Here is a 230,686-nt window from a genome sequence, read left to right as displayed (position 1 = left end):
GTCCGTTTCATATTTTCCACGCTTTCATCCGCTTCACGCAGCTGGGCCAGCGCCAGCTTGCACTGGCGATAGTAACTTTCACCGGCCTCCGTCAGGTGCTGGCGGCGGGTATTACGCTGCAACAGGCGGGTATTGAGTGCGGTCTCCAGCTGACGGACATGCTTGCCGACCATCACGGCGGTGATGTCCAGCCGTCGCGCGGCTTCGCTAAAGTTGCCGCTCTCCACGGCGCAGATAAAGGCTTCGATACTGCGTAATTTATCCATGATTACAAACCCTGGGTTCGGAGTTCCCGAAAGTATCGCGCATTTATTGATCCACTGCACTACGGCACACTCACCGGACTGAATAACCGACAGGAGAGAACAGATGAAAATTTTAGTGATTGGCGCAACGGGCACCGTGGGTCAGGGCATCGTGCAGGAGCTGGCGCAGGATCACCAGGTGATCCGCGTCGGAAAAAACCACGGGGATTATCAGGTCGATCTGAGTCGTGAGGAGAGTGTCAAAGCGTTGTTTGCTCAGACAGGAAAGGTTGATGCGGTGATCGCGGCCACCGGCGGCGTACACTTTGGCCCGCTGGCAGAGATGACCAGCGAGCAGTTTAACCACGGCCTGCAGGACAAGCTGATGGGACAGGTGCGCTTAGTGCTGATCGGCAAAGCCTTCGTTAATCCGGGCGGGTCGTTCACCCTGACCAGCGGTATTCTTGCCCAACAGCCGATCCGCACCGGGGTGAACGCCACGGCGGTGAACGCGGCGCTGGAGGGGTTTGTGCTGGCCGCCGCCGCCGAGCTGAACGGGTTACGCATCAACGCCGTCAGCCCGACGGTATTAACCGAATCGCTGGAGAGCTACGGCCCGTTCTTCCCGGGCTTTGAGAGTGCTCCGGCAGGCCGCGTGGCGCTCGCCTATCGTCGCAGCGTGGAGGGAATTGATACGGGGAAAGTGTTTAAGGTGTGGTAATTCTGCGGGCAAACAGGGGGAGATATTTGGCCAGCAGCCGGCGAAATATCCCCCAGTCCGATCAGGGATGTATATCCCTACTCTTTTTGTAAGACGGTAATTCTTTTAGAGTTTCCGCTCTGTTTTTCACCTCTAAATTAGCCACTGTTAAAAAGTATAGCCGAGGCTATACTCAAATCCCTGATTTTACTGTCTTTTTTTCTGGCGATTAGCGTGCTAGGATGCGTGTCACTTGAACAGGCTTATGATGATTTTTGCCACATAAGCTGATGTTTTAACGACCTGATGCGCCCCTGCTGCTTCAGCCCGGATAAATACAATGAACCTATACGCAACCCTGATTCTGGCTTTTGGTATGTCGATGGACGCCTTTGCGGCGGCGATCGGCAAAGGGGCCAGTCTGCATCGCCCCAGCCTGAAAGAAGCGCTGCGTACCGGCCTGATTTTCGGCGCGATCGAAGCCCTGACCCCGCTGATTGGCTGGGCGATTGGCCTGGCGGCCAGCAAGTACATCATGTCGTGGGATCACTGGGTGGCGTTTGGCCTGCTGTTTATTTTAGGCAGCCGCATGATCATGGAAGGGCTGCGTAAGAAAGAGTGCAACCCGGAAGAAGCCCCGAGCAGCCACGGTTTCTGGCTGCTGGCCTGCACGGCGGTGGCAACCAGCCTGGATGCGCTGGCCGTTGGCGTGGGTCTGGCATTTCTGCAGGTGAACATCGTTACCACCGCGCTGGCGATTGGCGCGTCCACCATGATAATGGCTTCGGCCGGTATCCTGCTGGGCCGTTTCCTGGGCCCGGTGATGGGAAAATGGGCAGAAATATTCGGCGGCGTAGTGCTCATTGGTATTGGCTGTAGTATTTTAGCGGAACATCTGGGCCGGTGAATGCACTCTCCGGCCTGTCAGGGGCGGAGTGGATATGGCGTTATCGATAGTCGACTGGAACAGCCGCAATCAGATTGAATGTTCACACCTCACCGCCAGCCATGCGGCGTTCCCGCTGCACACCCACGAAGAATATGTCATCAGTGCCAACCTCAGCGGCATTGAAACCCTCAGCCTGCACCGGCAAACCCTGTTCGTCCACGCAGGCGACATCACCATTTACAACCCTGAAACGCTGCAGTCTTCGAAGTTTGGTGCCGATCCGGTGGAGTTTTACAGTATTCATCTGCCGCGTCAGGTATTTGCCGATCTTGCCGATCGATCTCCGCCGATCCTGTATGAAGGGGTACTGCGCGATCCCACGCTGTTTGCCGCCATCTGCGGCTATGTGCAGTCAGGTGATGAAGAGCAGGAGCAAAACCTGCTGTGGCTGACCAGCCAGCTATTGCAACACCGGCGCGGCGCGTCCCCTGCGCCTGCCACGCTTCCCGTGGGGCGGGCGCTGGAGTGCATGCGCGATAATCTGACCATAAAGCTGACGCTGGACGAACTGTCTGCCGCTGCCGGACTGAGCAAATATCATTTCGTGCGGCAGTTTCGTCAGCAGACGGGCATTGCCCCGCTGCAATATCATATGCAGCTGCGCCTGCTGGCAGCGCGTAATCTGCTGCGTGACCACCACAGCGCCCTGGATGTGGCGCACCGGCTGGGCTTTTACGACCAGAGCCACTTTATTAACAGCTTTCGCAGAATGATGGGGATCACCCCCCATCACTATCTGCGCAGGCTCAGCCGATAAATTCACGGTAGCCGGAGAGGATCACGTAACCGGCGAAATAGCAGAAAATCACCGCCGACGCGATATACGACCAGCGCAGCATCTTCGCCCCGAGCATGCGTCCGCCAACACTCCCCATCGCACACAGCACCGCCGTCCAGGTCACGCCCGCGAGGAAAAATCCGCTGAGGAACCATCCTGACGCCGCTGTGCCGCTGCTGCTCATCCGCGAAATCAGGGCACCGCCGACCGCGGCAAACCACAGGATCGCCGTGGGCGATGACATGGCGAGGAAAATACCGCGAAAAAAGTTCTGACGAATACTGAGTGCCTGGCCGATGTCCCCGGCGCTAAGGTCCGCCGTCGGGCGCAGGGCGTTCTGCACCATTTTCCATGCAAACCACAGCAGGATGAGCGACCCCCCGATCCACAGCACCCAGCGCACCGCAGTGAACTGCAACAGCACCGCCATCCCCGCCATGGCGAGGATGGCGTAGATCAGATCGCCCACGCAGGTGCCGATCCCCAGCCAAAAGCCGTGAAAATAACCGCGCTGCATCGCCAGGGTGATCATCGCAATATTGGCGATGCCGATATCCAGGCACAGGGAAAGGCTGAGAAGAAAACCATTTGAAAAGGGCATTGGCGTCCGGTCAGTGAGGAAAGTGAAGCCCATTATGCTCAGGGCATGAGCGGAAATATTGGAAAATATTGCGCCTGCGGCAGGGGTAGGGACGCCTCCCGTGCGGCGAGGCCGTTTAGCTCTGGTTTATCTTTTTATCGGCATACTGAGGGTGATTATGTGATCTGGCTCATAAAATATTGCCTGAAAAATGGGCTGCATGTATAATTTTCTAGCAATATTCAATAAAGCGGCATACAGGCCATCATGAAAAAATTCTTTAAATACGTGTTCCGGGTTTATGTCGACACCTTTAAACACGTACCGCCAGGCGCTGTTCTTTAAGCCTGGCTGCACCGAAAACCCTCGATAATGCGTCGGTCAGGGATCGACCGATGGTTATCACCCGTTTCGATTATCCCATGAGAAAGCTATTGCATAACCGTCGCGTCTGCGCGAATCTGTCCTCTATGCAACCGACTCAGCTGTGTCTTACCACCCCAACCACCACCACCACCGCTTATGGCGGCGTGTGGCGAGTTTGCGTGTCTGAGTAGTTAGCACACCTTCCCCCACCCGCCGGTTTCCGACGGGGTCGCTTATTTCTCCGTCGTCACCGGTGTTTACCCGCATCGATAAAGGAGAAATAACATGTCTGACGCCTCCGCGTTATTAATCATTGATATGCAGGCAGGCTTACTGCACGGTCCGCAGGAGCCTCATGATAAAGCCGGTTTACTGGCGAACGTTTCCCATCTGATTGTCACTGCCCGTTTGCAGCAGGTGCCGGTCTTTTTTGCCCAACACACCGGCCCGGCGGGATCGCCGATCGCCGCTGACAGCATGGCGTGGCAGCTGGCTGCGGAACTGCCGCGGGCGGAGACGGACCGCTGTTTTAACAAAGCGCGGCCCAGCTGTTTTGCCGGTACGCCGCTGCTGGCATGGCTGCAGGCGTCTGACGTGAAGCGGCTGGTGATCGCCGGAATGAAAACAGAATACTGCGTTGACACCACCTGTCGGGCGGCGGCGGATCTGGGGTTTGACGTGGAGCTGGTGAGCGATGCCCACAGCACCCAGGACAGTGCCGTGCTCACCGCCGCGCAGATAATTGCCCATCATAATGCAACGCTGGCGGGGCCGTTTGTCCGTCTGGTCAACACGGCGGATGTGCGCTTTGTGTAACGGAGTCGGACAGCATTCAGCAGGATAAACGGAATAAGGCCGGTAAGGCCTTATTCCGCCTGAGGGAGGATCAGAGGGTTGGTCCGGCCTGAGCGATACGCGCGCCGTCTTCTGTGCGGGTGTACTGGGCAAAGTTGTCGATAAATAAGCGGGCTAATTTTTCGGCCGCCTGCTGCCACTGTTCTGCGCTTTCCCAGCCATTGCGCGGGTCAAGCAGGGCATCCGCCACCCCCGGAACCTGAGCCGGGATCATCAGCTCAAAGATCGGCAGCCGGGTATCATTCTGCGCAATCGTCCCGTTAAGGATAGCGTTGATAATATTGCGGGTATCCTTCAGCGACAGGCGCTCCCCTTTACCATTCCATCCGGTGTTGACCAGCCAGGCTTCTGCCTGCGTTTCTGCCATTTTTTCCGCCAGCACGCTGGCATAACGGGTCGGTGGCAGCATTAAAAAGGCGGCCCCGTAGCAGGCAGAAAAGGTCGGTGTCGGCTGGGTGATGCCGCGTTCGGTGCCGGCGAGTTTAGAGGTAAATCCGGACAGGAAGTGGTACTGCATCTGTTCACGGGTCAGGCGCGAAACCGGCGGCAGCACGCCAAAGCCATCCGCCGCGAGGAAAATCACTTTCGACGGATGGCCTGCAGCGGACACCGGGCGGACGATATTCTCAATATGATCCAGCGGGTAGGAGACCCGGGTGTTTTCCGTTTTGCTGCCATCAGCGAAGTCGATGCTGCCATCGGCCTTCACCATCACGTTTTCCAGCAGCGCGTTGCGGCGGATGGCGCGGTAAATTTCCGGCTCTGCGGCTTCACTCAGATTGATGGTTTTGGCATAGCAACCGCCTTCAAAGTTGAAGACGCCCTCCGCGTCCCAGCCGTGTTCGTCGTCACCGATCAGCTCGCGCAGCGGGTCTGTGGACAGCGTGGTTTTACCGGTACCGGACAGGCCGAAGAACAGCGCAACATCCCCCGCAGCACCCCGGTTGGCGGAGCAGTGCATTGAGGCAATTCCCCGCTGGGGCAGCAGGTAGTTCATCACTGAGAACAGCCCTTTTTTCATCTCGCCGCCGTACCAGGTCCCGCCAATCAGCTGAATTCTCTCAGTCAGATTGAAGGCCACAAAGTTTTCAGAGTTCAGCCCCTGTGACTGCCACTGGCTGTTGGTGCATTTTGCGCCGTTCATCACGATGAAATCAGGGGTGAAGTTCGCCAGCTCCTCTGCGGAAGGGGCGATAAACATGTTTTTCACAAAGTGCGCCTGCCAGGCGACTTCTGTCACCACCCTGACCGCCAGCCGCGAGTCGGCATTGGCACCACACCAGGCGTCTACCACGTAGAGTTTTTTCCCTGACAGCTGCTGGCAGACCAGCGCGCGCAGTTCTGCCCAGACGGCTGGCGACAGCGGTTTATTATCATTACGGCCATTGCCGGCGTCAGACCACCAGACGGTATCTTCGGTCAGGGCATCCCTGACGATATATTTGTCGCGCGGGGAACGCCCGGTAAACTCGCCGGTATCCACCGCGGCGGCACCGGAGGCGGTGAGAGTGGCGCGTTCCCAGCCGGTAAGCCCGGGCGCGGTTTCATGCTCCATCAGCAGTTCATAGCTGGGGTTGTAAATCACGTCATGAAGGTCGGTAATACCAAGGTCTGACAAAGCGGCTTTTAGAGATACAGTGCTGGACATGAGATACCTGACTAGTAATGGTCTGAGGATGGGTTAACGGTTTGTTGCGAACTCGTGCAGGGATACTAGCACTGGATAATGGATGCTCTAATTGCATAATTTCTATGCTGCATGCTAAATTTGCATAGCGTTTTTGCGACAGGGGAAACAGACATCGATGATCGGTAATCTCGAAGTAAAATGGTTTTATGATGTGATTGCCCTGGAGGAGAGCCGGAGTTTTACCCAGGCCGCAGAGAAGCGAAATATTTCGCAGTCCTCCTTCAGCCGCCGTATTCAGTCCCTTGAGTCTGCCCTGGGTTTTATGATTTTTGACCGCAGCAAAAACCCGCTACAGCTGACGCAGCAGGGTAAAAACTTTATCGGTTATGCCCGCAATATGCTTGATGATATGGATTTCCAGCTCAACCGAATCAAGGGGTTAGACAACCTCAGGCAGAGCATTAAAATCGATGCGGCCCCGTCGTTATCCGTGCTGCTGCTGCCCGAAATGATTGCCGGATATAACGACAGCCTGGAGCGTATCCATTATGTTGAATCGATTAACGTGGATGAGGCAGTTTATAACCTGAAAGAGGGGAAGTGCGATTTTATTCTGAGTTTTTATAACGAAGAGCTGATGAACTATCCCTTTGTTCATCATAAGATTTTTGACTCTCACCTCCATCTGGTTACGCCCTGTGACGATCACGGTCAGCCGCTGTATTCCCTCAGTAACGATATTCTGCCCCTGATGAAATATGCCAACGACAGCTACATGGGACGGCAGGTGAATCAGGTGATCGATACGCTGTCTGACGACACCTTTTCACTGCGGTTTGTCTCGTCAATGAGCGAACTGCTGAAGCGCATGATCGTTAACGGCCAGGGGGTGGGCTGGCTGCCGCAGTATTCGATCAAGGATGAACTGCGTGAGGGCAGGCTGGCCATTCTTGATCCTGCGGTGTCGCTGGAAATTAAAGCCTATGTTTATCGCTCCGGCTCCCGGCTGAATCTGTCTGCGGAGCGGTTCTGGCAGTATATTCGCTCCCAGCCGACACGGCGGGAGTAACGCCCCGGAGAGGGACGGGGCCGATCGGCTTTTCCGCCCCACCCGGCACAGGGCCTGTTACGCGAAATCGACCCAGGTTGCGCCCGCATCGGCTGACGCAACGCAGCGCTCTACCCACTGCACGCCTGCCACCCCGGCATGAACATCCGGATACCAGAAATCTGCCAGCAGCGCGTCATCACCCCGGTCGGTCGCATCCATGGCAATCGCAAAACGGCGGTACAGATTCGACCAGGCTTCGAACAGCCCTTCCGGATGGCCGCCGCCGATGCGGTCCTCTTCCCGCGCACGCGGGGTCAGGTAGCCCATTCCCCGCTCCAGAATACGCACCGGCTCACCCTGAATTTCATACCGCAGCTGGTTTGGCTGTTCGTCCCACCACTCCAGGCTGGCTTTCGATCCGATCACGCGGATCTTCTGGCCGTGCATCGATCCGCAGTTCACGGCCGAACACCACAGCGATGCCACCGCCCCGTTATCGTACTCCATCAGGACAAAGGCGTTATCCTCCAGCGGCGCACGGGTTTTGACAAAGCTCTGGCGTGAACACATCAGGCGTTTGATTTTCAGATCGGGCAGCATGGTTTCTGCCAGGAACAGCGGGTGCGTCGCCAGGTCGCCCAGCACGTAGCTCGGCCCGACGAAGGCCGGATCGACGCGCCAGCGGGTGCTCGGGTTATCCAGCTCGACCGCTTCATTATGAAAGCCGTGCGAGAACGACATATTCACAATGCGAATATCGCCCAGCAGACCTTCCGCAATCATACTGCGCGCCTGCTGGATCAGCTGATGACCGGCGTAGCCGTAGGTAACGCCGATAATTTTATGCTGCCTGTGGCTCAGGGCGGCCAGCTCTTTCGCTTCTGCGGTGGTAAAGCACAGCGGCTTTTCACACACCACGTGCAGGCCAGATTCCAGCGCGGCTTTACAGATGGCGAAATGCGTATTATTGGGCGTGGCGATCGATACCGCTTCAATACCGTCAGCGCGCGCGGCTTCTTCAGCAAACAGCGTCTGATAGTCCGGGTAGCAGCGATGGCCATCCACGCCCAGACTCTCGCCAAAGGCGCGGCCACGTGCCGCATCAATATCGAACGCGCCCGCGACCAGGGTAAAGGTGCTGTCGCGCAGCGCAGCCGAGCGGTGGATATAGCCAATCTGGCTGGTACCGCCGCCGCCTACCATGCCCCAGCGCAGGGAGCGGTCGAGAGGTTTAATGCCGTTAATCATCTGATATTCCTTAATTAAAATCCGACAGAGGTGAGATAACGCAGACTTTCGGTCACGTCGTGCAGGCTGCCGTCGGCCTGGCGTGGGTCACGTTCCTGCTCGATAGTGATCCAGCCCTGATAGTTGCGCTCTGCGAGGAAGGCGCGTACGGCCGGATAATCAATCGCCCCCTGGCCAATCGGGCACATCACCCCTTCGGCACAGGCGCTAAAGAAGTCGAGTTCACGGGCGAGGACGTCGCGGAATACCGCGTCGTTTACGTCTTTAAAATGCAGATAATCAATGCGCTCAAAGTAGTGTGCCAGCGCCGGGATAGGGTCCATTCCGGCGTAGTAAAGGTGTCCGGTGTCCAGGCACAGGCCCGCCACGCCGTGCGGTATGGCCTGCACCAGCTTTTCCAGTTCATCGGCAAACTCAATATTGCCGCCCGCGTGCGGGTGGATCACCGGGCGTACGCCGTAGGTATGGGCAATGCGGCTTATCTCGCTGATGTGCTCGATCATGCGCTGCCAGTCACTGTCGGACAGGCGGGCGGCTTTGTCGTACTGCCCGGCAAAGCGCGCACGGTCGGCGTTACCGAAGTCGATAATCACCAGATAGGGGGCCGGTAGGTTATCGCCGTGAACGGGTGCGGCCGTAGGAACGGCCGACAGATGGCGGCACAGGTGATGAGTCAGTTCAATCATCGCCGGGAAGTTCGCTTCGCTGACCAGGTCGTCAAAAATCGTTCCCGCGACTATCGTCAGGCCATACTGCTGCAGTTTTTCGCTCAGCAGTGCCGGATCAGTGGGCAGGTAGCCCCAGGGCCCCAGTTCAATACTGGAATAACCGGCCTGCGAGGCCTCTTTCAGCACCTTCTCGTACGGGGGCAGGTAGGGGTTTTTCGGGTCATCCACCCCCCAGCTGCAGGGCGCATTCGCAATATGAATCGTCATGTTAGTGTCCTGTCGTGATCAATAAACGGCACTCAGAGAGTGGCGGCCTTGCGTGCTTGTTTGTGGCTTTCGAAGCGTTGCAGCACCAGCGCTTCCATTTTTTCCAGCGAGACGCCTTTGGTTTCCGGCAGCAGGGCCTTCACGAACCACCAGGAGGCCAGAGAACACACGGCGAACAGCAGGAGCGGGAATGCGCCGTGGAAGTGATCGTTAAGCCAGGCGTTCTGGTTCATCATCGGGAAAGACTGGCTGACAAAGAAGTTACCGGCCCACATGGCGCAGATAGAGAAGCCCATACCCGCGCCGCGCAGACGTGTTGGAAAGATTTCGCCAATCACCGTCCAGACCACCTGGCCCCAGGTGCCGCCGAACAGGAACATAAAGCCAAACAGGCCGATGACGGAGGCCCAGCCGGTCATACCGCTGTAGAAGGTCGTGAAGGTCACCAGCAGACAGAGGGCAGAGCCGAGGGAACCGATCAGCAGCAGTGATTTACGGCCCATTTTGTCAATCAGCATCATGCCGGCCATCACCCCAATGAACTGCAGAACGGCCAGCCAGATGGTCATGTACATCGCCTCCTGCATATTGTGGGTAACATTCATCAGCAGCGTCGGACCGAAATACTGGATCACGTTAATCCCGGTGAGCTGGTTGAAAAGCGCCAGGCCAACGCCAATCACCAGGAAAATAGCGCTCTTGCGGTTGAAGCTGACGCGTTTGCGCTTTTCCGGTGTGTCGGCGTCATCACGTAGTGAATCCTGAATTTCCGTCATCACGCGGCGGGCATGTTCCGGCGTTGAGATGCGCGACAGGGTGTGCAGTGCCTGCTCATGGCGGCCGACCATCGCATTCCAGCGCGGAGATTCCGGAATAAAGCCGACAAACAGGAAGAACAGGACGCAGGGTACAAAAGCCGCACCCAGCATCCAGCGCCAGCCGTAGGCATTTAACCACTCCGCGTCGGCATTTTTGGCGATAAGGTAGTTAGTGGCCAGCACCAGTACCTGGCCGCCCACGCAGCAGATCATATGCATGGTCATGGCGCGGCCGCGATAATCTTTCGGGGCCACTTCCGCAATGTAGATAGGGGATATCACCGAGGCGAGGCCGATGCCAAGACCGCCGATAATGCGGAACACCACAAAGGTGGTGAAGTCCGGTGCCAGCGCCGTTCCGGCCACCGACACCACAAACAGCATCGCCGTGACGATCAGCATTTTTTTGCGGCCATAGCGATCTGCCAGTTTCCCCGCCGCCAGGCAACCGATGATGCAGCCGATGATGACATTGGAGACGGCCCAGCCGGTTTCGGCAGGAGAGAGTTGATAATGGTGGCTGATAGGTTCGATAGCACCGGAGATGACCGACGAATCATAGCCAAACAGCAGGCCACCCAGGGCGGCGACAGCGCAGATCGCCATCACATACGCCATGTTGTGTTTTGGTGTTGTCCGGGACACGAGATAATCCTTCCGTTGTTAATTGAAGGAAGTATCAAACAAACGTTCCATTGATCACAATGATGGAATATTTGTTTTTTGATGGTGATCTCACTAAATTTGATAGTTTTAAATGATTATATTCTATCATTTGAATGAATTCAGCGAGTTATCCGGCAGGGGATGTGAAACAGCAGGCCGGTGGGAACCGGCCCGATGAGCCTTTTAGTAATTTTCTTTGGTAATCAGTTCAAAACTGCTGGTAAGGGTAATAAATCCGCCCCGTTCGTCACGACTGGCCTTCTGCATCGCCTCGACGACGCGGGCAGCCAGTTCATCCAGCCGGTGAGCAATCATCATGTCCAGCGTGCCGTCGATCAGGGCCAGCTGCGCATCCTGCAGTGGTCCGTGGCAGATCAGGGTTATCTCGTGCCGCCTGTCGCTGTCGCGCAGTGCATTGACCACCCCTTCGACCCCGCCACACGGTGCGTAGATCACCGACAGCTCAGGGTGACGCTGGATCAGATCAGCAGTCACCTGATAGCCCTGCGCCACGTTTTCAAAACTCTTTACCGGTTCCAGCACCGTATGACCCGTGGCGTACTCACGCAGATAGGAACGGAAGCTGATCTCACAGGTCTCCTGACATAAAAAACGATTATCTCCGACGATAACCCCCACTTTACCCGGCGGGCCACTCAGACGTTGCACGGCCCAGGCGGCCGTTCTGCCCGCTTTACGGTTATCCAGCCCGATATAGCCGGAGTGACCGCAGGGCGACAGGTCGGAGAGCACCGTAAAGACCTTGACACCCTTCCGGCTGGCTTTCTCAACCGCCCGGCGGATCAGCGCATTGTCCAGGGCAATCAGTGCCAGAACGTTCACCCGGTCGCTCAGACTGTCGATAGCGGCAGCCGTTTCTTCAATCGCGTGGATATCGTGAAACGCAAATTCGACCGCTGTGCCTTCCTGTAAAAACGGGGCTGCATGCTGTTCCAGCGCCCGGGCAAAGGTGTCGTAAAACGAATAGTCACGTGACAGCAGGATCACCCCGATACGCAGTGTGCCTGCGCTCTGGCGTGGCACCGAGGCCGTGAGAAAATCAGGATCGAAACGATAGCCAAGCCGCGAGGCGGCCTGAATCACGCGGTTTTCCGTATCCGGACGCACCGGTGCCCGACGGTTCAACACGCGGTCAACGGTGGCAACGCCCACGCCAGCTTCGCGGGCAATGTCCGTCAGTGTGGTTTTTTTCATCAGGTGGCCCTTGATAAGAGTTATGACAAAAAACTATCACGTCTGCTGACGGCGCAACAGCACAGGTGCGGAGCTAAATACTCAGGACATGAAGTATGTCAGATTATTTTTTTTGTTTTAGATGAAATAAGATTCAAATATTTCATTTCAGGACATGCCGAAAGGGGCTTAAAAAAAACTGAAATAACCAGATTTATGCTATCGTGCTGCAAACATACCGTGTGGTATCTTTGAAATGAAAACGTCATGAATGATCACTCTCTTTCCGCCCGTTCTCTTCGGGCAGCACTCTGCTGTGAGCGAGGCTATAAACGTAAAAAACAGCCCGAGCAGGTGCGGGCGGCGCTGATCCACAGTGCCGCTGAACTGGCTGCGATGCAGGGTCTGGCTGGCGTGACCGTGCAGGCGGTGGCGGCCGCGGCCGGCGTGACAAAAGGGGGTTTTTTTCATCATTTCCCCCATAAGCAGGCGCTGCTGGATGCAGTATTTGATCACTTTATGGCAGAGAACGAGCAGGCGATTGACCGCATGATGGCGGCCGACGACCTGGCGTCAGGCTGCTTCACGCGCGCTTATATCAGCGTTGCGTTCGACGATATTTTACAGGCAGAGAAAAGCCTGAGCATGCCGCTGTCGCGGTCAATGATGGGCTCACCCGAACTGTGCGAACGCTGGGCGGCGTGGCTGGCCGGGCGTCTGCAGCGCCACCGTGACACCGACTGCGAACCACAGCATGAAGTGGCGCGGCTGGCCGCCGACGGCGCATGGCTGGCCTGTTCCCTGGGGAATTCCCGGGGCATTCGTGACCCGTTAACGCTGAAAAACTATTTGCTGACACTCACCAGAGAGCATAATTCACCGTGAAAACGACCTTCAAACAGGAAGTGGTTTACCAACTTCTGCACTGGCTGGAAGGGAATATCCATACGCCACTCTCCATCAATGACTTCGTTGAGAAATCGGGCTATTCCAAATGGCATCTGCAACGCATCTTCAAAGAGGTGACCGGGCAAAAGCTGGCGTCGTACTGTCGTCAGCGGCGGTTGACCTCAAGTGCGTTTATGCTGCGCCTGTTTGATAAGCAGATTGACTCCGTGGGCAGCGAGCACGGTTTCTCCAGCCATAACGTCTATCACAAAACCTTTAAGCGGCATTTTAACGTCACGCCGGCGCAGTACCGCGATGCGCTGCACTGGTCCTGCAAGGGGCTGTGCCCGCCAATCAATCTCACAGCCGAGCCGGTGCCGGAGGGCCGTCTGGTTGAGCTGGATGCGATGACCCTGCGGGGACGGATGACGGATTATGCTTTCACGCAGGACACTATCTGTCACTTTTGCTGGGATCAGCGTGAAGTGCTCTGGCGGCAGCGGCTGGCAGAGTCGCCGGCCCATTCCGGCGCGCTCTACGGACTGTCGAACGTGATTAAAGGAGGACCTCGCGCGGATGACTGCGCCACCCTGCAGTATCTCGCCTGCTTCCATCCTGACGCCGGCATGGCAGAAGCGCCGCTGGTTGACATTACGGTCGAAAAACAGACGTATCTGCACTTCATTTTCAACGGTGAAGCGCACCAGTTCGCTGACTTTATTAAGCTGATTTATGAACACGCGTTGCCGACCGCAGGCGCTGTGCGTCGCGATGGCTATGATATTGAACGTATTGATCCGCAGCGTTTCAGCGCGTCACGGAGTGGTCGCATCGATTATTACGTGCCGGTGCTGATCTGACGCCGGGCTGGACGTGGGGAAGGCGCTGGGGTTCGGACTGGAGGCGGCAGGATCGGGTATGCCCGTTCCCTGTTATCCAGGGACCGGGCATATAACCTTAAGTCATGCTACTGACAGCCGGGCAAATCTTATTTCAGCAGCTCGGCAGTCATGTGAACGCCGTTGTTGGTGTTGGCTTCGGTAATTTTGTAAGACGACGCACCGGCCTGCTGTGCCTGAGCGGCGATTTTCGCTTCAGCGCTGTCCAGGGTGCTGCCGGTTGCGGTAACGCTCTGCGCGAAGCTGGCGAAAGAAACGGTAGAGAGCATGATAACAGCAGCAAAAGTTTTGATAGATTTCATCGGGTCATTCCTTCATTAGTTTTGTTTGGGTAAGGCGTATTGCCTCGTTGAAAACAATAGTACGCCTGCTAATGAAGTAGTGATAGCGGAGTGATTTGCTGTTGTTTATCAAAAAAACTGATTGATAACTGACCGCGTTTTACATAACTTGCAGACCGCTGACTTTTGCTGCGGTTTCACGTCCTGCCTTGACCCCAATTGACATAAAACAGCCCGCCGGGGTCACTTTCGCTCCCGGCGGGCCGGGCTGTTTCAGTCAGCGGCAGTCAGCTTCAGTTCTGCAGCGTAGCAAGGAAGTGCGCTTTCACTTTTTCAGCCTCGACGGTCAGGCACAGTTTCTGCACGCAGCTGCCGGCAAACGGATCGTCGTATGATGCGGCGCTGTGCAGCTGACGCAGCGTCTGGCCACGGCTGATCCCCCCGGTGACGACCCGCACCGGAGAGGCTGTCACGCCGAACCATTCCGGGTGGCAGAGGTAAGCAATGGTCAGGGTGTCGTGCAGCGGCATGCCTTCCGTCCCCTCTTTTTCGCGGCTGTATTGCAGATAACGGCGGGAGATGGCTTCCAGTACCGGGTGTTTCAGGCCGCGTATCTCATCGCCGCTGACCAGCACCTGATGGGTGACGTCCAGCGGCAGTAGCACGACAGGCATCCCGGCGTTCAGCACCTGGTCGGCGGCGTGCGGATCTTTCCAGATATTAAACTCAGCAAATGGGGTGACGTTACCGCTGTGACCCTCAGTCCCAAAGGCACCGCCCATGATCACCAACTGTTTGATCTGCGGCACGATATCGGGGGCCTGGTTGATGGCCAGCGCAATATTGGTCAGCGGGCCGATAGCCACGAGGGTGAGGGCATCGGGATGGGCGCGAACGCTGCGGATAATAAATTCAATAGCGTTATCAGCGGCCCCGTTCCATGGATTGTCAAACACCCCACCCAGCCCGTCCTCGCCGTGTACCGCCCAGGCGGGGGGCGACGGGGCGTGAGCCAGCGGGCGGGAACTGCCGCGATAGATCGGCACATCCAGGCCAATTTTCTGGCTGAACAGCCGGGCGTTACTAACCGCCTGGCCGACCGGAACATTACCAAAAACCGTAGTGATGCCAATAATATCGAGGCTTTTTGCGGCAAAGGCGAGGGCAAAAGCGTCATCAACGCCAATATCGGTATCAAAAATAATTTTCTGCATCAGAATCTCCTTTCCGTTGGGCTGCGCCCGATCCTCCCTGGCGGATCTGTCAGGTGGTCAGCAACGTATGCAGCGCCTGTAAGTCACGTTTTACCCACTCCAGCTCCTGGGCAAATTTGTCATCCGACACCAGCGGCTGACGAAAGACGGTGAGCAGCACCTGGGACCCCTCTTCATTCGCCACAATACGCATCGGGACAAAAATCTCTTTGCTGTAACCGCTGTCGATGTAGTGGTCCATGATGCAAAAAGGGTTGTGCGCGGTAAAGCGGACTTTCACCGGGCCCTGCGGGCCACGACCTTTCCAGCCGTTCCCTTCAGGTTCCAGCGGTCCCTGGCTCAGGCCCGAGGCCCACTTCGGGAAAAATTCCGGCTTCCAGATCGTTTCATACAGGTCTACCCAGTTACGGTGAATAGCCAGGCTAAGGGTGTGTGAGGACAGCATAAAACCTCCGGTCAGTGTTCAGTAGCGAATTTAAGCACCCTCGCCAACAGATGAGAAGCCCCGGAGGGCCTGTTATGTCCATACCACGACACAGCTCGCAAATTATTGTCAGCGATTTCAATGACCGTTAACGGCTTGTTTTGCCAGCCAGCCCGGCCTATATATACGGCTCAACGAAGGACTGGGAGAAAGGGTATGAAGCAAGGGGATATCGGGCGCTTAGTTCTGCTGGCTGCCATCTGGGGGGCCAGCTTTATGTTTATGCGCGTGGCCACGCCGTATTTCGGTTCACTGAATACCGCCTTTTTGCGCGTGCTGTTTGGCTGCCTTGGCCTGCTGACGCTGCTGCTGGTACTGCGGGTCAGGATCCGCTTTAGCGGCAAGGCGCTGCCGGCCGTGTCGTTAGGTGTGATCAATTCAGCCGTTCCGTTTGCGATGTACTGTCTGGCGGCAAAGTGGCTACCGGCGGGTTACTCCGCCATTCTTAACGCGACCACTCCGCTGATGGGCGTGCTGATTGGGGGGCTGTTTTTCAGCGAAAAATTTACCCTGAGAAACATCGCCGGGGTGCTGCTGGGTCTGCTCGGTATCGTGCTGCTGACCACCACCGGCAGCCTGGCCTTGTCACAAGAGGTACTGCTGGGTATTGCGGCCTGTCTGGTGGCGACGGCCTGCTATGCCAGCGCAGGCTTTCTGACGAAAAAGTGGATTGGCGACCGAGGCGGCATGGATGCACGACTGGTGGCGCTGGGCAGTCAGATCGGAGCCAGCGTTTTCCTGCTGCCGTTCTTCGTCGGGTCGCTCCTCACCCAGCCTGCGGTATCGTGGTCTCATCCCGGCGTCTGGCTGTGCGTGCTGGCGCTCGGCCTGGTATGTACCGCCTGGGCTTATATTCTTTTCTTCCGTCTGATTGCCGATATCGGCCCGCTGAAAACGCTGACCGTCACCTTCCTGATCCCCCCGTTTGGCGTGCTGTGGGGCTATCTGTTCCTCGGGGAGACGCTGTCGCAGGGATTTATCGCCGGAGGGCTGGTGATCATCGTGGCGGTATGGCTGGTGGCCGGGGGCGTGAAAGCAAAACCGCACATCGAAGAGGTTTCCCTCAAATCCTGACACCCCCTCTGAGGATGGATGGGTGATGCGCTACCCGCAGAGCATGAGCAAAAGGGTATAGCGGGTAACTTTTTCAGTGATATCCGGCACAGCAGGTGGACTCCATACTGACGGCATCACCGCTATATGGAGAAGACGATGACACCTGCTGTTCACGATCTGCGCTCTGCGCTGGCCCTGCTGGCCGACCTCCCGGGGGAACGGGTGGAAACCGATACCGAAGTGGATCCGCATGCGGAACTGTCCGGCGTCTACCGCTACGTGGGTGCGGGGGGAACGACCCGGCGGCCGACGCGGGAAGGCCCGGCAATGCTGTTTAATAAGGTGAAAGGTTTCCCTGATTTCCGCGTCGTGACCGGCGTACTGGCCTCCCGACGTCGCGTGGGTCACCTGCTGGACTGCGATCCTGCCCGCCTCGGCCACCGGCTGATGGACGCGGTGAGTCATCCCATTTCGCCAGTGCTGACGCAACAGACCGACATCCCCTGTCAGGAGGTGGTGCACCTCGCCAGCCATCCGGATTTTGACCTGCGCACGCTGCTGCCCGCCCCGACCAATACTGAAGAGGATGCCGGTCCCTATTTCACCATGGGGCTGTGCTATGCCAGCGACCCGGAAACCGGGCAGTCTGATGTAACGATTCACCGGCTGTGTATTCAGGGGCGCGATGCGCTGTCGATGTACTTCGCCCCCGGCCGCCATCTGGATGTGTTCCGCCAGAAGGCGGAAGCCGCCGGGCAGGCGCTGCCGCTGACCATCAGCATCGGTGTTGACCCGGCAATTTACATCGCTGCCTGCTTCGAGCCACCCACCACGCCGCTGGGATTTGATGAACTCAGCGTTGCCGGGGCATTACGGGGACGTGCGGTGGTATTAGCGCAGGCGCGCACGGTGGATGCGCGAGCCATTGCTCACGCCGAAGTGGTGATTGAAGGGGAACTGGTGCCGGACGTGCGGGTACGTGAAGACCAGAACACCCAGACCGGTAAGGCAATGCCCGAATTTCCCGGCTATACCGGGGCGGCGAATCCCGCGCTGCCGCTGATCAAAGTGAAAGCGGTCACCCATCGTCAGCAGCCCATTCTGCAGCACACCATTGGTTGCAGTGAAGAGCACGTGAACATGGCCGGTATCCCGACCGAAGCCAGCATTCTTGGCATGGTAGAGCGGGCGATGCCGGGACGTCTGCTGAATGTCTATGCGCACCCGGCGGGGGGCGGTAAGTTTCTGGCCGTTATGCAGTTTAAGAAAAGCGGGCCGATGGACGAGGGGCGGCAGCGTCAGGCGGCGCTGCTGGCCTTTTCCGCCTTCCCTGAGCTGAAACACGTCATGCTGGTTGATGAAGATGTGGATATTTTTGACAGTAACGACGTGCTGTGGGCGATGCAGACGCGCTATCAGGGGGATGTGGATACGCTGTTTATCCCCGGCGTCCGCTGTCATCCGCTCGATCCGTCGCAGATACCGGCCTTCAGCCCCACCATCAGCGATAAGGGGATCGCCTGCAAAACCATTTTTGACTGTACGGTGCCCTACGCGTTGAAAAGCCAGTTCCAGCGCTGCCAGTTCAAAGAGGTGGACGTAAAACGCTTCCTGCCGGATTTTACCTGAGCAGCAGACCGGCCGCAGGGGCGCGCTGTCTGCCGATCGCCCCGAAAAGCATCACCGGTTTCGTCGCATTGACTGCATTTGCGGTAAAAAGGCGTTTTCTCCTGCCACCGGATCCCGCCATGCTGAAACTCAAACCGCTGCACTATTTCAAAACCGTGGTCGAAAAAGGCTCTATTTCGGCCGCCTCACAGGTTCTGTTCACCGCACAGCCGCCCATTAGCAAGGCACTACTGCAGCTGGAGTCCCATTGGGATCTGCGGCTGTTTGAACGTACCCCGCGCGGCATGATCCCCACCGATGCCGGGCGTTATCTTTACCAGCGCGCCAGCGATCTGTTACAGCTGGCAGAGATCATTGAGGGAGAGATACACGCCTTCAGCGAAGGGCAGCGCGGCGTGCTGCGTATCGGCTGTGTCGATATGGCGACGGGCCTGCTGGCCGGGGCGGTTGCCGCACTGCGTGAGGATCACCCGGCGCTACAGTTTTCACTGCATCAGGGCGACCCACTTTTTCTGGAAGAGCTATTGGAGCGCCGCCAGATCGACGCGGCGCTGGTGCATCTGCCGCTGACCCTGACGGCCAGTGATGTTGACAGCATGGCACTGCAACAGCTTTGCGTACGGGCGCTGTGCCTGGCTGATGACCCGCTGGCGGAGGCGTCATCGCTATCGCTGGCGGCGCTGGCGACGCATCCGCTGGTGCTGCTGCGCCGCCAGCGTGGATTCGGCATCTACGAACGGGTGCTGGCCTGTTTTCATAATGCGGGCCTGGCCCCTGATGTGGTGGCTCAGGCCAGCGATCTGCCGGTGATGAAACAGCTGGCCCGGCAGGGCGTGGCGATCGCCCTGGTGCCGTCGCTGGGCGACAGCCCACCGGATGCCGGACTGGTGGCGCTGGCAGTACCTGAACTGGACGGTGCCGCCGACAGGCTGGCGCTGATTTATCATCAGCAGCACGCCGGGAGCGCGGTACTGCGGCCACTGCTGGCGTATTTTATGGCCGTCGCCGCGCCCGGCTGGCATCCCGGTGAGTGAGGACGAAAAACCTCTTTTGTGAGGGCATCATGCCTTCACCCCCCTGCGCCAGCAGAAGAAATCTTCGCCACATACGGCCCGTTTTTATACTTTTTTTACACCCCAGCCCCGCATTTTTACATCAACTTTGCACGCCACTCGCAACAATACCTGAACTGAAAAACGCCTCTGGAGGTGTGTTGTGAGCGTCGCTGTGATTACCGGCATTGTGCTGGTCTGTTTGCTGCTGGGCTACCTGGTGTACGCCCTGATCCGTGCGGAGGAGTTCTGATGGCCGCTCCCGCATTTTTACTGATTGCTACCTATCTGCTGCTGCTGATGCTGCTGGCCCGCCCGCTGGGTAAAGGGCTGGCGCGGCTGGTGGATGACCGGCCGCTGCCCGGCATGGCCGGGGTGGAGCGCGTGTTGTGGCGCGTGAGCGGCGTGGCCCCGGAAGGCATGAGCTGGCAGCGTTATCTGTGGGCGATCCTGCTGTTTAACGCCTGCGGCCTGCTGCTGCTGCTGGTGATACTGATGAGCCAGGGCAGCCTGCCGCTGAACCCGCAGCACCTGCCGGGACTGAGCTGGGATCTGGCGCTGAATACCGCCGTCAGCTTTGTGACCAACACCAACTGGCAGGCGTACGCCGGGGAAAGCACCCTGAGCTATTTCAGCCAGATGGTCGGCCTGACGGTACAGAACTTCCTGTCGGCAGCCACCGGGATGGCCGTTGCCTTTGCCCTGATGCGCGGCTTTGCCCGCCGGGCGCTGGGTGAGCTGGGTAACGCCTGGCGGGATATCACCCGCATCACCCTCTGTGTGCTGCTGCCGCTGTCGCTGCTGATGGCGCTGTTCCTCGTCAGCCAGGGTGTGCTGCAGAACACCGACGGCTACCTCAGCCTGACGACGCTGGAAGGGGTGAAACAGACGCTGCCAATGGGGCCGGTGGCCTCGCAGGAAGCGATTAAAATGCTCGGCACCAACGGTGGCGGCTTCTTTAACGCGAACTCCGCGCATCCGTTTGAAAACCCGACCGTCTACAGCAATTTTGTACAGATGCTGGCGATCTTCCTCATCCCGGCCGCGCTCTGTTTTGCCTTTGGCGACGTGGTGCGTGACCGCCGTCAGGGCCATGTGCTGCTGTGGGCGATGTCGCTGATGTTTATCGGCGCGGTGGCCGTGGTGATGTGGGCCGAACTGAACGGTAATCCGCACTTCCTGACGCTCGGCGCAGACAGCGCCATCAATATGGAAGGCAAGGAGACGCGCTTCGGCATCCTGAACTCCAGCCTGTTTGCGGTGATCACCACGGCGGCCTCCTGCGGTGCCGTCAATGCGATGCATGACTCCTTTACCGCGCTGGGCGGTATGGTGCCGATGTGGCTGATGCAGATCGGAGAAGTGGTGTTTGGCGGCGTCGGGGCCGGGCTGTACGGCATGCTGCTGTTCGTGCTGCTGGCGGTGTTTATCGCCGGGCTGATGATCGGTCGCTCGCCGGAGTATCTCGGCAAAAAAATCGACGTCTGGGAAATGAAAATGACCGCGCTGGCAATCCTGGTCACGCCCTGCCTGGTGCTGCTGGGGACCGCGCTGGCGATGATGACCGACGCCGGACGCAGCGCGATGCTGAATCCGGGCACGCACGGCTTCTCGGAGGTGCTGTATGCGGTGTCATCGGCGGCCAACAACAACGGCAGCGCCTTTGGCGGCCTGAGTGCCAATACCCCGTTCTGGAACCTGCTGCTGGCGTTCTGCATGCTGGCGGGCCGCTTCGGCATCATTATTCCGGTGCTGGCGATTGCCGGTTCCCTGGCGCTGAAAAAGGTACAGCCCGCAGGCCAGGGCACGCTACCCACCCACGGGGCGCTGTTTATTGCCCTGCTGATTGGTACGGTGCTGCTGGTCGGTGCGCTGACCTTTATCCCGGCGCTGGCCTTAGGGCCGGTGGCGGAACATCTGCAAACGATCGGACGTTAACGGGCGGAGAAGAGAGATGAGTCGTAATCAACAGGCGCTGTTTGATGGAGCGCTGATGCGTACCGCGCTGCTCGATGCGTTTAAAAAACTGGATCCGCGTACCCAGGTACGCAACCCGGTGATGTTTGTGGTGTGGCTGGGCAGTATGCTGACCACGCTGCTGGCCATCGGTATGGCCAGCGGAAACATGTCCGGAGACACCGGTTTTACGGCGGCTATTGCCGTCTGGCTGTGGTTTACCGTGCTGTTTGCCAATATGGCTGAAGCCCTGGCGGAAGGGCGCAGTAAGGCGCAGGCCAACAGCCTGAAGGGCATTACCAAAACCAGCTTTGCCAAAAAACTCGGGGAACCGAAATACGGAGCCAGCCATCAGTCGGTGGCCGCCGAATCGCTGCGTAAAGGCGACTGGGTGCTGGTGGAAGCCGGCGATATGATCCCCTGTGATGGCGAGGTGGTGGAGGGGGGCGCATCGGTGGATGAAAGCGCCATTACCGGTGAGTCAGCGCCGGTGATCCGCGAATCCGGCGGTGACTTCTCCTCGGTGACCGGTGGTACGCGCATTCTCTCCGACTGGCTGGTGGTGCAGTGCAGTGTCAACCCGGGGGAGACCTTCCTGGATCGCATGATCGCCATGGTGGAAGGAGCCAAACGGCGTAAAACGCCAAACGAGATTGCGCTGACCATTCTGCTGGTGGCGCTGACCATCGTCTTTCTGCTGGCCACCGCGACGCTGTATCCGTTTACCGCCTGGGCGGGAGAGCCGGTCAGTCTGACCGTGCTGGTGGCGCTGCTGGTGTGCCTGATCCCCACCACCATCGGCGGCCTGCTGTCGGCCATTGGCGTGGCGGGCATGAGCCGCATGCTGGGGGCCAATGTCATCGCCACCAGCGGGCGCGCGGTGGAAGCCGCCGGTGATGTGGACGTCCTGCTGCTGGATAAAACCGGCACCATCACCCTCGGTAACCGTCAGGCAACACAGTTCCTGCCGGCCGCCGGTATCAGTGAACAGCAGCTGGCCGATGCCGCGCAGCTGGCCTCACTGGCTGACGAAACCCCGGAAGGGCGCAGCATCGTGGTACTGGCCAAGCAGAAATTTAATCTGCGCGAACGTGACCTGAAAAGCCTGGATGCCACCTTTATTCCGTTCTCGGCGCAGACCCGTATGAGCGGAGTGAACGTACAGGATCGGACGGTACGTAAAGGGGCAGTGGATGCAGTACGCCGCCATATCGACAGCAACGGCGGCCAGTTTCCCATTGAAGTGAACGGGCTGGTGGAGCAGGTGGCGCGCGCCGGCGGTACGCCGCTGGTGGTGTGCGACGGTGCCACCGTGCTGGGCGTGGTCGAACTGAAAGATATCGTTAAAGGCGGCATCAAAGAGCGCTTTGCCGAACTGCGTAAAATGGGCATCAAAACCGTGATGATCACCGGGGATAACCCGCTGACAGCGGCGGCTATTGCCGCCGAAGCCGGGGTGGATGACTTCCTGTCGGAGGCGACGCCGGAAGCCAAACTGGCGCTGATCCGCCAGTATCAGGCAGAAGGACGGCTGGTCGCCATGACCGGGGATGGCACCAACGACGCTCCGGCGCTGGCCCAGGCCGACGTGGCGGTGGCGATGAACTCAGGGACGCAGGCGGCGAAAGAAGCGGGCAACATGGTCGATCTGGACTCTAACCCGACCAAGCTGCTGGAGGTTGTGCATATCGGCAAGCAGATGCTGATGACGCGCGGGTCGCTGACCACCTTCAGCATCGCCAACGACGTGGCGAAGTACTTTGCCATTATCCCGGCCGCCTTTGCTGCCACCTTACCGCAGCTCAACCGGCTGAACGTGATGCACCTGCATTCGCCCAACTCTGCCATCCTGTCGGCGGTGATTTTTAACGCGCTGGTGATTGTGTTCCTGATCCCGCTGGCGCTGAAAGGCGTGAGCTACCGTCCGCTGAGTGCCGCCGCGCTGCTGCGCCGTAACCTGTGGCTGTACGGTGTGGGCGGTCTGCTGGTGCCGTTCGCCGGTATTAAACTGATTGATATGCTGCTGACCCTGCTGGGTCTGGTATAAGGAAAATAATGATGAGCCAATTACGTCCTGCCCTGTTTTTACTGATCGTACTGACGCTGGTGACCGGGCTGCTCTATCCTCTGTTAACCACCGGACTGGCACAGTGGTGGTTCCCGCAGCAGGCGTCCGGCTCGCTGCTGCGGGTGGAGGGCACCGTACGGGGGTCGGCCCTGATCGGCCAGAGCTTTACCCGGGCGGATTATTTCCAGGGACGGCCCTCCGCGACGGGCGATGCGGCGTATAATCCGCTGGCCTCCTCCGGCAGTAACCTGGCGGGCAGCAATCCGGCGCTGGATCAGGCGGTCGCCGGTCGCGTGGCGGCGCTGCGCGCCGCCAACCCACAGGCCAGTGCGCAGGTGCCGGTGGATCTGGTCACCGCCAGCGCCAGCGGCCTGGATCCGCAGATTTCACCGGCCGCCGCCCGCTGGCAGGCCCCGCGCGTGGCGGAGGCGCGGCATTTACCGCTGGAAACCGTGGAGCGGCTGATTGCCGACCACACCGGGACGCCCCGTCCGGCATTTATTGGTGAACCGGGCGTTAATGTGCTGGCGCTGAATCTGGCGCTGGATGCGTTGCAGCGTTGAACCACACGCAGGCATCGGGCATCCCCCGATGCCTGCGGTTTCTGGCTAATAAAGGAATCTGATGAACGACGAACTCCAGCGCCCGGACCCGGATGCCTTGCTGCGTCTGGCGGCGGAAAGCCGGCGCGGTAAGCTGAAAATTTACTTTGGTGCCTGCGCGGGCGTCGGCAAAACCTGGGCGATGCTGCAGGAGGCCCGCCGTCTGCGTGCGCAGGGGCTGGAGGTGCTGGTGGGCGTGGTGGAAACGCACGAACGCCCGGAAACGGCGGCGCTGCTGGCCGGGCTGACGATACTGCCCCGCCGTGCCACCGGGCAGCATCGTCACCCCGAGTTCGACCTGGACGCGGCGCTGGCCTGCCACCCGGCGGTGATCCTGATGGATGAGCTGGCGCACAGCAACGCGCGCGGCTCGCGCCATCCGAAGCGCTGGCAGGATATTGAAGAGCTGCTGGATGCGGGCATTGATGTGATGACCACCGTTAACGTGCAGCATCTGGAGAGCCTGAATGATGTGGTGGGCGGCGTCACCGGTATTCGCGTACGGGAAACCGTACCCGATCCCTTTTTTGATGCCGCCGACGAGGTGGTGCTGGTGGACCTGCCGCCGGACGATCTGCGCCAGCGGCTGAAAGAGGGCAAGGTCTATATCGGGGAGGGGGCCGAGCGTGCCATTGAAAACTTCTTCCGTAAAGGCAACCTGATTGCCCTGCGCGAGCTGGCGCTGCGGCGCACCGCCGACCGCGTGGACGACCAGATGCGCGCCTGGCGCGACACCCAGGGGCGCGAGAAAGTCTGGCACACCCGCGATGCGATTTTGCTGTGCATCGGGGACAACAGCGGCAGCGAAAAGCTGGTACGCAGCGCCGCCCGCCTTGCCGCCCGGCTCGACAGCGTGTGGCACGCGGTGTATGTCGAAACCCCCCGACTCTATCGCCTGTCTGAAGCGCGGCGGCGCGGTATTCTGCGCACGCTGCAGCTGGCACAGGATCTGGGGGCGGAAACTGCGACCCTCTCCGACCCCAGCGAAGCCAACGCCGTGCTGCGCTATGCCCGTGAACATAACCTCGGCAAAATTATTATCGGCCGTCGTCCTGCCCGGCGCGGGTGGCGTGAGCGTTTTGCTGACCGTCTGGGGGAGCTGGGGCCGGACCTCGATATCCTTATTGTCGCGCTGGACGATCCGCCACCGGATGCCGTCAGCCCGCTGGCCCCGCGCGCCGGGGGGAGCGAAGGTAAATGGCGAGCTCAGATGAAGGGCTGCGCCGCCGCGCTGCTGCTGTGCGCGCTGGTCACCGTCGCCGGACGCTGGCTGCTGCCCGCCGTCGACTCCGTCAACCTGGTGATGGTCTATCTGCTGTCGGTGGTGATTGTCGCCCTGCGCTATGGCCGCTGGCCGTCGGTGGCGGCAACGGTCATGAACATTGTCGCGTTCGATCTGGTGTTTGTGGCACCCACCGGCACCATGGCGGTATCGGACGTGCAGTATCTGGTGACCTTCGGCGTGATGCTGGCGGTTGGGGTCATCGTCGGCAATCTGACGGCCGGGGTGCGCTATCAGGCGCGGGTGGCGCGCTACCGTGAGCAGCGCGCTCACCATCTGTATGAGATGGCGAAGGCCCTCAGCCGCGCCCTCAGCCAGCGTGATATTGCCACCACGCTCCAGCGCAGCGTGGAGAGTACGCTGCAGGCCCGCAGCGAACTCTATTTGCCCGATGAGCAGGGTGAGCTGGTGTCGGTGGGCGATACGCACCTCAGTGCCGTACCAGACCGGGCCATTGCGCGCTGGAGCTTTGATAAAGGCCAGCCCGCCGGGGCGGGAACCGATACGCTGCCCGGCGTCCCCTGGCAGATGCTGCCGCTAAAAAGCGGCAGGGAAACGCTGGGCCTGCTGATCCTTGAACCGCTGAATCTGCGCCAGCTGATGATCCCGGAGCAGCAGCGGCTGGTGGAAACCTTCACCGTGCTGATCGCCAACGCGCTGGAACGGATGAATCTCAGCCAGCGCGAGGCGGTATCCCGCCTGGCCGCCGAGCGTGAACAGCTGCGTAATGCGCTGCTGTCGGCGCTGTCCCACGACCTGCGCACGCCGCTGACGGTCCTGTTTGGTCAGGCGGAAATTCTTACCCTGGATCTGGCGTCTGAGAATTCACCTTATGCGCCTCAGGCCAGCGCGATGCGTGAGCAGACGCTGAATACCATTCGTCTGGTGAACAACCTGCTGGATATGGCGCGTCTGCAGTCCGGCGGTTTCCTGTTACGTCGCGAGTGGATGGCGCTGGATGAACTGGTCGGCAGCACGCTGCGTCAGCTGGCACCGCTGCTGGCCGGACGCAACGTCACGCTCAGTCTGCCGCCGATGCTGCTGATCGACGTCGACGGTCCGCTGATGGAACGGGTATTAAGTAATCTGCTGGAAAACGCGCTGAAGTACGGGGGAACGGGGGCGGATATCGGCATCAGCGCCACGCAGCCGGCGGCGCAGCAGCTCCAGCTTGAGGTCTGGGACAGCGGGCCGGGCATTGTTTCCGGGCAGGAAAAGCTGATTTTCGAGAAGTTTTCACGCGGCGACAAGGAGTCGGCGGTGCCGGGGGTCGGGCTGGGACTGGCAATCTGTCAGGCGATTGTCACCCTGCACGAAGGGACGATCCGGGTGGAGAACCGGCCGCAGGGCGGGGCTCGTTTTATCATCACGCTGCCGCTCACCCCACCGCCGGTGCTTGAAGACTATATTACGTCAGACACGACGCAATAAAGGCAGCGGCACGCGCGGCACCCTGCGCCGAAATGGTGTGACCCACGCCCGGTTCATACTGGCTGCTGACCTGTACGCCCAGCGTGCGCAGACGTTGCTCTGCGGATTCACTCTCCTGCACCGGGATCACCTCATCGGCCATGCCGTGTACCAGCAGCACCGGGGTATTCAGCTTGGGGGTGAACGGCGGGGGGGACGACAGGCGGCCGGAGAACGCCACAATGCCAGCCAGCGGCCAGCGGCCGGATACCAGCGCATCCAGCGCCATGATCGACCCCTGTGAGAAGCCGGCCAGTACTACCTGGTCGGGACGGTCACTCATCTGATGGTGGTCGAGGATCGCCTGAAGTGTCTGGTCAAACGCCGCCCGCGCTTCCGCCACGCGGGCAGGGCGGTTTTCCGGGGTGACGCCCGTCAGACTGAACCACTGCCAGCCTGCGCCGTGTTCAAAATGTACAGGCGCATTGGGGCTGGCAAAGCACACGCCCGGCAGCGTGGATGCCCAGTGGTCGCCCAGGCCCGCCAGGTCATCGCCGCTGCTGCCGACGCCATGCAGTAAAATGACAAGTCCCTGCTTCATTGTTGTCTCCTGAAATCAGTTCAAAACCGCTGTTTCCGGGCAGGAAGGCCTTATCTGCCATCAGCAGAGGCGGGCTTACAGCTTATCCTTGCGTGACATACTGTCCAGATAGCCCATCACAAAGGCTGACAATACAAACGTCAGGTGAATGATCACGTACCACAGCAGTTTATTATCCGGGATATTCTTCGCATCCATAAACACCCGCAACAGGTGGATGGAGGAGATCGCCACGATGGAGGCGGCCACCTTATTCTTCAGCGAGCCGGAATCCATCTTGCCAAGCCAGTTGAGCTTCTCTTTATGCTCACCGATATCCAGCTTGGAGACAAAGTTTTCGTACCCCGACAGCATCACCATCACCAGCAGTCCGCCTACCAGCGTCATGTCAATCATCGACAGCAGCACCAGCACCATGTCATTTTCCGTTATCTCAAGCACGTGCGGCAGCAGATGGATCAGCTCCTGGAAAAATTTAATCGCCAGCGCCACTAATCCCAGCGACAGCCCGAGGTATATCGGAGCCAGCAGCCAGCGCGCAGAATAAATCAGGTTTTCGACAAAACGTTCCATAGCATCCAGTTCACCATTCAACAGGGCGGACAGTATACCTGATGGCTGAAGCATTTTTTCAAGACGCGGGGGGGTAAAATCGCGGAATTTAAGCGACTTTACGTTGGGAGCCGCAACAACAGGCGATGTTTTGCCCTGGCTCAAGGGGCGGGTCGTTCCTGCACACCCGCCTGTCCGGCGGGGTAACTGCCTGCGTTGCGTCGATAAATCGCCGGGCTACAGGTTATTTTCCCGATGGGACAGGTCATCCTGGCTGCCCTGCGGCAGCAGGTCGTTAACCGGGCGCATGACCTTCTTCAACTGGCGCTCGTAGCCGAACGGGCTGCCCTGACCGCGATCGCTCTGCGGGCTGGCCGCCGCCTGGCTCACCACGGGGAAGAACATCACCGCCAGCAGGGCGGTCATTCTGGCAAACTGTGACACGTGGGCTCCGGGCTTAGTGATACTGACGGTACTGGATACGGTAATCACGCGGGGTGACGTTAAAGTGTTTTTTAAACACCCGCTGGAAGCACTGCTGGGACGAAAAACCGAGATCCGTCGAAATGGTCATAATGGTCTTCGTGGAGCTGACCAGGCACTGCGCGGCCTGATCGAGGCGGCGGCTGCGAATAAACGTCGCCAGGGTGATGCCTTTCTGCTGTTTAAACGCGCGCTGCAGGTGCCACTTTGAGTAGCCTGATTTGGCGGCTACCGTTTCGATATTCAGACCTTCTTCCAGGTGATCGTCGATCCAGTCGACGATCACGTCGACGATTTCATTTTTCATGTTGAACTCCGCGATGACGGGCGACATGCGCCCACTCCTGCCTTAATAGCACAAGGAAGTTAGTTATTATTTTGATTTTATTGGAATAAATGCGATATGAAAAAAAACGAATAACATATCAAAAAAACGTGGAAGGGATGGTATTCGAGCGCTTAAAATAGTTCAAATAGATAATTTTAATCTTGGATAATAGATACTAACTATATGCCATCGAATATGGACCTTAACCTGGTCCGGGTGTTTATCGCGATTTATGAAACGCAGAGCGTCAGCGGGGCCGCTGCACGTCTGTATATCACCCAGCCTTCTGCCAGCTACGCCTTAGCCCGGCTGCGGGATGCGACGGGAAATGAGCTGTTTAAACGCAGCCGTAAAGGCATGTTGCCCACCCCCACGGCCACTCAGCTGTATACCGTATTTAAAAAATCCCTGAGCGGTATTGAGAAGGCGGTGGCGGATACCCGCAGCTTCTCGCCGGACACATCCTTTCACAAATTTCGTCTCGCCCTCTCTGACCTCGGTGAACTGCTGCTGCTACCAGGCCTGGTGCAGCACCTGCGCACTGTGGCCCCCAACGTCCAGCTGGAGGTGATCCCCGTTGAGATGCGCAAACTGGATGAGTGGCTGCTGACCGGGAAAGTTGATGCTGCGCTGTGTAGCCGCAATGAGAGTATCTCACTGGCCCAGCGTGATCGGATCATGGATGAGCGCTACGTCTGCCTGTTGAACCGGGCACATCCGCGCATCGGAGAGACGCTGACGCTGAGTGCGTACCTGGAAGAGCAGCATATTATTGTGTCGACCATCAGCGGGCATTATCTGGTCGAGGAGCGGATCAAAGAGTATGGCTTTGAGCGCCGGGTAGCGTTGGAGGTGCCGCACTTTGCCGCGCTGGGGGAGCTGATCGCTTCCAGCGAACTGCTGGTGACGCTGCCCTCCAGCGCGGCAAAAATTTACGTGGCGCGCGGCAACGGACGGGTTATCGAGCTGCCGTTTAAGCTGCCGAATCTTGAAGTGTACCTCTATGCGCACACGGAGATCGGCGATATCACGGCCAAAACCTGGTTTTACACGACGCTGAAAGAGACCAGCCAGCGGCTGATGGCGCGCTGATCACCCCTCGCGGCGCGGACCCCGGCTCCAGTACGCCATAAAGCTGATGCACTCCGGCGACAGACCGCGCTCGCCAATCAGATAGCGGCGTAGCTGCTTGACGGCGCTGGACTCGGCAGCCACCCAGCCGTGAAAGCGCTTATCGCCGCTGTCGGCGCGATCCCAGAGAATATCGCCTTCGCTTTCTTCATGCAGCTCACCGTGTACCAGCGCGCTGGCAGGCAGGATCACCTGCTGCTGTACCGCGCTCAGTAACGCTTCGCCATGGGATGCTCCGATCACTTCGCGCGGCAGCCAGTGAATATCGGCAAACCGGTAGTGGCTGAGGTCAACACAGTCGCCACGCTTCGGCACTTCGAGGAACACCTGCAGCTGCGGTGGGTTATCCCAGCCAGCCAGCTGCTCCAGGATCGCCTTTGCTGCCGGCAGCGCCGTTTCGTCCGCCACCACCAGCGCCCGTTCAACGTCCGGGTGCGGGTCCCACTCGTAGCCGCCGCTGCTGGTCGGGCAGGCAAGGTTGGGTGCCACCATTTGTAGCGCCGCACCCGGCTCCGCCGACAGCGCCCACGCCGACGCCGGACCTTCGGTGCCGTGCATGACAAATTCCACTTCCACCTCAGCGGCTTCTGTATTGACATGACGGAGGGTATAGGTGCGCGCAATCGGACGGCTTTCCTGCGGCATGGCCCGCGCTTTCTCCCACCAGGTTTTATCCCCTTCGTCGGTCAGCGATGACGGCGTGCCGTTAAGCGACGGAAAAAGCAGCTTAATGCGCTGGTCCGGCGCCTCCATCTTCATCTGACGGATCTCCTGGCCGCTGAAAACACAGCACAGTAACGACGGTGAAAGTACCTGCTTACGCGCCAGCACCACATTAAATAAGCGATTACCCTGAACACCCGCCATAAATCCGCCTCGTAAAGCTGAAAGCCGCGCACGTATGACAACGTGCATAAGGCCGGCAAGAATAGCAAAGCTAAATGATAATGAGAATGAGTATGAGCCTTCTTTACATGCAGGCCGCCGTAATAACGGATTGATCCCGGCACGAAAAGCGGTCAACGTAGGCCTTTCCCTGTGGTAACTGCGGAGCACGCCGATGTCCCTGATGGTCCTGACACAGCTGGCCGATATTCCCGCCAGTCAGTGGGATGCCCTGACCCCCAACGATCAGCCTTTTTTACGTCATGCGTTTCTTTCGGCGCTGGAGGAGAGCGGCGCGGTCAGCCGCGCCAGCGGCTGGCAGCCGCAGCATCTGCTGTGGCTGGAGGACGGGATGCCACGGGCCGCGATGCCGGGCTATGCCAAACAGCACTCCATGGGTGAATACGTCTTCGATCATGCCTGGGCCGAAGCCAGCGAACGGGCAGGCATCCCTTACTATCCTAAATGGCTGTCGGGGGTGCCGTTCAGTCCGGTCAGCGGCGCACGGCTGCTGGGCGATGAGCAGGCGGCCGCGCAGCTGTTGCAGGCAGTGCCGACGTTCCTCGAACAGCAACAGCTGTACAGCGGTCATATTAATTTCAGCGATGACCGCGTCAGGCAGGCGCTGCAGCAGGATCCGCTGTGGCTGCCGCGCCTGGGCTGCCAGTACCACTGGCACAACCGGGGTTTTCGCGACTTTCAGGATTTCCTCGATCTCCTGACCTCACGCAAACGCAAACAGCTGCGTAAAGAGCGCGAGCTGGTCGCCAGCCAGGGCGTGGAGTTTGTCTGGTATCAGGGCGCGGAGCTGAATGAAGCGCAGTGGGATTTTGTCTATGCCTGTTACGCCAATACTTACCTGATTCGCGGCCGCCAGCCTTATCTGCCGCGCACTTTCTTCAGCCTGCTGGCAGAACGGATGCCGCAGGCGATCCGCGTGACGATCGCCAGCCAGCGTGGGGAGCCGGTAGCAATGGCCTTCAGCCTGGTCGATGGTGACACCTTCTACGGCCGCTACTGGGGCTGTCTGGAGGAGTTCAACCGCCTGCATTTTGAAACCTGTTTTTATCAGGGCATGGAGTACGCTATTGCACACGGGCTGAAGCGCTTTGACGCCGGGGCGCAGGGCGAGCATAAGCTGATCCGCGGATTTGAGCCGGTGCTGACCGAATCCTGGCACCGGCTGCGCCATCCGGGCTTACACGCAGCCGTTGCTGATTTCCTGCAGCAGGAGCGCGACGGGGTGCAGGCATGGGCAGCAGAGGCGCGTTCGGCCCTGCCGTGGCGTCAGTCCCTGGAGTAAGAAGAATCGTACTAAGGATAATCTGGTAAATATCTTTATCCGCTGATGAAATAGCGTCAGACAGCAGTCTTATTTCCTGACATAAGCAAAATTCATCAGCTTAATCACCCGGTTAAGGCTGGCCCTGACGTCACGCCGACACTATCCCCGAATATACTTTAATGGATTTCACCATTTCACCTTATATTTTGCCGGGGTAACTTATGTCAGCGACTACGTCCAGCTCTAACAGCCCGAACGCCAGCATGCCTACCAGCGTTATCACCGTGAAGACATTTGAAGATCTGCGCCTGACCGAACCCAGCGGCATGGGTGAAGTGGCGATGGTGCTGGAGTACCGCAAAGATTATAAAATGGGCGGCGGCTTATTTGTCTTCGACGTTAATGACACCACCACACCGCACGATCACGGCGTCAACTGCGTGACGCCGGGCGGTAAACGCTGGAAGCGCGCGCTGACCGATTATAACGAAGTCACCGTGGTCCATTTTGGCGCGCTGGCAGACGGCAAGACCGACTGTATTGAAGCGGTTAACCGCATGTGGACCTGGTCGAAACGGGTTAATCCTACCCTCGGTATCAAATTCCCTGCCGGGAAATTTATGCTGTCGAAGTTTGATATTTCCGGCGAAGAAGTGGCTAAATTCCGCGTGGCGGGTGAGCACGTTAACTTTGGCTATTACCCTTCCACGCAGCTGGTCTCCGATAAAGCCAGTAATGTGATGTTCAGCGTGAAAGCACGCTACATGGAAGTCTCCAGTCTGATTGTTGACGGTGAAAGTAAAGAAGGGGCGAGAAATACCAAAGGCTTCTTTAAAAACATTATTCCCGGCGGGCAGTTTGTGCGCGTCACCAGCGTGATGTTTTACAATATGGGCGGCCGCTCGCTGGACCTGGTGGACACTCTCGACTGCAAAATTGACCAGTGGTACGCCCGCGACTGTACCGGCACCGTGGTTTACGGCACCTGGTCCGGTCAGGTGCAGGGCAAATGGGACCATATCACCGCCATTGAGCTGTGCAATTTCAACATTCAGCGCAGTACCGGCCCCAACCCCGCCATCGACCTGCAGCGCGCCGGGCAGTCTGCCATCTACAACGGCTGGATCGAACACAGCGAATATCCCGGCAATATCGCCTTTGGCCAGTGGTCGATTGAAGCGTTCAATATGGAAACCTGTGCCAACCCGATGCGCTGTTACCGCGCGCGCATCGTCAATCAGCAGTTCAACGTGCAGAACGGCAAGGGGTTGGATTTTGTTGACGGCAGCGGCATTGAGGATTGGCCGGAACTGTCGATCTACGAGCAGGGCAACGTCAGCATTGAAAACCACGGTATCAAAATTAACGGCTCACTGAACTACGAGTATCTCACCACCCCCGGCACGGAGCGCATGGATAACCGCAGCGATAAAGAGAAGTGGTTCTACGTTGGCGAGCTGTTCTTTTCGCATAACACCACCCAGGCACGCATTCGCATTATCGGCTCGGCGTTTTACAGCAGTATGCCCACCACCCAGACTGACGCCACGGAACGTACCGCCGAAGGGGCCGCCGATATCTTCCTGCAGAAAACCGGGGATAAAAGCTATATCGCCACCTGGTCCGGACAGGGGTCCTGCCCGGTGACGCGCGTCCTGTTGCAGCCGGGCAGCGCGGGGGAAAAAACCAGGCTGTACGTTAAAATTGCCAAATACACCGGGTTCTGTAGTGCCCTGCTGGAAACCAACTCCCTCGACCGTTACAGCGCCGGGATCCACTTTATGTTTGATAAAGCCTACCGCGCTGCCAGCGCGGAAGAGATCGCCGTACTGGATGCCGCGCCCGACACGGCTTTTCACCAGCACTGGCAGGGGCGACCTGCCGTCGGCTTTGGCTTTAACAATGACAATGAGCTGTTGATGCGCGGTAAGGTGTTGAACAACGACCAGTTTAACGCCTCAACCAAACATCTGAAGGTGTACGTTAACGGCACAGCTTACGGTATTGAGCTGAAGCCGTATAAGGGCTGATCGCCGGTAATCATTCACGGGTCGGGCATGCCCGACCCGCGTCACCCCCGTCACGATTCGCCGACAAAACCGCCGGTCTGGTGCTGCCACAGGCGCGCATACAGGCCGCCTTTTGCCAGCAGTTCGCCGTGGCTGCCGATCTCGACGATACGCCCCTGTTCGAGCACCACCAGCCGATCCATGCGGGCAATGGTCGACAGCCGGTGCGCGATGGCAATCACCGTTTTACCGCCCATCAGCGTTTCCAGGCTCTCCTGGATGGCCGCTTCCACTTCGGAGTCCAGCGCCGAGGTCGCTTCGTCCATAATCAGGATCGGCGCATCCTTCAGCAGCACGCGGGCAATGGCAATACGCTGACGCTGGCCCCCGGAGAGCTTCACGCCGCGTTCGCCCACGTGGGCATCCAGCCCGGTGCGCCCCAGCGAGTCAGACAGCTGCGGGATAAACTCGTCGGCCTTCGCCTGATGCACGGCCTGCATCAGTTCGTCCTCTGTGGCATCCGGGCGGCCATACAGCAGGTTGTCGCGAATCGACCGGTGCAGCAGTGACGTATCCTGAGTGATCATGCCAATCTGCGCCCGCAGGCTCTCCTGGCTGACCTCTGCAATGTTCTGGCCGTCAATCACAATGCGCCCGCCGTTCAGGTCGTACAGCCGCAGCAGCAGATTGACCAGCGTCGACTTCCCGGCCCCGGACGGGCCGATCAGACCAATTTTTTCACCGGGACGGATCGTCAGCTGTAAATCGTCGATCACCTGGCGTTCGCCACCGTAGTTAAAGCGGATGGCGTCAAAGTGGATTTCACCCTGCTTAACCTGCAGCGCGGGGGCGTGGGGTTTATCGCTGACCTTCACCGGCTGGGCGATAGTTTGCAGGCCGTCCTGCACCATGCCAATATTTTCGAAGATGCCGTTCACCACCCACATAATCCAGCCCGACATATTGACGATGCGGATCACCAGGCCGGTGGCGAGGGCAATGGCCCCGACGCTGATCAGCGACTGCGTCCACAGCCACAGGGCCAGACCGGTGGTGCTGATAATCAGCAGGCCGTTCAGCGTGGTGACCACCACGTCCATGCTGGTCACCATCCGTCCCTGACGGCGGGTTTTCACCGTCTGGTCGCTGATTGCTTCGCGCGCATACTGCTGCTCCAGGTCACTGTGAGCGAACAGTTTTAACGTGGTGATATTGGTGTAACCGTCGACAATGCAGCCCATCAGCCGCGAACGCGAATCGCTGGAGGCGACCGAACGGGCCTTCACGCGCGGCACAAAGTAGCGCATGCACAGCACGTAGCCGACTATCCAGATCAGTAGCGGAACGGTCAGCCGCCAGTCGGCTTCGGCAAACAGCACCAGCGTGGTGATGGCATAAATCAGCACGTGCCACAGGGCATCCACCGCCTGCACCGCCGAGTCGCGCAGGGCGCTACCGGTCTGCATAATGCGCTGGGCGATACGTCCGGCGAAATCATTCTGGAAGAAGTTCAGGCTCTGGCGCAGCACGTAGTTATGATGCTGCCAGCGGATCATACTGGTCATGCCGGGGTTGATGGTCTGATGCACCAGCAGGTCATGCAGGCCAATAAACAGGGGCCTGAAGAGCAGCGCGACGGCGACCATCCACAGCAATTCTCCGCCGTGGTCACTAAAAAAGGTGGCGGCGGGGCTGGTATTGACCAGATCGATTATCCGGCTGAGGTAGCGAAACAGCGCCACTTCGATCAGCGACGCCACCAGCCCAATCACCAGCAACAGCGCGAAGCAGGGCCATACCTGACGCAGATAGAACAGATAGAATGCCCAGACGTTAGCGGGCGGCGTGTCGGCCGGGGCATCCCTGAAGATATTGATCATCCTTTCAAAACGGCGATACAGCATAACGCAGGCTCACTTTTACGGCAGGAAACCTGGAGTTTAGTGCATCAGGGCTTTGCCAGTACACTTCTCCCTACGCCATACCCCATCACCAGCAGCGCGCCGACGGTGCCGGCAATCCAGTGCAGAGACGTCAGATGGCCGGTAAAACGCAGCAGCGCCGGGTCTGTCACCAGCATACTGCCCGCAATCCAGCCGATCAGCCCGCCGCCCAGCGTGACGATAAACGGAAAGCGCGACAGCACTTTCAGCACCAGTTTGCTGCCCATCACAATCACCGGAATGCTGATCAGCACGCCCAGGGACACCAGCCAGACGTTACCTTTCCCGGCGGCCGCCACGGCCAGTACGTTATCAAGCGACATCACCACGTCGGCCAGGGTGATCGTCAGGACCGTTTTCCACAGGCGGGTATCGCTGCCGATGCTGGCCTCTTCCTCGTCATTGCTGACCAGCTTAAAACCAATCCACAGCAGCAGCAGGCCACCGGCCACCTTCAGCCACGGCAGTGCCAGTAGCTGCACGGCGATGATCAGCAGCACCACCCGGGCGACAATGGCCCCAAGCGTGCCGAGAATAATGGCTTTTTTCTGTATGTTCGGCGGGAGTTTGCGGCAGGCGAGGGCGATCACCACGGCATTATCGCCCCCCAGTAGCAGATCAATCGCCACGATTTGCAGCAGGATAACGGCGAAATCAAGATGTTCGAACCACATAAGCACTCAGTTAACGCAGAGGAGAAGGGCCACGGGGTGACCCGTTGACATCAGCGGCGAAAGTCGTTGGCGCTGATCTGGTATTTTTTCAGTTTATTATAGAGCCCGGCGCGTGACAGCCCCATGACCTGAGCGGCCTGACGCAGGTTGCCGTTAAGCGCGTCGAGCGTGCTAATGATATGCGCACGCTCCTGGCTGTCAAGGCGTGCTGCCTGCCGTGGCGCAGGGCGGGGGTCCGCAGGGGCGAACAGGCTGCCCTGCATCACCTCATCCGGCAGATCCTGCACATCGATAAACAGGCCGCTGGTCATGTTGATCGTCCGCTCGACGATGTTTTCCAGTTCGCGGACGTTGCCCGGCCACGGATACTGGCTCAGGGCGTCCAGGGCGCGGGGGGTGAACTGCACGTTGATCTTCTTCAGCTGGGTACAGACTTTCTCGCGGAACCACTCGGTCAGCGCCGGAATATCGCTGCTGCGCTCGCGCAGGGCCGGGATCGGAATGGAAATGACGTTAAGACGGTAGTAGAGATCGCGACGAAAAGCGCCGGTCTCCACCGCCCGGATCAGGTTGCAGTTGGTGGCGGCAATGATGCGTACGTTGACTTTCACCGGCTGTGAGGCACCGATGCGCACCACCTCACTCTCCTGCAGGACGCGCAGCAGGCTGGTCTGTGCCTCCAGCGGCATATCACCGATCTCATCCAGAAACAGCGTTCCCCCTTCGGCCAGTTCAAACTTGCCTGCCGCACCGCCGCGACGGGATCCGGTAAACGCGCCGTCCACGTAGCCAAACAGTTCGCTCTGCACCAGGTCACGCGGCAGCGCGCCGCAGTTGACGGCAATAAAGGGTTCGCCGCTGCGCAGGCTGCCGTTATGGATCGCCTGGGCAAACAGTTCCTTGCCGGTGCCGCTCTCGCCGGTCAGCAGCACCGTGCTGTCGCTGCGGCTGCTGCTGCGCGCTTTATCCAGGGCCTCCTGCAGTGCTGTCGCGCTGCCGCACAGCATATCAAAGGTGTAGCTGGCGCGGGCACCCATCACCCGGCGGGTGATAGCGCGGATGCGCTGATTTTCACGCAGGGTGACTACCCTGCCGCCGCCCGGGGCGGGCATCACCGACACCAGACAGGAGATGCGCTGACCCTCTGCGGGGGTGAAAGTGATTTCGCGGTCGTTACAGAATGTCGTGGTGGTCAGGTGAATATTTTCCGGGTTAAGCCGATCATCCACCTGCTGGCCAGCCCGCACTGCGATCTGGAAGATCTGCCGGGCATAGCGGTTAATGGTTTTGATCGTCCCAGCGCGATCGAGCACGATCACCCCCTCATTCAGCGTTTCCAGGATCGACGTCTGTTCGGCCAGCAGGGCCTGCAGGATCAGCTGCTGGCGGATGGCCTCGGCGGCGGCCTGCACCGTACCGAGCGTGTGATAGTGAAAATTATCCTGGCTGGCGGTGAGGGTCAGCACGCCGATCATCTGTCCCCCGGCATCGCGGATCGGGGCCGCCGCACACTGCAGGTGGCGCTGGCGCAGGGCAAGCTTCCAGTTTTCACCGTTAAGGATATACACCAGCCGCTGCTGCTTCAGGCAGCAGGCCGTGCAGTTGGTGCCCATTTCAGACTCGGTGAGAATACTGCCGACGGGCGTAAGGTCGCGCCCGCAGCAGGAGAGGGTAATACCCTGCGCGCTGGTCAGATTGATATGCCCGTCCGGGTTGTAGGCCAGCAGGTTTTCCATAATGCTGCCCGCGACGCCAATCAGTTCAGCGTTGTCGGCCAGAATCTGCCTGACTTCCTCCTCCGGCGGGGAAGTATAGGCAAAGTGCGACGGATCAATGCTGGCGTCGCGACTGCGCTGCCACGAACTGAGCACCTCCGGACGCACAAATGCCGGCTCCCGCCCGGCATCGAAGTCGCGTCTTGCCTGCTCCAGCAGGCTGTCCCAGTGGCTGGCTTCACGTCCCGCAGGCAGCTGCGGCTGCCCGTCACGCTCTGCGCGGATCGCGGCGGATAGATGTGGCTGGTTCATCAGTTACTCCCCTCTCATGGAATGTCCATTTTATCGACATGTTAAGTTGACATGTTTTATTTGTGTCCATTTTGTGATCGCCACGAGCAGCGCGCGCCGCGTCAGACGGGCTTAAGCACCCTGGCATAGGGTTTGCTTATGTCTGTTGAGTCAGGAAAACGTCAGCCAGCCACCTTAAGGGGAACACAATGTCAGTCATAAACAATCGCGTACGTGTGGGATTAATCGGCGCAGGGCGCATGGGGAGCTTCCATGCCACGTCGCTGGCGCAAAAAGTGCCGGGGGCGGTGCTGGCCGCCGTTGCCGACCCGGTGCCGGGGGCGGCACAGCGCCTGGCAGAGCAGCTCGGCGCAGGGAAGTTTTACAGTGAACCGCAGGCGATGCTGGACGATCCGGAGATTGATGCGGTACTGATCGCCACCCCGGCACGCACCCACGCGGAGCTGGTGGCCGCTGCCGCCCGCGCCGGCAAGCACGTGTTCTGTGAGAAACCGATGGCCATTACCCTGGAAGAAGCCGACCACGCCATTGCCGCCGCCCGCAGCGCGGGAGTGGTGTTACAGGTGGGCTTTAACCGTCGCTTTGCCCGTGGCTTTGCCGCCGCGCTGGCCGCCATCGCGGCGGGGGAGATCGGCACCCCGCAGCTGATCCGCTCCCTGACCCGCGATCCGTCGCCGCTGCGTGACCCGAGCGGTATCCCGCCCTGGACTATTTATCTGGAAACGCTGATCCACGACTTTGACACGCTGCTGCATTGCAATCCCGGTGCGAAACCGGTGGAGGTGTATGCGATTGCGGATGCGCTGGTGCGCCCGGACTTTAAAGACAAGGGGCTTCTGGATACCTCAGTGGTGACGATTCGTTTTGATAACGGGGCGATAGCGGTGGCCGATGCCAGCTTTGAAGCCGTCTACGGCTACGACGTGCGGGCAGAAGTGTTCGGCAGTAACGGCATGTTCCAGATGGGCAATATTAACGTCAATAACTGCGTGCGCTACGGCGCGGGCGGGATTGCGATTGAGACCTCCCGCCAGGATACGGACCTGCTGGCAGAGGCCTATGTGGCCGAACTGAGTGAGTTTGTGCGCTGTGCGGCCAGCGGGGAAACCCCACGCGCCACCGGTGAAGATGCGCGTAACGCGTTGGAAATCGCCCTGGCCTGTATCGCATCTGTCCGCCAGGGCAAACCGATTCAACTACGAGGATAACAGCGATGTCGGACTATCGTCTTTCGGTGTCAGCCGAAATGGTTTTTCTGGATTTACCCTTTATTGAACGGGTGAAGCGTATTCATCAGCTGGGTTTCGGCGTGGAGATTTGGCACTGGAACAATAAAGACATTGACGCGCTGGCGGCGACCGGGGCCCGCTTTACCTCAATGACAGGCTATCTGACGGGTAACCTGACGGACGATGACGAGACAGAGAATCTGTTGAGCAGCGCCGCAGAGTCGCTGGCGGTGGCGGAACGGCTCAACTGTCCGTGTCTGAACCTGCACGGCACCGGGCTGGATAACCAGGGCCTGCCGGTGAAACCGGTGGCGATCGTCACCGGCGAGATGTGGGTGAAAGCCGTGCGCACGCTGGAAAAACTGGCCGCGCTGGGGGAGAAAGCAGGGCGGGTGTTTACTCTGGAAAACCTCAACCTGGCCGTTGACCATCCGGGTACGCCGTTTGCCCGGGCGGCGGATACGCTGGCGCTGGTGGAAGCGGTGAACAGCCCGTATCTGAAGATGAACCTCGACCTGTACCACGCGCAGATCGGGGAGGGCAATCTGATTGAACTGGTCAGGCGCTGCGGTCACGCCATTGGAGAGATCCAGGTGGCTGATGTGCCGGGGCGCTGTGAGCCGGGCACCGGCGAGATTAACTACCGGGCGGTGGCCAGCGCGCTGCGGGCCATAAACTACCGCGGGGTCATTGCGCTGGAAGGCTGGGCGTCAGGGGACAGTGAGGCGGCCCTGGCCAGTTTCAAAGCGCATTTTGAATAATGTCAGGCCGTTGTGCGGCCAGCCCTGGCCGCTGTTTTGCTCAGGATCGGCATTGTTCGCTTTGCTGACCCGCCAAAAATAATAACTTACCGACACCTACAGGAATCTCTTTATGAACGTGAATAAAATTGCACTGTTGATTGGGGCGCTGGCACTCGCGCCCGCTTCCCACGCAAAAGATTTGCGTATTGGCGTTGCACTGGCGAATTTCGACCTGAATTTCGTCTCTATTCTGCGAACGCAGATGGCGAAGGAGATGGAAAAAGAGCAGATCCAGGGGCAGTTCGAAGATGCCAAAGGCGATGTTGCGGTACAGGTACAGCAGGTGGAGAACTTTGTTAACCAGGGCGTGGACGCCATTATCCTCAACCCGGTGGATACCCAGGGCGTGAAGCCGATGATGGAGGCGGCGAAGCGCGCCAATATTCCGCTGATTTTCGTTAACCGCAAGCCGGAACTCGAACTGAGCGGGAAGATGGCGTATGTCGGTTCCGACTCGCTGCTGGGCGGGCGGATGGAGATGGAAGCCCTGGCGAAAAAAATGAATTACAAAGGTAATGTGGCCATTCTGATGGGGGCCCTGTCAGCGGAAGAAGCCCGCCAGCGGACCAAAGCCACTGAAGAGGTCATCGCCAAATATAAAGAGATGAAGGTGGTTGAGAAGCAGTCTGCAAAGTGGATGCGTAACGAAGCCGTCGATGTGACCTCCGGCTGGCTGCTGTCCGGCGATAAGATTGATGCGATAGCCGCTAATAATGATGAGATGGCGATTGGGGCGATCATGGCGCTGAACCAGAGCGGCAGAAAAGATATTCTGGTGGCGGGCATTGACGGTACGCCGGATGCGCTGCAGTTCATCAAAAACGGCAAGCTGACCTTAACCGTTTTCCAGGATGCCGCCGGCCAGGGGAAAGGCGCAGTCACGATGGCAAAACAGGTCATCGAAGGTAAAGCGGGCGACAAATTTATGTGGATCCCCTACCAGGTGATCACCAAAGAGAACTATGAGGCGTTTGCCAGTAAAAACCTGAAGTAATCCCCACCGGGCCCTGACCGCAGGGCCCGGCAGCCATCTCCCCGACTATTTTCCCATTTGCGCCGAAAAAAGTGTGATCTCAGTGGCATTTTATGCGTGATATGCATACTATTTCGCCGCTGAGCCAGCCCCGGCTGTTGCTCAATACTCACCCCCTGTTTTTTGCTGAGAACGCTGGACATGTATCTTGATTAGTCGCCGCCGGTTCATCATGGGTACCGGTGCGTTTATGCTTGCCATGAGCACCGATAAGCTATTTGCCCGTCAGGATTTTTTCCCGCTCTGGCCCGATGAACCTCCCGGCGGCGGCGGGCCGAGCGGGGCGTTACGCATTTCGGCCAACGGCTCATGGTCCAACATTGTCAGCCCCGGTATTCAGCGCTTTGTTCCTGAAAACCCTAACGGCCGCGCGGTGCTGATTGCTGCGGGAGGCGGCTATCGCTGGATTGGGATGGGGCGCGAAGGCTGGCCGGTGGCGCGCTGGCTCAACAGCAAGGGCTATACCGCCTATGTGCTGAGTTATCGCCTGCCGGGAGAACACTGGCAGGATGGCAATCGCGTGGCGTTTCAGGATGCCCAGCGTGCCATACGGCTGGTGCGGTCAATGGAAAATAACGTGCACCTGCTCGGCTTTTCCGCCGGCGGGCATATGTTTGGTCTTGCGGCGGCGCGCCCGGATTATGCCTCCTATGCCCCGCAGGATACGATCGACCAGATCGTGCCAAAAGCGGACAGCGTCGGGCTGATCTATCCGGTGATCACCCTCGAACCGCCGTATACCCACACCAATACGCACCTGTCGCTGGTGGGCAATCACCCCTCCCCGGCGGAGGAAGCAAACTGGTCGGTACAAAACTACGTGACCCGCGCCTATCCCCCGCTGTTTCTGGCGCAGGCAGAAGATGACCACACCTCTGACCCGGAAAACAGCGTGATCATGCACGATACCTGTCGTAAGGCAGGGGTCTCGGTTCAGATGATCCGTATTTCGCAGGGGGGTCACGGCTTTGGCCTCGGCAAGGCCGGTACGCCAGCCGCCATCTGGGATGAGGCCTATGCGGTGTGGCTGGCGGCCAGAACCTAGCGGCCGACCTTCTGTTTCGGTCGGCCTGTGGGAGGTGTTACTGCTGTTGCAGGAACGCCAGCAGATCCTGATTTAAGCGATCCTGATGGGTTACCGCAAAGCCGTGAGGCGCATCGTCGTACACTTTCAGTTCTGAGCCCGGGATCATCGCGGCGGCCAGCTTGCCGGTGGCTTCAAATGGCACAATCTGGTCGTTGCTGCCGTGGATCACCAGCGTGGGTACGGTCACCTTCGCGATATCTTCACGGAAATCCGTGGTTTCAAAGGCGGTGACACAGTCAATGGTGCCCTTCAGTGAGGCCAGCAGCGCGATATTCTGCGTCTGGATCAGGACGCCGTCTGAAAGAGTTTGTCCGGCGTTGATCCCGTAAAACGGTGTGGCAAAGTCTTTAAGAAACTGTGCGCGATCTTTGCGTAATCCGTTACGAATGCCGTCAAATACTGCTTTTTCCACGCCTTCAGGATGGTCGTCTGTCTTGCCGAAAATTGGCGTTACCGCCCCCAGCAGCACCAGCGCACTGACGCGGTCGCTACCGTAGCGGCCGATATAGCGCGTCACGTCCCCGCCGCCCATTGAAAAGCCCACCAGGGTGATCTCTTTCAGGTCAAGATGCTCAATCAGGTCGTTGATGTCGGAGGCAAAGGTATCGTAGTTATAGCCGTCCCACGGCTGGTCAGAACGGCCAAAGCCACGGCGGTCAAAGGCAATAGCCCGATAGCCACGTTCGGCAAGGAAATTCATCTGGCTGTCCCACATATCGGCATCCAGCGGCCAGCCGTGGCTGAACAGAACCGGTTTACCGGTACCCCAGTCTTTGAAATAAATTTGCGTGCCGTCAGTGGTGGTGAATGTGCTCATATCTGTAACCTCTAAGGTGGATGACGTGATGTTGTGGCTTACGTTAACTCCCCGGTTAAAAGAAAGATAAGGCATTAATTTTGACAACTTGTCCGAAAATCCTTATCAAGATATCTGTATGATTTAGTTATTCATTCCTTTCTGTTTACTGGCAAAACGCCTGTCAAAAAAATCTGAACGAGTTGCCAAATTCTTTCCGCTATCCGCCTTGCCCCGCCGGACGTAATCTTGTTTCCAGCAGCACAACACTCACTCACACCATCGCTGACGGATAACGAAGAGGAATAAAAAAATGTCTAAATTCGACCTGCTGGACCCACAGAACTCCGCCCTGATTTTCATCGACCACCAGCCGCAGATGTCGTTCGGTGTGGCTAACATCGATCGTCAGCAGCTTAAAAATAATACGGTAGCCCTGGCGAAAGCGGGCAAAATTTTTAACGTGCCGACGATTTACACCTCGGTAGAAACGGAAAGCTTCAGCGGCTACATCTGGCCGGAGCTGCTGGCGGTGCATCCGGAGGTGCAGCCGATTGAGCGCACCTCGATGAACTCATGGGAAGATGAAGCCTTTGTGAAGGCGGTGAAAGCGACGGGCCGTAAGAAGCTGATTATCTCCGCCCTGTGGACCGAAGTGTGCCTGACCTTCCCGGCGCTGATGGCGATGAAAGAGGGGTTTGAGGTGTACGTAGTGACCGACACCTCCGGGGGCACCAGCGTGGATGCGCACGAACGTTCTGTCGACCGGATGGTGCAGGCGGGGGCGGTGCCGGTGACCTGGCAGCAGGTGCTGCTGGAGTACCAGCGCGACTGGTCGCGTAAAGAGACATATGACGACGTGATGGACCTGGTGCGCGAGCACAGCGGCGCGTACGGCATGGGCGTGGATTATGCCTACACCCTGGTCCATAAAGCCCCGGCCCGCAAAGCCTGATAACCCACTGATGCCGGGGCTGACCACGCGTCGCCCCGGCAGGAGAGAACCATGCGTAACGCTTCCCTTTCTGCTCTGTCCTCCGGCGCGTCCGGATCGGTCACCGTCCGCTGGCTGGCGCTGTTAGCCCTCTGCTCTGCCTACCTTCAGGGCGGGCTGGTCAAGCTGCTGGATTTTCCAGGCGCCATCGCCGAGATGCAGCATTTCGGCCTGTCGCCGGCCGCGCCGATGGCGGCGGCGGTGATCGTTCTGGAACTGGTCGCATCACTGATGATCCTCAGCGGTCGGGGACGCTGGCTGGGCGCGCTGGCGCTGGCGCTGTTTACCGTTGCCGCGACCTTTATGGCGAACCGCTTCTGGCAGGTGCCGGTGACGGAGCGCGGCGGCGTGATGAATGGCTTTTTTGAACATCTTGGCCTGGCGGGTGCGCTGGTGTACGTGGCATGGAATGACAGGAGGGCGGCAAAATGAGTCAGAATAACGCAGGTGGGGCGTTTGCGCCTCTGAAGCAGGGGCTGTTCGCGGTGATCTGGGCGGCAACCATTCTCGGCAATACCGGCAGTTTTATGCGCGACGTGGCCAGCTCCTGGCTGGTCACCGGGCTGTCGTCCAACCCGGCGGCGGTGGCGCTGATGCAGACCGCCGCCACGCTGCCCATTTTTCTGCTGGCGATCCCTGCCGGGGTGCTGTCCGATATTCTCGACCGCCGCCGCCTGCTGATTTTTGTCCAGCTGCTGCTGGCCAGCGTCAGCGGCACGCTGCTGTTTCTCTCCCATCACAACCTGCTGACGGTGGAATACCTGGTGGCGCTGACCTTTATCGGCGGCATCGGCGCGGCGCTGATGGGCCCGGCCTGGCAGGCGATTGTGCCGGAGCTGGTGCCGCGCCCACAGCTGAAGAATGCGGTGGCGCTGAACTCACTGGGCATCAATATCGCCCGTGCCGTCGGCCCGGCGACCGGCGGGCTGCTGCTGGCGGCGCTCGGGGCCTGGGCGGCCTACGGTGCCGATGTCCTGAGCTACGTGTTTGTCATCACCGCACTGATCTGGTGGAAGCGCCCGCACAAAGCGAAAACCGAGCTGTCTGAACACTTCCTCGGCGCGTTCCGGGCGGGTATCCGCTACGTCAAAGCCAGCCGGGAACTGCACCGGGTGCTGGTTCGCGCCGCGATTTACTTCTTCTTTGCCAGCGCTATCTGGGCACTGCTGCCGCTGGTGGCGCGCAATCTTCTGCAGGGCAGCGCCGGGTTTTACGGCACGATGCTGGGTGCGGTGGGCGTGGGGGCGATTGTCGGTGCGCTGCTGCTGCCCGTGCTGCGTCAGCGGATGAAGGTTGACGGATTAATGCTGCTGTCGGCGGGGCTGTCCGCGCTGGTGATGGTGGTGATTGCCCTGCTGCCGGTTAAAGCCCTGGCCCTGCCGCTGATGGTCCTGCTGGGTGTCAGCTGGATTATCGCCCTGACCTCGCTGAACGGGGTGGCCCAGGCCGTTCTGCCGGACTGGGTGCGCGGCCGTGGCCTGGCGGTGTATCTGATGATTTTTAACGGTGCCATGGCCGCTGGCAGTCTGTTCTGGGGGCTGGTGGCGCAGGAAACCGGGCTGGTGAATACCCTGCTGATCGCCGCCGTGGTGCTGACGCTCACCGCGCTGCTGTGCCTGCGTCTGACGCTGCCGACGGGCGACGCTGATCTGCAGCCTTCCGGCCACTGGGATGAACCGGCGCTGGAGACAGACGTCACGGCAGACCGGGGCCCGGTCATGATTCAGATTGAATACCAGGTAAAGGCAGAAGATCGCCCGGCCTTCCTGGCGGAGATGAAAAAGCTGTCGCTGATCCGCCGCCGCGATGGGGCCTACGCCTGGGGCATCGCCGGGCACAGCCAGGAGGCGACCACGCTGATCGAGTGGTTCCTGGTCGAATCCTGGCATGAGCACCTGCGCCAGCACCAGCGTGTTTCCCATGCGGATGCAGACTTACAGGAGAGCGTGACGCGCTTCCATCAGGGGGAGGAGAAACCTAAAGTGCATCACTTTATCTCGCTGGAATAATCCCTGTCAGGGGGCGATCTTTTGTCCGGTCGCCCCCTGCGCCGTGCTTATTCGGGCGGGTTGCTGTCCCGGTTTCCGGCCTCTAACGCCAGCAGCAGCGTCGACAGTGAGGCATCAAGCTGCGCCAGCGCACCGGCAGGCAGCGCCGACAGGATCTGCCGTTCGTTTTCAATATGCGGCCCGACCAGACGATTAATCAGCGCCAGCCCTTCAGGCGTCAGCTGTACCAGCGTGCTGCGCGCGTCCTCTGCGCTGGCGACGCGCGCCACCAGTCCCCGGGTTTCCAGACGTTTCAGGCGGTGGGTCATGGTGCCTGACGTCACCATCAGCGCGGAGAACAGGGCGGTGGGGCTGAGGCAGTGAGGCGCACCCGCACGGCGCAGCGTCGCCAGCATATCAAACTCCCAGCTGGCCAAATCAAAGCGCGAAAACCAGGCTTCCAGCTGCTGTTCCAGCAGGACGGTACAGCGCTTAAGGCGGCCAATCGGCCCCATCGGGCTGGCATCCAGGTCGGGACGTTCGCGCTGCCACTGTTCGAGGATGGTGTCGACCGCATCGCGCGGCGGCCGGTGAGAAGAAGGCTTCATTTTATCTTGACTTCAAGGTAAGTGATCAACACAATCATGATATCTTGAATTGAAGGTAAAGTCATGAACACAGGATCCTATCTGCGCGACATTATGCTGACCGCCCTGGCCCCCGCTATCTGGGGATCAACCTATATCGTCACCTCACAACTGCTGCCGCCGGACCGGCCGTTCACCGCCGCGCTGATCCGCGTGCTGCCTGCGGGCCTGCTGCTGCTGCTGTTTACCCGGCGGCTGCCCTTGCGGAAAGATGTCTGGCGACTGCTGGTGCTCAGTGCATTAAATATCGGCGTGTTTCAGGCGCTGCTGTTTGTCGCTGCCTACCGGCTGCCCGGCGGGCTGGCGGCGGTGCTGGGGGCCATCCAGCCGCTGCTGGTGATGGTGCTGACCTGGACGGTCGACCGCCGCTCACCGGCGCAAACCACCCTGTGGGCATCGGTAGCGGGGGTGATTGGGATGGCGATGCTGCTGCTGTCACCGCAGACGGTCTTTGAACCGGTGGGTATCACGGCGGCCATCGTCGGGGCGGGCTGTATGGCGACCGGCGTCTGGCTGACGCGCCGCTGGAAGATCGACCTTCCCGTCCTGTCGCTGACCGGCTGGCAGCTGGCGATCGGTGGGCTGATGCTGGCCCCTGTGGCCTGGCAGATGGAGGCCGCGTTGCCTGTGCTGACCCTGCCGCAGTGGGCGGCCTATGGGTATCTGAGCCTGGCCGGGGCGCTGCTGGCCTATACGCTCTGGTTTCGCGGCGTGGCGCGGCTGCCCACGGTAGCCGTGGCCTCGCTGGGCTTACTGAGCCCGCTTTGCGCCGTGGGCCTGGGCTGGGTACTGCTGGGGCAGTCGATAACCGGTACGGCGCTGGCCGGGCTGGTCGTCGTGCTGGCCAGCGTGTTTGCCGTGCAGTGGAAAATGTCGCGCGGCCGTTAAGGCAGGGGCACTCTCTGATTGCGGATGCCCGGTGCTGCCGGGCGTCACCGTTTATTCTGCGGCGTACACGCTGCGGATCCCCTCAAAGCTCTGCAGGCGTTCACGCCACCACATCGCGGCATTGCCGGTCGCGCTGTCATTCCAGGCCAGGAACGCCTGATCACGGCGGGTTTCGCTGTCCAGCTGGCGTTCTACCAGCGTGCCGTTTGCCAGATGCGGGGCCGCCAGATAGCGCGGCAGGTAGCCGCAGCCCAGCCCGTCAACCTGCGCCTGAACCTTGTCACTGAAGCTGTGTACGCTGAGGATCGGCTGTTCGTCGAGCACGCGCAGGTCGGTGCCTTCGGCGTGGCGCGAGGTGTCGTGTACTACCACGGCCCGGTACTGGCGGATTTGCTCACGCAGCAGCGGGGCGGGCAGCGCCGCCAGCGGGTGATGTGGTGCAATCGCAAAGGTATATTCCAGCCAGCCCACCGGCACGCAGCTCACGCCGCTGTGGCGCACCGGCTCCTGTACGGCCCCAAAGACAATATCGGCCAGGCCATAACTCAGCGCTTCCCAGCAGCCTGCCAGCACGTCCTGACGGAACAGCAGGCGGGTGTGATGATGCGCCTGATAGAACTCATCGATCAGCCCGGACAGCAGGGCAAACGGCACGGAGGCATCCAGGCTGAGGGTAAGCTGACTTTCCCAGCCGCTTTCCACGTACTGCGCCTGCTGTTCCAGTTCGCCCACGGCGCGCAGCAGAATGCGTCCTTTCTCCAGCATCAGGCGTCCGGTGGGGGTAAATGTGGCACGGTGACCGGAGCGATCCAGCAGCGTGATATTCAAATCGCTTTCCATCTTCTGCACCGTATAACTCAGTGCCGAAGCAGTTTTAAACAGCCTGGCCGCCGCTGCGGCAAAGGTACCGTGACGGTCCAGTGCATCCAGAATCAGCAGCGCTTCAAGGTTTAATCGCATGGTGTTCCCCAAACCCAAAATTTGTTTAACAACTTCCTGAATTCTTTCCGTTATCAACCGGGGCGGCCATTTCGTATTGTGTCAACACGCAAGACAAACCCGAAACCTGAAACGTAAAAGGAATAAAAAAATGTCTAAATTCGACCTGCTGGACCCACAGAACTCCGCCCTGATTTTCATCGACCATCAGCCGCAGATGTCGTTCGGTGTGGCTAACATCGATCGTCAGCAGCTTAAAAATAACACCGTTGCTTTAGCAAAAGCAGGAAAGATTTTTAACGTGCCGACGATTTACACCTCGGTAGAAACGGAAAGCTTCAGCGGCTACATCTGGCCGGAGCTGCTGGCGGTGCATCCGGAGGTGCAGCCGATTGAGCGCACCTCAATGAACTCATGGGAAGATGAGGCCTTTGTGAAGGCGGTGAAAGCGACGGGCCGTAAGAAGCTGATTATCTCCGCCTTGTGGACCGAAGTGTGTCTGACCTTCCCGGCGCTGATGGCGATGAAAGAGGGGTTTGAGGTGTACGTAGTGACCGACACCTCCGGGGGCACCAGCGTGGATGCGCACGAACGTGCTGTCGACCGGATGGTGCAGGCGGGGGCGGTGCCGGTGACCTGGCAGCAGGTGCTGCTGGAGTACCAGCGCGACTGGGCACGTAAAGAGACATATGACGACGTGATGGACCTGGTGCGCGAGCACAGCGGCGCGTACGGCATGGGCGTGGACTATGCCTACACCCTGGTCCATAAAGCCCCGGCCCGTAAAGCCTGATGACCCGGCCCCTGCGGGGGGCATAAAGGAGAACATCGTGGACTATCCCCACCAGCCTGAACATATCACTCTGGTTATTACGCACCGCCTTTTGCCCGGCAAGCAGGACGACTATCAACGCTGGCTGGAAGCCATTATGCCGCAGGCCGCGCTGTTCCCCGGACATCTGGGTGTCAACGTCCTGCGCCCGGTACACGGTGAAATGACCTGGACCATACTGGTCAGATTCGACAATCTGGATAATCTTTACCAGTGGCTGAACTCAACGCAGCGTGCGGCACATGTGGCGGAGCTGGGCGGGTTGCTGGCGGGGAATGAGCACATTGAGATGCGCCCCGGCGCGGCGTTCTGGTTTACCCCGGCCGACCCGGCGCGGGTGGCCCCCAGGCAGTGGAAGCAGTTTCTGGTCACCCTGGCGGTGATTTTCCCCTCCACCAATCTGGTTCCCTGGTTCTGGGGGGCGGTGTTGCCCGTCAGCAAAGGTACGCTGTGGGGACATTTTCTCAACGATGCCTGCGTGGTCGGCCTGGTGGTGTATCTGTGGATGCCGGCGATAACGCGTCTTTTAAAAAACTGGCTGTCCCCGCGCGGGAAAATCAGCCCGGAGAGTAATGATGAATAATGCCTCATTGATTCTGACCAACGGTAAGTTCCACACCGTTGACCGTGAAAACCCGCTGGCAACGGCGGTGGCGATAAAAGACGGTAAATTCCTCGCGGTAGGCAGTGAAGCGGAAGTGATGCAGTTTGCCGGGGACGACACCCGGGTGGTGGATCTGAAGGGCCATACCGGGATCCCGGGCCTGAACGACTCGCACCTGCATCTGATCCGTGGCGGGCTGAACTACAACCTGGAACTGCGCTGGGAGGGGGTGCCGTCGCTGGCTGATGCCCTGCGGATGCTGAAAGAGCAGGCGCTGCGTACGCCTAATCCGCAGTGGGTACGCGTGGTCGGCGGCTGGAACGAATTCCAGTTTGCCGAGCGCCGTATGCCAACGCTGGATGAGATCAACGAAGCGGCCCCGGATACGCCGGTGTTTATTCTGCACCTTTACGATCGTGCGCTGCTTAACCGCGCCGCCCTGCGCGTGGTGGGCTATACCAAAGACACGCCAAACCCGCCGGGGGGCGAGATCCAGCGCGACGGTAACGGCAACCCGACCGGCATGCTGATCGCCCGTCCGAACGCGATGCTGCTGTACTCCACGCTGGCAAAAGGGCCGAAGCTGCCGCTTGAACAGCAGGTGAACTCCACCCGTCAGTTTATGCGTGAGCTGAACCGACTGGGGCTGACCAGCGCTATCGATGCGGGCGGCGGTTTTCAGAACTACCCGGATGATTACGCGGTGATCGGCGAACTGCACGAGAAAAAACAGCTGACGGTGCGCATCGCCTATAACCTGTTTACCCAGCGTCCCGGCCATGAGCTGGAAGATTTTGAGCGCTGGACCGACATGCTGAAACCGGGTCAGGGCACGGATTTTTACCGTCATAACGGCGCAGGCGAGATGCTGGTGTTCTCTGCTGCCGACTTCGAGGACTTCCTTGAGCCGCGCCCTGACCTGGCCCCCGGTATGGAAGATGAGCTGGAGCGCGTGGTGCGTCACCTGGTCGAGCACCGCTGGCCGTTCCGCCTGCACGCCACCTATAACGAGTCGATCAGCCGCATGCTGAACGTCTTTGAGAAAGTGAACCGTGAGATCCCGTTCAACGGCCTGCACTGGATTTTCGACCATGCCGAAACCATCACCGAAGCCAATATTGAGCGGGTAAAAGCGCTGGGCGGCGGGATTGCGGTACAGCACCGTATGGCGTTTCAGGGGGAATATTTTGCCGAGCGCTACGGTCATGAGGCGGTGAAGCAGACGCCACCGGTAGCGAAAATGCTGGAAGCCGGGGTCCCGGTGGGGCTGGGCACCGACGCCACCCGCGTAGCCAGCTATAACCCGTGGACGGCGCTTTACTGGCTGGTGTCCGGCCGCACCGTTGGCGGCATGGCGATGTATGACGTCAGTGCCCGTCTGGACCGTGAAACCGCGCTGATGCTGTGGACCCAGGGCAGCGCCTGGTTCTCCAGCGAGCAGGGGAAAAAAGGGCAGATTAAAGTGGGGCAGCTGGCTGACCTGGCGATTTTGTCGCAGGACTATTTCAGCGTCAGCGAAGAGGCGATTAAAGGCATTGAATCGGTGCTGACCGTGGTGAATGGCGAGGTGGTGTATGCGGCAGGTCGCTTCAGCCCGCTGTCGCCGCCGCCGGTGCCGGTGTTGCCGGAATGGTCGCCGGTGGTGACCACCCCAGGGCATTACCGCAGCGCACCGCCGCTGGCGAATGGGCGCGTGGCTTTTGCCTCACAGCCGCACCAGTGCAGCGGCCCGTGCGGTGTGCACAGCCACTCGCACGATGTCGCGCGCCGCTCCAGCGTGCCGGTGTCGGATGATAATGCCTTCTGGGGCGCGCTGGGCTGTTCCTGCTTCGCGTTCTGATTGAGGGTCAGACCTGCCTTCCCCCGGCAACCCCAGCGCCTGAGCCGTTTACAGATTTTGGATCAACCCGCGCTGGGCTAGTCAGGCCCGCTCAGCGCACCGATCGCCGGGTCGTGATAGTTCTCATCAATCCTGATGCCTGCCGCGCGCAGTCGCGCTTCCTGTTCCGCCCGCTGTTTCGCCATGGTTTTCAACAGCGCAGGTAACAGCGTTTTCCAGCGGTGACGATCCTCATACGGGAAATAGTCCTGATACGTCTGTTGCTCACTGCGGAACACCAGGGTGTACAGGTAAGTCCCGCGTTCCTCAGGGGCGGTGTCGCTGTTCTGACGCTGTACGCGCAGGGTCAGGTATTCATTACCACGGTAAAAATACCAGTCGGCTAAAAATGGCAGCGTTCGCCACTGCGCGTTATTGAGCGGCGATGACGGGTCGTTAAACGGCGTCGTGAGGCTGGACGTGGTCATCACCTGTTCAATCCGCGCGGCGTTAGCCACTTCTGACCCCGGCAAGCGCGGATCATCCTGCATAATAAAACGCTGCCATCCGGCGGCCTGAAGGCGCTCTACCAGCTGATAGAACCACCTGCGGCTATCCGCCAGCAGGCTGTCTTCCGGCAGGCCGAGGGGGTAAATGTTGATCTCATCAAAACGATTGTGGTTCTCTTGGTAGACCGGAGCGGTAAAAGAGAACACACCGTCGATGGTGAAAGGGCGATCGCCGCCCAGCACCAGATTGAGGGTATTGCCGCTTTGCGAGGGCTTAGTGAAATTATACCAGCACATCGTGTCGTCACAGTCGCGGGTCAGATCGTCGCCCAGCGCAGACTGCATGCCGTCTGTGGCATCACCCAGCCACACTTTAACGGTGCGGGTGACCGGTGCACTGGGGTTATCACAGCCTGAGAGCAGTGCGATGATACACAGCAGTAACGATTTCATCGTTAAATTTCCCTAAGGCTCATCCGTCCTGCTCTGCTTTCAGCAGGGCTAACAGCTCTTTATCGTTGAGGTGAAACGCCAGTTTTTCGGGCAGGGGGCGTTCAAAGTCGCGCAGTCCGCTCAGCGAATAGAAAAAGTTGCTGTCGTAAAAGGCGTTAATCGCCGCCAGCTCCGGCATCAGATCCAGCATCGGATCCGTGGGGCGATAGCCGGCACGCACGCGGGCCAGCGACTCAAGGGGTTGGCTGCAGGCATCACATCCCTGGTTTAGCCCTTTTGCCCACAGTCGGTAGGCGTCTGTCCGGTGTCCTTCAATCCAGGCCAGTTTGCCGAGGCTGGCATACGCCGGGGCGTACCCCTGCTTAACGGCGCATTCCAGCAGGGTTTTCGCTAGCGGATGCATCGCCCTGGCCTGGGGAACAAGGGTTCCTCCGATCAGCGTCATCGCCTGCGGACTGCCGCGATCGACGGCGGTCGACAGCAGGCTGTACATGGTCTTGTAGTCTCGGCCATACAGAGAAGACGCCCAGGTATAGGTGGCGATCGGGACACCCTGATCAATCATTTTTTGCAGGGTGGCATTGGCCTGCGTCGTGGCTTCCGGGCTGGCCGGGTAACGCAGTGTCCAGACAGTATCCAGCCAGACGGCCTTCCAGCTTCCGGCTTTGACGGCCGCCGCCAGCAGATCTTCACGCTTTTTTTTGTTCCCGGCATCCTGCCAGAAATGATCTTTCGCATCGCCAATCGCCGCATAGTCAACCAGCTGGCGAAAAGCGGCCGCTGCCGCCGGGCTCTCCTGCGGCGTGGCGGCTTCCTCGCTGCGACAAACGAACTTTTTGTCTTTAAATTCCGCCACTAAATGCGGTTCTGTCGCGAGTTCGCCCATGCTGTCATAGGCGGTGGGACCATGGTTGAAGTCGTCAAATGTTTTGGCCGCTGACGCCGCACCGCAGGCAAACAGACCAGAAAGCACCAGAGCAGAAAATGAAGTGAATTTCATTGAGTCCCTTTATCGGGCCAGGCGCACCGGCAGGCCCGTCAGAATACGCTGTACGCGCGGTGAAAAACGGTAATCGGTTATTAAAGCATTGTTCAGCGCAGGCCGCCATCGGCAGGTAAAGGCGCGGGAGGTATAACATACTGATAACAAAGATCAGAAATGGACTACAAATGTCGGACGGCGCTCTGATGTTGGCTTAAGACAATTCTCAATATAGTGGCCTCAACGAAAACCTGAGCATTTTTCACACTGAAAAGACCGGGTTATGTTTTGTTGAGAGGCCGATATGAACACGATTTACCGTATTATCTGGAACCGCACTTTAGGGTGTTTTGTGGTCGCTTCCGAGCTGGCCACCGGCAAGGGAAAAAGCCGGACCACTCTCGTTTCAGCTGCGGTAACGCGTGTTCCGCTGTTGAGCGCGCTTTCTGCCGCGCTGCTGCTCAGCCTGGCACCCGTCAGCCATGCGGCAACTCAGCTGGTGGATGGCACTACCTATCAGGGCAGCGGGCAACTGACCTCCGCCGGAGATAATAATCCCGGTCTGTTGGTGAATAACGGCGGTGAGGCAAGCTGGACCGACGGGATGATCACCTCCAGCGGTGCGGGTTCCACGGCTGCTGGCGTACAGAATGGCTCTACGCTGAGTCTGGACAACACCAGCGTGCTGTCACTGCGCGATGCAACACTGGCTCTGTCGGCTACGGGCAACTCGTTCCTGAATCTGCTTAATACCCAGGTGACGGCGATCGGTAACAGTATTGCGCTGTATATCAACACCGGTGCTCAGGTACAGGGCAGCGGACTGACGGTGAACAGTGCGGGCGTGGGGATAAAAAATAACACCTCGACTTTCGATGTCAGCAATCTGACGGTAGCCACTACGGGTAAAGCGGGCCATGCGATTAACACCTTTGGTAACAGCAACTTCAAAGCGGACAACGTTACCCTGACCACCCGCGGCGAGCAGGCCGATGGCGTCAGCACCAGCGGCGGCACCACCAACCTGAGCAATATCAATATCACCACCGGCGGTAAAACAGCACGCGGCGTGTTCGCGACCACCAGCGCAGCTAACGTCACGCTGAACGGCGGCAGTATTAATACCGCCGGTACCATGGCGCACGGTATTTATGCCACTAAGGGCGCGACGGTCAACGTCAGTAATATGGATATTACGACCACCGCAGTCGGTATGCCTGCCAACAACACCGGCGCATCCGCCCTGATGATCGAAACGGGGTCAACGGTCAATGCGGACTCCGTCAAACTGAGCTCGGCGGGTAATGCCATCACCATGACGAACAGCATCTTCAATGGCAACAACGTTGAGCTGCGCCAGACGCGTGCCAATACTGGCCCCGCGCTCTGGGCATTTGGTTCGACCGTGAATCTCCGTAATAGCCTGATTAGCGGTGACAGCAGCGTTGTGCTACAGGGGATCTACATTGATGGCGGTACCGGTAATTTTGACAATGTCACCATCACCGGTGAGAAGAGCGGATTAGGTCTGGCCATACGTTACAATGGGGTGGTGAACGCCAGTCACCTCAACATCCGGATGAAAAATACTGAAAACAGCAGCCTTTCCGGCATTGTGTTCAGTAATGGAGGAGGAAATAACCTTGCCACGCTAAAGGACTCCAGCGTGGTGGTTGAAGGAGCCTCGGCGTATGGCATCTACTCAAAAACCACCGTCAACCACAGATTGAACCTGATTGATTCACTGGTGTTGAGTGACAACGTGGCGCTCAAAGCGACACAGACCTCGGCACTACTGGTGACGGCGGATGGTTCAACCATCAGCGGTAAAACCCTGATGCAGGGGGGCACCGGCAGCGGTGAAAGCGTGCGTAATCTGGAGATTGATGCGACTAACGGTTCATCACTGATCGGGACGGCGGATATCAACCGGACTTACACCCAAAAAAGCCGTATCTCCCTGGCTAACGCCTCGGCGTGGCAGGGAGCCGCCAGTGGTCTGCACCAGCTGGCACTGTCCAGCGGCAGCCAGTGGACGATGACCGCAGATTCTGATGTGGGTACGGTGGCGCTGAACGACAGCCAGATCGGCTTCGACCACGCTGATGGCAGCTTTAAAACATTGACCGTTGACGGGGATTTCACCGGTGATAACGGCACGCTGGTGATGAACAGCATTCTTGACGGTGACGACTCGGCGCATGACCGCCTGATCGTTAACGGCAACACCAGCGGTACCACCCGCGTGGTGGTGAATAACGCGGGCGGCAGCGGTGCAGCCACGTTACAGGGTATTGAGCTGATTTCGGTGGCCGGCGATTCCGGCGGTGAGTTTACACAGCAGGGCCGTATTGTCGCGGGGGCTTACGACTACTTCCTGCAGCGCGGGACGGGCAGCGCCGATAAAAACTGGTTCCTGAGCAGCAGCCTGACGCCGGTGCAGCCGCCGCAGCCCGTCGTGACACTGCCGGTCGTGACTCAGCCGGGAGTAACACAGCCGGGAGTAACACAGCCGGGAGTAACACAGCCGGAAGTGACGCAGCCCGCGTCACCAGATGATGCGGCTAACCCGATAGTCCAGCCGGTCGTCAGCCCGGTTGCGGCGGCCCCGATGGTGGTGCGCCCGGAAGTGGGCAGCTACAACGCCAACATACAGGCGGCCAACACCCTGTTTACCCTGCGTATGCACGATCGCGGTGGGGAAACGCAGTATATCGACGCGCTGACCGGGGAACAGAAAACGACCAGCATGTGGCTGCGCAGCGTCGGAGGCCACCAGCAGATCGGTGACGCCAGCGGCCAGTTGAAAACGGAAACTAACCGTTATGTGATGCAGCTGGGGGGCGACCTGGCGCAGCTGAGCAGTAACGGAAATGACCGCCTGCATATCGGGGCGATGGCGGGCTACGGTAATGCGCAGAGCAAAACCGACTCGAAACTGACCGGATTCCGCTCGAAAGGGCAGGTTAACGGCTACAGCGTCGGCCTTTACGCCAGCTGGAATCAGCAGCCGGAAGCCCGCAGCGGCGCGTATGTTGACAGCTGGGTGCAGTACGGCTGGTTTAACAACAGCGTCAGCGGCGAGATGATGCAGAGCGAAAGCTACAGGTCGCAGGGGATCACCGCTTCTGTGGAAGGCGGCTACCGTTTCAAACTGGGCGAGGACGGTGCGAAGAACCGCTACTTTATCGAGCCAAATGCGCAAATCGTCAGCATGAACGTTAAGGCGAAAGACCTGACCGAAAGTAACGGCACCCGCGTCAGCAGCAAGGGCAACGGCAACATACAGTCACGGGTTGGCGTGCGGGCGTCGATGGACAGCGCGGCAGGCGGCAGTCAACCCCAGCTGACGCCGTGGGTGGAAGCGAACTGGATAGGTAACAGCAGGGACTTTGGCAGCACGCTGAACGGCGTCAGCCAGGCCAGCCAGGGCGCGAAAAACATTGGTGAAGTTCGCATCGGCGTTGACAGCCAGCTGAAGCCAAACCTCAACCTGTGGGGATCGCTGGGTCAGCAGGTGGGCGGCAGCGGCTACAAAGACAGCAGCGCTGCGGTCGGTATTAAACTCAGCTTCTGATCGTCATCACAACCCAGGCCAGCGACTGCTGGCCTTTTCTTTACCCTCTCTCTATTCTGTTGGTCACTCTTTCTGCAACCGGAGCCTCCGCGCCTAATTCATGATGAAGACGACCCTGACAGAAAAACAGACTCAGCATGCCGCAGGCAGTACCCGGCAGCAAAAGCACCGTGCGATTGGCATTGTCGCCGGGGAGTTTAGTAACCCGTATACCCTGACTCTGCTGAATGACGTGACGCGCCAGCTTCACCAGCGCGGTGCCAGCGCCGTGCTGTTAAACGTGGACGACGATGCCAGCTGTCAGGCGGTTTTACGCACGGCCGGGCAGTTACCGTTAGATGCGCTGCTGTATCTTACCCACCCCCTCAGCGCGGAACAGCTTGCTGACATTGAGGCGCACTATCCGATGCCCGCCATCCATCTCTGCCGCAGCGCGGCAGGAGAAGGGGAAGAGGCGATCGGCGTGGATGATTATGCGGCCGGGGAGCAGATCGGCCGCCTGCTGCTGTCGCAGGGGTATCAGCGTTTCGGTTATCTGCAGGGTCAGGAGGTTGCTTCCGCCGCCCCGCTGCGGATGGACGGCTACGCTGCCAGTTTGCAGGAGGCGGGGAAAACCCTGAACAGCGTGCTGGTGGCGGGGCACTCAGACCGGGAGATGGGTTACAAAGCGATGATGGCCTACCTGAAAACTACCTGGGCCTCTGAACGTATTGAAGGGCTGTTCTGCGAAAATGACGTGCTGGCCTTTGGGGCGATGCAGGCGATTCGTGATTTTGGTGAAGGCGCGCATATCGGTGTCGTGGGCTTTGATGATGTCAGTGAAGCCCACTCCTCGATGTGGAGCCTGACCACCTGGGCACAGCGTAGCGATCTGCAGATTACCGAGGCGCTCAACCGCCTGCTTGACCAGCGCACTGACGAACAGGGCGCATGGCGCAAGGGCGAACTGAAAATCCGCCATTCGCACCTGAGCCGGGAAGAGCACGGCGAAATGTCTCAATGCGGCTGCGCCAGCCGCAGCTGACAGCGTGTGCTGCTTTTATCCATTTGCGACCTCATTCCGGCAGAGATAATTTTATCTTTGTCGGAACAGCGTGCTGGCCAGCGGCGTGATGTCTTTGAAAAAAGATATTGTCTGAGTTATGTCATCATTTAGCAGTATGGAAGTATGCGCTATAAAATGATCTAATCTGAATATTAATTCAGTAAAGGTGTAAATATGAATAATATGCGCCATAAAGATTATACAAAAAGTCTTACTCTCTGTTCGCAGGTGTACCCCTTAAGCTAATATAAAAGATAATCAACGAAACACAGATGGCCTTAAGGTTAAATCAGATCATGCTGTAGTGTAAACCGTTGTCTTTTTTATTTAACGTGTTGATTTACATCGTAAAAATTACACATTTTTATATGTTTCCCTTCTGTGGTGTTCAGATTTCTTGATTCGTAAAGAGTCTTAAAAATTTCCATTCTCTTATCTTATTTATTTTAACAAAAACAGTGATGTTAAATCAGAATATCTGAATCAATAAATCAGAACGTTTTCATTTTGTTCTTTGTCATTTCCTGGTTAAAATCTTTCTGCTTTTTTAAATAGCTGGTGGCAACCTTTTGGAACGTATTTTGTATTTTATTGCTGTGGCAACGGAGTGCATTATCCAAAAGAATAATGATTGTCAAACAAATCAACTAATGAAATATGAAAGGGAATATATAATGAAAAAGTTGTTACTTACTGTAGCCAGTTTGAGTCTCATGGCATCTGCTTCATCAGCGATTGCTGCTGCTGATGAAACGGTTACTGCAAGTGCTGTTTGGCAGGCGGAAGCAAGGAAGCAGAGCGAATCGAGTTTGGTGGTAACCCCGATTCGCACATTGCAATTTAAGTATTCAGAAAATAGTAAATCCTTTAATGAGGATACGGGCACGTTTGATGTTGCTATTCGCGGTGGTCGCCCAGAAGCAAATGCGTTCAAACTTGAAGCCCGCGTCGATGATGGCAATAACTTGCTGCGCCAGGTGGGGGGGGAAAGTACGCTGGCGGTGGGCGCTCTCTTCGGCAGTAACGAGCTCGGTTCTACGCTGGGGGGATCGACCGGTGTTGGCAAAAATGCTAACTGGACCACGCTGGTAGATTCTACGGATGAGAACGGTAGCTCGCTGTGGGCACTGACTGCGTCTGCAAAAGGTAAACTCGAGGATAAATATAGTGCCCGCGATAAATTTACATTTATCGTGAAAAAAGCGACAAGCGATGGCACTAAACCTACGACCTTTGCTGAGCTGTCTGATGGTTTGTGGACGGGTGAAGTTGCCGTTGCTTTCCGTGCAACCTGGAACAAATAAGGTCAATGCAGCCGGGGCTCCCCCGGCTGCTGCACGTTAACGTGAAGGGAAAATCATGTTAAAAAAATCTATTATTATTTCTTTAATGACGTTGGTACTGCCTTTCACCGCTTCAGCCATTAATGTGGGAAGAGTGACGACGATTATTCCTGCGGATAAACAATTAGTAGCAAAAGAGATAAAAAATGAATCTCCAATGGCAAGGGTTATCAGCGTTAAAATCGAGCGAATTGACTCGCCATTAACGGATGGAAAAGTCATTGCCTTTGATAAAAAAGATGAAATACTTTTATCGCCCTCACAGTTGATGATGCCAGGATCATCTAAAAATATCATTAAGTTCTGGTATCAGGGCAAAGAAGATAATCAGGAAAGATATTACAGAATCACTTTTACCGATGAGCCTATCACTGACGACAGCGCGGTGAATGGGGGGAAATCTGTGCTGGCACAGGCTAAGGCGATCATCAGTACAATATTAGTGGTGCAGCCACGTAATAAAAACCTTGACTACAGCCTGACCGATGATGGGGTTTTTAATAAAGGAAATACCTCATTCAGAGTTAGCGCAATAGGAGAGTGCATTGATGGCAAGAAGGATTGCCGTGAAGTTTTTTACGTTCTCCCAGGGAACATATACCGTTTACATAAGGTCAATTTAAATGCAAAGGGAACGCATTTAAGTCTGTGGGATGTTGAAAACTACGTTGCTCTTAAATGAAGGGGTTCTGGGTTTAAAAAGGTTATTCTGTGAATAATAAACTGGTGTTTTCTGGTCTCCTTATGTGGACGATACCCTTCTCTTTTGTGTTCGCCGAGGGGCTGAAACAAGAGTCTTATGTGATAGCGGGTTATCGCTTTCCTTCAGCACTTTATAGTATGTTGCAAAGCGGGCTGAATTTACCTGTATTGATTGAGAATATACAACCCAATAAAGAAAATATTTCATTAGAAGAAAAGTATATTCAGATAGGTATTGCTACGTTATATGTTGTGGATGCAAAGCTTGTGCTGCGTAATGTGATTATCAACAATGAAGATGAGAGTAAAGTTCAACTCTCTGATGAGCTAATCGCAAAAATAAACAAAATGAGTGAAGAGAATTTTGATGAGAAACTGCATGCGCCTGTCTCAGACGAAGGGTATTTTACTCTGGATGGAAAGCAAATGCGCCTTATTCTTAATTTGAGCGAAAAGGGATATGGTACGTTAATCGCACCAAGACTATTCAATCTGGACGATCCCACGAGTAAAAAACCCAGTGGAACAATAAATTATGACTTCGGGGGCTATAATAATCGAAGTTCACACAGTGGTACTAACAACTCCGGTTATCTGAACTTTAATTCGACGACTTCTCTGGGCGTGGATCATCTGAAATTTGATGGTTCACTCTATACCGGGAACAGTCTCTCCAAAGATAGCAGTGGACGGATTAATGCCGCCTTGTGGGAACGCGATTTCAAAGGCCTGAGAACAGCCGCCGGCATGCTCGACAGCTGGAATATGCAGTCTGTGGGTTCTGTCAGTGCCCTTACCGGGGGGGAAGTGTATGGTTTTTCTATTGGTAATGCGGCAAATTCCCGTAAGCGAAATGGCAGCCTTTCATTGACGCCAGTGGTTGCTTTCTTTCCAACGGCGGGGGAAGCACAAATACGCAGAGACGGTAACCTGTTAAGTATTCAACGATTTTCTGTCGGCAGCCATGAAATCGATACGTCGATGCTACCCTTCGGCATTTATAGCATTCAGGTCGACGTGATCAGCGGCAGCAGAACCATTTCCAGCGGTACCTACCAGATTAATAAACCCTTTACCTCAAGTATGGGTGACAGCCTGCGTTGGCAATTTTGGGGCGGGGCCTACGATCGAAACAAAATCTACAGTAATAAGCATCGATACAATATCAGAACCACTCACGACATTGATAAGCGGGGTGAACATGACCGGGAAATGATGTCGCTGGTGGGATTTTCAGCGGGAAAAAATTCAGGCAATTATGACTGGAGTATGTCCAGCTATATGATGCGTGAACATGCTCTGGCAGAGCTTTGGGCTTCGTCGAGGCTGACAAAGTGGTTATCGATTAACACCCAGGCGATGAGTGCCACGGATGGGACCTGGCGAACAAATTTCGGTAGCACCCTAAGGCTCCCCTACGGTATAGGGAGCATTTGGTACAACTACAATCGGCTTCACAGTGGTGAATTTATCTCGCTTTATGAAAATCGCGGCAGTAACTGGGGCGTATCTGTAAATGTACCTTCTATAGGGCCGGCAAGTGGTGGTGTTATAACCTGGACCCAGGACAAAGATACCATCTACGGGTATAACCGACGTCGCCTCGATTATTCACAAGGTATTTACGCCGGGCGCTATGGGTCGATTCGGTTACGGACTGGCATCGGTTATTACGATAATAATGACGGCTTAAATAAATCGAGTAACCGGGAAACTTATGCCATGTTAGATTTCTCAATTCCCTTTGGTAATGCTATTTCTCTGGGGGTTTCTCACTCCAGAGAGAGTGGGACAGCGATGAATATTGATGCCACCCACGATTTCGATGGGGATTATCTGAAGTCAGTCTCTGCTAATGTTTCCCGCTCCTTCAGCGGAGATGTCGATCGCAAAATGACAGGGGGGGCAAGTGTAGACTTTGATACACCATTTAACTCTAATGCGTTGAGTTATCAGACGGATAACGACGGGGGCTGGAGTAATACATTAACCAGTCAGGGATCGGTAGCCTGGTCAGGGATGCATATCGGGGCGGGTAAAGGGCGCGAGAGCGCAGGTGTATTAATTGATACCGGACTTCAAAGGGGAGAGAAGCTCACCCTGGATATTGATGGTAAAAAACAGCTCTTACAAGGAAATCGTAACTATATTTCTTTACCTCCTTATGCCCGCTACCGTATGGAGTTGATGAATAATGCTAATACGATGGAAAGTTATGAAATCAGTGAAGGCGCGCGCCGAACGATTTCTGTTTATCCCGGCAATGTGATTTATCTCCAGCCCAAAGTTAAAAGAGTGGTCACCGTATTCGGCCGGTTAATCAATAGTGATGGAACTGTCGCCGTCAACCGTCAGTTGAAAAATAAAATAGGTATTGCACGGACGGGGAACGATGGACGCTTTGTCATTGATGTCGACCTCAATAATCCGCAACTGAGTATTGCGACAAAGGACGACAGCCTCTGCTCTCTGCAACTTAATATTACGCAGAGTGACGGAGCCGTGTGGATCGGCGATGTGAAATGCGATCGGAATAACTATGTCTGGCAACAGTCATCTCGTCAAGGAGCGAAAAATCATGAAACGACTGGCTCTTAGTGCCCTGATATTCAGTGCCGCCGCCCATGCTGATGTCACTCTTCCTTTTATCACTTTCCACAACGATAACTCGTTTGGCGGCGCTAATACAGGCGCTGTATTCAGCATCAACAGCAGTGGTGCGGAACTGGCAATGGGTTCTTATGAGTACCCCTCTCTGAGTGATAACGGTAACCGAACTGTGGCAACCTATGTCCCTGTCACACCCTCTCAGTCCGGGCTGGGAAGTTCGACCGATGACGTCACCTGGAAGTATAAATTCTCAGGTTTTAATAATACTGCATTTAAAGGGATGTTCTGTCCCACTTGCAGTACGGGGTATAAAGATCCCATCAGTGTCAGCAATAGTGAAATGACACTTCCTTATAATCCCACCTCGGGGTCCTTTGGATTCGTTGGTTTAACGATGAGTGCCTCTTTAATCGATTATTTGCTGGCAATGGGGGCAGGGCAATCAGAGACGGTGACGACATCAGCCTACACAAAAGGGGGGACAGTACTGGCTTCGACGCAGAATAACGTTCTGCAAAAGTTGGGTAATTATAATCTGGACAACTCAGCACATCTTGAATTTTCTATTGACCCCATTACCGGTGAAATAAACATTAAAAGTGGCATCACAGGCCAGAGATGCACCCCCTATCAGCACATTGCGCTGAGAGGATTGCTCTGCGATGTGATGAAGTACAGCTATCAGGGAAGCTCGGTGGCTGCCTACAGTGGCTCACTGTCGCTTTCCGTTTCTAAATTGAATCCTTTATTAGACGGGTTTCAGGGGAAAGGCCTGACGGTATCGTTAACCTTTGATGAAAAGACGTGGTACGACTTATCTAACGGATCGATCGGCACTCCGGCGACGTTTGCCGACACCTTCCTTCAGCAGCCCTCGAAAGAGGGGGGGCAAGCCAGCCTGAAGATGTTTTTCCCCACAGACTTTATTAAAGCTGTCGCGCTTAAGGGCGAAGCCAGTAACTTAACCGATATTGTCACCCTGTGCCTGAATAAACCTCTGGCATCGATTGGTGCCGATTTTTGTTTTTATCCGGGTAAGGGCATATCTGTTATCCCAGTGGAACCGAGTATCGAGATCAAGCCTGATAATCCAGACTACGCACTGGATCCAACAGGATATGGTGGGACAGGGAAAGGCAAGATTGGTAGCAGTGAGCCTATTACCATTCCTTACTCCGTTTATACGACCTCTAAAGACCCTGCCATTGCTGTCACGGGACGTATTACGGGCCCGGGTAAACCGTTAAATGGTCAGGATTACTGTCTTTTTAGTGGCGTAGGTGGTGTCTCCGGACTTGAAGTTCCCGTACCTGGCGATGTCCTTATTGGATTATCCCGCACCCGTTACAACCACAACTGTACTGGTACGAGCTTCGATATCCCTGCACCTTCAACCAGCCCGGGAGAATGGATAAGGTTGATGAGCCCGCTTTCTGCCGATCTTTACGTCTGGAAAACACCGCTGATATTACAGTTCCCTATGAACAATCCTGTGTCTGCAAAAACCTATGCCGGTGGATACTGGGATGGTGTAGTGAGTGCGCAGGGATCGATTGAAGTATCAGCGTCATGGAACTGAGGGACCTGTGCAAAATTCTGATTATCGGTTTGTTACTCACTTCACATACCGCTTCAGCTTTATTCATTAAAAATCTGAACATGGAATTAGAACCCAAAAAAGGGGTTCATTATGAAGAGATCATCAATCAGACTCCCGGGAAGAAAGTCTATACTATCAGTATGGTTCAAGTTAGCCTCCCTAAAGAGAACAGTAAAGAAACGGTGATAAGTGATGGTGATTTACTGTATTCACCACAAAAATTAGTTCTTAATTCACAAGATAAAAGTGGCTTTAAGTTTTATTATAAAGGGGCTTTAGATGCTAAAGAACGATATTTCAGGATTAAGGTAATTGAAACTCCGGTGGGAGTTGATACACTATCCACTAATCGAAATACATTACTTTATGATTACCGGGTCGCGGTGGAAGCGATTATGGTTGTCCGTCCAGCAAACGAGAGATTTAGCTATCAGATGAGCCGTGGTGAGTTGATTAATTCAGGTAATACTTTTTTTAAATATATGTCATCTAAAAATTGCGAAAAAAAGTATTCACATTCTAAATTCATTGCGCCGGGTGAGCATCTTTCCCTGAGTGATGAAATGACAGTCGAAAATCGCGTTATTTTATATAAAAATAAAATCATAACCCTGTCTCGTTGTCACCTTTAACGTGAATTGCCTTGGGGATATCTCCGAGGGTACCGTGTCTTCATTGATCGTAAGGTGAAGATATAACTGAAGTAAAAAATAAGGAAGTTAACATGAAATCTATCAGTCTAACTGCAGCAAGTGAAATCGTCGGTGGGGCACTTAACCCAATTGAAGCAATGGTAAAAGGTACGACAACTGGTTATAACGCAGGGGCCAATATCATGGGGCTGCTGGGCGGCTTAGTCGGAGCGGTTACCGGTGGTGCGCTCGGTTTCGTCGGCGGATTTATCGGTACTGTTAAATAACATAAATCATCGTTTCCCTATTTAACCGTTGCATTTATTATCTTGCTCACGGTGTATAGAATTTATCAGGAGTTAAAATGAACACTGTTGAAATGAAAGTTGCAGATGAGATCGTTGGTGGTTGGGATCCTGCTGGACAGGCCATTGCTGGAGCGCAGACCGGTAAAGCTGCGGGTGACAGCCTGCTGGGTCCACTGGGAGGTATCGTCGGTGGGGCGTTAGGATTAATTGGCGGATTTATTACCGGCGCGCTGTCTGCTTAAAGTTATTATTGAAATAAAAAATGGCCCCGGATGTGGGCCATTTTTTCTTAACCAATCACTGGGGTGACATGTCATCTTTATTCCGTTTTCACACTACCGCGAAAACTCCGGTCATTCGGCAGCATGAATATACTGAATGCGGTCTTGCCTGCCTGGCAATGGTTTTAGGGCATTATGGCTATAATACATCAATAAGCCAGCTCCGGCGCGAGTATGAGGTATCTGAAGATTCAGGGACCTCACTGTCCTCATTATTAAAGTGGTCCAGAGAAAAGGGGTTAGAAGGGCGATTACTTCAGGGAAAAGTCACTGAGCTGAAGCAGGTAAATCTTCCCGCTATTGCTTTCTGGCGTGGTAATCATTTTGTCGTGGTGGTAGGCGCGAACGATCGAGGAATTACAATCCACGATCCTGCAAGCGGGATCCGTCGCTATAAGTATAAAGAAGCCGAAGTTCTTTTCTCCGGTTATGTTCTTGAGCTGCGGCCTGCAGCCAGCTTCACCCGGCAGTCACCGGATGCCTCTTTTTCTCTTAATCAGTTAGCCAGTAACATCACTCAGCTGATGAAGCGCCAGATCACGCTGTTTATTTTTTCCTTGTTTGCATTATTGATTATGCTGGTATCTCCATCCTATTTTCAGTTAGTACTGGATGAAGCGATATCGCGCAGCGATTATGACCTGGTTATTCTTCTGACTTGCATTTTTGCTATTGTCTATATATTTGATGTAGTAAACCGTTTCTTAAAGCAGATATTAGAGATTTGCTTGCGTAACTTTGCCTATGATGAGCTGAGTCAGTCAATCCGTGGTTATTTACTGCGAGCGCATACCAGCTGGTTTCGTACACGTCCGGTAGGCGTCATTCTCGCCATTGAGAAATCACTGCATAGTTGCGCAGAATTTATCAGCAACGGCTATGTGGCAATGGCCTACTCTTTCCTGATAAGCATCTTCAGTCTGATTTTTATGATGTTTTACAGCGTTAAAATTGCGCTGGTCACGTTACTTTCCATGACTGTTTTCCTGGTTATCCGTTTTGTGCTGATTAGGCCCTATCAGCGTGCGGTGGACAATGCTATCACCAAAACTGCTGAATACGAGTCTCTGCTGGTAGAAACCCAGAAAGGGATCGTCACGCTAAAAGCTAACAATATGCTTAATAATATGAATAGCGTCATTGACAGGGCCATGCGCAACCACATCAACGGACTGATGCATCAGGAACGTCTGTTAGCCCGCTTTGATACCGCTTCGGTGTTTGTCATTAATGCAGAGCAGCTGATTGTGGTCTGCATGGGGGCATGGGCGATTTTACAGGGCCAGATGTCTATCGGGATGCTTGTGGCCTACCTGAGCTATAAGCGTTATTTTTCTGATGCAATGGTGCAGCTCGCCCATAAGTATCTTGAAAAAAATGCACTTAAGGGGCCTCTGGAACGTATTGCAGATCTCGTGAGCTACCAGGCTGATGAGGATGATTTTGGCGACCGGAAAATTGAAGTTCCGCGCGTTCTGACGCTGGATAACGTTACTTTTTCCTGGCCCGGTAAAGCCGCGATTTTGAAAAATATTAGCCTGACATTGAGCACCTCGCAAGAAACGGTCATTGTCGGCCAAAGCGGGTCAGGAAAAACGACGCTGCTGCGCCTGCTGTCCGGAATTTTGCAGCCTGGCAGCGGAGAAATTAGACTTAACCAGTACCCCCTCACATCTTATGATTTGGCTGAACTGCGCCAGCATATCCGTATTATCCACGCCGATGACCAGCTTTTTACCGGTAGCTTAATTGAGAATATTTCAGGTTTCTCTCTTGAGGTAAACCTGAAAGAGGTTATCGATGCGTGCAAACTGGCGCAGATTCACAGTGTGATCGCTGCTCTTCCACATGGTTATGAGACGAATTTTATTCCGGGTAACCCACTCTTTTCCGCCGGTGAAGTTCAACGTCTGGTGCTGGCACGCGCATTGTATGCTCGCCCTGACTGGCTATTGTGCGATGAGGTGACGGCTAATCTGGATAAACAGACTGCCAGTAAGGTTCTGGCCAGCCTTAGAGAACTGGGTATCGGTCTGGTTTTTGTCACTCATTCTCCGGAAGTTGTATATCAGAGTGGGCAGCTGGTTGAGTTGGAAAACGGCATCATTCTGGCTAACCGTGAGGGGCAGACATCATGATCCCGCATTTTATGTGCCACTGGATGGCCAAAAGAGCGTGTAAGCATCACATTGCAGAACGCTTCGAGCAAAACTATTTGCAGCTTACTCGCCATGCAGAGGAGGCGTTTGATGAAGAGATTTTTATACAAAATCTTCAGCAGCGTCTTCGGCTGGTAGTTACCCTGCGGAGTTTGTCACCACAAAGCTGGCCACGTGTTATGAGTCCGGTGGCGCGTGCTGAGATCAATAAGTGGGCCACAGAAAACCTCTACCAACAGCGTAACGTAGTGCCGCTGTTGAGATGGAATGGCCTGCCGTTGGTACTGGCCTCGCTTATACAATCAGCGCCAGAGGAAATGGATTTTTTATTTATTTCTCAGGATCCTGTCTATCAGCGTTTAGCGACGCTTCGTCGCTGTAGGGATAACTGTTTACTGTCTCGCCGCCCGCTGGCCGTATTCGTTTTTATTGATGAGCGTTTGCCTGAGGCTCCATTAATGCCTTATCTGTTAAATGGCAACCGCCTGCGGGTCACGGCAGTGTTCCCTCATACACTCACTCGCCTGCATATGGGGATTCAAACGTTAATTCCTGTCGGCATGCCTGACACCACTTCTTTCCAGGTCATCGGGCAGCGCTATGCACCCGATGAATGGGAAGAGGCTGTCGCAACCAATTTCCACCAGTTATGCCACTTCCCTACGTACTGGGGGCAGTGGGACGATATTTCTGTTCTTTTACACGGGTAAGCCCATGTTATTTATTAAGCGACGTACCAACCCTGCAGCTAAAGTGGCAAAACGGCAGTATGCACGGGTTTATAATATCAGCCTGCCGGGTTTGAAGCTGGCCCTGATGATGTTTGCTTTATTCTTTTTGTGCCTGATTATCTATTGTTGTATCGTTGAATACTCTGAAACCACGTTGGCCCAGGGAGTGGTGATCAATGCCAAAGGTGACGTGCAGGTACGTGCGAAGGCCTCCGGAACCATTATGAGTATTCCGATTAAAGAAGGGCAATATGTGAAAGCCAATCAGATACTTTTCAGCCTTTCACGCGACTACGGGGGAAAAGATGGATCTGTGATTGAATATGAAGCTACGCATTACCTCTCAGAAATAAAACGGAATAATGACCGAATGCGTAATATGACCAGCTCAATCGACAACCTTAAGCGGAACTTAACCCGGCAGCTGGCTATTATTGACGATCAGATTATCGCATCAGCCATTAAAATAAATAAGGCGAAAGAGCTGGTTTCGAATACGCAGAAAACACTGGACTCATACACATTGATTGAGAAAAAGGGCTATGTTTCTAAAAATGATTTGAATATGCGTAAGAACGATGTGCTGAATGCCCAACTTAATCTCAAGCTTGAAGAGTCAAATATTTTACAGCTGCAAAGTAATAAAAGTTCGATTCGTGATAACACGCAGTATCAGATAGATGATCTTAAAACGCAGTCACTCTACCTCGATAATCGTAACAGTGAGATTGAACGTACCCTTGCGACTCAGGGAAGTAAGTCGCTCACGATGCTGGCCCCGACCGATGGATATGTGGTGGCGATTAACTTCCCACCGGGTAAGGCCGTCACACAGGATACGGAAGTTGTGGTGGTGATCCGCCATGATACCAGCAGCCCGCTGGAAGGATATATTTATATACCATCTGATGGCGCGGGACGGATCAAAGCCGGCGATAAAGTGAAAATTCGTTTCGATGCCTGGCCTGTTGATAAGTACGGAACCGTCACTACGACACTGGAAGATTTCATTCCGATCGCCATTGATACGCGGTCATTGCTTGTTCCATTACCACAAGGTAAAACATATTATCTTGCAAGGGTTCAATTACCTCCTTTTTTCACTGACTCGGGAAAGCGTAAAAGAATGCTGCTGGGGGGAATGACGCTAAATGCGGATATTGTTCTTGATAAACGCCCTCTTGCTGTCTTACTACTGGCTCCGTTGGAGCGCGTGCGCCAACGTTTTCTTTCCTTCTAGTCATTTTCATCGATATATGGATTTCCATATGAGATAAATTTTTTAAGGGATAGCAAGGAGAAAAACTATCCAGATCATACAGGTTTATTCTGCCTTGCATCCGATTTTTTGTTACTTTTCAGTTTTCCTTACAAATGTAAGTGGTGATAGGATCGATGAAAAAAAGATACTGTCCATTATTCTGTTTTTTTATTTTTAGATAGATTTCTTTATTGGATTCAAGAAAAAAAAGAGGAAAGAGTTTATTAACATCGTTTTTATCAGTGTTATCTGTAGGGGATTTAATGTTCTTTATAGAGTGAAGAAAGTAACTTTTCCCATTATTATTGAAAGTGAAAAATATTCTGCGCGAGATTTGCTGTTCACGACCATCATTCATTTTAATATTTCCGTCCATACCGATATAACCTTCCTTTTTTTCAAATGTGTAATTTATCAATAAGTTTGACGTGGATGCTGAATTATGTTGCACGAGGTTTATTAAACAGGTGAATGTTGTCGGACTGCGTATTCCCTTCAGAAGTAAAAATGAAGTTATCGAAGTTAATGTGATAATAAAAGCTATGCTCATTGTTAATAATATTTTATACATATTTTAATTATCCAAAATAAAGTAATCTGAAATACACAGGCTGTGATTACCATTTTTTCTTGAGCAGCGCAGCACTGAAACTCTTGGCAACTGAGGAAGAGAATCAATATAGATCCACGGATAGCTATTACAAGCACTGTAAAAAGGTTCTGCATAACGTAGTGTTTTATCCTGAATTTGTCCAAAAACGACATCCGGTGAGACATAAACATTACACGCCGGTGGGCCGGAAACAGGAATGTACTCTTGCAGATACTCTATAGGTGTCATTTTTTTGACTATCATATAGGACATCATTAAAAGTATTCCTAATCCTGAGATAAGGATAAAAAGAGGTAAATATCGCTGATAAAAAATGCCGTAACCAGACTGCTCTGTAGTGTTGTTATTACTCAGGGACTTTGCAGATATGAACGATGTGCGACTATCAGATGACGGTGTTGTTGATTCGAGTTCATTTTTAATATCGATCTCATCCTCTGTAGAGATATGTCTTTCTGTGATGACTTCTACATTATGTTGATTGATATCAATGAGTTGTTCTGTCACCAGCTTAGTAATGTGACACTCATTTGACAGAGTAATGCCTATCCGTGGAATGGTGACGATGAGCTCTTCTTCAAAGCCTATTTTTTTTAACCCTTTTCTGAGGATAGAGATATTTTGATAGAAAGTGTTCGGTGAAACATGTACTCCATTTTTAACCCAAACTTCATCCATGAATTCTTGCTGACTAACAATAATTCCGACTTTTTTTATCAGTAGTAAGAAACAACGACTGGCGGGGGAGTTGAGAATCACAACATTTTCAGGCGCATCTAAGCGACGTAGAATGCTTTTAGCAGGATGGAACTCTATCCAGTTATTTATGATGTAATGATTGTGCATGTTATTACCTCTACAGTATTTAAGAGTGTTAATAATTATATCTTTTATTTCAGTTCGAGTTCTTGGAGGTAAATAATAAGATCCATCCTTTTTATGTCACTACTTAACGTAGCGCAAAGCCAGGAATAACAGTCTTTATTGTTGTTTTACGTTATAAGCTATTTTCTGTTTTTACTCCCGGAGATGTGATGCCGGTTGCTGATGTTCATATTTCATGAGTGAACACAGCATCTTATGAATAAAATTGCTAAAAATTTTATTTTCTGTACGCTATTAGTCTGTTTTTGCAAGATTTTTAATAGCATGCCGGATGTTTCTGTTAATATCCGAGAGGAATTGGAAAAAATCATTCTTATATTGATGGTTTTTAAGGGAGCAGGGCGTTTTTCTGCCTGTGACTAACCCCCCGGGAGGGAGATGGCCAAAAATCAACTTATTGATTTGTAGAGCATTAATTCCCCCGTTAAATGGTATCCTAAGCGGTTTTTTTCCATTGTCAGTCACTATCCGCCAGTGAGCCGAAATAATACTTTAGGATTTTTTGATGCCTTGTTTCTTAAAGAAGCTGAATTTATAGTGGCTTATTGTTGTCATGCTCTTGTCGTTTTTTTTGTCGACCATCGCAGGCTGTAACCTTGGGATAGCAACCCTATGATCTCAATCTCCCTTAGGGATACCATGCGGTATTTCTCTGTTGAAGAGGGTGATTATCGCCAATAATAATTATGTTGGATACCGGTATGTTGGCATGGCTATTTAGAATCAAAAATCCCAGAATTAACGCATTGATATTAATGGTTATTACTACGGTATGTTCAGTGATTTTTATGCTTGTTGCGACATTGATTTTTTTTAGCTTATAATCGGGTAAGTGCTTATCTAAAACATGTCTAAGATAAATATAAGTGTAAAAGTACTCGGTGATTATCAAAATCCTTTTCATTCCGCCTTCTCCTTTTATCTTTTTTTGCTGTTTCCGTAGCAAAAAGATCAGTATAAAACACTAATAATTTTTATTTCTATATAATGTGGTTTTTGATGCTTTTTTTTAAACGTGCTGGTCCCCCCTGACGCTTTAATTCAGTGAGGGAAGAATAGTCATAACAGCGCTCTAAAAAAAATCAATTTTCCTTAATTGATAAATAATAACAACTTATTAATTACGTCAATAAATTAAAATTAATTAAAAACAATAACTTAGATGTGCTTAAGGGATGCGAGGAAAAGATTGCATGAATTATTGTGAATTTTGCCTGCGCTTACTTAACCTCAGCCAATTTTTCTTGCTACTGCTGGCTCACTCAGTGAAAGACGTGCTCTAATTCCGTTACACTCGCCTGTCTATTTCATCATGACTAAAATTGATTTGCTTCTGTGCATGATAAAAAGTCTTTTAATGAATATTCTTCGGGGGCGTTCATTGCTTCGTTAAACAGAAAAAAACAATCTAAAACTAGACTTTTGTTATTAATTGATAGTTTTTTGTTATCTTCCATTTTTTATACTGTCTGATGAATGAACGAAAAAAGGCCGGATAGTTTGCTATCCGGCCTGGAAGGGGCTCTTTTATCGTGGTGCGGGCTAACGTTCTCTGCCAGCGTTTATTAACGCATGGTGACAAATTCTTCCGAACCGGTCGGGTGAATCGCCACGGTGTTGTCGAAGTCTTTCTTGGTCGCGCCCATTTTCAGTGCCACGGCAAAGCCCTGCAGCATCTCGTCCATGCCGTAGCCGATACCATGGATCCCGACGATTTTCTCATCGGCACCCACGCACACCAGCTTCATGCGGCACGGCTGGCGATGCTGTGTGACGGCGGTGTACATGGCGGTGAATGACGATTTGTAGACTTTCACCTGGTCATCACCAAACTTCTCACGCGCTTCCGGCTCGCTCAGACCTACCGTACCGATCGGCGGATGGCTGAAGACCACGGTGGGGACGTTGCTGTAATCCAGATGCTCGTCCGGCTTGTTGTTAAACAGGCGCTCGGACAGGCGACGGCCTGCGGCGACAGCCACCGGGGTCAGCTCAACGGCACCGGTGTTATCACCGACGGCGTAAATACCTTTAACGCTGGTGTTCTGGTATTTATCGACGCTGATGTAGCCCTTTTCATTCAGTTTAACGCCGGTCACGTCCAGGTTCAGGTTGTCGGTCATCGGCTCACGGCCAATCGCCCATACCAGGCAGTCTACCGTCTGCTCTTTGCCGTTTTCCAGCTGTAAGGTCAGACTGCCATCGGCATTTTTCACTACCGCTTTTGGGATCGATTCGGTGTGCAGCGTCGGGCCTTCGGTGTTCATTACTTCCACCAGCGTGTCGACGATCAGCGGATCGAAGCTGCGCAGCGGGGCATGTTTACGCACGTAAAGGTGGGTTTCAGAACCCAGCGCATTCAGTACGCCGGCAATCTCCACGGCAATATAACCGGCACCGACGACCGCCGTACGTTTTGGCAGGGCCTGCAGTTCAAAGAAGCCATCGGAGTTGATGCCATGCTCCGCACCCGGAATGGTCGGCTGGGTTGGGCGACCGCCGGTGGCAATCAGAATATGGTCGGCGGTAATTTTCTCGCCGTTGACTTCAACGGTGTGCGCGTCGACAAAACGGGCATAGCCTTTGATGACATCGACGTTATTTTTACCCAGGACGTTATCGTACGAGGTGTGGATACGGTCAATGTAGGCGCTGCGGTTTTTCAGCAGAACGTCCCAGTTGAACTGGTTAACGGTGGTATCGAAGCCGTAATCCGGGCCGTAGTTATGGATCGCTTCAGCAATCTGGGCCGCATGCCACATCACTTTCTTCGGCACGCAACCAACGTTAACGCAGGTGCCGCCCAGTTCTTTCGCTTCGATCAGCGCACATTTCTGTCCGTGCATGGCTGCACGGTTAATGGAGGCGATTCCGCCGCTGCCGCCGCCGATAGCAAGGTAGTCATAATGTCTGGTCATGGAGTCTTCCGTTTAAGTGAGAGCCTGTCCAAACTGGCTGCAACGATGACGCCGGTCTGGACAGACCCTGATTGAGTTAAATCAGCTGGCGTAGAGTGTAACGCCACAAGGGGAAAAGCCGCAAAGGTTGCGTCTATGATTGTGATAGGGGGAGGCACAGAGTGAACGCTGTGCCTGTTTTTACGCCGGGGTCAGCACCGACTGCATTAGCAGGCGGTTCAGGGCGCAGGCATCGCGACGCGACGCGTCCTCCAGCGGCGGCCGATCCTGCCGGGCCAGCTGATATTCAATAAAAGCATGGATGCGCTCGCGGCGCGGGCCGATCTCCGCTTCGCCCGCCTGGCGCTTACTCACCAGCAGAGCGTCAATCTCCGCTCGCAGCAGCGGGTCACTGACTGTTTCTGCCATCAGCCGATCAAAACGCATCGGCGGAGCGCCTCTCCCGGCTTCAATCCACAGTACTGCCAGCAGCGGACGCAGCACGTAGAAATACTTTTTCAGCCGTACCTGTTCGCCCTGCAAATAACCGCGAAAGTTCTTCTTCGCCATCGACAGGTAGTGATAGCGGGCCCGCAGATCGCTGAAGAAGTCCGGCACCAGACTGCGTAATGCCTGCACCGTATCCGGATGCTGGCGGTAGACCAGCGGCGAATCCAGCCACTCCATCAGCGTCGGGTTGGCCGCTTTCAGCAGCCCCAGCGTTTTACGCAGCTCCCAGCCGCAGACGTCCAGCTCAGTGTCGATCGGCAGTTCGATCACATCGCGCGGTGGCTCGACGCGCAGATACCATTCGGGTTGATGCACATAGATAAAGCGCACATCGTAGTCACTGTCGGGGGAGGCAAATCCCCAGCCCCGGCTGCCGGATTCGCAGGCATACAGCACGCGCACATTGTGGCGGGCTTCAATCTCCTCTAACGCTGCCAGTACCCGTTCCCGCATCGCCGGGCTGACGGCTTCTTCCGTTCTCATTTCCTGTTCCTTATCCTTTCACACACACCACCTGACGCAGCGTATGCACTATTTCCACCAGTGACGCCTGGGCAGCCATCACCGCATCAATATCTTTATAGGCCATCGGGATTTCATCGATGACGTTGCTGTCTTTACGGCACTCAACGTGTGCCGTGGCGCGCTGCTGGTCGGCGACCGTGAAGCGGTTTTTGGCTTCGGTGCGGCTCATCACCCGCCCGGCTCCGTGGCTGCACGAACAGAAACTCTCTTCATTGCCCAGCCCGCGCACGATAAAGCTTTTGGCACCCATTGAGCCGGGAATAATCCCCATTTCGCCTTTCCGTGCCGACACCGCGCCTTTGCGGGTGATCAGCACCTCTTCACCAAAGTGCTGTTCGCGCTGCACATAGTTGTGGTGGCAGTTAACCGCCTGCTCTTCAGCGATAAACGCCTTCGGCAGGACCTGAGCCAGTGCCGTCAGCGTCTGTTGCATCATCACCTGGCGGTTATGTCGGGCAAATTCCTGCGCCCATTCCACCGCCTCCAGGTAGTCGGCAAAGTGCTGGCTGCCTTCGCTGAAATAGGCCAGATCGCGATCCGGCAGATTGGCGATGTGCTGGCGCATGTCCTCACGGGCAAGGGTAATAAACAGGTTGCCGATGGCATTGCCGACCCCACGAGAACCACTGTGCAGCATCACCCACACCCGCTGGGCTTCATCCAGACACAGCTCAATAAAGTGGTTACCGGTGCCCAGCGTGCCGAGGTGGTGATAGTGGTTGGTTTTCAGCAGCGCCGGGTATTTGTCGGTGATCCGTTTAAACCCCGCAGCCAGCACCTGCCAGTGGCTGTCTACCGTCTGCGGCGGCGACTGCCACGCCCCCCGATCGTGACGGGCGCGGCCCGTACTGCGACCGTGTGGCACCGCGCGTTCAATCGCCGTGCGGATACCCAGCAGGTTATCCGGCAGATCGCTGGCCAGCAGCGAGGTGCGCACCGCGATCATGCCGCAGCCAATATCCACCCCCACCGCCGCCGGGATAATCGCCCCTTTCGTCGGGATCACGCTGCCGATGGTCGAACCTTTGCCAACGTGTACGTCCGGCATCACCGCCAGATGTTTATAGATAAACGGCATCCGTGCCGTATTCAGCAGCTGCTGCTGGGCTTTCACGTCCACCGGCACGCCTTCGGTCCACATTTTTATGACGGCCGCGCCTGGCGCGGTCAGCTGTTGCATGCTCATAGTCACTGTCCTTTTATCTGTACCAGTCCGTTCAGCACCTGATCCAGGCCGCCGAAAACGGAAATCTTATCAATGCGTTCTGCCACCCTTTCCAGGGTTTCCAGCTCTTTCAGGCGCAGTGCGACCGGGTTGTTTTCCATCACTTTGGCCGTGTTCAGCAGCGATCGGGTGGCGGCGGTCTCTTCACGCCGGCGGATCACGTTAGCCTGGGCGGACTTTTCCGCCTCCACCAGGCGGGTAAGAATGGTCTTCATCTCACCCGGCAGGATGATGTCTTTCACCCCGAGGGAGGCCACTTCCATGCCGTACGCCGCGACATTCTGCCGGATCTGCGTGCTCACCAGCTCATCAATCGCCTGCTTGTTTTCCAGCAGTTCATCCAGGCTGCGCGTGCCCACGGCCTCACGCAGCGCAAACTGCAGCTCACGGTAGAGGTATTCCAGCGGTTTGGTCAGCTGCGCATACGCGCTCATCACATCGCTGTACCGCCAGTTAGCCGCCAGGTTGATGCGCAGGCTGACTTTATCACGCGTCAGGATCTCCTGGCCGCTGACTTCCAGCGCCTGTACGCGGGTATCCACCACCTCCACGTCGACCTGATGGTTAAAGCGCCAGTAGCCGCTGGCCCCGGGCGGCAGCAGTGCCTGCGGCATACCGTCGACCTTCAGGATACCCACATGCCAGGCCGGTACCTGCACCAGCAGGACGCCGGCATTGCCGGTGACCACGTGCTGACGGAGCTGGGGCTGCATCAGGCTGGCGACGAGGGACGACGGAATTTCTACCGTATCGGTCGACAGCAAATCGATACGCTGCGGGCTGCCGTTCAGCCACCACAGGCGGCGCGTACCCGGCGGCAGGATCTCCACCAGTTGATCGTTTTTATAGTGCAGCCCGACGTGAGTTTCTGGCACGGCGACCGTCTGGCAGAACGCGCTCACCCACTCGGGGTGATACTGCTGCAGGTAGTCGGCCAGCATGCTGTCCAGCGGCTGATGAAGCTCAAAGGTCGCGACCTTGAGCTGGCGTCGCCAGTCGCGGAGTCGGTGCTCCCCGGCCGGCAGAATCTGTTGGTATTCGTCGTTCTTTGACAGCAACGCGATTTGACCTTTCCGTATGGTGATATGTCTGAACATCTTTTTCTCCTTCATTTAGGGTGCACCACGGAGCACGGGCGTCAGCGTGAAGCCTGGGGGAGCACCGGAGCGGCACCCGGTACAGCGGCGGCGCGACGATGATGCCCCAGACCCGACGCATCAGCCGGTGCTCCGGGTGGGCTGCTGACTGCACAGCCGGGGTACTGCTATCAGGCTCTTTGGAGAGAGGTGCGAAACCGGGAGTCGAACCCGTTCTGGCCCTGTGCCTTCGCAAAATGTCTTCGTGCTGACGGAACGCCTGCGGGAAAACGGTCATCCGTTCCCGGTGCGCCGGCTGGGTTCATAACCCGGGCATCATTCAGCCTGTCGACGGGATAACTATTGCCAGAAGCGTGCCAGAAAAGAAAAAATGCTGAAATTATTTTTAATTTACTGATAATTAACATTTTTATTTTATGGCAACAGAAAGGTGTTGCTGCGCATGAAAGGGTGAATTTATCCTGTGGGATAAATATTGCGATGAAAGGATAAGGCATGAAGCGCAGAGTGGTGATAGGTATGCTGGGGACCACCCTGGATAAACGTGGTAAACGGGAGAACCGCTGGAATAAATGGCGGCCTACGCTGGGGCTGTGTATGCAGCCTGACTTGCCCGTGGACCGCCTGGAACTGCTGCATCAGCCTGACCGCCAGACAATGGCACAGCAAATGTCGGAAGATGTGGTGCTGGTCTCGCCGGATACCGAAGTGAGGCTGAATCCAATTACGCTGAATGATCCGTGGGATTTTGAGGAGGTGTATACCGTCCTGCTCGATTTTGCCCGCCACTATCCCTTTGATACAGAGAATGAAGAGTATCTGGTGCATATCACCACCGGTACCCACGTAGTGCAGATCTGCTGGTTCCTGCTGACCGAGGCGCGCTACCTGCCCGCCGGGCTGCTGCAAACGGCACCCGCCCCGCGGGACCAGGAGAGTGCCAGAACGGAAGGGGTATATACCCTGATTGATCTCGATCTCAGCCGTTATGCCACACTGACCAGCCGCTTTATGCGCGAACGTCAGGAGTCGGTCTCACTGCTGAAGGGGGGCATTTCCACGCGTAATGCGACGTTTAATCAGCTTATCGATCAGATTGAGCGGGTGGCGCTGCGGTCCGATGCGCCGCTGCTGTTGACCGGCCCGACAGGAGCAGGAAAATCCTTTCTGGCGGAACGCATCTACCAGCTGCGCCAGTCGCGTCACCGGGTCAGCGGCAGGCTGGTCGCGGTCAACTGCGCCACGCTGCGCGGGGATAACGCCATGTCTACGCTGTTTGGTCATGTTAAAGGGGCGTTCACCGGCGCGTTGCAGCCGCGTAACGGCCTGCTGCGGGAAGCGGACGGCGGCATGTTATTCCTTGATGAGATCGCCGAGCTGGGGCTGGATGAGCAGGCCATGCTGCTGAAAGCGATTGAGGAAAAGCGCTTTCTGCCTTTCGGCGCAGATAAAGAGGTGAGCAGCGATTTCCAGCTCATCGCCGGCACCCATCGCGATATGCGCCAGTGGGTGGCTGAAGGACGCTTTCGTGAGGATCTGTATGCGCGCATCAATATGTGGAGCTTTACCCTGCCGGGGCTGGCAGCGCGGCGCGAAGATATTGAACCGAATCTGGACTTCGAACTGCTGCGTTTTGCCAGTGATGCGCAGTCGCAGGTGCGTTTTGAGCCGCAGGCGCGTCAGCGCTATCTGCAGTTTGCCTGCGCACCGGCTGCCCTGTGGCGCGGTAATTTCCGTGAGCTGAGCGCGTCGGTCACCCGAATGGCGACCCTCGCTGATAACGGCCGCATTGAACTGGCTCAGGTGGAAGAAGAGATTGCGCGCCTGCGCGCAAGCTGGCAGGGGGAACCCGCACTGGCATTGCCGGACGCGCTGGATCTGTTTGACCACAGCCAGCTGGAGACGGTGCTGAGAGTGTGCCGTGGGTCCTCTTCGCTGTCGGAGGCCGGACGCACGCTGTTTGCCGTATCGCGCCAGCAGAAGAAACAGCCCAACGATGCCGATCGGCTGCGTAAATATCTGGCGCGTTTTGCGTTAGACTGGGACAGCATCAAGTCGGGTGGAGCACCCGGACAATAACGGAAGGAGTCAGTGGATTATGCAACTGCAGTTTTTAGGCACCGGGGCCGGCACCCCCGGCCGCGAGCGTAACGTCACCAGCATCGCGCTGGATCTGCAGGGCGTGCGCAACGCGACCTGGCTCTTTGACTGCGGGGAGGCGACGCAGCATCAGATCCTGCGCACCCCGATCAAGCCGGGTAAGATCGAGAAGATCTTTATTACTCACCTGCACGGCGATCATATTTTTGGCCTGCCGGGGCTGCTCACCAGCCGGTCAATGAACGGCGCGACTGATGCCATGACGATTTACGGCCCGGTCGGGCTGAAAACCTTCGTGGAGACGGCGATCGCGCTGAGTGGCTCGTGGCTGACCTTTCCGCTGGAGATTGTGGAAGTCCGGGCCGGTGAGGTGTGCTGCGATGAGCACTTCCGCGTGACGGCCTGGCCGATGACGCATCCGGTGGAGTGTTATGGCTATCGCATTGATGAACATGATAAACCTGGCGCGCTGGATGCGGCGAAGCTGGCTGCCGACGGGGTGCCTGCCGGGCCCTGGTTTTACGACCTGAAGCACGGGCGCAGCGTAACGCTGCCCGATGGCAGGACAATTAACGGCTGGGATTATGTCGGAGAGAAAATCAAAGGCCGCAGCCTGGCGATTTTTGGCGACACCGCCCCGACGGCGGCGGCGAACGAGCTGGCGGCGGGGGTGGATCTGATGGTGCATGAGGCGACGCTGGAAGTAGCGATGGAAGAGAAAGCCAACAGCCGCGGGCATTCCACTACCGCTCAGGCGGCCAGGGTGGCGCTGGAAAGCGGAGCAAAACGTCTGATCGTGACGCACCTCAGTACGCGTTATCTGCGGGCTGACTGTGAACGACTGCTGGAGGAGTGTCGGGCGGTGTTTCCGCACACCGAAATGGCGCACGATTTTGCGATCTTTACGCTGTAGCGGGGGGCCGTTTACGCGGCCGCCCCTGCCGGGGATTATTCCGGCACAATCCAGCTGACTTTAGAGTAACCGGTACCGGACGGCACCAGCACTTTCTCCAGCCACGGCAGCACGTTTTTCATCTGCTGCTCCAGCTTCCACGGCGGGTTAATCACAATCATCCCCGAGGCGGTCATACCAAAGCGGTCGCTGTCCGGGCGCACGCCCAGCTCAATCTGCAGGATACGGCGGATGCCGGTGGCCTGCAGTTCGTTGAACATGCGCTTGATCTGCTGACGCAGCACCACCGGATACCACAGCGCAAACACGCCGGTACCAAAGCGTTTATACCCTTCCTGAATACCCTGCACCACGGCCTGATAATCACTTTTCATCTCGTACGGCGGGTCGATCAGGATCAGACCCCGGCGTGACAGCGGCGGCAGTTTGGACTTGAGCTGCTGATAGCCGTCGGCACGGGCCAGGCGTGCGCGGTCGTCTTTCTGAAACTCGCTGCGCAGCATCGGGAAGTCGCTGGAGTGCAGTTCGGTCAGCTGAAGCTGGTCATACTCGCGCAGCAGGTGGCGGGCAATCAGCGGCGAACCCGGATAGTAACGCAGTTTGCCGCCGGGGTTGTAGTTCTTCACTACGCTGATATACGGGGCCAGCTCTTCCGGTAAATCATCCTGCTGCCAGATACGCGCAATGCCTTCCAGGTACTCTCCGGTGCGCTCCGCATGTTCACCGCTTAACAGGTAACGCCCGGCGCCCGCATGGGTATCAAGGTAGAGGTAGGGTTTTTCCTTCTCATTTAACGCGCTGATAATCAGGCTCTGCACGGTATGTTTGAGAACGTCGGCATGGTTGCCGGCATGGAAGCTGTGGCGATAACTGAGCATGTATTGGGATAATCCGGATGGTAAAAGCGAGCGTGCCGCCGTCGGGCGGCACAGGTTGGGGGTATTATAGCGAAAACGGCTTAAAAAAGCGCGTTCAGGTCGGGATTCGCTGCCACATCGGGTAAGTAAAGAACAGCAGGTGCAGCATATTAAAGGCAAAATGCACTAGCGTAGAGACCCAGAGCCGGCCGCTCCACAGCCAGGCCAGCCCGTAAATCAGCCCGGCGAGCGTGGCAAACAGCACCAGCAGCAGGCCGCCGGAAAAATGGGCAAAGCCAAACAGCAGGGCGGCAATGAACAGCGCCCGTTTATCCCCCAGTAACTGGCTCAGACGCTGCTGGATATAGCCGCGAAACAGTGCCTCTTCCGCCAGGCTGACAAAGAACAGATTGGCCAGCATAAAGGCACCCAGCCAGTCCGGCAGGTGGGGTTCTACTCTCAGCCCTCCGGCCAGCGTGGCCAGTAGCAACAGCAGCGGAAGTGACATCACCAGCACCAGCCACCAGAGCGCGTTAGCCGGGGGCTTTGCCGGGCGCTTCAGCAGGGTGGGCAGGCAGGCCAGTAACAGGAATGGGATCAGCGCCTTGTCGATGTTGTAATAAAAAGTAAAAGGCGCGCTCTGTGGCCCGACACGTTCGCCGGAAACAATAATCAGATTATTAAAGCCCGGGATGGTATGCAGCATCAGGGCGATCGCGCTGACTACCAGCACGATTTCACCGGGCAGGGAGAAGGCATTGGGTTGCTTCTGATTACCGCAGTAGAGGGCGACCGTGCCGATAATCGCCAGCGCCACTATCCCTGGCGGGAGCAGCGTCTGGTCAAAGACCGCCAGCCCGAGTGCAATAGCGAGCAGGATAAGCGAACTGCGAAGGTAAAAAGGTAGAAACAGCAACGAGGCCGCCAGCGTATACCACATAAAAAAACTCCCTGTTTGTAACGGAGTAATACGATGTATTTAAGCGGAAAGGAGTATGCAACGCGCACCCTGGTGTGGCAATGCGTAAAGTGCGGTGAAAATCGGGCTTCGCACGCCGGGAATGCCCCCGCCCGGGCGCAGGCCCATTGATTTTCACGCCACTAAACCCCATCTTAAAAAGATTGCGCGCATCTGTGCGCCCCATACCAACGATTAAAGGACTGCGCTATGACCAATCCGTTACTCTCCGATTTCACGCTTCCCCCTTTCTCCGCCATTCATCCTGAACATGTGGTTCCGGCCGTGACTCAGGCGCTGGCGGACTGCCGCGCGGCGGTTGAAAAGGCGGTCGCACAGGGGGCGCCGTACCGCTGGGATAACCTGGTACAGCCGCTGGCGGAAGTGGATGACCGTTTAAGCCGCCTGTTTTCACCGGTCAGCCATCTGAATGCGGTGAAAAACAGCCCGGAGCTGCGTCAGGCCTACGAGCAGACGCTGCCGCTGCTGTCCGAATACAGCACCTGGGTGGGACAGCACGAGGGGCTTTATCAGGCCTATCGCAACCTGAAAGAGGGTGAACACTTTGCTGGCCTGGATCTCGCACAGAAAAAAGCGGTCGATAACGCGCTGCGCGATTTTGAGTTGTCCGGGATTGGCCTGTCGAAAGAGAAGCAGCAGCGCTATGGCGAAATTTCCGCCCGCCTGTCAGAGCTGGGGTCGACCTACAGCAACAACGTGCTCGATGCCACGATGGGCTGGAGCAAACTGGTTACTGATGAAAGCGAGCTGTCCGGAATGCCGGAGAGCGCACTGGCTGCCGCCAAAGCCCAGGCCGAAGCCCGGGAGCAGGAAGGCTGGCTGCTGACGCTGGATATTCCAAGCTATCTGCCGGTGATGATGTACTGCGACAATCAGGCCCTGCGCGAAGAGCTTTACCGTGCTTACTCTACCCGCGCCTCCGATCAGGGCCCGAACGCCGGGCAGTGGGATAACAGCGAGGTGATGGCAGAAGAACTGGCGCTGCGCCACGAGCTGGCACAGCTGCTGGGCTTTAACTCTTACGCGGAGAAATCGCTGGCCACCAAAATGGCGGAGAACCCGACCCAGGTCACGGACTTCCTGACCGACCTTGCCAGACGTGCCCGCCCGCAGGCCGAGCAGGAAGTGGCCCAGCTGCGCGCCTTTGCTCAGAAAACCTTCGGCGTGGATGACCTGCAGCCGTGGGATATGACCTATTACGGTGAAAAGCAGAAACAGCATCTCTATACCATCAGCGACGAACAGCTGCGCCCTTACTTCCCGGCCCAGCGTGCGCTGGACGGCCTGTTTGAAGTCGTAAAACGCATCTATGGCATTACGGCCAGCGAACGTCACGACGTGGATGTTTACCACCCTGACGTGCGCTTCTTTGACCTGTTCGACGACAGCGGCGAGCTGCGCGGCAGCTTCTATCTTGATCTGTACGCGCGTGATAACAAGCGCGGCGGGGCATGGATGGATGACTGCGTGGGCCAGATGCGCCGCGCCGACGGCACCCTGCAGAAGCCGGTCGCCTACCTGACCTGTAACTTCAACCGTCCGGTCAGCGGCAAGCCAGCGCTGTTTACCCACAACGAAGTCACTACCCTGTTCCACGAGTTTGGTCACGGTCTGCACCACATGCTGACCCGGATTGAAACGCCGGGCGTATCGGGTATCAGCGGGGTACCGTGGGATGCTGTCGAACTGCCAAGCCAGTTTATGGAAAACTGGTGCTGGGAGCCGGAAGCCCTGGCGTTTATCTCTGGCCACTATGAGACCGGTGAGCCGCTGCCAAAAGATCTGCTGGATAAAATGCTGGCAGCGAAGAACTACCAGGCGGCACTGTTTATCCTGCGTCAGCTGGAGTTCGGCCTGTTTGACTTCCGCCTGCACGCCGAATATGACCCGGCGAAAGGCGCGCGTATCCTGGAGATACTGAAGGAGATCAAAGATCAGGTTGCCGTGGTGCCGGGGCCGTCTTGGGGCCGTTTCCCGCATGCCTTCAGCCACATCTTTGCCGGCGGTTACGCGGCGGGATATTACAGCTATCTGTGGGCTGATGTGCTGGCGGCGGATGCCTATTCCCGCTTTGAGCAGGAGGGGATCTTCAACCGTGAAACCGGGCAGTCGTTCCTCGACAATATCCTGACGCGCGGTGGGTCCGAAGAGCCCATGGAACTGTTTAAACGCTTCCGGGGCCGTGAGCCACAGCTGGACGCGATGCTGAAACACTACGGCATTAAGGGTTAAGCTCTCAGTGAACATCTGTTTGTTAGATGAAACGGGCGCCGGAGACGGCGCCTTATCTATACTGGCGGGCCGCTGGCAACTGGTGCAGGATGACAACGCGCTGATGGCGCTGGTGCTGACCCCGGAACACTTGGAACTGCGCAAGCGTGATGAGCCAAAGCTCGGCGGCATCTATGTGGATTTTGTCTCCGGAGCGATGCTGCACCGCAGAAAGTTTGGTGGCGGTCGTGGCGAAGCGGTGGCGAAGGCTGCTGGCGTCAAAAGCGGCTATCTGCCAGACGTGGTGGACGCCACGGCGGGGCTGGGGCGCGATGCGTTTGTCCTGGCATCCATTGGCTGCCGGGTACGTATGCTGGAGCGAAATCCGGTGGTGGCGGCGCTGCTCGACGACGGATTACGTCGCGGCTATGCCGATCCGGAGATTGGTCCCTGGCTGCGCGAACGCCTGACGCTGCTGCATGCCTCCAGTCTGAATGCGCTGACCGATATCAGCCCGCCGCCGGATGTGGTCTACCTCGACCCGATGTACCCGCATAAGCAGAAAAGTGCGCTGGTGAAGAAAGAGATGCGGGTCTTTCAGTCGCTGGTCGGGCCGGATATTGATGCCGACGGACTGCTGCTGCCTGCGCGGCAGCTGGCGAAGAAAAGGGTGGTGGTGAAGCGCCCTGATTATGCGCCCCCGTTAGCCGACATCGCGACGCCGAATGCCGTGACCACCAAGAGCCACCGTTTTGATATTTATGCGCCGCTGGCCTGAGGAGTCGTTCCCGGCCAGCACGTCGTTACGAATACCCCGTCGTGGCTGACCTTCTTTTCGGGTCAGCCAGTCATTCCGAACCCATCTGATGGCAGACCTTTTTGCCGCCAGCCAGTGGATCCTTAATCGTCTTCGTCATCGCGCAGCGGTACGATCAGCATATCGATATGAACGGTGTTGATCAGCTGGCGCGCGGAAGACATCAGCTTGCTCCAGAAGTCCTGATGGTGGCCGCACACCACCAGATCCACCTGATACTGTTTAATGGCATCGACCAGCACCTGGCCGAGATCGCCGCTGCCGCTTAAGGTTTCTGCAATCGGATACCCAGCGCTGTTGGACAGGTCCGTCAGGGCGGTATGGGTCTCTTCAGAAATGCGTTTCTGCATATCACCGAGGTTAACGTCAATCAGACCGGTGTAGAGATCTGAATAGTTCACATCGACGTGGATCAGCGAGACCTTCGCGTCATAAGGGCGCGCCATGGATACGGCCTTGTCGACCAGTAGCTTACTTTCCGGCGACAGATCGACGGCAATCAGGATGTGTTTATAAGACATTTTGAAAACTCCTTTTCACGTAAGTGTTAAGACTGAGTATAGCGAAAATTGTTTCCAGGTGTTGTGCCACGGGATGGCGTTTGCGAGGGCGATCAACATGAATTTTGCACCCTGGATCCCTTAAGCCGCAAACATCGCTGGAAAAAAATGAAGCATATCTCCTACACTGATAAAAGACGGTAGCAAACGTCCCTTGTTTTGCCGTCCTGCTTGCAGAAATCATCTCAATAAATAAAGGCTGGCGAACCATCGGGAATATACCCGGTTTTGCCGCGTATCGCATTTCCTGATGAAAGTCCGGGAGGGGATCATGATCAGCACCATTGCGCTTTTCTGGGCTCTTTGTGTCGTTTGTGTGGTGAATATGGCGCGCTATTTTTCATCGCTGCGGGCGCTGTTGGTGGTACTGCGGGGCTGCGATCCGTTGCTCTATCAGTATGTGGATGGCGGCGGGTTTTTTACGTCTCACGGACAGCCGAGTAAGCAGGTCAGGCTGATTGGCTACATCTGGTATCAGCGCTATCTCGACCATCATGATGATGAGTTTATTCGCCGCTGTCAGCGGCTTCGTGGGCAGTTTGTCCTCACCAGTGCCCTGTGCGGACTGGTGTTTATCAGCCTGATTGGGCTGGCTATCTGGCATTAAAAAAGGGCGACCCCAAAAAGGGTCACCCTCTACATCGGTGCAGAACGGCTTTTTTGCGCCGCCCTTCAGGTCGATTGCGAAGACCGGTCGACCTCAGCGGATAGTTAAATCAGCTTCAGCGCCAGCCAGTACAGCACACCGGAAAGCACAATCGACACCGGCAGAGTAAATACCCACGCCAGCAGGATGTTCTTAATGGTGCGACCCTGAACGCCACCGCCGTCAACCAGCATCGTACCGGCAACGGAAGACGACAGGACATGAGTGGTTGAAACCGGCATACCGGTATAACTCGCCACGCCAATCGACACCGCTGCTGTCATCTGTGCCGACATGCCCTGCGCATAGGTCATGCCTTTTTTACCGATTTTCTCACCGATGGTGGTGGCAACACGACGCCAGCCAATCATCGTTCCCAGCGACAGCGCTAATGCCACGGCCAGAATGATCCATACTGGAGCATACTCGATGGTATTCAACAGATCGCCTTTCAGCTTGCTGAGGAAACGTTTGTCGTCAGACTTGGTCTCCGGCAGCTTGGCTGCTTTTTCTGCGGTATCAGAAATACACATCAGCAGACGGCGCAGCTGGCTGCGCTGCTCCACGTTAAGCGCGTCGTAGCTGCTGAGGTTATTCAGCAGCCCCTGCGCCCGGTGGATAGCAGGCAGGGCGCGTGCCGCATCACAGTGGAACTCATGCGGCCCTGAAGGCACCTCTTCCGGCGTTGGTAGCGCAGGCGGTGACATCTGGATGATATGCGTCAGTGAACTGGCATGCTGCTGGTAATACTGTTCCAGATGGTTGACGGCATCGCGGGTGCGAGTGATGTCATAACCGCTGGAGTTCATATTGACCACAAAGCCTGCCGGTGCCACGCCGATCAGGACCAGCATGATCAGGCCAATGCCTTTCTGACCGTCGTTGGCCCCGTGCGAATAGCTGACGCCAATCGCCGAGACAATCAGCGCGGTCCGCGTCCAGAACGGGGGCTTTTTCTTGCCATCGATCTTTTCACGTTCGGCCGGCGTCATATGGATACGCTGGCGTTTTTTACTGCCGCTCCAGTAACGACGCAGAATAAATACCAGGCCACCGGCGACCACCAGGCCAACAATCGGTGAAATAATCAACGACATAAAGATGCCAATCATTTTAGGAATGTTCAGCGCATCCACCACCGAGGTGCCGGTCAGCAACGCGTTGGTGAGGCCAATACCGATAATGGCACCGATCAGGGTATGCGAACTGGAGGCCGGTAACCCGAAATACCAGGTACCAAGATTCCAGATAATAGCGGCAAGCAGCATGGAAAAGACCATGGCCAGCCCGTGAGCCGATCCAACATTTAACAGCAGATCGGTGGGTAGCAGATGGACGATAGCGTAAGCCACGCTTAAGCCGCCCAGGAGTACACCAAAGAAGTTGAATACCCCGGCCATGACAACCGCTAACTGCGAGCGCATTGCACGGGTATAGATCACGGTTGCTACCGCGTTGGCCGTATCGTGGAAGCCGTTGATTGCTTCGTAAATTAAAACGAACAGCAGAGCAAGAACCAGGAACAGGCCGGTATGTAAATCAAGACCAGCAAACAGATGCAGCATAAGCGTTACGCCATTTTGGAGGACATGAACGCGGCGCATTATCAGCGACAAACCGCACCCGGGGAAAGGGAAATATAGACTTTTTTTGACACTAATGTGTCATAACGGTGGCGGACTGAGGTGAAAGTATCAAAAAATCATAAAGTTACAAAATGTTTCGCCTCCATGATCCTGTGAAGCTGGTATCCCTGCCACCGACTCACTACAATCAGCTTTTTTGCAGGTCGGCACGGGGTGTGTGGTGGAAAAGTTTGACGTTATCGTAATTGGCGCGGGTGCGGCTGGCCTGTTTTGCGCAGCCCAGGCGGGGCAGAAAGGGCGGCGCGTGCTGTTGATTGATAATGGCAAAAAAGCCGGGCGTAAAATTCTCATGTCAGGCGGCGGCCGCTGTAACTTCACCAACCTCTATACCGAACCGGCAGCCTATCTGTCACATAACCCGCATTTCTGTAAGTCGGCCCTGGCGCGTTATACCCAGTGGGATTTTATCGATCTGGTCACCCGTCACGGCATTGCCTGGCACGAAAAAACCCTGGGTCAGCTGTTCTGTGACGACTCCGCGCAGCAGGTGGTCGACCTGCTGCTGAAGGAGTGTGAGAACGGGAAGGTGACGCTGCGCCTGCGCAGTGAGGTCCTCTCCGTCAGCCGTGATGACAGCGGCTATACGCTGCAGCTGAACGGCGCGGACGTGCAGGCAGAAAAGCTGGTGATCGCCAGCGGCGGGCTGTCAATGCCGGGGCTGGGGGCGTCGCCGTTCGGCTATAAAATAGCGGAGCAGTTTGGCCTGAAGGTGTTCCCGACCCGCGCGGGGCTGGTGCCGTTTACCCTGCATAAACCGCTGCTTGAACAGCTTCAGACGCTGTCCGGCGTGTCGGTGCCGGCGGTGCTGACCGCCGAAGATGGCACGGTGTTTAAAGAGGCACTGCTGTTCACCCACCGTGGCCTGTCCGGACCGGCGGTGTTGCAGCTGTCCAGCTACTGGCTGCCGGGGGAGTTTGTCACGGTTAACCTGTCGCCGGGCCAGGACATTGATGCGCTGATTAACGATGAGCGGCAAAGCCATCCGAATCAGAGCCTGAAAAATACCCTGGCGAAGCTGCTGCCGAAACGGCTGGTCGAGTGCCTGCAGCTGCTGGGTACTGTGCCGGAGTGTACGCTGAAGCAGCTGAACAGCCGCCAGCAGGCCGATCTGGCCGCCGCACTGCATCAGTGGCGCGTGCAGCCCAACGGTACTGAAGGTTACCGCACGGCGGAAGTGACGCTCGGCGGGGTGGATACCAGCCAGCTGTCGTCAAAAACGATGGAGGTGCGCGACGTGCCTGGCCTCTATTTTATCGGTGAAGTGGTGGACGTGACCGGCTGGCTGGGAGGCTATAACTTCCAGTGGGCGTGGAGTTCCGCCTGGGCCTGCGCGCAGGCGCTATAGCCTCTTTCAACCTGTACTCATCTGATCCCCTGGCGACAGGGGTGATAAGGCTGAATTAAATAGCGCGCGATCTAATCGTTTACAACTCTCTTTCCCTGTGTCATTCTCGGCAAACTAAATAGCGCGCTACTTAATAGCAAGCAATACAGGAGCCTCCCATGAAACTGAAACTCACTGCCTCCGCTTTGTTACTGGCCAGCCATGCCATGAGCGCCTTCGCCGCACCTGAAGAAAGCACGCCTGCTCCGACGGCTGGCGTTGCGACCTTTTTGAAAGCATTAAACAGCGGCGGGGGTAAGCCTATTGAACAGCTTTCGCCGCAGGCAGCGCGTGCGGTGCTGACGGGTGCCCAGCAGGGGGCCGTTCTGCCACCCGCAGAGGTGTCAGAAAAAGTGATCACGGTGTCAGGAAAACCGCTGACGCTGACGGTGGTTAAACCGGCCCAGGCTGGCGGGATACTGCCGGTATTTATGTTCTTCCACGGCGGCGGCTGGGTACTGGGGGATTTTCCGACGCATGAGCGTCTGGTTCGCGACCTGGTGAATGAGTCGGGGGCGGCGGCGGTCTTTGTTAACTACGCCCCTTCACCTGAGTCCCACTATCCGGTGGCGATCACCCAGGCCTACGAGGCGACGAAGTGGGTAGCCCTGCACGGTGCTGAGATTGGCGTGGATGGTTCGCGGCTGGCGCTGGTCGGTAACAGCGTGGGGGGGAATATGGTCGCGGCCGTCGCCTTGCAGGCGAAACAGTTCCACACGCCGGCAATCCGCTACAGCGTCATGCTCTGGCCGGTGACCGATGCGCGTACAGACGATGCGTCTTATCATCAGTTTGCGGAAGGGTATTTCCTGACCAGAAATATGATGAAATGGTTCTGGAACAGCTACGCCCCCTCAGAAAAAGACCGCAACAATATCCTTGCCTCGCCGCTGCGTGCCAGCCGTGAGCAGCTTCAGGGCTTACCACCAACGCTGATCCAGACCGCAGAGCTGGACGTGCTGCGCGATGAGGGCGAGGCATTTGGTCGTAAGCTGGACGAGGCAGGCGTCCCGGTCACGGTCACGCGCTATAACGGTATGATCCACGATTACGGCCTGTTAAACGCCCTGAGCAATGAGCCGACGGTGAAAACTGCCCTGCGCCAGGCCTCGTCAGAGCTGCGGTCGCACCTGAAGTGAATGATAAAGCCAGCCTGTGGGCTGGTTTTTTAGCATCTTGAAGGGGCTGCTGTCTGCCTGACCGGTTACCGCATCGGCGATGGTGCCAGAGAAAAATGGGGATGAAGGCCCGCCAGCAGCAGCAGGAATTCATATTCCGCCTGGCCGAGCTGGCCCGGGTTGCTGGCCGCTTCTTTGGTCTGCCAGACGCGCAGGCTGAGGCCAAACCGCTCGGCAGCGCGCTCCTGTGAGAGCCCGGCGGCGAGGCGAAGTTCACGTACGTTGGTTTTCACCGGTACAAAGTGCGGGAGAGGTGAGTTTGGCATAGGCGATTCCTGTATCTGTTTTTTTTAGTTGCTGCATAAGTTTTCCCTGGTGTTACGAGTGACTACTAAAAATAAAGCCTGCACTACTTTAAATAGCACGCTATTTAATAGCGCATTATGTTTGTGTATATGATTGTGGCATTAATCGGGAAAAAGAGAAGGGGAAGTTGATTAAATATTTCTTTCGTCAGACGATAATATTTTTTTCAAAGTGGGAGGATGAAAAGGGAATGCCGCAGCGCATAAGCCCTGGCGGGGCGGCATTCCCTGTTAATTACTTTTTCCATTTGCACTGATAGGGCCAGCCTCTGGCGGAAAAGCCGTTTTTTTATTAACTCTGCTGCTGAATGAGCGCGGGTTTACACCACACCTGCAGGGGAACGCGTTGCGCGGCTCAACGAGGTGGTGGCCGTCCGGCGCTCCCCGTTTCTTTATCCCTTAGCTTTCGCCTCATTCTGTTCGCGGTGTGGTAGCCCCTGAGGCCTGTCGGTAAAGGCGTGCAAATCGCGATACAGACTGGCCATGTAAAGCACGATCACGGCTGAGAAGGGCAGACCACAAATAACCACGGCGGTCTGCATTGCACTGAAGCTGCCCGCATACAGCAGGCCCGCGCAGACCAGCGTGGTGACTGATGCCCAGAATATGCGTAGCCAGGCTGGCGCATCATCGTCATTGGTCCCTCCCTTGCTGGAGAGATTGGCGATCATGAGCGTACCGGAGTCTACCGGGGTCAGAAACAGCACGAAGCTGATAATAATCGTGAAACCGGCCGTGATTTTAGTGAACGGCAGGTATTCAAACAGTTTGAATACGGCCATGGGCGGATCGCTCAGTGCAACCTGGCCCAGGATATGATCGGCATGCTCAAGTACGAGGCTGATGGCGGTATTGCCAAAAATAGAGAGCCAGGCGAGGGTGAAGCCCAGCGGGATCAGCATCACACCGAAAATCAGCTCACGAATCGTTCTTCCCTTCGATATGCGGGCAATAAATAAGCCGACGAAGGGGGCCCAGGCCACCCACCATGCCCAGTAGAAGAGCGTCCATGCCCCTTGCCATACGCGCGCTTTGCCATACAGATACACGTCAAAACTTTTACCAATAATCGAGGTTAAATAATCACCGGTGTTCTGTAGCATCCCGTTGATCAGATTGAGCGTCGGGCCGGTCACAAAGACGAACAGTAACAGCAGGCACAGGAAGCCCACGTTAATGTTGGACAGCATGGCGATACCTTTCTCTACGCCCGTCACGGCGGCAAGTGTCGCCACCACCATCATCAGAACAATCAATATCAGCAGCACATGGGAGGTTTGAGGGACTCCCAACAAATAGTGCAGGCCAGAGTTGACCAGCAGCGCACCAATCCCCAGATTGGTCACCATCGAGATCACGGTGACCAGAATGCCAAAGCTGTCGACGACATGTCCGTACCAGCCGTGGATCCGCTCTCCTAACAGGGGATAAAGCGGTGAACGTAGCGCCAGGGGCAACCCACGGCAATAGGCAAAATAGGCCAGAACCGTGGCGATCAGTGCATACAGCGCCCAGCCGTGCAGGCCCCAGTGCAGGAAGGTAATCGCCATGGCCTGGCGGGCGGCTTCTGGCGTTCCACCCGGGCCTTCAGGCGGTTGCAGGAAGTGATCCAGCGGCTCATAAGCACCGTAATAAACCAGCGCGATGCCGATACCCGCCGAAAACAGCATGGCAATCCATGAGGGATAGCTAAACTGCGGTGCCTCTCCTTCCTGACCCAGCCGGATCTTTCCAAAGCGGGACAGCGCCAGCCAGAAGACAAAACACATGCAGGCGACCATTAGCAGCATGTAGTACCAGCCAAATACCTCGGTCATCCAGGTTTGTGCCCTGTTCAGCCACAGGTGGCTGCCTGCTGGAAACACCACCACCAGCAGACCCAACAGCAGAATAACAACGGCGGAACTAAAAAAAACGGGAGCATTCAGCCTGACCGGTTCGTGACCCGCCGATGTTGATGCGATCTTAGTCATTTCAGCAACTCCTTGATGCAAAATTGAAAGTCCATCTCATGAAACCTTTTGTTAACAACTAATAATCATAATTTTGACATTTCCGCAGCATAATGTAGATTGGTTGAACGTTCAATCAATGAATTTTGTTGTGCTGTTCAGGCTGGCTGAGCAGAAAGGTGGAGAAGAGATGACCCGTAAAGCCATTCCCGGGCAGCGCCGGGAGCAGTTGATCACAGCAGCATTCGAGACCATCGGTGATGTGGGGCTGGCGGGCGTCACGCTGTCCCAGGTGGCCAGCCAGGCCGGTATGTCTACCGGGATTGTCAGTCACTATTTTGGTGACAAAGACGGGTTGTTAAACGCGACGATGCGTCGCATTTTGCGCGACCTGCACGATGCGGTGGCGGCGCAGAGGGCGGCGGCGGCACCCTCTCCTCAGGCCCAGCTGTTCGCCATTATTGAAGGCAACTTTCACGCCAGTCAGACCAGCGGGACATCGATGCGGACCTGGCTTGATTTCTGGGCAGCCAGCCTGCACCGGCCCGAACTGCGTCGATTACAACGGGTCAACGATCACCGCCTTTTTTCCAATATTTGCTGCCAGTTTCGCCGTGAATTATCACGTGATGAAGCGCGTAAGGCCGCTCGCGGCCTGGCCGCAATGATAGACGGGTTGTGGCTACGCGGTAGCCTGACCGGTCTTGATTTTAATGCCCGAAAGGCCAGTGAAATTGCTTTCGATTATGTGGAAAGTAAGTTGAAAAACTGGACCTGAATCCCGAAGCCAACACACAAAAGGAACCGTAATGATGGCTAAGTTTCCCCTGCAACAACTCTATATTGATGGACAACTGACGCACGCTGGTGGCGCAGACACCTTTGAGACGATCAATCCGGCAAACGGTGAGGTGCTGGCTGTCGTGCAGCGCGCTACCCAGGAGGATGTTGAGCGAGCCGTGGCCAGTGCAGAACGTGGTCAGAAAATCTGGGCGGCCATGACCGGCACTGAACGTTCGCGTATTTTACTGCGCGCCGTTGAAATCCTGCGTGAACGCAACGATGAACTGGCTTATCTGGAGACGCTGGATACCGGCAAACCTTTTTCCGAAACCTCCGTCGTTGATATCGTGACCGGCGCTGATGTTCTGGAGTATTACGCCGGTCTGGCATCGGCGATAGAAGGTGAGCAGTATCCTCTGCGTGAGAGCAGCTTCTTCTATACCCGCCGGGAACCGCTGGGCGTCACGGCGGGGATTGGTGCCTGGAACTATCCGATTCAAATTGCGCTGTGGAAATCAGCACCTGCGCTCGCCGCCGGTAACGCGATGATTTTTAAACCCAGCGAAGTGACCCCGCTGACAGCGCTTAAACTGGCTGAAATTTATACGCAGGCGGGCCTGCCAGATGGCGTATTTAACGTGCTTCAGGGCGCAGGCCGCGAGGTCGGTGAGTGGCTGACCCGGCATCCGCGCATCGAGAAAATTTCCTTTACTGGCGGTATCGAAACGGGCAAGAAAGTCATGGCCAGCGCGGCTGCTTCATCGCTCAAAGATGTCACCATGGAGTTAGGGGGAAAATCGCCCCTGCTGATCCTTGCCGATGCTGACATCGAGCTGGCGGCGGATGTTGCCATGATGGCGAATTTCTACAGTTCAGGCCAGGTCTGTACCAACGGTACCCGGGTCTTTGTGCATCGCTCACAGAAAAGCGCGCTGGAGAAAGCTCTGCAGACGCGTGTCAAGCGTATCCGGGCCGGCGACCCGATGGATCCCGACACCAATTTCGGCCCGCTGACCAGCTTTGCTCACATGGAAAAGGTGCTTTGCTATATTGAAACCGGTAAAGCTGAGGGCGCGCGGTTACTCTGCGGCGGCGAGCGTGAACAGTCGGGGCATTTTGCACAAGGCGCCTACGTTCAGCCGACCATTTTCACCGATTGTGAAGACCACCATACAATCGTCAAAGAGGAGATCTTTGGGCCGGTCATGAGCATTCTGACGTGGGACGATGAGCAGGAGGCCATTGAGCGGGCGAACAACACCCACTTCGGGCTGGCAGCGGGCGTGATCAGCCGCGACCTGGCAAAAGCTCACCGCACCATCCATCAGTTAGAAGCGGGTATCTGCTGGATCAACTGCTGGGGGGAATCGCCAGCGCAAATGCCGGTGGGCGGTTATAAGCAGTCCGGTGTCGGACGTGAGAACGGCATCGCTGCGCTCACCCAGTACACGCGTATCAAATCCATTCAGGTTGAGCTGGAACGTTATCAATCTGTTTTCTAACAAGGATGTGGAGGTAAATATGACGACTATCAGGGAATATGATTACATTATTATTGGGGCGGGTTCAGCGGGAAATGTGCTGGCTACGCGCCTGACAGAAGACGCCGACGTGAGTGTGCTGTTACTGGAAGCCGGGGGGCCAGATTACCGCCAGGATTTTCGCACACAGATGCCTGCTGCGCTGGCTTATCCCCTTCAGGGCCGCCGCTATAACTGGGCCTATGTGACCGATCCAGAGCCCTTTATGGGTAACCGGCGTATGGAGTGTGGGCGGGGTAAAGGGCTGGGGGGATCTTCGCTCATCAACGGCATGTGCTATATCCGTGGCAATCCCCTGGACTACGACGGATGGGCCAGACTGGAAGGGCTGGAGAACTGGAGCTATCTCGACTGCCTGCCTTATTTCAAAATTGCGGAGCGTCGTGACATCGGGGGCAATGACTACCACGGTGACTGCGGGCCGGTGAGCGTCACCACGCCCAGACAGGATAACAACGTGCTGTTTCACGCAATGGTCGAGGCCGGGGTTCAGGCCGGGTATCCGCGCACAGACGATTTAAATGGTTATCAGCAGGAGGGGTTTGGTCCGATGGACCGCACCGTTACGCCCCGGGGCCGCCGCGCCAGTACCGCCCGGGGCTATCTGGATCAGGCGCGCAGGCGTCCTAATCTGACGATTGAGATCCACGCCGTTACCGACCGGATCCTCTTTAAGGATAAGCGGGCCACCGGCGTGAGCTGGCTGCAAAAAGAGACGCAGCATACGGCCCATGCCCGGCGTGAAGTCTTACTCTGCGCGGGGGCGATTGCTTCCCCACAAATCCTGCAGCGCTCAGGAGTAGGGCCTGCCTGCTTGCTAAAAAGTCTGGATATTCCGCTGATTCACGATCTGCCCGGCGTTGGGGCGAATTTGCAGGATCATCTTGAAATGTATCTGCAGTACGAGTGCAAGCAGCCGGTGTCGCTGTCCCCAGCACTGAAGTTACATAATCAGCCGTTGATTGGTGCTGAATGGCTGGCAATGGGAACCGGTATTGGGGCCAGTAATCACTTTGAGGCAGGCGGGTTTATTCGTAGCCATGAGGAGTTTGACTGGCCGAATATTCAATATCATTTCCTGCCGGTGGCAATTAACTATAACGGTTCTAACCCGATTAAGACCCACAGTTTCCAGGCGCACGTCGGCTCGATGCGTTCACCCAGCCGTGGACGCGTGCAGATCGTCTCGAAAAACCCGCATGACCATCCCAGCATCCTGTTTAACTATATGTCACAGGAGCAGGACTGGCGTGAGTTTCGGGCGGCCATTCGCATCACCCGGGAGATCATGCAGCAGCGCGCGCTCGATCCCTACCGTGGCAAGGAAATCTCGCCGGGGGCAGGCTACCAAAGTGATGATGATCTGGATCGCTTTGTACGCGAACATGCGGAAACGGCCTACCATCCGTCATGCTCAAATGCGATGGGCTATCATGACATGGCCGTGGTCGGTAACGAGGGTAAAGTCCACGGCATGGAAAACCTGCGCATTGTCGATGCGTCCATTATGCCGCGGATCACCACCGGCAATCTTAACGCCCCGACGATTATGATCGCCGAGAAAATCGCCGATATGATCCGTGGACGTCCACCGCTAGCGCGAAGTGACGTGCCGTACTATGTCGCCAACGGTGCCCCGGTACGCCATCGCCGGGATAAATAACCGACGTGTTTACCCACAGGCTTCCGGTCGCCCGTACCGGAAGCCCTCTGCAGGTCAGCGAACGTTACGGGTTCCAGAGGTGGATGCCGTCGCGGCCGGTGCGCTTCACGTTGTACAGTGCCTGATCTGCATGGCGCAGCCACTGATGAATGGAGTCGGCGCTGCCCGCCGGGGCAATGCCGATGCTGACCGAGCACTGAAAGTGCGGGGAGGCCGGTAAACGTATCTGCGCAATTTTTTCCTTCAGTGCGGCAGCCAGCATCACAATGGTGTTGCTGTCTGCATCACGGACAATCACCCCCAGCTCATCCCCACCGAAGCGGGCGGGAATATCCCGGATACCTACTTCCGTGCGCAGCAGCATGGAGATTTCAGCCAGCAGATAATCTCCGGCCTCATGGCCGAAGCGGTCGTTGACCTGCTTGAAGTTATCCACATCCAGCAGCATCAGCCAGGCATGACCCTCCCCGCGCTGGGTGCGCAGATATTCGCTTTCCAGACGGCGGTCGAACAGGCGACGGTTGGGGATTTTCAGGCTGGGGTCCATCAGCGAAATGCGTTCCAGTTCGCGATTCTTTCGGCGCAGGGTCAGGGTCAGCTGGTAGGAGACGGCGCTCAGCACCAGCATATAGCAGGTGGCAAGCGGCAGCGTCAGCCAGACCGTGCGCGTGCTGAACGTGGTCACCAGCGGCATTCCGGCCACGCTCCACGCGGGAATAAACGCCAGCAGGAAAGCGGCAATCGCCGGTTTGAGCTGCGGCCAGCCACCGGCCGCATAGCGGTCTGAGGCCAGCACCGCCATAATGATAAAGGAGGGCACCGGGCTGATGCCCATCAGGGCGACCCAGATACCGCCGAAGGCGGCATCGATCGTCAGATTACGCCGTTCCGTTGCCGTCGGATCCCATGATGAGTGAGCCAGTATCCACGCAATCACCGGCCAGACGAAAGCATTAATGCCCAGCAGAATGGCCAGCCACAGCCCCCGGTCCAGTTCGGACAGTACAGAAAGAAACGGGAAAAAACATAAAAAGGTGCCCAGTTGCCGCATGGCGAACATGCGACGAATAAAGCGTACAGAGCGCTGTTTTAACTGTGTGTCGTCAGGAGAGTAATAGTGCATGAATACGCGACATTGAGCCGATCAATGCTGCAGTGTATCGGAAAAAAAGTAGCCTGTTCGTTATTTTATCGGGTGGGAAGAACAATGCCGGCCAGTCTGCGCAACCGGCATAGTTCCTGGTAAAAATTATCTCATTAAAACGAGTAGTTAGCCGATACCGTGACGTTTCGCGGTGCGCCATACACCACATAAGTCCCGAGGTAATCGTAATACTCTTTATCGAACAGGTTGTTAATATTCGCCTGAACGGAAACCTGCTTCGTGACCTGGTAGCGGCTGAACAGATTCACCAGGGTCACCGGCGACTGGTCAATATAATCCGCCGGGGCACTGGCAACGTTGGCCCAGGTTTTGTTCTGCCAGTTTACGCCGCCGCCAACGGTCAGATCCTGCAGCATCGGCAGACGGTAGCTGGTGAACAGCTTCGCGGTAGTCCGCGGGATTTCAGGCATCACGGCAGTGCCGTTACGCTGTTCGGCAATGTAGCGTGATGCACCGAAGGTCATCTGCCAGTTGTCGGTCAGCGCGCCGTTCACTTCAAATTCTACGCCCCGGCTTACCGCATCAACCGAATCGTACGCATATTCTGTGGTGTTCGGAATATAGACGTAGCTGTTTACCCCCAGGCCGTTTTGCTCGGTACGGAATAACGACAGCGATGCAGTCAGGCGACTGTTCATCCAGTCGCCTTTAATACCCGTTTCGTAGCTTTTTCCCGTCACGGGGGCGAGATATTTCGCGCTGCTGCTGCGTGTGGTTTGTGGCTGGAAGATACGGGTGTAACTCGCGTACAGCGAGTAGGTGTCATTAAGATCGAAAGTCAGACCCGCATAAGGGGCGACTTTATCACTGGTGTTTGAGCCTGATGTACCGTTGGCGCTCCAGTCAGTATAGCGGGCACCCACTAACAACGACAGTGGGTCAGCCAGTGAGAAGCGTGCGGCGGTGTAAACCGATTTCTGGCGGATAGTATCAGCCAGTGAATTTGTCCACGGTGACCAGGTCCCTTCGGTGACGCTGCCGTTCCAGTCGTGATAGTTACCGGTATCTACCCCTGACAGGTCTGAGAAGCTGTTATAGAAGGTATTTTCCTGTTTGCTGTAGCTGCCGCCGACCATCAACTCGTGAGAGCGTCCCAGCAACTCGAAAGGGCCGTTGGCATACAGATCGACGCTGTCCGTAGTACGGCGGCCTTTGTTCCAGCCGCTGTACAACGTATTACCGGTGCCGGTGACTTTATCCGGGTAACCATCAGAGTACATCAGACGTGTATCGAAAGTCGTTCTGGTGTGGCTGCCGCTGACCTGTGCCTGCCAGCCGCTGTCGAATTTTTGCATCAGCGTGGCAAAGATCTTGTTGGATTCTTTGTCACTATAGGCCCAGTCCGCACCGGAGTTGAAACTACGGTCAAAGTGGGTACGTTCGCCGTTACTGTAGAACGTCGGGATGCCGCCCCAGCTTGGGTCTTCGGAGCTGCTGTCCTGGTAATCCCAGCCCAGTGACAGCGTGGTGGAATCGGTTAAATCGGCATCCAGCACCGTAGAAAGAAATTTCTTTCGGGCATGGTAGCGATCAAGCCAGCTGTCATTTTCCTGATAACCCCCGATGGCGCGGCCGCGTAGGGTGCCAGATTCATTTAACGGCACGGTGACGTCCCCGACGTAGCGCTGTTTATCCCAGCTGCCGGTTTCTGCAGACAGCTTACCGGTGACCACTTTGCTGTCGGCATGTTTTCGCACCATATTGACGGAGGCTGACGGGTTACCGGAACCCAGGGCCAGGCTGTTCGCACCGCGAATCACTTCGATACGATCGTAAATGGCGGTGTCCGAACGGGTATCGCCCAGGTCCCAGACATCGGTCACCACGGTGGGCACGCCGTCGAAAAGGTAGTTATTAATCAGGAAGCCGCGGGAATAATAGTTTGATCGGTCGGAATCGATATTAGAGGCCGACACGCCCACCGTGTTGTTCAGAACATCGCCCACGCTCTGCAGTCCCTGGTCCTGCATCCGTTGTTGACTGACAATAGAAACAGACTGCGGAATATCACGCACGGTCAGCGGCATTTTGGTACCTGCGCTGGTGACCGGAACGCTGTAATCCGTGGCGGCCTGGGCTGCTGCCGTATCCGTATTCGCCTCCACGGTCAGCGTATCGGTTTTGGCGCTGTCGGCGGCAACGGCGGGCTGCAATGCAGACATTACCAACAGTGCGGCAAGCGACGGGGTGAGAATACGTGAGGCAGATAATGGCGCTGAGTGAGGCTGCTTACGGGATTTAGAGCGAGACATTGGCACGATCATTCCTGGAATAAGTTGCTGATGTTGAGTCAATACCTGCACCGGGCACGAAAATATCTACCGATTATCCTTAGGCGGTATGAGTACTCTGACTGATCCATGAAGTAGCGGCGAGGTTCACTGATACGGCAATCAGGCAGATTAGCGCCTGTAATGATAAAGCAAATGAGAACTATAATTATTTGATTGTGAGATGTAAATATTTATTCATCGTGAAGGGAACTAAATTGGGGGCGAGAAACCTGTGCGGAAACGTACCATGTTCTCTCTTTATTCAGGGGGCAATCCTTTATCCGATTGTCCCCTGTTGAGACTGCTGTTTACGGATTGGCCGGGAACTGTTCTGGCTGTTTCAGCAGCGCACGTTTCTCTGCCACGTCCTGCTCCGTTACGGCGGGAGCCGCATTGCCCCAGCTGTTGCGAATATAGGTCATGGTGGCGGCCACCTGCTTGTCTGACAGTTTCCAGGCAAACGGCGGCATCGCCCCACTGGTCGGGTTACCGTGTGTCACCGCGCCGCGTCCTCCCTGCAATACGGTGGTGATCAGCGAAGAGGCATCCGGTGCCATCAGTGCCGGATTATCCGCCAGGCTGGCCGCCAGATGAGGAATGCCTTTGCCGTCGCTGTTGTGGCAGGCGGTACAGTTGGCAGAATAGACATTCGCCCCCATGCGCATCTGATCACTGTCAGCGGAGAGCGGCGCGGGTTTCTGGCGATCAGAGCCCGGCTGTGACTTGATGTAAACCGCGATGGCTTTCAGGTCGTCGTCGCTGAGATGCTGGGTGGAGTTGGTGACCGCTTCGGCCATTGGCCCGGATGCCACCGCCACATGGTTGCTACCCAGTTTCAGATACTGCACCACCTGCTCGTCGCTCCAGCCGCCAATACCGGTGTAACGGTTACTGGTGATCTCTGGTGCGTACCATTCGCCAAGATTGCTGCCCTGCAAATACTCGCTGGTATCACCGCCAATAATATTTTTTGGTGTATGGCATGCGGCACAGTGTTCCAGCCCCTGCACCAGATAGGCCCCACGATTCCATTGTGCTGACTGAGTACTGTCGGGCGCAAACGGTGCGTTTTTAAAGAACAACAGATTCCATCCCATCATTGCCAGACGGATGTTATACGGGAACGGCAGGCTGGTTTCCGTCACCTTTTTATTCACCGGTTTTACCGAACGCATGTACATCCACAGGTCGTGCATATCCTCGTCACTGACATTAACATAGGCGTTGTACGGCATGGCTGGATAGAGATTTTGCCCCTCTTTCCCCTTGCCGTGGCGCACGGCACGATAGAAATCACGTTCGGTCCAGTTACCAATGCCGGTATCAGCGTCCGGAGTAATATTACTGGCAAAAATGCCGCCAAACGGCGTACTGATCGCGTAGCCTCCGGCGTAGGCCTGTTTGCTTTCCGGTGCGGTATGGCACGCCACACAGTCACCCGCCAGCGCCACGTAATGACCCCGCTCAACGGCTGCTGCATCATCGGCGGTGAGCGGATGTTTCATCAGAATCTGGTCATCTGCCACATTGTCGGCACGCGTATTGCCGTTTTGATATAGCAGAACACCCGCCAATGCTGCTGCAATGGCGAGAGTACCCACGGCTAATTTGATTTTATTCATATCACACCTTCACCAGCGGGCCGGGGGTTTTCAGGTACTGCTCAATGATGGCTTTCGCTGTCCACAGACTGAGTGCACCAATAGTGCCGGTCGGGTTATATCCGGCGTTATTCGGGAAGGAGGAGGCTCCAAGCACAAACAGGTTGTGCGCGTCCCAGCTCTGCTGATAACGGTTCAGCACGCTGGTTTTCGGGTCAGTTCCCATCACCGCTCCCCCGATGGTGTGATCGCTGGCAAAATTGTATGGCGAGTAGTTGCCTGCGGCGGAGTTGGTACCAAGGACAATTTCAGCCCCCATCGCCTTGCCAATCTCCACGCTTTTTTCTTCGATAAACTTCGCTGAGCGACGGTCGTTCTCGTTGTAGTCGAAGGTCACGCGCAGCAAGGGATTGCCGTTGTCATCGTTATATTCCGGATCCAGATCGAGGTAGTAGTCCTCGTGCGAGAAGCTGGTACCCTGGCCAAAAATAAAGGTGCCGTTCTGGAACGCGTGGGTGTAAGCCTTTTTCCACGCCTTGCCCCAGCGTGGTGTGCCAGGGGGCAGTGCATCGGCATTGCCGATAGGGCGCGCGCCGCGTGCCACTACCAGAATCCCGGCACCACCAATAAAATTGAGATCGCTGTGATCGAAGTTATCGCCGTTGAAATCATCCACCTGCTGCGACAGCGCCCCGGCACCAATGTACTGGTTGAGGTTCTCATCTTTGAAGAACAGGCTGGCCCCGGAGACGGTCTGGAAACTGTAAGCACGGCCGACCACGCCCGTTTTAGTCACTGGATCGTACGGCTGGCCGATTTTCGACAGCAGCAGCAGGCGCACATTCTGCATCTGGAAAGCAGACAGCACCACGATCCCGGCTGGTTGCTCCCACTCTTTCTTATTTTTGTCGAGATAGGTGACGCCTGTGACGGTCTTGCCATCGGCGGCTTTGTTGACCCGCACTACAGCGGAATCGGTCAGCACCGTAAAATTCTCACGCTGCATCAGCGCCGGGATCACACAGGCATTGGGGCTGGATTTGGAGAAGTTGCCACAGCCGTAATAGAGGCAGTAACCGCAGTAGGTGCAAGGGCCCATTCGCACGCCGAGCGGGTTGACATAGGCGCGTGATGTCTGGCCTGCCGGCACCATAAACGGATGCTGGCCGAGGGATTTTGCTGCATCACGGAACAGGTCTGTCAGACGCATACTTTCCAGCGGTGGCAGCGGATATTCGTTGCTGCGGTTGCCTTCGAACGGGTTGCCGCCCTCAACGATCTCCCCATTGAGTTTGCCAGCTTTACCGGACACCCCGGCGATCTTCTCAAAGCGGTCGTAGAACGGCTCCAGCTCGTCATAGGTCACTCCCCAGTCCTGTAAAATCAGTCCCTTGTCGATTTTCTCTTTGCCATAGCGTGCTACGGTCTGACTGTAAGGTTCCAGATCCCACGGCGTGAAGCGCCAGGCCATACCGGCCCAGTGGGTGCCAGATCCCCCTACGTTGTAGCCCAGTTCATTCAGGTTCCAGTCGCGCGATGGCAGGGCTTTCTGAGTGATGTTATTGCGGAACGTGGTGGTTTCAACGGCGGGTGGAAGCAGCATACTGCGGCGCGTATCCCAGCGCAGTTCATCGGTATCAATTGACGGTGGAAAATCGGTGGCGGTTTCGAACCACGGGCCACGTTCAATGGCAACGACATTCAGGCCTGCGCGGGTTAGCTCTTCGGCGATCAGAGAGCCGCACCAGCCCAGACCCACAATGACGACATCAGCGTTTGGACGGACATTTTTCATTTCGGGACTCTATTACTCAATGGCATAAGCAGCCGGATTACAGGGTGTTGTCGATCAGGCTGGTGGGGATAATATTCAGCTTCTGCCCTTTTTTGCTCAGCAGATCGCGGAAGTCGTAACGGGCACCGGGGAAGCCCAGCATCTTCCAGCTGGTCATCTCTTTATTGCCGCCATAGATCGGATCGGCGAGAAAACCTTCGCGGACGTTCTGCAATAGCAGCTCAAAAAACACCTTGGTTTCCACTTCCGCACCCATGTTTAGTCGGTTAGCTTCCATCGCGTGCAGCACCTGATCCTGCTGGTCATCGTTGAGGCTGAGAAATGTTTGGCCATACTGCGCACGGGTGGCGGCATCCAGAGCGGTCAGTCCCTGGCGATAACGCTGTGCGGGCGTCAGCGGCGATTGTGGTCCCTGCTCTGGGGTGCCTTTGACGAAACGTCCCAGACGATAAAGTGCCACGGCATTGCCATAATCACCGGCCAGCTGACGGTCAATAAACACAGCGCAGCCAGCCTCCTTTCCACCAAGACTCATCTCATCAGCAGGAATAAAACGGTCAGCAATGGCTGCTACGGTGTCGAATTCATGGCGTGTGAGATACTGCAATCCGCCAGTACGTGGCGGTGGTGGGGGGGTATTGATTTGACCGGTTTCCCAGGGTTGGCCTCCGTTCACTTCCCTGGCATCAGCCACGGGCAGTGTAGAAGCCAGGCCGAGGGCGGCGACTGACGTGAGGAACTCTCTGCGTTTCATGACATTTCCCTGCTTCTTAAATAATTTAATTGCCTGACGATGAATGTCTGTTTGAAAAAATGGCTTCGCCGCGTCTGTTTATAAATAAAAAACGTATTGGGTCGTGGTGAAGTCACAACGTTTAAGGTCAATTTTACGTTGGGTTTTCCAGATGTATTATTTTTATGAGTTACATGAATTTAAAATAATTAATAACTTAGTAACATTGGGGGTATCATAAAATCTTTACCCGATGATGGGTACTTTTGGCTTGATGGTTTTCCATCAGAGTGACTTTTTTTTGTATGGATAATGATCAAAAAAAGACGTCTGTTTTTTTTGGCAACAATTGTCATCTTGCCTGTGGCCGCAGCTTTTCCATACTATCTGCGCGTTTCTCGTGGTTTTTTATGGTGTCTTCAAAACGGATGTGTGACGAGCATCATCTGCCTGATAACATCAGAAAATGAGAGTGTTGGAGCAATAATGAAAAAGCATACGCTTGATATGCTGGCAAAAAAAGCAGGTGTCGGCGTGGCAACTGTTGACAGGGTGTTAAATGAACGTGGCGGTGTTTCACCCGAAACAACGCGTAAAGTATTACTGGCTGCGCAGGAAATCGGATTAAACAGAATATTGCCTGTGGCTTATCAGCAACCCTGGCAAATTGAAGTTTTTCTGAGTGGAAACGGCTCGTTTTTCTTTAAGCAGCTTGCGCGAGATTTTGGTGAAATAGCGAATCATCTTGGTTATCAGCGCATGACATTATTGAGGACCTTTACCGTTGAAACTCAGCCGGAGAAACTGGCGCGTCTGATCATCGACAGCAGTACAAAGCGTGACGGGATCATTGTGGTCGCTCACCATTCTCCGGCGCTGTACGAGGCGCTGGAGGTGTGTAAGGCGCGCGGGGTGCCGGTGATCACTATCGTGACCGATCTGCCCGATGCCGAACGCTTATGTCATGTGGGAATTAATCAGATGCAGGCCGGGCGCACCGCCGGGCTGATGATGGGACGTATGGTGAAGGGGGCTGGCGAAGTGGTGATGGTCAGCGGCCGCTGTGATTACAGCGCACACCGCCAGCGCATTGCCGGGTTTCGTGCGGTACTGGAGCAGAAGTTCCCCCAGCTGCGGCTGCGCGAAGTGCTTGCCGGGCAGGATCAGCGCGACGTCATCAGCCGTTTGCTGGAGGAGTGCCTTAGCCATGCGCATGACGTGATCGGCCTGTATAACACCGGGTCAGGGAATACCGAAGTAAGCGCCGCACTGAATCGACATCAACTACTGGGGTGCTGTGTGTATATCACACATGAGTTGTATAGCATTACCCGGGGCCTGATGGCAGATGATTTACTGGCAATGACGCTGGATCAAAATGCGCGTATGCATGCGCAGCTGGCGACGGATATTTTGCTGCGCCATCTGGAAGAGGGATACCAACCGACGCTGTATGAGGACGGAAAAGTAGATTTCCGGCTGATAACACCGGAAAATGCCTGAGGATGAGCCTTAGAGGCTGGCGGGACGACCTTTTACGATCGTCCCGCTATTAACGCATTAAAAATCCGCTTTCAGCACTACGCGGAAATTGGCTTTCCCGGCGCGCACATGGTCCAGTGCATCGTTGATTTTTGACATCGGGAAGAACTCGACGTGCGGTGCAATATCACGGCGTGCCGCCAGCTTCAGCAGCGAACGCAGCTGGCCCGGAGAGCCGGTGGAGGAACCGGTAATCGCTTTATCGCCCATAATCAGGTCGAAGGCGCTGACCTGGAACGGCTTCATCACGGCCCCGACGGTGTGGAATTTGCCCTGCGGTGCCAGCGCATCGAAGTACGGTTTCCAGTCGAGATCCACGGCGACGGTGCTGAGGATCAGGTCAAAGCGTCCGGCCTGCGCTTTCAGCGCTTCCGGGTCACGGCTGTTGATGACTTCATCGGCACCCATATCCAGGATGGACTGCTTTTTATTGGCTGTGGAGCTGAAAGCCACCACTTCGGCTCCCATCGCCCGCAGGATCTTAATTGCGATATGGCCCAAACCGCCGATGCCGATGACGCCCACGCGGCTGGTGGCCGTGATATTGCTCATCAGCAGCGGTTTAAACACGGTAATGCCGCCGCACAGCAGCGGACCGGCTGCGGCTGCATCCAGGCTTTCCGGTAGCGGGATCACCCACTGCCAGTCAGCGCGCAGTTTCTCAGCAAACCCACCGTTGTTCAGGATGGTCGGGGTGGTGCCTTTTTCGCAGTTCACCTGCTCGCCGTTGATACAGGCATCACAGTGCTGACAGCTTTTTGCCGTCCAGCCAATCCCCACGCGCTGGCCGATGGACAGGCCTTTATTTTTTGCCGCCTCACCCAGGGCGGAAACGCGCCCGATCACTTCGTGGCCGGCAATGGTCGGATACTGAGAGATACCCCATTCGTTGTCGATCATCGACAGGTCAGAGTGGCAGACGCCACAGTATTCAACCTCGACTTCCACTTCCTCTGTGCTCAGTTCGCCTGCGTCGTATTCATACAGTTCAAGAGCCTGTCCTGCTTGCATGGCCGCGTAGCTTTTAATTTTCATTTCATACCTCAGATTCGGTTTACGGTCAGGGGGGAGAGTTTAGCTGTTCAGGGAAACAATGTGGCTTTTTGCCGCACGTAAGGTTTATCTGAAGGACTGACTGCGGAGAAAATGGACAAAAAGAAGGGCGGCCCTGTTCTGGCCGCCCGGATGTTTATTCGTTGATACGCGGATGCTGATCGATCAGGCGGGAGCGTTTCGCTTCCAGCTCACTGATCTGCTCGCTGATATCTTCGATTTTCTGCTCGATGTTATCGTGATGCTCTTGCAGGATCTCTTTGGCTTCCGCCATGTCTGACGCTGCTGGCGTGGCACCGCGCAGCGGCATGTTGGCGGTTTCTTTCATGGTCAGACCGGTGATCAGACCAATCACAGCGACCACCATCAGATAGTAAGCCGGCATATAGAGATTGCTGGTCGTTTCGACCAGCCATGCCGCGATGGTCGGGGTCAGACCTGCCACCAGTACCGAGATGTTAAAGGCACTGGCCAGCGCACTGTAGCGGATGTGGGTCGGGAACATCGCTGGCAGAGAGGAGGCCATCACACCGGTAAAGCTGTTCAGAATCACCGCCAGCAGCAGCAGGCCGGCAAAAATCAGCCCCATCACGCCGCTGTTGATCAGCATAAACGCCGGAATAGACAGCACCAGCAGCGCGATGCTGCCGATAATCACGAACGGACGACGACCAAACTTATCGCTCATCAGACCCATGACCGGCTGCACAAACAGCATACCCAGCATAATAGCGATGATAATCATCACGCCATGATCTTCCGAGTAGTGCAGGTTATGCGACAGGTAGCTCGGCATGTAGGTGAGCAACATGTAGTAGGTAACGTTAGTAGCAATCACCAGACCCACGCAGGAGAGCAGGCTTTTCCAGTGTTTGGTGGCAATCTCTTTAAACGAGACTTTCGGGCCTTCTGCCAGGCCTTCACGATCACCCTGTTCCAGCTTGTCGACATGCTGCTGGAAGGCCGGGGTTTCTTCCAGCGCATGGCGCAGATAAAGCCCGATGATACCCAACGGCAGCGCTACGAAGAACGGAACACGCCAGCCCCACTCAAGGAAGCGGGCTTCGCCGATCACCGCAGAGATCAGCACGACCAGGCCGGCACCGAGCACGAACCCGGCAATGGAGCCGAAGTCCAGCCAGCTACCCATAAAGCCACGCTTACGGTCCGGGGAATACTCGGCAACAAAGATGGATGCGCCGGTGTATTCGCCACCAACCGAGAAGCCCTGCGCCATTTTACACAGCAGCAGCAGGATCGGTGCCCAGATGCCAATCGAGGCATAGGAGGGAATTAAGCCAATACAGAAGGTACTGATCGACATAATAATGATGGTAATCGACAGGATTTTCTGGCGACCATATTTGTCACCCAGGGCACCAAAGAACAGGCCACCTAACGGGCGAATTAAGAAAGGAACGGAGAAAGTTGCCAGTGCGGCAATCATTTGTGTACCTGGATCAGCGCCGGGGAAGAAAACCTGCCCCAGTGCATAGGCGACAAACCCATATACGCCGAAATCGAACCATTCCATCGCATTGCCCAGCGAGGCAGCGGTAATGGCTTTACGTAATCTGGTGTCATCAATAATGGTGACGTCTTTTATCCCAATAGGCTTAACACGCTTCCTACGTAGCTTCATAAAGAACACCCTGTAATTATCTGTTTTCCAACTCAATATTCACACTGTTCAGGTCAGGCCCGTGTTGTCTGCCTGACCTGTCACGGGTGAAAAACCTGCAGCACAATACGCTATCGCCAGTTATGGCCAGGGGCCAGAACGGCACGGCAGCGCATTCCGCCAGCTATACAGTATATAGACACTTCGCACTTGGACATAATTCCAGTCGGAAACTTCTTACTCCAGAGGGAAAAAACGGCATGGAAACCACCGCTGATCTACACCGGGCCAGCCGAAGGTGTGCGCTGCTGCGCAATCCACTGCATCAGCGCCGCGTTGTCCATCGGACGGGCATAGTAGTAACCCTGAATGTACTCCACGCCCCGATTTTTCAAATAGTCCCGCTGCAGTGTCGTTTCCACACCTTCTGCCACAATATTCAGCGCCAGCTTCTGTGCCAGCAGGATAATGGCATCCAGCACCGGCGTCGTGCCTTCCAGCGTCTCGATGGCGTTGACAAAGCCTTTATCAATCTTCAGATAGTCGATCGGGAAGGTTTGCAGATAGGACAGTGAGCAGTGGCCGGTACCGAAATCATCAATGGCGACTTTCATACCTGCGAGCCGCAGCTCTGCCAGTTTGTCTCCCACTTCTTCGCCGTCGCGGATCAGGCTGCGTTCCGTCAGTTCCAGCGTAATACAGGCATTAAGATGGGCAATATCATGGGAAAACTGGCGCATATCACTAACAAATTCATCATGTTGCAGGTGATCGGCCGCCAGATTAATACCAATTTTAAAATCAGCGGGAACCTGCCAGCTGGCGCAGTCTTTTGCCACCAGCGCCAGCAAATGCCGGGTGAGGGGAATAATCATTCCTTCATCTTCGGCCGCGGCAATGAACACATCCGGGCGCACCCAGCTTCCGTCCGGGCGTTGCCAGCGCAACAGCGCTTCGGCCCCGGATAACTCGCCGGTCGCCAGATTACACACCGGCTGATAGTTGACGGTGAATTCGCCACGGGCGATACCCCGGCCAATTTCATCGTGGAATGAGCTTCTGCGCTTCAGCCAGTTAAGCGTGATCATGATGAACAGCAGGGACAGGATGATCGCCATGGGCAGGAAAGTGAACAGGGTCTGTCGCCAGCTTTGCAGCGCCTCGGCACGCGGCGAGGTAATGGTCACCGTTATCGGATAGCGGTTGTCGGAGCGGGTATAACGGGTGGTGCCAAGGATGCCCTGGTAGATATACAGCGGTCTGCCGCTGGAAATACGGTAGCCGCCGCCAAACTGCATGGTGATATGGTAGCCATGCTTGATACCGGCTGCGGTCATAAAGTCGATCAGGTACTGCCCCTCCACCAGCGCATAGCGACCAAAACCATGACTATCTTCGCGCATAAAGATCACCGCAGGGCGATCTTTCATGCTGTAGGTCCCGGCTACGGAGAGCATCCATGATGCTGCGCGGTGTTCAGGCGGTGGCACCAGAATCATACTTTTTACGCTGCCACTGATCGCCCCGAAGGCTGAGGAACAATAGACCTGATCGCCTTTCGCCACGCCCACAGACCGAAAGTAAGGGTAGATCGTGCCGTACTGCTGAAGCATTGAGCGGATCGCCGGGCAGTCCTTGTCCCTGAACGTATCAAGGTGGTCGGTCATTGACCACGCCAGCTGGCTGATATGAGCGGCCTGCTCAAGCATCATAGACGCGGTGAGCTTTTGCTGATTAACCACGCTTTTACGCGCTTCAATAAATGTGAATATCAGGCAGAGTACCAGCGGTAACAGCCCGGCAAGGATTAACCAGATTTTCTCATGCTTAGGCTTTACGAGTGCTTGCAAGCGCTTCCCCTGTTAACGGCATAAATAGATCGCAGCGGCGGTGTACGACCAATTATTGTCCTGTGCTGTCCCTGAATGATTCCCGCACCGGAGAGCGTTAGTATTATGCCAATTATTGTTTAATGCGCTATCTCTCACCATGAAATCTTTTTGTCACAGGGGGCGACGCACAGCGGATGCCTCACCCCGTGCGTCAGGGAAGCCGGCAACGCAGTGTGATTTTCCGGGGCAGGGGCGACATCCTGTACTTGCCGCCGTTAACGTGCTGACGTAGTGTATTTTTTTGTCACCCCTTATGGAAGCCAGACAATGAACATCAGCGACATTCCTTTCGGCACCACGGCCTGGTCGGCGCTGGAAGCAACGGAACACCCGGGAGAAACGGGTACGGCCTGGTGGCGCACCCGGCAGTTCGGCGAGATACGCGTCAGGATGGTGGACTATACCGCAGGGTATCTGGCCGATCACTGGTGCAGCAAAGGACACATTCTGCTGTGCCTTTCCGGTGAGTTACACACTGAGCTGGAGGATGGGCGGGTATTTACTCTGACGGCGGGCATGAGTTACCAGGCGGCGGATAACGCAGAAGCACACCGTTCCTGGACGGAGAACGGTGCACAGCTTTTTATTGTCGACTGACGCCTGTCCTGCAAACAGCAGGTGCGCTGGCGACACCTGCTGTTTCCGACATCAGCCAGCGTTAAAAAAGGTCTGTTTTAACGCCAGCTCCACGCCACGAATTTCCGCCAGCCCCTTCAGACGTCCAATCGCTGAATAGCCGGGATTGGTTTTTTTATGCAGGTCATCCAGCATCTGATGGCCGTGATCCGGACGCAGCGGAATCGCCCGCAGGTTGCCTGCGCGGCGGCGCTTCTGCTCTTCGGCGAGGATCACCTTAATTACGCCGACCATATCCACATCCCCCGCCAGATGCGCGGCTTCGTGGAAGCTGTTCGGGTTCGCTTCGCGCTGTGTTGAGCGCAGATGGGCAAAGTGAATGCGGTCAGCAAAGGTTTCGGCCATTTTCACCAGGTCATTATCCGCGCGCACGCCGTAGGATCCGGTACAGAAGGTGAAACCGTTGTGTACGCTGTCGACGGTCTCTTTCAGCCACTGCATATCGTCGATCGTCGACACGATGCGCGGCAGGCCGAGGATCGGACGCGGTGGATCGTCCGGGTGTACCGCCAGTACGATACCTGCTTCCTGGGCCACCGGGACGACGGCGCGCAAAAATTCTGCCATATGTTCGCGCAGCTTCGCGTGGTCGATGCCGTCATACTGCGACAGCTGTGCCTGAAACTGTTCCAGCGTGTAGCCCTCTTCGGCCCCCGGCAGCCCGGCGATAATATTGCGCGTCAGGGTGTCGATTTCCTCCTGACTCATGGCGGCAAAACAGGCGGCGGCCTGTTGCTGCTCATCTGCGCTGTAATCCTGCTCTGCATTAGGGCGTTGCAGGATATGCAGCTCGAATGCCGCAAAGGCGATATGGTCGAAGCGCAGCGCTTTGGCACCATCCGGCAGCGTCCAGCCGAGGTCGGTGCGCGTCCAGTCCAGCACCGGCATAAAGTTGTAGCATACGGTGTCGATACCGCAGGCACCGAGGTTGCGCAGCGACTGCTGATAGTTGGCGATGTATTTTTGGTAATCACCGCGCTGCGTTTTAATCGATTCGTGGATTGGCACGCTTTCCACCACCGACCACACCAGGCCTTTTTCTGCCAGCAGGGCCTGGCGTGCTTTTATCTCCGCCACCGGCCAGACGTCGCCGTTAGGGATGTGGTGCAGGGCGGTGACAATACCGGTGGCCCCCGCCTGGCGGGCGTCGTCCAGTGATACCGGGTCTTTAGGGCCGTACCAGCGCCATGTGTGTTCCATGTGATCTCCTTGCGGGGCTCTCTGCTGAGATCGCCCCGGATAATGAATGGTTCGGTTAATTAATCCGCAATCGGGTCTTTGACGATAAAGAAGTAGGCCAGTGCGCCCGCGAAGGTAACGCAGGAGCAGATCACCAGCGCCATATTGAACGAACCGGTGGTATCGACTACCCAGCCGGTGACAATCGGCGCGAAGGAGGCACAGATAAAGCTGCCGAAGTTCTGAATACTGCTGACCGACGCCACCATGCGTGACGGGGCCATGACCTGCACCAGACCCCATGCTGAGGTACCGGCGAAATGGACAAAGAACAGCGCCAGACTGATAAAGCCGACGGCCATGGCGGTCGAGGTGGACTGCACTACCAGCAGGGTAAAGGCCGCCGAACAGACCAGGCCAAAACAGATCAGGGCTTTACGGGTTTTTGCCAGCCCATAGCCACGGCGGGCGAGGCGGTCGGCCACGGTACCGTTCACCAGCATCCCTATTGAGCCAAACAGGAACGGAATGGCGGCGACCCAGCCGGTACTGGCCAGGCTCAGGCCGCGTTCGGCCTGGAGGTAACCCGGCAGCCAGGAGAGATACAGCCAGCCGGTGTAATTCACGCCACTGAAGCCGAGGATCATCCCCCACACGGTGCGTTTTTTAAACAGCGCGCCCCACTCTTTCAGGGACACGCGGGTTTTCTGCGACGGTGTGGATCCCTGGTTGAGGTACTGTTCTTCTTCCGGGGTCAGCGCAAAACGGTCGCGGTTACGATACCAGGCATACCAGCAGAGGGCGATGGCAACCCCGGCTACGCCGATAATCACAAACATCATGCGCCAGCCGAAGGCCAGCATCAGTGCCACAAGGATCGGCGGTGCGAAGGCCTGGCCGAAGGTGGTGGAGGAGTTGAAAATGCCCATCGGCAGGCCGCGCTCGCGGGCATTAAACCAGTCATTCACCACCTTGACGCCGCTGGGCATAAACGGTGCTTCACCGATGCCCAGCCCGATACGCAGCATAATAAAGTGGCTGAAGCTGTTCACCGCACCGGCCATTGCCTGCATCACCGACCAGAACAGCAGGCCGCCGCCAAGCACGATACGCGGGCCGAAGCGGTCCAGCAGCAGTCCGCTGGGTAGCTGGGAGATACCGTAAGAGAGGGAAAACGCCGAGAGCAGCACGCCAAATTCCGTGGCAGACAGGCCGAGATCGCTGCGGATCGCCGCATTGGCGATCGACAGGGAGCCGCGATCGAGGAAATTGATAATCCCGGCGAGAAACAGCAGGGTGAGCGACACCGTCTGTATCCGCTTGAGCCGGCTGGATTTTTGGAGAGGTGATTCAAAGGCTGAAACCGTCATCGGCGTTCCTTGTACGGCTCAACGGCCGTTTTTATGTCAGAGCGTCACAGGGGAAAGTGTCTGGCCCAGTGGTCAGGCCGCTGGACCAGAGAATAAACGTGAAAGGCTGTTCAATACCGTGATGGCGATCGCAGCATGCGGATCGCGGGCCATTTACACGCGACCGAAGCGCTGTGATAAGCTCTGCTCATCACATCGTCCGCGTGGAATGGGTATGGAATTACCGACACTGAAAGTTGAGCGCCTTTACCGGCAGATTTCTAACCTGCTGATTGGCTGCATTAAAAAGGGACAGTTTCCCGCCGGGGCGATCCTGCCGCCGGAGCGTGAGTTAGCCAAACAGCTGGGCGTCAGCCGTTCATCGATTCGTGAGGCGCTGATCGCGCTGGAGATCACCGGCTGGGTTGAAATCCGCACCGGTAACGGCGTGTACGTGATGGACCCGCTGCCGCAGACCGAGGCCGCCCCGGCGGAGGAGGAGTTCAGCCTGAAGGCGCTGATTCAGGCGCGTCAGGTGTATGAAGCGATGACGGCAGAGCTGGCCGCACGCAACGGCAGTGACGATCAGCGTGCAGAGCTGCAGGAGATCACCCAGGATCTCATCCAGTTACACGTCAATGACGACAAGTTTCTGCGGGAAGATAAGCGCTTCCACCTGCTGATTGCCGAGATGACGGGCAACGAGGTGCTGCGCGACATGATGGAATACCTGTGGAATAAGCGAAAGAGCTCACGCTTCGTGCGGCTGGAAAGCCACTACGCGGAGAGTGATTTTCCGCGTGAGATGAATCAGGACCATGAGGATATTGCCCGGGCAATCATTGCCCGCGATGCGGTACAGGCCCGTGCCTGTATGGAGCGCCATTTACAGCATGTCTACGATCGCTTGTTTATTGAGTAATGCGGCGGGCAGGGCGGGTGGAGCGAAAAAAGGTCCGCCCCGACCCGACGCCTGTCATCGTGTTACAGCGATTTGCGGCCGTTGCCTAACAGGATCGCCAGCTTGCTGCCGCCGGGGGTGGTCTCCATCAGAATTTTACACACGCTGGTGAGCGGAACCGACAGCAGCATGCCCACCGGGCCGAGCAGCCAGCCCCAGAAAATCAGCGACAGAAACACCACCAGGCTCGACAGGCCCAATCCGCGTCCCATCACCCGGGGTTCCAGCAGGTTGCCCAGTAGCATATGAATAGCGATAAACAGCGCCCCTACCAGCCCGGCTTCCAGCGGCGTGTTCAGCAGCAGCGCCTGTAAAACCGGGGGAATGCCGGCGATCACCGGCCCGATATTGGGAACAAAATTCAGCACAAAGGCCACCAGGCCCCACAGCAGCGCAAACTTTACCCCCAGCGCCATCAGCGCCAGCCATACCAGAATACCGGTCGCCAGGCTGATCAGCGTTTTCAGTGCCAGATAGTGCGTCACGCCTTTCAGCGCTCTGTGCAGCCCGGCAATGCGGATCTGCGGATTGACCAGGGCATAGCGCAACTTGTACGGCAGATGGTGGACTTCAAACAGCATAAAGATCACCGTCATCATCACCAGAACGATCTGCGTCATGGCCCCGGAGAACTGGCCGAGCATGGTGGTGGCGACATCCATCACCGCATTAGGATCCAGCCGCTGTGCCAGCGATTCAGGTGAAATCATGATGTGAAATCGTGCGGCAAAGTGCTGGATGATGGCGAGTTTCTGCTCTGCCTGCGCCTGAAGCTGCGGATACACCTCGCTGAACTCCTGCAGTGAACCGGCAATCATTGCAATCATCAGCGCCAGCCCAATCAGCACCACCAGGATCACCAGACTGATGGCGAGGCCGCGACGGATGCCGCGCCGCATCAGCCAGGTGACCAGCGGGTTCAGCACGATGGCGAAAAACAGTGCCATCAGAAAAGGCACCATAATCTCAGCCGACAGTTTGATCCCCCCGAGGATCACCACCAGCGTCGCCAGTTTCAGTAAAATATTTTGCCCGATCTTCTCCTGCGGCAATGGGTTCATCGCGCCTCCGTTTAAGAACTCTGCGCAGCAAGTGTAGCGGCTGTTTACACGCCGCCGCTCACTTTAGGAATGATCGGATTTTAGTCCATCACCGCTATCTGCGTTCACGCCGCTGCAGGATAGCCAGCGCGGTGAGCATCAGTGCCAGACCGGTCGCCATCGCGATGCTGGCCATCGCCATGCCCTGACCCACGGAACCCTGCTCAAACTGACGCCAGATAAACACGGACACCGTCTGCGTTCCCGCCGGGGCCAGCAATAGCGAGGTCACCAGTTCGCGCGAGGCGATGGCAAAAACCATCAGCATGGCCGCCAGCAGGCTGGGGAACACCAGCGGGATGACGATATGGCGCAGTGCCGCCAGGGCGCTGGCACCGTGAACCCGGGCGGCGGGTTCCAGATTGCTGCCGAGCTGCTTCAGCGCACTGCTGACATAGCGCACCGGCCACGGCAGCAGCAGACAGCAGTAAGAGAGCAGCAGGATCGGCCAGCTGTTATAAGGCGTCACAGGCCAGAAGGGCTGGTTCCACAGCAGAATCAGCCCGACGCCCACCACCACACCCGGCAGCGCCGCCGGCAGCAGGGAGAGTGCATCGATCAGCGCGGCCCCGCGAATGCGGCGAACCACCACCAGCCAGGCAGCCAGGAATCCCAGCAATCCGGTCACCAGCGACGTGCCCAGTGCCAGACCAACGCTGGTGGAAAGGGCTGTCACGGCATCCCCCTGCAGGGCAAACAGGGCAGCAAAGTGGCGCAGCGTCAGGTTGCTGAGATGTATTCCACCGGACAGCGTGGAAAGTAGCGCCGTCAGCAGCATGGAACTCATCGGGATCGCCACCATCACGGTCGCTACCGCAGCAAATAGCAGCAGCACTGGCCAGCGCCACGGTCCGAGGGGGCTGCCGCTGTTTTGCGCTGGTTTGCCGTTAATGCTGGTGACATCTTTATGGCCCACCCACCGTTTCTGTAAGGCAAACGCGGCCAGGGCCACCATGACCAGCAGTACTGACAGCAGCGACGCGCCTGGCAGATCAATGGGCCAGTCGGCCAGACGCTCTTCGATACCGACCGTCAGCATCACCACCCCGGCACGGGAGCCCAGCGCGGCGGGAACGCCATACTCTTCAATCGCCAGGGTAAAGGCCAGCAGCACGCCTGCTGCCAGCGCGGGCAGCAACATGGGCAGGGTGACATGCCAGAAGGCGCGCCAGGCGCTGGCACCGTGTACCCGCGCCACGATAGCCAGCTGCTGTCCGCTCGCCAGCAGGCTGCGTGATACGGCAAAGTAGACCACCGGAAAAATATTCAGCGTCATCACCAGCGTAATGCCGCTCTGGCTGAACAGCAGATCGTTGAGATCGACGCCGATCGCCTGGTACAGATAGCCGTTGTGCTGCAGCGCCAGCATCCAGCTGAGGGCAGAAATATAGGGCGGAGTCAGAAACGGGATCAGCAGCAGCAGGTCCCAGAGACGCGCCAGTGGCAGATGAAACAGCCCGCGCAGTGTGCCGAGCGGGATACCGATCAGCGCACTGAGCAGCGCCACGCTCAGGCCGGTTGTCAGGGTGCCCCGCAACAGTGCGGGCAGCTGCGGGTCTGCCAGCAGCCGGGTGACAGGGGTGAACGCTCCGGCCAGCGAGCCCTGTGCCAGCGCCGGAAACAGCGCCTGCAGCAGGATAAACAGCAGCGGCAGCGCCACCAGGATCAGCAGCAGCGCCACGGTTAGCAGCGGCAGTAAACGAGAGGTCATCGCAGGTTCCTGAGGGGGGTGGCAGGTGCGCCACCCCAGGCAAGATTAAGGGTGGCTGAACAGCGTGCCAAAGCGTTGCAGGACGGCGCTGCGGTCAGCGCTGCCGCCGCTCTGTGCGGGCAGAAGCTTGAGATCGCGAAGCAGGGGACGCTTGCCGCCGACGTCGGAGCGCGCGGGCATTAACCACGCGTCGGCCACTTTCTGCTGCCCCTCTTCTGACAGCACATAGTCAACAAATGCTCTGGCGTCCGCCGCGTGCTGGCTGCTTTTCAGGATCATCATCGGACGCGGTGCCACGACGGTGCCGCTGGCGGGGAAGATCACTTTAATCGCCTCACCGTCCTGAATGCTGCTATACGAAACGTAATCCACTGCACCAAAAACGGCAGCTTTCGCACCCTGCAGCACCGGTGTCAGCGCCTGGGCATTGGGCCCGGCAATGACCATACCGTTCATTTTCAGCCTGCTGAACAGCGCCCATGCGTCGTCGCCCATACTGTTCTGCAGGCCGATCAGCAGGTCGAGAGATGCACCGGACAGTGACGGGTCGGGGGTGGTCACCCGACCTTTAAACTCGGGGCGGGTCAGATCGTTCCACTCTCTGGGCTCCGGGGTGCCGCTCCCGGTATTCCAGACGATCCCCAGCGCGGAGATGCCCTGGGCAACGTAAGCGTCGGTTTTAAAGGCGGCCGGCACCTGTTTTGCGTTGGGGCTCTGATACGGCAGCAGCCAGCCGCGCTGCTCCAGCTCTTCGGCCGTATCCCAGGAGGCAGAAATCAGTACATCGGCCTGCGGGTTGGCCTGTTCGGCCTCCAGCCTCGCCATCACTTTTCCGGTCGTGGCCTGAAATATATTCACTTTCACGCCCGTCTGCTTTTCGTAGCCTGTGGCCAGGCTTTTCGCCAGTGAACCCGGCCCGGCGGTATACACCGTCAGCGCCTGTGCGTCAGCGATCATCATGCCGGAAGATAGCAGCATCGTTAACAGAGCTCCTGTTTTCATCGAATTCAATACGTTCATGCAAGTTCCCCGGAGAGTGATGTAACGGTTTGACGGGCGGCAACCGATCCGGCCGACAGCCAGACGATACGATCGGCCAGCATTTCCGCTTCGCTGCGATCGTGGGTGACATAGACGGCGGTGGTGCCGAGCTGGCGCAGCAGGCCTGCCATCTCACGGCAGAGGGATTCACGCAGGTCGCGGTCAAGATTCGACAGCGGTTCATCGAACAGCAGGATCGCAGGTTCAGCGATAATCGCCCGCGCCAGCGCCACGCGCTGCTGCTGGCCGCCGGAGAGATCGGAAGGCTTACGCTGTGCGAAGTCAGCCAGACCTACGCGCTGCAGAGCCATCATGACCCGCTCGTCGCGTTCGCGTGCCGGTACCCGGCGCATCAGCAGTGGAAAGGCGACGTTCTGCGCCACGCTCATATGTGGCCACAGGGCATAGTCCTGAAAGACCATGCCGATATCGCGCTGTTCAGGAGGGGTGCAGACGGCGGCGCTGGCCATCAGCCGGTCGCCAAAATGCAGCGTGCCCTGCCGGGGTTGCAGCAGCCCGGCGAGTATTTTCAGAAGGGTGCTTTTGCCACAGCCCGAGGGGCCAAGCAGTGCGACAATGCTGCCCGCCCCGATGTCGAGATCGAGATGGTTGAGCACCGTCTGCGTGCCGAAAGCATAGTGAATGCCCTTCAGCGTCACGGAAGTGGGAGAACGGACCATATTGTTATCCTCTTTGGGACTTTTCCCCCCGGAAATGGGGAGTTACGGGGGAGTATAGGGAGGGTGTATGACGGATTTATGGCGGAAGAAAGACGCCTGCGATTGTTAACGGTTGCAGGATTTCGGGTATAGTGATCGTCACTTCTTTTGACCCTGCGAGCAGGATTTTCATGTCTGAGCAGCCCGCCGGTGCCACCGCGCTAAGTGGCTTCCGTTTAAATCTGCGTATTTTCTCCGTCGTGATGTTTAACTTTGCCAGCTATATGACTATCGGCTTACCGCTGGCGGTGCTGCCTGGCTATGTCCACGATGTGATGGGCTACAGCGCATTCTGGGCAGGGCTGGTGATCAGCCTGCAATATCTCACCACTCTGATCAGCCGCCCGCATGCCGGGCGTTATGCCGATCTGTGGGGGCCAAAAAAAGTTGTGGTCGTCGGGCTGTGCGGCTGCTTTATCAGCGGCTTGTGCTATGCGCTGGCGGCGATCAGCAGCTCCCTGCCCGTGCTCAGTCTGCTGCTGCTGTGCGCGGGCAGGCTGATACTGGGCGTCGGGCAGAGCTTCGCCGGAACCGGCTCCACGCTGTGGGGCGTCGGCGTGGTCGGGTCGCTGCATATTGGTCGGGTGATCTCCTGGAACGGTATTTTCACCTATGGCGCGATGGCGATAGGTGCGCCGCTCGGCGTGGCGATCTATGACCAGGGCGGACTGCTGCTGCTGGCGGGGATCATTACGGCGATTGCGCTGCTGGGCATCCTGCTGGCGCTGCCCCGGGCGCAGGTCAAAAGCAGCGCGGGCCGGCCGCTGCCGTTTCGCGCCGTACTGGGCCGTATCTGGCGTTTCGGCCTGCTGCTGGCGATGGGATCGGCCGGGTTTGGCGCAATTGCCACCTTTATCACCCTGTTTTACCAGGATAAAGGTTGGGATGGTGCAGCCTTTGCGCTGACGCTGTTCAGCGTGGCTTTTGTCGGTACGCGGCTGCTGTTCCCGCAGGCGATTGCCCGTCACGGTGGGTTGAACGTGGCGCTGGTGTGTTTTGCGGTGGAAGCCCTTGGGCTGTTTATGGTCTGGGGGGCAGGGGATCCGTGGCTGGCACGCGGCGGGGCGCTGCTGACCGGGGCCGGGTTCTCGCTGGTTTTTCCGGCCATTGGCGTGGTGGCGGTCAGTGCCGTACCGCCGCAGAATCAGGGCAGTGCGCTGGCAACTTATACTGCGTTTATGGATCTGGCGCTGGGTATTACCGGGCCGCTGGCGGGGCTGATAATGAGTGCTATGGGGGTACCGTCGGTCTATCTTCTCAGCGGTTTACTGGCCTGTCTGGCGATGGCCGTAACGGTGCATCTGAAAAAAGCGGTCCCGGCTTAGTGGGACCGTTGTCAAATGACACAGATAAGTCGGTTACCGTTCCAGGGGCGATCATTGCTGAACGGCCCCTGCTGAGGGTATTGATGTCAGGTCAGTCCCGGGTGAGTTCCTGCCAGCGACCCAGGTGAAAGGATTACTCCTGAAGCAATGCGATGCTCTGGCGGATTTCGCGCTCGATATCCGCCGCACTCCAGCTATCCATCACTGAGGCAAACGGTTCGAAGGCATACACGCCGGTGTAGCCCAATGCTTCCAGACGCTGGACCTGCCAGACGCTTTTCAGCAGGTCATCACTGCTTAACATCAGACGCTCTTCGTCGGTCAGTTCGCTGACCGGGCGACCGTCGATGACGCCGGACAGGTGCACCAGGCCAATCTGATCGATATCGATACCGTCGGCAAAGTCCTGCTCTGCGCCTTCATACAGGTGGTGATGGAAGGTATCCAGCACGATCTTAAAGGGCACGTTGGCCTGCGTGATCAGCTGCTGCGCCTGCGCGGCAGAACGCAGTGAGCTGACCGGGAAGCCCAGTGGCTCAACGAGACCTTCAACACCATAGCGTGCAAACAGCGGGGCCAGCGTAGTCAGGGCCTGCTGGGTGTCTTCGGCGGAGATCTTTGTCCCGTCGTTGAGCGGGCACATCACCAGTGCTTTAGCGCCAATTCCCTGAGCATCTTTCAGCAGGCTTTCAGCGCGGGCCAGCAGGTCATCACTGATCTGGTTGAACGGATACAGGGCGTTGATGGTGACAATTTCCAGACCATACTTTTCCGCCAGCTCACGTACCTGCTGATGACTCAGGTTATCCGTGACGCTGCCGCCTTTCATATCGTTACGCAGTTCGACTTTATGCAGACCCAGTTTATGCACCAGCTGGAAAAAAGCGTCAATGCTCAGGGCCGGTGCGATTTTACGGTTAACACAAAAACGGGTTGGATCGATAGCCATCGTAGGGTTCCTGTTGAGTAGGGTAGGAAGGTAAAAGGTTCATTAAGCGTGACCGCCAGCCATTTATTGTTGATTACAGGCCGGTCAGGGGGTTTCACAGACTACAGGAAAACATTTATTTCATGTTTGGTGAATAATGAAATTTAAATTTTTAGATCCGTCTCGCAAAATTTCACTCTGGGCCTCATAAAAGGGCCCAGAATACAGAGTAATCCTGGGGTTTTAACAGGGCGAAAGTCGGTGTGACGGGAGGGGGTGACTGAAACGACTGCTCCGCGTACCGCCTGCGTTGGGGGCTTTTTTCTTCTGCCGTCAGCATGGGGAGGAAATCCCCGACCCCCGTGACCTGAAAAATGCGATCCAGCCCGCTAAAAATGAATTTTCTAAAGTGAAATATTTGAAAAATTTATTTCAATATTATACTGTCTCAACACGAATCACGGTTTTACCCGGCGTGGCAGCGGTATGACGTCAGACTGCCTGCAAGGGAATTCATTACTAATACAGAGGCCAGCACATGACTATCGTAGGAAACTTTATTGGCGGTAAAACCTCTCTGAGCGCCAGCAACGAAACCATTCCAATTTACGATCCGGCAACCGGTCAGCCGGTGCGTGAACTGACGCAGAGCACCAGCGATGAAGTGGCCCATGCCATCGCCGTTGCGCATGAAGCCTTCGATAGCTGGTCCCGCACGTCGCCGCTGCGCCGCGCCCGTATTCTGTTTAACTTTAAAGCCCTGATGGAAGAGCACCGCGACGAGCTGGCCGGACTGATTGTCAGCGAGCACGGAAAAGTGTGGTCCGATGCGCTGGGTGAACTGACCCGGGGTCTGGAAGTGGTCGAGTTTGCCTGCGGTATTCCGCACCTGATCAAGGGTGAAAACTCTGCCGATGTCGGTACTGGCGTGGACAGCTATTCATTAATGCAGCCGCTGGGCGTGGTGGCCGGGATTACCCCGTTCAACTTCCCGGCGATGGTGCCTCTGTGGATGTTCCCGATTGCTCTGGCATGCGGGAACACCTTCGTACTGAAGCCGCCAGCCCTTGATCCGTCAGCGGCGGTGCGTATGGCCGAACTGCTAACCGAAGCCGGTTTGCCGGACGGTGTGTTCAACGTGATTCACAGTTCGAACGACAATGCCGAGCAGCTGTATAAAGATCCGCGCGTACAGGCGGTGAGCTTCGTCGGTTCTTCCGGCGTGGCAGAGCATATTTACACCACGGCCAGCGCCCACGGTAAGCGCGTACAGGCATTCGGCGCAGCGAAGAACCACGCGATCGTGATGCCAGACGCTGACCTGGATGCGACCGTGAATGCCATTATGGGGGGCGCGTTTGGCTCTGCCGGTGAGCGCTGCATGGCACTGCCGGTGGTGGTGGCCGTGGGTGATGACACCGCTGACAAACTGATTGCTGCACTGACCCCGCTGGTCAAAGCCCTGCGCGTCGGTCCTGGCATCCACAAAGGTAAAGACGAAAACGAAATGGGGCCGGTTGTTTCTGCCGCGCACCAGAAGAAAGTGCTGGGCTACATCGATAAAGGTGAGGCTGAAGGCGCGAAGCTGGTGGTTGACGGTCGCGGCATCCAGGTGGAAGGCCATCCTGAGGGCTACTACGTTGGCGGCACGCTGTTTGATAACGTCACCACTGATATGGTGATCTGGCGCGAAGAGATCTTCGGGCCGGTACTGAGCATCGTTCGTGCCCCTGATTACAAAACTGCGCTGGACCTGGTCAACAGCCACGAGTTCGGTAACGGCAGCGCCATCTTCACCAGCAACGGCCACACCGGGCGCGACTTCGTCCGTGAAGTGCAGGCGGGCATGGTTGGGGTGAACGTTCCGGTTCCAGTGCCGATGGCCTTCCACAGCTTCGGCGGCTGGAAACGTTCCGTGTTCGGTGCGCTGAATGTACACGGCCCGGACGGCGTGCGCTTCTACACCCGCATGAAAACCGCCACCGTGCGCTGGCCAAGCGGTCAGAAAACCGTGTCAGAATTCAGTATGCCAACGTTAGGTTAAATCTCAGCAGGGCGAGGTCATCCTCGCCCTGACGGACAGAGAGGCTGTATGTCATTACTATCCAAAGTAAAAGAGCCGGATGCGCAGGGTCGTATCCAGCATGTTACCCCGGAAAGTGCAGGCTGGCGCTATGTCGGTTTCGACGCTTATCAGTTGAAAAAAGGTCAGACGCTGCGGCTGGAAAGCGGCAGCAAAGAGCTGTGCCTGGTGCTGGTTGCCGGCCTGGCGTCGGTGAAAACCCGCCTGGCTGAATTCCCGCATATCGGCAAACGTATGTCACCGTTTGAACGGACGCCTCCTTATTCGGTGTATGTCCCGGGTAACGAGCAGGTCGAGGTGGTAGCAGAGTCTGACCTTGAGCTGGCGGTGTGTAGTGCGCCGGCGACCGGGGGCAAACTGCCCGCACGGCTGATCGCACCCGCCGATGTCGGCGTTGAGCAGCGCGGCAAAGGTAATAATAAGCGTCTGGTGCATAATATTCTGCCTGACGACAAGCCGGCAGACAGCCTGCTGGTGGTCGAAGTGTATACCGATGAGGGTAATACCAGCTCCTACCCCAGCCATAAGCACGACCAGGAAGACTCTCCGGATGAAACCTACCTGGAAGAGACGTACTACCACCGTTTTAATCCAGAGCGTGGTTTTGCCATGCAGCGCGTCTATACCGACGATCGCTCGCTGGATGTCTGTATGGCACCCTACAATCAGGACGTGGTGACCGTGCCGCGTGGCTATCACCCGATGTCGACCGTTGCCGGCTATGACAACTATTATCTGAATGTGATGGCCGGGCCGGTACGCCTGTGGAAATTTACCTGGGAGAAAGATCACGCCTGGGTGAACAGTGATGAGTATCCGCGTAAGGGATAATGCTGCAGGGGGGAGGCAGGCCTCGGCCGATGTTGACGTGAGCAACCAGCCCCGTCAGATGGGATGTTGAAACCAGCGATAAAACGGGCAGTCCTTGCGGGCGGCCCGTTTTTCTTTAGTTTTTAACGTTGGTCAGCGCCAGCGAAACCGCCAGCGTCTGGGCCAGGCACAGGGACGCTACCTGAGAGCGGAAACCATCGACCTGCGCCTCACGCACCACAAAGCAGACATCGCTGAAGGCGGCCAGCGGGCTGACCTGGCTGTCGGTGATCGCGATCTGATGCGCACCGCGTTTTGCTCCCAGCTCCACCAGTTCCACCGCTTCGCGCGCGTAAGGTGAATAGCTGATCGCAATCACCACATCTTTCGGGTTGACCATGCTTAACTGTTCGGCAAACATCCCGCCCAGCCCGTCGATCAGGAAGGCGCGGCGCTCCAGATGGCGCAGGGCATAGGTCAGGTAGGAGGCAACGCTGAACGAACGGCGTAAACCAATGACGTAAATGTTATCGGCTTCATCCAGCATCTTCACCGCTTTTTCCAGCTGTTCAGGATTCACCTGCATCGCCAGCTGCTGCAGCGCCTGCGAGTTCACCATGGTGAATACATTGAGAATTTCTGCCGGGCTTTCGGGTGCGCTGGCGCTTTCATCGGTGGCGGTCTGGCGGAACAGACGCGCCCGCTCCGTATAGTTGACCGTCTCTTCCATCAGGTGCTGACGGAAGACCTGCTTCATTTCATTGAAGCCGCTGAACCCGAAGGCATTCGAGAAGCGGATCAGCGTCGAGGGCGGGACATCGGCCTGCTGGGCGATAGAGGCGACGGTATCAAAGGCGATGCTGTTGCTGTTATCAAGAATATAGCGAGCCACCTGCTTCAGGCGTTTACTGAGAGTGTCGTAGCGGCGACGGATATCGTCCTGCAACAGAGAAAGTTGGGTCGGATTATTAGTCATTACACGGCTCGCAAAAAGGAAAATAGTGTTCTTCTGTGCGTTATTCTACCAGATGAACAAAAAATTTCACTTGATGAAGAAAGCGGCAGGCCGTATTTCATCAGGGTTGGGAATCAGTTCACAAAATCGTAACCTTCTGCCCTCAGCAGATAAAATAATTCATTCGTTTCATAAAAAAAGGGTAACCCTGTACCGGGTTACCCTTTTTTGTGGCCTCTGAAAAAGAGAGGGGATTACTGCGCCGGGCGCGCCTCGCGCCAGTAGCCGATCAGCGTCAGATAGTTGTTCTTCACCTTTTCGATCAGTCCGGCATCGTCCAGCTCACCCTGCAGCCACTGGCGTGATGGCTGGCCGAAGATGGTCCGCCCGACAGCAAAGCCCTTGACCCACGGGGATTTTGCGGCGGCGGCGAAGCCTGCTTTCAACTCCTCTTCCGGCGCATCCAGACCCAGCAGCAGGATGCCCCGGCAGTGTGGATCGTGCTGTTCAATCAGCGCACTGATCGCTTCCCAGCTGGCGTGGGACAGCGGCGGCAGTTTCCACCAGTCAGGCTGAATGCCCAGGCTGTAGAAGTGAGTGAGGATCTCCAGATAGTATTTCTCATCCTTATCCGGATGGCTTTCCGGCAGGATCACTTCCAGCAGCAACTCGTGACCGGACTTGTTACAGCCGTTCCACACGTCGAGGATCAGATCGTCCTGCTCTTTGCGCAGTTCCGCGCTGTCTTTCGGATGATAGAAGGTCAGACATTTGACCACGTGCTCCTGCGGCCAGTCGATCAGCTGGGAACCAATATTACCGTGTTCCAGACGCAGCGGCCGCGAGCTCGGCAGCTCGATCGGGCGACCGATCCACCAGCCTTTACCGGTGATGGCATTCAGCGCCGGCTGACCGTAAGTGGTATCGGCGAGGATGCCGCAGCGACCGTCGTCCAGACCGGCTTCCTTCGCCGCCGCCTCGGCCCCCTGCAGCAACAGTAGCTTCAGGTCAGGGATACGTGACGCGTCAACGCCCGCTTCTGCCGCCATATCAGCCAGCTGTTTGCGGTGGTCAAAAGCAAAAATATTCAGTTCGTGCCACTGCTGCTTGCGGGTCGTGACGCGATGCAGATGGTTGAGACGACTGTCAAGATCCGGCCGTTTCACATCATTATCGCGGCCGAGGAAGTCGTCCAGTTCTTCTTTGGTTGGCATCGCAGGCGCACAGCCGTGACGTGACACCACCAGCGCACCGCAGGCGTTGGCATAACGGCAGGCCTGTTCCCAGCTCTCATCGTTCAGCCAGCCGCGCAGCAGACCGGACATAAAGGCGTCGCCTGCACCCAGTACGTTCAGCACTTCCACACGCACGCCTGTTTGCAGCGTGGTCTGATCCCAGCTGTCCGGGATCTCGCCTTCAAACACTACACAGCCCAGCGGGCCGCGTTTGCACACCAGGGTGGCCTGGGTGGCTTTACGCACGTTTTTCAGTGCCGTCAGGCTGTCGGTGCTGCCCCCGGCGATATGGAACTCTTCTTCCGTTCCCACCACCAGGTCGAAATAGTGCAGCACTTCCTGCAGCTGCTGCGTTACGCGCTCTGACTCCACAAAGCGCGTTTCGCCATCACCCAGTGAGGTCAGGCCCCACAGTACCGGGCGGTAGTCGATATCCAGCGCGGTACGCAGGCCGTGACGACGGGCAATCTCCAGCGCTTTCAGCACCGCAGCACGGGTGTCCGGGTGTGACAGATGCGTTCCGGTGACCGCCACGGCCCGGGCAGAGGCAATATACTCTTCCTGAATATCGTCCGGTACCAGGCCCATATCGGCACAGTTATCGCGATAGAACACCAGCGGGAAGGTTTCCTGATCCTTGATGCCGAGGATCACCAGACCCGTCAGACGGGTTTTGTCGGTGATCAGGCTCTGAGTATCACAGCCAACGCGTTGTAGCTCTTCACGCAGGAAGCGGCCCATATGTTCATCGCCAACGCGGGCAAGCATGGCGGATTTCAGACCCTGGATTGCAGTGCCGTACGCTACATTTCCTGAGGAGCCACCCAGGTATTTCGCGAAGGTGGTTTCATCTTCCAGGCGCGCGCCAATCTGCTGGCCATAAAGGTCGACGGCGATGCGCCCGATACAAATCACATCAAGGCGCTTCTGTTGTGTACTCATACCTGTTGTTTCCTCTGTTTGTACCCTGCCTGCTGGTCGTTTAACGACAACGTCAGTGGTAGTGGGCAGTGCCGATGCTGTTGAGCCTTCCCGGCAGGTCGGAGCAATAAGCCCGATCGAATCCGGATCTAACATGTCGCAAAGTATGAGGAATAAAAATTCCAAATTCAATATGAAATGAAATTATTACCCCAAAAGTGTGAGGGGGTTAAAACTCTTGTAATGCGGATTTAGCCCCTCGGTAAATGGCCGGTGTTTCAGGCCATTCAAGAGATGTGAGCAGTCTCTCAACTTTCTTAGACCATATTGGCGAACATATTGAAGTGAAACGATTTTTCTCTTTCAGACGTCACCGCATTGTTATCGTTTCATTTATGGCTTGTTACTGCCGCTGTGGTGGCGGGTTTTACTGCAGAATTTGATCTCTCTCGCAAAATGAAATGTTTCTTCTGTAATTCTGTTTAGTGAAAAAAATATTTGTTTATAATCGGCTCACGTTTCACTTATAGCTGTCGCCGTTTTGTTTCTCTGGCGACCACAAATGCGAACTCCGGTGGACCTGATGATGTGGCCACTGATACCGAAAGGAAGAGCAAATGGGCAAGATCAGATTAACCACAGCACAGGCTCTGGTCAGATTCCTGGATAACCAGTATCTGTCGGTAGATGGCGTTGAAACCAAATTTGTTAAAGGGATCTTTGCCATCTTCGGTCACGGCAACGTGCTCGGCTTAGGCCAGGCGCTGGAGCAGGACAGCGGCGATATGGTGGTGTATCAGGGGCGAAATGAGCAGGGTATGGCGCATGCGGCTATCGGTTTTGCCAAGCAGAAACTTCGCCGAGAGATCATTGCCTGTACCTCCTCCGTCGGGCCGGGTGCCGCCAACATGGTCACCGCGGCTGCCACCGCCACGGCGAACCGTATTCCTTTACTGCTGCTGCCGGGCGATGTCTTTGCCACTCGCCAGCCCGACCCGGTTTTACAGCAGATTGAACAGAGTCACGATCTCAGCATCAGCACCAATGATGCCTTCCGCGCCGTCAGCAAATACTGGGACCGCGTCAGCCGCCCGGAACAGTTGATGACCGCCTGTATCAATGCCATGCGCGTACTGACCGACCCGGCAGATACCGGTGCCGTCACAATCTCGCTTCCGCAGGATGTGCAGGGTGAAGCCTATGACTTCCCGGACTACTTCTTCCAGAAACGCGTACACCGTCTGGAACGCCGTCTGCCAACCGAAGGCCAGCTGGCCGATGCGCTGGCGCTGATTGCCGGTAAGAAAAAACCGATGATTATCTGCGGCGGCGGGGTGAAATACTCCGGTGCAGGCGATGCGCTGCGCGCTTTTGCGGAACGCTACAATATCCCGTTTGCGGAAACCCAGGCGGGTAAAGGTACCATTGTTTCTGACCATCCACTGAATGTGGGGGGCGTCGGTGAGACGGGCTGTCTGGCCGCCAACCTGCTGGCTAAAGAGGCGGACCTGGTGATCGGTATCGGCACGCGTTACACCGACTTTACCACCGCCTCCAAGTGGATCTTCCAGAATCCTGAGGTCAGCTACATCAACATCAACGTCAGTAACTTTGATGCCTACAAGCTTGATGCCGTGCAGGTCGTTGCGGATGCGCAGGAAGCCCTGACCGCGATTGACAGCCGCCTGGCGGAAACCGGCTTCAGCCACGGCTGGGGAGAAAAAGTGGGGCAGGCGCAAAGCAAGCTACTGAAAGAAACGCAGCGCGTTTACAGCTCGGTCTACAGCGGAACTGATTACGTGCCGGAAATAGATGACCATATGGATCGCGACGCGGTGTGGGCCGAGTTTAATCGCCTGACCGACTCGTTCCTGACCCAGTGCAGCGTTCTGGGTACGCTCAATGAACATCTCCCAAAGGATGCAGTGATTGTGGCGGCCGCGGGCAGCCTGCCGGGCGACCTGCAACGCATGTGGCGCACCAAAGATTACAACAGCTATCACGTCGAGTATGGCTACTCCTGCATGGGTTACGAAGTCAACGCTTCCCTGGGCGTTAAGCTCGCGGAACCGCAGCGTGAGGTTTACACCCTGGTGGGGGATGGCTCCTTTATGATGCTGCACTCCGAGCTGGTGACCTCAATCCAGGAGGGGGCGAAGATCAACGTCATCCTGCTGGATAACATGACCAATGGCTGCATTAACAACTTGCAGATGGAACACGGTATGGACAGTTTCACCACCGAGTTCCGCTTCCGTAATGCCAACGGCGGCAAGCTGAACGGCGGTTTTGTGCCGGTCGACTTTGCGGCGATTGCCGCAGGTTACGGTTGCAAAACCTATCGTGTCACCACGCTTGAGCAGCTGGAGGCGGCGTTGACCGATGCGCAGAAACAGACCGTATCAACGCTTATCGATATTAAAGTTCTGCCAAAAACCATGATTCACAAGTACTTCAGCTGGTGGCGCGTAGGTGGTGCCCAGGTGTCCCAATCAGAGCGCGTAGACGCCGTGGCCCGGATGCTGAACGAACATATCGACCAGGCGCGTGAATATTAATCATACCCTTCATTCTTCACGCTGCAGGTGCGTTGGCTGCGCCTGTTCACCCCAGTCACATAGTTATCTATGCTCCTGGGGATTCGCAGGCTTGCCGCCTTCCTGCAGCGAGAATTATTTTGGGTATAAACATTTGTTGTTTATTTAACGGGCATTTTTATTTCGCCCGCTCTTATCCCCCTACATGTAAGGACCTGTTATGACTTTAAAATTAGGTGTAATCGGAACGGGCGCCATCGGCCAGGAACATATTCGTCGTTGCAGCAAAGTGCTGCAGGGTGCGCAGGTGGTTGCCGTCTCTGATATCAACGTGGACGGTGCCAAAGCTGCACTGGCGCGTATCGGTATTGACGCCGAGGTGTTTGCTAACGGCCACGATGTGGTGACGTCACCGAACGTGGACGCCGTGCTGGTCACCTCCTGGGATCCGACGCACGAAGAGTTCACCCTGGCGGCCATCGCCGCAGGCAAGCCGGTTTTCTGTGAAAAACCGCTGGCGATGAGCGCGGAAGGCTGCCGCCGCGTGGTGGATGCCGAAATCAAATTCGGCAAGCGTCTGGTGCAGGTAGGCTTTATGCGCCCGTACGACAGCGGCTATCGTGCGCTGAAAGACGTGATCACCAAAGGGGAAATCGGCGAGCCGCTGATGCTGCACTGTGCGCACCGTAACCCGACGGTACCAGAGAGCTACACTACCGATATGGCCATCACCAACACACTGATCCACGAACTGGATGTGCTGCGCTGGCTGACCGAAGATGATTACAAATCGGTGCAGGTGGTGTTCCCACGCTCTACCTCGAAAACGCACAGCAAACTGCGCGACCCGCAGGTGGTGCTGTTTGAAACCCGTAAGGGCATCCGCATCGACGTTGAGATCTTCGTTAACTGTGCCTACGGTTACGACATTCAGTGTGAAGTGGTGGGTGAAGAGGGCATCGCTAAACTGCCAGAGCCTTCAGCCGTGCAGATGCGTAAAGACGCCAAGCTGTCGACGTCAATCCTGACCGACTGGAAAGATCGCTTCATCGATGCCTACGACGTGGAACTGCAGGCGTTTATCAACGATGCCACCGCTGGCACACTGACCGGGCCATCCGCCTGGGACGGCTATGCTGCCTCTGTGGCTGCCGATGCCTGTCTGAAAGCGCAGGAGAGCGGTGCGATTGAGCCGGTGGAACTGCCAGAGCGTCCCGCCTTCTACGCTAAATAAATTTTTGGGCGTCTGCAGCGGGCGCGCTCAACCCCCCGTCATCACGGCGGGGGATCACCGCAAAACAGCGTACTGATTTATTCACGGAGAGTCTGATGAAAATTGCCTTTGATGTTGATGTCATCCGGGATATGGGCATCACAAAAATGGTTCACCAGGTGGCTGACTGGGGCTACAAATATATCGAACAGTCCCCGCATCCACAGATCAACCCGTTCTATAAGCATCCTAAAGCCAGTCGCGAGATCATTACCGAGTACAAAAACGCGCTGCGTGAGACCGGGCTGGAGATCTCCTCATTTATCGTGGTGTACCGCTGGTCCGGTCCGGATGAAGCGCGCCGTCAGGCCGCTGTCAGAAACTGGAAACGAATGATTGAGATCGCCGTGGAAACCGGCGTACAGGTGATCAATACCGAGCTTTCCGGTAATCCGAACGAGCCTGAAATCTGTGAAGAGATGTTCTACCGGTCGATGGAAGAACTGCTGCCGATCGTTGAACGCGAAGGCATCCGCATCGAAATCCAGTCCCATCCGTGGGATTTCTGCGAAGAGAGCAACGAAACCGCCGACATGGTGAAATCGTTCCGCAGCGAGAACGTCAAGTATCTTTACAGCGTGCCGCATACCTTCTTTTACGACAAAGGAAAGGGGGATGTGAAAAGCATGCTGGAGTATTCCGGCATCGATCTGTCGCACGTCCTGATTGCCGACACCATGAACCACACCAAACACTGCCGCTATATTGTCAACCCGCCGGGCGTGGATGCGACGATCCACCAGCATGTAGGCGTGGGCGAAGGAGAGGTCGATTTTCAGACGCTGTTCCAGACGCTGCGCGATATGGACTTTGCTAACCGCACCTTCAAAGTTGGCGGCGAGTCGATTATTGCCTCGTCACTGTTTGGCTACCCGGAAAAAATGAACCGTCAGGCAGTCGAAACGCGCGAACTGATCGAACGTGAACTGCTGAGAAAATAATGCAGGGCGGCGAGTGCCGCCCGGTGAACCCCTGAGGCAACACCATGAACAAAGATAACGTCAGACTGGCGATTGCGCCGATTGGCTGGACCAACGATGACATGCCGGAACTTGGCAAAGAGAATACCTTCCAGCAGATCGTCAGTGAAATGGCGCTGGCGGGTTTTACCGGCAGTGAAGTAGGCAGCAAGTACCCGCGCGACCCGGCGATCCTGAAGCCGATGCTCGATATCCGGGGCATTGAAATCGTCAATGCCTGGTTCAGCACCTTCTTTGCCAACGGCGATAAAGCCAAAACCATTGATGAATTCATTAACCATCGTGATTTCCTGCACGCGATGGGGGCGAAAGTGATTGGCTGTTCAGAGCAGAGCCTGAGCATCCAGGGGACGACCAAAGCCGTACTGGAAGAGAAGCCACACTTTACTGATGAACAGTGGCGTCTGACCGCAGAAGGGTACAACGAGCTGGCGAAACTGGCGGCGGAGAAGGGCATGACCGTCGGTCTGCATCACCATATGGGCACGGGCATTCAAACCACCGCCGAGGTGGATCGTTTTATGGCCGAAACCAATGAAGATGTCTACCTGCTGTTTGATACCGGCCACGCTTACTATTCTGAAGGGACGCAGGAAGCCATGCTGGCCATCCTGACGAAGTATCTGCCGCGTATCAACCACGTGCATCTGAAAGACGTGCGCGATGAGGTAGTGGCACAGGTGAAGAGCCAGAAACTGTCCTTCCTGGATGGCGTGAAAAAGGGCACCTTTACCGTACCGGGTGACGGCGTGATTGATTTCGATCCGGTGTTCAAAATCCTCGACGACTTCGGCTATAAAGGTTGGATGGTGGTGGAAGCAGAGCAGGACCCGGCGCTGGCGAACCCGTTTGAATATGCAGTAAAAGCACGCAAGTACATTCGCGAACACGCCGGTCTGTAACCGCCAGGGCGGACATCAACAGAGGTTTGCCTTTACGCACGGGCCGATCGGTTTATCGATCGGCCCGTGTCACGTCAGGCGATAGTGTTATTTGAGTTCGATGGTGCTGATAATGCTTTCGGCTTCGGTCTGCGCCTGCTGCTGATTGTCCGCAGGCAGAGTGATTTGCAGCGTCAGAAGTTTACCGTCACTTTTACCCAGCACCACGGAAGACCAGGATGACTGGTTGTTGGCTGAGATCACGGTATCCAGCTGCTGGAGCTGCTTGCCCTTCACCGTAATGGATTTGTTGGTCACGACCTGCAGCTGTGGGTCACGGTTGCGCTGTTGGGCTTCCAGGCGACCGGCCAGGACGTCCAGACCTTCGTCAGTACTTTCGCCGTCAATCACGATGATCGCCTTCTGGCCTGATTCATCGGCATAGACGTGCATATTGTTCGCCTGGGTACCAAGCTTACCGCTCTTATCAGACATGCCTGCCGGCAGGGTAAAACTCAGCTTGCCATCCATCAGGGTGACATTCTGATTTGACTGGCTGCTGCTGACGCCATTGTCATCGGCTGCGGCCTTTTCATCTTTCTTACCATCACAGGCAGCCAGGCCGGCTACCAGTACAGCGATTCCGGCATATTTCAGTAAGTTACGCATCAGGGTCCCTTTTCACATTGGTCGCGTAGAATTCAGGCCTTCAATACAATCGTATTCAGCGCCTAAAAGCAACTTAACAACGGTTACCGATAGCACACTAACCGAAGTTGACTTTCACGCCGTGCGATTTTTCTGCCAGGCGCTTCAGGGCGGCATTCAGCAGGACGCCATAGGCAGGCAGGAAGAACACCATGCAGATAAGCACTTTGAAGCAGTAGTCTACCATCGCAATCTCGACCCAGTGGGTGGCCATAAACAGGTCCGGGCTCTTGTAGAAGGCGATAAAGAAGAAGGCCAGCGTATCGCTGATATTACCGAGAAACATGGCGGCTGCCGGAGCCATCCACCACGCGGCTTTCTGACGCAGGCGGTTAAAAACGTGAATGTCGAGGATCTGACCGAGCGCGTAGGCCATAAAGCTGGCGCAGGCGATGCGGGCGACAAACAGGTTCATCTCTTCCAGCGCCGCAAATCCCTGCCATTCACCCTGATAAAACAGGGCCGAGATGGCATAGGAGATAAACAGGGCCGGGACCATCACCGCGAGAATAATACGCCGGGCCAGCGGAGCGCCAAAAATACGTACCGTCAGGTCAGTGGCCAGGAAGATAAACGGGAAGCTGAAGGCACCCCAGGTGGTGTGCAGGCCAAAAATAGCCACGGGCAGCTGCACCAGATAATTACTGGAGGTGATCACCAGCAGATGGAACAGGGACAGCCAGACCAGCGCATGGGTGCGCTGACGCGTTGAAAAAGCAATCATCGTTGTAAGCCTTTTTAGATTGGGGTGAGGGAACCCATGAACATGTATCTGTGTTTCGCGCAGGCGAATTCGCGGCATATTACCGCGTTGCCCTGCTATTGCAATGGTTAATTTTAACGCAAACGTTATCGTGAAACGCAATCCTTGCACGCACCATGGCCGGCGTTAAAATAGGCGCTGACCTTTATCGAATAATTGAGAATCTCATGAGCGATCTCTTCGCGAATCCCGACCGGACCCTTGATGCGCTAGGCCTGCGGTGTCCTGAACCCGTGATGATGGTGCGCAAAACCGTGCGCCATATGCAGGAGGGAGAAACCCTGTTGATTATCGCCGATGACCCGGCGACGACGCGTGATATCCCCGGTTTTTGCCGTTTTATGGAACATACGCTGGTGGCCCAACATACTGACGCCCTGCCCTATCAGTTCTTGCTGAAGAAAGGGGTGTAGCGGGCGACACATGTCCGGTCATCCCATGGCGGGCTGACCCAAAAAGGAGGTCAGCCCGTGCAGTAGGGTGAAAAGGACATCCTGCTATTTCTTACGCAGTAACCGCAGGGCGTTCGCTGTCACTAACGCCGTTGCGCCCGAATCCGCCAGCACTGCCAGCCAGAGCCCGGTGATGCCCATCAGCGTGGTGACCAGGAAGATACCCTTCAGCCCCAGCGCCAGCGCGACGTTCTGGCGAATATTCGCGTGGGTGGCGCGTGACAGGCGGATCATCGCGGCCAGACCATTGAGCCGGTTGTGCGTCAGCGCGGCATCGGCGGTTTCCAGAGCGACATCGCTGCCGCTGCCCATCGCAATACCGACGGTGGCGGCCTTCATAGCGGGCGCATCGTTAATGCCATCCCCGACCATCGCCACCGGCTGCTGCTGATTAAGCAGGCTGATGGCCGTGACTTTGTCCTCTGGTAGCAGGCCCGCGCGGTAATCGATATCCAGCTCACCGGCAATCGCTGCCGCCGCTCGCGGGTTGTCTCCGGTCAGCATCACCGCATGAATACCCAGTGCCCTGATTTCATCCAGCGCCGCCCTGGCATCGGCACGCAGCGTATCACGCAGGGCGATAAGCCCCAGCATCTGCTGGCCGTCGTGTAACACCACCACCGTATTGCCCGCGTTTTCCAGCGCCTCTGTGCGGCCCCGCTCTGCGGTCAGCATCCCGTCCGGCAGTCTGGCCGGTGAGCTGATGGTCAGTAAGCGTCCACTGACTTCCGCTTCAACCCCGCTTCCCGCCAGGGCACGCAGGGCAGTCGCCTGCGGCAGCGTCAGCTGACGCTGCGCTGCGGCCGCCGTGATAGCCTGCGCCAGCGGATGGGACGATCCCTGTTCAATGGCGGCGGCGGTAGCCAGCAGCTGATTTTCGTCCAGGGTGGCCAGCGGCAGGATAGCGGTGACCTGCGGTTTCCCCTCGGTCAGCGTACCGGTTTTATCAAAGGCCATCGTGCGTACGCTGCCCAAACTTTCCAGCGCCGCGCCGCCTTTGATCAGCGCACCACGGCGTGCCGCCGCGGCCAGTCCGGAGGTGATCGCCGCCGGGGTGGAAATAACCAGCGCACACGGGCAGCCAATCAGCAGCAGCGTTAATCCCTTATAGATCCAGGGCTGCCATGCGGCCCCCAGCAGCAGCGGTGGCACCAGTACCACCCCCAGCGCCAGCACGATAATTATCGGTGTGTAGATGCGGCTGAAACGGTCAAGGAAGCGTTCAATGGGCGCACGCCGCTCTTCGGCTTCTTCAATCAGGTGCAGAATACGATCGATGGCACTTTTACCCGGCTCTGACATCACCTCCAACTGGACCAGGCGGTCAACGCTCAGACAGCCGGCGGCGATGGTTTCATTCTGCTGGCGTTCCACCGGCACCGATTCCCCGGTCAGCGCACTTTCATCAAAGCTGGCGAAGCGGCTCAGCAGCTTCGCATCCGCTGGCAGGCGGGCACCGGCGGCCACTTCAATCACGTCGCCGGGGCGTAAATCGCTGACCGCGACATTTTCCCGCTGCCCCGCCCGCAGGCGAACAGCAGTATCGGGTTTCAGCGCCATCAGCGCCGTCACCCCTTTGCGCGCGCGACCGGCGGCAAACGATTCCAGCCGCTCCCCGAGCATAAACAGCAGCAGCACCATTGCCGCCTCGGCAGTGGCACCGATAAACAGGGCACCGACCGCAGCTACGGTCATCAGGGTTTCAATGCTGAACGGCGACCCGCTGCGCATCAGGCGCAGGGCGCTGCGGCCAATCGGCCAGACGCCAAATAGCGTGGTGGCGATAAAAGCGATCTGGCCCGCCGGATGATCAATACTTTCCAGCAGCCAGCTCACTGCCATCATCAGTGTGAGTACGATCAGGCTGAGGTTTTCCTGCCAGAGGCTTTTTTCAACGGCCGGCGGTGCGGCGACATCACTGCGCTGTAGCTTGAACCCGGCCTGCGACACGGCCTGTTCAACGGCATCACGAACATCGCTGCGGGCATCGACCAGCAGTTTTTCGCTGGCGAATGCCACGCGGGCCTGAACGATTTCCGGCAGCTGTTTTATTGCGGTTTCGACCTTGCGCGCGCAGGCCGGGCAGTCCATTCCCTTCACCTGCCAGGTAAATCGAACATCGCCCGAGGGCCTGTCGCCCTCATCATCGGGGTCGTCTCCCGAATGGCAGGCCGTATCTTCACAGCAGGGTGATGCGGTGCCAGTTGGGCTGGCGGGGGTGATTTTCTGGATCACTGGACGCGGGCGGGTGCTGCATCCGTGCTGAGTGCTGGCGTGGTGGTGACCACAACCACATGAAGAGTGCTGTTGCATAACGCCTCCTGACCGGTATCGGCGGGCAACACTGCCCGTCGATACCTATCTTACACTCTGGAGTGGACTCCAGAGTCAAGCGTCAGTTCAGCTTATAACCATAAGGAGCGCACGATCATAAAGTGGCCGGCAAAGTAGCAGGCGGCGATCACGGCGCGGTCGGCGCTGAAACGGCGGCGATAATGGCTGACCAGCCAGACAATATTTCCCAGCAGCAGCAGGACGGACCCGGCCATCAGGGTAAAGGTATCGTCGGTAGGTAGCATGAAATACTGTTCCATACCCAGCCAGACCATCAGCAGCGTAACGCCGAAAAAGGTGCAGATCGGCCAGCGTAGCTCTTCCAGTCGGCTCCAGACGGTCGCTGCCACCAGTCCACCAATAATCAGCAGCGCCAGCGGAATGGGCCAGAAGAAGCTCAGCGTCATCTGGCTGGCGAAATAGAGCGTGTACAGCAGGTGGGAAAGGAAGAATGCCCCAATGGCGTACAGCATACGTTTGGTGGGCAGCAGGGTGAGGGCATCCCCGACCAGTGTGGCCAGCACGCCAAGCAGGATCAGATAGTCCGTGGTTTTCAGCACCGGAGCCTGCCAGGCCCAGGCCAGCAGCAGCAGCATGGTGACGGGTTTAAAGACCCAGCGCTGCCACTGTGGGCCGCGATAGGAGGCATCAACATACAGCCAGCCTGAAAAAAGAACCGCAAGGAAAGACCAAATCATATTGTTATCCTTAGATTAAAAACTCCGCAACTCCCAATCAGTTTAGGTGAAGCACGGTGGATGTGACAATGAGAGGGCTCCGGTTGTATCCTGATGCGCACACGATGCACACTGTCCGTTTTTATTTCCGCAGGGAGAAGAAATGCAGCCCCCTCAGATCTTTTTTATCGTACTGGCCATCATTGCTGTTCTGGCTACCCGCCAGTTTATCCGGCAGCGACGCGAGGCAGCGGTTAATGATGCCTCACCGCTGCGCACCCTGGCCGTGGAGGTGAAATCGAAACGCGAATATCCGGCCCCGAACCGCCGTTCACGCCAGCGTGAACACATCCCGGTGGAAGAGATGCGCTACGAGGCCTGGTTTCGTCCGTTAAACGGTGCGGGCGATTTTAAGCTGGTGCTGAATGCCGGAGACTACCACCAGATGGATAAGGGGAGTAAAGGTGAACTGAAGGTGAAAGGGACCCGCTTTATCTCATTTGCGGCCAGTCCCACTGCGTCCTGTTGATACGGTGGGAAAAGATCGCCAGAAAGGGCGTTGTGTCCCTCTGTATGCTCTGCTTTCCCGGTCCGTATCGTCTTGTTGCCACCCAGACCAGGATGTCCGCTTATTGCTTAGGAAAATTCTTTTTTTGCCAGGCCAGCAGTTCAAACACGCCGAAGAAAAATACCTTTGCCTGCATCACACCGCTGAGTTTCTCTGCACCTTTCGGCTGGGTGGTGCGCATCAGCACCAGCTGCAGCCCGTGCATGATCACCATGAAAAACAGCGCAACGTTGACGAAATAGGTCAGGGGTTTCGGGAACGGGTGAACAACGTTAAGCAGTAAAAAGGCCCAGACAAACAGCATCAGCACGCGGCCTGCATTAATCAGCATCGGAAATCTCCCTGGTATGGCGGTGACGGACGTAGAGTCGATAGGCCACCTGTCCGGCAATCTTTTCGCGATGGAGCTGCCAGTTGACCGGGACGGGCGGCAGGCCGTGCTCGACTTCGCTTTCAACATACACCAACGCACCGTCACTCAGCCAGCCGTTATGCTCAAGCAGCTCTACGGTCTGCTCCAGCAGCCCTTTACGGAACGGCGGGTCGATAAAGACCAGCTGATGTTCATCGCCCTTCTGTGCCAGAAACTGCAGCGTGTTGGTGTTCACCACGCGTCCGCTCTTTGCCCCGAGGGTGGCGAGGTTTTTCTCAAGTTGCTGCGCCACCGGGCGCTCCAGCTCAAGCAGGGTGGCGCTGCCCGCGTGACGGGACAGGGCTTCCAGACCGAGTGCGCCACTGCCGGCGTAACAGTCGAGGCATTTTGCCTGCTGTATATCCGCGGCCAGCCAGTTAAATAACGTTTCGCGTACGCGATCGGTGGTCGGGCGCAGGCCCGCGCTGTCCGGAACCGGCAGTTTACGTCCACGCCACTGACCGCCAATAATACGTATTTGCCCGGCTGCGCCGCTGCGGGGTTTCTTATTCATCTTGCTGAACTCTTAATAATTTGTTGCATAGTTTAACGGGCTAACCGGGCGGAGGAAACGTAAAAAGGGTGCTGTGATGCGCTCTGCAGAAAGTGTTAGACTAAGAGATTAATTAACAGATTAATTTTCGTACCGGAACCGTAACGGTTTTTCCCGCGAGGAGTGTGGTTGCACCATGGCAAAGAACAAAAAACGTGGCTTTTTTTCCTGGCTTGGTCTGGGGCGTGAAGAACAGACACCACAGGAAGAGGTAAAAGAAACGTTACCACCACAGCCTGCTGTCGATTCGCCGGCAGAGGCACCTCCTGCCGCCCCAGCGGAGGCGGACGCCGTTGACCGTGCAGAGGCCGAAGCCGCTGCCCGCGCGGAAGCTGAAGCCGTTGCCCGTGCTGAAGCTGAAGCCGCCGCCCGCGCCGAAGCTGAAGCCGCTGCTCGCGCGGAAGCTGAAGCCGCCGCCCGCGCCGAAGCTGAAGCCGCTGCCCGTGCGGAAGCTGAAGCCGCTGCCCGTGCGGAAGCTGAAGCCACCGCCCGCGCCGAAGCCGAAGCCGAAGCCGAAGCCGCTGTCCGTGCAGAGGCTGAAGCCGTTGCCCGTGCTGAAGCTGAAGCCGCCGCCCGCGCCGAAGCTGAAGCCGCTGCCCGCGCGGAAGCCGAAGCCGCTGTCCGTGCAGAGGCTGAAGCCGCCGCCCGCGCCGAAGCCGAAGCCGCTGTCCGTGCAGAGGCGGAAGCCGCTGCCCGCGCGGAAGCTGAAGCCGCTGCCCGCGCGGAAGCTGAAGCCGCTGCCCGTGCTGAAGCCGAAGCCGCCGCCCGCGCGGAAGCGGAAGTGCCGCAGCAGGTAGCAGAGCAGGAGCGCCCGACGAAAGAAGGTTTCTTTGCCCGCCTGAAGCGCAGTCTGGTCAAAACCCGTCAGAATCTCGGTTCCGGATTTATCGGCCTGTTCCGCGGCAAGAAAATTGATGACGATCTGTTTGAAGAGCTGGAAGAACAGCTGCTGATTGCGGACGTCGGGGTGGAGACTACGCGCCGGATTATCGCCAGCCTCACCGCACAGGCCAGCCGCAAGGAACTGCGCGACGCCGAAGCGCTTTACGGCATGCTGAAAACGGAGATGGCCGGTATTCTGGCTACCGTGGAAGCGCCTCTGGATGTCAGCGGTAAAACCCCCTTTGTTATCCTGATGGTCGGCGTCAATGGCGTGGGGAAAACCACCACCATTGGTAAGCTGGCCCGCCAGTTCCAGGCGGAAGGGAAGTCCGTGATGCTGGCGGCGGGTGATACCTTCCGTGCCGCCGCCGTTGAGCAGCTTCAGGTGTGGGGTGAACGCAACAACATTCCTGTAGTGGCGCAGCATACCGGTGCGGATTCTGCCTCGGTGATCTTTGACGCCATCCAGGCCGCGAAAGCGCGCCACGTTGACGTGTTAATTGCGGATACGGCCGGACGCCTGCAGAACAAATCGCACCTGATGGAAGAGCTGAAAAAAATCACGCGCGTGATGAAAAAGCTCGACGACCAGGCGCCGCATGAGGTGATGCTGACCATTGATGCCAGCACCGGCCAGAATGCGATCAGCCAGACTAAACTGTTTCATGAGGCCGTTGGCCTGACCGGGATCACCCTGACCAAGCTGGATGGCACGGCAAAAGGGGGGGTGATCTTCTCGGTAGCGGATCAGTTCAACATTCCTATTCGCTATATCGGCGTTGGCGAAGGCATTGAAGATTTACGATCGTTTAAGGCTGACGATTTTATAGAGGCACTTTTTGCCCGAGAGGACTAATTAGGATGATTCGCTTTGAAGAAGTCAGTAAGGCTTATCTCGGCGGTCGGCAAGCGCTGCAGGGGGTTGATTTTCATCTGCAACCCGGCGAAATGGCGTTTCTGACCGGACATTCCGGGGCGGGGAAAAGTACTTTGCTGAAGCTGATCTGTGGCATTGAGCGCCCGAGCGCCGGGCAGATCTGGTTTGGCGGGCACGATATTAGCCGTCTGAAAAGCCGTGAAGTCCCGTTTCTGCGCCGTCAGATTGGTATGATCTTTCAGGATCACCACCTGCTGATGGATCGCACCGTGTACGACAATGTGGCGATCCCGCTGATCATCGCCGGGGCCAGCGGGGAAGATATTCGCCGTCGCGTGTCGGCGGCCCTGGACAAGGTTGGCCTGCTCGACAAAGCGAAAAATTTTCCTATTCAGCTTTCGGGCGGTGAACAGCAGCGCGTGGGTATTGCCCGTGCCGTGGTAAATAAACCGGCGGTGCTGCTGGCGGATGAGCCCACCGGGAACCTGGACGAAGCGCTGTCGGCAGACATTTTGCGTCTGTTTGAAGAGTTCAACCGCGTCGGCGTGACCGTGCTGATGGCAACGCATGATATGGGGTTGATCGGCAGTCGCAATTACCGACTGATGACGCTGAGCCAGGGACGTTTGCACGGAGGTCATCGTGGTCAATAAACGTAATTCACGCCCGGCAGCGGCGGCAAAAACGGTGAAACAGAAGCAGCCGTCAAAGCGTAAAGCGCTGAAGGGCGGCTGGCAGGAGCAGTGGCGTTATGCCATGCATGGTTCGCTGTCCGAGATGTGGCGTCAGCCGCTGGCGACGCTGCTGACAGTGATGGTGATTGCCATCTCTCTGACCCTGCCAAGCGTATGTTATATGGTGTGGAAAAACGTCAGTCAGGCGGCAGATCAGTGGTATCCGGCTCCGCAGTTGACCGTCTACCTCAGTAAAACGCTGGATGATGATGCCGCTGAAAATGTCGTGGCCCAGCTGAAAAAAGAAGAGGGCGTCGACAAAGTTAACTATCTGACGCGTGAAGAGGCGCTGGGCGAGTTCCGTAACTGGTCTGGCTTCGGCGGCGCAATGGATATGCTGGAGCAGAACCCGCTGCCTGCTGTGGCGATCATCACGCCCAAGCTCAATTTCCAGAATTCCGGCACCATGGATAGCCTGCGCGATCGTGTATCGAAAGTGCAGGGGATTGATGAAGTGAAGATGGATGACAGCTGGTTTGCCCGCCTCGCGGCGCTGACCGGACTGGTCGGCCAGGTGGCGGCGATGATCGGCATTCTGATGATAGTGGCGGTGTTCCTGGTGATTGGTAACAGCGTGCGCCTGAGCATTTTCGCCCGTCGTGACACCATCAACGTGCAGAAGCTGATTGGCGCGACCGACGGCTTTATCCTGCGGCCGTTTTTATACGGCGGGGCGCTGTTAGGCTTTAGCGGCGCACTGCTGTCGCTGGTGCTGTCAGAAGTGCTGGTCATGCGACTTGAATCGGTGGTCACCCAGGTGGCATCGGTGTTCGGTACGACCTTTGGGCTGCATGGCCTGGCGTGGGATGAAAGCCTGCTGCTGCTGCTGATTGCCGCGATGATTGGCTGGATTGCCGCCTGGCTGGCGACCGTTCAACATTTACGTCGTTTTACGCCTCAGTAACCCCTTTACACGTTTTTTTGATATAATCTTCCTCTGCTGCGTGAAAGTTTGCCGCAGAGGAAGTTCATCATTCTGTCACTTCCCCCTGCGACGCTGGTTCCTGCCACGCACACTGTGTGCAAAATATCCACTGCCTGAGTTGAACTTGTGGATAACTTTATGGTCTGAGTCAGCAGAGACGGGCATAACGCTTCGCACAGATTGCTTTCGATTTTTGCGAACAATTCGCGTAGTGTAGTCGGCGCGTCAGGGACTGGCGCTGTTGCGATGATTAAACAGAGAGGGTTTGAATGACCAAAGAAATGCAAACTTTAGCTATTGCTCCTTTAGGCAACCTGGACGCATATATCCGGGCAGCTAATGCCTGGCCTATGCTGACGGCAGAAGAGGAAAAAGCGTTGGCTGAACAGCTGCATTACCAGGGCGATCTGGAAGCAGCTAAAACGCTGATCCTGTCTCACCTGCGCTTTGTCGTTCATGTCGCTCGTAACTACTCCGGCTATGGGCTGCCGCAGGCGGACCTGATCCAGGAAGGTAACATCGGCCTGATGAAAGCCGTGCGTCGTTTTAATCCGGAAGTGGGCGTGCGTCTGGTCTCCTTTGCCGTCCACTGGATCAAAGCGGAAATTCATGAATACGTCCTGCGTAACTGGCGTATTGTGAAAGTCGCCACCACGAAAGCTCAGCGTAAGCTGTTCTTTAACCTGCGTAAAACCAAGCAGCGTTTAGGCTGGTTTAATCAGGATGAGGTCGAAATGGTGGCCCGCGAGTTAGGGGTCAGCAGCAAAGACGTGCTGGAAATGGAATCGCGTATGGCAGCGCAGGATATGACTTTTGATCCGACGCCGGACGACGAAGGCGAAGGCCGTTCCATGGCCCCGATGCTCTATCTGCAGGATAAATCTTCTGACTTTGCTAACGGCATTGAGGAAGATAACTGGGACGATCACGCTGCTGAGAAGCTGAGTGATGCGATGCAGGGTCTTGACGAGCGTAGCCAGCATATCATCCGTGCCCGCTGGCTGGATGACGACAACAAAACCACCCTGCAGGAACTGGCCGATCAGTATGGCGTGTCCGCAGAGCGTGTGCGCCAGCTTGAAAAGAACGCGATGAAAAAACTGCGTCTGGCTATCGAAGCCTGAACCGCCCCTTCTCTGCACTAACCCGTGCAGAATGTTAAAAACACCGCCCCTCCGGGCGGTGTTTTTATTTGTGCCCTCTCCCGTCATGCTGGCTTTATATAACGGCGCTACGTAGAATAAAAAAACATAAATAATTTTCATCTGTCAGCAATTTTGTTCCAGGCTGGCTGAGGGATATGGTTCCGGCGTTAAGGGAGTAGTCGCGTATGGACGGCGAGAAAATGCCAAAAGAGCAGGCGACCATGCACCATCTGGATGAATTTGACGGTCTGGATATGCTTGAAGCCAGATATTACCGTCAGCGTTTTCCCCGGCATGTGCATGAAACCTTTTGCATTGGTGTCATCGAAGAGGGCGCACAACGGTTCTGGCGCAGCGGCGGGGAACACGTCGCGCCTGCGGGCGATATTATTCTGGTGAATGCCGATGAAGTGCATACGGGATGTGCCGAAGTTGAGAATGGCTGGGCATACCGGGCCATTTATCCCGCCCCTGAACTGCTGCGCCAGCTGACCCGTGACCTGAAGCATGAGAATGGCATCATCCCGTGGTTTCCCCAGGCGGTGGTTCACGATCCCGGTTTGTCCGCTCAGCTACAGCTGGTGTTTAACATGTTGCCCGTTGAGGGCAACAGCCTGCTAAAAGAGTCCCTCCTACTCACGGCTATCTCCTGGCTGATCATACGCTATAGCCGCACGCCCATTACGCCCGCCGCGCTGCCCTGCTCGAGGTCGATGATCCTTCAGGTCAGGGACCTGATGATGAGCTACCCGGAAAAAAACTGGTCGCTGAAACAGCTTTCTGATGTGGTACAGCTCAGTCCGTGGCATTTTCTACGTCAGTTTAAACAGACGGTGGGGATGACACCGCACGCCTGGCTGGTGCAGGCCAGGCTGCGAAAGGCCCGTGAAATGTTGCTGCAGGGTGTGACAATCATCGCTGTTGCTGCCCGCTGCGGCTTTTCCGATCAGAGTCATTTCACGCGTCATTTCAAAAATTCGATGGGGGTCACGCCCGGCGAATTTATCCGTTCATTACGTTCCGCCTGCTGATGTGAGCGGGATCCCCCCAGCAATTTTGTGCAATATTTCTACTCAGACAGCCCCTATTCTGCCTGCACAGGTTTGCAGGGGGCTGAGTGCGGAATATGGAGAAGTCGACAGGCGTGCCATTTGCTGAGGCGAATGCACAGTCCGGGATGGGTTTTTTTACCGGCGTCGTTAACATGCTACCGCTGTGCCTTTCCGTCGTTCCCTGGGGAATACTGGCGGGATCGATGGCGGTGCAGGCGGGACTGACCCTGCCGCAAAGTATCGGGATGTCGGCCATTCTCTTTGCCGGTGCAGCGCAGCTGGTCACGCTGGGTTTACTGCTGTCGGGTGCCAGCATTCCTGCGATGATCATTTCCGTATTCTTTATTACCTCCCAGCACTTCCTTTATGGTCTGACGCTGCGCGAAACCGTCTCCGTGTTACAGGCTCGCTATCGTCTGCCCATTGGCTTTTTATTGACTGACGAGCTGTTTGCCCTGAGTAGCGCGAACAAGGAGAAGAGGGCTGCCACGCCAGGATACTTAATCGGTGCCGGGCTGACCTTTTATCTCAGCTGGAATCTCTTCAGCCTGATGGGCATTTTTATGGCCTCTGCGGTGCCTGATTTGCAGTCCTATCATCTGGACTTTTCAATCGTGGCCACCTTTATCACCATTGTGGTGCCGATGATTAAAAACCTCAGCGTGTTGTGCGGTGTTGTGGCTTCCCTGCTGCTGTCGATGGTACTCAGTCTGTTCCACATCGAGGGGGCAACGGTCATTGCCGGACTGAGCGGGATGTTTTTATCCGTGGTCGTTTCCCGCTTAACGAGGGCAGCCTGATGTCCTGGATACTGTTACTGACGCTGGCTGCCGTGGTGTTTTTTAATCGCTATCTCTTTCTTGAGCCCGCTGTTCCGGTCCGCTTGCCCTCGCTGATCCGTGAGGCATTAAAATATTCTGCTCCCTGCCTGCTCACAGCAATATGTGGGCCCATTATTCTGCTGGATCATGATGAGTTACGTGAATTGACCTCGAATCCTTATTTATATGGGGCTGTCGCGGGCGTTGTTATTGCGTTTTTTGTTCGACAGATGGTGCTGTCGGTTTTGCTGTGTATGACAGTCTTTTACTTATTTTGCTGGATCGCTAAATGAAACCAAAAAAACGGAATTTAACTCAGCCTGTCCCTGCGGAAAACCTGCGCGACACCTACCTTATCCTGCCTTTCCAGGGCATCTGGACCTGGCTGACGGGTAAGGAGCTGGAGGGACGCCAGCCGCTGTGGCACTCCCATTCGCTGGAAATGGTCTGCTGGTCGCTGGCCTGGGTACTCGTCGGCTGCTTAATGACATCACTGGCCTGGTTTGGCAGCATGTCGCTGCCGCTCAGGCTGGGTCTTTATCTGACTGGAGTCTTATTTGCTGCTTCCGGGGCCCGGTATGTGGTGGCCACCATTATCCATCATGGTGTACATGGACATCTGTTTAAAAGCCAGCGTGCGAATAAGATCCTCTGCGAAATCTTATCAACGATCTTCATCGTTCAGCCCTACGAATCTTACCGTCAGTTTCATGTTTATGAACATCACGGATCCGCCTTCTCGACGTTTGAGGATCGCGACCTGGCAGCGATTTATCAGCTGGGGTTTAAACCGGGAAAAACCGTCAGACAGCTCTATCTTAATCTGTTACTCACGCTGTTCAGTCCGGTATTTCACCTGAAGTTTCTGTTGGGCAGGATGAAGTCCAACCTGATTGATCTGCCACTCTGGCGGCAGGCAATGTCACTGTGCTGGTGGGGCGTGCTCGTCTGTCTGGCGGTGAAATTGGGGGCCGCGTTCTTTCTGCTGAACGTATTGATTCCCTTTGTCGTGGTTTATCAGATGGCCTCATTACTGCACCTTCTGACCGAGCATACCTGGTGCTTACGCCAGCAGGGTGAAAGCGTACGTGACAGTCACATTAAAAATTGTCTGGGACGATTTTGCGGCAGCGCCTGCCCGCCAGAACTCTCCCTGCGCTGTAGCGCTGAGTGGGTGCGCTGGGCGTTGATACATCTGTTTTTCCATCTGCCATGCCGGATGCTTATCGTTCAGGGTTCGCTGGTCTGTCATGACTGGCATCACCGTTTCGGCAGCGTACGCCAGTGGTATGACTACGCCCGACTACGAGAGAAACACCGGCTTAAGCTGGAGGCTGAGGGTAAAAATGACTATATCGACATCTGGGGCATTCAGCATGCGCTGCGTTATGTATTTAGCCAGCTGAGCGCCATGGACGCGGTTAAAACCGAAAATCTGGCGTACCGGCTTAATTAATGAATACACAACGCTTGCACTACCCACTCTGGGCAGAAATGGCCGCGGAGGATCTTCGTCGATTTGCTGAACTGCACCCGCCACAGGTGTCAGCAGATAAAGAGTTTGTGTCTGAAAAACAGGCGGAAACGCCTGACCGGGAATAAACCCTCGTATTTCCCTGGTGTTGATGTGCTTTGGGCCCTTTCAGGGCCCTTTTTTATTTTCGCCATTCGCCTTTCTGCCGGGTGAATCCTGCCGATTGCATAAATGCAGCGATTACTTCCGGTTGCGCACTGCCGTCATTATCCATCGACCACTGTGTGACCTCCGGGTTTTGTGCCAGCGTTTCTTCCAGCAGATACAGGCCCACCCCGCGCCTGCGGGTCACCTCGCGGACTTCCAGCTGTGACAACCGTCCCTTCTGAGCGGTGATCCCGACCTGGACCGCCGCCAGCAGCCGGTCGTTAAAGCGCGCCGCGTACAGCCGGTGCTGCGCATCCAGCTGCGCGGCAAGAACCTCAACATCAGCCTGCGGCCAGATTTTTTTTATATCGCTGCGATCCTGCTGTGACAACTGTTGCAGGCGGATGATAGTCAGTTTCATCGGAATAACCCGGTCATGAGAAAGGCATATTGTAGCGAAGTTGACCATACTATGACGTGTTAGTTTTCCTGTGAAAAAACGAGGCGATGTGTGGGGGGAGTGAACGGTATGCCGAGTAATCCATAGTCGATGTATCATTAATCCAGCACAAACTCCTGGAAATCTGGCTATTTTGGCACCGTTCATGTTAGTTGTTTGTCCTGTCTGCCCCGCTATTTACTGAATATGTCAGTTGATTTACAGCAGAATATTCCTGTTTAATAACCTGAAATTTAAAGCCTTATTCAAAAAAAATGCCGGTAATCATTCTAACTCGTTCTTAGTTAAGCGTTTATCGCTGATTCCACGGCAAATAATAAGTAGCAACCACAACAGATGGGGTAGTTCGGATGAAAATGAGTAAAGGAAGTGCGTTTCTGGCGGGCTGCGTAGCCCTGGCGATGAGCCACACAGCAATGGCGAAAGATATCAAGGTAGCCATTGTTGGTGCCATGTCGGGCCCGGTGGCGCAGTATGGCGACATGCAGTGGACCGGCGCGCAGCAGGCGATTGCTGATATCAATGCTAAAGGCGGCGTCAACGGCGACAAACTGGTCGCGGTGAAATATGACGATGTCTGCGATCCGAAACAGGCCGTCGCCGTTGCCAACAAAGTGATTAATGACGGCATCCGTTATGTCATCGGCCACCTGTGCTCCTCTTCAACCCAGCCCGCTTCAGATATCTATGAAGATGAAGGCGTGCTGATGATCACCCCGGCTGCTACCGCACCCGATCTGACGTCTCGCGGCTACAAGCTGATTATGCGCACCACCGGCCTGGACTCTGACCAGGGCCCAACGGCGGCAAAATATATCCTTAATGAAGTGAAACCGCAGCGTATTGCCGTGGTTCATGACAAGCAGCAGTACGGCGAAGGTCTGGCACGCTCCGTTCAGGAAAGCCTGAAAAAAAGCGGCGGCAACGTTGTGCTGTTTGAAGGCGTCACCGCCGGCGATAAAGACTTCTCCACGCTGGTAGCGCGTCTGAAGAAAGATAACGTCGACTTCGTCTATTTTGGCGGGTATCACCCGGAAATGGGTCAGATCCTGCGTCAGGCGCGGGCAGCCGGTCTGAAGACCCAGTTTATGGGGCCGGAAGGCGTGGGTAACGCTTCTCTATCTAATATCGCCGGTGCCGCCTCCGAAGGGATGCTGGTTACCCTGCCAAAACGCTATGACCAGGTTCCAGCCAACAAAGCCATCGTTGATGCGCTGAAAGCCAAAAAAGAAGATGCGACCGGCCCGTTTGTCTGGACCACCTACGCCGCCCTGCAGTCACTGGCTACCGGTATGGAGCGCAGCAAAAGTGCAGAGCCGGAAGAGATTGTGAAAAACCTGAAGGAAGGCGCAGCAGTGCCAACCGTGATGGGCGACCTGAGCTGGGATCAGAAGGGCGATCTGAAAGGCTTCGAGTTTGGCGTATTTAAATGGCACGCAGACGGTTCTTCCACTGCTGTTAAATAAACCAGGCGAGTTTTGGACATTAACGCCTGGTGATCTTTGCCAGGCGTTGATGTTTTCAGTGTGGGTGTATTCGTAAGGTATTCAGGTATGTCCGAGCAGTTTCTCTATTTTCTGCAGCAAATGTTCAACGGTGTGACGTTGGGCAGCACCTATGCGCTGATCGCCATTGGTTACACCATGGTCTACGGCATTATCGGTATGATTAACTTCGCCCACGGCGAAGTGTATATGATCGGCAGCTATGTCTCGTTTATCGTGATTGCTGCGCTGATGATGATGGGGATTGATGCCAGCTGGCTGTTGATCGGCAGCGGCTTTGTGGTCGCTGTGGTAATCGCTTCCTGCTACGGCTGGAGCATTGAGCGCGTGGCCTACAGGCCGGTACGCTCTTCCAAACGTCTGATTGCCCTGATCTCCGCGATCGGGATGTCAATTTTCCTGCAAAACTACGTCAGCCTGACCCAGGGCTCGCGCGACCTTGCGCTGCCAAGCCTGGTGACCGGGCAGTGGACGCTGGGTGAAAGCAATGGCTTCGCCGCCACCATTTCCACCATGCAGATGGTGATCTGGGGCGTGACCTTCCTTGCCATGCTGGCGCTGACGATATTCATCCGCTATTCACGTATGGGCCGTGCCTGTCGTGCCTGTGCGGAAGATTTAAAGATGGCCAGCCTGTTGGGCATTAACACTGACCGGGTGATCTCCCTGACCTTTGTAATCGGTGCGGCGATGGCGGCGGTGGCCGGTGTGCTGCTCGGCCAGTTCTACGGCGTGATCAGCCCTTATATTGGCTTTATGGCCGGAATGAAAGCCTTTACCGCCGCGGTGCTGGGGGGGATTGGCAGTATTCCAGGCGCGATGATCGGCGGTTTGATTCTCGGGATTGCCGAGGCCCTGACCTCTGCCTATCTCAGCACGGAATACAAAGATGTGGTGTCATTTGCCCTGCTGATTGTGGTGCTGCTGGTGATGCCTACCGGTATTCTCGGTCGCCCGGAGGTTGAGAAAGTATGAAAAAGCTCAACCTGCTGAATGCGGTGATCTCGTCGCTGATGCTGCTGATCCTGGCCGCATTCTTTATGGGGATGCGTCTGGATCTTGACGGCACAAAACTGGTGGTGAATAACGCCGGTGAGGTGCGCTGGAACTGGATTGCACTGGGATGCGGCGTGGTATTTCTGTTCCAGCTGCTGCGCCCGCTGGTGCAGAGCAGCCTGAAAAAAGTCTCCGGCCCGTCGCTGGTTCTGCCAGGGATTGACGGCTCGACACCGAAACAGAAACTGTTCCTGCTGGCGCTGATTGTGGCGGCGGCGGTTTGGCCGTTTCTGGTATCCCGTGGCACGGTGGATATCGCCACCCTGACCTTGATCTACGTGATGCTGGGCCTGGGCCTGAACGTGGTGGTCGGCCTGTCCGGCCTACTGGTACTCGGCTACGGCGGTTTTTATGCCATCGGCGCTTACACCTTTGCCCTGCTGAATCACTACTACGGCCTCGGTTTCTGGCAGAGCCTGCCGCTGGCCGGCATGGTGGCGGCCGCGTTTGGTCTGCTGCTGGGTTTCCCGGTGCTGCGCCTGCGCGGTGACTACCTGGCGATTGTGACCCTCGGCTTCGGTGAGATCGTGCGTATCCTGCTGCTTAATAACACCGAGATCACCGGTGGGCCAAACGGTATCAGCCAGATCCCGAAACCTTCACTCTTTGGTCTGGAATTTAACCGCAGCGCACGCGATGGCGGCTGGGATACCTTCCATAACTTCTTTGGACTCAAGTACGATCCCAGCGACCGTATTATCTTCCTGTATCTGGTGGCGCTGCTGCTGGTGGTGATCACGCTGTTTGTGATTAACCGGCTGTTGCGGATGCCGCTGGGCCGTGCGTGGGAAGCGCTGCGTGAGGATGAGATTGCCTGCCGTTCGCTGGGACTCAGCCCGACGCGCATCAAGCTGACGGCGTTTACCATCAGTGCCGCCTTCGCCGGTTTCGCCGGTTGCCTGTTCGCTGCACGCCAGGGCTTTGTCAGCCCGGAATCCTTCACCTTTGCCGAATCAGCCTTTGTGCTGGCGATCGTCGTGCTGGGCGGGATGGGATCGCAGTTCGCGGTTATCCTCGCGGCTATCCTGCTGGTGGTGTCGCGCGAGCTGATGCGCGATCTTAACGAATACAGCATGCTGGTGCTCGGCGGTCTTATGGTGTTGATGATGATCTGGCGTCCGCAGGGTCTGCTGCCGATGAAACGCCCGCATCTGAAGTTAAAAAGTGCGGAAAAAGGAGAGCAGGCATGACTCAGCCTCTGTTAGCCGTCAATGGCCTGATGATGCGTTTTGGCGGCCTGCTGGCCGTCAACAACGTGGAACTGGAACTGCGCCCGCAGGAAATTGTTTCGCTTATCGGCCCCAACGGGGCCGGAAAGACCACGGTGTTTAATTGCCTGACGGGGTTCTATCGCCCGACTGGCGGCTCCATTCAGCTGGGTGATAAGCAGCTGGCGGGGCTGCCGGGCCAGAAAATTGCCCGCATGGGCATTGTGCGAACCTTTCAGCACGTGCGCCTGTTCCGTGAAATGACGGTCATTGAAAATCTGCTGGTCGCCCAGCATCAGCACCTGAAAAGCGGCGTGTTTTCTGGCCTGTTAAAAACCCCGGCCTTCCGTAAGGCAGAAAGCGAAGCGCTGGACAGGGCCGCCACCTGGTTGGATCGCGTTGGACTGCTGGCGCTGGCCAACCGTCAGGCCGGAAACCTCGCCTACGGTCAGCAACGCCGCCTGGAGATCGCCCGCTGTATGGTGACGCGGCCGGAGATCCTGATGCTGGATGAACCGGCGGCGGGCCTGAACCCGAAAGAAACGCACGAGCTGGATGAACTGATTGCCGAACTGCGCAACCAGCACAACGTCTCGGTCCTGCTGATTGAACATGATATGAAACTGGTCATGGGTATTTCCGATCGTATTTACGTGGTTAACCAGGGAACGCCGCTGGCTAACGGCACGCCGGACGAGATCCGTAACAACCCGGACGTGATCCGCGCTTACCTGGGAGAAGCATAATATGAGTCAGGCAATGCTTTCCCTGAATAATATCAGCACGCACTACGGCAAAATCCAGGCGCTGCACAACGTCAGTCTGCATATCAATCAGGGGGAAATTGTGACCCTGATCGGGGCAAACGGCGCGGGTAAAACCACCATTCTCGGCACCCTGTGCGGAGAGCCGCGCGCCACGGAGGGATCGATTACCTTCGACGGTAAAGACATCACCGACTGGCAGACGGCACGCATTATGCGCGAGGCGATAGCGATTGTGCCGGAAGGCCGCCGCGTCTTCTCACGTATGACGGTGGATGAGAACCTGGCGATGGGCGGCTTCTTTGCCGAACGCCAGCAGTACCAGCAGCGTATCAAACGTGTCTACGAGCTGTTCCCGCGCCTCTATGAGCGCCGGGTGCAGCGTGCAGGCACGATGTCGGGCGGTGAGCAGCAGATGCTGGCCATTGGTCGTGCGCTGATGAGCCAGCCGCGCCTGCTGCTGCTGGACGAGCCGTCGCTGGGGCTGGCACCGATCATTATCCAGCAGATCTTCGACACCATTGAGCAGCTGCGTAAGGAAGGCATGACGATTTTCCTCGTCGAGCAGAATGCCAACCAGGCGCTGAAGCTGGCCGACCGGGGCTACGTGCTCGAAAACGGTCATGTGGTGCTGGAGGATACCGGTGCCGCGCTGTTAGCCAATGAAGCGGTACGCAGCGCGTATTTAGGCGGTTAATCGTGTGGGCGGCCCGCAAAAGAGGGGCCGCCCCTGCAACAACCTGACCCGGGCCGCCCCTTTTTCTGGCTGGCCCTTCACTCTGGTTATTTTTTAGCCACACCTGTATCAACGCCTGCCACGAACTCACCTCCCTCCGCCGTCACCTTGCTGTCACCCTTCTGTCATAAACCCGTTATTTTTCTGTCATTTTCGCGTGTCATGTTACCTCCCGAATAACAGAATGCGCGATATCGCGCTTTACAATACCGGGTACAGGAAACCGACATGTCATCATTCGCATTTCGTCACACCGCAATTAGCGTGGTACTGGGTCTGACCTTCAGCGCCAGCGCACTGGCCGCCACTGAGATCCCGTTCTGGCACTCAATGGAAGGCGCGCTGGGCGAGGAAGTTAACTCGCTGGCCACCCGCTTTAATGCTGAAAACCCTGACTATAAAATCGTCCCGACCTATAAAGGTAACTACGAGCAGAGCATGTCTGCCGGTATTGCGGCGATCCGCTCGGGTAAAGCACCCGCGATTTTACAGGTGTACGAAGTGGGTACGGCGACCATGATGTCCTCGAAGGCGATTGTCCCGGTCAACGAAGTGTTTAAAAACGCGGGGATCCCGATGGATCCTAAGCAGTTTGTTCCGGCAGTGGCAGGCTACTACAGTGACGCCAACGGTCAACTGATCTCCCAGCCGTTCAACAGCTCCACCCCGGTGCTGTACTACAACAAAGACGCTTTCAAAAAAGCCGGTCTTGACCCTGAGCAGCCGCCAAAAACCTGGCAGGATCTGGCGAAATACTCTGCAGCCCTGCGTAAAGCAGGCATGACCTGCGGTTACGCCAGCGGCTGGCAGGGCTGGATCCAGATTGAAAACTTCAGCGCCTGGCACGGTCTGCCGGTCGCCACGAAAAACAACGGCTTCGACGGCACTGATGCGGTGCTGGAATTCAATAAGCCGGTGCAGGTGCGCCATATTGCCCTGCTGGAAGAGATGAATAAGAAGGGTGATTTCACCTACTTTGGTCGTAAAGACGAGTCCACCGCCAAGTTTTATAACGGCGACTGCGGCATCACCACCGCGTCTTCCGGCTCACTGGCCGATATCCGCAGCCATGCCAAATTTAACTACGGTGTTGGTATGATGCCGTACGATGCCACCGTGCCGAATGCCCCTCAGAACGCTATTATCGGCGGTGCCAGCCTGTGGGTCATGAAGAACAAAGATGCCGACACTTATAAAGGCGTGGCTAAATTCATGCAGTTCCTGGCCAAACCAGAAATTGCCGCGGAATGGCACCAGAAAACCGGCTATCTGCCGATTACCACCGCCGCGTATGAGCTGACCAAACAGCAGGGCTTCTACGACAAGAACCCCGGCGCTGACATTGCCACCCGTCAGATGCTGAATAAAGATCCACTGCCGTTCACCAAAGGGATGCGCCTGGGCAATATGCCTCAAATCCGTACCGTAGTGGATGAGGAGCTGGAAAGCGTCTGGACCGGTAAGAAAACCCCGCAGGCGGCTCTGGACAGCGCCGTTGAGCGTGGCAATCTGCTGCTGCGCCGTTTTGAACAGCAAACCCGATAGGATGTGTCGGGCGGGTCATTGACCCGCCCGCCAGGGCCGGCCAGAACAACGGCTGGCCCCTGCAACGTTTTTCGCACGAGATAAACCGCTATGTCCCAACCCCGTCCCGTCTTTCGCGCGAAAGCGCTGCCCTACCTGCTGGTACTGCCTCAGCTGATCATCACCATCGTTTTTTTCCTCTGGCCCGCCGGGGAAGCGCTGTGGTACTCGGTACAGAATGTCGATCCGTTTGGCATTTCCAGCACCTTTGTTGGCTTGGAAAATTTTACCCGCCTGTTCAGCGATGCTTATTACCTGGACTCGTTCTGGACCACCATCGTCTTCAGTAGCCTGGTTACCGTGATTGGGCTGGTGGTCTCCCTGCTGTTTGCCGCGATGGTCGACTATGTGCTGCGCCTCAAACGCTTTTACCAGACGCTGATGCTGCTGCCTTATGCGGTGGCTCCGGCGGTGGCGGCGGTGCTGTGGATGTTTCTGTTCAGTCCGGGCCTCGGTTTGATCACCCATTTCCTGGGGCTGATGGGGTACAGCTGGAACCACGCGCAAAACAGCGGCCAGGCGATGTTTCTGGTGGTGCTGGCGTCCATCTGGCAACAGATGAGCTACAACTTCCTGTTCTTCTTTGCCGCTTTGCAGTCGATCCCCAAATCTCTGGTCGAAGCTGCAGCCATTGACGGGGCAGGGCCGGTGCGACGTTTCTTCAGCCTGTCGCTGCCGCTGATCGCCCCCGTCGGGTTCTTCCTGGTGGTGGTTAACCTGGTGTATGCCTTCTTTGATACCTTCCCGGTGATCGATGCCGCTACGGGCGGCGGGCCGGTGCAGGCCACCACCACGCTGATTTATAAAATTTACCGCGAAGGCTTTGCCGGTCTGGATCTCTCCTCGTCATCGGCGCAGTCCGTGGTACTGATGGTGCTGGTGATTATTCTGACGGTGATCCAGTTCCGCTATGTCGAGAAAAAGGTGCGCTACCAATGATCGAAAACCGACGCGGGCTGGATATTTTCAGCCATACCCTGCTGGGCCTCGGTATCCTCACCGTGCTGTTCCCGCTGTATGTGGCGTTTATTGCCGCTACCCTTAGTACGGAGCAGGTGTTTCAGGTGCCGATGCCGCTGATCCCCGGTACCCATCTGTGGGAAAATATTGCCAGCATCTGGACCCACGGTGTCGGACAAAACAGTGCGCCTTTCAGCACGTTGCTGATGAACAGCCTGTTTATGGCGCTGGCGATCACCACCGGCAAAATCACCGTTTCCATGCTGTCAGCATTTGCGCTGGTGTGGTTCCGCTTCCCCCTGCGCAACCTGTTCTTCTGGATGATCTTTATCACGCTGATGCTGCCGGTTGAAGTGCGTATTTTTCCGACGGTGGATGTGATTGCCGACCTCAATATGCTCGACAGCTACAGTGGCTTAACCCTGCCGCTGATGGCGTCTGCAACGGCGACGTTCCTGTTTCGCCAGTTCTTTATGACGTTGCCGGATGAACTGATGGAGGCGGCGCGTATTGATGGTGCCAGCCCGATGCGCTTCTTCTGGGACATCGTGCTGCCGCTGTCAAAAACCAATCTGGCGGCGCTGTTCGTGATCACCTTTATCTATGGCTGGAACCAGTACATGTGGCCGCTGCTGATTGTCAGCGACAGCAAACTGGGCACGGCTGTCGCGGGCATCCGCAGCATGATTGCCTCCGGCGATGCGGCAACCCAATGGAACCTGGTGATGGCAGCAATGATCCTCACGCTGATCCCACCGGTAGTGATTGTTTTAGTGATGCAGCGCGCCTTTGTTCGCGGTCTGGTTGAGAGTGAGAAATAACGATGGCAGGTGTAAGACTTCAGGCAGTAACTAAATCCTACGATGGCGTCACGCCGATCATCCAGCCGCTCGATGTCTCGATCCGCGACGGTGAGTTTATGGTGATGGTCGGGCCCAGCGGCTGTGGGAAATCCACGCTGCTGCGTATGGTCGCCGGGCTGGAGCGCGTCACCAGCGGCGATATTTACATCGACACGCGGCGGGTGACCGAAGAGGAGCCAAAAGATCGCGGTATCGCTATGGTGTTCCAGAATTACGCGCTTTATCCGCATATGAGCGTGGAAGAGAATATGGCCTGGGGCCTGAAAATCCGTGGCATGGGCAAAGAACAGATCCGCCAGCGCGTGCTGGAGGCAGCACGCAGCCTGGAGCTGGAAGCGCTGCTGAAACGCCGCCCGCGTGAACTCTCCGGCGGCCAGCGCCAGCGCGTGGCAATGGGACGCGCTATCGTGCGGGAGCCAGCGGTGTTTCTGTTTGATGAGCCGCTGTCGAACCTTGATGCGCGTCTGCGCGTGCAGATGCGTCTTGAGCTGCAGCAGCTGCACCGCCGCCTGAACACGACCAGTCTTTACGTCACCCACGACCAGGTGGAGGCGATGACCCTGGCACAGCGCGTGATGGTGATGAATAAGGGCGTACTGGAGCAGCTGGGAACACCGGTTGAAATTTATGAGCGTCCGGCCACGCGCTTCGTTGCCAGTTTTATCGGTTCCCCGGCGATGAATCTGCTGGAAGGGCAGATGAATGCTGACGGTACACGCTTTACGCTGAGTGACAGCATGGCGCTGCCGCTGACAGTGCCGAAAGCAAAATGGGCGGACCGCCCGTTGACGATGGGGATCCGCCCGGAGCATATTGAGCTCTCTACACAGCATGACGGCGGCATTCCGCTGGTGGTGGAGTTACTGGAGATGCTCGGTGCGGACAACCTCGCCCACGGCCGCTGGGGTAAGAATAAAATGGTGGTACGTCTGCCGCACTCGGTGCGCCCTGAGCGGGGCAGCACGCTGTGGTTACAGGTTCCTCCGCAGGCGTTACACTTCTTTGATCATAATGGACAACGGATCGAATAATGAATAAAACCTGGCCATACCCGGCGATTGTCGCCCATCGCGGCGGTGGGAAACTGGCGCCGGAAAATACGCTGGCGGCTATCGATATCGGTGCGCAGCTGGGGCACCGGATGATTGAGTTTGACGTCAAACTGTCGCAGGACGACGCGATCTTCCTGCTGCATGACGATACCCTCGACCGCACCAGTAACGGCTGGGGTCTGGCGGGCGAACAGCCATGGGATAAGCTGGTGCAGCTTGATGCCGGCGGCTGGTTCAGTCATGCGTTCAGTGACGAACGCCTGCCGCTGCTGGCGGACGTGGCCGCGCGCTGCAGGCAGCATCAGATGATGGCGAATATCGAAATTAAACCGACCCCAGGGCTGGACGTGGACACCGGCCGGCGGGTGGCGCAGGCCGCCCGCGTGATGTGGGAAAATCAGGAGGCCCCGCTGCTCTCTTCGTTTTCATACCGGGCGCTGGAGGCCGCGCAGCAGGCGGCACCCGAGCTACCGCGCGGTTTACTGCTCGACAGCTGGGACGAGAACTGGCTGGCGATGACGCAGGCGCTGGACTGTACGTCGATCCATCTCAATCATAAACTGCTGGATGAGGCGCGCGTCGCCGTGCTGAAAGAGGCCGGGTTGCGGATTCTGGTTTATACCGTCAACAGGCCCGCGCGGGCGCGTGAACTGTTGCAGTGGGGCGTGGACGCCATCTGCACCGATCGTATTGATATCATCGGGCCGGATTTTCGTTAACGAAAAGGGCGGGCCAGCGCTTCGGCCCGCCCCGGGAGAGAGTCTATTCCGGTCGTCCTCAGAGGACTGCTTTTTTTCCCGCTGCCCCTGTGGTGATCGCTGTCAGAATCAATTCTGCTGCAACGGCTTCACTTGTCCATTGCTGGTGCGCTGGGCGGCGCTGTCGCGCTGCTCCTGCATTTTACGCTGCAAATCCTGCTGCTGGCGCTGCTGATCCTGCTGCAGCTTGAGCTTCTGCTGTGATTGCTGATTCTGCATATCCTGTTTCAGACGCTGAGTGCTCGGGTTATACCCCTGCTGCTGGGGATCATTATTCGTGTTGCTGTTGTTATTCAACATGTTGGCCATGCCGGTTAACGGCAGTGCTGCGACCATAATCACTAACCATTTCATTTTCATTTTACGTCCTCCGTGTTACTCCCTTAAGTGTAAGCCAGCTCTACATCCTCCACTCCAGGAGTGCTCCTGATTTGCGTTAGCATTAGCAATTCATCCCGTTTTGTGTCTATTTATCAATGGCAAACATAACGTAAATATAATTAAAGGATGTAACAATGATGACACAAGCTATGCGGAAACGCCTGTCGTGGTCGCTGTTCGCCGGTTTACTGGTGTGGCAGGGGGCGGGAGCCGCGCCAGCGGTGCCACCCGTTTCCTACGGCGTCGGGGCAGATACTTTCCATCCGGTCAAGGCACAGCACGGTATGGTGGCCTCGGTGGATGCCACTGCGACGGAAGTGGGGGTGCAAATCCTTAAGCAGGGCGGTAACGCGGTCGATGCGGCCATTGCCGTCGGCTATGCGCTGGCGGTCACGCATCCGCAGGCGGGTAACCTCGGCGGCGGCGGTTTTATGCTGCTGCGTACCGCCTCCGGTAACACTACGTCCATTGATTTCCGTGAAATGGCCCCGGTGCGGGCCAGCCGCGACATGTTCCTGGATAGCGCCGGAAATGCGGACAGCAAAAAATCCCTGACCTCGCATCTGGCCTCCGGCGTGCCGGGGACCGTCGCGGGCTTTTCGCTGGCGAGCCAGAAATACGGCACCCTGCCGCTCAGTACCTTGATCCAGCCGGCGCTGACGCTGGCGCGCAAGGGCATTGTGGTGAATGAAGCGCTGGCCGATGACCTGAATGTGTATGGCAAAGAGGTGCTGCTGGCACACCCGAACAGCAAAGCGATCTTCTTTAAAGCCGACGGTACGCCGTACCGGAAAGGGGAGAAACTGGTGCAGCGCAACCTGGCGCGCAGCCTCGAACTGATTGCGCAGCAGGGGCCGGATGCTTTTTACAAGGGAAAAATTGCCGATGAGATCGCGGGGGAAATGCAGCAGCACGGCGGCCTGATCGGCAAGGCTGACCTGGCAAACTATCAGGCGATCGAGCGTAAGCCGATCAGCGGAACCTATCGCGGCTATCAGGTCTTCTCCATGCCACCACCGTCTTCCGGCGGGATCCACATTGTGCAGATCCTCAATATTCTGGAAAACTTTGACCTGGCAAAAATGGGCTCTGGCAGCGCCGATGCCATTCAGGTGATGGCAGAAGCAGAAAAATATGCCTATGCCGACCGCTCCGAATACCTGGGCGACCCGGCGTTTGTTAAGGTACCGTGGCAGGCCCTGACCAGCAAAGCCTATGCGTCTTCCCTGGCAAAGCAGATCGACCTGGCGAAAGCGCGACCTTCCGCAGAGATCAAACCCGGCAAGCTTGCGCCCTATGAAAGCAACCAGACCACGCATTTCTCGGTGGTGGATAAAGACGGGAATGCAGTGGCAGTGACTTACACGCTGAACACTACCTTCGGCAGCGGAGTCATGGCGGGCAACAGCGGCATTCTGATGAATAACGAGATGGATGACTTCTCGGCCAGGCCGGGCACGCCAAACTTCTTCGGTCTGGTGGGCGGTGAAGCCAATGCAATCCAGCCTTACAAGCGCCCGCTCTCTTCCATGTCTCCAACGATTATCGCCAAAGACGGAAAAACCTGGCTGGTGACCGGCAGCCCGGGCGGCAGTCGTATTATCACCACCGTGCTGCAGATGGTAGTTAACAGCATCGATTTCGGGATGAACGTCGCTGAAGCGACCAGTGCACCGCGCTTTCACCACCAGTGGCTGCCGGATCAGCTGCGTGTAGAGAAAGGCTTCAGCCCGGATACGCTGAAGCTGCTGAGTGAGAAAGGGCAGAACGTAAAAGTGATGTCGGCGATGGGCAGCACCCAGAGCATAATGCTGGGGCCGGACGGAACGCGTTATGGCGCGTCCGACCCGCGCACCATTGATGATTTAACCGCAGGGTATTGATGCGATGAGGGCGACCCTTTTATCCGGTCGCCCCGTTACCCCCTCATGCCTGTCTTTTCTGCTGATGCGCCTCAAGCCGCTGATTAAACTGCGTCGGTGTCCAGCTTTCCCGCAGCGCCTGCGCCAGCAGCGACTGCTGGGTCTGGGGCACCAGGCCACCAACCGGCGGGTCGCTATCCAGATTGGTCGGAAAGGAGTAGCCTTCCGCCGCTGCTGCTATCACCGCGCTGATTTTTTCCTCTGACATTCTGCGCAGGCGCAGCGCCGGGTAGAGATGTTGCAGTACCTTACAATGATTAACCTTTTCCATCGTTTTACCGAACGCGGACGACACCTGCAGCAGGTTGGCGGTGCGGATATGGTCATGGGTGTGGTTACTGCCTGCCGCATGGAACAGCGCCGGGTTAAAGAACAGCCCGTCCCCTTTTTCCAGCGGTAGCTGGATGGCGTTACGCCGGAAGTACTCGATAAACCTTTCATCCCGCCACGCCAGATACCCCCCCTGGTACTGATGCGACCACGGCAGCAGCTGGGTCGGACCGGACTCCACCGGCATATCGCTGTGCGCCACGGCACCCTGTAGCGTCAGATACTGTGACAGGATCTGCAGCGGCAGGGGGAAACGCGCCACCTGTTCATTACTCTGAAAACCAAGATGATAATCGCGGTGCGGCTGCTGCGCTTTACCGCCGGGGCGGACCTGATTGACCTGGGCGGTAAGAGTATAACCCGGGCCGACCCAGCTCTCGCAGATCAGCGCCAGCAGCGGGTTACAGTAATAATCAATAAAGGCATCGGCATCGCGCTCCGCCACTTTCTGTAGCGCATTCCAGATGCGCCCGTTATGCCCCGCCGCGGCAAAATGGTCGCCGCCGGCACTGTTTTCCGACTCACTCAGCAGGATCTGTTCAAACAGCATGCTGCTGCGATCTACCGCTGCGATATCGCTGAACAACCCTTTAACCACGAAGACGCCGGGGCCGGAGGAGAGCGCACGGTGCAGTTCGCTGAGGACCGACTGGCGATCGCCGGCGGCGGCGTTTACCAGTTCCCCACTCTGGTAAATCAGCACGTCCAGCTCGGCTTTATGCGCCAGCGGGAAATCTCTCAACTGCGTGGTCTGCTCACAGACGGTGGCAAACTCATCCACCGACAGCTGTTTTTCAGACAGATAAAGTGTGTTCATTTTCCGCTCCTTACAGGGCCAGTTTATGCTGAGGTTGCAGCGCGCCGTCATCACCGCAGCCCACCACGTTTTGATCGAAGTCGATGATCGCGCCGGTCATCATTCCCGACTCTTCTGAGAGTAAAAAAGCCACGCCGCGCGCCACTTCCCGGGGTTTCAGCAGGCGACCAAACGGCTGCGCACGCTCGGCTTTTTCCAGCCAGTCATCACCGGCCTGATGGTACTGTTTCTGAATATCATCCTCATGCGGCGTATCCATCCAGCCTATGTTCAGCCCGTTGACGCGGATGCGATTGCGCATCGCGCTGAAAGCGACATTTTTGGTCAGGGTCACCAGTGCCCCTTTCGAGGCCGCATAAGGCGTGAGGAAACTCTGTCCGCCGTGGGAGGTCATGGTAATGATATTGACGATGCTGCCTTCAACATCGCTGGCAATCATCAGCTTGATTGCTGCCTGCATCAGGAAGAAGGGGGCCCGAACGTTGACGGCAAAGATCGCGTCGAACAGCGCGGGGGAGGTGTCGATAATGGTGCCACGGTCGGACATGCCCGCGCAGTTAACCAGACCATGCAGCGTCCCGAAGTGCGTGGCGGCTTCTGCAATGACGCGCTCGCAGGCCTCGGGTTCGCTGATATCGGCGGTGACAAACCGGGCTTCACACCCCAGTGACTGCAGAGACCTGACCTGGGCCGCCCCTGCCTGCTGATTGCGGCCACAGAGTATCAGCCCACGAGCACCGCGCTCTGCCAGTAAGCGGGCAACGGCAGCACCCAGGCCCTGCGTGCTGCCGGTGACCACATAAACCTTACCGTGAAACGAGTTTTCGATTTTTAAGCTCATGATTGTTATGCCTTTATTGTTAAGTTTGCCGATGTCATCAGGCTGAAAAGACGTCAGGAACACCTTATCACCAACATTTCGTTAACAATACGCAGCGATAACCTCATAAAAACCTCAAAAAAACCTTTTCCAGCGCACCTGAAGTCGGTAGAGACAATGCAGCTTTTTGCATTTTTACGGCACATCGCCGCTGATGACCGTTATCAGCACGTTTATCCCTCATTTTATCTCCCTTTTCCCGTACATTGTGGCGGCACAACACGCCATGTCGTCCGCGCCATGGGAACTGAGGATGTCGTATTACAAGGAATGTTATGAAGTACTCTGCGTTGGTCTTTACCGCTGTCGCGGCATTATTTATTGCGGCATCACCGGCTCTGGCTGACCCTGCCCACGCGCCTGTTCCGCCATCGCTTCCCCTGTTAACGGTCCCCGTTCGCGCCGATGCGTTAATCATTCCGGTCACTATCCGTGGCAGGCTGTACCACTTTCTGCTGGATACCGGAATTAATACGCTGGTGGTGGATAATCTGCTGGCAAGTGAGCTGACGCAGAGAGAGCCCGCTGAGCAGATCCCGCTGCTGTACCAGCAAATTCTTGCCGCCGGTATCCGCAGCGCAGGGGGGACCCTGGATCAGCAGGGGCTTCAGGTCTGGCGGCCGCTGGCGATGGGCATTGGCGATGCGGTGCTACCTGCGAGCACCCCCTGGCTGGGTGCAGATCTCAGTGCGTTGACGCAGGCAACCGGGGTCAATATCGACGGTATTCTTGGCATGGATGTGTTTCGCCAGTTTACCTGGCAGGTCGATAACCTGAAGCAGCTCCTCACCGTGTGGCAGCAGACACCGGGGGAGCTGGATTATCCCGCCTGCGTGCCCTACCGCGACGGCGATGCCGCCGGACCGCAGCTGGTGCTGGACTACCACCAGCGGCCGGTGCATATGACAATCAATACCGGGACCGACTACAGCTATATCGGGGCGGAAATGATTAATGTCAGTCGCGAACGTCCGGAAAGTGCCGTTCTGACCGGCATTAATCAGCCCGTGCTGGGGTTAGACGGCGAAAGCGTGAGCGATGGCTATCTGCTTGGTGGCCTGCGCTTTAACCAGATACCACTGGGTAAAATGCTGGTGCGTGAAAATAAGCAGGGGGCGCTGGGGCTGGGGATGAACTTTCTGGCGCGTTTCGACCGCTACCTGTTTATGCCCGACAAAATGCAGTTTTGCTATCGGGAGCAGCATTTTACCCGGGATGAGCCCGCGCCGCTGCGGGTGCTGGCCGTGCGCTTCCACGCCAGACGGGTTGAGCTGTATTCCAATCCGCCCGCCGCGTTACACCCCTTTGGCCTGCAAAACGGTGACGTGCTGCTCAGGGTCAACGGTCGTCCGGTACGGCCTGAAGAGATTTATGCGCTCCGCCGCGCGCTGGCTGATACACCGGGCGGGCAGCTGACGCTGAAAATAGAGCGCCGTGGTAAAGTCAAAACCATCCACATCTGACGTGAAGCGGGGAGGGCAGAAGCGCTCCCCTGCGGGTTACGGCCGGAAGCGCGCCATATAGAGGGCATCGACCTGCTTACCGTGACGTACTGCATAGCGGCGGGCGAGACCTTCCGTTTCAAAACCGCACAGCTGGTAAAGCCCGATAGCTGCCTGATTGTCGGCAAAGACCGTCAGCTCCATGCGTTCCACGTTTAACCAGTTATCACACAGGTCGATCAGGTTGCTCATCAGGGCCTTTGCCACTCCCTTGCCGCGATAGCGTGCGTCCACGCCCAGGCCAAAAGTCGCGGTATGCCGGCGGCGGGCGCGGGAGTTCACTTCCAGCGTGGCCTGGCCTGCCACCATGTTGTCGATACAGGCGACCAGCATGTGCATTCCGTCCGGCACGGAAGCGAGACGTTCCTGCCACTTTTTCAGCGAGGGGTGAGGGAGCTGTAGCGTATCGGCAAAGGTTTCCGGCTGGCTGTAAAGCTGATGCAGGGCTACCGCGTCGTCGGGTACCACATGTCGTACGATAATCTCACTCATAGTCACTCTCCCTGAGGGTTGGATTCCCTTTGAAAATCAGGGTTTTTCGGCGATAAATCAAGCAAAAAATAATCAGGAAATGACTTTACAAGTGCGAATGATAATGATTATTATTGTCATGCGTTTTCAGGAGTACCTCCGGTACCGACTGGGAAAGCACGACATTGCTCACATTGCTTCAGTATTTCTTAGCCAGCACGGGTGCTGGCTTTTTTTTTGCCTGCAAGATACCGATTCTGCAATACCTCTGTTTATTCCCTCGCTTTTACATCGAAATTTTTGAACAGAGGAGACAATTTTCTCCGCTATCATCCGCAGCGTCAGAGGTCCAGACTGTGTCAAAACGTTGAGGAGAATTGAATATGATTTACTTACGCAAAGCACAAGATCGCGGTCATGCTAATCATGGCTGGCTGGACAGCTACCACACCTTTTCTTTTGCCGATTACTACGACGCCAACTTTATGGGCTTCTCGGCACTGCGGGTGATTAACGAAGATGTGATCGACGGCGGTCAGGGGTTTGGTACGCATCCCCATAAAGATATGGAAATTCTGACCTATGTCCTGTCCGGTACCGTTGAGCACCAGGACAGCATGGGTAACAAAGAGCAGATCCCGGCGGGTGAGTTCCAGATTATGAGCGCCGGAACCGGCGTGCGTCACTCTGAGTACAACGCCAGTAAAGACGTTCCGCTGCATCTGTACCAGATCTGGATTATCCCGGAAAAAACCGGCATTGAACCGCGTTACGCGCAGCGCCGTTTTGACGATGTGCAGGGCCGCCAGCTGGTGCTGTCACCGGATGCCCGCGACGGATCGTTGAAGGTGTTCCAGGATATGACGTTGTCGCGCTGGGCGCTGAAAGCGGACGAGCAGGGGAGCGTGGATATTGCAGACGGTCGCCGCATCTGGATCCAGGTGGTGAAGGGGGATGTCACCGTCAACGGCGAGGCGGCGACCACCTCTGACGCCTTTGCCATTTGGGATGAAAAATCGCTGTCAGTCGCCGCCAGCAGCGACGCTGAGATCCTGCTGTTCGACCTGCCACCGGTTTAAAGACAACCCGTGTCACACTTTAAGGGGCGAGACGATCGCCCCTTTGTCGTTTTTCCCTCCAGTTTTGTTACACTCAGCGTAATTCTGTCCCCACTAGCTGAAGTCTGATGAAGAAAAAAAGACCGGTACTACAGGATGTTGCCGATCGCGTCGGTATCACCAAAATGACCGTCAGCCGCTATCTGCGCCACCCCGATCAGGTCTCTGCCGCGCTGCAGGGCAAGATTGCGGCTGCGTTAGATGAGCTGGGTTATATCCCTAATCGCGCACCTGACATGCTCTCCAACGCTACCAGCCGGGCGATCGGCGTGCTGCTGCCTTCCCTGACCAATCAGGTCTTTGCTGATGTGCTACGCGGGATTGAAACGGTTACCGATGCGGCGGGTTATCAGACGCTGGTGGGCCACTTTGGCTACAGTGCCGAAAAAGAAGAACTACAGCTGCGCTCTCTGCTGGGCTGGAATATTGACGGGCTGATCCTCACCGAACGCACCCACACGGCGGCCAGCCTGCGAATGATCGAAACGGCCGGTATCCCGGTGATAGAGATGATGGACTCTGTCTCGCCCTGCCTGGATATGGCGGTCGGCTTTGATAACGTTGAGGCGGCCCGGCAGATGACCCATGCCATTCTGCAAAAAGGCCATCGCCATACCGTGTATCTTGGCGCACGCCTGGATGAGCGTACCCTGCAAAAAGAGCAGGGCTATCGCCTGGCGATGACGGAAGCCGGGCTGGAGCCGCGCAGCGTGATGATGGAAGCGGCGTCGTCGTTTTCCGCCGGGGCGATGCTGATGTGCGAGGCGCAGAAAAACTATCCGCAGACCGACAGCCTGTTCTGTACCAACGATGACCTGGCGGTCGGCGCGATGTTCGAGTGTCAGCGTCAGGGGCTACAGGTACCGCAGCAGATGGCCATCGCTGGTTTCCACGGCCATGATATTGCTCATGTGGTGAATCCGCCGCTGGCCACGGTACAGACGCCCCGCGAGGAGATGGGACAGGCATCCGCCAGGCTGCTGCTGGCGCGTATTCGTGGTGAGGTCACCGATCCGTCCCCGGTGGACGTTGGTTTTACCATCCTGTCCGGCGGCAGTATCTGATCACCGGCGGGCACGCTGTTGCCCGCGTCTGACTTGTCGCTTTGTGCCACCTCCTGTCTGAATCTGCTGATTTTTTGAAGCACCTCACATTTACCAGCTTTTTCCGCCGTGGCTGTTGCCATAATCAATGCACATCCAGACAATGTTACCGATAACAAAATGACTGATTCATCTGCTACCCCTCTGCCGGAGCCACAATAATGACCACTCATTCATCGCCTAATCATGTCTTTGTACTGATGGGTGTATCCGGAAGCGGCAAGTCTGCCGTTGCCAATGCCGTTGCACATCAGCTTAACGCAGCCTTCCTCGATGGCGACTTCCTGCATCCGCGTGCCAACATTGAAAAAATGTCGGCGGGCCATCCGCTGAACGATGATGACCGCCGCCCGTGGCTGGAATCGATTAATGATGCCGCGTTTGCCATGCAGCGCACCAATGATGTTTCACTGATCGTCTGTTCGGCGCTGAAAAAAAGTTATCGCGATATTTTGCGCAAGGGTAACAGCAACCTCTCTTTCGTTTATCTGAAAGGTGACTTCGATACCATTGAGTCGCGCCTGCGCGCGCGCAAAGGGCACTTCTTTAAGCCCCAGATGCTGGTGACTCAGTTTGCCACGCTGGAAGAACCGGGTAGTGATGAGCACGATGTACTGGTTGTCGATATTAATCAGTCGCTTGAAAAGGTTGTCGCAGCAACCCTGACCACCATTGACGGTGCGGCCAGTAAAAAATAAGTAGGGTGTTATGAGTACTGCAACACTGGTGTTAACAGCAGCCGGATCGGTTCTGCTGCTGCTTTTTTTAGTGATGAAGGCAAGGATGCACGCCTTTGTGGCGCTGATGTTAGTCTCTATCGGTGCCGGCCTGTTCTCCGGGATGCCGCTGGATAAAATTGCCACAACGATGGAAAAGGGCATGGGCGGTACGCTCGGATTCCTTGCGATTGTGGTGGCGCTGGGCGCGATGTTCGGCAAGATCCTGCATGAAACCGGGGCGGTCGACCAGATTGCCATCCGCATGCTGAAAACCTTTGGCGAAAGCCGCGCGCATTATGCGATGGGGATCGCCGGGCTGATTTGTGCGCTGCCGCTGTTTTTCGAAGTGGCAGTGGTGCTGCTGATCAGCATTGCTTTTGCGGTGGCGCGGCGCACCGGCGATAACCTGGTGAAACTGGTGATCCCGCTGTTTGCCGGCGTTGCGGCAGCGGCGGCCTTTCTGCTGCCGGGGCCGGCACCGATGCTGCTGGCGTCGCAGATGCATGCTGATTTTGGCTGGATGATCCTGCTGGGGCTGTGTGCGGCGATCCCGGGCATGCTGATTGCCGGGCCGCTGTTCGGCCGTTTTATCAGCCAGCACGTAACCTTTGGCGTTCCGGCAGAGGGTGATCATCCCGAATTCGATGAGAGCAAGCTACCCTCCTTTGGTTTCAGCCTGTCGTTGATCCTCTTCCCGCTGCTGCTGGTCGGCCTGAAAACCATCGGGGCGCGATTTACCGCACCGGGCTCGACGCTGTACGAGTGGCTGGAGTTTATCGGCCATCCGTTTACCGCGATCCTGCTGGCCTGCCTGGTCGCTATTTATGGTCTGGCATACCGTCAGGGTATGGATAAAGAGCGCGTCATGGAGATCTGCGGCGCGGCGCTCCAGCCAGCGGGGATTATTCTGTTGGTGATTGGTGCCGGAGGCGTGTTTAAACAGGTGCTGGTGGATTCGGGCGTTGGCCCGGCGCTGGGCAATGCCTTAACCGGAGCCGGTCTGCCGGTGGCGCTGGCCTGCTTCGTGCTGGCGGGGGCGGTGCGTATTATTCAGGGCTCGGCCACGGTCGCCTGTCTGACCGCCGTCGGGCTGATTATGCCGGTGATTGAGCCGCTGCACTATTCCGGCGCACAGATGGCTGCGCTGTCGATTTGCATCGCCGGGGGCTCCATTATCTGCAGCCACGTTAACGACGCTGGTTTCTGGCTGTTTGGCCGTTTTACCGGGGCAACCGAAGCACAGACGCTGAAGACATGGACGCTGATGGAAACGATCCTCGGCACCGTCGGCGCGATTATCGGGATGATTGCCTTCGAGTTATTATCGTAATTGATAGCGCGGGCGGACCTTCTTTTTTCGGTCCGCCCGCTACCCTCAGAGTTTCAAATACGTCCGTATCCCATCCAGAAACATCTGCGTCGCCAGCATAATCAGAATCAGCCCCATCAGCCGTTCCAGCGCACTGACCCCTTTATCACCCAGCAGTCTTAAGAACAGCCCCGACAGCAGCAGGATCACTACAGTCAGTCCCCAGGCGATCAGCAGCGCACCGACCAGATGACTCATATTGTGTGGATACTGGTGTGACAGCAGCATCAGCGTGGCGAGCAGAGAGGGCCCGGCGACCAGCGGGATCGCCAGCGGTACCAGGAAGGGTTCTTCTCCCGCAGACAACCCGGTACTGCTGCTCTCCTGTGAAGGGAAAATCATCTTAATGGCGATCAGGAACAGGATAATGCCGCCGGAGATCGACACGGTTTCCGTTCGCAGATTGAGGAAGGCGAGAATTTTTTCCCCGGCGAACAGAAACAGCAGCATGATGAACAGCGCGATCAACATTTCGCGCATCAGCACCACCCGACGACGTTTCGGCTCCAGATGTTTTAAAACCGACATAAAAATCGGCAAATTGCCCAGCGGATCCATAATCAGCAACAATAATATCGTCGCGGAGATCATTTCAGTCATCGTTGTTGTTCTCGTTATTAATCAATGTCGCTACGTTATAAGCAGCGCTGCTAAAAAAAACCATCTAATCGATTTAATTCACTTGCCACTTTTGCTGCACCTTGTAAGGTTTAGCAATCATATGGTTTTAACTCTAACAGGTCAGGCGTCACTGTCGTAGCCAGTTTGCTTACCGCCAGCATACCGTAGCCGGAGCGTACAGACGTGCGTGAGGATGACGGGCACTGCCGGGGGTGAAAATGGCCGGTACGGGGAGCCGGGATAAAGGTAAAGATGAAGACGGTTGGATTAGTAGGTTGGCGTGGGATGGTGGGCTCTGTACTGATGCAACGCATGAGTGAAGAGCGCGATTTTGATGTGATCCGTCCGGTATTCTTCTCAACATCTCAGCACGGTCAGGCGGCCCCGGCCTTCGCGGGCCAGTCTGCTGGCACGCTGCAGGATGCCTTTGATATCGACGCGCTGAAAGCGCTGGATATTATCATTACCTGCCAGGGCGGGGACTACACCAGCGATATTTATCCTAAGCTGCGTGCGGCGGGCTGGAACGGGTACTGGATTGATGCCGCATCAACCCTGCGTATGAAAGATGACGCCATCATCATCCTCGACCCGGTAAACCACAAGGTGATCCATGATGGTCTGAACAACGGCATCAAAACCTTTGTGGGCGGCAACTGTACCGTCAGTCTGATGCTGATGTCGCTGGGCGGTCTGTTTGAAAACAACCTGGTGGAGTGGGCGTCGGTAGCAACGTACCAGGCGGCTTCCGGCGGCGGCGCACGTCATATGCGTGAACTGTTGACCCAGATGGGCATGCTGCATAACCACGTGGCAAAAGAGTTGCAGAATCCGGCTTCGGCCATCCTCGACATCGAGCGAAAAGTGACGGAGTTGAGTCGCACTGGCGTGCTGCCAACCGATAACTTTGGCGTCCCGCTGGCGGGAAGTCTGATCCCGTGGATCGACAAGCAGTTAGATAATGGCCAGACGCGCGAAGAGTGGAAAGGCCAGGCCGAAACCAACAAGATCCTGCGCACCCCAAGCGTGATCCCGGTTGATGGTCTCTGCGTTCGCGTCGGAGCGCTGCGCTGCCACAGCCAGGCTTTCACTCTGAAACTGAAAAAAGACGTGCCGCTGTCCGACATTGAGCAACTGCTGGCCGCGCACAACGAATGGGTTAGCGTGGTGCCAAACGACCGCGAGATTTCCATGCGTGAACTGACACCGGCCGCCGTCACCGGCACGCTGAAAACCCCGGTCGGGCGTCTGCGCAAGCTGAATATGGGGCCGGACTATCTTTCGGCCTTTACCGTGGGCGACCAGCTACTGTGGGGCGCGGCAGAGCCGCTGCGCCGGATGTTGCGCCTGCTGGTAGGGTAATTCCCTCCTGTTCCCCCGCCAGCGGCGGGGGACATGTCAGCCTGTTTCAGTGTGCATCACTGTTTTTCACGATTATTACCCGTACCTGCCTTTTTATTGACTGGCGATCCTTCCCGCCAGATTTCAGCCCCTCTTTACCCCCTGCGGCCTGGCTGCGAGCGGGCCTAAGAAGGTTCTGATGCTCCTGCCTCATGCCTTTACAGCAGCAAACTTTGATCTAAACGAAATATATTTACGCTTTCGCCCATGGCTATTGTTTTCCCCTGGCTATGCTTAAAACGTAACTGTCCCTAAAACATTTTGAGTTTTCGATACGTTATTTTTAGTTTTCGATACGTTATTTCTTGCACGCTGCGGTGGTTTTTTTCCAGTGGAGGGTTTCCTGCCGGTCAGCGTGCGTTGAGCTCAATGAAGAGCAGCGCACTGGCCATGACCGTTCAATGGAGACCGCCAGTCGCCTGCCACTCATCACGGGAAGAAAGTCATGTCAGAGCTTATGGATCGTCATGCAATTAACGCGTTAGTCTCGGGTCACTTTGCTGACCCCTTTTCACTCCTGGGTATGCACAAGACCGCGAAAGGTCTTGAGGTGCGTGCTCTGTTACCTGACGCCAGCGAAGTCTGGGTGATCGAAACCAGCACCGGAAACAAGTGTGTGCAGCTGGAGTCTCTGGACTCCCGGGGCTTTTTCCATGGGGTAATGCCGAAGCGTAAGAACCCGTTTCGCTATCAGCTGGCTGTTACCTGGCACGGGCAGCAGAATCTCATCGATGATGCATACCGCTTTGGCCCGCTGTTGCCGGAGATGGACAGCTGGCTGCTGGCTGAGGGCACCCACCTGCGCCCCTATGAGACCATGGGGGCCCATGCGGATGTGATTGACGGCGTCATTGGTACGCGCTTTGCCGTCTGGGCACCCAACGCGCAGCGCGTGTCCGTGGTCGGGGAATTTAACTACTGGGATGGCCGCCGGCATCCCATGCGCCTGCGTCGTGAAATGGGCGTATGGGAGCTGTTTATCCCGGCTGCCCGCCCCGGTCAGCTGTATAAATTTGAAATTATCGATAAAGACGGTCAGCTGAGATTAAAAGCTGACCCTTACGCCTTTGAGGCGCAGATGCGTCCGCAGACGGCATCAATGATTTGCGGTATCCCGGAAAAAACCACCCTGTCACCGGAGCGCCAGCGTGCCAATGGCTTTGATGCACCGATTTCCATTTATGAGGTTCACCTCGGGTCCTGGCGGCGTCATACCGATAACCACTTCTGGCTGAGTTATAAAGAGCTGGCAGAGCAGCTGGTGCCTTACGCCAAAGAGATGGGCTTTACCCATCTGGAGCTGCTGCCGATCAATGAGCACCCCTTTGACGGCAGCTGGGGCTACCAGCCACTGGGGATGTACGCCCCGACGCGGCGTTTCGGCACCCGTGATGATTTCCGCGCCTTTATCACCGCTGCCCATAATGCCGGGCTTAATGTGCTGCTGGACTGGGTTCCCGGTCATTTCCCTTCCGATGACTTTGGTCTGGCGAAGTTTGACGGCACGGAGCTGTACGAACATGGGGATCCGCGCGAGGGCTTCCATCAGGACTGGAACACGCTGATTTATAACTTTGGCCGTCGTGAGGTGAGTAACTATCTCGCCGGCAATGCGCTGTACTGGATCGAGCGTTTTGGCATTGACGGGCTGCGGGTGGATGCGGTTGCCTCGATGATTTACCGTGACTACAGCCGCGCCGAAGGCGAGTGGGTGCCTAATCACCTGGGGGGGCGCGAGAACCTGGAGGCGATCGCCTTCCTGCGTTACACCAACCGAACCCTCGGCCATGCGGCCCCGGGCTCCATCACCGTGGCCGAAGAGTCGACTGACTTTGATGGCGTGTCGCGGCCGCCGGAAATGGGCGGGCTGGGCTTCTGGTTCAAATGGAACCTCGGCTGGATGCACGACACGCTCGACTATATGAAGCTTGATCCGATTCACCGCCGTCATCACCACAATCTGATGACCTTCGGCATGCTTTACAACTACACCGAAAACTTCGTCCTGCCGCTGTCGCACGATGAAGTCGTACACGGAAAACGTTCGATTCTTGACCGGATGCCGGGGGATGCCTGGCAGAAGTTTGCCAACCTGCGTGCTTACTACGGCTGGATGTTTGGTTTCCCCGGTAAGAAGCTGCTGTTTATGGGGAATGAATTCGCTCAGGGCAAAGAGTGGAACCACGATACCAGCCTCGACTGGCATCTGCTGGAAGGGGAGGACAACTGGCACAACGGCGTACAGCGCCTGGTGCGGGATCTGAACCACACTTACCGGGCGCATACGCCGCTCTACCAGCAGGACTTCGACCCGGCAGGGTTTGAGTGGCTGGTCGTGGATGATTTTGATAACTCCGTGTTTGTCTTTGTCCGCCGTGACCGCGACGGTAACGAGCTGATCGTCGCCAGTAACTTTACGCCGGTGCCGCGCTATGACTATCGCTTTGGCGTGTCCGGTGCCGGACGCTGGCGCGAAGTGCTGAACACGGATTCGGGTCACTATCACGGCGGTAACAACGGCAACCTCGGGACGGTCAGTACCGATGACTGGGGCAGCCATAACCGCAGCCACTCTCTGAGTCTGACGCTGCCCGCCCTGTCTACGCTGTGGCTGGTGCGGGAGGCGGAATGACACCGTTACGGGAGGGGCAACCGGCACCACGCGGTGCCAGCTACGACGGCAAAGGCGTGAATTTTACGCTGTTCTCCCAGCATGCGGAACGTGTCGAGCTGTGCCTGTTTGATGCCAGCGGCGTGGAAACACGCGTGGACCTTCCGGCACGAAGCGGTGATATCTGGCACGGCTATCTTCCCGCCTGTAAACCGGGGCAGCGTTACGGCTACCGCGTCCACGGCCCCTGGCGGCCGCAGCAGGGCCAGCGCTTTAATCCGGCCAAACTGCTGCTCGACCCCTGTGCACAGGATGTGGTGGGAGAAGTGAGCGACGACCCGTGCTTCCAGTGCGGGGAGGAGCAGCCTGACGCGACTGACAGCGGGCCCCTCGCACCAAAGGGCGTGGTACGGGCCGGTGATTTTGACTGGGGCAACGATGTTGCCCCCCGCGTGCCCTGGGGCAGTACCGTCATTTATGAGGCCCACGTGCGCGGCCTGACAAAACAGCATCCGGACATCCCGGAAGCCCTGCGCGGCACCTATGCGGCACTCGGCCATCCGGTGATGATCGACTACTTCCAGCGTCTGGGGATCACCAGCCTGGAACTGTTGCCCGTCGCCTGCTTCGCCAGCGAACCCCGGCTGCTCAGAATGGGCCTGAGTAACTACTGGGGATATAACCCGCTGGCCTGTTATGCGCTGGAGGCACGCTATGCTTCCTGTGAAGACAATCCGCGTCAGGAGTTTCAGCAGGCGGTAAAAGCGCTGCATCAGGCCGGGATTGAGGTGATCCTTGACGTGGTGTTCAACCACACGGCCGAGCTGGAAGAGAGCGGTCCCACGCTGTCAATGCGTGGTATCGACAACCAGAGTTACTACTGGCTGGACGGCCAGGGTGACTATCAGAACTGGACGGGCTGTGGCAACACGCAGAATCTCAGCCATCCGCAGGTCATGGGGTGGATGCTGGACTGCCTGCGTTACTGGGTCGAGGAGTGCCATGTTGATGGTTTTCGCTTTGACCTGGCCACCGTGCTGGGGCGTACACCGGACTATCAGCAGAACGCGCCGTTGTTCCAGGCCATTGCCGCCGATCCGCTGCTGTCGGGCTGCAAGCTGATTGCCGAACCCTGGGATATCGGCCCCGGCGGCTATCAGGTTGGCAACTTTCCGCCTCCCTTTGCGGAATGGAATGACCATTTCCGCGACACTGCGCGGCGCTACTGGCTGCACGGTGAGATGACCAACGGTGATTTTGCACGCCGTTTTGCCGGGTCGGCCGATGTGTTTGACCGCAACGGTCGTCGCCCGTCCGCCAGCATCAATTTAGTAACCGCTCACGACGGCTTTACGCTGCGCGATGTGGTGAGTTTTGAACGTAAACACAATGAGGCCAACGGCGAAGATAACCGTGACGGCAGCAGCAATAACTTCAGCCATAACCACGGCGTTGAAGGACTGAATGCGCCGCTGCTGGTGGTGGAACACCGCCGCCGCAGCGTCCATGCCCTGCTGACCACGCTGCTGCTGGCGCAGGGCACGCCGATGTTGCTGGCCGGGGACGAGCACGGGCACAGCCAGCACGGGAACAATAATGCGTACTGCCAGGATAACCCGCTGACGTGGTTCGACTGGCAGCAGCACGATCGCGGGCTGTTTGCCTTCACCGCCACCCTGATCCACCTGCGCCGCCGGATCCCGGCACTGCAGAGCGATCGCTGGTGGCAGGAGGGAGATGGCAATGTTGAGTGGCTGAACGACCAGGGACAGCCGCTGACGACTGCGCAGTGGGAGCAGGGGATACATCGTATGCAGATCAGGCTGTCACAGCACTGGTTGTTAACGATCAACGCCACCGAAGACGTGTATGACCTGGTGTTACCTGAAGGGCAATGGCACGCCATACCCCCCTTCGCCGGGGATGATAACCCGATCCTGTCAACTGTCTGGCATGGGGCCGCACACGGAGTGTGTGTGTTCCACGAACAATCATAATAGGAATCAGACATGGCCAAATTAGATAAGAACGACCCTGTAATGCTGGCAAGGCAATTACCGACACAAACGGTGGCGCTGATCCTCGCGGGTGGCCGCGGTACGCGTCTGAAGGATCTCACCGCCAAGCGCGCCAAACCTGCCGTCCACTTTGGCGGTAAGTTTCGTATTATCGACTTTGCGCTGTCGAACTGTCTGAATTCCGGTATCCGGCGGATTGCGGTCATCACGCAGTATCAGTCGCATACGCTGGTGCAGCATATTCAGCGCGGCTGGTCCTTCCTCAACGAAGAGATGAATGAGTTTGTCGATCTGCTGCCTGCCCAGCAGCGTCTCTCTACTGACCACTGGTATCGCGGCACCGCGGATGCCGTCACTCAGAACCTGGATATTATTCGCCGCTATCGGGCGCAGTACATCGTCATTCTGGCCGGGGATCACATCTACAAGATGGACTACTCGCGCATGCTGATTGATCACGTAGAAAACGGGGCGCGCTGCACCATCGCCTGTCTGCCGGTCCCCCTGGAGGAGGCCAGCGCGTTTGGCGTGATGAAGGTGGATGAAGATAACAAAGTGGTGGAGTTCCTGGAGAAACCGGAGAACCCGCCGGCAATGCCGGGGGACAGCCGCCGGGCGTTAGCCAGTATGGGCATCTATGTTTTTGATGCCGAATATCTTTTTGGCCTGCTGGAAGAGGATCAGGAGCTGCCGCAATCCAGCCATGACTTTGGCAAAGACCTGCTGCCCAAAATCGTGGCCAGTGGCGAAGCGCTGGCCCACTCGTTCAGCCTCTCCTGCGTTCAGCATGATGAGACCGCAGAACCCTACTGGCGCGATGTCGGTACGCTGGAAGCATACTGGAAAGCCAACCTGGATCTCGCCTCGGTGATGCCAGAACTGGATATGTATGACAGTACCTGGCCTATCCGCACCCATATGGAACCGCTGCCCCCTGCCAAGTTTGTGCAGGATCGCTCGGGCAGCCACGGTATGACAATGAATTCACTGGTTTCAGGGGGCTGCATTATCTCTGGTTCCGTGGTGGTGAACTCGGTGCTGTTCTCCCGGGTTCGAATTAACTCCTTCTGCAATATTGAGTCATCGGTTTTACTGCCAGACGTTGAGGTGGGCCGTTCCTGCCGCCTGAGACGTTGTGTGATAGATCGTGCCTGCGTACTGCCAGAAGGAACGGTAATTGGTGAAAACCCGGATGACGATGCCCGGCGCTTCCACCGATCGGAAGAAGGGATCGTTCTTGTCACAAGGACAATGCTGGCGAAGCTTGGCTGGCGTTAATCAGACGCAATAACACGTCAATATGACTGTACCCGAGCGATGCAGCTAAAACTGATGCAGTTTGAGTTGCTCAGGGTATATGAAAAGGAGCCGATAATGCAGGTGCTACACGTCTGTTCAGAAATTTTCCCGCTGCTGAAAACCGGCGGACTTGCTGATGTTATTGGGGCATTACCGGCGGCGCAAATTGCAGATGGGACGGATACCCGGGTGCTGTTACCCGGCTTTCCGGCTCTGACCAAAGGCATCACCGATATTCAGGTGGTGGCGAAGCTGCAAACGTTTGCCGGCGATGTCGAGTTACATTTTGGTCAATTTGATGGCGTGGGGATTTACTTGATCGATGCACCGGGTCTGTACAACCGACCCGGCAGCCCGTATCACGATGAGTCGCAGTATGCCTATCCTGACAACCATGTGCGCTTTGCACTGCTGGGATGGATAGCCTGTGAACTGGCCTGTGGCCTGGACGACTGGTGGCGGCCCGACGTGGTTCATGCGCACGACTGGCATGCCGGTCTCGCCTGTGCCTATCTGGCCGCACGCGGACGCCCGGCGAAATCGGTGTTTACGGTGCATAACCTGGCGTATCAGGGGCTGTTTGACGCCCGGCACCTGGATCTGTTGCAGATCCCATCGTCATTCTTCACCATGCACGGCCTGGAATTCTACGGTCAGATTTCTTTCCTTAAAGCCGGGCTATTTTATGCCGATCATATCACTGCTGTCAGCCCAACCTACGCACGGGAGATCACCCTGCCGGAGTTTGGCTATGGCATGGAAGATCTGCTGAAACAGCGCCAGCTGGAGGGACGGTTGACCGGGATCCTGAACGGTGTCGATCCGGCCATCTGGGATCCGGAGCACGATCTGCTGCTGAATGCGCGTTATAACCGTGATGTGCTGGACGCCAAACTGGAAAACAAACGGCAGTTGCAGATCACCATGGGGCTGAACGTGGATGATAAAGCGCCGGTCTTTGCCGTGGTCAGCCGTTTAACCAAGCAGAAGGGGCTGGATCTGGTGCTGGAAGCCCTGCCGGGGCTGCTGGAGCAGGGCGGTCAGCTGGTCCTGCTGGGCGCGGGGGATGCCGAACTGCAGCAGGGGTTCCTTGCGGCGGCAGCAGAGTATCCGGGCCAGGTGGGGGTGCAGATTGGCTATCACGAAGCGTTCTCGCATCGCATTATCGGCGGGGCCGATGTGATTATGGTGCCGAGCCGCTTCGAACCCTGCGGTCTGACGCAGCTTTACGGATTGAAATATGGCACGCTGCCGTTAGTGCGGCGAACGGGGGGGCTGGCCGATACGGTCAATGACAGCTCGCTGGAAAACCTGGCGGACGGTATCGCCAGTGGTTTTGCCTTTGAAGACAGTAACGCATGGTCGTTATTGCGTGCGATTCGACGTGCTTTTGTTCTCTGGTCCCGTCCTTCGTTGTGGCGCTATGTTCAGCGCCAGGCAATGGGGATGGATTTTAGCTGGCAGGTGGCTGCAGTGGCCTACCGCGATCTCTATCAACGTTTGTTGTAACCAGAAAATGGGAAATTGATATGAACGCACCGTTCTCCTATGCCTCACCGACGCTCAGTGTCGACGCACTTAAGCATTCGATAGCCTATAAGCTGATGTTTACCATCGGCAAAGATCCGTCTATCGCCAACAAGCACGAGTGGCTGAATGCCACCCTGCTGGCCGTGCGTGACCGTATGGTCGAGCGCTGGCTGCGCTCCAACCGGGCCCAGCTGTCGCAGGATGTGCGCCAGGTCTATTACCTGTCGATGGAGTTTCTGGTGGGCCGCACCCTTTCGAATGCGCTGCTGGCCATGGGGATCTACGACGATGCCCGGTCGGCGCTGGAAGAGATGGGGTTTGATCTTGAAGAACTGATTGAAGAGGAGAGCGACCCGGGGTTAGGGAATGGCGGCCTGGGTCGTCTGGCGGCCTGTTTCCTTGATTCACTCGCCACGCTCGGCCTGCCCGGTCGTGGTTACGGGATCCGCTACGAATACGGGATGTTTAAGCAGAATATCGTGGACGGGCGTCAGGCCGAGTCACCGGATTACTGGCTGGAATACGGCAACCCGTGGGAGTTTCAGCGCTTTAACACCCGTTATAAGGTGCGCTTTGGCGGCCGCATCCAGCAGGAGGGCAGCCGCGCCCGCTGGGTAGAAACCGAAGAGGTGCTGGCCACCGCCTACGACCAGATTATTCCGGGCTATGATACGGATGCCACCAACACGCTGAGGCTGTGGGGAGCGCAGGCAAGTAATGAGATCAATCTGGGGAAATTTAACCAGGGTGACTACTTTGCTGCGGTGGAAGATAAAAACCACTCCGAAAACGTGTCGCGGGTACTCTATCCTGATGACTCAACCTACTCCGGGCGGGAGTTGCGCCTGCGCCAGGAATATTTCCTCGTGTCGGCGACGGTTCAGGATATTCTCCATCGCCACTGGGCCATGCATCAGACCTTCGATAACCTGGCCGATAAAATTGCGCTGCATCTCAACGATACGCACCCGGTACTGGCGATCCCTGAGCTGATGCGTGTGCTGATCGACGAGAACAAGTTTACCTGGGACGATGCGTTTGAAATTACCTGTCAGGTGTTCTCCTACACTAACCACACGCTGATGCAGGAAGCGCTGGAAACCTGGCCGGTAGATATGATCGGCAAAATTCTGCCGCGACATCTGCAAATCATCTTCGATATCAACGACTACTTCCTGAAAACCATTCAGGAATACTACCCAGATGACTGGGAGCTGCTGTCACGTATCTCGATTATTGATGAGAACAATGGCCGCCGTATTCGTATGGCCTGGCTGGCGGTCGTGGTCAGCCACAAGGTCAACGGCGTATCAGAACTGCACTCCAATCTGATGGTGCAGTCGTTGTTTGCCGATTTCGCCAAACTGTTCCCCGGTCGTTTCTGCAATAAAACCAACGGCGTGACGCCTCGCCGCTGGCTGGCGCTGGCTAACCCGGCGCTGTCCAACGTGCTGGACGAGGCGATTGGCCGTAACTGGCGTACCGAACTGAGCCAGCTGGCCGAGCTTGAGCAGCATATTGATTACCCGGAGTTTATTCAGCAGATCAGCAGCGCCAAGCTGGTGAATAAAAAGCGCCTCGCGGCATGGGTAAGCCAGAAAATGGATATCGTCATCGATCCGCGCGCCATGTTTGACGTGCAGATTAAGCGTATTCACGAGTACAAACGTCAGCTCCTTAACGTGCTGCACGTGATCACCCGCTACAACCGTATCAAAGCCGACCCGACCGCCGACTGGGTGCCGCGCGTGAATATTTTCGCCGGGAAAGCCGCGTCAGCCTACTTTATGGCGAAGCATATAATTCATTTGATTAACGATGTCGCGCAGGTGATCAATAACGATCCGCAGGTGAAGAACAAGCTGAAAGTGGTGTTTATTCCAAACTACGGCGTCAGCCTCGCGCAGATCATTATCCCGGCGGCCGATCTCTCTGAACAGATCTCGCTGGCGGGTACGGAAGCCTCCGGTACCAGTAATATGAAGTTCGCTCTGAACGGCGCGCTGACCATTGGTACGCTGGACGGGGCCAATGTGGAGATGCAGGAGCACGTCGGGGAAGAGAATATCTTTATCTTCGGCAATACCACGCCGCAGGTGGAGCAGTTGCGTAACAACGGCTATAACGGGCGTGATGTTTACGAAAAAGATGCTGAACTGCATCAGGTGCTGACGCAAATTGCTACCGGCCTGTTCAGCCCGCAGGAGCCAGGACGCTACCGCAACATCTTTGATTCTCTGGTTAGCCTGGGCGACCACTACCAGCTGCTGGCTGACTACCGCAGCTATGTGGATACGCAGGACAAGGTGGATAAGCTGTATCGTAATCAGGATGAGTGGACGCGCTGTGCGGTGCACAACATTGCCAATATGGGGTATTTCTCGTCGGATCGCACCATTCAGGAGTATGCGGATGAGATCTGGGGAATAAAACCAATCAGGTTATAAACGGACAAAAGGGTCGACCGCATAACGAGGCCGACCCTTTTTCAGCATCACTATCGGGGGCGACCTACTGTTAAGGTCGCCCCTTTTTTATGATGCCAGCGACAGCGAGGCTGGTTTTTTACCGTGTTCTGCCAGCCATGCCGTGATGCGGGCCTGCTGTTCGTCGTTCAGCCACATCCCTTCTTTCGTCCGGCGCCAGATGGCATCGTCGGTCACGCGCACCCACTCATTGTCGACCAGGTAACGCAGCTCCGCTTCGTAGAAGTGGTGGCCAAACAGCTCACCCAGATCGTCAAGACTGGTGGCGTCTTTCAGCAACACTTCCGTATTACTGCCGTAGGTACGGGCATAGTGGCGGGCCATCTCTTCGGTAATGAACGGGAAGCGGCGACGCAGCGTGGCGGCATAGTCTTCACGCGTTCCGGCAAAACTCCCGCCTGGCAGCACACAGTTTTTCGTCCAGGCTGCACCGATGTTCGGATAGTACTTGCTCAGTTTCTCCATCGCATGTTCTGCCAGCTTACGATAGGTCGTCAGCTTGCCGCCAAAAACGGACAGCAGCGGAGCCTGGCCAGCGTCATCATGTACGTCCAGCGTGTAGTCGCGGGTGATGGCCTGCGGAGAATCAGACTCGTCATCGCACAGCGGACGTACGCCGGAGTAAGTCCAGACAATATCGTCACGGGCCAGATCTTTCCTGAAGTGAGCGTTAAACACCTTCAGCAGATAGTCGATTTCGTTATCGTCAATTTTTACATTGTGCGGATCGCCTTTGTACTCAACATCGGTGGTACCGATAATCGAGAACTCGTCCATCCACGGAATAACGAACACAATGCGGTTGTCTTCGTTCTGCAGAATATAAGCCTGCTTCTGGGTATGTACGCGCGGGACCACAATGTGGCTGCCTTTGATCAGGCGGATGCCATAAGGCGACTTCAGCTTCAGGCTGTCATCAAACAGCTGTTTCACCCACGGGCCGGCGGCATTGACGAGGCCTTTAGCCTGCCACGTAAAGGTTTTACCGCTGTCGACGTCTTCCGCTTCCACGGTCCACAGCCCGTTTTCACGCCAGGCACGGGTTACCCGGGTGCGGGTGCGTACTTCACCGCCGCGTTTTTCCACTTCCTGCGCGTTCAGGACCACAAGGCGGGCATCGTCTACCCAGCAGTCGGAATATTCGAAACCGCGCACGATCTCAGGCTTAAGCACTGAATCTGAGCCAAAACGCAAACCTTTACTGCCCGGCAGGCTGGTACGCTTACCCAGGTGATCGTACATAAACAGCCCGACACGGATCATCCACGCCGGACGCAGATGCGGACGGTGCGGCAGGCGGAAACGCATAGGGAACGCGATGTGTGGGGCCATTTTCAGCAGCACTTCGCGCTCGGCCAGTGCTTCACTGACCAGACGGAATTCGTAGTGTTCCAGATAGCGCAGGCCACCGTGGATTAATTTTGAACTGGCAGAAGAGGTGGCGCAGGCGAGATCTTGCGCCTCCAGCATCAGTACTGACAGACCGCGCCCGGCAGCGTCAGCCGCAATGCCCGCACCGTTAATACCGCCGCCGATTACGATCAGGTCTTTGGTTTCCACGTCATCTCCTCCGATGTTCGGAATCTTTCAATAATGTTCGTTTTCGAGCATTATACTAATCGTAAACCAACATTGATGCCAGCGTTAACCTAATAAAAACATTTATGCGTGATGCAGGTAACATATTTGCTGCAAGAAAAAGGCTATCTCCCTGCTAACCGCCGGGTTATTGTGCGCCCGCTTCAGGCTACAATAGGGCCAATTTGGTTACTATTTGGCTTTTAATGAGAACCCACCATGGAACAATTTGAGTGCATTAACGTAGAGCAGGCGCAGCAGAAACTCGCCGAAGACAATGCGTTGCTGGTTGATATTCGCGATCCGCAGAGTTTTGCTATGGCTCATGCCAGCGGTGCTTTCCATCTGACCAATGATTCCCTGCCTGCGTTTATTGCTCAGGCGGCGCTGACCACTCCGGTACTGGTGATGTGCTATCACGGCAACAGCAGCAAGGGGGCCGCGCAGTATCTGTTGAATCAGGGTTTTACCCAGGCCTACAGCATTGATGGCGGTTTTGACGCCTGGCGTAATGCTTTCCCGCAGCAGGTTAACTCACTATAACGCTGACCTTGTGGTCAGCTGGCGCGCTTTCCCCTGCTCTCGGTAGGGGGAAGACGGTATACTGCCCGCTTTGTCTGGTTAGATTGAAAGGAAGCCGTTTCAATTATGCGCATCACCCATTTTACCCATCTGCGCCCGGCTCAGGCGTTTGTCGACTACATGGCCACGCGCGGCGTGACGTTGCGCGTCGAGCACGACAATGGTTACACCCTGTGGCTGGATGATGAAACGCAGCTCACGGTGGTCGAAAACGAACTTAACCAGTTCATTCGCGACCCCAACCACGTCCGCTACCAGGCCGCAAGCTGGCAGTCGGGCAGCACCGACAGTGGCATCCACTATCAGCACACCTCCCTGATGGCCAACGTGCGCGATCGCGCCGGGCCATTAACCCTGCTGGTGATGGCTGCCTGTATTCTGGTGTTTATCCTGATGCAGGTCTTCGGGGACCGGGCGGTGATGAGCCTGCTTTCCTGGCCTGATGCTGACCAGCACTTTGAGCTGTGGCGCTGGTTCAGCCATGCACTGCTGCATTTTTCATTGCTGCACATTTTGTTTAATCTGATGTGGTTTTGGTTCCTGGGCGGCACGCTGGAAAAGCGGCTCGGTAGCGGTAAGCTGTTCGTCATTATGGTGATTTCCTCGCTGCTGAGCGGCTGGATGCAGGCCAAGTTCAGCGGCGTCCTGTTCGGCGGGCTTTCCGGTGTAGTGTATGCCCTGATGGGGTATTCGTGGTTATGCGGTGAGCGTGCGCCGGAACGCGGTATCTTCCTGCAGCGCGGGCTGATGGTTTTCGCCGTGCTCTGGCTGCTGGTCGGTTATTTCGGCTGGTTCGGCCTGTCGATTGCCAATGCGGCCCACGTTACCGGCCTGCTGGTCGGACTGGTGATGGCCTTTGTCGATACGCGTCAGATAAAACGGTAAAAGGGGAAGATCTTGAAGCAGACACAACGACATGACGCCATCATCGATTTGGTGCGTCGTCAGGGATATGTCAGTACCGAAGAGCTGGTGGAGCATTTCGACGTCAGTCCGCAGACCATCCGCCGCGACTTAAACGATCTGGCCGAGCAGAACAAAATTCAGCGTCACCACGGCGGTGCAGCGCTGCCTTCCAGTTCAGAAAATACCGCCTGGCAGGATCGTAAAATGATGTGGTCGGCGGAGAAAGCGCGCATCGCGCAGCGTGTCGCCAGCCAGATCCCCGACGGGGCCTCTCTGTTTATTGATATCGGCACCACGCCGGAAGCGGTCGCCCACGCCCTGATGAACCACAGTAACCTGCGCATTGTGACCAATAATCTGAATGTTGCGGTGCTGCTGATGGCGAAGCCAGATTTTCGCCTGATCCTGGCGGGGGGCGAAGTGCGCACCCGTGACGGCGGTATTATGGGGGAAGCCACTCTCGACTACATCTCTCAGTTTCGCCTTGATTATGGCATTCTGGGGATCAGTGGCATCGATATGGACGGTTCTCTGCTGGATTTCGACTACCACGAAGTGCGTACCAAACGGGCGATTATCGAGAACTCCCGCTGCGTGATGCTGGTGGCCGACCATTCAAAGTTTGGGCGTAACGCGATGGTGAACCTCGGTAATATGGGGTTAATCGATTATCTGTTTACCGACGAAGCGCCTCCTCCGAGCGTGATGAAAACCATCGAACAGCATGAAGTCCACCTGGAACTCTGCTAAGGCGACCGCGGGCGGCTAAAAAAAGGCCGCCCGCTGCTGGCACCTTTTACGAATTCACTCATACTTATTTCAGTCTCTCTTTTTCTGCTTCTATTCTCTCCTTTTCGGGCGTGCAGTCAGTTCTGTGCCCCTTCTCCGTGCGCTTTATCCGGGCCTCTCGCCCGGTTTGTTATATCCCTCTAGCTGGTTTTTTTTGCTTTTTTTTCGCTCATCGCATTCTGCGGTGAGCTTTTTTTCGTTTTGGCGTCTTAACTGTAAGGTGCCTGGTCACCTTTTCGCCCGTCCATTTTAAGAGGGACTCTATGACGCAACAGAAATTTAACCGGGCGCGCTTTGATGCGGCCCTGACTCGTCAGTGGCAGCGCCTCGGCTATGCCAGCGCCGCAGAGATGACGGCCCATCAGTGGTGGCAGGCCGTCAGCGGCGCACTGGCTGAGCTGCTGGCCGCGCAGCCGGTGGCCAGCGTGGGGAAGAAACAGCGCCACGTTAACTATATTTCCATGGAGTTTCTGATTGGCCGTCTGACCGGCAATAACCTGCTCAATCTGGGCTGGTATGACGACGTCAAAGCGGCGCTGGCTGAGCATCAGTGCGACCTGAGCACGCTGCTGGAAGAAGAGACCGATCCGGCGCTGGGCAACGGCGGGCTGGGACGGCTGGCAGCCTGCTATCTGGATTCGATGGCCACCGTCGGGCAGTCCGCCACCGGCTACGGCCTCAACTACCAATATGGTCTGTTTCGGCAGTCCTTTGACGACGGGCATCAGACGGAAGCCCCGGACGACTGGCAGCGCGATCGTTACCCCTGGTTCCGGCACAACGCGGCGCTGGACGTCAGCGTGGGCATCGGTGGTACCGTCATAAAAAGCGCAGAGGGTCGCCTGTCATGGCACCCGGCCTTTACCCTGCGCGGCGAAGCCTGGGACCTGCCGGTGACCGGCTATCGCAACGGTGTGGTGCAGCCGCTGCGGCTGTGGCAGGCCACCCATGCCCATCCGTTTGATCTGACCTTATTTAACGACGGCAAATTCCTGGCGGCTGAACAACAGGGTATTGATGCTGCGAAGCTGACGAAGGTCCTGTATCCGAATGATAATCATCAGGAGGGTAAACGCCTGCGCCTGATGCAGCAGTATTTCCAGTGCGCCTGTTCCGTGGCCGACATTCTGCGCCGCCATCACCGGGCCGGTCACAGCATCCATACGTTGCCGGATTATGAGGTGATCCAGCTCAACGACACCCATCCCACGATTGCCATCCCTGAAATGCTGCGCGTGCTGCTGGACGAGCATCAGCTCAGTTGGGATGACGCCTGGGCCATCACCAGCCAGACTTTCGCCTATACCAACCATACGCTGATGCCTGAAGCGCTGGAGCGCTGGGACGAGCGCCTGGTTCGCAGCCTGCTACCGCGTCATTTCATCCTGATTAAAGAGATCAACCGCCGCTTTAAAAAAGTCGTGGAGAAGCAGTGGCCGGGGGATGAACAGGTCTGGGCAAAACTGGCGGTGATGTATGATAAACAGGTGCGGATGGCGAACCTTTGCGTGGTCAGCGGCTTTGCCGTCAACGGCGTTGCTGCGCTGCACTCTGAGCTGGTGGTAAAAGATCTGTTCCCGGAATATCACCAGCTGTGGCCGGAGAAATTCCATAACGTTACTAACGGCATCACGCCGCGCCGCTGGCTGAAGCAGTGTAATCCTGCCCTCGCCGGGCTGATTGATGACCGGCTGAAAGTGGAGTGGGCGAACAACCTGGATGCCCTGAAGGGGCTGGAGGCCTTTGCCGGCAACAAGGCCTTCCGTAAACAGTATCGCCAGATTAAGCGCGCCAATAAGCTGCGGCTGGCGGAGTATATTGCGCAGCGAACCGGCATTGTGGTTAACCCGGAGGCGCTGTTTGACGTGCAGATCAAGCGCCTGCATGAGTACAAGCGCCAGCATCTGGGCCTGCTGCATATCCTCTCTCTGTACCGGCGGCTGCGTGATAACCCCGCGCTGGACGTGGTACCGCGCGTGTTCCTCTTCGGTGCCAAAGCCGCGCCGGGCTACTACCTGGCAAAAAATATTATTTATGCCATCAATAAGGTGGCAGAGAAGATCAACCACGACCCGCTGATTGGCGACAGGCTGAAGGTGGTATTCATTCCTGATTACCGCATCACCGCCGCGGAGCTGATCATTCCGGCGGCCGATCTGTCAGAGCAGATCTCCACCGCCGGGTATGAGGCCTCCGGCACCGGGAATATGAAACTGGCGCTGAACGGGGCTCTTACCATCGGTACGCTGGACGGGGCCAACGTGGAGATCGCTGAACAGGTTGGCCCGGAGAATATCTTCATCTTTGGCCATACGGCAGACCAGGTTAAGGCACTGAAAGCCGGCGGTTACGATCCGATCAAGCTACGTAAAAAAGATAAACATCTGGATAGCCTGCTGAAAGAGCTGGAAAAAGGGTTCTTCAGCGGCGGGGATAAACATGCTTTCGATATGATGCTGTACAGCCTGGGCAAAGGGGGCGATCCGTGGCTGGTGCTGGCCGATTTTGCCAGCTACTGCGAAGCACAGGCGAGGGTGGAGGCGCTGTACCTTGACCAGGAGGCCTGGACTACCGCGGCGATCCTGAATACCGCCCGTACCGGGATGTTCAGCGCCGATCGTTCCGTACGGGATTATCAGCAGCGTATCTGGCAGGCAAAACGGCTCGGGAGGGGTGATGGACGAGAAAAAGCGTGAACAGGCCGCTGAGGCCGCCGGAATTGCAGCCCGCTATATTAATGCCCGCGGGCAGCCGGAAGCGGTCAGTCCCGGCACGCGTGACAAACTTCTGGCGGCGATGGCCCCACGCCCCAGGGCAGGCAGTACGCCATTGCCACCCTGCCAGGTGCTGCTGAAGAAGCGCGTACAGCGGCTGCTGACCGGCGGGAAGGGGGAGTATCACTGGCGCTTTGACAGCGAGCAGGGCAAAACCTGTAACGGCACCGTCTCCGCCGGAGAGAGTATTACCCTGCCGGCGAACCTGCCGGAGGGCTACCATCAGCTACTGCTGACGCAGGGGAAAAAGCAGTGGTGCTGTCGGATCATTATCGCGCCGAAACGCTGCTATGAACCTGAGGCGCTCAAGCGCGGCGACAAACTGTGGGGTGCCTGCGTGCAGCTCTATACGCTGCGGTCGGCGCATAACTGGGGCATGGGCGATTTTGGTGATTTAAAGCGTATGGTCAGCGATATTGCCACACGCGGTGGCGCATTTATCGGGCTGAATCCCATACATGCGCTTTACCCTTCGCAACCTGAAAATGCCAGCCCGTACAGCCCCTCTTCGCGGCGCTGGCTGAATGTGATGTATATCGATGTGGCTGCCGTCGCGGATTTTCAGCACAGCCCTGCCGCTCAGCGCTGGTGGCAGAAAAAGAGTACGCAGACCACCATCCAGACTGCACGTGACGCCGACCGGGTTGACTATGCCCGCGTGGGGGCGCTGAAAATCGACGGGCTGCGGCATGCCTGGCAGCACTTTACGGGACGGGATGCCGGGGATGACAGCGTGGTGCAGTTCGCCGCTTTTGTTGAACAAGGGGGGCAAAGCCTGCTGAATCAGGCATCCTATGATGCGCTGCACTGCGCCCTGCTGAAGGAGGATCCCGCGCGCTGGGGCTGGCCGGCCTGGCCGGAAGCGTACCGGCACGGGGATAATGAGGCGGTGCAGCAGTTTTGCCGTGAGCAGCATGATGAGGTGCGGTTCTGGCTGTGGCTGCAGTGGCTGGCGAACCGTCAGTTTGATGAATGCTGGCAGTGTTGCCAGGCGCATCAGATGGCGGTGGGGCTCTATCGGGATCTGGCCGTGGGCGTGGCCGAAGGGGGAGCAGACACCTGGTGCGATCGTGAGCTTTACCGTCTGCAGGCTTCGGTGGGTGCGCCACCGGATATCCTCGGGCCGCAGGGGCAAAACTGGGGGCTGCCGCCGATGGATCCGCACATCATGACGGCACGTGGCTACCAGCCGTTTATCGACCTGCTGCGCGCCAATATGGCAAGCTGCGGTGCGCTCCGCATCGACCATGTCATGTCGCTGCTGCGTCTGTGGTGGATCCCCTACGGTGAAACGGCAAACTTTGGTGCGTATGTTCATTATCCGGTGGACGACCTGATGGCGATCCTGGCGCTGGAGAGCCAGCGTCATCAGTGCATGGTGATCGGTGAGGATCTGGGGACGGTGCCGGAGGAGATCGTCGGCAAGCTGCGCGACAGCGGCATCTATTCATGGAAGGTGCTCTACTTTGAGCAGGAGGGAGAGGATCGTTACCGGTCACCCTCCGCCTGGCCGCGTCAGTCGATGGCCAGCGCCACCACGCACGATCTGCCGACCCTGCGCGGGTTCTGGAGCGCCGGCGATCTCACGCTTGGTGAAACGCTGGGGCTCTATCCGGATAAGGTGATACTCCGCGGGCTGTATGACCAGCGGGTCCGGCAAAAGCAGGCGCTGCTGGATGCACTACACCGCTACGGATGTGTGCCAAAACGCTGCGGTAAGCAGGCTGATAAGATGGAGATGTCGGCGGTGCTCAACCGTGGCCTGCAGCGGTTTATCGCTGACAGTAACAGTGCGCTGCTGGGGCTGCAGCCGGAGGACTGGCTGGATATGGCCGATCCGGTGAACGTGCCGGGGACCACCGATGAGTACCCCAACTGGCGGCGTAAACTGAGTATGACGCTGGAGGCGATGTTTGCTGATAAAGAGGTTAACCGCTTAATTAAAGATATTAATCATCGGCGTAAAGCCTGACGACAAGGGCAAACCAGCGGCATCGGGGAGGAACAGGAAAAAGGTCGTCTCATGCGGTGACATATCTTCGGTCTTTGTCCGCGTGTGACGATGGGGTTATCGGCAGGGGCGGACCTTCTTTCAGGCCCGCCCCTTGCGAGGTTGTCGTCCGTCATTACGCCGTAAAGGCTTTAAAAATAACCGAGCCGTTCACTCCTCCAAAACCAAAGCCATTGACCAGTACACTGCGGATGGTCACGGGCTGCGCGGTATTTTTCACGATATTTAGCCCCTTTGCGGCCTCGTCGAGGCGATCAATATTGAGCGACGGCGGGGCAATCTGCTCACGCATGGCCATCAGCGAGAATATCGCGCCGACGGCTCCGGCCGCGCCTAACAGATGCCCGGTGGCAGACTTGGTCGAAGAAATCGCCGTATGTGCGCCGTCACCCAGCACCCGACGCAGCGCATTGATTTCGGCAAGATCGCCGACCGGCGTTGAAGTAGAATGCGCATTGATATAATCCACATCGCGCCCTGTTATCCCTGCCTGCTGGAGTGCAATGGTCATTGCACGCGCAGCGCCTTCGCCATCTTCTGGCCCGGAGGTAATGTGGTAGGCATCCGAGGTGGTGCCGTAACCGACCACTTCACCCAGGATAGTAGCGCCACGCGCCTGGGCACGAGTCAATTCTTCCAGTACCAGCATCCCGGCACCTTCTCCCATCACAAAACCATCACGCGCCTGGTCGAATGGACGTGAAGCCTGCTCAGGATGGTCGTTAAAAGCCGTTGAGAGGGCACGAGCAGCCTGGAAGCCACCGAGTGAAACCGGATTGATACAGGACTCACAGCCGCCGACCACGGCGATATCCGCATCATCAAAACGAATGGCTCGGAAACCGTCACCAATACTTTGAATGCTGGCCGCGCAGGCGGAAACCGGCGTACCGAGCATCCCTTTAAAGCCATATTTAATCGCCACGTGTGATGATGCGAGATTGGCAATAAACGACGGTATGGTAAATGGCGAAAGCTTACGGCTGCCTTTCTCTGCCACGGTTTTGACCGCATTGCTGATGGCATGAAAACCGCCGATGCCGGTGGCAATAATAGTGGCGGTGCGCAGGCGCGCGGTTTCCGACAGATTATGCAAACCGGCCTGGGTGATGGCCTCTTCGGCCGCTGCCAGCGCCAGATGAATAAATCGGTCCGCTTTACGCTGATCTTTCACCGGGATAAGCGCAGCAATATCAAAGCCGTGCTGCGGGTCCTGTTCGATAGAAGGAACCTGCCCACCAACGCGAATGGCCGTGTCGCCATAGGCCTCTTCCGGAAGGTGACGAATGCCGGACTGACCGGCAATCAGCCGCTGCCAGCTGGCTTCAACGCCATTAGCGAGTGGGCTGATTAAACCCATACCCGTGATCACGACTCTTCTGCCCGTATTGTTCAACATAATGACCTGATAGGTTGCGAAAACAGATTTCAGTGTACACGTGTAAGCTGAAAAATCCAGCGTCAATCATGCCGTGATAATAACGACGGCGGAAAGGGTTAAACGACAGGGCAGGCAGCGTCAGAGCGGGGGTAATAAAAAAGGGCCGGATAACCGGCCCAGGGGGATCAGTAGAACGAGTGCTCACCGCGCTGATGCTCGGTAAGGTCACGTACGCCTTTCAGCTCAGGGAAGGCCGCCAGCATCTCTTTCTCGATGCCTTCTTTCAGGGTCACATCGACCATGGAACAGCCGTTACAGCCGCCGCCAAATTGCAGAATGGCAAAGCCTTCGTCGGTAATTTCCATCAGGGACACTTTACCGCCGTGGCTGGCCAGCTGCGGGTTGATCTGTGCCTGCAACAGATACTCAACGCGCTCCATTAGCGGGGCATCGTCGTTAACTTTGCGCATTTTGGCGTTCGGCGCTTTCAGGGTCAGCTGAGAACCCAGATTGTCGGTAACAAAGTCGATTTCAGCATCTTCAAGGTACGGGGCACTCAGGGCGTCAACGTAGGCCGAAAGAAGAGGGAACTTCAGTTCCGTATCGGTCGCTTCAACGGCGTCAGGCGGACAGTAAGAAACACCGCACTCGGCGGTTGGCGTACCCGGGTTAATCACGAATACACGAATTTGGGTGCCATCTTCCTGCTTTGACAGCAGTTTTGCGAAGTGCTCTTGTGCAGAGTCGGTAATTAGGATCATGGCGATTGCTCAATAGTTGACTAATTTCGTTGGTTATAATACGCCCATCACCGACGCTCTACAAGGTTCGGCACAGGCACCAGATCTGTACGCTGGCGGCGCCGTGGGCCAGCAGAAGGCGGCTGATCTCGGCGGCGGTGCTGCCAGTGGTCACCACATCATCCAGCAGACTGATATGCAGCCCGCGCACCTCTCTTTCAAGCCGGAAGGCGCCGCGCAGGTTTTTACGCCGCGCCAGCGCGCCCAGGGTGTGCTGGATATGTCCGGCCCGGACGCGCGTGACGGCGCGGGGCAAATACTGACAGGGCACCCGGCGGGCCAGCCAGTGCGCCATATCTTCCAGCTGATTATAGCCCCGCTGCCAGGCACGACGGTGATGCAGGGGCACGGTTAACAGCAGGTCCGGCCGCCGCAGCCCAGTTTCACGCCGCTGCATTAACCAGCATAGCAGTATCAGCCGCGCCAGCATTACCGCATGTGCGGTGGCACGATAAAACTTCAGCTGATTCACCAGCCGGTCCAGCGGTGGCTGCCAGGGGGTCACGCGCACCAGGTGCTGCCAGGGGGGCGGACGGCGCAGGCAGCGACCACAGGCCGTTTTCTTCCTCTGGCTGGGTAATCCACAGCGCGGGCAACAGGCTGGCTGAGTCAGAAGCGGGCGCAGACAGACGCTGCACAGGCCGTGCTGCGAGTAACGTAGCGGCATCAGGCATAGCCAACAGCCCGCTGGCATTGGTAGCATGGCGACCTCACAATAAAAAACAGGACCATAACCCATGAGTACGCTTCACCGGGAGACTATTGGCCAGGGCGATCGCCATCTTGTGCTGCTGCACGGATGGGGTCTGAACGCCGGGGTCTGGCATTGCATCAGCAGTCGACTCAGCGCACATTTTTGTCTACACCTGGTGGATCTGCCGGGGTACGGTCACAGCCAGGGCTTTGCGCCGATGTCGCTGAAGGCGATGGCGGCAGAGGTGGCCGCCCGGGTACCGGCGGAGGCAGTCTGGCTGGGCTGGTCTCTCGGTGGCCTGGTGGCCAGTCAGGCAGCCCTGGACTTCCCACAGCGGGTCAAAGGGCTGATTAGCGTTGCATCCTCGCCGCGCTTCAGCGCGACGGCGGAGTGGCCGGGCATCAAACCCGACACGCTGGTCAGTTTCCAGCAGCAGCTAAGCGAAGATTTCCAGCGTACTGTGGAACGTTTTCTGGCGCTGCAAACGCTGGGTACGGACAGTGCCCGGCAGGATGCCCGCAGGCTGAAAAGTGTGGTGTTTGACCGCCCGCTGCCGACGGCAGAGGTACTGAACGGGGGGCTGGAAATACTGAAGACCGCCGATCTTCGAAAGGACATGGCGGCACTGACGTTGCCCTTTCTGCGGCTATATGGTGCGCTGGACGGGCTGGTACCGCGCAAAATAGTGCCGATGCTGGATGCCTGCTGGCCGGAAAGTCACAGTCATGTTATCGACAAGGCAGCCCATGCGCCGTTTATCTCTCACCCGGCAGCGTTCTCTCAGCGAATTATTGATTTTATCCCTGAGGTTTGGCCCTGAAACTCCGCTATCGTCGCGGTTGCTGCGTGATGTCATCTCCGATTACTTTTTGCAACAATTCACCACGTTGCTGCTTTTTTCCGTCGGGACAATAATGAAAGTGGCCGTATTTATTACGGCCAGGATTAACTGGAAACATTGCCCTAAGGAGAGGAAGTTTTATGAAAAAGCAACTCGCTATCTCTGCCCTACTGTTGACCACTTTTGCAGTGTTTAATGCTGGCGCTGCCGAGCAGATAACGCGCGAAAAAGCGCAGGAGATGAACCTGGAGATGATCGGTACGGTGACGACAAACTCCACTATCAACCCCATGGATGCCAACGCCCACTTATCGAAAAAAGCTGATGAGAAAGGGGGGAAATATTATGTGATCGTTGCGGCCCAGCAGGGTAACCGCGACCACGCACTGGCTGAAGTGTATAAGTAATAAGAGGTTTACCTGCCCGCCCCGGTGGGCAGGTTCAGATTTTCAGCCAGTGAAAGCCCCAGGCCTCCAGCTGCAGTGACTGCCCCCCATCAATACGATCCCCACTCGCAATATCGCGGTACCAGCGCGGCTCCGGCAGCTTCATGCTCACCGCTTTACTGCTCAGATTAAATACGCACCACAGGGATTCCTGCTCATCCCGGGCCTGACGATGCAGCACCAGCAGGGCGTTATCGCTGTCGAGGATCCTCATCGGATTGTCAGGGTGGAAGGCGGGCTGGCGGGTGCGGAGCTGGATCAGCTGGCTGAGGGCGAAATAGACCCGCTGCCGCAGTGAATCTTTTTCCGCCAGTGCTGCTTCAATCTCGCTGACGGCATATTTCTGCCGGTTAATAGCGCGGTTGTGACCGGCAGCTTTGACACCATCCATATCATTTCGCGAACCCAGAATACTTTGAATGTAGATCGCCGGAACGCCGGGGAAGGCCAGCAGCAGCGCGTGTGCCAGCAGGAACCGGCGCAGGCGCGTCTCGTCGTCATCGTCTTTCTGATTCAGCGCATCCATATAGGTGACGTTAATTTCATAGGGGCTGGTGCTGCCGTCCGGGTTATTTTTATAGGAGACCAGTGCGCCCTCCATCGCCAGGTCACGCACCAGCGAGACGATCTCGGTTTCCGGCAGGATCCCGCGCAGCGGGTTGAGCCCGATGCCGTCATGGGAAGCCAGAAAGTTAAAGAAGGTGGTGGATCCGCTGCCACCGTCGAGCGAGGAGGCCCACTGGCGCAGCGCACGCGATGATCCATTGTGAATAGCGTGCAGCACCAGCGGAGGCAGTGAAAACTGATAGACCATCTGGGCTTCGTCACGCCCGTTGCCAAAGTAGCTGATGTTATCTTTGTGCGGCACATTCGTTTCGGTCAGTACCACGGTGCCGGGGGCCACGTCATTGGCAATGGCGCGAAACAGCTTTACCAGCTGATGCGTTTTTTCCAGATGAATACAGGGGGTACCGGGTGTTTTCCACATGTAGCCGACGGCGTCCAGCCGGACGTAATCTGCGCCTTTTTTCAGGTAATCCAGCAGGACGTTCACCATGGCGATGAGCACCTCAGGGTTAGCGAAGTTCAGGTCGATCTGATCGGCGCTAAAGGTGCTCCAGATAAAACGGGTTTCGCCGTTAGCCATCTCGAACGGGGTCAGCAGCGGCGACGTCCGGGGGCGGGTCACCGCGCTCAGGTCAGTGGTGGGCGGCATACTGATAAAGAAATCATCCCAACCCGGATCCTGCGCCAGATAGTGCCGGAACCAGGCGCTTTGGGCGGACATGTGATTACAGACGAAATCGAACATCAGCCGCGTATGCTGACGCAAATCAGCAATCTCCTGCCAGCTCCCGCATGGGGGATTAACCTGGTGGTAATCTATTACCGAGAAGCCGTCATCGGAAGAGTATGGGAAGAAGGGCAGCAGGTGTACCAGATTGAAGCTGGACGCCAGGTGTTGCTGCCAGAAGCGGGAGAAGGTGGTCAGAGTCGGCGTATTTTCGGCATGGAACTGATCGGCGTAGGTGATCAGCACCACGTCTTTTTCGTCCCAGTGCGGCTTACGCGGGTGACAAACGGCCCCGCGCGCGTCAGCAATCAGCGCATGCAGCCGCTGCAGGCACGATGGCGGGAAAGTGTATTCGTAGATTTTATCTAGTAAGTTATTGATAATATCCATTATTATTTTTCTGACCACCGCGAGTGAAAAATTCAGGCGTTATTTTTCACTGTAGACGCTGGTCAAAAAAACACAACCCTTCCCGCTCCGTCTCGCGCAGCTGTCTGACGGGAGATCAGTGACAGCGGCCCTTTTTTTCACAGGACGTGCAGCTGTGGGTGATGTTTTTTACCGGGATCAGCGCCGGCGTGATTTTGACGCGGCGCAGGGCGGCCAGCAGCAGCGCGTTAACCAACAGCACGGCGGCAATAATCAGGCTACTGCTGCCCGGGTGCAGCCGGAAGCTGGAGGCCTGATAAAACAGGGCCGCCAGGGAATACGCCAGATCCAGCCCCCACAGAATGGAGAACATCATCCAGCGGCTGCTGCTTTCACGGGCAATGGCCCCCATCACAGAGACGCAGGGCACGTACAGCAGTACAAAAATCAGATAACTGTAGGCCGCCGCGTCGCTGGCGAATTTACTGTGCATGGTACCCATGGCCCCGCTGGCCATCTCGGCGTCGCCTTTACTGGCCTCGATCGGGTTAGCGAGAACGCTCAGGCTGAAGGTAGCTTTAATGCCCTGCCAGGTTTCGGCTACGGCATCATACAGCTGACCACTGAGGCTGAACTGGCTGGCATCAAAGGGCTGCTGCTGCAGCGCCTCAGCGGTGTACAGGGTATTAAGCGTACCGACCACCACCTCTTTTGCCATCGCCCCGGTCAGCAGGCCCACGGTGGCCTGCCAGTTATCGTCATGCACCCCGATAGGAGCCAGCAGTGGGGTCAGCATGCGGCTGACGCTGGCCAGCGCGGAATCATTCAGGTGACTGACCGGCTGGCCGCTAAAAGAAAAACTGTTCAGCGCGCCGATCAGCATACTGACCATCACGATCACTTTCCCGGCGCGCAGCACAAAGCCACGCAGGCGCTGCCAGGTCTGCAGCAGCAGGCTTTTCGCGTGGGGCATATGCCACAGCGGCAGCTCCATCACAAACGGGCTGGCCTCTCCGCGCATCAGGGTATGCTTGAGCAGCAGGCCGGTGGCAATCGCCGCGCAGATGCCAAGCAGATAGAGGCTGAACACCACCAGTGCCCCACCCTGGCCGAAGAAGGCTGCGGCAAAGACGGCAAAGATAGCCAGCCGGGCTCCGCAGGAGATAAACGGTGCCATCAGCACAGTGATCAGACGCTCACGGGGGGCATCCAGCGTGCGTGCGCCCATCACTGACGGCACGTTACAGCCGAAGCCGACGATCAGCGGCACAAAGGATTTTCCCGGCAGCCCGAGGGCCTGCATCAGCCGATCCATCACAAAGGCGGCGCGCGCCATATAGCCGGAGTCCTCCAGCAGGGAGAGAAACAGGTACATCATGCCAATCTGCGGCACCAGCGGCATCACGGTATTGATCCCTCCGCCAATGCCCTGGGCCAGAAACAGCGTTAGCCATACCGGCAGATGTAATGTCACACCCAGCCATTGCGTGCCCTGAATAAAGAGGGCGGCGGAACCGAGGTCGAACAGAGGCTGTAGCGCCCCGCCGAGATTGATGGCAAGGAAGAACATCAGATACATCACCAGCAGAAAGACCGGCAGGCCGAGCCAGCGGTTCAGGGTCAGCTGATCCAGCCGCTGACTGAATGCCGCGCGCGTGCCCGCCTCATGGATCACCCGGTGGCAGAGTGACTCTATGAACTGATAGCGGCTGCTGACGATAGTCTGCGCAACATCCTCCTGCAGCGACGACGTCAGTGCCGGCAGGAGGGCGGCAGCGGCCGGAAACTGCTGCTGGCTGGCGATGTCGCCTTCCAGCATCTGCAGGGCCAGCCAGCGTTTTTGCGGCGTTGGCGTGGAGGCCGGTAGCGCCGCAGCCAGTGCGTCCATCACCGGTTGCAGCGATGCCGGATAAGGAACGGCCAGCGGGGTATTCTCCGGCCTGTTGCCATCGAGGGTACTCTTCAGGAGATCGATGCCGCGCCCGCGTGTTGATACCATCGGTACCACCGGGCAGCCCAGCGCCTGCGCCAGCACCGTGAGATCCATTTTGGTCTGCTGGCTTTCAATAATATCCAGCATATTCAGCACGACAATACAGGGTTGTCCCATCTCCAGCAGTTGCAGGGTCAGATAGAGGTTACGCTCAAGGTTACTGGCATCCACCACGTTGATCACCAGGTCGGCTTCGCCTTCCAGCAGATACTGACAGGCAATCTGCTCGTCCAGCGAGGCCTGCGCTGACAGGGTGGTGAGTGAGTAGCAGCCGGGAAGATCGACCAGCCGCACCTGATGCTCGGCCGTGCTGAACTGCCCCTCTTTGCGTTCCACGGTTACCCCGGCCCAGTTACCGACCCGCTGACGTGAACCGGTAAGCTGGTTAAACAGGGTGGTTTTACCCACGTTCGGATTCCCCGTCAGCGCAATGGTACAGGCCTTCATGCGATGTCTCCCACCGGGTTCACCACTTCCAGCTGTAGCAGGGACAGGTCTTTTTTACGCAGCATCAGACTGACGCGTCGGGTCTCAATATGCAAAGGATCGCCCAGCGGTGCCACGCGGATCAGCTGAAAGGTGGAGCCGGGTAACAGGCCCAGCGCCATTAATTTCTGGCGAAATGCCGGGTTGATAGCGGGTGAGAAGCCAGCGATGCGGTAGGAGTGCTGTGGGATCAGTTGCATGGTAGGTGCCTGTATGCTGCGGAAGAAAAGACACTGAGAATTTTAATGAGAGTGATTATTGCTCACATTGATGTGGAGCAACTTATAGCGCAGGGAGAGGGACAAGATTGAGGAAAAAGGGCGGGCCCGCAGGCCCGCCGACAGGATCAGCTTTTTTTGCCAAATGCAGCGGCGAGGGCATCCCCCATCGCACTGTTACCCGCTGGCTGGGCGGCAGGGCGTTTGGGGCTGGCTTTTGCCGGTCGGGCGTTGTCACGGCCGCTGGCGGCATGATTGCCACCGCCACGGCGCGCGCTGGTTTCTCCCGGCTGTTCGTCAAGGCGCATCGTCAGCGCAATACGTTTGCGCTGTAAATCGACTTCCATCACCTTCACTTTCACCACATCACCGGCTTTCACCACTTTGTGCGGATCGTCGACAAACTTATCGGACAGTGAGGAGATATGCACCAGACCGTCCTGATGGACGCCGATATCAACGAAGGCACCAAAGTTTGTCACATTGGTCACGGACCCTTCCAGTACCATACCTGGCAACAGATCGTTCATGGTGTCGACACCATCAGCAAACTGCGCGGTTTTAAACTCCGGACGCGGGTCACGGCCCGGTTTTTCCAGCTCTTTGATGATATCGCTGACGGTCGGAACACCGAAGCGCTCGTCGGTAAAATCAACGGCTCTCAGGCTGCGTAATTCTGTCGGGTTCCCCATCAGGTCGTTAAGCGCCTGTTCGGTAGCTGCGAGGATACGCTCTACCACCGGATAGGCTTCCGGGTGCACCGTGGAGGCATCCAGCGGATTATCCCCCTGAGTGATACGCAGGAACCCGGCGCACTGTTCAAACGCCTTGGGTCCCAGGCGACCGACCTTCAGCAGTTGCTGGCGGTTCTGGAAGCGGCCATTTTCGTCACGCCAGGCGACGATGTTCTGGGCGATCATCTTGCTCAGACCGGCCACGCGGGTCAACAGGGGAACGGAGGCGGTGTTCAGATCCACACCGACGCCGTTAACGCAGTCTTCCACCACGGCATCAAGCTTTTTCGCCAGCTGGCTCTGACTGACGTCATGCTGATACTGGCCCACGCCGATGGATTTCGGGTCGATCTTCACCAGCTCGGAGAGCGGATCCTGCAGGCGACGGGCAATGGACACCGCGCCGCGCAGGGAGACATCCAGCCCCGGGAACTCCAGCGCTGCCAGCTCGGAGGCGGAGTAGACCGAGGCTCCGGCTTCGCTGACGATGACTTTCTGGCCCTGCACCTGCGGGAACTGTTTTTGTACTTCCAGGTAGAAACGCTCAGTTTCGCGTGAAGCGGTGCCGTTACCAATGGCGACCAGCTCAACCTGATGTCGGGTGCAGAGCGCGGCCACGGCGGCAGCGGCTTTAGCGGTCTGCCCGGTATGAGGATAAATCGTGTCGGTGGCGACCAGCTTGCCAGTGGCATCGACGACTGCGACTTTCACCCCGGTGCGCAGGCCGGGATCGAGGCCCATGGTGGCGCGCATGCCCGCCGGGGCGGCCATCAGCAGGTCGTGCAGGTTACGGGCGAAGACGTTGATCGCCTCGTCTTCGGCGCGCTCGCGTACCGTACCCATCAGCTCAGTTTCGAGGTGCAGCAGTACTTTGATACGCCAGGTCCAGCTGACCACGGCTTTACGCCAGGCATCTGCCGGGGCATTGTTCAGGCGCAGATTCAGGTGTTCGGTGATGATCTGCTCACCGTGGCTTTCGCGCGGCGGTTCGTCAAACTGCGGATCGGCATTCAGGGCCAACTGTAAAATGCCTTCGTTACGGCCACGGAACATGGCCAGCGCACGGTGGGAGGGCACTGTGGCTAATGCTTCGTGATGATCGAAGTAGTCGCGGAATTTTGCGCCTTCCTCCTCTTTACCCTCAATAACCCGGGCAACCAGGTGCGCATTTTTCCACAGGTAGTCGCGGACTTTAGCCAGCAGACCGGCGTCTTCGGCAAAGCGCTCCATCAGGATATAACGGGCACCATCCAGCGCGGCTTTGGTATCTGCAACACCTTTATCCGCATCGACATAGCGGGCTGCCAGCTGTTCAGGATCGTGAGAGGGCTCCTGCCACAGCGTTTCTGCCAGCGGTTGCAGACCGGCCTCAATGGCGATCTGCCCGCGCGTACGGCGCTTCTGCTTGTAGGGAAGATAGAGATCTTCGAGCTCGGTTTTACTCAGGGTGGCGTTAATGGCTGCTGCCAGCTCGTCGGTCAGTTTTCCCTGATCGGCAATGGATTTCAGGATGGACTGGCGGCGGTCGGCAAGCTCACGCAGATAACTCAGGCGCGTTTCGAGCTGGCGCAGTTGGGTATCATCCAGCCCACCGGTCACTTCCTTTCGGTAACGTGCGATAAACGGCACGGTGTTTCCTTCGTCCAGCAGGCGAACAGCGGCTTCAACCTGTTCTGCTCTGGCCTGCAGCTCACTTGCAATCAGTCGGCTCAGTGAATCATTCATCATGGTTGGGATACTTTTTAGCGGAAGAAATTGGCAACAGTTATACGGATTGCTGCCGCAGAATGCCAGTTATCGGGCGGTCTGCGGCGCGGCAACGGCGCGATTAGGACTCTTTTACATAGCTGATCTCGTTGACGTACCACAGTGCTTCGCCTGCCGGGGTCTGCACGATAGCCGCATCGCCCGTCTCTTTTTTCAGCAGGGCACGCGCCATGGGGGCGTCAATCGAGATATAGTCGTTACGGCCAAAGATTTCGTCGTAGCCGACAATGCGAAAGCGTTTCACGTCGCCCTCGTCGTTTTCCACCTCGACCCAGGCACCGAAAAAGACTTTGCCATCCTGCTGGGGGGAATAGTCAACAATGCGCAGCTGTTCAAGACACTTGGTGAGGTAGCGCACGCGACGATCAATTTCCCGCAGGCGCTTTTTATTGTACTGATAATCGGCGTTTTCGCTGCGGTCACCCAGGCTGGCAGCCCAGGTCACTTTTTTGGTGACTTCTGGCCGCTCTTCGCGCCAGAGAAAGTCCAGCTCCTGCTTGAGCCGGTTGTAGCCTTCGCGAGTGATCAGTTTGGTTTTCATCGTTGCGCCATTCTTCTTCGTGACAGGGGACTATTTTGTTGTGCTGCGTTGCAGGATGCAAATCCGTTGTTCTGAATTATTCCGTGACGTTACTGCTTGTTTGTCATGATAAATACCCGGACTAACGCGGTCGCTTTGCCGCATTATGCGAAGGTATTTTAAAGATAAGCTGCTGTTTAATATGCTTTGTAACAATTTCGGCTACAATATAAACCATTATTGACTGTTACATTCAGGCATCTTTTTTGAAAATACAGGCTCAGGCAATTGCGCCTTTGGGAGTGTCGAAATGCAAGAGAATTACAAAATCCTGGTGGTAGATGATGACATGCGTTTGCGTGCTCTGCTGGAGCGTTATCTGACCGAGCAGGGTTTTCAGGTGCGCAGCGTGGCCAACGCCGAGCAGATGGACCGTCTGCTGACGCGTGAGTCCTTCCATTTGATGGTGCTTGATCTGATGTTGCCGGGGGAAGACGGCCTGTCTATCTGCCGCCGTTTGCGCAGCCAGAGCAACCCGATGCCGATTATTATGGTCACCGCGAAGGGCGAAGAAGTGGATCGCATCGTGGGCCTGGAAATTGGTGCTGATGACTATATTCCAAAACCGTTTAACCCGCGTGAACTGCTGGCCCGTATCCGTGCGGTGCTGCGCCGTCAGGCGAATGAGCTGCCGGGTGCGCCTTCTCAGGAAGAAGCGGTCATTGCGTTCGGTAAGTTCAAGCTGAACCTCGGTACCCGTGAGATGTTTCGTGAAGACGAACCGATGCCGCTGACCAGCGGTGAGTTCGCCGTACTGAAAGCGCTGGTGAGTCACCCGCGTGAGCCGCTGTCCCGCGACAAGCTGATGAATCTGGCTCGTGGCCGTGAGTACAGTGCCATGGAACGTTCCATCGACGTACAGATCTCTCGTCTGCGCCGTATGGTTGAAGAAGATCCCGCTCACCCACGCTACATCCAGACCGTCTGGGGCCTGGGCTACGTCTTTGTGCCGGACGGCAGTAAAGCATGAGGCGATTCCGCTTCTCTCCCCGCAGTTCATTTGCCCGTACGTTACTGTTGATCGTTACCTTGCTGTTCGTCAGCCTGGTAACGACCTATCTGGTGGTGCTGAACTTTGCCATTTTGCCGAGCCTGCAACAGTTCAACAAAGTGCTGGCTTATGAAGTGCGCATGTTGATGACCGACCGGTTACAGCTGGAAGATGGTACGCAGTTGGAAGTGCCACCCGCTTTCCGCCGTGAAATTTACCGTGAACTGGGCATCTCGCTGTATACCAATGCAGCGGCGGAAGAGAGCGGATTACGCTGGGCGCAGCACTATCAGTTCCTCAGCCAGCAGATGGCACAGCAGCTCGGCGGCCCCACTGATGTTCGCGTCGAGGTGAATAAGAACTCGCCGGTGGTGTGGCTGAAAACCTGGCTGTCGCCGGACATCTGGGTGCGCGTGCCGCTGACCGAAATCCATCAGGGTGACTTCTCCCCGCTGTTCCGCTATACCCTGGCGATTATGCTGCTGGCGATCGGCGGTGCCTGGCTGTTTATCCGCATTCAGAACCGCCCGCTGGTGGAGCTGGAACACGCGGCGTTACAGGTGGGTAAGGGCATTATTCCGCCGCCGCTGCGTGAGTACGGCGCTTCTGAAGTGCGCTCCGTGACGCGGGCGTTTAATCAGATGGCGTCGGGTGTGAAACAGCTGGCCGATGACCGTACACTGCTGATGGCCGGGGTCAGTCACGATCTGAGAACCCCGCTGACGCGCATTCGCCTGGCGACGGAAATGATGTCAGAGCAGGACGGTTACCTGGCGGAGTCGATCAATAAAGATATCGAAGAGTGCAATGCGATTATCGAGCAGTTTATTGACTATCTGCGCACCGGGCAGGAGATGCAGTTTGAACGCGCCGACCTGAACAGCGTACTGGGTGAGGTGGTGGCGGCAGAAAGTGGATATGAGCGTGAGATTGAAAATGCCGTGATGTCTGATGAGCTGATGCTGGAGATAAACCCGCTGGCCATTAAGCGTGCGCTGGCCAATATGGTGGTGAATGCCGCCCGCTATGGCAATGGCTGGATTAAAGTCAGCTCCGGTCGTGAGCTTCACCGGGCCTGGTTCCAGGTCGAGGATGATGGCCCCGGCATTGAGCCTGACCAGCTTAAGCATCTGTTCCAGCCGTTTGTGCGCGGCGATAGCGCCCGCAGCACCAGCGGAACCGGGTTGGGCCTGGCGATCGTCCAGCGTATTATCGACGCCCACCAGGGCTCTCTTGAGATCGGAAAAAGCGACAAGGGTGGGCTGCTGATCCGTGCCTGGCTGCCTCTGCCTCCAGCAGCGCTGCCAGCAGGTACGGTTGGCCAGCCGCAAAAATAACGCCCGATCGAAGTCATGCCGGGCGACCCTGAAAAGGGCCGCCCGTGCAGGGAGGGCAACCTGCTTGCCCGGGCGTTTACCTGTTCCCCTTACAGTTTCGGCCCGGCTTTCACCAACGCAGCCCCCGCTTTGGTATCGGTAAATTTATCAAAGTTGGTGATAAAACGCTGTGCCAGATCCCGTGCCTTGCTTTCCCATTGCGCTTCATCCGCATAGGTATTTCGCGGGTCAAGCAGCGCACTGTCGACACCCGGCAGACTCAGCGGTATTTCCAGATTGAAGATCGGCAGCGTTACCGTATCCGCATGACCGATGTCGCCACTGAGGATGGCGTTGATGATGGCCCGCGTGTCTTTCAGGGAAATGCGCTTGCCGCTGCCGTTCCAGCCGGTGTTCACCAGCCAGGCTTCAGCTCCGGCGGCGTTCATCCGTTTCACCAGCACTTCTGCGTACTGCGTGGGATGCAGCGTCAGGAAGGCGGCACCAAAGCAGGCGGAGAAGGTGGGAGTCGGTTCGGTAACGCCACGCTCGGTCCCTGCCAGCTTGGCGGTAAACCCTGACAGGAAATGGTACTGGGTCTGGTCAGCCGTCAGGCGTGAAACCGGCGGCAGGACGCCGAAGGCATCGGCCGTCAGGAAGATCACTTTCTTTGCATGTCCTGCTTTTGAAACCGGTTTGACGATATTGTCGATATGGTAAATCGGGTAGGAAACGCGGGTATTCTCGGTTTTGCTGCCGTCATCGAAGTCTACCGATCCGTCGCTGCGGACCACCACGTTTTCCAGCAGGGCATCCGGCCGGATAGCGTGATAGATCTCCGGTTCCGCGCTCTCCGACAGCTTGATGGTTTTGGCGTAACACCCCCCCTCGAAGTTAAACACGCCGTCATCATCCCAGCCATGTTCGTCATCGCCGATCAGCTGGCGTCGCGGGTCGGTCGACAGGGTGGTTTTTCCGGTGCCTGAGAGGCCGAAAAAGATCGCCACATCACCTTTTTCACCGACGTTAGCCGAGCAGTGCATGGAGGCAATGCCCTTCAGCGGCAGCAGATAGTTCATGACGGTGAACAGCCCTTTTTTCATCTCGCCACCGTACCAGGTTCCCCCGATAAGCTGCATGTTTTCCGTGAGGTTAAACGCCACAAAGTTTTCTGAATTCAGCCCCTGCGCCTTCCAGTCAGGGTTAGTGCATTTCGCCCCGTTCATGACCACAAAGTCGGGCACGAAGTGTTTCAGGCTCTCTTCATCCGGGCGGATAAACATGTTTTTCACGAAGTGTGCCTGCCAGGCGACTTCTGTAATAAAGCGGACGCTCAGACGGGAGTCAGGATTGGCCCCGCACCAGGCGTCAACTACAAACAGACGTTTGCCGGAGAGCTGCCGGGTGACAAGGGATTTTAGCGACTGCCAGGTCTCCTGAGAGAGGGGCTGATTATCATTTTTACCTTTGCCCTGGTCGTTCCACCACAGGGTGTCGCGGGTTGTTTCATCGCGCACCAGGTATTTATCTTTCGGCGAACGGCCGGTAAAAATCCCGGTATCAACCGCCACGGCGCCAGACTGAGTGACGATACCGCGTTCAAATCCGCTTAAACCGGGCTGAGTTTCTTCCCTGAAGAGGGCTTCATAGCCAGGGTTATGAACCACTTCAACCGTATCAGTGATGCCATAAGCGACGAGGTCCTGTGGGGTCAGGTCGTTAGTGCGCATAATACTGCTCCTTTGTCGGTTTTTTGTACTTCATCAAAGTGTAGGGGCATTTCATTGTTCTATTACCGTCATCCCCCGCAACTTCCATATCAGGGGCGGGGATGGCACGATCGCGCGAAGTTTACACCTGTCAGCGTGCAGCGAAAGGGCCAAAAAGGAAAAATGAGAAGCGGCCCCTGCTTCGATGAAATGTACTGGCTCCTGTTGCATTCATAGTGCTAACACGGTGGGGATTGATAGTGATAAATAAGGGAAGCGTGTGGTTTGGCTGGTGAAAAACTCGGCATTTTGCGACAGGAGTATCGTATTATGTTTTAGCGGAGGGACGTATTAAAGGGGCAAGGGATAAGGCCGGAGTGACTCCGGCCCCTGAAGGTTAGTGTACCTGCCGATCGCCTGCGGCAGAGTCATTACGAATGGCGGCAATATCCACCGCATCATAAACATAATGATTGCCACAATAGTCACAGTGCATATCGATGTTGCCATCCTCTTGCAGGATCTGATCCACTTCAGCTTCCGGCAGGGTGCGCAGGACATCACCGCAGCGTTCGCGGGAGCAGGTGCATTTGAACACCACATTCTGCGGTTCAAACAGCGTCACCTCTTCCTGATGGTAGAGACGCCACAGCACATCATTCGCAGGCAGGCCCAGCAGCTCTTCCGTTTTGATGGTTTCGGTCAGCGTGGCGAGATGATTAAACTCATCCAGGCTGGCGTCCTGGGCTGGCAGTACCTGTAGCAGGATCCCGGCGGCACCCGTCTGTGACTCGCTGGTACCGGTTCGGATGAACAGACGGGTGGGCAGCTGCTCTGAACGCATAAAATAATCTTCCAGGCATTCAGCGAGCGTGTCACCTTCCAGCCCAACCACGCCCTGATAACGCTCACCCTCTTTTGGCGAAATGGTGATCACCAGATAGCCATTGCCGACCATCTCTTTCAGGCTGCTACCGTCAGCAATCTCGCCCTGCATCCGCGCCACGCCGCGCATTTCCTGATGATTATTGCCGTTAATCACCGCCATATTCAGCGGACCATCGCCCTGCAGCTGAACGGTGATATCACCGTCAAATTTCAGCGTGGCGGTCAGCAGGCTGGTGGCAACCAGCAGTTCACCGAGCACCTGCTGCACCGGCTGCGGATAGTCATGGCCGTGAATGATTTCCTGCCATGTCTGTGAGACAGTGACCAGTTCGCCACGCACAGCATGATTTTCAAACAGGTAACGGTGCATCTGGTCTTGCTGGGTCATAATATTTCTCTCAAATTTGGCGTTACTCATCGCCAGAATGTTTAAATTTCATCAGATCGCGGCGTTCCTTTTTATCCGGACGCCGGTCAGGATGCGGCATGGTGAGCGCGTTCATTTTACGCGCCAGGGCCACCTTTTCCCGCTTCTCAATACTTTCCGCTGTTTCACGATAGAGCTGTTGTGCCACGGTTGCCGGGCCACGTTTGTCGCTGATCGCTTCGATGACCACCGTGCGCTGATCGTTACCCTGACGCAGCGTCAGCTCGGCGGCGACTTCCACCTGTTTGCTGGGTTTACTGCGCTGGCCGTTATAGTGGACTTTTCCGCCTTCCACCATTTCACGGGCATCAGCGCGGGTTTTATAAAAGCGTGCGGCCCAGAGCCATTTATCGAGCCGGACCCCTTCTGAGGGTTTCTCTTTCATCGCTGCTCCTTATGGGGATAACCCTATATAGGGGCCTCCCCGGACGCTTTCAAGTCGTCGGGGGAGGGGGTACCAGGATTATTTCAGTTAAGAAGAGTCTCACTGTTAAAAATAGTACAGATCCGTCGGCTCAGAAAATGGGCCGTACGGTCTGGATATCACTTAACGAGTGGTTAAAGCATTTTTCATAGTATTGATGGATCTCCTGCGTACGCAGGCGATTGCGATGAATACGGCGCAGCGCCAGCAGGGTGTTGACCACCACGCACACGGCGAGAACCAGCAGCAGCAGGCTGCTGCCCACGTAGTGCATCAGCGTAATGGTGTCAGGCTCACTGTGCAGGGCAATGTGGCGTGTGCCGTTAGCGTCTGTGGTGATGCTGGTAATAATACCGCTGGCCTCAAACGGGGTATGCAGCAGCATACCCGCCAGCCGCTGTAATTCGGGCCACTGGTCCGGCGCGTTGTAGTCAAACAACGAGGCGGCGGGAGCAGGCTGGTTCACCAACTGGCGGCCTTCATCGCTGAAGATCAGGAAGCCCCCCGGAGGAGGGCTGTTTAACGCCTCTGCAGCACGACGTGTTTCACGATAGAAGAAGGAGGAGGTGGCGGTATTCACCAGGTTTTCCAGCGCCTGGGCGCTGACCGGGCGCAGCAGCACGTTCATGCCATTCAATGCTCCTGAGTTGGCGCGGCGTACCAGCGTTTGCCAGTCTTTAGCATTACCCAGGTTCACCAGGGCATTTTTCAGACGTACGCAATCCTGCTCCTGGTTACACAGTTCCTGGGTTCTTAGCACGATATCGGAGAAATCATCCAGCAGGATCATGCCGGATTTCTGAATGGCCGTAGCCAGCTGTGGGTTAAGCTTAGGATCGGTGCTGCTCTGCGGGTGCAGTTGCAGATTGGTCGTATCCAGCAGCGCCGTGGCTTTATCAATAATATCGGACTGCGGCAGGGGCAGGGGCTCGGCGTTATTCCAGTACATGGCTGAACAGTCGAAAGGCATAAAGGCATAACTGCGGTTGCCCTGGTAGGTGGCCGGAACAGAGCACATCCCGGTACCTTTCACTTTCAGACTGTCACCCACGTGCAGTGGCGATTTTTCTAACTCGCTGACCTGGGTAAATTGCAGACTTTCCGTGCCCTTAATCCACGCCATGCTTAACTTCAGCGGCATACTCAGGGGGATCCAGGCAATCAGTAACACCAGAACGAAAAGCGACCCGGCGGCCAGCACGACGTTTTTACGCCAGCGCTGCAGTGGGAAATTACGCACTTCATCCTGCAGAGAAAGAAAACGTCCCTGACGTACCACCTGACGGTTGAGGTAAATATCGACCTCGGTGGTCTGGCCAAGATCCTGAGCAACATAATTCTGCCAGTGCGGTGGATAGATTAAATCAATGATGCCCAGGGAGATATTGCTGATCTGGCCCTGATTGGACTCACCAAACAGGCCCCAGCGTTTCGGTGCGCCCCGCAGACAGTGAATTTCGCGCAGGTCTTTTTCCGTCGGCCGGCGATACAGCATCCAGAGGCTGACCAGGATCATACCGATACCCGCCAGGACCAGCCAGGGCATCAGCACCAGCGGACCGACCAGACTGATGAAAAACAGCAGCATCGCCGTGATAATGAGCACGGCTTCCCGCGTACCGTCCGGACGACTTAAGGCATACTCTTCCTGGCTCTCTTTCCGCACCCTGACCAGTTCAATGCTCTCCCCCTCTTCCTTGCGAATGGACGCATTCTGCCCGGTGGCGCGCACCACGGGGGCCAGCGCGGGAGATTCCCAGTTGTACTGGGTAAGGGAATGGCCGTTCAGGGAAATAACCAGCGGAATGGTTTGCGTTTTAATCAGCTCGACATAGTTTTCTTCCGCGATGTACTGCTCCCAAAGCGGGGGCAGATGGACTTCAACCGAATCGAGATAGTAACGCCATTTGTGGGGTTCATCGGTAGAGAGGCCGTAGCGGGTAATGGAGCGGGTGACGGGGTAGACATTATTACTTTGTGAAGTGAGCACCAGCTGTTCGGGGGTATTGCTGGCCCCGGTGGGCAGTGTATCACTGCGGTTTTTCGCCAGCATTAAGACGTACCGCTCCACCGCTGTGCGCTCGTCGTCGCTCAGTTTACGGTAGGGGGGGCTGATGAATGGCAGTGGTTTCGCCAACGGCGGACGATGCCGCATAGCGTACCAAAAGAAACAACCTGCCGTCACCGAACAGGCCAGCATTACAGCCAATATGATGACTATTGTGCTCATGCTCCCCTCATTCCTGCCACGATGCTCCTGTCGTCCATCCCGCGCGAGACTATAGTCATATTAACCCGAGTGTGGCGAGTTTTGACAGTGCTGGCAGTCCACTGTGTGATTAAAAATAGTGCTAAAAATCATAAAATTAGAATAATTGTATAGCATGGCCAAAGCTGATGGTACCAGGCATTTAAGCGTGTTGGTATCGGCATATTCCTAATTATTAGCAGGATAATTGACATTCCTTAAATTATTTTTCTCATGTTTACAATGATTTGTTATAAATAAGTAAAATGATCCATGCGATGATTGGATTCCTGCGGCGGCTACCGCACAATGGACCATAACACGGTCAGTACCTACTTTCGTAGGGCATGACGTTAACCTTTTCGGCTTTTCGCTGGGGCCAGTATGACCAGACAATTACAGAAACCAACCATCCTCAGTGTCGAGGCAGTGGCGCGCTCCAGACTGTTTACCGTTGAATCGGTTGACCTGGAGTTCAGCAACGGCGCGCGTCGCGTCTATGAGCGCATGCGCTCTTCTGGCCGTGAGGCGGTGATGATCGTGCCGATCATTGATGACCATCTGATCCTGATCCAGGAGTATGCCGTCGGGCTGGAATGTTATGAGCTGGGTTTCCCGAAGGGATTGATTGATCCGGGAGAAACGCCTTTTGACGCGGCTAACCGTGAACTGAAAGAGGAAGCCGGTTTTGGGGCCGGTCAGCTCGAGGCGCTGGGTAAACTGACCCTGGCTCCCTCTTATTTTTCCAGCAAAATGAATATCGTGGTGGCAGAAGGGCTCTATCCGGAGCAGCTGGAAGGTGATGAACCGGAGCCACTGCCGCAGTTACGCTGGCCGCTGAACAACCTGCTGGCACTGCTGGACGAACCTGATTTTTGCGAAGCAAGAAACGTCAGTGCACTGTTTCTGGTCAGAGAGTGGCTGGTGAAGCAGGGCAGGCTGAGTTACTGAATGGCCGGACCGGGAATGCCCGGGGCGCTGAATAAAAAAGGCCGGGCAATTGCCCGGCCTTTTTGTGAGCTATCAGAATAACTCGTGGCTTTCGCCGTTATCCATCAGCGTGGTGCCCACGTCGTGGACGGAATACTCCGTCGGCTGGGTGCCATTGATAAAGTATTCTGCCCGGGTGTTCCCCCCACCGTTGGCCAGCTTGCCGGTGCTGCGATCAATATTAACGGTTACCACGCCCTCAGGCGGCGTCAGCGGCTGAACTGGTACGCCATCCAGCGCGGCTTTCATATACTCATCCCACGCGGGTTGCGCGCTCTTGGCACCACCTTCGTAGCCGGAGATCTGATCCTTAATCGCACCCGAGGCGGTAGTACGCCCCAGATCGCGGCGATGGTCGTCAAAGCCAATCCACACCGACGTTACCACTCCGGGGCCATAACCTGAGAACCAGGCATCTTTCGAGCTGTTGGTTGTACCGGTTTTGCCGCCGATGTCGTTACGTTTCAGGTCGCGACCCGCACGCCAGCCGGTTCCCATCCAGCCCGGTTCCCCGAAAATATTCGAGTTCAGCGCACTTTTGATCAGGAAGGCCAGCGGCGTGTTAATCACATGCGGTGCGTACTGCGGTTCTTCATCCTGACGAACCTGCTGCCGGGTTACCTGCTCCAGCTGCGGCTGCGGTACGGCGACGTTCGTTCCCTCTGATGAGACGGCAACGTTTTCCACGCTGTCTTCGCTCAGGGCCACCGCTTTTTTGGTTTCACCATAGATAACCGGCAGGTTGCATTCCGGGCAGGCCACTTTCGGCTTCACCTCGAACACATGATTGCCCTGTTCATCATCAATGCGCGTAATGAAATACGGGTCAACGAGGAAGCCGCCGTTCGCCATCACCGAGTAGCCGCGAACCATCTGTAGCGGGGTGAAGGAGGCCGAGCCTAACGCCAGCGATTCGGTGTGGACGATATTCTCTGCCGGGAAGCCGAAACGCTGCAAATATTCGGCAGCATAGTCAACGCCCATCGCGCGCATGGCGCGCACCATCACCACGTTTTTCGACTCACCCAGCCCCTGACGCAGGCGAATAGGGCCGGAATAGGTGTTAGGTGAGTTTTTCGGACGCCAGTCTGCTCCGGCACCGGCATCCCAGCGGGAAATCGGCACGTCATTCAGAATAGAGGCCAGCGTCAGCCCCCGATCCATCGCGGCGGTATACAGGAAAGGTTTGATATTGGAACCGACCTGGCGCAGCGCCTGGGTAGCACGGTTAAACTTGCTCAGATTGAAGTCAAAGCCGCCAACCAGCGCGCGTACTGCACCGTCTTGCGGGTCAAGTGACACCAGCGAGGAGTTCACATCTGGCACCTGTGCCAGCTGCCAGCCGCTGTCGACTTTACGCACCCAAATCTGCTGGCCCGCCTGTAAGACCTGGCTGACCGAGCGCGGAGTGGCACCCTGTAACGTGTCCGATTTGAATGGTCGCGCCCAGCGAACGCTGTCCAGATCCAGTGCAACGGTGCTGCCATCACGCATGGTAGCGGTGGCTTCCCCGCTGGTGCTGGTGGTGACTACCGCCGGGAAGAGAGGACCGTAAACCGGCAGTGACTTCAGCGTTTTCATAATCTCGCTGTGCCCCCAGGCCTGCTCACCCACTTTCCACAACACATTGGCAGGACCACGATAGCCGTGACGCATATCATAGGCAATCACGTTGTCCTGCACCGATTTCTGTGCAGCCAGCTGAAGCTTACGCGTCACTGTGGTGTAGACCTTGTAACCGTCGTTGTAAGCATTCTCACCGTAGCGCTTGATCATCTCCTGGCGCACCATCTCGGTCAGATAAGGCGCAGAGAAAGCGATCTCAGGGACGTGATAGTTAGCCACCAGAGGCGTATTGCGGGCCTCGGTGTACTGGGCCTGAGTGATGTATTTCTGATCCAGCATACGCGCCAGTACCGTATTGCGACGCTGCACGGCACGATCGTGAGAATAGAGCGGGTTAAACGTTGACGGTGCTTTAGGCAGGCCGGCAATCATCGCAATTTCGCTCAGCGACAGCTCATCCACGCTTTTACCAAAGTAAACCTGTGCCGCTGCCCCCACGCCGTACGCTCGGTAGCCGAGATAGATTTTGTTCAGATAGAGTTCGAGGATCTCATCTTTACTCATCATCTGCTCAATACGAATGGCGAGGAATGCCTCCTTCACCTTACGGATCAGCGTGCGCTCCGGGCTGAGGAAGAAGTTACGTGCCAGCTGCTGGGTGATGGTACTGGCACCCTGGGAAGCATGGCCAGACACCAGGGCAACGCTGGCCGCACGGAAAATACCAATCGGGTCGACGCCGTGGTGCTCATAGAACCGGCTGTCTTCCGTCGCGATAAATGCCTTCACCATCAGCGGTGGGATTTGTTGCAGGGTCAGTGGTATACGGCGTTTCTCACCGTACTGGGCGATAAGCTCGTTATCAGCACTGTAAACCTGCATCGGCGTCTGCAGACGCACATCTTTCAGCGTGGCGACATCCGGGAGCTGTGGCTCTATGTATTTGTATAAACCATAGATCGAGCCAGCTCCCAGCAAGATGCAACACACTGCAAGGATCAATAAATACTTTACGAACTTCACCTGATATTTCCCATTTAAAGTCGGTTGGGCAGTTTATAAACAATCGCGCGGTAGTATAAAGGCAAGCCTGTACCTTGGATACGTCCTTTTCAACAGACGATAAGGAGATCGCGTCAATGGCTTTTCAGACATGGCAAGTCGGGCTGGACATTCAAAACGGACAACTTTGCGCCCTGGGCATCCAGCGCCGTCGAAACGGCTGGCAACTGCGTCACTGGTGGCAGCATACGTTGCCGCAAGATACGTTAAGAAATGGTCTGGTGCAACGCCCGGACGCCGTCGTGGCGTTACTGCAACAGTGGCGTAAACAGCTTCCTGCCCGTATCTCACTGCGGGTTGGCTTTCCGCCGCAGCTGGTGATGCAGCACTCGCTTGCCCCGCCAGTCCTGCAATTACGTGAGCCCGATCGTAGCAGCTACATCGTGGCGGCGGCGAGACGATTTTTTCCCATCGCGCCCGAGGCCCTCGCACTGGATTACCGCAGCGGCAACCGCCCGGGGGAGCCCGTTTACCTGACGGCGGCCCGTCGTGACGCATTGCAAAACTGGCTGGGCTGTTTACAGCAGGCATCGCTCAAGCCTGACGTGCTGGAACTGACGCCGGGCGCACTGTATGCGCTGGCCCGCACGCTGGCCCTTGCGCCCTCGGCGGCGCTGGTTCATCGCCTCAGTGACCACTGGCTGTGGTATGCCCCGCAGTCTGCTGACTCGCCGTGGGGGTGGTGTTCTCGTGAGGATGCACCGGACTATGAGGCCTTACGGCAGCGCTATCTGCCGGTTACTGAGACCGTGTGGTACAGCTCAGCGCTGACAGAAGCGCCGCCGGAGGGAACGCAGGCCCTGTCGCCGCTGGCAGCATTACAGTGCTACCAGCCGCCGTTGCCTGCTTGTGACGGGTGCTTTGCGCTGGCGACCGGTCTGGCATTACGGCCGGAGGATTGCTGATGGTATGGGTCAATTTACTGCCCTGGCGGCAGGCCGGGCAACGCAGGCGATGGCGCTTCTGGCGTCTGTTGAGTGTGCTGGTGTGCCTGGCACTGTGCACGGTGGTCCTCAGTGGACAGTGGCAGCGTCAGCTCAACCAGCAGCAGGCTGCTGCACTGGCCCAGTGGGCAGGGGCGCAGCGTGCCGCGGCGGCGCTGAATGACCGCTGGCTGGCCATGAAAATGCAGTCAGAACAGCGACAGCAGCAGTGGGAGCATCAGCAGCAGCGGCAGCGTCAGGTGATGCAGTGGGTGGCTTTTTCACACAGGCTGGGGGCCATTTTACCCGCCGATGTCTGGCTGACCTCACTGACTAAAACCCCGCAGAGCCTGACGATACGCGGCGTGGGCCGCCATATTCAGCCTTTGTTTCAGCTGCGCGAACGACTGGCAGACATACCCTCGCTGGATCCAGTGGCGTTGGGGCCCCTTCAGCGTACCCGGACCGGGGAGATGACCTTCGATATGCAGGCTGAGCTGACGCCGCCTGAGGTAGCCAGCCAGTGACCTCCCGTTGGGTCACTGGCTGGCTGCAACTAGCCGCCGGGTGGCGGGCATTGAGCTTCACCGCGACTGCGTTGTTACTGCTGTTTTTGCTGTGGCTGGTCTGGTGGCACCCGGCGCAGCGTGAACAACAGCGGCTGGCACACCAGTATCAGCAGCAAAGTCAGCGCTACCGCCAGCAGCTGCTGGCGCTGTCGGCCGGCCCTTCGCTGTGGGCACTGCAACAACTGGAGGAACAAGCGCGCTTGCGGCCTGAACCGGTGGCAGTGCCATTCTCGCTGCCAGAACTGCTGCGTCACAGCGGCGGCACGCTGGAATACTGGCATCCTGCTGCAGATGGTAGTGAGCTGGCGATGCAGCTGCAGTGGCCAGGGTTTATGGCTCTGCTGAATTATCTTTCCAGCCTGCGACCCGTGCCGGACCTTCCCCGCTTCAGCCTGCAGCGTGATGCGCAGCAGCTGCGGCTGATTATGGAGATCAGTGATGAACGTTAAGCTGGCCTCGTGCCTGCTGCTGGGGTTACTGACCTCAGACGGCCGGGCGCGCGATCCCTTTTTTGCGGCAGACCGTCACCGCTGCCCGCCCGCAGAGGAGGCTGGTGTAGGCTGGCGGCTGTTAGGGACCATTGGCCAGCAAGGGCATTATCACAGCTGGCTGCATTCGCCGCAGGGAAAACTTCTGTGGGCCCGGAAGGGGGACAGGCTGCCCGATAGCGCATGGCGGATCATTCACATTGAGGAAGAGGCCGTCACCCTGGCCTCATCACAGGACTGCCAGCCCCCCCTGCGGCTGGCACTAAAAGGACGACAGGATGCTGAGAACATTTTGGCTGTGGCTGATACTGATTAGCCCGGCGATGGCCAGCGAGGCACGGATCTCTCTGGCGTTTGATTCTGCCCCGGTAGGGCAAATTTTGCAGGCCCTGGCCGATTATCAGCAGCTCAATCTGATGGTGGCTCCCGGGGTTGAAGGTGTGCTCTCACTGCGCCTGAAGGCGGTTCCCTGGCAACAGGCGTTGCAGATGGTACTGAAAATGGGCCGTTTAAGCTCAGAGCAGCAGGGGAACATTCTGCTGGTTTTTCCGGCAGGCTGGCAGCAGGAGGAGCAACGTCTTCAGGCTGCCCGGCAGGAAGCCAGTGAGCAGTCATTGCCGCTGCATACCCGAACGGTGACTCTGCACCATGCGGATGCGACGGCGGTGAATGACAGCTTGCAAAACGAACGCGCTCGTTTGATGACCCCACGGGGCAGCATTTCTCTGGACAGCCGTACCAACACGATTTTACTGCGCGATACCGACGTCGCACTGACGCAGGCTGAACGCTGGGTGCGCCAGCTGGATGTACCACTGGCGCAGGTCGAACTGGCAGCGCAAATTGTCACCATCAGTGAAGAAAATCTGCGTGAAATAGGGGTTAACTGGGGGTTGAGCGGGGCGGACCCGGTGTCGGAGGCGCTGCGTACCAGCCAGCTCCGTGTGGATCTGGGTGTTGGACGCCCCGCAGGTGTCGCCGGGTTTACGGTGGCAAAACTGGACGGACGCCTGCTGGATCTCGAATTAAGCGCCCTGCAAAGGGAGCAGCAGGCCGATATTATTGCCAGCCCGCGGCTGTTAACCTCACATCAGCAGACGGCCAGTATCAGGCAGGGGACAGAAATTCCTTACGAGGTCGCCAGCGGTAATAGCGGTTCAACGACAATGGAATTCAAAGAAGCGATGCTGGGCATGGAGGTTACGCCCGTGGTACAGGCGCAGGGTCGGATTTTGCTGAAATTACATATTTCACAAAATACCCCCGGGCGGAACATGCGCAGCGGCGAAAATGAGGTACTGACCATTGATAAGCAGGAGATTGATACGCAGGTCATGCTAAAGGATGGACAGACCCTGGCGCTGGGGGGCATTTTTCAGCAACAGAGCGCCACAGGGCGAACCCGGGTGCCTTTACTCGGCGATCTCCCCCTGCTGGGCGGTCTGTTTCGCCATGACGTTCGTGAGCAAAAAAGGCGCGAATTGGTGATCTTCATCACACCGAGACTGATTCATAGCGATTAATGCCATTTTTGATGCAAACTAGAGAACCTGCATGTTTTTTCCGAAATTGCTGACAGTTGCGTTTGACGCAAGGGCGGAATTAGCTTACAAGGTTTAGCGATTTTGAATTACGGGCCAGGTGCCCTTAGCAGCGAATGCTTTTTAACCGTTTTTTATCGTGCGCAACCGGCGTAGCCGATGCAACCACATCCGGCTGATAAATGAAGCGGACTGAAACGCGCCAAAATATTGCGTGCAATGGGCAAGGTAAATTTAATCGGTTGCCAAAACACCTTCAGTGTTGAGATAATTTTTGGTCTGACTCTCGCACTATCGCTCATGAGGTTTCAGTTCATGTCCTGCCTGGTTTAAGGCGGGGTATCATCAACGAATTGTCTTAGTAATACCGAAAAAATGGCAGAGAAACGCAATATCTTTCTGGTTGGGCCTATGGGTGCCGGCAAAAGCACTATTGGGCGTCAGTTAGCTCAACAACTCAATATGGAATTTTTCGATTCCGATCAAGAAATTGAGCGACGTACCGGAGCGGATGTGGGCTGGGTTTTTGACGTCGAAGGCGAAGAAGGCTTCCGCGATCGCGAAGAAAAAATCATCAATGAACTCACTGAAAAGCAGGGCATTGTGCTGGCGACAGGTGGCGGTTCCGTCAAGTCGCGCGAAACGCGCAATCGTCTCTCCGCCCGTGGCGTAGTGGTTTATCTTGAAACGACTATCGAAAAGCAACTGGCACGAACGCAGCGCGACAAAAAACGTCCTTTGTTGCAGGTGGATTCTCCACCGCGTGAAGTGCTGGAAGCATTAGCCGATGAACGCAATCCGATGTATGAAGAGATTGCTGACGTAACCATCCGCACTGACGATCAAAGTGCGAAGGTGGTGGCTAATCAGATTATCAATATGTTGGAAAAGAGCTAAGTCTTGCTCTGAAGGCCCACTCGTGGGCACAGCAAAAAAGGTGATACAGCGTCATGGAGAGGATTCACGTTACTCTTGGGGAGCGCAGTTACCCCATTACCATCGCCGCCGGGTTGTTTGCAGATCCGGCTTCTTTTTGGCCGCTTAAAGCGGGCGATCAGGTCATGCTGGTAACCAACCAGACGCTGGCTCCTCTCTATCTGGATACGCTACGTACCCGCCTTGAAGGCGCGGGCGTGGTGGTCGATCAGGTGATCCTGCCTGATGGCGAACAGTTTAAAACGCTGGGCGTCATGGATCAGGTCTTTACCGCGCTACTGTCCAGGCCTCACGGCCGTGATACTACCCTTGTTGCTCTGGGTGGCGGTGTGATTGGTGATCTGACCGGGTTTGCTGCCGCCAGCTACCAGCGTGGCGTGCGCTTTATCCAGGTGCCAACCACGCTGTTGTCGCAGGTTGACTCATCCGTGGGTGGAAAAACCGGGGTGAACCACCCGCTGGGCAAAAATATGATCGGGGCCTTCTATCAGCCTGCCTCGGTCGTTATCGATCTTGACTGCCTGAAGACGCTGCCTGCGCGCGAGCTTGCCTCCGGGCTGGCTGAAGTGATCAAATATGGCATTATTCTCGATGGCGAATTCTTTACCTGGCTTGAACATAATCTCGATGCCCTTCTGGCGCTGGAACCCACTGCGATGGCGTACTGTATTCGCCGCTGCTGTGAGTTAAAAGCCGGGGTGGTAGCGGAAGATGAACATGAGCACGGGCAGCGTGCACTGCTGAACCTTGGGCATACGTATGGCCATGCCATTGAAGCCCATATGGGTTATGGCAACTGGCTGCACGGGGAAGCCGTCGCCGCCGGGATGGTGATGGCGGCACGTAATGCCGAACGTCTCGGACAGTTCCGTTCAGAAGACACCGACCGCATTATTTCGCTCTTACAGCGCGCAGGGTTGCCGGTTCACGGGCCTGAAGGTATGGCCGCGTCCGACTACCTGCCGCTTATGCTGCGTGACAAAAAAGTGTTAGCCGGCAAGTTGCGGCTGGTGCTCCCGCTGGCGATCGGCAAAGCCGAAGTGCGCAGCGGAGTGCCGCATGATATGGTTCTGGCATCCATTCAGGATTGTCAGAAGCCATAATGATTATCAGCAGCCAGACGATTCTGGCCGCTATTTCTCACGTTTTTGCCTTGCGCACAATGCGAAGGGCATCGCCGCTCTATGGGAGGAGGTTAAATGGACGAGTTTAAACCGGAAGACGAGTTAAAACCTGACACCAGCGACCGCCGACCAACGCGGCCCCGTAAAACGTCTTCTGCACCCAAAGTACCGGTATCCCGTCAGCATATGATGATGGGTATTGGTATCCTCGTGCTGCTGTTACTGGTGCTGGGTATTGGCTCCGCGCTGAAATCGCCTGACAGCGGCAGCAGTACGCAGCAGACTCAAACGCCTGCGGGTAACGCGAACACAACGAACAGCGGCAGCGGCGAAAAAAATATAGACCTGTCGGGCTCCTCATCAATGAGCGGCCAGTCCGGTCAGCCTGCGACCCAGGAGGGCACTGCGCCGTCCGCTAATGAGCCTGCTGCGCCATCGCAGAACGTGGGTGTCCCGCCGATTTCTCCTACGCCAACAGAAGCGCAACCGGTACAGACCCCTGCTAATCAGCAGCGTGTTGAGCTGCCGGGGGATTTGAACAATGCCTTAAGCAATCAGCAGGGCCAGGTTGATGCCGCTGCGCAGGCAGGACAGGGTGAGTCATCCCTGCCTACCGGCGCTGCCACGGTTGCCCCTGGCGCAGCTGAGACGCCGCGCCCGGTTGCCAGCAAGCCTGCAACGACTACGCGACCGGCTGCCACGCACCAGAATAAACCGGCGGCACATTCCTCTTCAGCCAGTAAACCGGCGGTGAAAGAGAGTAAGCCTGCTGCCCCGGCCAGCCGCAGCAGTTCAACGCCTGGCGGTAACTTTACCCTGCAACTGAGCAGTGCATCGCGTTCTGATACGCTGAATGCCTGGGCGAAGAAACAGAATCTTAGTGGCTATCACGTTTATCAGACCACCCGTAACGGGCAACCCTGGTACGTACTGGTCAGCGGTTCTTACGCGACCTCTTCTGAGGCTAAACGTGCAGTCGCCTCGCTGCCAGCTGAAGTCCGTGCGCAAAACCCCTGGGTTAAGCCGGTCAGCCAGGTGAAGAAAGAAGCGGGCAAGTAATACCCTGCCGGGGTAACCCGGCTTTTCCGTAGTGTATGCGTGCCGCTGGCACGCAGAGCATGCAAAGCGCAGATATGCTGTCGGTGTAACCACAGCCTGATGAGTAAAGTAATTAACGACGGCATGAAAAAAAATCGCGCTTTTTTGAAGTGGGCAGGTGGCAAGTATCCGCTGCTCGATGATATCCGACGCCATCTCCCGGAAGGAGATTGTCTGATCGAACCGTTCGTTGGGGCTGGTTCCGTCTTCCTCAACACGCAGTATTCACGATACATTCTTGCTGATATTAACAGCGACCTGATTAATCTTTATAACATCGTCAAAGATCGCACCGACGAATTTGTCGCGGATGCCCGCGAGCTTTTCGTGCCGGAAGCGAATGATTCGACGGTCTACTATGCCTACCGCAAAGAGTTCAACCTCTGCCGCGATGGTTATCGCCGCGCCGTGCTGTTCTTATACCTCAACAGGCACTGCTATAACGGCCTCTGCCGCTATAACCTCAGCGGTGAATTTAACGTTCCGTTCGGTAGTTACCGCAAACCCTACTTCCCGCAGGATGAACTCTACTGGTTTGCCGAGCGCGCACAGCAGGCGACCTTTGTCTGCGAATCCTATGATGTTACGCTGAGTAAAGTGCAGCAGGGGGGGGTGGTGTATTGCGATCCCCCTTATGCCCCGCTGTCGACCACGGCGAACTTTACGGCCTATCACACCAACAGTTTTAGTATGCGTGAGCAGCAGCATCTGGCTGAACTGGCTTCTGCGCTGGCGCATGAGAACAGCATTACCGTGCTGATCTCCAATCATGATACGCCGCTGACGCGTCAGTGGTATCAGGATGCCGTATTGCACGAAATCAAAGTGCGTCGTTCCATCAGCCGCAGCGGCAATACACGTAGCAAGGTCAATGAATTACTGGCGCTGTATACTGGCCGGTGATGACAGCCTGACATCAGGCACAACCAGGGAGAAACGGATGAAACAGTTTTTAATTGCCCCATCAATTCTTTCCGCAGATTTTGCCCGCCTGGGCGAAGACACAGCGAAAGCTCTGGCTGCTGGCGGTGATGTAGTGCATTTCGATGTGATGGATAATCACTATGTCCCGAACCTCACGATGGGGCCAATGGTGCTTAAAGCCCTGCGCGATTACGGCGTCACCGCTCCGATTGACGTGCACCTGATGGTAAAACCGGTTGACCGTCTGGTACCTGACTTCGCCAAAGCCGGTGCCAGCTATATTACTTTCCATCCCGAAGCGTCTGAGCACGTTGACCGTACGCTGCAGCTGATCAAAGAGCATGGCTGCAAAGCGGGTCTGGTACTTAATCCTGCCACGCCGCTCAGTATCCTTGATTACGTAATGGATAAGCTGGATGTGATCCTGCTGATGTCGGTCAATCCTGGCTTTGGGGGCCAGTCATTTATTCCCGGCACGCTGAATAAACTGCGACAGGTTCGTAAGCTGATCGACCAGAGTGGGTATGACATCCGTCTGGAAGTGGACGGGGGCGTGAAAGTCGACAACATCGGTGAGATCGCTGCCGCTGGTGCCGATATGTTTGTCGCCGGATCCGCTATTTTTGGTCACCCGGACTATAAGAAAGTGATTGATGATATGCGCAACGAGCTGGAGAAGTCCCGTCATGGTGCCTTTCACTAACACCCGTGCCCTGGCCTTTGATCTGGATGGTACGCTGACCGACAGTGCGCCCGGTCTGGCCAGTGCGGTGGATAGCGCACTGGTCGAGCTGAAACTGGCACCTGCTGGCATCGGGCTCGTCTCCACCTGGATTGGTAACGGGGCAGATATTCTTATGGAACGCGCCCTGACCTGGGCGCTGGGCCATGCGCCAAAGGCGGATCAGCTGCGTAAGGCGCGTTCGCTGATGGACAGCCATTATGCCCACAGCGTTGACGGCGGGAGTCAGCTTTACCCAGGCGTTAAAGAGACGCTGGCGGCCCTGTCCACGCACGGTCTGCCGATGGCGCTGGTCACTAACAAACCAACGCCGTTTGTTGCCCCACTGCTGGCTTCTCTGGGGATTGCTGAATACTTCTCACTGATTATCGGCGGCGATGACGTGGTGGTGAAAAAACCCCATCCGGCACCGCTGTTTCTGGTACTGGGGACATTTGGTCTGCTGCCGGGTGAGTTACTGTTTGTCGGTGATTCCCGCAATGATATTATGGCCGCGCAGTCGGCAGGATGTCCCTGCATTGGCCTGACCTATGGCTATAACTACGGTGAGCCGATTGCCACCAGCCAGCCCGACGTCACGCTCGATCATTTTAACGATTTATTGCCCGCACTCGGGCTGTCATTATTCAGGACGGAAACATGAGCAAACCCATCGTATTTAGCGGCGCACAGCCTTCTGGTGAACTGACCATCGGTAACTATTTGGGTGCGCTGCGTCAGTGGGTACAGATGCAGGATGACTATCACTGTATCTACTGCATTGTCGATCTGCATGCCATTACGGTTCGTCAGGATCCGGTTGCGCTGCGCAAAGCGACGCTGGATACCCTGGCCCTTTATCTTGCCTGCGGCATCGACCCGCAGAAAAGCACCATTTTCGTTCAGTCGCACGTGCCGGAACATACGCAGCTTGGCTGGATCCTTAACTGCTACACCTATTTCGGTGAACTGAGCCGTATGACGCAGTTCAAAGATAAGTCAGCACGCTACGAAGAGAACATTAACGCCGGCCTGTTTGATTATCCGGTGCTGATGGCGGCCGATATCCTGCTGTACCAGACCACTCAGGTACCGGTGGGTGAAGACCAGAAACAGCATCTGGAGCTGAGCCGCGATGTCGCTTCGCGCTTCAATGCGCTGTACGGTGAGATTTTCAAAGTGCCTGAGCCGTTCATTCCTAAATCAGGGGCGCGGGTGATGTCGCTGCTGGAGCCAACCAGGAAGATGTCTAAGTCTGACGATAACCGTAACAACGTTATCGGCCTGCTGGAAGATCCAAAATCGGTGGTGAAGAAGATTAAGCGTGCGATGACCGACGGCGATGAGCCACCGGTGGTGCGTTATGATGTGAAAGAGAAGCCCGGAGTGTCAAACCTGCTGGATATCCTGTCTGGCGTCACCGGTAAGCCGGTTGCCGAGCTGGAAGCAGAGTTTGCCGGTCAGATGTACGGCCACCTGAAAGGTGCCGTTGCCGACGCTGTGTCCGGGATGTTAAGCGAGCTGCAGGAGCGGTATCACCGTTATCGCAACGATGAGGCATTCCTTGAGCAGGTCATGCGTGACGGTGCGGCGAAAGCCCGTACGCAGGCGCAGGACACGCTGAAAAAGGTCTACGAAGCGATAGGCTTTGTTGCCCAGCCATAACGCATCAAGCAGCGGGCGTTCGTGCAAAGCGGACGCCCCGCTTAAGCATCATCCCGGTCAGGAACGTTTTTTTAGCGACAGAATGGCCCCGTCATACCAGTAGAGCGTCAGCGTATCGTTGACCGGTACCGTTACCACCGCACCCGGCCCCCAGGGATCGCTTCCGCACATCACGTTATACCCCCCGGCCACCTGATAGCCCTGTTCGGGATCGTTCTCGCCGGCCGGTGTCAGCGTGGGGCTTTTCAGGCAGTTATCCGTGGCCGGATCGATGGATCGCTGCGACGTCCCCTTTTCCCACAGAATGTTACTGGCTGAAAACGTCACTACTGCGCCCATATACTGCGGATCGTTATCCACTACGGCCTGAACCCCGCTACTGTCCACGTGTACCGCATCCACCCGCCAGCTGCCTTCCAGCATGGCGTAATCTGGTGTCGCTGCCAGCAGCGGCGGGCTGATCAGCAGGCAGGCTATCATCAGGTATTTCATTGTTATCTCCTTGCAGTCGGGTCGTAGAAGTATAGAGGCGAATGGCTATTACAGGTTGCTGATTTCTCATTGGTTAATACAGGATAACCCTCGGGGCGGCTAATCCGTGATAGGGTTAACAGAGCATCTTATTGAGGAGGGGGAATATATGCGTCCGGAATTACAGTGGATTAATCATGTTCGCCTGCCACAGCGGGAAGGGCTGTGGCAGATTGAGATCCGGCAGGGCAGGATCGCCGGAATTCTGCCACAACCGGCGGCCTGCGCCGCCGGGGAAGCGCTGGATGCGGAAGGCGGCCTGGCCATTCCCCCGTTTATTGAACCGCATATTCACCTGGACACCACCCAAACCGCCGGTGAGCCTGCGTGGAACCAGTCAGGCACGCTGTTTGAGGGCATTGAACGGTGGGCAGAGCGAAAGGCGCTTCTGACGCACGACGATGTGAAGCAGCGGGCGCGTCAGACGCTGAAGTGGCAGATGGCGAACGGCATTCAGCATGTGCGTACCCATATTGATGTCTCCGATCCCTCGCTGACGGCGCTAAAAGCGATGCTGGAAGTGAAGCAGGAGATGGCCCCCTGGATAGATATTCAGCTGGTGGCCTTTCCCCAGGAGGGCATTCTCTCGTATCCCGATGGGGAAGCGTTGCTGGAGCAGGCTTTACAGCTGGGGGCGGACGTGGTCGGTGCCATACCTCACTTCGAATTCACCCGTGAGTATGGCGTGGAATCGCTGCATCGCACCTTCTCTCTGGCGCAAAAATATCAGCGAATGGTCGACGTACACTGTGATGAAATCGACGACGAGCAGTCGCGCTTTGTGGAGACGGTGGCGGCGCTGGCACTGCGTGAGAAGATGGGTGAGCGGGTGACGGCCAGCCACACGACGGCGATGCACTCTTATAACGGAGCCTATACCTCCCGCCTGTTCCGTCTGCTGAAGCTCTCCGGCATTAATTTTGTCGCCAACCCGCTGGTGAATATTCATCTGCAGGGGCGATTTGACACCTATCCCAAACGCCGGGGCATTACCCGGGTAAAAGAGATGCTGGAAGCAGACATTAACGTCTGCTTTGGTCACGACGATGTGTTCGATCCCTGGTATCCACTGGGTACGGCCAGCATGTTGCAGGTGCTGCATATGGGTATGCACGTCTGCCAGCTGATGGGCTACGAGCAGCTGGATGCGGGCTTAAACCTGATTACCACGCACAGTGCCAGAACGCTGCAGCTAAAAGACTACGGGATTGACAAGGGCAACAGCGCTAATCTGGTGATCCTGCCGGCAGAAAGCGGCTTCGACGCGTTACGCCGGCAGGTGCCGGTGCGTTACTCGATTCGTCACGGCCGGGTGATTGCCGAAACGGTACCCGCCGCCAGCATGCTTCATCTGGACGAAAGCGAAAACGTGGATTTCAAACGATAAAGCGATGGCAGGAGTCGGGCTTGTTACCCACTCGTCAGCGGTTGTTGATGCAGGCAGAAAGGGGCCGACCGCAAAACACGGCCTGCCCCATCCGGGTTTTAATGAGAGCCCATATGACCGTGCAGCTTGTGCTTGCTGACAAAACCGAGCAGCAGACACATCACAAACACGACGGCATAAAGACCGTTTGCCGTGGCCAGCGCTGCGTGAGCGCCGCCTTTCTCAACGATAGGACCGGTCACCACGAAGGTCAGCATGGTACCGACCGTACCGCAGGTCAGGATAAAGTTCACCAGTTTGGGTGAGGCCACTTTGGTTTGCAGCGAACCCAGAGTGATGATGGTGGTATAGATGGCGCTGGAGAAGAAGCCCAGGCTCATCATGATCCACTTCAGCATGGATGCGTCACTGGACGTAATAAACCAGTACATCAGCGCTGTGGCGGCCAGCGCCAGTACGGTGAGGATACGCTGAGGGTCGAAGAAACGCAGGATGGCGCTGAAGGCCCACATACCAATCATATATGCAGTCCAGAAGTTACCCACCAGGCTACCGGCCTGACCGATATCCATGCCCATCGTTTTGGTTGCGTACAGGGGTACCCAACCGATAAAACCGAGCTGGCCGAGGATATAACACAGTGCAGCCACCGACAGCAGGCCCACCCCGATACCCCATTTCTCTTTGACGACTGGCTCACCGCGGGCGGCTTTCTTGCCCAGCACCGGGAATTCAAAGCACAGGGCCAGAATAAATATTGCCACGTAAATTACGCCGATGCAGGCATAGACCCAATACCAGGGCAGCGCGCGCGCCAGGATAGCGGCGGCAATAATCGGGAAAATGGTGCCGGCCATGCTGAAGAAGGAGTCGGTAAACAGCAGGCGGGAGCCTCGCTGACGGCCCTCATACAGATGGGTGATCAGGAACGTACCAATGGACATGGTGATACCGCTCACCACCCCGAGAACAAACATACACAGAGAGAAGACGGTCAGGCTGTGGCTGTTCATCAGTCCGAGAATGGCCAGTACCATCAGCACGAAGCCGAAGATCAGCTGGCGTTTCAGCGGGACGATTTCCATCAGCCAGGCGTTAAGAAACACCGCCAGCAGGATACCGGCGTTCAGGAAGGTAAAGGTGTTGCTCATCTGAGCGACGGGCAGCTGGAAGTAGGCCGCTATATTCTCCAGAACCATACCGGTAACGATAACCACTGCACCGGTCAGCGCATAGGAGAAGAAGCTGATCCAGGTAAGCCCGATTCGATCGCGATTTGTCATAGTGGAAACCTGTTTGAAAGAGATGTTCACCGGGCGGAATGCCCGTGCCAGACACGAGGAGTTTAACGATATTCGTGATCTGCATAAATCTTTACTGAAACTAATATTTTCATATTTCATTCATATCGTGATCATAGTCACTATTTTTCGTCGCCTGGTAACGTTTGCTTTCATAACGTTGCCGCGTAAATAAAGGTAAAACGCTGGCGCGTTGCCAGGTGCCTCTTTACAATCACCGTTGGTTATATGGTTTGTCGCACTCAGTAAGGAATCTTTCATGTTGAAACGTACGTTGACCGCGGTGGCAACCGTTCTGGCACTGTCTTCGATCTCTGCCTCCGCCATGGCTGCGAAGGGGGATACGCATGTGCTGCTGACCACTTCTGCGGGTAATATTGAACTGGAACTGAACAACCAGAAAGCACCGGTGTCGGTGAATAATTTTGTGGATTACGTGAACAGTGGTTTTTACAACAACACGATTTTTCATCGCGTGATCCCAGGCTTTATGTTGCAGGGTGGCGGTTTTACCGCTGATATGCAGCAGAAACAGCCTAAACCGCCAATTAAAAATGAAGCGGATAATGGCCTGCTGAACAAGCGCGGCACGATCTCAATGGCGCGTACCGCAGATAAGGACAGTGCCACCAGCCAGTTCTTTATCAACGTGGCAGATAATGCCTTCCTCGATCACGGTCAGCGTGATTTTGGCTACGCCGTTTTCGGTAAAGTCGTTAAAGGCATGGACGTTGCCGATAAGATTGGCCAGGTACAGACCAAAGATGTGGGGCCTTACCAGAATGTTCCGGTGACCCCAGTAGTGATCCTCTCTGCGAAAGTGCTGCCATAATTTTCTCACTGGCCACTCTGTCAGGATCGCCCGCCGGCGGTCCTGGTATCAGGACCTCCGATGCTGCTTCTGATCGACAACTACGACTCCTTCACCTGGAACCTCTACCAGTATTTTTCTGAGCTGGGGGCGGAGGTGTGCGTTCACCGCAATGATGACATTACCCTTGATGAGATCGCCGCAATGGCCCCTCAGCATCTGGTGATCTCGCCCGGGCCTTGTACCCCTGATGACGCTGGTATCTCACTGGAAGTTATCCGTCATTTTGCTGGTCAAATTCCCCTTCTGGGGGTTTGCCTCGGGCATCAGGCTATCGCACAGGTACTTGGCGGACGGGTGGTGCGCGCGCGCAAAGTCATGCACGGTAAAACGTCGCAGATTGAACACCGTGATGGTGGCGTGTTTGCCGGGCTGAATCACCCGCTGACGGTAACCCGCTATCACTCACTGATTGTTGAAACCGGCAGCCTGCCCGCAGAATGTGAAGTCACTGCGTGGACAATGGACGATCGTGGTCAGCCTGACGAAATCATGGGCTTCAGGCACCGTACACTGCCGCTGGAGGGGGTACAGTTCCACCCGGAAAGTATCCTGAGCGAACAGGGGCATCAACTGCTGGCTAATTTCCTCAAACGGTGATTATCATTTGCCTTTCTGTGACTTTTTATTCATATTTTATGACTATGTTTTCATGTGTCTGAAAAGAATAAATGGCGAGGTAGTGAATGACGGCGGAAAAAATGGCGGTAACACGCGCGACGTTTGATGAGGTGATTTTGCCTGTTTATGCACCAGCGCAGTTTGTGCCGGTAAAAGGCAAAGGCAGCCGCGTGTGGGATCAGCAGGGCAAAGAATACATCGATTTCTCCGGCGGCATTGCGGTGACGGCGCTGGGGCACTGCCATCCTGCGCTGGTTGAGGCGTTAAAAACCCAGGGTGAAACCCTGTGGCACACCAGTAATGTCTTTACCAACGAACCCGCCCTGCGCCTGGCAAGTAAGCTGATCCACGCCACTTTTGCCGATCGTGTCTTTTTCGCTAACTCCGGTGCTGAAGCCAACGAAGCCGCGTTTAAGCTGGCGCGTTACTATGCCACCAAACGCCACAGCCCTTTCAAAAGCAAGATTATTGCCTTCCATAATGCCTTCCACGGCCGCACGCTGTTTACGGTCTCCGTTGGCGGTCAGCCAAAATACTCTGACGGCTTCGGACCCAAACCTGCGGATATCGTCCACGTGCCGTTTAACGATCTGGCCGCGGTCAAAGCGGTGATCGACGATCACACCTGCGCGATTGTGGTAGAGCCTGTTCAGGGCGAAGGCGGCGTGATGCCGGCGACGCAGGAATTTATGCAGGGCCTGCGTCAGTTGTGTGATGAGCATGATGCGCTGCTGGTGCTGGATGAAGTGCAGAGCGGTATGGGTCGCAGCGGCAGGCTATTCGCCCATGAGCATTACGGCATTCAGCCGGACATTCTGACTACCGCCAAAGCACTGGGCGGTGGTTTCCCGGTCAGTGCGATGCTGACCACTCATGAGATTGCCTCGGTGATGGCGCCAGGCGTTCACGGTACCACCTACGGTGGCAACCCACTGGCCTGTGCGGTGGCTGAAGCGGCGCTGGATATCATTAATACACCGGATGTGCTGAATGGCGTGGAAGAACGCCGCCAGCTATTTGTTGATGCGCTTCAGTCGCTGGATGCCCGCTTCGATCTGTTCAGCGAAATCCGGGGTAAAGGCCTGCTGATTGGCGCGGTGCTGAAACCGCAGCACGCGGGTAAGGCGCGCGACCTGCTGAATGCCGCAGCAGAGGCAGGCGTGATGGTGCTGGTAGCCGGAACCGACGTGATGCGCTTTGCGCCGTCGCTGGTGATCGAACCGACCGACATTGCTGAAGGCATGGCGCGCTTCGCCACCGCCGTTGAAAAGGTGCTGTAAAAGGATCTTGTGCCTGCGGGTAACGTACTGAAGATCTGTACGGGACCCGCGGGCGGACCGGCAAAAAAGCTGCACTTACGTTTTTGATTTACGCAGGTGGCGAGACAACCAGCGGCCATGATGTGGTCGCTGGCTCCAGGTCAGTGATGAGAGGGTATGCATTACGCTGAGATGACCAAGAATGCGCTTCACATGCCGCTCGACAATCGTTACCGGGCCTTGATGGAAATCCTCGGGAGCGTCCAGTATGTTACTGCCTGAGTCGGGCCCGTCATATTCCAGGCGCTGCTGGCAGCGCTGCAGGGCAATTTCACAGGACTGCAGATAACGTTCTGCCAGCGCCGGGGTCAGCATAGTGTGTTCACGCGCCAGGATAGTCATGGCGTTGATATGCTCCACAATAAACTGGCTGTGCGTGACCCACAGCTGCATATCGGACAGATAGCCGGAGTTAAAGCCCGGTTCCTGCATCGCCTGGTGCAGGGAGTTAAACAGCGCATTGTGTGCCTGGTTAACCCGCATCCGCTGGTAAGCCAGCTTCACGGCATCCTGTTCGTTACCCAACAGCATCTGCAGTGCTTCCTGATAGGTCTCCAGCGCAT

The 230,686-nt window shown here is 56.6% G+C and carries 201 protein-coding genes (2 of these 201 cut by a window edge); 121 read left to right on the top strand and 80 right to left on the bottom strand.

The annotated features are described in order from the left end of the window. Positions 1 to 266 carry the beginning of a LysR family transcriptional regulator gene (locus ACZ3HG_RS11790; RefSeq protein ID WP_465332889.1) on the bottom strand. Its footprint begins 628 nt before the window's first position, so 266 of the gene's 894 nt are visible here — the first part of the coding sequence; the start codon lies at positions 264 to 266; its stop codon lies off the left edge, out of view. 103 nt (positions 267 to 369) lie between these two features. Between ACZ3HG_RS11790 and ACZ3HG_RS11785 the strand changes: the two genes are divergently transcribed. The 3 genes from ACZ3HG_RS11785 (at position 370) to ACZ3HG_RS11775 (ending at position 2,651) form a co-directional block, all read left to right on the top strand. Next, a complete protein-coding gene (locus ACZ3HG_RS11785) occupies positions 370 to 966 on the top strand; it encodes a short chain dehydrogenase (RefSeq protein WP_191934428.1) in 597 nt (198 codons plus the stop codon). 319 nt (positions 967 to 1,285) lie between these two features. Then, on the top strand, positions 1,286 to 1,852 hold the full coding sequence (gene mntP / locus ACZ3HG_RS11780; RefSeq protein WP_191934429.1) for a manganese efflux pump MntP: 567 nt from the start codon (positions 1,286 to 1,288) through the stop codon (positions 1,850 to 1,852). Positions 1,853 to 1,886: 34 nt separating this feature from the next. Further along, positions 1,887 to 2,651, top strand: coding sequence for a helix-turn-helix transcriptional regulator (locus ACZ3HG_RS11775; protein WP_191934430.1), 765 nt, complete (start codon positions 1,887 to 1,889; stop codon positions 2,649 to 2,651). Here the strand turns inward: ACZ3HG_RS11775 and ACZ3HG_RS11770 are convergent. Further along, positions 2,641 to 3,273: a LysE family translocator gene (locus ACZ3HG_RS11770; RefSeq protein WP_084344169.1), complete on the bottom strand. Its 633-nt coding sequence runs from the start codon at positions 3,271 to 3,273 to the stop codon at positions 2,641 to 2,643. The two genes, ACZ3HG_RS11775 and ACZ3HG_RS11770, sit on opposite strands and share 11 nt — an antisense overlap. 246 nt (positions 3,274 to 3,519) lie before the next feature. Between ACZ3HG_RS11770 and azuC the strand changes: the two genes are divergently transcribed. Both azuC and ACZ3HG_RS11760 read left to right on the top strand, forming a co-directional pair. After that, positions 3,520 to 3,597, top strand: a complete 78-nt coding sequence (gene azuC, locus ACZ3HG_RS11765) for a stress response protein AzuC (protein WP_118665912.1) — start codon at positions 3,520 to 3,522, stop codon at positions 3,595 to 3,597. A gap of 306 nt (positions 3,598 to 3,903) precedes the next feature. Next, on the top strand, positions 3,904 to 4,434 hold the full coding sequence (locus ACZ3HG_RS11760; RefSeq protein ID WP_465332888.1) for a cysteine hydrolase family protein: 531 nt from the start codon (positions 3,904 to 3,906) through the stop codon (positions 4,432 to 4,434). Positions 4,435 to 4,504: 70 nt separating this feature from the next. Here the strand turns inward: ACZ3HG_RS11760 and pckA (ACZ3HG_RS11755) are convergent, their stop codons facing one another. Beyond that, positions 4,505 to 6,121 carry a phosphoenolpyruvate carboxykinase (ATP) gene (pckA, locus tag ACZ3HG_RS11755; RefSeq protein ID WP_191936761.1) on the bottom strand — a complete coding sequence of 539 codons (1,617 nt, stop codon included), beginning with the start codon at positions 6,119 to 6,121 and terminating at the stop codon, positions 4,505 to 4,507. Positions 6,122 to 6,278: 157 nt separating this feature from the next. Here pckA (ACZ3HG_RS11755) and ACZ3HG_RS11750 point away from each other — a divergent pair, with 157 nt between their 5' ends. Beyond that, the gene (locus tag ACZ3HG_RS11750) at positions 6,279 to 7,172 is read left to right on the top strand and encodes a LysR substrate-binding domain-containing protein (RefSeq protein WP_191934433.1); all 894 of its coding nucleotides are present in this window, start codon (positions 6,279 to 6,281) and stop codon (positions 7,170 to 7,172) included. 57 nt (positions 7,173 to 7,229) lie between these two features. Here the strand turns inward: ACZ3HG_RS11750 and ACZ3HG_RS11745 are convergent, their stop codons facing one another. From ACZ3HG_RS11745 to ACZ3HG_RS11730, 4 genes are all read right to left on the bottom strand, one after another. Next, complete coding sequence (locus tag ACZ3HG_RS11745; protein ID WP_191934434.1) at positions 7,230 to 8,402, bottom strand: Gfo/Idh/MocA family protein; 1,173 nt, start codon at positions 8,400 to 8,402, stop codon at positions 7,230 to 7,232. Between the two features lie 14 nt (positions 8,403 to 8,416). Continuing rightward, a complete protein-coding gene (locus ACZ3HG_RS11740; RefSeq protein WP_465332887.1) occupies positions 8,417 to 9,337 on the bottom strand; it encodes a TIM barrel protein in 921 nt (306 codons plus the stop codon). Positions 9,338 to 9,369: 32 nt separating this feature from the next. Next, complete coding sequence (locus ACZ3HG_RS11735) at positions 9,370 to 10,800, bottom strand: sugar porter family MFS transporter (RefSeq protein ID WP_342354661.1); 1,431 nt, start codon at positions 10,798 to 10,800, stop codon at positions 9,370 to 9,372. 204 nt (positions 10,801 to 11,004) lie between these two features. Further along, a complete protein-coding gene (locus ACZ3HG_RS11730; RefSeq protein ID WP_465332886.1) occupies positions 11,005 to 12,036 on the bottom strand; it encodes a LacI family DNA-binding transcriptional regulator in 1,032 nt (343 codons plus the stop codon). Positions 12,037 to 12,282: 246 nt separating this feature from the next. Between ACZ3HG_RS11730 and ACZ3HG_RS11725 the strand changes: the two genes are divergently transcribed. After that, complete coding sequence (locus ACZ3HG_RS11725; RefSeq protein ID WP_191936757.1) at positions 12,283 to 12,900, top strand: TetR/AcrR family transcriptional regulator; 618 nt, start codon at positions 12,283 to 12,285, stop codon at positions 12,898 to 12,900. Next, positions 12,897 to 13,763 carry a helix-turn-helix domain-containing protein gene (locus ACZ3HG_RS11720; protein WP_465332885.1) on the top strand — a complete coding sequence of 289 codons (867 nt, stop codon included), beginning with the start codon at positions 12,897 to 12,899 and terminating at the stop codon, positions 13,761 to 13,763. Before ACZ3HG_RS11725 ends, ACZ3HG_RS11720 begins: the two co-directional genes overlap by 4 nt. A gap of 128 nt (positions 13,764 to 13,891) precedes the next feature. Here ACZ3HG_RS11720 and ACZ3HG_RS11715 read toward each other — a convergent pair whose 3' ends face one another. The 3 genes from ACZ3HG_RS11715 to ACZ3HG_RS11705 all read right to left on the bottom strand — a co-directional run bounded on the left by ACZ3HG_RS11715 (position 13,892) and on the right by ACZ3HG_RS11705 (position 15,742). Next, a complete protein-coding gene (locus ACZ3HG_RS11715) occupies positions 13,892 to 14,104 on the bottom strand; it encodes a YdgH/BhsA/McbA-like domain containing protein (protein ID WP_191936755.1) in 213 nt (70 codons plus the stop codon). Between the two features lie 272 nt (positions 14,105 to 14,376). Next, positions 14,377 to 15,297 (bottom strand): nucleoside hydrolase, encoded by a 921-nt coding sequence (locus tag ACZ3HG_RS11710; RefSeq protein ID WP_465332884.1) that lies wholly within the window; start codon positions 15,295 to 15,297, stop codon positions 14,377 to 14,379. Positions 15,298 to 15,346: 49 nt separating this feature from the next. After that, on the bottom strand, positions 15,347 to 15,742 hold the full coding sequence (locus ACZ3HG_RS11705; protein ID WP_191934441.1) for a polyketide cyclase: 396 nt from the start codon (positions 15,740 to 15,742) through the stop codon (positions 15,347 to 15,349). 195 nt (positions 15,743 to 15,937) lie between these two features. Between ACZ3HG_RS11705 and ACZ3HG_RS11700 the strand changes: the two genes are divergently transcribed. The 8 genes from ACZ3HG_RS11700 to kdpD all read left to right on the top strand — a co-directional run bounded on the left by ACZ3HG_RS11700 (position 15,938) and on the right by kdpD (position 26,857). Further along, entirely contained in the window at positions 15,938 to 16,855 is a 918-nt protein-coding gene (locus tag ACZ3HG_RS11700) for a DMT family transporter (RefSeq protein ID WP_191934442.1), read from the top strand. A 138-nt stretch (positions 16,856 to 16,993) separates the two neighbouring features. Continuing rightward, positions 16,994 to 18,466, top strand: a complete 1,473-nt coding sequence (locus ACZ3HG_RS11695) for a UbiD family decarboxylase (RefSeq protein WP_465332883.1) — start codon at positions 16,994 to 16,996, stop codon at positions 18,464 to 18,466. A 119-nt stretch (positions 18,467 to 18,585) separates the two neighbouring features. Continuing rightward, positions 18,586 to 19,500, top strand: a complete 915-nt coding sequence (locus tag ACZ3HG_RS11690; RefSeq protein ID WP_465332882.1) for a LysR family transcriptional regulator — start codon at positions 18,586 to 18,588, stop codon at positions 19,498 to 19,500. Positions 19,501 to 19,681: 181 nt separating this feature from the next. Beyond that, positions 19,682 to 19,771 carry a K(+)-transporting ATPase subunit F gene (kdpF, locus tag ACZ3HG_RS11685; RefSeq protein ID WP_084344168.1) on the top strand — a complete coding sequence of 30 codons (90 nt, stop codon included), beginning with the start codon at positions 19,682 to 19,684 and terminating at the stop codon, positions 19,769 to 19,771. Beyond that, on the top strand, positions 19,771 to 21,456 hold the full coding sequence (gene kdpA / locus ACZ3HG_RS11680) for a potassium-transporting ATPase subunit KdpA (RefSeq protein WP_191934445.1): 1,686 nt from the start codon (positions 19,771 to 19,773) through the stop codon (positions 21,454 to 21,456). The genes kdpF and kdpA overlap by 1 nt, the downstream gene beginning before the upstream one ends. 16 nt (positions 21,457 to 21,472) lie before the next feature. Next, positions 21,473 to 23,521, top strand: a complete 2,049-nt coding sequence (gene kdpB / locus ACZ3HG_RS11675) for a potassium-transporting ATPase subunit KdpB (RefSeq protein WP_191936753.1) — start codon at positions 21,473 to 21,475, stop codon at positions 23,519 to 23,521. 11 nt (positions 23,522 to 23,532) lie between these two features. After that, positions 23,533 to 24,105 carry a potassium-transporting ATPase subunit KdpC gene (kdpC, locus tag ACZ3HG_RS11670; protein WP_118665246.1) on the top strand — a complete coding sequence of 191 codons (573 nt, stop codon included), beginning with the start codon at positions 23,533 to 23,535 and terminating at the stop codon, positions 24,103 to 24,105. Between the two features lie 61 nt (positions 24,106 to 24,166). After that, on the top strand, positions 24,167 to 26,857 hold the full coding sequence (gene kdpD / locus ACZ3HG_RS11665; protein ID WP_465332881.1) for a two-component system sensor histidine kinase KdpD: 2,691 nt from the start codon (positions 24,167 to 24,169) through the stop codon (positions 26,855 to 26,857). On the opposite strand, the gene ACZ3HG_RS11660 is transcribed toward kdpD, so the two are convergent. From ACZ3HG_RS11660 to ACZ3HG_RS11645, 4 genes are all read right to left on the bottom strand, one after another. Continuing rightward, positions 26,835 to 27,437, bottom strand: coding sequence for an alpha/beta hydrolase (locus ACZ3HG_RS11660; RefSeq protein WP_465332880.1), 603 nt, complete (start codon positions 27,435 to 27,437; stop codon positions 26,835 to 26,837). The two genes, kdpD and ACZ3HG_RS11660, sit on opposite strands and share 23 nt — an antisense overlap. A gap of 75 nt (positions 27,438 to 27,512) precedes the next feature. Then, complete coding sequence (locus tag ACZ3HG_RS11655) at positions 27,513 to 28,010, bottom strand: TIGR00645 family protein (RefSeq protein ID WP_191934449.1); 498 nt, start codon at positions 28,008 to 28,010, stop codon at positions 27,513 to 27,515. A gap of 216 nt (positions 28,011 to 28,226) precedes the next feature. Further along, positions 28,227 to 28,433, bottom strand: coding sequence for a hypothetical protein (locus ACZ3HG_RS11650; protein ID WP_465332879.1), 207 nt, complete (start codon positions 28,431 to 28,433; stop codon positions 28,227 to 28,229). Between the two features lie 13 nt (positions 28,434 to 28,446). After that, positions 28,447 to 28,779, bottom strand: a complete 333-nt coding sequence (locus tag ACZ3HG_RS11645; RefSeq protein ID WP_191934451.1) for a helix-turn-helix domain-containing protein — start codon at positions 28,777 to 28,779, stop codon at positions 28,447 to 28,449. 204 nt (positions 28,780 to 28,983) lie between these two features. Between ACZ3HG_RS11645 and ACZ3HG_RS11640 the strand changes: the two genes are divergently transcribed. After that, positions 28,984 to 29,892 (top strand): LysR family transcriptional regulator, encoded by a 909-nt coding sequence (locus tag ACZ3HG_RS11640; protein ID WP_191934452.1) that lies wholly within the window; start codon positions 28,984 to 28,986, stop codon positions 29,890 to 29,892. Here the strand turns inward: ACZ3HG_RS11640 and ACZ3HG_RS11635 are convergent, their stop codons facing one another. Further along, on the bottom strand, positions 29,893 to 30,798 hold the full coding sequence (locus ACZ3HG_RS11635; protein ID WP_465332878.1) for a siderophore-interacting protein: 906 nt from the start codon (positions 30,796 to 30,798) through the stop codon (positions 29,893 to 29,895). A gap of 193 nt (positions 30,799 to 30,991) precedes the next feature. On the opposite strand from ACZ3HG_RS11635, the gene ACZ3HG_RS11630 reads away from it, so the two are divergent. Next, positions 30,992 to 32,119, top strand: a complete 1,128-nt coding sequence (locus ACZ3HG_RS11630) for a GNAT family N-acetyltransferase (RefSeq protein WP_465332877.1) — start codon at positions 30,992 to 30,994, stop codon at positions 32,117 to 32,119. A 203-nt stretch (positions 32,120 to 32,322) separates the two neighbouring features. Beyond that, entirely contained in the window at positions 32,323 to 34,131 is a 1,809-nt protein-coding gene (locus ACZ3HG_RS11625) for a hypothetical protein (protein WP_465332876.1), read from the top strand. A gap of 50 nt (positions 34,132 to 34,181) precedes the next feature. Here ACZ3HG_RS11625 and ACZ3HG_RS11620 read toward each other — a convergent pair whose 3' ends face one another. From ACZ3HG_RS11620 to ACZ3HG_RS11610, 3 genes are read right to left on the bottom strand one after another with little or no spacing between them, the layout of a single operon-like run. Continuing rightward, positions 34,182 to 36,014 (bottom strand): ABC transporter ATP-binding protein, encoded by a 1,833-nt coding sequence (locus ACZ3HG_RS11620; protein WP_465332875.1) that lies wholly within the window; start codon positions 36,012 to 36,014, stop codon positions 34,182 to 34,184. A gap of 44 nt (positions 36,015 to 36,058) precedes the next feature. Further along, on the bottom strand, positions 36,059 to 36,727 hold the full coding sequence (locus ACZ3HG_RS11615) for a TerC family protein (protein WP_465332874.1): 669 nt from the start codon (positions 36,725 to 36,727) through the stop codon (positions 36,059 to 36,061). A gap of 50 nt (positions 36,728 to 36,777) precedes the next feature. Further along, the gene (locus ACZ3HG_RS11610) at positions 36,778 to 38,754 is read right to left on the bottom strand and encodes a sigma-54-dependent Fis family transcriptional regulator (protein WP_465332873.1); all 1,977 of its coding nucleotides are present in this window, start codon (positions 38,752 to 38,754) and stop codon (positions 36,778 to 36,780) included. 188 nt (positions 38,755 to 38,942) lie between these two features. Here ACZ3HG_RS11610 and ACZ3HG_RS11605 point away from each other — a divergent pair, with 188 nt between their 5' ends. The 4 genes from ACZ3HG_RS11605 to ACZ3HG_RS11590 all read left to right on the top strand — a co-directional run bounded on the left by ACZ3HG_RS11605 (position 38,943) and on the right by ACZ3HG_RS11590 (position 42,864). Further along, complete coding sequence (locus ACZ3HG_RS11605; RefSeq protein WP_191936748.1) at positions 38,943 to 39,962, top strand: Gfo/Idh/MocA family oxidoreductase; 1,020 nt, start codon at positions 38,943 to 38,945, stop codon at positions 39,960 to 39,962. Positions 39,963 to 39,967: 5 nt separating this feature from the next. Next, positions 39,968 to 40,744: a TIM barrel protein gene (locus ACZ3HG_RS11600; RefSeq protein WP_465332872.1), complete on the top strand. Its 777-nt coding sequence runs from the start codon at positions 39,968 to 39,970 to the stop codon at positions 40,742 to 40,744. Between the two features lie 112 nt (positions 40,745 to 40,856). Next, positions 40,857 to 41,780 carry a sugar ABC transporter substrate-binding protein gene (locus tag ACZ3HG_RS11595; RefSeq protein WP_191934460.1) on the top strand — a complete coding sequence of 308 codons (924 nt, stop codon included), beginning with the start codon at positions 40,857 to 40,859 and terminating at the stop codon, positions 41,778 to 41,780. A 229-nt stretch (positions 41,781 to 42,009) separates the two neighbouring features. Continuing rightward, entirely contained in the window at positions 42,010 to 42,864 is an 855-nt protein-coding gene (locus tag ACZ3HG_RS11590) for an alpha/beta hydrolase (RefSeq protein WP_191934461.1), read from the top strand. Between the two features lie 37 nt (positions 42,865 to 42,901). On the opposite strand, the gene ACZ3HG_RS11585 is transcribed toward ACZ3HG_RS11590, so the two are convergent. Continuing rightward, a complete protein-coding gene (locus ACZ3HG_RS11585) occupies positions 42,902 to 43,723 on the bottom strand; it encodes an alpha/beta fold hydrolase (RefSeq protein WP_191936746.1) in 822 nt (273 codons plus the stop codon). A 292-nt stretch (positions 43,724 to 44,015) separates the two neighbouring features. Here ACZ3HG_RS11585 and ACZ3HG_RS11580 point away from each other — a divergent pair, with 292 nt between their 5' ends. Genes ACZ3HG_RS11580 through ACZ3HG_RS11570 form a run of 3 tightly spaced genes read left to right on the top strand, consistent with a single transcriptional unit; the run spans position 44,016 to position 46,705 of the window. Beyond that, positions 44,016 to 44,657 carry a hydrolase gene (locus ACZ3HG_RS11580; RefSeq protein ID WP_465332871.1) on the top strand — a complete coding sequence of 214 codons (642 nt, stop codon included), beginning with the start codon at positions 44,016 to 44,018 and terminating at the stop codon, positions 44,655 to 44,657. Between the two features lie 51 nt (positions 44,658 to 44,708). Beyond that, a complete protein-coding gene (locus tag ACZ3HG_RS11575; RefSeq protein ID WP_191934464.1) occupies positions 44,709 to 45,128 on the top strand; it encodes a DoxX family protein in 420 nt (139 codons plus the stop codon). Beyond that, positions 45,125 to 46,705: an MFS transporter gene (locus ACZ3HG_RS11570; protein WP_465332870.1), complete on the top strand. Its 1,581-nt coding sequence runs from the start codon at positions 45,125 to 45,127 to the stop codon at positions 46,703 to 46,705. Before ACZ3HG_RS11575 ends, ACZ3HG_RS11570 begins: the two co-directional genes overlap by 4 nt. Before the next feature lie 47 nt (positions 46,706 to 46,752). Here ACZ3HG_RS11570 and ACZ3HG_RS11565 read toward each other — a convergent pair whose 3' ends face one another. Then, positions 46,753 to 47,292 carry a MarR family winged helix-turn-helix transcriptional regulator gene (locus ACZ3HG_RS11565; RefSeq protein ID WP_191934466.1) on the bottom strand — a complete coding sequence of 180 codons (540 nt, stop codon included), beginning with the start codon at positions 47,290 to 47,292 and terminating at the stop codon, positions 46,753 to 46,755. A gap of 63 nt (positions 47,293 to 47,355) precedes the next feature. Between ACZ3HG_RS11565 and ACZ3HG_RS11560 the strand changes: the two genes are divergently transcribed. Then, positions 47,356 to 48,219, top strand: a complete 864-nt coding sequence (locus tag ACZ3HG_RS11560) for an EamA family transporter (protein WP_191934467.1) — start codon at positions 47,356 to 47,358, stop codon at positions 48,217 to 48,219. 51 nt (positions 48,220 to 48,270) lie between these two features. On the opposite strand, the gene ACZ3HG_RS11555 is transcribed toward ACZ3HG_RS11560, so the two are convergent. Then, positions 48,271 to 49,179: a LysR family transcriptional regulator gene (locus tag ACZ3HG_RS11555; protein ID WP_191934468.1), complete on the bottom strand. Its 909-nt coding sequence runs from the start codon at positions 49,177 to 49,179 to the stop codon at positions 48,271 to 48,273. Between the two features lie 130 nt (positions 49,180 to 49,309). On the opposite strand from ACZ3HG_RS11555, the gene ACZ3HG_RS11550 reads away from it, so the two are divergent. Genes ACZ3HG_RS11550 through ACZ3HG_RS11540 form a run of 3 tightly spaced genes read left to right on the top strand, consistent with a single transcriptional unit; the run spans position 49,310 to position 52,434 of the window. Further along, the gene (locus ACZ3HG_RS11550) at positions 49,310 to 49,951 is read left to right on the top strand and encodes a hydrolase (RefSeq protein WP_465332869.1); all 642 of its coding nucleotides are present in this window, start codon (positions 49,310 to 49,312) and stop codon (positions 49,949 to 49,951) included. Positions 49,952 to 49,988: 37 nt separating this feature from the next. Next, positions 49,989 to 50,573 carry an antibiotic biosynthesis monooxygenase gene (locus ACZ3HG_RS11545; protein WP_342214477.1) on the top strand — a complete coding sequence of 195 codons (585 nt, stop codon included), beginning with the start codon at positions 49,989 to 49,991 and terminating at the stop codon, positions 50,571 to 50,573. Next, positions 50,563 to 52,434 (top strand): amidohydrolase, encoded by a 1,872-nt coding sequence (locus ACZ3HG_RS11540; RefSeq protein ID WP_465332868.1) that lies wholly within the window; start codon positions 50,563 to 50,565, stop codon positions 52,432 to 52,434. The genes ACZ3HG_RS11545 and ACZ3HG_RS11540 overlap by 11 nt, the downstream gene beginning before the upstream one ends. Before the next feature lie 77 nt (positions 52,435 to 52,511). Here ACZ3HG_RS11540 and ACZ3HG_RS11535 read toward each other — a convergent pair whose 3' ends face one another. Together ACZ3HG_RS11535 and ACZ3HG_RS11530 are read right to left on the bottom strand one after the other, a co-directional pair. Beyond that, positions 52,512 to 53,375 (bottom strand): hypothetical protein, encoded by an 864-nt coding sequence (locus tag ACZ3HG_RS11535; protein ID WP_465332867.1) that lies wholly within the window; start codon positions 53,373 to 53,375, stop codon positions 52,512 to 52,514. Positions 53,376 to 53,394: 19 nt separating this feature from the next. Beyond that, on the bottom strand, positions 53,395 to 54,375 hold the full coding sequence (locus tag ACZ3HG_RS11530) for an SEL1-like repeat protein (protein WP_465332866.1): 981 nt from the start codon (positions 54,373 to 54,375) through the stop codon (positions 53,395 to 53,397). Positions 54,376 to 54,661: 286 nt separating this feature from the next. Here ACZ3HG_RS11530 and ACZ3HG_RS11525 point away from each other — a divergent pair, with 286 nt between their 5' ends. From ACZ3HG_RS11525 to ACZ3HG_RS11470, 12 genes are all read left to right on the top strand, one after another. Further along, positions 54,662 to 57,934, top strand: coding sequence for an autotransporter outer membrane beta-barrel domain-containing protein (locus ACZ3HG_RS11525; protein ID WP_465332865.1), 3,273 nt, complete (start codon positions 54,662 to 54,664; stop codon positions 57,932 to 57,934). A gap of 100 nt (positions 57,935 to 58,034) precedes the next feature. Continuing rightward, positions 58,035 to 58,958: a substrate-binding domain-containing protein gene (locus tag ACZ3HG_RS11520; protein WP_465332864.1), complete on the top strand. Its 924-nt coding sequence runs from the start codon at positions 58,035 to 58,037 to the stop codon at positions 58,956 to 58,958. Positions 58,959 to 59,548: 590 nt separating this feature from the next. After that, positions 59,549 to 60,283 carry a common pilus major fimbrillin subunit EcpA gene (locus ACZ3HG_RS11515; protein ID WP_465332863.1) on the top strand — a complete coding sequence of 245 codons (735 nt, stop codon included), beginning with the start codon at positions 59,549 to 59,551 and terminating at the stop codon, positions 60,281 to 60,283. 55 nt (positions 60,284 to 60,338) lie between these two features. Next, positions 60,339 to 61,004, top strand: a complete 666-nt coding sequence (locus tag ACZ3HG_RS11510) for an EcpB family pilus assembly chaperone (protein WP_465332862.1) — start codon at positions 60,339 to 60,341, stop codon at positions 61,002 to 61,004. A 29-nt stretch (positions 61,005 to 61,033) separates the two neighbouring features. Then, positions 61,034 to 63,622 (top strand): CS1-pili formation C-terminal domain-containing protein, encoded by a 2,589-nt coding sequence (locus ACZ3HG_RS11505; protein WP_465332861.1) that lies wholly within the window; start codon positions 61,034 to 61,036, stop codon positions 63,620 to 63,622. Beyond that, positions 63,603 to 65,213 carry a receptor gene (locus ACZ3HG_RS11500; RefSeq protein ID WP_465332860.1) on the top strand — a complete coding sequence of 537 codons (1,611 nt, stop codon included), beginning with the start codon at positions 63,603 to 63,605 and terminating at the stop codon, positions 65,211 to 65,213. Before ACZ3HG_RS11505 ends, ACZ3HG_RS11500 begins: the two co-directional genes overlap by 20 nt. 80 nt (positions 65,214 to 65,293) lie before the next feature. Continuing rightward, positions 65,294 to 65,866: a fimbria/pilus periplasmic chaperone gene (locus tag ACZ3HG_RS11495; RefSeq protein ID WP_465332859.1), complete on the top strand. Its 573-nt coding sequence runs from the start codon at positions 65,294 to 65,296 to the stop codon at positions 65,864 to 65,866. A 92-nt stretch (positions 65,867 to 65,958) separates the two neighbouring features. Then, positions 65,959 to 66,153 (top strand): hypothetical protein, encoded by a 195-nt coding sequence (locus tag ACZ3HG_RS11490; protein ID WP_465332858.1) that lies wholly within the window; start codon positions 65,959 to 65,961, stop codon positions 66,151 to 66,153. 77 nt (positions 66,154 to 66,230) lie between these two features. Further along, a complete protein-coding gene (locus ACZ3HG_RS11485; RefSeq protein WP_465332857.1) occupies positions 66,231 to 66,416 on the top strand; it encodes a hypothetical protein in 186 nt (61 codons plus the stop codon). 20 nt (positions 66,417 to 66,436) lie between these two features. After that, positions 66,437 to 68,593: a peptidase domain-containing ABC transporter gene (locus ACZ3HG_RS11480; protein ID WP_465332856.1), complete on the top strand. Its 2,157-nt coding sequence runs from the start codon at positions 66,437 to 66,439 to the stop codon at positions 68,591 to 68,593. Next, positions 68,590 to 69,324 carry a hypothetical protein gene (locus tag ACZ3HG_RS11475; protein WP_465332855.1) on the top strand — a complete coding sequence of 245 codons (735 nt, stop codon included), beginning with the start codon at positions 68,590 to 68,592 and terminating at the stop codon, positions 69,322 to 69,324. Before ACZ3HG_RS11480 ends, ACZ3HG_RS11475 begins: the two co-directional genes overlap by 4 nt. 4 nt (positions 69,325 to 69,328) lie before the next feature. Further along, the gene (locus ACZ3HG_RS11470; protein WP_465332854.1) at positions 69,329 to 70,585 is read left to right on the top strand and encodes an HlyD family secretion protein; all 1,257 of its coding nucleotides are present in this window, start codon (positions 69,329 to 69,331) and stop codon (positions 70,583 to 70,585) included. Between the two features lie 595 nt (positions 70,586 to 71,180). Here ACZ3HG_RS11470 and ACZ3HG_RS11465 read toward each other — a convergent pair. The 5 genes from ACZ3HG_RS11465 to ACZ3HG_RS11445 form a co-directional block, all read right to left on the bottom strand. Further along, the gene (locus ACZ3HG_RS11465; protein WP_465332853.1) at positions 71,181 to 72,065 is read right to left on the bottom strand and encodes a winged helix-turn-helix domain-containing protein; all 885 of its coding nucleotides are present in this window, start codon (positions 72,063 to 72,065) and stop codon (positions 71,181 to 71,183) included. Positions 72,066 to 73,669: 1,604 nt separating this feature from the next. Beyond that, positions 73,670 to 75,022 (bottom strand): glutathione-disulfide reductase, encoded by a 1,353-nt coding sequence (gene gorA / locus ACZ3HG_RS11460; protein ID WP_191934483.1) that lies wholly within the window; start codon positions 75,020 to 75,022, stop codon positions 73,670 to 73,672. 180 nt (positions 75,023 to 75,202) lie between these two features. Further along, positions 75,203 to 75,994, bottom strand: coding sequence for a nucleotidyltransferase domain-containing protein (locus ACZ3HG_RS11455; protein WP_465332852.1), 792 nt, complete (start codon positions 75,992 to 75,994; stop codon positions 75,203 to 75,205). Between the two features lie 10 nt (positions 75,995 to 76,004). Next, complete coding sequence (locus tag ACZ3HG_RS11450) at positions 76,005 to 77,222, bottom strand: RtcB family protein (RefSeq protein WP_465332851.1); 1,218 nt, start codon at positions 77,220 to 77,222, stop codon at positions 76,005 to 76,007. A 2-nt stretch (positions 77,223 to 77,224) separates the two neighbouring features. Then, on the bottom strand, positions 77,225 to 78,358 hold the full coding sequence (locus ACZ3HG_RS11445) for a slipin family protein (RefSeq protein ID WP_465332850.1): 1,134 nt from the start codon (positions 78,356 to 78,358) through the stop codon (positions 77,225 to 77,227). Between the two features lie 495 nt (positions 78,359 to 78,853). Between ACZ3HG_RS11445 and rtcR the strand changes: the two genes are divergently transcribed. After that, complete coding sequence (gene rtcR / locus ACZ3HG_RS11440; protein ID WP_191934486.1) at positions 78,854 to 80,437, top strand: RNA repair transcriptional activator RtcR; 1,584 nt, start codon at positions 78,854 to 78,856, stop codon at positions 80,435 to 80,437. Between the two features lie 19 nt (positions 80,438 to 80,456). Beyond that, positions 80,457 to 81,371 (top strand): ribonuclease Z, encoded by a 915-nt coding sequence (gene rnz, locus ACZ3HG_RS11435; RefSeq protein ID WP_465332849.1) that lies wholly within the window; start codon positions 80,457 to 80,459, stop codon positions 81,369 to 81,371. A 35-nt stretch (positions 81,372 to 81,406) separates the two neighbouring features. On the opposite strand, the gene ACZ3HG_RS11430 is transcribed toward rnz, so the two are convergent. Together ACZ3HG_RS11430 and ACZ3HG_RS11425 are read right to left on the bottom strand one after the other, a co-directional pair. Beyond that, positions 81,407 to 82,249 carry a 23S rRNA (adenine(2030)-N(6))-methyltransferase RlmJ gene (locus tag ACZ3HG_RS11430; protein WP_062748183.1) on the bottom strand — a complete coding sequence of 281 codons (843 nt, stop codon included), beginning with the start codon at positions 82,247 to 82,249 and terminating at the stop codon, positions 81,407 to 81,409. A gap of 94 nt (positions 82,250 to 82,343) precedes the next feature. Next, complete coding sequence (locus ACZ3HG_RS11425) at positions 82,344 to 83,168, bottom strand: CPBP family intramembrane glutamic endopeptidase (RefSeq protein ID WP_191934488.1); 825 nt, start codon at positions 83,166 to 83,168, stop codon at positions 82,344 to 82,346. Between the two features lie 228 nt (positions 83,169 to 83,396). Between ACZ3HG_RS11425 and prlC the strand changes: the two genes are divergently transcribed. Together prlC and rsmJ are read left to right on the top strand one after the other, a co-directional pair. Continuing rightward, on the top strand, positions 83,397 to 85,439 hold the full coding sequence (gene prlC, locus ACZ3HG_RS11420) for an oligopeptidase A (protein ID WP_465332848.1): 2,043 nt from the start codon (positions 83,397 to 83,399) through the stop codon (positions 85,437 to 85,439). A gap of 7 nt (positions 85,440 to 85,446) precedes the next feature. After that, positions 85,447 to 86,196 carry a 16S rRNA (guanine(1516)-N(2))-methyltransferase RsmJ gene (rsmJ, locus tag ACZ3HG_RS11415; protein ID WP_465332847.1) on the top strand — a complete coding sequence of 250 codons (750 nt, stop codon included), beginning with the start codon at positions 85,447 to 85,449 and terminating at the stop codon, positions 86,194 to 86,196. Between the two features lie 122 nt (positions 86,197 to 86,318). Here rsmJ and uspA read toward each other — a convergent pair whose 3' ends face one another. After that, on the bottom strand, positions 86,319 to 86,756 hold the full coding sequence (gene uspA, locus ACZ3HG_RS11410) for a universal stress protein UspA (RefSeq protein ID WP_191934491.1): 438 nt from the start codon (positions 86,754 to 86,756) through the stop codon (positions 86,319 to 86,321). 310 nt (positions 86,757 to 87,066) lie between these two features. On the opposite strand from uspA, the gene uspB reads away from it, so the two are divergent. Further along, a complete protein-coding gene (gene uspB / locus ACZ3HG_RS11405) occupies positions 87,067 to 87,402 on the top strand; it encodes a universal stress protein UspB (protein ID WP_062748195.1) in 336 nt (111 codons plus the stop codon). Positions 87,403 to 87,506: 104 nt separating this feature from the next. Here the strand turns inward: uspB and pitA are convergent, their stop codons facing one another. Next, positions 87,507 to 89,006 carry an inorganic phosphate transporter PitA gene (pitA, locus tag ACZ3HG_RS11400; RefSeq protein WP_465332846.1) on the bottom strand — a complete coding sequence of 500 codons (1,500 nt, stop codon included), beginning with the start codon at positions 89,004 to 89,006 and terminating at the stop codon, positions 87,507 to 87,509. 241 nt (positions 89,007 to 89,247) lie between these two features. Between pitA and ACZ3HG_RS11395 the strand changes: the two genes are divergently transcribed. Together ACZ3HG_RS11395 and ACZ3HG_RS11390 are read left to right on the top strand one after the other, a co-directional pair. After that, a complete protein-coding gene (locus tag ACZ3HG_RS11395) occupies positions 89,248 to 90,432 on the top strand; it encodes a BaiN/RdsA family NAD(P)/FAD-dependent oxidoreductase (protein WP_465332845.1) in 1,185 nt (394 codons plus the stop codon). 158 nt (positions 90,433 to 90,590) lie between these two features. Beyond that, a complete protein-coding gene (locus tag ACZ3HG_RS11390; RefSeq protein WP_191934494.1) occupies positions 90,591 to 91,610 on the top strand; it encodes an alpha/beta hydrolase in 1,020 nt (339 codons plus the stop codon). Between the two features lie 65 nt (positions 91,611 to 91,675). Here ACZ3HG_RS11390 and ACZ3HG_RS11385 read toward each other — a convergent pair whose 3' ends face one another. Together ACZ3HG_RS11385 and ACZ3HG_RS11380 are read right to left on the bottom strand one after the other, a co-directional pair. Beyond that, complete coding sequence (locus ACZ3HG_RS11385) at positions 91,676 to 91,915, bottom strand: helix-turn-helix domain-containing protein (protein WP_191934495.1); 240 nt, start codon at positions 91,913 to 91,915, stop codon at positions 91,676 to 91,678. A 431-nt stretch (positions 91,916 to 92,346) separates the two neighbouring features. Further along, positions 92,347 to 93,927 carry a BCCT family transporter gene (locus ACZ3HG_RS11380; RefSeq protein ID WP_465332844.1) on the bottom strand — a complete coding sequence of 527 codons (1,581 nt, stop codon included), beginning with the start codon at positions 93,925 to 93,927 and terminating at the stop codon, positions 92,347 to 92,349. Positions 93,928 to 94,096: 169 nt separating this feature from the next. On the opposite strand from ACZ3HG_RS11380, the gene betI reads away from it, so the two are divergent. The 3 genes from betI to betA are packed head-to-tail and all read left to right on the top strand — an operon-like array spanning position 94,097 to position 97,893. Next, positions 94,097 to 94,684, top strand: a complete 588-nt coding sequence (gene betI / locus ACZ3HG_RS11375; RefSeq protein WP_465332978.1) for a transcriptional regulator BetI — start codon at positions 94,097 to 94,099, stop codon at positions 94,682 to 94,684. A 34-nt stretch (positions 94,685 to 94,718) separates the two neighbouring features. After that, positions 94,719 to 96,191 (top strand): betaine-aldehyde dehydrogenase, encoded by a 1,473-nt coding sequence (gene betB / locus ACZ3HG_RS11370; RefSeq protein WP_465332977.1) that lies wholly within the window; start codon positions 94,719 to 94,721, stop codon positions 96,189 to 96,191. 19 nt (positions 96,192 to 96,210) lie between these two features. Continuing rightward, positions 96,211 to 97,893: a choline dehydrogenase gene (betA, locus tag ACZ3HG_RS11365; RefSeq protein WP_465332843.1), complete on the top strand. Its 1,683-nt coding sequence runs from the start codon at positions 96,211 to 96,213 to the stop codon at positions 97,891 to 97,893. A 64-nt stretch (positions 97,894 to 97,957) separates the two neighbouring features. Here the strand turns inward: betA and ACZ3HG_RS11360 are convergent, their stop codons facing one another. From ACZ3HG_RS11360 to ACZ3HG_RS11340, 5 genes are all read right to left on the bottom strand, one after another. Then, complete coding sequence (locus tag ACZ3HG_RS11360; protein ID WP_191934496.1) at positions 97,958 to 99,016, bottom strand: diguanylate cyclase; 1,059 nt, start codon at positions 99,014 to 99,016, stop codon at positions 97,958 to 97,960. Between the two features lie 134 nt (positions 99,017 to 99,150). Continuing rightward, positions 99,151 to 101,310, bottom strand: a complete 2,160-nt coding sequence (gene fhuE / locus ACZ3HG_RS11355; RefSeq protein WP_465332842.1) for a ferric-rhodotorulic acid/ferric-coprogen receptor FhuE — start codon at positions 101,308 to 101,310, stop codon at positions 99,151 to 99,153. Between the two features lie 329 nt (positions 101,311 to 101,639). Next, on the bottom strand, positions 101,640 to 102,953 hold the full coding sequence (locus ACZ3HG_RS11350; RefSeq protein ID WP_465332841.1) for a c-type cytochrome: 1,314 nt from the start codon (positions 102,951 to 102,953) through the stop codon (positions 101,640 to 101,642). Position 102,954: 1 nt separating this feature from the next. Next, on the bottom strand, positions 102,955 to 104,727 hold the full coding sequence (locus tag ACZ3HG_RS11345) for a GMC family oxidoreductase (protein ID WP_191934498.1): 1,773 nt from the start codon (positions 104,725 to 104,727) through the stop codon (positions 102,955 to 102,957). Positions 104,728 to 104,764: 37 nt separating this feature from the next. After that, positions 104,765 to 105,481, bottom strand: a complete 717-nt coding sequence (locus ACZ3HG_RS11340; RefSeq protein ID WP_465332840.1) for a gluconate 2-dehydrogenase subunit 3 family protein — start codon at positions 105,479 to 105,481, stop codon at positions 104,765 to 104,767. 465 nt (positions 105,482 to 105,946) lie between these two features. Here ACZ3HG_RS11340 and ACZ3HG_RS11335 point away from each other — a divergent pair, with 465 nt between their 5' ends. Beyond that, positions 105,947 to 106,963 carry a LacI family DNA-binding transcriptional regulator gene (locus ACZ3HG_RS11335; RefSeq protein WP_465332839.1) on the top strand — a complete coding sequence of 339 codons (1,017 nt, stop codon included), beginning with the start codon at positions 105,947 to 105,949 and terminating at the stop codon, positions 106,961 to 106,963. Positions 106,964 to 107,020: 57 nt separating this feature from the next. Here the strand turns inward: ACZ3HG_RS11335 and ahr are convergent, their stop codons facing one another. The 3 genes from ahr to ACZ3HG_RS11320 all read right to left on the bottom strand — a co-directional run bounded on the left by ahr (position 107,021) and on the right by ACZ3HG_RS11320 (position 111,526). Continuing rightward, a complete protein-coding gene (gene ahr, locus ACZ3HG_RS11330) occupies positions 107,021 to 108,037 on the bottom strand; it encodes an NADPH-dependent aldehyde reductase Ahr (RefSeq protein WP_191934501.1) in 1,017 nt (338 codons plus the stop codon). Between the two features lie 154 nt (positions 108,038 to 108,191). After that, entirely contained in the window at positions 108,192 to 109,697 is a 1,506-nt protein-coding gene (proP, locus tag ACZ3HG_RS11325) for a glycine betaine/L-proline transporter ProP (RefSeq protein ID WP_191934502.1), read from the bottom strand. A gap of 257 nt (positions 109,698 to 109,954) precedes the next feature. Further along, complete coding sequence (locus ACZ3HG_RS11320; protein WP_465332838.1) at positions 109,955 to 111,526, bottom strand: EAL domain-containing protein; 1,572 nt, start codon at positions 111,524 to 111,526, stop codon at positions 109,955 to 109,957. A 309-nt stretch (positions 111,527 to 111,835) separates the two neighbouring features. Here ACZ3HG_RS11320 and ACZ3HG_RS11315 point away from each other — a divergent pair, with 309 nt between their 5' ends. Continuing rightward, positions 111,836 to 112,165: a DHCW motif cupin fold protein gene (locus ACZ3HG_RS11315; protein ID WP_465332837.1), complete on the top strand. Its 330-nt coding sequence runs from the start codon at positions 111,836 to 111,838 to the stop codon at positions 112,163 to 112,165. Positions 112,166 to 112,216: 51 nt separating this feature from the next. On the opposite strand, the gene uxuA is transcribed toward ACZ3HG_RS11315, so the two are convergent. Further along, the gene (gene uxuA, locus ACZ3HG_RS11310) at positions 112,217 to 113,404 is read right to left on the bottom strand and encodes a mannonate dehydratase (protein WP_465332836.1); all 1,188 of its coding nucleotides are present in this window, start codon (positions 113,402 to 113,404) and stop codon (positions 112,217 to 112,219) included. 59 nt (positions 113,405 to 113,463) lie between these two features. Next, the gene (locus ACZ3HG_RS11305; RefSeq protein WP_465332835.1) at positions 113,464 to 114,753 is read right to left on the bottom strand and encodes an MFS transporter; all 1,290 of its coding nucleotides are present in this window, start codon (positions 114,751 to 114,753) and stop codon (positions 113,464 to 113,466) included. Positions 114,754 to 114,967: 214 nt separating this feature from the next. On the opposite strand from ACZ3HG_RS11305, the gene ACZ3HG_RS11300 reads away from it, so the two are divergent. Further along, positions 114,968 to 115,654, top strand: a complete 687-nt coding sequence (locus ACZ3HG_RS11300; protein WP_465332834.1) for a FadR/GntR family transcriptional regulator — start codon at positions 114,968 to 114,970, stop codon at positions 115,652 to 115,654. A gap of 62 nt (positions 115,655 to 115,716) precedes the next feature. Here ACZ3HG_RS11300 and ACZ3HG_RS11295 read toward each other — a convergent pair whose 3' ends face one another. From ACZ3HG_RS11295 to ACZ3HG_RS11280, 4 genes are all read right to left on the bottom strand, one after another. Then, positions 115,717 to 116,754: an AI-2E family transporter gene (locus ACZ3HG_RS11295; protein WP_191934508.1), complete on the bottom strand. Its 1,038-nt coding sequence runs from the start codon at positions 116,752 to 116,754 to the stop codon at positions 115,717 to 115,719. A gap of 94 nt (positions 116,755 to 116,848) precedes the next feature. Continuing rightward, positions 116,849 to 118,504, bottom strand: coding sequence for an ABC transporter permease (locus ACZ3HG_RS11290; RefSeq protein ID WP_465332833.1), 1,656 nt, complete (start codon positions 118,502 to 118,504; stop codon positions 116,849 to 116,851). Positions 118,505 to 118,549: 45 nt separating this feature from the next. Further along, positions 118,550 to 119,524: an ABC transporter substrate-binding protein gene (locus ACZ3HG_RS11285; protein WP_191936730.1), complete on the bottom strand. Its 975-nt coding sequence runs from the start codon at positions 119,522 to 119,524 to the stop codon at positions 118,550 to 118,552. Continuing rightward, entirely contained in the window at positions 119,521 to 120,225 is a 705-nt protein-coding gene (locus ACZ3HG_RS11280; RefSeq protein WP_465332832.1) for an ABC transporter ATP-binding protein, read from the bottom strand. Before ACZ3HG_RS11280 ends, ACZ3HG_RS11285 begins: the two co-directional genes overlap by 4 nt. A 170-nt stretch (positions 120,226 to 120,395) precedes the next feature. On the opposite strand from ACZ3HG_RS11280, the gene ACZ3HG_RS11275 reads away from it, so the two are divergent. Then, complete coding sequence (locus ACZ3HG_RS11275; protein ID WP_191934512.1) at positions 120,396 to 121,589, top strand: MFS transporter; 1,194 nt, start codon at positions 120,396 to 120,398, stop codon at positions 121,587 to 121,589. A 133-nt stretch (positions 121,590 to 121,722) separates the two neighbouring features. Here ACZ3HG_RS11275 and ACZ3HG_RS11270 read toward each other — a convergent pair whose 3' ends face one another. Next, positions 121,723 to 122,538: a TIM barrel protein gene (locus tag ACZ3HG_RS11270; RefSeq protein ID WP_191934513.1), complete on the bottom strand. Its 816-nt coding sequence runs from the start codon at positions 122,536 to 122,538 to the stop codon at positions 121,723 to 121,725. Between the two features lie 517 nt (positions 122,539 to 123,055). Between ACZ3HG_RS11270 and ACZ3HG_RS11265 the strand changes: the two genes are divergently transcribed. Next, positions 123,056 to 124,561, top strand: a complete 1,506-nt coding sequence (locus tag ACZ3HG_RS11265) for a CoA-acylating methylmalonate-semialdehyde dehydrogenase (RefSeq protein ID WP_191936729.1) — start codon at positions 123,056 to 123,058, stop codon at positions 124,559 to 124,561. 48 nt (positions 124,562 to 124,609) lie between these two features. After that, entirely contained in the window at positions 124,610 to 125,431 is an 822-nt protein-coding gene (iolB, locus tag ACZ3HG_RS11260) for a 5-deoxy-glucuronate isomerase (RefSeq protein ID WP_191936728.1), read from the top strand. Between the two features lie 115 nt (positions 125,432 to 125,546). Here iolB and ACZ3HG_RS11255 read toward each other — a convergent pair whose 3' ends face one another. Then, entirely contained in the window at positions 125,547 to 126,386 is an 840-nt protein-coding gene (locus ACZ3HG_RS11255; RefSeq protein WP_191934516.1) for a MurR/RpiR family transcriptional regulator, read from the bottom strand. Positions 126,387 to 126,619: 233 nt separating this feature from the next. After that, the gene (locus ACZ3HG_RS11250) at positions 126,620 to 128,542 is read right to left on the bottom strand and encodes a bifunctional 5-dehydro-2-deoxygluconokinase/5-dehydro-2-deoxyphosphogluconate aldolase (RefSeq protein ID WP_191934517.1); all 1,923 of its coding nucleotides are present in this window, start codon (positions 128,540 to 128,542) and stop codon (positions 126,620 to 126,622) included. A 596-nt stretch (positions 128,543 to 129,138) separates the two neighbouring features. On the opposite strand from ACZ3HG_RS11250, the gene iolD reads away from it, so the two are divergent. From iolD to iolE, 4 genes are all read left to right on the top strand, one after another. Continuing rightward, entirely contained in the window at positions 129,139 to 131,079 is a 1,941-nt protein-coding gene (iolD, locus tag ACZ3HG_RS11245) for a 3D-(3,5/4)-trihydroxycyclohexane-1,2-dione acylhydrolase (decyclizing) (RefSeq protein WP_465332831.1), read from the top strand. Positions 131,080 to 131,278: 199 nt separating this feature from the next. Continuing rightward, a complete protein-coding gene (gene iolG, locus ACZ3HG_RS11240; RefSeq protein WP_191934519.1) occupies positions 131,279 to 132,292 on the top strand; it encodes a bifunctional inositol 2-dehydrogenase/D-chiro-inositol 1-dehydrogenase in 1,014 nt (337 codons plus the stop codon). Positions 132,293 to 132,387: 95 nt separating this feature from the next. Continuing rightward, the gene (locus ACZ3HG_RS11235) at positions 132,388 to 133,272 is read left to right on the top strand and encodes a sugar phosphate isomerase/epimerase family protein (RefSeq protein WP_191934520.1); all 885 of its coding nucleotides are present in this window, start codon (positions 132,388 to 132,390) and stop codon (positions 133,270 to 133,272) included. Between the two features lie 44 nt (positions 133,273 to 133,316). Next, a complete protein-coding gene (iolE, locus tag ACZ3HG_RS11230; protein WP_191934521.1) occupies positions 133,317 to 134,213 on the top strand; it encodes a myo-inosose-2 dehydratase in 897 nt (298 codons plus the stop codon). Positions 134,214 to 134,300: 87 nt separating this feature from the next. Here the strand turns inward: iolE and ACZ3HG_RS11225 are convergent, their stop codons facing one another. Continuing rightward, entirely contained in the window at positions 134,301 to 134,861 is a 561-nt protein-coding gene (locus tag ACZ3HG_RS11225; protein ID WP_062748255.1) for a DcrB family lipoprotein, read from the bottom strand. A gap of 97 nt (positions 134,862 to 134,958) precedes the next feature. After that, a complete protein-coding gene (locus ACZ3HG_RS11220) occupies positions 134,959 to 135,624 on the bottom strand; it encodes a 7-cyano-7-deazaguanine/7-aminomethyl-7-deazaguanine transporter (RefSeq protein WP_191934522.1) in 666 nt (221 codons plus the stop codon). A 206-nt stretch (positions 135,625 to 135,830) separates the two neighbouring features. Here ACZ3HG_RS11220 and tusA point away from each other — a divergent pair, with 206 nt between their 5' ends. Continuing rightward, a complete protein-coding gene (gene tusA, locus ACZ3HG_RS11215; protein ID WP_062748262.1) occupies positions 135,831 to 136,076 on the top strand; it encodes a sulfurtransferase TusA in 246 nt (81 codons plus the stop codon). Positions 136,077 to 136,160: 84 nt separating this feature from the next. On the opposite strand, the gene ACZ3HG_RS11210 is transcribed toward tusA, so the two are convergent. Together ACZ3HG_RS11210 and ACZ3HG_RS11205 are read right to left on the bottom strand one after the other, a co-directional pair. After that, on the bottom strand, positions 136,161 to 138,428 hold the full coding sequence (locus ACZ3HG_RS11210) for a zinc/cadmium/mercury/lead-transporting ATPase (protein WP_465332830.1): 2,268 nt from the start codon (positions 138,426 to 138,428) through the stop codon (positions 136,161 to 136,163). A gap of 92 nt (positions 138,429 to 138,520) precedes the next feature. After that, complete coding sequence (locus ACZ3HG_RS11205; RefSeq protein WP_191934524.1) at positions 138,521 to 139,147, bottom strand: lysoplasmalogenase; 627 nt, start codon at positions 139,145 to 139,147, stop codon at positions 138,521 to 138,523. 142 nt (positions 139,148 to 139,289) lie between these two features. On the opposite strand from ACZ3HG_RS11205, the gene ACZ3HG_RS11200 reads away from it, so the two are divergent. Further along, complete coding sequence (locus ACZ3HG_RS11200) at positions 139,290 to 139,655, top strand: DUF2500 domain-containing protein (protein WP_191934525.1); 366 nt, start codon at positions 139,290 to 139,292, stop codon at positions 139,653 to 139,655. Between the two features lie 100 nt (positions 139,656 to 139,755). Here the strand turns inward: ACZ3HG_RS11200 and ACZ3HG_RS11195 are convergent, their stop codons facing one another. Both ACZ3HG_RS11195 and rsmD read right to left on the bottom strand, forming a co-directional pair. Then, entirely contained in the window at positions 139,756 to 140,025 is a 270-nt protein-coding gene (locus ACZ3HG_RS11195; RefSeq protein ID WP_191934526.1) for a DUF1145 family protein, read from the bottom strand. Next, positions 140,015 to 140,620, bottom strand: a complete 606-nt coding sequence (gene rsmD, locus ACZ3HG_RS11190) for a 16S rRNA (guanine(966)-N(2))-methyltransferase (RefSeq protein WP_191934527.1) — start codon at positions 140,618 to 140,620, stop codon at positions 140,015 to 140,017. The genes ACZ3HG_RS11195 and rsmD overlap by 11 nt, the downstream gene beginning before the upstream one ends. Positions 140,621 to 140,795: 175 nt before the next feature. On the opposite strand from rsmD, the gene ftsY reads away from it, so the two are divergent. The 9 genes from ftsY to ACZ3HG_RS11145 all read left to right on the top strand — a co-directional run bounded on the left by ftsY (position 140,796) and on the right by ACZ3HG_RS11145 (position 148,697). Next, complete coding sequence (ftsY, locus tag ACZ3HG_RS11185; RefSeq protein ID WP_465332829.1) at positions 140,796 to 142,397, top strand: signal recognition particle-docking protein FtsY; 1,602 nt, start codon at positions 140,796 to 140,798, stop codon at positions 142,395 to 142,397. A gap of 5 nt (positions 142,398 to 142,402) precedes the next feature. Then, positions 142,403 to 143,071 (top strand): cell division ATP-binding protein FtsE, encoded by a 669-nt coding sequence (gene ftsE / locus ACZ3HG_RS11180; RefSeq protein ID WP_191934529.1) that lies wholly within the window; start codon positions 142,403 to 142,405, stop codon positions 143,069 to 143,071. Continuing rightward, a complete protein-coding gene (gene ftsX, locus ACZ3HG_RS11175; RefSeq protein WP_191934530.1) occupies positions 143,061 to 144,056 on the top strand; it encodes a permease-like cell division protein FtsX in 996 nt (331 codons plus the stop codon). The genes ftsE and ftsX overlap by 11 nt, the downstream gene beginning before the upstream one ends. Positions 144,057 to 144,346: 290 nt before the next feature. Then, positions 144,347 to 145,201 (top strand): RNA polymerase sigma factor RpoH, encoded by an 855-nt coding sequence (rpoH, locus tag ACZ3HG_RS11170; RefSeq protein WP_191934531.1) that lies wholly within the window; start codon positions 144,347 to 144,349, stop codon positions 145,199 to 145,201. Positions 145,202 to 145,407: 206 nt separating this feature from the next. After that, a complete protein-coding gene (locus ACZ3HG_RS11165; RefSeq protein WP_191934532.1) occupies positions 145,408 to 146,253 on the top strand; it encodes an AraC family transcriptional regulator in 846 nt (281 codons plus the stop codon). Positions 146,254 to 146,399: 146 nt separating this feature from the next. Beyond that, the gene (locus ACZ3HG_RS11160) at positions 146,400 to 147,074 is read left to right on the top strand and encodes an AzlC family ABC transporter permease (protein WP_118665916.1); all 675 of its coding nucleotides are present in this window, start codon (positions 146,400 to 146,402) and stop codon (positions 147,072 to 147,074) included. Continuing rightward, on the top strand, positions 147,074 to 147,388 hold the full coding sequence (locus ACZ3HG_RS11155) for an AzlD domain-containing protein (protein WP_118665308.1): 315 nt from the start codon (positions 147,074 to 147,076) through the stop codon (positions 147,386 to 147,388). Before ACZ3HG_RS11160 ends, ACZ3HG_RS11155 begins: the two co-directional genes overlap by 1 nt. Continuing rightward, positions 147,385 to 148,551, top strand: a complete 1,167-nt coding sequence (locus ACZ3HG_RS11150; protein ID WP_465332828.1) for a fatty acid desaturase — start codon at positions 147,385 to 147,387, stop codon at positions 148,549 to 148,551. The genes ACZ3HG_RS11155 and ACZ3HG_RS11150 overlap by 4 nt, the downstream gene beginning before the upstream one ends. Then, on the top strand, positions 148,551 to 148,697 hold the full coding sequence (locus tag ACZ3HG_RS11145) for a hypothetical protein (protein ID WP_465332827.1): 147 nt from the start codon (positions 148,551 to 148,553) through the stop codon (positions 148,695 to 148,697). Before ACZ3HG_RS11150 ends, ACZ3HG_RS11145 begins: the two co-directional genes overlap by 1 nt. Positions 148,698 to 148,750: 53 nt before the next feature. On the opposite strand, the gene panM is transcribed toward ACZ3HG_RS11145, so the two are convergent. Then, entirely contained in the window at positions 148,751 to 149,137 is a 387-nt protein-coding gene (gene panM / locus ACZ3HG_RS11140) for an aspartate 1-decarboxylase autocleavage activator PanM (protein WP_191936725.1), read from the bottom strand. A 389-nt stretch (positions 149,138 to 149,526) separates the two neighbouring features. Between panM and ACZ3HG_RS11135 the strand changes: the two genes are divergently transcribed. From ACZ3HG_RS11135 to ugpQ, 10 genes are all read left to right on the top strand, one after another. Beyond that, positions 149,527 to 150,642 (top strand): branched-chain amino acid ABC transporter substrate-binding protein, encoded by a 1,116-nt coding sequence (locus tag ACZ3HG_RS11135; RefSeq protein WP_465332826.1) that lies wholly within the window; start codon positions 149,527 to 149,529, stop codon positions 150,640 to 150,642. A gap of 87 nt (positions 150,643 to 150,729) precedes the next feature. Continuing rightward, positions 150,730 to 151,656: a high-affinity branched-chain amino acid ABC transporter permease LivH gene (gene livH, locus ACZ3HG_RS11130; protein WP_062747714.1), complete on the top strand. Its 927-nt coding sequence runs from the start codon at positions 150,730 to 150,732 to the stop codon at positions 151,654 to 151,656. After that, positions 151,653 to 152,927 carry a high-affinity branched-chain amino acid ABC transporter permease LivM gene (locus ACZ3HG_RS11125; RefSeq protein WP_062747712.1) on the top strand — a complete coding sequence of 425 codons (1,275 nt, stop codon included), beginning with the start codon at positions 151,653 to 151,655 and terminating at the stop codon, positions 152,925 to 152,927. The genes livH and ACZ3HG_RS11125 overlap by 4 nt, the downstream gene beginning before the upstream one ends. After that, positions 152,924 to 153,691 (top strand): high-affinity branched-chain amino acid ABC transporter ATP-binding protein LivG, encoded by a 768-nt coding sequence (livG, locus tag ACZ3HG_RS11120; protein WP_191934536.1) that lies wholly within the window; start codon positions 152,924 to 152,926, stop codon positions 153,689 to 153,691. The genes ACZ3HG_RS11125 and livG overlap by 4 nt, the downstream gene beginning before the upstream one ends. A gap of 1 nt (position 153,692) precedes the next feature. Continuing rightward, positions 153,693 to 154,406, top strand: coding sequence for a high-affinity branched-chain amino acid ABC transporter ATP-binding protein LivF (livF, locus tag ACZ3HG_RS11115; RefSeq protein ID WP_465332825.1), 714 nt, complete (start codon positions 153,693 to 153,695; stop codon positions 154,404 to 154,406). A gap of 267 nt (positions 154,407 to 154,673) precedes the next feature. Continuing rightward, the gene (ugpB, locus tag ACZ3HG_RS11110; protein ID WP_062747706.1) at positions 154,674 to 155,990 is read left to right on the top strand and encodes a sn-glycerol-3-phosphate ABC transporter substrate-binding protein UgpB; all 1,317 of its coding nucleotides are present in this window, start codon (positions 154,674 to 154,676) and stop codon (positions 155,988 to 155,990) included. A 90-nt stretch (positions 155,991 to 156,080) separates the two neighbouring features. Continuing rightward, positions 156,081 to 156,968 carry a sn-glycerol-3-phosphate ABC transporter permease UgpA gene (gene ugpA, locus ACZ3HG_RS11105; protein ID WP_062747704.1) on the top strand — a complete coding sequence of 296 codons (888 nt, stop codon included), beginning with the start codon at positions 156,081 to 156,083 and terminating at the stop codon, positions 156,966 to 156,968. After that, the gene (gene ugpE / locus ACZ3HG_RS11100) at positions 156,965 to 157,810 is read left to right on the top strand and encodes a sn-glycerol-3-phosphate ABC transporter permease UgpE (RefSeq protein ID WP_062747702.1); all 846 of its coding nucleotides are present in this window, start codon (positions 156,965 to 156,967) and stop codon (positions 157,808 to 157,810) included. Before ugpA ends, ugpE begins: the two co-directional genes overlap by 4 nt. Before the next feature lie 2 nt (positions 157,811 to 157,812). Beyond that, a complete protein-coding gene (locus ACZ3HG_RS11095) occupies positions 157,813 to 158,883 on the top strand; it encodes a sn-glycerol-3-phosphate import ATP-binding protein UgpC (protein WP_191936724.1) in 1,071 nt (356 codons plus the stop codon). Then, complete coding sequence (gene ugpQ, locus ACZ3HG_RS11090; protein WP_191936723.1) at positions 158,883 to 159,623, top strand: glycerophosphodiester phosphodiesterase; 741 nt, start codon at positions 158,883 to 158,885, stop codon at positions 159,621 to 159,623. Before ACZ3HG_RS11095 ends, ugpQ begins: the two co-directional genes overlap by 1 nt. A gap of 108 nt (positions 159,624 to 159,731) precedes the next feature. Here ugpQ and ACZ3HG_RS11085 read toward each other — a convergent pair whose 3' ends face one another. Further along, positions 159,732 to 160,022 (bottom strand): DUF2756 domain-containing protein, encoded by a 291-nt coding sequence (locus ACZ3HG_RS11085; protein WP_062747695.1) that lies wholly within the window; start codon positions 160,020 to 160,022, stop codon positions 159,732 to 159,734. A gap of 155 nt (positions 160,023 to 160,177) precedes the next feature. On the opposite strand from ACZ3HG_RS11085, the gene ggt reads away from it, so the two are divergent. Then, complete coding sequence (ggt, locus tag ACZ3HG_RS11080) at positions 160,178 to 161,926, top strand: gamma-glutamyltransferase (RefSeq protein WP_191934542.1); 1,749 nt, start codon at positions 160,178 to 160,180, stop codon at positions 161,924 to 161,926. A gap of 43 nt (positions 161,927 to 161,969) precedes the next feature. Here ggt and ACZ3HG_RS11075 read toward each other — a convergent pair whose 3' ends face one another. Both ACZ3HG_RS11075 and ACZ3HG_RS11070 read right to left on the bottom strand, forming a co-directional pair. Then, positions 161,970 to 163,112, bottom strand: coding sequence for a phytanoyl-CoA dioxygenase family protein (locus ACZ3HG_RS11075; protein ID WP_191934543.1), 1,143 nt, complete (start codon positions 163,110 to 163,112; stop codon positions 161,970 to 161,972). Positions 163,113 to 163,122: 10 nt separating this feature from the next. After that, entirely contained in the window at positions 163,123 to 163,953 is an 831-nt protein-coding gene (locus tag ACZ3HG_RS11070; protein ID WP_191936722.1) for an SDR family oxidoreductase, read from the bottom strand. A gap of 314 nt (positions 163,954 to 164,267) precedes the next feature. Between ACZ3HG_RS11070 and ACZ3HG_RS11065 the strand changes: the two genes are divergently transcribed. Continuing rightward, positions 164,268 to 165,455, top strand: coding sequence for a PDZ domain-containing protein (locus ACZ3HG_RS11065; protein ID WP_191936721.1), 1,188 nt, complete (start codon positions 164,268 to 164,270; stop codon positions 165,453 to 165,455). Positions 165,456 to 165,491: 36 nt separating this feature from the next. Here the strand turns inward: ACZ3HG_RS11065 and ACZ3HG_RS11060 are convergent, their stop codons facing one another. Beyond that, the gene (locus tag ACZ3HG_RS11060) at positions 165,492 to 165,986 is read right to left on the bottom strand and encodes a GNAT family N-acetyltransferase (RefSeq protein WP_465332824.1); all 495 of its coding nucleotides are present in this window, start codon (positions 165,984 to 165,986) and stop codon (positions 165,492 to 165,494) included. A gap of 362 nt (positions 165,987 to 166,348) precedes the next feature. On the opposite strand from ACZ3HG_RS11060, the gene ACZ3HG_RS11055 reads away from it, so the two are divergent. The 4 genes from ACZ3HG_RS11055 to gntU all read left to right on the top strand — a co-directional run bounded on the left by ACZ3HG_RS11055 (position 166,349) and on the right by gntU (position 170,235). After that, on the top strand, positions 166,349 to 167,044 hold the full coding sequence (locus ACZ3HG_RS11055; RefSeq protein WP_191936720.1) for a pirin family protein: 696 nt from the start codon (positions 166,349 to 166,351) through the stop codon (positions 167,042 to 167,044). Positions 167,045 to 167,151: 107 nt separating this feature from the next. Then, positions 167,152 to 168,147 carry a gluconate operon transcriptional repressor GntR gene (gene gntR / locus ACZ3HG_RS11050; RefSeq protein WP_191936719.1) on the top strand — a complete coding sequence of 332 codons (996 nt, stop codon included), beginning with the start codon at positions 167,152 to 167,154 and terminating at the stop codon, positions 168,145 to 168,147. 200 nt (positions 168,148 to 168,347) lie between these two features. Then, positions 168,348 to 168,884, top strand: a complete 537-nt coding sequence (gene gntK / locus ACZ3HG_RS11045; protein ID WP_191934549.1) for a gluconokinase — start codon at positions 168,348 to 168,350, stop codon at positions 168,882 to 168,884. 10 nt (positions 168,885 to 168,894) lie between these two features. Beyond that, complete coding sequence (gene gntU / locus ACZ3HG_RS11040) at positions 168,895 to 170,235, top strand: gluconate transporter (protein ID WP_062747675.1); 1,341 nt, start codon at positions 168,895 to 168,897, stop codon at positions 170,233 to 170,235. Between the two features lie 45 nt (positions 170,236 to 170,280). On the opposite strand, the gene ACZ3HG_RS11035 is transcribed toward gntU, so the two are convergent. Further along, complete coding sequence (locus ACZ3HG_RS11035) at positions 170,281 to 170,874, bottom strand: YhgN family NAAT transporter (RefSeq protein ID WP_191934550.1); 594 nt, start codon at positions 170,872 to 170,874, stop codon at positions 170,281 to 170,283. A 273-nt stretch (positions 170,875 to 171,147) separates the two neighbouring features. On the opposite strand from ACZ3HG_RS11035, the gene asd reads away from it, so the two are divergent. From asd to glgP, 6 genes are all read left to right on the top strand, one after another. Continuing rightward, positions 171,148 to 172,257 (top strand): aspartate-semialdehyde dehydrogenase, encoded by a 1,110-nt coding sequence (gene asd, locus ACZ3HG_RS11030; RefSeq protein ID WP_191934551.1) that lies wholly within the window; start codon positions 171,148 to 171,150, stop codon positions 172,255 to 172,257. A gap of 484 nt (positions 172,258 to 172,741) precedes the next feature. Continuing rightward, positions 172,742 to 174,928, top strand: a complete 2,187-nt coding sequence (gene glgB, locus ACZ3HG_RS11025; RefSeq protein WP_191934552.1) for a 1,4-alpha-glucan branching enzyme — start codon at positions 172,742 to 172,744, stop codon at positions 174,926 to 174,928. Further along, entirely contained in the window at positions 174,925 to 176,904 is a 1,980-nt protein-coding gene (gene glgX, locus ACZ3HG_RS11020; RefSeq protein WP_465332823.1) for a glycogen debranching protein GlgX, read from the top strand. Before glgB ends, glgX begins: the two co-directional genes overlap by 4 nt. A 12-nt stretch (positions 176,905 to 176,916) precedes the next feature. Continuing rightward, a complete protein-coding gene (gene glgC / locus ACZ3HG_RS11015; RefSeq protein WP_191934554.1) occupies positions 176,917 to 178,203 on the top strand; it encodes a glucose-1-phosphate adenylyltransferase in 1,287 nt (428 codons plus the stop codon). 96 nt (positions 178,204 to 178,299) lie between these two features. After that, complete coding sequence (gene glgA, locus ACZ3HG_RS11010; protein WP_191934555.1) at positions 178,300 to 179,733, top strand: glycogen synthase GlgA; 1,434 nt, start codon at positions 178,300 to 178,302, stop codon at positions 179,731 to 179,733. Positions 179,734 to 179,753: 20 nt separating this feature from the next. Continuing rightward, positions 179,754 to 182,201, top strand: a complete 2,448-nt coding sequence (gene glgP, locus ACZ3HG_RS11005) for a glycogen phosphorylase (protein ID WP_191934556.1) — start codon at positions 179,754 to 179,756, stop codon at positions 182,199 to 182,201. Between the two features lie 87 nt (positions 182,202 to 182,288). On the opposite strand, the gene glpD is transcribed toward glgP, so the two are convergent. Continuing rightward, the gene (gene glpD, locus ACZ3HG_RS11000) at positions 182,289 to 183,800 is read right to left on the bottom strand and encodes a glycerol-3-phosphate dehydrogenase (RefSeq protein WP_191934557.1); all 1,512 of its coding nucleotides are present in this window, start codon (positions 183,798 to 183,800) and stop codon (positions 182,289 to 182,291) included. 237 nt (positions 183,801 to 184,037) lie between these two features. On the opposite strand from glpD, the gene glpE reads away from it, so the two are divergent. From glpE to malQ, 5 genes are all read left to right on the top strand, one after another. Beyond that, positions 184,038 to 184,361: a thiosulfate sulfurtransferase GlpE gene (glpE, locus tag ACZ3HG_RS10995; RefSeq protein WP_191934558.1), complete on the top strand. Its 324-nt coding sequence runs from the start codon at positions 184,038 to 184,040 to the stop codon at positions 184,359 to 184,361. 105 nt (positions 184,362 to 184,466) lie between these two features. After that, the gene (gene glpG, locus ACZ3HG_RS10990) at positions 184,467 to 185,285 is read left to right on the top strand and encodes a rhomboid family intramembrane serine protease GlpG (RefSeq protein WP_191934559.1); all 819 of its coding nucleotides are present in this window, start codon (positions 184,467 to 184,469) and stop codon (positions 185,283 to 185,285) included. Between the two features lie 12 nt (positions 185,286 to 185,297). Beyond that, positions 185,298 to 186,056 (top strand): DeoR/GlpR family transcriptional regulator, encoded by a 759-nt coding sequence (locus tag ACZ3HG_RS10985; RefSeq protein ID WP_062747653.1) that lies wholly within the window; start codon positions 185,298 to 185,300, stop codon positions 186,054 to 186,056. Positions 186,057 to 186,358: 302 nt separating this feature from the next. Continuing rightward, positions 186,359 to 188,791 (top strand): maltodextrin phosphorylase, encoded by a 2,433-nt coding sequence (gene malP, locus ACZ3HG_RS10980; RefSeq protein ID WP_191934560.1) that lies wholly within the window; start codon positions 186,359 to 186,361, stop codon positions 188,789 to 188,791. Then, a complete protein-coding gene (gene malQ / locus ACZ3HG_RS10975; RefSeq protein ID WP_465332822.1) occupies positions 188,772 to 190,841 on the top strand; it encodes a 4-alpha-glucanotransferase in 2,070 nt (689 codons plus the stop codon). The genes malP and malQ overlap by 20 nt, the downstream gene beginning before the upstream one ends. 154 nt (positions 190,842 to 190,995) lie before the next feature. Here the strand turns inward: malQ and fabF are convergent, their stop codons facing one another. The 3 genes from fabF to gntX all read right to left on the bottom strand — a co-directional run bounded on the left by fabF (position 190,996) and on the right by gntX (position 193,764). Beyond that, on the bottom strand, positions 190,996 to 192,279 hold the full coding sequence (gene fabF / locus ACZ3HG_RS10970) for a beta-ketoacyl-ACP synthase II (RefSeq protein WP_191934562.1): 1,284 nt from the start codon (positions 192,277 to 192,279) through the stop codon (positions 190,996 to 190,998). Positions 192,280 to 192,446: 167 nt separating this feature from the next. After that, positions 192,447 to 193,022: a Fe-S biogenesis protein NfuA gene (nfuA, locus tag ACZ3HG_RS10965; protein ID WP_062747646.1), complete on the bottom strand. Its 576-nt coding sequence runs from the start codon at positions 193,020 to 193,022 to the stop codon at positions 192,447 to 192,449. 58 nt (positions 193,023 to 193,080) lie between these two features. Next, positions 193,081 to 193,764, bottom strand: a complete 684-nt coding sequence (gene gntX, locus ACZ3HG_RS10960; protein WP_465332821.1) for a DNA utilization protein GntX — start codon at positions 193,762 to 193,764, stop codon at positions 193,081 to 193,083. 34 nt (positions 193,765 to 193,798) lie between these two features. Between gntX and bioH the strand changes: the two genes are divergently transcribed. Together bioH and ACZ3HG_RS10950 are read left to right on the top strand one after the other, a co-directional pair. Beyond that, entirely contained in the window at positions 193,799 to 194,575 is a 777-nt protein-coding gene (gene bioH, locus ACZ3HG_RS10955) for a pimeloyl-ACP methyl ester esterase BioH (protein ID WP_191934564.1), read from the top strand. 161 nt (positions 194,576 to 194,736) lie between these two features. Next, a complete protein-coding gene (locus ACZ3HG_RS10950) occupies positions 194,737 to 195,003 on the top strand; it encodes a YdgH/BhsA/McbA-like domain containing protein (RefSeq protein ID WP_191934565.1) in 267 nt (88 codons plus the stop codon). 34 nt (positions 195,004 to 195,037) lie between these two features. Here the strand turns inward: ACZ3HG_RS10950 and ACZ3HG_RS10945 are convergent, their stop codons facing one another. The 5 genes from ACZ3HG_RS10945 to greB all read right to left on the bottom strand — a co-directional run bounded on the left by ACZ3HG_RS10945 (position 195,038) and on the right by greB (position 202,444). After that, on the bottom strand, positions 195,038 to 196,726 hold the full coding sequence (locus ACZ3HG_RS10945) for an alpha-amylase family glycosyl hydrolase (RefSeq protein WP_465332820.1): 1,689 nt from the start codon (positions 196,724 to 196,726) through the stop codon (positions 195,038 to 195,040). 115 nt (positions 196,727 to 196,841) lie between these two features. Beyond that, positions 196,842 to 199,145 (bottom strand): Fe(2+) transporter permease subunit FeoB, encoded by a 2,304-nt coding sequence (gene feoB, locus ACZ3HG_RS10940; RefSeq protein WP_465332819.1) that lies wholly within the window; start codon positions 199,143 to 199,145, stop codon positions 196,842 to 196,844. Next, the gene (gene feoA, locus ACZ3HG_RS10935; protein ID WP_191934568.1) at positions 199,142 to 199,384 is read right to left on the bottom strand and encodes a ferrous iron transporter A; all 243 of its coding nucleotides are present in this window, start codon (positions 199,382 to 199,384) and stop codon (positions 199,142 to 199,144) included. The genes feoB and feoA overlap by 4 nt, the downstream gene beginning before the upstream one ends. Positions 199,385 to 199,530: 146 nt before the next feature. Next, positions 199,531 to 201,864: a Tex family protein gene (locus tag ACZ3HG_RS10930; RefSeq protein ID WP_191934569.1), complete on the bottom strand. Its 2,334-nt coding sequence runs from the start codon at positions 201,862 to 201,864 to the stop codon at positions 199,531 to 199,533. 100 nt (positions 201,865 to 201,964) lie between these two features. Continuing rightward, positions 201,965 to 202,444, bottom strand: a complete 480-nt coding sequence (gene greB, locus ACZ3HG_RS10925) for a transcription elongation factor GreB (protein WP_191934570.1) — start codon at positions 202,442 to 202,444, stop codon at positions 201,965 to 201,967. Between the two features lie 289 nt (positions 202,445 to 202,733). On the opposite strand from greB, the gene ompR reads away from it, so the two are divergent. Both ompR and envZ read left to right on the top strand, forming a co-directional pair. Further along, positions 202,734 to 203,453, top strand: coding sequence for an osmolarity response regulator transcription factor OmpR (gene ompR, locus ACZ3HG_RS10920; protein WP_001157751.1), 720 nt, complete (start codon positions 202,734 to 202,736; stop codon positions 203,451 to 203,453). Next, the gene (gene envZ / locus ACZ3HG_RS10915) at positions 203,450 to 204,811 is read left to right on the top strand and encodes a two-component system sensor histidine kinase EnvZ (RefSeq protein WP_191934571.1); all 1,362 of its coding nucleotides are present in this window, start codon (positions 203,450 to 203,452) and stop codon (positions 204,809 to 204,811) included. Before ompR ends, envZ begins: the two co-directional genes overlap by 4 nt. A gap of 89 nt (positions 204,812 to 204,900) precedes the next feature. Here envZ and pckA (ACZ3HG_RS10910) read toward each other — a convergent pair whose 3' ends face one another. The 4 genes from pckA (ACZ3HG_RS10910) to ACZ3HG_RS10895 form a co-directional block, all read right to left on the bottom strand. Further along, positions 204,901 to 206,520: a phosphoenolpyruvate carboxykinase (ATP) gene (gene pckA, locus ACZ3HG_RS10910; protein WP_191934572.1), complete on the bottom strand. Its 1,620-nt coding sequence runs from the start codon at positions 206,518 to 206,520 to the stop codon at positions 204,901 to 204,903. A 376-nt stretch (positions 206,521 to 206,896) separates the two neighbouring features. Continuing rightward, complete coding sequence (gene hslO, locus ACZ3HG_RS10905) at positions 206,897 to 207,775, bottom strand: Hsp33 family molecular chaperone HslO (RefSeq protein WP_191934573.1); 879 nt, start codon at positions 207,773 to 207,775, stop codon at positions 206,897 to 206,899. Positions 207,776 to 207,797: 22 nt separating this feature from the next. Continuing rightward, the gene (gene hslR / locus ACZ3HG_RS10900) at positions 207,798 to 208,199 is read right to left on the bottom strand and encodes a ribosome-associated heat shock protein Hsp15 (protein ID WP_191934574.1); all 402 of its coding nucleotides are present in this window, start codon (positions 208,197 to 208,199) and stop codon (positions 207,798 to 207,800) included. A 130-nt stretch (positions 208,200 to 208,329) separates the two neighbouring features. Further along, entirely contained in the window at positions 208,330 to 210,468 is a 2,139-nt protein-coding gene (locus tag ACZ3HG_RS10895) for an intracellular growth attenuator family protein (RefSeq protein ID WP_191934575.1), read from the bottom strand. A gap of 402 nt (positions 210,469 to 210,870) precedes the next feature. Here ACZ3HG_RS10895 and nudE point away from each other — a divergent pair, with 402 nt between their 5' ends. Further along, positions 210,871 to 211,437, top strand: a complete 567-nt coding sequence (gene nudE, locus ACZ3HG_RS10890) for an ADP compounds hydrolase NudE (RefSeq protein WP_191934576.1) — start codon at positions 210,871 to 210,873, stop codon at positions 211,435 to 211,437. A gap of 72 nt (positions 211,438 to 211,509) precedes the next feature. Here the strand turns inward: nudE and mrcA are convergent, their stop codons facing one another. Then, positions 211,510 to 214,065, bottom strand: a complete 2,556-nt coding sequence (gene mrcA, locus ACZ3HG_RS10885; RefSeq protein ID WP_191934577.1) for a peptidoglycan glycosyltransferase/peptidoglycan DD-transpeptidase MrcA — start codon at positions 214,063 to 214,065, stop codon at positions 211,510 to 211,512. 116 nt (positions 214,066 to 214,181) lie between these two features. Between mrcA and pilM the strand changes: the two genes are divergently transcribed. The 12 genes from pilM to trpS all read left to right on the top strand — a co-directional run bounded on the left by pilM (position 214,182) and on the right by trpS (position 224,093). Continuing rightward, the gene (pilM, locus tag ACZ3HG_RS10880; protein WP_191934578.1) at positions 214,182 to 215,009 is read left to right on the top strand and encodes a type IV pilus biogenesis protein PilM; all 828 of its coding nucleotides are present in this window, start codon (positions 214,182 to 214,184) and stop codon (positions 215,007 to 215,009) included. Continuing rightward, complete coding sequence (locus ACZ3HG_RS10875) at positions 215,009 to 215,554, top strand: PilN domain-containing protein (RefSeq protein ID WP_465332818.1); 546 nt, start codon at positions 215,009 to 215,011, stop codon at positions 215,552 to 215,554. The genes pilM and ACZ3HG_RS10875 overlap by 1 nt, the downstream gene beginning before the upstream one ends. Further along, positions 215,551 to 216,045 carry a HofO family protein gene (locus ACZ3HG_RS10870; RefSeq protein WP_465332817.1) on the top strand — a complete coding sequence of 165 codons (495 nt, stop codon included), beginning with the start codon at positions 215,551 to 215,553 and terminating at the stop codon, positions 216,043 to 216,045. The genes ACZ3HG_RS10875 and ACZ3HG_RS10870 overlap by 4 nt, the downstream gene beginning before the upstream one ends. Continuing rightward, positions 216,035 to 216,400 (top strand): HofP DNA utilization family protein, encoded by a 366-nt coding sequence (locus ACZ3HG_RS10865; RefSeq protein ID WP_465332816.1) that lies wholly within the window; start codon positions 216,035 to 216,037, stop codon positions 216,398 to 216,400. Before ACZ3HG_RS10870 ends, ACZ3HG_RS10865 begins: the two co-directional genes overlap by 11 nt. Then, complete coding sequence (gene hofQ, locus ACZ3HG_RS10860; protein WP_465332815.1) at positions 216,363 to 217,607, top strand: DNA uptake porin HofQ; 1,245 nt, start codon at positions 216,363 to 216,365, stop codon at positions 217,605 to 217,607. Before ACZ3HG_RS10865 ends, hofQ begins: the two co-directional genes overlap by 38 nt. A 393-nt stretch (positions 217,608 to 218,000) precedes the next feature. Further along, positions 218,001 to 218,522 carry a shikimate kinase AroK gene (gene aroK, locus ACZ3HG_RS10855; RefSeq protein WP_048917675.1) on the top strand — a complete coding sequence of 174 codons (522 nt, stop codon included), beginning with the start codon at positions 218,001 to 218,003 and terminating at the stop codon, positions 218,520 to 218,522. A gap of 53 nt (positions 218,523 to 218,575) precedes the next feature. Continuing rightward, on the top strand, positions 218,576 to 219,664 hold the full coding sequence (gene aroB / locus ACZ3HG_RS10850; RefSeq protein WP_191934581.1) for a 3-dehydroquinate synthase: 1,089 nt from the start codon (positions 218,576 to 218,578) through the stop codon (positions 219,662 to 219,664). A 96-nt stretch (positions 219,665 to 219,760) separates the two neighbouring features. Further along, a complete protein-coding gene (locus ACZ3HG_RS10845; RefSeq protein WP_465332814.1) occupies positions 219,761 to 220,744 on the top strand; it encodes an SPOR domain-containing protein in 984 nt (327 codons plus the stop codon). Positions 220,745 to 220,867: 123 nt separating this feature from the next. Continuing rightward, on the top strand, positions 220,868 to 221,686 hold the full coding sequence (gene dam / locus ACZ3HG_RS10840; RefSeq protein ID WP_191934624.1) for an adenine-specific DNA-methyltransferase: 819 nt from the start codon (positions 220,868 to 220,870) through the stop codon (positions 221,684 to 221,686). Positions 221,687 to 221,723: 37 nt separating this feature from the next. Continuing rightward, a complete protein-coding gene (gene rpe / locus ACZ3HG_RS10835) occupies positions 221,724 to 222,410 on the top strand; it encodes a ribulose-phosphate 3-epimerase (protein ID WP_191934583.1) in 687 nt (228 codons plus the stop codon). Continuing rightward, positions 222,394 to 223,092 carry a phosphoglycolate phosphatase gene (locus ACZ3HG_RS10830; RefSeq protein ID WP_465332813.1) on the top strand — a complete coding sequence of 233 codons (699 nt, stop codon included), beginning with the start codon at positions 222,394 to 222,396 and terminating at the stop codon, positions 223,090 to 223,092. The genes rpe and ACZ3HG_RS10830 overlap by 17 nt, the downstream gene beginning before the upstream one ends. Then, complete coding sequence (trpS, locus tag ACZ3HG_RS10825) at positions 223,089 to 224,093, top strand: tryptophan--tRNA ligase (protein WP_118665351.1); 1,005 nt, start codon at positions 223,089 to 223,091, stop codon at positions 224,091 to 224,093. Before ACZ3HG_RS10830 ends, trpS begins: the two co-directional genes overlap by 4 nt. A gap of 57 nt (positions 224,094 to 224,150) precedes the next feature. Here the strand turns inward: trpS and ACZ3HG_RS10820 are convergent, their stop codons facing one another. After that, positions 224,151 to 224,585: a hypothetical protein gene (locus ACZ3HG_RS10820; RefSeq protein WP_191934586.1), complete on the bottom strand. Its 435-nt coding sequence runs from the start codon at positions 224,583 to 224,585 to the stop codon at positions 224,151 to 224,153. 148 nt (positions 224,586 to 224,733) lie between these two features. On the opposite strand from ACZ3HG_RS10820, the gene ACZ3HG_RS10815 reads away from it, so the two are divergent. Continuing rightward, complete coding sequence (locus ACZ3HG_RS10815; RefSeq protein ID WP_465332812.1) at positions 224,734 to 226,011, top strand: cytosine deaminase; 1,278 nt, start codon at positions 224,734 to 224,736, stop codon at positions 226,009 to 226,011. Between the two features lie 98 nt (positions 226,012 to 226,109). Here the strand turns inward: ACZ3HG_RS10815 and tsgA are convergent, their stop codons facing one another. Further along, the gene (gene tsgA / locus ACZ3HG_RS10810; RefSeq protein WP_191934588.1) at positions 226,110 to 227,294 is read right to left on the bottom strand and encodes an MFS transporter TsgA; all 1,185 of its coding nucleotides are present in this window, start codon (positions 227,292 to 227,294) and stop codon (positions 226,110 to 226,112) included. Positions 227,295 to 227,571: 277 nt separating this feature from the next. On the opposite strand from tsgA, the gene ppiA reads away from it, so the two are divergent. The 3 genes from ppiA to argD all read left to right on the top strand — a co-directional run bounded on the left by ppiA (position 227,572) and on the right by argD (position 230,084). Then, the gene (gene ppiA / locus ACZ3HG_RS10805) at positions 227,572 to 228,144 is read left to right on the top strand and encodes a peptidylprolyl isomerase A (RefSeq protein WP_062747592.1); all 573 of its coding nucleotides are present in this window, start codon (positions 227,572 to 227,574) and stop codon (positions 228,142 to 228,144) included. A 60-nt stretch (positions 228,145 to 228,204) separates the two neighbouring features. Continuing rightward, complete coding sequence (locus ACZ3HG_RS10800; RefSeq protein ID WP_191934589.1) at positions 228,205 to 228,783, top strand: aminodeoxychorismate synthase component II; 579 nt, start codon at positions 228,205 to 228,207, stop codon at positions 228,781 to 228,783. Positions 228,784 to 228,869: 86 nt separating this feature from the next. Further along, positions 228,870 to 230,084, top strand: a complete 1,215-nt coding sequence (gene argD / locus ACZ3HG_RS10795) for a bifunctional acetylornithine/succinyldiaminopimelate transaminase (protein WP_465332811.1) — start codon at positions 228,870 to 228,872, stop codon at positions 230,082 to 230,084. 75 nt (positions 230,085 to 230,159) lie between these two features. Here the strand turns inward: argD and ACZ3HG_RS10790 are convergent, their stop codons facing one another. Next, positions 230,160 to 230,686: the final stretch of a YccS/YhfK family putative transporter gene (locus ACZ3HG_RS10790; RefSeq protein ID WP_191934591.1), read on the bottom strand. The gene runs 1,555 nt beyond the window's last position; 527 of the gene's 2,082 nt are visible here — the last part of the coding sequence; its start codon lies beyond the right edge, outside the window; it ends in the stop codon at positions 230,160 to 230,162.

The sequence above is a fragment of the Erwinia sp. PME.40.26/001 genome (assembly GCF_055556675.1).
The sequence above is the reverse complement of the archived record's forward strand: the minus strand, read 5'-3'. Positions and strand labels throughout refer to the sequence as shown.

Bases quoted from the DNA above. Each gene is read 5' to 3' on its own strand.
- ACZ3HG_RS11785 (WP_191934428.1), top strand. From the start codon at position 370: ATGAAAATTTTAGTGATTGGCGCAACGGGCACCGTGGGTCAGGGCATC.
- mntP (WP_191934429.1), top strand. From the start codon at position 1,286: ATGAACCTATACGCAACCCTGATTCTGGCTTTTGGTATGTCGATGGAC.
- ACZ3HG_RS11775 (WP_191934430.1), top strand. From the start codon at position 1,887: ATGGCGTTATCGATAGTCGACTGGAACAGCCGCAATCAGATTGAATGT.
- ACZ3HG_RS11770 (WP_084344169.1), bottom strand. From the start codon at position 3,273: ATGCCCTTTTCAAATGGTTTTCTTCTCAGCCTTTCCCTGTGCCTGGAT.
- azuC (WP_118665912.1), top strand. From the start codon at position 3,520: ATGAAAAAATTCTTTAAATACGTGTTCCGGGTTTATGTCGACACCTTT.
- ACZ3HG_RS11760 (WP_465332888.1), top strand. From the start codon at position 3,904: ATGTCTGACGCCTCCGCGTTATTAATCATTGATATGCAGGCAGGCTTA.
- pckA (WP_191936761.1), bottom strand. From the start codon at position 6,121: ATGTCCAGCACTGTATCTCTAAAAGCCGCTTTGTCAGACCTTGGTATT.
- ACZ3HG_RS11750 (WP_191934433.1), top strand. From the start codon at position 6,279: ATGATCGGTAATCTCGAAGTAAAATGGTTTTATGATGTGATTGCCCTG.
- ACZ3HG_RS11745 (WP_191934434.1), bottom strand. From the start codon at position 8,402: ATGATTAACGGCATTAAACCTCTCGACCGCTCCCTGCGCTGGGGCATG.
- ACZ3HG_RS11740 (WP_465332887.1), bottom strand. From the start codon at position 9,337: ATGACGATTCATATTGCGAATGCGCCCTGCAGCTGGGGGGTGGATGAC.
- ACZ3HG_RS11730 (WP_465332886.1), bottom strand. From the start codon at position 12,036: ATGAAAAAAACCACACTGACGGACATTGCCCGCGAAGCTGGCGTGGGC.
- ACZ3HG_RS11725 (WP_191936757.1), top strand. From the start codon at position 12,283: ATGAATGATCACTCTCTTTCCGCCCGTTCTCTTCGGGCAGCACTCTGC.
- ACZ3HG_RS11715 (WP_191936755.1), bottom strand. From the start codon at position 14,104: ATGAAATCTATCAAAACTTTTGCTGCTGTTATCATGCTCTCTACCGTT.
- ACZ3HG_RS11710 (WP_465332884.1), bottom strand. From the start codon at position 15,297: ATGCAGAAAATTATTTTTGATACCGATATTGGCGTTGATGACGCTTTT.
- ACZ3HG_RS11705 (WP_191934441.1), bottom strand. From the start codon at position 15,742: ATGCTGTCCTCACACACCCTTAGCCTGGCTATTCACCGTAACTGGGTA.
- ACZ3HG_RS11700 (WP_191934442.1), top strand. From the start codon at position 15,938: ATGAAGCAAGGGGATATCGGGCGCTTAGTTCTGCTGGCTGCCATCTGG.
- ACZ3HG_RS11695 (WP_465332883.1), top strand. From the start codon at position 16,994: ATGACACCTGCTGTTCACGATCTGCGCTCTGCGCTGGCCCTGCTGGCC.
- ACZ3HG_RS11690 (WP_465332882.1), top strand. From the start codon at position 18,586: ATGCTGAAACTCAAACCGCTGCACTATTTCAAAACCGTGGTCGAAAAA.
- kdpA (WP_191934445.1), top strand. From the start codon at position 19,771: ATGGCCGCTCCCGCATTTTTACTGATTGCTACCTATCTGCTGCTGCTG.
- kdpB (WP_191936753.1), top strand. From the start codon at position 21,473: ATGAGTCGTAATCAACAGGCGCTGTTTGATGGAGCGCTGATGCGTACC.
- kdpC (WP_118665246.1), top strand. From the start codon at position 23,533: ATGAGCCAATTACGTCCTGCCCTGTTTTTACTGATCGTACTGACGCTG.
- kdpD (WP_465332881.1), top strand. From the start codon at position 24,167: ATGAACGACGAACTCCAGCGCCCGGACCCGGATGCCTTGCTGCGTCTG.
- ACZ3HG_RS11660 (WP_465332880.1), bottom strand. From the start codon at position 27,437: ATGAAGCAGGGACTTGTCATTTTACTGCATGGCGTCGGCAGCAGCGGC.
- ACZ3HG_RS11655 (WP_191934449.1), bottom strand. From the start codon at position 28,010: ATGGAACGTTTTGTCGAAAACCTGATTTATTCTGCGCGCTGGCTGCTG.
- ACZ3HG_RS11645 (WP_191934451.1), bottom strand. From the start codon at position 28,779: ATGAAAAATGAAATCGTCGACGTGATCGTCGACTGGATCGACGATCAC.
- ACZ3HG_RS11640 (WP_191934452.1), top strand. From the start codon at position 28,984: ATGCCATCGAATATGGACCTTAACCTGGTCCGGGTGTTTATCGCGATT.
- ACZ3HG_RS11635 (WP_465332878.1), bottom strand. From the start codon at position 30,798: ATGGCGGGTGTTCAGGGTAATCGCTTATTTAATGTGGTGCTGGCGCGT.
- ACZ3HG_RS11630 (WP_465332877.1), top strand. From the start codon at position 30,992: ATGTCCCTGATGGTCCTGACACAGCTGGCCGATATTCCCGCCAGTCAG.
- ACZ3HG_RS11625 (WP_465332876.1), top strand. From the start codon at position 32,323: ATGTCAGCGACTACGTCCAGCTCTAACAGCCCGAACGCCAGCATGCCT.
- ACZ3HG_RS11620 (WP_465332875.1), bottom strand. From the start codon at position 36,014: ATGCTGTATCGCCGTTTTGAAAGGATGATCAATATCTTCAGGGATGCC.
- ACZ3HG_RS11615 (WP_465332874.1), bottom strand. From the start codon at position 36,727: ATGTGGTTCGAACATCTTGATTTCGCCGTTATCCTGCTGCAAATCGTG.
- ACZ3HG_RS11610 (WP_465332873.1), bottom strand. From the start codon at position 38,754: ATGAACCAGCCACATCTATCCGCCGCGATCCGCGCAGAGCGTGACGGG.
- ACZ3HG_RS11605 (WP_191936748.1), top strand. From the start codon at position 38,943: ATGTCAGTCATAAACAATCGCGTACGTGTGGGATTAATCGGCGCAGGG.
- ACZ3HG_RS11600 (WP_465332872.1), top strand. From the start codon at position 39,968: ATGTCGGACTATCGTCTTTCGGTGTCAGCCGAAATGGTTTTTCTGGAT.
- ACZ3HG_RS11595 (WP_191934460.1), top strand. From the start codon at position 40,857: ATGAACGTGAATAAAATTGCACTGTTGATTGGGGCGCTGGCACTCGCG.
- ACZ3HG_RS11590 (WP_191934461.1), top strand. From the start codon at position 42,010: ATGCTTGCCATGAGCACCGATAAGCTATTTGCCCGTCAGGATTTTTTC.
- ACZ3HG_RS11585 (WP_191936746.1), bottom strand. From the start codon at position 43,723: ATGAGCACATTCACCACCACTGACGGCACGCAAATTTATTTCAAAGAC.
- ACZ3HG_RS11580 (WP_465332871.1), top strand. From the start codon at position 44,016: ATGTCTAAATTCGACCTGCTGGACCCACAGAACTCCGCCCTGATTTTC.
- ACZ3HG_RS11575 (WP_191934464.1), top strand. From the start codon at position 44,709: ATGCGTAACGCTTCCCTTTCTGCTCTGTCCTCCGGCGCGTCCGGATCG.
- ACZ3HG_RS11570 (WP_465332870.1), top strand. From the start codon at position 45,125: ATGAGTCAGAATAACGCAGGTGGGGCGTTTGCGCCTCTGAAGCAGGGG.
- ACZ3HG_RS11565 (WP_191934466.1), bottom strand. From the start codon at position 47,292: ATGAAGCCTTCTTCTCACCGGCCGCCGCGCGATGCGGTCGACACCATC.
- ACZ3HG_RS11560 (WP_191934467.1), top strand. From the start codon at position 47,356: ATGAACACAGGATCCTATCTGCGCGACATTATGCTGACCGCCCTGGCC.
- ACZ3HG_RS11555 (WP_191934468.1), bottom strand. From the start codon at position 49,179: ATGCGATTAAACCTTGAAGCGCTGCTGATTCTGGATGCACTGGACCGT.
- ACZ3HG_RS11550 (WP_465332869.1), top strand. From the start codon at position 49,310: ATGTCTAAATTCGACCTGCTGGACCCACAGAACTCCGCCCTGATTTTC.
- ACZ3HG_RS11540 (WP_465332868.1), top strand. From the start codon at position 50,563: ATGATGAATAATGCCTCATTGATTCTGACCAACGGTAAGTTCCACACC.
- ACZ3HG_RS11535 (WP_465332867.1), bottom strand. From the start codon at position 53,375: ATGAAATCGTTACTGCTGTGTATCATCGCACTGCTCTCAGGCTGTGAT.
- ACZ3HG_RS11530 (WP_465332866.1), bottom strand. From the start codon at position 54,375: ATGAAATTCACTTCATTTTCTGCTCTGGTGCTTTCTGGTCTGTTTGCC.
- ACZ3HG_RS11525 (WP_465332865.1), top strand. From the start codon at position 54,662: ATGAACACGATTTACCGTATTATCTGGAACCGCACTTTAGGGTGTTTT.
- ACZ3HG_RS11520 (WP_465332864.1), top strand. From the start codon at position 58,035: ATGATGAAGACGACCCTGACAGAAAAACAGACTCAGCATGCCGCAGGC.
- ACZ3HG_RS11510 (WP_465332862.1), top strand. From the start codon at position 60,339: ATGTTAAAAAAATCTATTATTATTTCTTTAATGACGTTGGTACTGCCT.
- ACZ3HG_RS11500 (WP_465332860.1), top strand. From the start codon at position 63,603: ATGAAACGACTGGCTCTTAGTGCCCTGATATTCAGTGCCGCCGCCCAT.
- ACZ3HG_RS11495 (WP_465332859.1), top strand. From the start codon at position 65,294: ATGGAATTAGAACCCAAAAAAGGGGTTCATTATGAAGAGATCATCAAT.
- ACZ3HG_RS11490 (WP_465332858.1), top strand. From the start codon at position 65,959: ATGAAATCTATCAGTCTAACTGCAGCAAGTGAAATCGTCGGTGGGGCA.
- ACZ3HG_RS11485 (WP_465332857.1), top strand. From the start codon at position 66,231: ATGAACACTGTTGAAATGAAAGTTGCAGATGAGATCGTTGGTGGTTGG.
- ACZ3HG_RS11480 (WP_465332856.1), top strand. From the start codon at position 66,437: ATGGCCCCGGATGTGGGCCATTTTTTCTTAACCAATCACTGGGGTGAC.
- ACZ3HG_RS11475 (WP_465332855.1), top strand. From the start codon at position 68,590: ATGATCCCGCATTTTATGTGCCACTGGATGGCCAAAAGAGCGTGTAAG.
- ACZ3HG_RS11470 (WP_465332854.1), top strand. From the start codon at position 69,329: ATGTTATTTATTAAGCGACGTACCAACCCTGCAGCTAAAGTGGCAAAA.
- ACZ3HG_RS11465 (WP_465332853.1), bottom strand. From the start codon at position 72,065: ATGCACAATCATTACATCATAAATAACTGGATAGAGTTCCATCCTGCT.
- gorA (WP_191934483.1), bottom strand. From the start codon at position 75,022: ATGACCAGACATTATGACTACCTTGCTATCGGCGGCGGCAGCGGCGGA.
- ACZ3HG_RS11455 (WP_465332852.1), bottom strand. From the start codon at position 75,994: ATGAGAACGGAAGAAGCCGTCAGCCCGGCGATGCGGGAACGGGTACTG.
- ACZ3HG_RS11450 (WP_465332851.1), bottom strand. From the start codon at position 77,222: ATGAGCATGCAACAGCTGACCGCGCCAGGCGCGGCCGTCATAAAAATG.
- ACZ3HG_RS11445 (WP_465332850.1), bottom strand. From the start codon at position 78,358: ATGTTCAGACATATCACCATACGGAAAGGTCAAATCGCGTTGCTGTCA.
- rtcR (WP_191934486.1), top strand. From the start codon at position 78,854: ATGAAGCGCAGAGTGGTGATAGGTATGCTGGGGACCACCCTGGATAAA.
- rnz (WP_465332849.1), top strand. From the start codon at position 80,457: ATGCAACTGCAGTTTTTAGGCACCGGGGCCGGCACCCCCGGCCGCGAG.
- ACZ3HG_RS11430 (WP_062748183.1), bottom strand. From the start codon at position 82,249: ATGCTCAGTTATCGCCACAGCTTCCATGCCGGCAACCATGCCGACGTT.
- ACZ3HG_RS11425 (WP_191934488.1), bottom strand. From the start codon at position 83,168: ATGTGGTATACGCTGGCGGCCTCGTTGCTGTTTCTACCTTTTTACCTT.
- prlC (WP_465332848.1), top strand. From the start codon at position 83,397: ATGACCAATCCGTTACTCTCCGATTTCACGCTTCCCCCTTTCTCCGCC.
- uspA (WP_191934491.1), bottom strand. From the start codon at position 86,756: ATGTCTTATAAACACATCCTGATTGCCGTCGATCTGTCGCCGGAAAGT.
- uspB (WP_062748195.1), top strand. From the start codon at position 87,067: ATGATCAGCACCATTGCGCTTTTCTGGGCTCTTTGTGTCGTTTGTGTG.
- pitA (WP_465332846.1), bottom strand. From the start codon at position 89,006: ATGCTGCATCTGTTTGCTGGTCTTGATTTACATACCGGCCTGTTCCTG.
- ACZ3HG_RS11390 (WP_191934494.1), top strand. From the start codon at position 90,591: ATGAAACTGAAACTCACTGCCTCCGCTTTGTTACTGGCCAGCCATGCC.
- ACZ3HG_RS11385 (WP_191934495.1), bottom strand. From the start codon at position 91,915: ATGCCAAACTCACCTCTCCCGCACTTTGTACCGGTGAAAACCAACGTA.
- ACZ3HG_RS11380 (WP_465332844.1), bottom strand. From the start codon at position 93,927: ATGACTAAGATCGCATCAACATCGGCGGGTCACGAACCGGTCAGGCTG.
- betI (WP_465332978.1), top strand. From the start codon at position 94,097: ATGACCCGTAAAGCCATTCCCGGGCAGCGCCGGGAGCAGTTGATCACA.
- betB (WP_465332977.1), top strand. From the start codon at position 94,719: ATGGCTAAGTTTCCCCTGCAACAACTCTATATTGATGGACAACTGACG.
- betA (WP_465332843.1), top strand. From the start codon at position 96,211: ATGACGACTATCAGGGAATATGATTACATTATTATTGGGGCGGGTTCA.
- ACZ3HG_RS11360 (WP_191934496.1), bottom strand. From the start codon at position 99,016: ATGCACTATTACTCTCCTGACGACACACAGTTAAAACAGCGCTCTGTA.
- fhuE (WP_465332842.1), bottom strand. From the start codon at position 101,310: ATGTCTCGCTCTAAATCCCGTAAGCAGCCTCACTCAGCGCCATTATCT.
- ACZ3HG_RS11350 (WP_465332841.1), bottom strand. From the start codon at position 102,953: ATGAATAAAATCAAATTAGCCGTGGGTACTCTCGCCATTGCAGCAGCA.
- ACZ3HG_RS11345 (WP_191934498.1), bottom strand. From the start codon at position 104,727: ATGAAAAATGTCCGTCCAAACGCTGATGTCGTCATTGTGGGTCTGGGC.
- ACZ3HG_RS11340 (WP_465332840.1), bottom strand. From the start codon at position 105,481: ATGAAACGCAGAGAGTTCCTCACGTCAGTCGCCGCCCTCGGCCTGGCT.
- ACZ3HG_RS11335 (WP_465332839.1), top strand. From the start codon at position 105,947: ATGAAAAAGCATACGCTTGATATGCTGGCAAAAAAAGCAGGTGTCGGC.
- ahr (WP_191934501.1), bottom strand. From the start codon at position 108,037: ATGAAAATTAAAAGCTACGCGGCCATGCAAGCAGGACAGGCTCTTGAA.
- proP (WP_191934502.1), bottom strand. From the start codon at position 109,697: ATGAAGCTACGTAGGAAGCGTGTTAAGCCTATTGGGATAAAAGACGTC.
- ACZ3HG_RS11315 (WP_465332837.1), top strand. From the start codon at position 111,836: ATGAACATCAGCGACATTCCTTTCGGCACCACGGCCTGGTCGGCGCTG.
- uxuA (WP_465332836.1), bottom strand. From the start codon at position 113,404: ATGGAACACACATGGCGCTGGTACGGCCCTAAAGACCCGGTATCACTG.
- ACZ3HG_RS11305 (WP_465332835.1), bottom strand. From the start codon at position 114,753: ATGACGGTTTCAGCCTTTGAATCACCTCTCCAAAAATCCAGCCGGCTC.
- ACZ3HG_RS11300 (WP_465332834.1), top strand. From the start codon at position 114,968: ATGGAATTACCGACACTGAAAGTTGAGCGCCTTTACCGGCAGATTTCT.
- ACZ3HG_RS11295 (WP_191934508.1), bottom strand. From the start codon at position 116,754: ATGAACCCATTGCCGCAGGAGAAGATCGGGCAAAATATTTTACTGAAA.
- ACZ3HG_RS11290 (WP_465332833.1), bottom strand. From the start codon at position 118,504: ATGACCTCTCGTTTACTGCCGCTGCTAACCGTGGCGCTGCTGCTGATC.
- ACZ3HG_RS11285 (WP_191936730.1), bottom strand. From the start codon at position 119,524: ATGAACGTATTGAATTCGATGAAAACAGGAGCTCTGTTAACGATGCTG.
- ACZ3HG_RS11280 (WP_465332832.1), bottom strand. From the start codon at position 120,225: ATGGTCCGTTCTCCCACTTCCGTGACGCTGAAGGGCATTCACTATGCT.
- ACZ3HG_RS11275 (WP_191934512.1), top strand. From the start codon at position 120,396: ATGTCTGAGCAGCCCGCCGGTGCCACCGCGCTAAGTGGCTTCCGTTTA.
- ACZ3HG_RS11270 (WP_191934513.1), bottom strand. From the start codon at position 122,538: ATGGCTATCGATCCAACCCGTTTTTGTGTTAACCGTAAAATCGCACCG.
- ACZ3HG_RS11265 (WP_191936729.1), top strand. From the start codon at position 123,056: ATGACTATCGTAGGAAACTTTATTGGCGGTAAAACCTCTCTGAGCGCC.
- iolB (WP_191936728.1), top strand. From the start codon at position 124,610: ATGTCATTACTATCCAAAGTAAAAGAGCCGGATGCGCAGGGTCGTATC.
- ACZ3HG_RS11255 (WP_191934516.1), bottom strand. From the start codon at position 126,386: ATGACTAATAATCCGACCCAACTTTCTCTGTTGCAGGACGATATCCGT.
- ACZ3HG_RS11250 (WP_191934517.1), bottom strand. From the start codon at position 128,542: ATGAGTACACAACAGAAGCGCCTTGATGTGATTTGTATCGGGCGCATC.
- iolD (WP_465332831.1), top strand. From the start codon at position 129,139: ATGGGCAAGATCAGATTAACCACAGCACAGGCTCTGGTCAGATTCCTG.
- iolG (WP_191934519.1), top strand. From the start codon at position 131,279: ATGACTTTAAAATTAGGTGTAATCGGAACGGGCGCCATCGGCCAGGAA.
- ACZ3HG_RS11235 (WP_191934520.1), top strand. From the start codon at position 132,388: ATGAAAATTGCCTTTGATGTTGATGTCATCCGGGATATGGGCATCACA.
- iolE (WP_191934521.1), top strand. From the start codon at position 133,317: ATGAACAAAGATAACGTCAGACTGGCGATTGCGCCGATTGGCTGGACC.
- ACZ3HG_RS11225 (WP_062748255.1), bottom strand. From the start codon at position 134,861: ATGCGTAACTTACTGAAATATGCCGGAATCGCTGTACTGGTAGCCGGC.
- ACZ3HG_RS11220 (WP_191934522.1), bottom strand. From the start codon at position 135,624: ATGATTGCTTTTTCAACGCGTCAGCGCACCCATGCGCTGGTCTGGCTG.
- tusA (WP_062748262.1), top strand. From the start codon at position 135,831: ATGAGCGATCTCTTCGCGAATCCCGACCGGACCCTTGATGCGCTAGGC.
- ACZ3HG_RS11210 (WP_465332830.1), bottom strand. From the start codon at position 138,428: ATGCAACAGCACTCTTCATGTGGTTGTGGTCACCACCACGCCAGCACT.
- ACZ3HG_RS11205 (WP_191934524.1), bottom strand. From the start codon at position 139,147: ATGATTTGGTCTTTCCTTGCGGTTCTTTTTTCAGGCTGGCTGTATGTT.
- ACZ3HG_RS11200 (WP_191934525.1), top strand. From the start codon at position 139,290: ATGCAGCCCCCTCAGATCTTTTTTATCGTACTGGCCATCATTGCTGTT.
- ACZ3HG_RS11195 (WP_191934526.1), bottom strand. From the start codon at position 140,025: ATGCTGATTAATGCAGGCCGCGTGCTGATGCTGTTTGTCTGGGCCTTT.
- rsmD (WP_191934527.1), bottom strand. From the start codon at position 140,620: ATGAATAAGAAACCCCGCAGCGGCGCAGCCGGGCAAATACGTATTATT.
- ftsY (WP_465332829.1), top strand. From the start codon at position 140,796: ATGGCAAAGAACAAAAAACGTGGCTTTTTTTCCTGGCTTGGTCTGGGG.
- ftsE (WP_191934529.1), top strand. From the start codon at position 142,403: ATGATTCGCTTTGAAGAAGTCAGTAAGGCTTATCTCGGCGGTCGGCAA.
- rpoH (WP_191934531.1), top strand. From the start codon at position 144,347: ATGACCAAAGAAATGCAAACTTTAGCTATTGCTCCTTTAGGCAACCTG.
- ACZ3HG_RS11165 (WP_191934532.1), top strand. From the start codon at position 145,408: ATGGACGGCGAGAAAATGCCAAAAGAGCAGGCGACCATGCACCATCTG.
- ACZ3HG_RS11160 (WP_118665916.1), top strand. From the start codon at position 146,400: ATGGGTTTTTTTACCGGCGTCGTTAACATGCTACCGCTGTGCCTTTCC.
- ACZ3HG_RS11155 (WP_118665308.1), top strand. From the start codon at position 147,074: ATGTCCTGGATACTGTTACTGACGCTGGCTGCCGTGGTGTTTTTTAAT.
- ACZ3HG_RS11150 (WP_465332828.1), top strand. From the start codon at position 147,385: ATGAAACCAAAAAAACGGAATTTAACTCAGCCTGTCCCTGCGGAAAAC.
- ACZ3HG_RS11145 (WP_465332827.1), top strand. From the start codon at position 148,551: ATGAATACACAACGCTTGCACTACCCACTCTGGGCAGAAATGGCCGCG.
- panM (WP_191936725.1), bottom strand. From the start codon at position 149,137: ATGAAACTGACTATCATCCGCCTGCAACAGTTGTCACAGCAGGATCGC.
- ACZ3HG_RS11135 (WP_465332826.1), top strand. From the start codon at position 149,527: ATGAAAATGAGTAAAGGAAGTGCGTTTCTGGCGGGCTGCGTAGCCCTG.
- livH (WP_062747714.1), top strand. From the start codon at position 150,730: ATGTCCGAGCAGTTTCTCTATTTTCTGCAGCAAATGTTCAACGGTGTG.
- ACZ3HG_RS11125 (WP_062747712.1), top strand. From the start codon at position 151,653: ATGAAAAAGCTCAACCTGCTGAATGCGGTGATCTCGTCGCTGATGCTG.
- livG (WP_191934536.1), top strand. From the start codon at position 152,924: ATGACTCAGCCTCTGTTAGCCGTCAATGGCCTGATGATGCGTTTTGGC.
- livF (WP_465332825.1), top strand. From the start codon at position 153,693: ATGAGTCAGGCAATGCTTTCCCTGAATAATATCAGCACGCACTACGGC.
- ugpB (WP_062747706.1), top strand. From the start codon at position 154,674: ATGTCATCATTCGCATTTCGTCACACCGCAATTAGCGTGGTACTGGGT.
- ugpA (WP_062747704.1), top strand. From the start codon at position 156,081: ATGTCCCAACCCCGTCCCGTCTTTCGCGCGAAAGCGCTGCCCTACCTG.
- ugpE (WP_062747702.1), top strand. From the start codon at position 156,965: ATGATCGAAAACCGACGCGGGCTGGATATTTTCAGCCATACCCTGCTG.
- ACZ3HG_RS11095 (WP_191936724.1), top strand. From the start codon at position 157,813: ATGGCAGGTGTAAGACTTCAGGCAGTAACTAAATCCTACGATGGCGTC.
- ugpQ (WP_191936723.1), top strand. From the start codon at position 158,883: ATGAATAAAACCTGGCCATACCCGGCGATTGTCGCCCATCGCGGCGGT.
- ACZ3HG_RS11085 (WP_062747695.1), bottom strand. From the start codon at position 160,022: ATGAAAATGAAATGGTTAGTGATTATGGTCGCAGCACTGCCGTTAACC.
- ggt (WP_191934542.1), top strand. From the start codon at position 160,178: ATGATGACACAAGCTATGCGGAAACGCCTGTCGTGGTCGCTGTTCGCC.
- ACZ3HG_RS11075 (WP_191934543.1), bottom strand. From the start codon at position 163,112: ATGAACACACTTTATCTGTCTGAAAAACAGCTGTCGGTGGATGAGTTT.
- ACZ3HG_RS11070 (WP_191936722.1), bottom strand. From the start codon at position 163,953: ATGAGCTTAAAAATCGAAAACTCGTTTCACGGTAAGGTTTATGTGGTC.
- ACZ3HG_RS11065 (WP_191936721.1), top strand. From the start codon at position 164,268: ATGAAGTACTCTGCGTTGGTCTTTACCGCTGTCGCGGCATTATTTATT.
- ACZ3HG_RS11060 (WP_465332824.1), bottom strand. From the start codon at position 165,986: ATGAGTGAGATTATCGTACGACATGTGGTACCCGACGACGCGGTAGCC.
- ACZ3HG_RS11055 (WP_191936720.1), top strand. From the start codon at position 166,349: ATGATTTACTTACGCAAAGCACAAGATCGCGGTCATGCTAATCATGGC.
- gntR (WP_191936719.1), top strand. From the start codon at position 167,152: ATGAAGAAAAAAAGACCGGTACTACAGGATGTTGCCGATCGCGTCGGT.
- gntK (WP_191934549.1), top strand. From the start codon at position 168,348: ATGACCACTCATTCATCGCCTAATCATGTCTTTGTACTGATGGGTGTA.
- gntU (WP_062747675.1), top strand. From the start codon at position 168,895: ATGAGTACTGCAACACTGGTGTTAACAGCAGCCGGATCGGTTCTGCTG.
- ACZ3HG_RS11035 (WP_191934550.1), bottom strand. From the start codon at position 170,874: ATGACTGAAATGATCTCCGCGACGATATTATTGTTGCTGATTATGGAT.
- asd (WP_191934551.1), top strand. From the start codon at position 171,148: ATGAAGACGGTTGGATTAGTAGGTTGGCGTGGGATGGTGGGCTCTGTA.
- glgB (WP_191934552.1), top strand. From the start codon at position 172,742: ATGTCAGAGCTTATGGATCGTCATGCAATTAACGCGTTAGTCTCGGGT.
- glgX (WP_465332823.1), top strand. From the start codon at position 174,925: ATGACACCGTTACGGGAGGGGCAACCGGCACCACGCGGTGCCAGCTAC.
- glgC (WP_191934554.1), top strand. From the start codon at position 176,917: ATGGCCAAATTAGATAAGAACGACCCTGTAATGCTGGCAAGGCAATTA.
- glgA (WP_191934555.1), top strand. From the start codon at position 178,300: ATGCAGGTGCTACACGTCTGTTCAGAAATTTTCCCGCTGCTGAAAACC.
- glgP (WP_191934556.1), top strand. From the start codon at position 179,754: ATGAACGCACCGTTCTCCTATGCCTCACCGACGCTCAGTGTCGACGCA.
- glpE (WP_191934558.1), top strand. From the start codon at position 184,038: ATGGAACAATTTGAGTGCATTAACGTAGAGCAGGCGCAGCAGAAACTC.
- glpG (WP_191934559.1), top strand. From the start codon at position 184,467: ATGCGCATCACCCATTTTACCCATCTGCGCCCGGCTCAGGCGTTTGTC.
- malP (WP_191934560.1), top strand. From the start codon at position 186,359: ATGACGCAACAGAAATTTAACCGGGCGCGCTTTGATGCGGCCCTGACT.
- malQ (WP_465332822.1), top strand. From the start codon at position 188,772: ATGGACGAGAAAAAGCGTGAACAGGCCGCTGAGGCCGCCGGAATTGCA.
- fabF (WP_191934562.1), bottom strand. From the start codon at position 192,279: ATGTTGAACAATACGGGCAGAAGAGTCGTGATCACGGGTATGGGTTTA.
- nfuA (WP_062747646.1), bottom strand. From the start codon at position 193,022: ATGATCCTAATTACCGACTCTGCACAAGAGCACTTCGCAAAACTGCTG.
- gntX (WP_465332821.1), bottom strand. From the start codon at position 193,764: ATGCTACCAATGCCAGCGGGCTGTTGGCTATGCCTGATGCCGCTACGT.
- bioH (WP_191934564.1), top strand. From the start codon at position 193,799: ATGAGTACGCTTCACCGGGAGACTATTGGCCAGGGCGATCGCCATCTT.
- ACZ3HG_RS10950 (WP_191934565.1), top strand. From the start codon at position 194,737: ATGAAAAAGCAACTCGCTATCTCTGCCCTACTGTTGACCACTTTTGCA.
- ACZ3HG_RS10945 (WP_465332820.1), bottom strand. From the start codon at position 196,726: ATGGATATTATCAATAACTTACTAGATAAAATCTACGAATACACTTTC.
- feoB (WP_465332819.1), bottom strand. From the start codon at position 199,145: ATGAAGGCCTGTACCATTGCGCTGACGGGGAATCCGAACGTGGGTAAA.
- feoA (WP_191934568.1), bottom strand. From the start codon at position 199,384: ATGCAACTGATCCCACAGCACTCCTACCGCATCGCTGGCTTCTCACCC.
- ACZ3HG_RS10930 (WP_191934569.1), bottom strand. From the start codon at position 201,864: ATGATGAATGATTCACTGAGCCGACTGATTGCAAGTGAGCTGCAGGCC.
- greB (WP_191934570.1), bottom strand. From the start codon at position 202,444: ATGAAAACCAAACTGATCACTCGCGAAGGCTACAACCGGCTCAAGCAG.
- ompR (WP_001157751.1), top strand. From the start codon at position 202,734: ATGCAAGAGAATTACAAAATCCTGGTGGTAGATGATGACATGCGTTTG.
- envZ (WP_191934571.1), top strand. From the start codon at position 203,450: ATGAGGCGATTCCGCTTCTCTCCCCGCAGTTCATTTGCCCGTACGTTA.
- pckA (WP_191934572.1), bottom strand. From the start codon at position 206,520: ATGCGCACTAACGACCTGACCCCACAGGACCTCGTCGCTTATGGCATC.
- hslO (WP_191934573.1), bottom strand. From the start codon at position 207,775: ATGACCCAGCAAGACCAGATGCACCGTTACCTGTTTGAAAATCATGCT.
- hslR (WP_191934574.1), bottom strand. From the start codon at position 208,199: ATGAAAGAGAAACCCTCAGAAGGGGTCCGGCTCGATAAATGGCTCTGG.
- ACZ3HG_RS10895 (WP_191934575.1), bottom strand. From the start codon at position 210,468: ATGAGCACAATAGTCATCATATTGGCTGTAATGCTGGCCTGTTCGGTG.
- nudE (WP_191934576.1), top strand. From the start codon at position 210,871: ATGACCAGACAATTACAGAAACCAACCATCCTCAGTGTCGAGGCAGTG.
- pilM (WP_191934578.1), top strand. From the start codon at position 214,182: ATGGCTTTTCAGACATGGCAAGTCGGGCTGGACATTCAAAACGGACAA.
- ACZ3HG_RS10875 (WP_465332818.1), top strand. From the start codon at position 215,009: ATGGTATGGGTCAATTTACTGCCCTGGCGGCAGGCCGGGCAACGCAGG.
- ACZ3HG_RS10865 (WP_465332816.1), top strand. From the start codon at position 216,035: ATGAACGTTAAGCTGGCCTCGTGCCTGCTGCTGGGGTTACTGACCTCA.
- hofQ (WP_465332815.1), top strand. From the start codon at position 216,363: ATGCTGAGAACATTTTGGCTGTGGCTGATACTGATTAGCCCGGCGATG.
- aroK (WP_048917675.1), top strand. From the start codon at position 218,001: ATGGCAGAGAAACGCAATATCTTTCTGGTTGGGCCTATGGGTGCCGGC.
- aroB (WP_191934581.1), top strand. From the start codon at position 218,576: ATGGAGAGGATTCACGTTACTCTTGGGGAGCGCAGTTACCCCATTACC.
- ACZ3HG_RS10845 (WP_465332814.1), top strand. From the start codon at position 219,761: ATGGACGAGTTTAAACCGGAAGACGAGTTAAAACCTGACACCAGCGAC.
- dam (WP_191934624.1), top strand. From the start codon at position 220,868: ATGAAAAAAAATCGCGCTTTTTTGAAGTGGGCAGGTGGCAAGTATCCG.
- rpe (WP_191934583.1), top strand. From the start codon at position 221,724: ATGAAACAGTTTTTAATTGCCCCATCAATTCTTTCCGCAGATTTTGCC.
- ACZ3HG_RS10830 (WP_465332813.1), top strand. From the start codon at position 222,394: ATGGTGCCTTTCACTAACACCCGTGCCCTGGCCTTTGATCTGGATGGT.
- trpS (WP_118665351.1), top strand. From the start codon at position 223,089: ATGAGCAAACCCATCGTATTTAGCGGCGCACAGCCTTCTGGTGAACTG.
- ACZ3HG_RS10820 (WP_191934586.1), bottom strand. From the start codon at position 224,585: ATGAAATACCTGATGATAGCCTGCCTGCTGATCAGCCCGCCGCTGCTG.
- ACZ3HG_RS10815 (WP_465332812.1), top strand. From the start codon at position 224,734: ATGCGTCCGGAATTACAGTGGATTAATCATGTTCGCCTGCCACAGCGG.
- tsgA (WP_191934588.1), bottom strand. From the start codon at position 227,294: ATGACAAATCGCGATCGAATCGGGCTTACCTGGATCAGCTTCTTCTCC.
- ppiA (WP_062747592.1), top strand. From the start codon at position 227,572: ATGTTGAAACGTACGTTGACCGCGGTGGCAACCGTTCTGGCACTGTCT.
- ACZ3HG_RS10800 (WP_191934589.1), top strand. From the start codon at position 228,205: ATGCTGCTTCTGATCGACAACTACGACTCCTTCACCTGGAACCTCTAC.
- argD (WP_465332811.1), top strand. From the start codon at position 228,870: ATGACGGCGGAAAAAATGGCGGTAACACGCGCGACGTTTGATGAGGTG.